216 protein-coding genes, 1 other RNA gene, 4 pseudogenes and 2 riboswitches (1 of these 223 running past the window's edge) are annotated in these 230,686 nt (G+C 39.8%); of the genes and pseudogenes, 177 read left to right on the plus strand and 44 right to left on the minus strand.

The annotated features are described in order from the left end of the window. Positions 1-84 precede the first annotated feature (84 nt). The 11 genes from ACWPVF_RS01660 (at position 85) to groL (ending at position 7,463) form a co-directional block, all read left to right on the plus strand. Positions 85-864 carry a hypothetical protein gene (locus tag ACWPVF_RS01660; protein WP_454384308.1) on the plus strand — a complete coding sequence of 260 codons (780 nt, stop codon included), beginning with the start codon at positions 85-87 and terminating at the stop codon, positions 862-864. 101 nt (positions 865-965) lie between these two features. Continuing rightward, complete coding sequence (locus ACWPVF_RS01665) at positions 966-1,199, plus strand: DUF1858 domain-containing protein (RefSeq protein ID WP_000368732.1); 234 nt, start codon at positions 966-968, stop codon at positions 1,197-1,199. Beyond that, entirely contained in the window at positions 1,199-2,533 is a 1,335-nt protein-coding gene (locus ACWPVF_RS01670) for a DUF438 domain-containing protein (protein WP_454384311.1), read from the plus strand. The genes ACWPVF_RS01665 and ACWPVF_RS01670 overlap by 1 nt, the downstream gene beginning before the upstream one ends. Positions 2,534-2,542: 9 nt before the next feature. Then, entirely contained in the window at positions 2,543-2,797 is a 255-nt protein-coding gene (locus tag ACWPVF_RS01675; RefSeq protein WP_000119707.1) for a DUF1912 family protein, read from the plus strand. 75 nt (positions 2,798-2,872) lie between these two features. Further along, a complete protein-coding gene (locus ACWPVF_RS01680) occupies positions 2,873-3,163 on the plus strand; it encodes a DUF4651 domain-containing protein (protein WP_414292892.1) in 291 nt (96 codons plus the stop codon). Further along, complete coding sequence (locus ACWPVF_RS01685) at positions 3,160-3,477, plus strand: thioredoxin family protein (RefSeq protein ID WP_045614493.1); 318 nt, start codon at positions 3,160-3,162, stop codon at positions 3,475-3,477. Before ACWPVF_RS01680 ends, ACWPVF_RS01685 begins: the two co-directional genes overlap by 4 nt. Before the next feature lie 9 nt (positions 3,478-3,486). Then, positions 3,487-4,113, plus strand: a complete 627-nt coding sequence (ytpR, locus tag ACWPVF_RS01690) for a YtpR family tRNA-binding protein (RefSeq protein WP_045614491.1) — start codon at positions 3,487-3,489, stop codon at positions 4,111-4,113. A gap of 41 nt (positions 4,114-4,154) precedes the next feature. Next, positions 4,155-4,916 carry an SDR family NAD(P)-dependent oxidoreductase gene (locus tag ACWPVF_RS01695; protein ID WP_454384314.1) on the plus strand — a complete coding sequence of 254 codons (762 nt, stop codon included), beginning with the start codon at positions 4,155-4,157 and terminating at the stop codon, positions 4,914-4,916. Positions 4,917-4,991: 75 nt separating this feature from the next. Next, a complete protein-coding gene (locus ACWPVF_RS01700; RefSeq protein WP_045614487.1) occupies positions 4,992-5,387 on the plus strand; it encodes a single-stranded DNA-binding protein in 396 nt (131 codons plus the stop codon). Positions 5,388-5,543: 156 nt separating this feature from the next. After that, entirely contained in the window at positions 5,544-5,828 is a 285-nt protein-coding gene (groES, locus tag ACWPVF_RS01705) for a co-chaperone GroES (RefSeq protein ID WP_045614485.1), read from the plus strand. 15 nt (positions 5,829-5,843) lie between these two features. After that, positions 5,844-7,463, plus strand: a complete 1,620-nt coding sequence (gene groL, locus ACWPVF_RS01710) for a chaperonin GroEL (protein WP_454384317.1) — start codon at positions 5,844-5,846, stop codon at positions 7,461-7,463. Positions 7,464-7,561: 98 nt separating this feature from the next. On the opposite strand, the gene serS is transcribed toward groL, so the two are convergent. From serS to ACWPVF_RS01725, 3 genes are all read right to left on the minus strand, one after another. Beyond that, a complete protein-coding gene (gene serS, locus ACWPVF_RS01715; RefSeq protein ID WP_454384319.1) occupies positions 7,562-8,836 on the minus strand; it encodes a serine--tRNA ligase in 1,275 nt (424 codons plus the stop codon). Between the two features lie 213 nt (positions 8,837-9,049). Continuing rightward, positions 9,050-9,421 carry a DUF956 family protein gene (locus ACWPVF_RS01720; protein WP_454384321.1) on the minus strand — a complete coding sequence of 124 codons (372 nt, stop codon included), beginning with the start codon at positions 9,419-9,421 and terminating at the stop codon, positions 9,050-9,052. Between the two features lie 2 nt (positions 9,422-9,423). Continuing rightward, a complete protein-coding gene (locus tag ACWPVF_RS01725) occupies positions 9,424-10,788 on the minus strand; it encodes an aspartate kinase (RefSeq protein WP_045614477.1) in 1,365 nt (454 codons plus the stop codon). 231 nt (positions 10,789-11,019) lie between these two features. On the opposite strand from ACWPVF_RS01725, the gene ACWPVF_RS01730 reads away from it, so the two are divergent. The 14 genes from ACWPVF_RS01730 to ACWPVF_RS01795 all read left to right on the plus strand — a co-directional run bounded on the left by ACWPVF_RS01730 (position 11,020) and on the right by ACWPVF_RS01795 (position 22,440). Further along, a complete protein-coding gene (locus tag ACWPVF_RS01730; protein WP_045614474.1) occupies positions 11,020-11,805 on the plus strand; it encodes an enoyl-CoA hydratase in 786 nt (261 codons plus the stop codon). Between the two features lie 91 nt (positions 11,806-11,896). Beyond that, positions 11,897-12,331, plus strand: a complete 435-nt coding sequence (fabT, locus tag ACWPVF_RS01735) for a fatty acid biosynthesis transcriptional regulator FabT (protein ID WP_004251873.1) — start codon at positions 11,897-11,899, stop codon at positions 12,329-12,331. Then, entirely contained in the window at positions 12,331-13,305 is a 975-nt protein-coding gene (locus tag ACWPVF_RS01740) for a beta-ketoacyl-ACP synthase III (protein WP_454384323.1), read from the plus strand. The genes fabT and ACWPVF_RS01740 overlap by 1 nt, the downstream gene beginning before the upstream one ends. A 57-nt stretch (positions 13,306-13,362) precedes the next feature. Next, positions 13,363-13,587 carry an acyl carrier protein gene (locus ACWPVF_RS01745; protein ID WP_000257840.1) on the plus strand — a complete coding sequence of 75 codons (225 nt, stop codon included), beginning with the start codon at positions 13,363-13,365 and terminating at the stop codon, positions 13,585-13,587. 116 nt (positions 13,588-13,703) lie between these two features. Beyond that, on the plus strand, positions 13,704-14,678 hold the full coding sequence (gene fabK / locus ACWPVF_RS01750; RefSeq protein WP_004251880.1) for an enoyl-[acyl-carrier-protein] reductase FabK: 975 nt from the start codon (positions 13,704-13,706) through the stop codon (positions 14,676-14,678). Further along, on the plus strand, positions 14,671-15,591 hold the full coding sequence (fabD, locus tag ACWPVF_RS01755) for an ACP S-malonyltransferase (RefSeq protein ID WP_454384325.1): 921 nt from the start codon (positions 14,671-14,673) through the stop codon (positions 15,589-15,591). Before fabK ends, fabD begins: the two co-directional genes overlap by 8 nt. 32 nt (positions 15,592-15,623) lie before the next feature. Beyond that, positions 15,624-16,358: a 3-oxoacyl-[acyl-carrier-protein] reductase gene (gene fabG, locus ACWPVF_RS01760; protein WP_049494243.1), complete on the plus strand. Its 735-nt coding sequence runs from the start codon at positions 15,624-15,626 to the stop codon at positions 16,356-16,358. Positions 16,359-16,380: 22 nt separating this feature from the next. Beyond that, a complete protein-coding gene (fabF, locus tag ACWPVF_RS01765; RefSeq protein ID WP_454385777.1) occupies positions 16,381-17,616 on the plus strand; it encodes a beta-ketoacyl-ACP synthase II in 1,236 nt (411 codons plus the stop codon). A gap of 2 nt (positions 17,617-17,618) precedes the next feature. Next, complete coding sequence (gene accB, locus ACWPVF_RS01770; RefSeq protein WP_016466758.1) at positions 17,619-18,098, plus strand: acetyl-CoA carboxylase biotin carboxyl carrier protein; 480 nt, start codon at positions 17,619-17,621, stop codon at positions 18,096-18,098. Further along, positions 18,095-18,517 (plus strand): 3-hydroxyacyl-ACP dehydratase FabZ, encoded by a 423-nt coding sequence (fabZ, locus tag ACWPVF_RS01775; RefSeq protein ID WP_000565515.1) that lies wholly within the window; start codon positions 18,095-18,097, stop codon positions 18,515-18,517. Before accB ends, fabZ begins: the two co-directional genes overlap by 4 nt. 11 nt (positions 18,518-18,528) lie before the next feature. Continuing rightward, positions 18,529-19,896, plus strand: a complete 1,368-nt coding sequence (accC, locus tag ACWPVF_RS01780; RefSeq protein WP_454384327.1) for an acetyl-CoA carboxylase biotin carboxylase subunit — start codon at positions 18,529-18,531, stop codon at positions 19,894-19,896. Positions 19,897-19,930: 34 nt separating this feature from the next. Next, positions 19,931-20,794, plus strand: a complete 864-nt coding sequence (gene accD / locus ACWPVF_RS01785; RefSeq protein WP_454384329.1) for an acetyl-CoA carboxylase, carboxyltransferase subunit beta — start codon at positions 19,931-19,933, stop codon at positions 20,792-20,794. Further along, positions 20,794-21,561, plus strand: coding sequence for an acetyl-CoA carboxylase carboxyl transferase subunit alpha (locus ACWPVF_RS01790; RefSeq protein WP_454384331.1), 768 nt, complete (start codon positions 20,794-20,796; stop codon positions 21,559-21,561). The genes accD and ACWPVF_RS01790 overlap by 1 nt, the downstream gene beginning before the upstream one ends. A 153-nt stretch (positions 21,562-21,714) precedes the next feature. Continuing rightward, entirely contained in the window at positions 21,715-22,440 is a 726-nt protein-coding gene (locus ACWPVF_RS01795; protein ID WP_454384333.1) for a CPBP family intramembrane glutamic endopeptidase, read from the plus strand. A 53-nt stretch (positions 22,441-22,493) separates the two neighbouring features. Here the strand turns inward: ACWPVF_RS01795 and nusB are convergent, their stop codons facing one another. The 9 genes from nusB to gatC form a co-directional block, all read right to left on the minus strand. Beyond that, positions 22,494-22,916, minus strand: coding sequence for a transcription antitermination factor NusB (gene nusB, locus ACWPVF_RS01800; protein WP_004251901.1), 423 nt, complete (start codon positions 22,914-22,916; stop codon positions 22,494-22,496). Further along, the gene (locus ACWPVF_RS01805) at positions 22,909-23,298 is read right to left on the minus strand and encodes an Asp23/Gls24 family envelope stress response protein (RefSeq protein ID WP_454384335.1); all 390 of its coding nucleotides are present in this window, start codon (positions 23,296-23,298) and stop codon (positions 22,909-22,911) included. Before ACWPVF_RS01805 ends, nusB begins: the two co-directional genes overlap by 8 nt. A 21-nt stretch (positions 23,299-23,319) precedes the next feature. Further along, positions 23,320-23,880, minus strand: coding sequence for an elongation factor P (gene efp, locus ACWPVF_RS01810; protein ID WP_004251910.1), 561 nt, complete (start codon positions 23,878-23,880; stop codon positions 23,320-23,322). Positions 23,881-23,960: 80 nt separating this feature from the next. Then, positions 23,961-25,088, minus strand: a complete 1,128-nt coding sequence (locus ACWPVF_RS01815; RefSeq protein ID WP_454384337.1) for an SPFH domain-containing protein — start codon at positions 25,086-25,088, stop codon at positions 23,961-23,963. A 9-nt stretch (positions 25,089-25,097) separates the two neighbouring features. Beyond that, on the minus strand, positions 25,098-26,066 hold the full coding sequence (locus ACWPVF_RS01820; protein WP_045614439.1) for a zinc-ribbon domain-containing transport protein: 969 nt from the start codon (positions 26,064-26,066) through the stop codon (positions 25,098-25,100). Positions 26,067-26,116: 50 nt separating this feature from the next. Next, entirely contained in the window at positions 26,117-26,509 is a 393-nt protein-coding gene (locus ACWPVF_RS01825) for a hypothetical protein (RefSeq protein ID WP_045614438.1), read from the minus strand. A gap of 51 nt (positions 26,510-26,560) precedes the next feature. Next, positions 26,561-28,006: an Asp-tRNA(Asn)/Glu-tRNA(Gln) amidotransferase subunit GatB gene (gatB, locus tag ACWPVF_RS01830; protein WP_454384340.1), complete on the minus strand. Its 1,446-nt coding sequence runs from the start codon at positions 28,004-28,006 to the stop codon at positions 26,561-26,563. Beyond that, a complete protein-coding gene (gene gatA / locus ACWPVF_RS01835; RefSeq protein WP_414307297.1) occupies positions 28,006-29,472 on the minus strand; it encodes an Asp-tRNA(Asn)/Glu-tRNA(Gln) amidotransferase subunit GatA in 1,467 nt (488 codons plus the stop codon). Before gatA ends, gatB begins: the two co-directional genes overlap by 1 nt. After that, entirely contained in the window at positions 29,472-29,774 is a 303-nt protein-coding gene (gene gatC / locus ACWPVF_RS01840; RefSeq protein WP_414307296.1) for an Asp-tRNA(Asn)/Glu-tRNA(Gln) amidotransferase subunit GatC, read from the minus strand. The genes gatA and gatC overlap by 1 nt, the downstream gene beginning before the upstream one ends. A gap of 212 nt (positions 29,775-29,986) precedes the next feature. Between gatC and ACWPVF_RS01845 the strand changes: the two genes are divergently transcribed. From ACWPVF_RS01845 to ACWPVF_RS01855, 3 genes are all read left to right on the plus strand, one after another. Further along, positions 29,987-30,673: a YwaF family protein gene (locus ACWPVF_RS01845; RefSeq protein WP_454384342.1), complete on the plus strand. Its 687-nt coding sequence runs from the start codon at positions 29,987-29,989 to the stop codon at positions 30,671-30,673. A gap of 9 nt (positions 30,674-30,682) precedes the next feature. After that, positions 30,683-31,375 (plus strand): YwaF family protein, encoded by a 693-nt coding sequence (locus ACWPVF_RS01850; protein WP_454384344.1) that lies wholly within the window; start codon positions 30,683-30,685, stop codon positions 31,373-31,375. Positions 31,376-31,586: 211 nt separating this feature from the next. Continuing rightward, positions 31,587-33,131 carry a peptide chain release factor 3 gene (locus ACWPVF_RS01855; protein ID WP_454384346.1) on the plus strand — a complete coding sequence of 515 codons (1,545 nt, stop codon included), beginning with the start codon at positions 31,587-31,589 and terminating at the stop codon, positions 33,129-33,131. A 414-nt stretch (positions 33,132-33,545) separates the two neighbouring features. On the opposite strand, the gene ACWPVF_RS01860 is transcribed toward ACWPVF_RS01855, so the two are convergent. The 3 genes from ACWPVF_RS01860 to trkA all read right to left on the minus strand — a co-directional run bounded on the left by ACWPVF_RS01860 (position 33,546) and on the right by trkA (position 37,893). Then, the gene (locus tag ACWPVF_RS01860) at positions 33,546-34,250 is read right to left on the minus strand and encodes a CPBP family intramembrane glutamic endopeptidase (protein WP_454384348.1); all 705 of its coding nucleotides are present in this window, start codon (positions 34,248-34,250) and stop codon (positions 33,546-33,548) included. A gap of 850 nt (positions 34,251-35,100) precedes the next feature. Next, the gene (locus ACWPVF_RS01865) at positions 35,101-36,540 is read right to left on the minus strand and encodes a TrkH family potassium uptake protein (RefSeq protein ID WP_454384350.1); all 1,440 of its coding nucleotides are present in this window, start codon (positions 36,538-36,540) and stop codon (positions 35,101-35,103) included. 3 nt (positions 36,541-36,543) lie between these two features. Then, the gene (gene trkA, locus ACWPVF_RS01870) at positions 36,544-37,893 is read right to left on the minus strand and encodes a Trk system potassium transporter TrkA (RefSeq protein WP_414307287.1); all 1,350 of its coding nucleotides are present in this window, start codon (positions 37,891-37,893) and stop codon (positions 36,544-36,546) included. A 413-nt stretch (positions 37,894-38,306) separates the two neighbouring features. On the opposite strand from trkA, the gene ACWPVF_RS01875 reads away from it, so the two are divergent. The 11 genes from ACWPVF_RS01875 (at position 38,307) to ACWPVF_RS01925 (ending at position 48,002) form a co-directional block, all read left to right on the plus strand. After that, positions 38,307-38,810, plus strand: a complete 504-nt coding sequence (locus tag ACWPVF_RS01875) for a tRNA (cytidine(34)-2'-O)-methyltransferase (RefSeq protein WP_454384352.1) — start codon at positions 38,307-38,309, stop codon at positions 38,808-38,810. 53 nt (positions 38,811-38,863) lie between these two features. Then, positions 38,864-39,098: riboswitch (FMN riboswitch) on the plus strand. A 149-nt stretch (positions 39,099-39,247) separates the two neighbouring features. Continuing rightward, positions 39,248-39,811 carry an ECF transporter S component gene (locus ACWPVF_RS01880; RefSeq protein ID WP_454384354.1) on the plus strand — a complete coding sequence of 188 codons (564 nt, stop codon included), beginning with the start codon at positions 39,248-39,250 and terminating at the stop codon, positions 39,809-39,811. Next, positions 39,801-40,451 (plus strand): phosphatase PAP2 family protein, encoded by a 651-nt coding sequence (locus ACWPVF_RS01885; protein WP_454384356.1) that lies wholly within the window; start codon positions 39,801-39,803, stop codon positions 40,449-40,451. The genes ACWPVF_RS01880 and ACWPVF_RS01885 overlap by 11 nt, the downstream gene beginning before the upstream one ends. A gap of 242 nt (positions 40,452-40,693) precedes the next feature. Then, positions 40,694-41,119 (plus strand): 50S ribosomal protein L11, encoded by a 426-nt coding sequence (gene rplK, locus ACWPVF_RS01890; RefSeq protein WP_001085806.1) that lies wholly within the window; start codon positions 40,694-40,696, stop codon positions 41,117-41,119. Positions 41,120-41,215: 96 nt separating this feature from the next. Next, the gene (rplA, locus tag ACWPVF_RS01895; RefSeq protein ID WP_045614410.1) at positions 41,216-41,905 is read left to right on the plus strand and encodes a 50S ribosomal protein L1; all 690 of its coding nucleotides are present in this window, start codon (positions 41,216-41,218) and stop codon (positions 41,903-41,905) included. Between the two features lie 209 nt (positions 41,906-42,114). Further along, on the plus strand, positions 42,115-43,815 hold the full coding sequence (locus ACWPVF_RS01900) for an acetolactate synthase large subunit (RefSeq protein WP_454384359.1): 1,701 nt from the start codon (positions 42,115-42,117) through the stop codon (positions 43,813-43,815). Next, the gene (gene ilvN / locus ACWPVF_RS01905) at positions 43,808-44,284 is read left to right on the plus strand and encodes an acetolactate synthase small subunit (protein WP_006150351.1); all 477 of its coding nucleotides are present in this window, start codon (positions 43,808-43,810) and stop codon (positions 44,282-44,284) included. Before ACWPVF_RS01900 ends, ilvN begins: the two co-directional genes overlap by 8 nt. Positions 44,285-44,349: 65 nt before the next feature. Then, a complete protein-coding gene (ilvC, locus tag ACWPVF_RS01910) occupies positions 44,350-45,372 on the plus strand; it encodes a ketol-acid reductoisomerase (RefSeq protein ID WP_441348523.1) in 1,023 nt (340 codons plus the stop codon). A 79-nt stretch (positions 45,373-45,451) separates the two neighbouring features. Further along, the gene (ilvA, locus tag ACWPVF_RS01915; RefSeq protein WP_454384361.1) at positions 45,452-46,702 is read left to right on the plus strand and encodes a threonine ammonia-lyase IlvA; all 1,251 of its coding nucleotides are present in this window, start codon (positions 45,452-45,454) and stop codon (positions 46,700-46,702) included. Between the two features lie 82 nt (positions 46,703-46,784). Next, the gene (locus tag ACWPVF_RS01920) at positions 46,785-47,681 is read left to right on the plus strand and encodes an SPFH domain-containing protein (protein WP_045614399.1); all 897 of its coding nucleotides are present in this window, start codon (positions 46,785-46,787) and stop codon (positions 47,679-47,681) included. Positions 47,682-47,786: 105 nt separating this feature from the next. Beyond that, positions 47,787-48,002, plus strand: a complete 216-nt coding sequence (locus ACWPVF_RS01925) for a capsule biosynthesis transcriptional regulator (protein WP_002893653.1) — start codon at positions 47,787-47,789, stop codon at positions 48,000-48,002. An 84-nt stretch (positions 48,003-48,086) separates the two neighbouring features. Here ACWPVF_RS01925 and ACWPVF_RS01930 read toward each other — a convergent pair whose 3' ends face one another. Continuing rightward, entirely contained in the window at positions 48,087-48,827 is a 741-nt protein-coding gene (locus ACWPVF_RS01930; protein WP_045614395.1) for an amino acid ABC transporter ATP-binding protein, read from the minus strand. After that, entirely contained in the window at positions 48,827-50,392 is a 1,566-nt protein-coding gene (locus ACWPVF_RS01935; protein WP_454384364.1) for an ABC transporter substrate-binding protein/permease, read from the minus strand. Before ACWPVF_RS01935 ends, ACWPVF_RS01930 begins: the two co-directional genes overlap by 1 nt. A gap of 130 nt (positions 50,393-50,522) precedes the next feature. Between ACWPVF_RS01935 and ACWPVF_RS01940 the strand changes: the two genes are divergently transcribed. Then, entirely contained in the window at positions 50,523-52,415 is a 1,893-nt protein-coding gene (locus ACWPVF_RS01940; protein ID WP_454384366.1) for a DUF2207 family protein, read from the plus strand. Between the two features lie 61 nt (positions 52,416-52,476). Then, positions 52,477-53,322, plus strand: coding sequence for an undecaprenyl-diphosphate phosphatase (locus ACWPVF_RS01945; protein ID WP_045614387.1), 846 nt, complete (start codon positions 52,477-52,479; stop codon positions 53,320-53,322). 34 nt (positions 53,323-53,356) lie between these two features. Here ACWPVF_RS01945 and dinB read toward each other — a convergent pair whose 3' ends face one another. Next, positions 53,357-54,418, minus strand: coding sequence for a DNA polymerase IV (gene dinB, locus ACWPVF_RS01950; protein ID WP_414307283.1), 1,062 nt, complete (start codon positions 54,416-54,418; stop codon positions 53,357-53,359). A 239-nt stretch (positions 54,419-54,657) separates the two neighbouring features. Here dinB and pflB point away from each other — a divergent pair, with 239 nt between their 5' ends. Both pflB and ACWPVF_RS01960 read left to right on the plus strand, forming a co-directional pair. Next, positions 54,658-56,973 (plus strand): formate C-acetyltransferase, encoded by a 2,316-nt coding sequence (pflB, locus tag ACWPVF_RS01955; protein WP_178895380.1) that lies wholly within the window; start codon positions 54,658-54,660, stop codon positions 56,971-56,973. A 402-nt stretch (positions 56,974-57,375) separates the two neighbouring features. After that, entirely contained in the window at positions 57,376-59,478 is a 2,103-nt protein-coding gene (locus ACWPVF_RS01960) for an AAA family ATPase (protein WP_454384369.1), read from the plus strand. Positions 59,479-59,536: 58 nt separating this feature from the next. Here ACWPVF_RS01960 and ACWPVF_RS01965 read toward each other — a convergent pair whose 3' ends face one another. Then, positions 59,537-60,019, minus strand: a complete 483-nt coding sequence (locus ACWPVF_RS01965) for an S-ribosylhomocysteine lyase (protein WP_004251981.1) — start codon at positions 60,017-60,019, stop codon at positions 59,537-59,539. Between the two features lie 205 nt (positions 60,020-60,224). Here ACWPVF_RS01965 and ACWPVF_RS01970 point away from each other — a divergent pair, with 205 nt between their 5' ends. Continuing rightward, positions 60,225-62,207 (plus strand): peptide ABC transporter substrate-binding protein, encoded by a 1,983-nt coding sequence (locus ACWPVF_RS01970; protein WP_454384371.1) that lies wholly within the window; start codon positions 60,225-60,227, stop codon positions 62,205-62,207. 78 nt (positions 62,208-62,285) lie between these two features. On the opposite strand, the gene pbp1a is transcribed toward ACWPVF_RS01970, so the two are convergent. Further along, the gene (gene pbp1a / locus ACWPVF_RS01975) at positions 62,286-64,448 is read right to left on the minus strand and encodes a penicillin-binding protein PBP1A (protein WP_454384373.1); all 2,163 of its coding nucleotides are present in this window, start codon (positions 64,446-64,448) and stop codon (positions 62,286-62,288) included. Next, positions 64,445-65,041 carry a Holliday junction resolvase RecU gene (gene recU / locus ACWPVF_RS01980; protein WP_414307279.1) on the minus strand — a complete coding sequence of 199 codons (597 nt, stop codon included), beginning with the start codon at positions 65,039-65,041 and terminating at the stop codon, positions 64,445-64,447. Before recU ends, pbp1a begins: the two co-directional genes overlap by 4 nt. Positions 65,042-65,108: 67 nt before the next feature. On the opposite strand from recU, the gene ACWPVF_RS01985 reads away from it, so the two are divergent. The 16 genes from ACWPVF_RS01985 (at position 65,109) to tig (ending at position 80,174) form a co-directional block, all read left to right on the plus strand. After that, positions 65,109-65,636 (plus strand): DUF1273 domain-containing protein, encoded by a 528-nt coding sequence (locus ACWPVF_RS01985; protein WP_414307278.1) that lies wholly within the window; start codon positions 65,109-65,111, stop codon positions 65,634-65,636. Between the two features lie 69 nt (positions 65,637-65,705). After that, the gene (gpsB, locus tag ACWPVF_RS01990) at positions 65,706-66,035 is read left to right on the plus strand and encodes a cell division regulator GpsB (RefSeq protein WP_045614373.1); all 330 of its coding nucleotides are present in this window, start codon (positions 65,706-65,708) and stop codon (positions 66,033-66,035) included. An 18-nt stretch (positions 66,036-66,053) separates the two neighbouring features. Continuing rightward, positions 66,054-66,435: RNase P RNA component class B (gene rnpB / locus ACWPVF_RS01995), an RNA gene on the plus strand. Positions 66,436-66,518: 83 nt separating this feature from the next. Beyond that, positions 66,519-67,697 carry a THUMP domain-containing class I SAM-dependent RNA methyltransferase gene (locus ACWPVF_RS02000; RefSeq protein ID WP_045614370.1) on the plus strand — a complete coding sequence of 393 codons (1,179 nt, stop codon included), beginning with the start codon at positions 66,519-66,521 and terminating at the stop codon, positions 67,695-67,697. Then, positions 67,690-69,132, plus strand: a complete 1,443-nt coding sequence (mapZ, locus tag ACWPVF_RS02005) for a cell division site-positioning protein MapZ (RefSeq protein WP_454384376.1) — start codon at positions 67,690-67,692, stop codon at positions 69,130-69,132. The genes ACWPVF_RS02000 and mapZ overlap by 8 nt, the downstream gene beginning before the upstream one ends. Before the next feature lie 75 nt (positions 69,133-69,207). After that, the gene (gndA, locus tag ACWPVF_RS02010; RefSeq protein WP_045614364.1) at positions 69,208-70,632 is read left to right on the plus strand and encodes an NADP-dependent phosphogluconate dehydrogenase; all 1,425 of its coding nucleotides are present in this window, start codon (positions 69,208-69,210) and stop codon (positions 70,630-70,632) included. A gap of 11 nt (positions 70,633-70,643) precedes the next feature. Further along, positions 70,644-71,333, plus strand: a complete 690-nt coding sequence (locus ACWPVF_RS02015) for a response regulator transcription factor (protein ID WP_045614362.1) — start codon at positions 70,644-70,646, stop codon at positions 71,331-71,333. Positions 71,334-71,428: 95 nt separating this feature from the next. Further along, the gene (cbpJ, locus tag ACWPVF_RS02020; RefSeq protein ID WP_454384379.1) at positions 71,429-72,433 is read left to right on the plus strand and encodes a choline-binding protein CbpJ; all 1,005 of its coding nucleotides are present in this window, start codon (positions 71,429-71,431) and stop codon (positions 72,431-72,433) included. A 122-nt stretch (positions 72,434-72,555) separates the two neighbouring features. Beyond that, a complete protein-coding gene (mvk, locus tag ACWPVF_RS02025; protein ID WP_454384381.1) occupies positions 72,556-73,434 on the plus strand; it encodes a mevalonate kinase in 879 nt (292 codons plus the stop codon). Further along, positions 73,416-74,369, plus strand: coding sequence for a diphosphomevalonate decarboxylase (gene mvaD, locus ACWPVF_RS02030; protein ID WP_454384383.1), 954 nt, complete (start codon positions 73,416-73,418; stop codon positions 74,367-74,369). Before mvk ends, mvaD begins: the two co-directional genes overlap by 19 nt. Next, the gene (locus ACWPVF_RS02035) at positions 74,356-75,369 is read left to right on the plus strand and encodes a phosphomevalonate kinase (RefSeq protein ID WP_454384385.1); all 1,014 of its coding nucleotides are present in this window, start codon (positions 74,356-74,358) and stop codon (positions 75,367-75,369) included. Before mvaD ends, ACWPVF_RS02035 begins: the two co-directional genes overlap by 14 nt. Continuing rightward, on the plus strand, positions 75,347-76,348 hold the full coding sequence (gene fni, locus ACWPVF_RS02040; protein ID WP_454384387.1) for a type 2 isopentenyl-diphosphate Delta-isomerase: 1,002 nt from the start codon (positions 75,347-75,349) through the stop codon (positions 76,346-76,348). Before ACWPVF_RS02035 ends, fni begins: the two co-directional genes overlap by 23 nt. A gap of 94 nt (positions 76,349-76,442) precedes the next feature. Next, entirely contained in the window at positions 76,443-77,141 is a 699-nt protein-coding gene (liaF, locus tag ACWPVF_RS02045; protein WP_454384389.1) for a cell wall-active antibiotics response protein LiaF, read from the plus strand. Beyond that, complete coding sequence (locus ACWPVF_RS02050) at positions 77,138-78,127, plus strand: sensor histidine kinase (RefSeq protein ID WP_454384391.1); 990 nt, start codon at positions 77,138-77,140, stop codon at positions 78,125-78,127. Before liaF ends, ACWPVF_RS02050 begins: the two co-directional genes overlap by 4 nt. Positions 78,128-78,145: 18 nt before the next feature. Further along, positions 78,146-78,778: a response regulator gene (locus ACWPVF_RS02055; protein WP_454384393.1), complete on the plus strand. Its 633-nt coding sequence runs from the start codon at positions 78,146-78,148 to the stop codon at positions 78,776-78,778. A gap of 112 nt (positions 78,779-78,890) precedes the next feature. Next, on the plus strand, positions 78,891-80,174 hold the full coding sequence (gene tig / locus ACWPVF_RS02060) for a trigger factor (RefSeq protein WP_454384395.1): 1,284 nt from the start codon (positions 78,891-78,893) through the stop codon (positions 80,172-80,174). A gap of 45 nt (positions 80,175-80,219) precedes the next feature. Here the strand turns inward: tig and recD2 are convergent, their stop codons facing one another. The 3 genes from recD2 to rnhC form a co-directional block, all read right to left on the minus strand. Next, positions 80,220-82,586: an SF1B family DNA helicase RecD2 gene (gene recD2 / locus ACWPVF_RS02065; RefSeq protein ID WP_454384397.1), complete on the minus strand. Its 2,367-nt coding sequence runs from the start codon at positions 82,584-82,586 to the stop codon at positions 80,220-80,222. Positions 82,587-82,674: 88 nt separating this feature from the next. Further along, positions 82,675-83,289, minus strand: a complete 615-nt coding sequence (gene lepB / locus ACWPVF_RS02070; RefSeq protein ID WP_045614329.1) for a signal peptidase I — start codon at positions 83,287-83,289, stop codon at positions 82,675-82,677. A 3-nt stretch (positions 83,290-83,292) separates the two neighbouring features. After that, positions 83,293-84,174 (minus strand): ribonuclease HIII, encoded by an 882-nt coding sequence (rnhC, locus tag ACWPVF_RS02075; RefSeq protein ID WP_454384399.1) that lies wholly within the window; start codon positions 84,172-84,174, stop codon positions 83,293-83,295. 86 nt (positions 84,175-84,260) lie between these two features. Between rnhC and zapA the strand changes: the two genes are divergently transcribed. The 6 genes and pseudogenes from zapA to ACWPVF_RS02105 all read left to right on the plus strand — a co-directional run bounded on the left by zapA (position 84,261) and on the right by ACWPVF_RS02105 (position 90,347). After that, positions 84,261-84,563, plus strand: coding sequence for a cell division protein ZapA (zapA, locus tag ACWPVF_RS02080; protein WP_004252047.1), 303 nt, complete (start codon positions 84,261-84,263; stop codon positions 84,561-84,563). Next, positions 84,560-85,108, plus strand: a complete 549-nt coding sequence (locus ACWPVF_RS02085) for a CvpA family protein (protein ID WP_454384401.1) — start codon at positions 84,560-84,562, stop codon at positions 85,106-85,108. The genes zapA and ACWPVF_RS02085 overlap by 4 nt, the downstream gene beginning before the upstream one ends. Positions 85,109-85,216: 108 nt before the next feature. Beyond that, a complete protein-coding gene (locus tag ACWPVF_RS02090) occupies positions 85,217-87,553 on the plus strand; it encodes an endonuclease MutS2 (RefSeq protein WP_454384403.1) in 2,337 nt (778 codons plus the stop codon). Between the two features lie 147 nt (positions 87,554-87,700). Next, positions 87,701-87,789, plus strand: a riboswitch (glycine riboswitch). A 91-nt stretch (positions 87,790-87,880) separates the two neighbouring features. Beyond that, positions 87,881-89,206 (plus strand): alanine/glycine:cation symporter family protein, encoded by a 1,326-nt coding sequence (locus ACWPVF_RS02095; protein WP_454384405.1) that lies wholly within the window; start codon positions 87,881-87,883, stop codon positions 89,204-89,206. Between the two features lie 10 nt (positions 89,207-89,216). Next, positions 89,217-89,345 (plus strand): annotated as a pseudogene (locus ACWPVF_RS02100) (carboxymuconolactone decarboxylase family protein); the annotation flags it as partial. Positions 89,346-89,450: 105 nt separating this feature from the next. Then, positions 89,451-90,347 (plus strand): TDT family transporter, encoded by an 897-nt coding sequence (locus ACWPVF_RS02105; RefSeq protein ID WP_454384407.1) that lies wholly within the window; start codon positions 89,451-89,453, stop codon positions 90,345-90,347. Positions 90,348-90,421: 74 nt separating this feature from the next. Here ACWPVF_RS02105 and ACWPVF_RS02110 read toward each other — a convergent pair whose 3' ends face one another. The 8 genes and pseudogenes from ACWPVF_RS02110 to ACWPVF_RS02145 all read right to left on the minus strand — a co-directional run bounded on the left by ACWPVF_RS02110 (position 90,422) and on the right by ACWPVF_RS02145 (position 94,167). Further along, positions 90,422-90,961 (minus strand): DUF3278 domain-containing protein, encoded by a 540-nt coding sequence (locus ACWPVF_RS02110; RefSeq protein ID WP_454384409.1) that lies wholly within the window; start codon positions 90,959-90,961, stop codon positions 90,422-90,424. A 12-nt stretch (positions 90,962-90,973) separates the two neighbouring features. Continuing rightward, the gene (locus tag ACWPVF_RS02115; protein ID WP_049508169.1) at positions 90,974-91,315 is read right to left on the minus strand and encodes a hypothetical protein; all 342 of its coding nucleotides are present in this window, start codon (positions 91,313-91,315) and stop codon (positions 90,974-90,976) included. A gap of 10 nt (positions 91,316-91,325) precedes the next feature. Then, positions 91,326-91,868, minus strand: a complete 543-nt coding sequence (locus ACWPVF_RS02120) for a DUF3278 domain-containing protein (protein ID WP_454384411.1) — start codon at positions 91,866-91,868, stop codon at positions 91,326-91,328. A gap of 26 nt (positions 91,869-91,894) precedes the next feature. Continuing rightward, complete coding sequence (locus ACWPVF_RS02125) at positions 91,895-92,221, minus strand: hypothetical protein (RefSeq protein WP_045614302.1); 327 nt, start codon at positions 92,219-92,221, stop codon at positions 91,895-91,897. Between the two features lie 10 nt (positions 92,222-92,231). Next, positions 92,232-92,474, minus strand: coding sequence for a hypothetical protein (locus ACWPVF_RS02130; protein WP_050141372.1), 243 nt, complete (start codon positions 92,472-92,474; stop codon positions 92,232-92,234). A gap of 10 nt (positions 92,475-92,484) precedes the next feature. Continuing rightward, a pseudogene (locus ACWPVF_RS02135) lies at positions 92,485-93,026 on the minus strand (DUF3278 domain-containing protein). Positions 93,027-93,040: 14 nt separating this feature from the next. Further along, positions 93,041-93,235 (minus strand): helix-turn-helix transcriptional regulator, encoded by a 195-nt coding sequence (locus ACWPVF_RS02140; protein WP_001082478.1) that lies wholly within the window; start codon positions 93,233-93,235, stop codon positions 93,041-93,043. A gap of 122 nt (positions 93,236-93,357) precedes the next feature. Then, positions 93,358-94,167 carry an amino acid ABC transporter substrate-binding protein gene (locus tag ACWPVF_RS02145; RefSeq protein ID WP_414307271.1) on the minus strand — a complete coding sequence of 270 codons (810 nt, stop codon included), beginning with the start codon at positions 94,165-94,167 and terminating at the stop codon, positions 93,358-93,360. A gap of 222 nt (positions 94,168-94,389) precedes the next feature. On the opposite strand from ACWPVF_RS02145, the gene ACWPVF_RS02150 reads away from it, so the two are divergent. From ACWPVF_RS02150 to brnQ, 5 genes are all read left to right on the plus strand, one after another. Next, positions 94,390-94,995 (plus strand): nitroreductase family protein, encoded by a 606-nt coding sequence (locus tag ACWPVF_RS02150; protein WP_454384414.1) that lies wholly within the window; start codon positions 94,390-94,392, stop codon positions 94,993-94,995. A 9-nt stretch (positions 94,996-95,004) separates the two neighbouring features. Then, positions 95,005-96,405 carry a dipeptidase PepV gene (gene pepV, locus ACWPVF_RS02155; protein ID WP_454384416.1) on the plus strand — a complete coding sequence of 467 codons (1,401 nt, stop codon included), beginning with the start codon at positions 95,005-95,007 and terminating at the stop codon, positions 96,403-96,405. 52 nt (positions 96,406-96,457) lie between these two features. After that, positions 96,458-97,048 carry a uracil-DNA glycosylase family protein gene (locus tag ACWPVF_RS02160; RefSeq protein WP_454384418.1) on the plus strand — a complete coding sequence of 197 codons (591 nt, stop codon included), beginning with the start codon at positions 96,458-96,460 and terminating at the stop codon, positions 97,046-97,048. Beyond that, complete coding sequence (locus ACWPVF_RS02165) at positions 97,045-97,326, plus strand: rhodanese-like domain-containing protein (RefSeq protein ID WP_454384420.1); 282 nt, start codon at positions 97,045-97,047, stop codon at positions 97,324-97,326. Before ACWPVF_RS02160 ends, ACWPVF_RS02165 begins: the two co-directional genes overlap by 4 nt. Before the next feature lie 163 nt (positions 97,327-97,489). Further along, positions 97,490-98,815, plus strand: coding sequence for a branched-chain amino acid transport system II carrier protein (gene brnQ, locus ACWPVF_RS02170; protein ID WP_454384422.1), 1,326 nt, complete (start codon positions 97,490-97,492; stop codon positions 98,813-98,815). A 37-nt stretch (positions 98,816-98,852) separates the two neighbouring features. Here brnQ and ACWPVF_RS02175 read toward each other — a convergent pair whose 3' ends face one another. Then, entirely contained in the window at positions 98,853-99,389 is a 537-nt protein-coding gene (locus tag ACWPVF_RS02175) for a DUF1307 domain-containing protein (protein ID WP_454384424.1), read from the minus strand. Between the two features lie 132 nt (positions 99,390-99,521). Between ACWPVF_RS02175 and ACWPVF_RS02180 the strand changes: the two genes are divergently transcribed. The 11 genes from ACWPVF_RS02180 (at position 99,522) to ACWPVF_RS02230 (ending at position 112,849) form a co-directional block, all read left to right on the plus strand. Next, positions 99,522-100,559, plus strand: a complete 1,038-nt coding sequence (locus tag ACWPVF_RS02180; protein WP_454384426.1) for a M42 family metallopeptidase — start codon at positions 99,522-99,524, stop codon at positions 100,557-100,559. Between the two features lies 1 nt (position 100,560). Continuing rightward, positions 100,561-101,022, plus strand: coding sequence for an HIT family protein (locus ACWPVF_RS02185; RefSeq protein ID WP_045614275.1), 462 nt, complete (start codon positions 100,561-100,563; stop codon positions 101,020-101,022). Positions 101,023-101,033: 11 nt separating this feature from the next. Then, positions 101,034-101,750 carry an LD-carboxypeptidase LdcB/DacB gene (ldcB, locus tag ACWPVF_RS02190; protein WP_454384428.1) on the plus strand — a complete coding sequence of 239 codons (717 nt, stop codon included), beginning with the start codon at positions 101,034-101,036 and terminating at the stop codon, positions 101,748-101,750. Between the two features lie 278 nt (positions 101,751-102,028). Further along, positions 102,029-103,075: a phenylalanine--tRNA ligase subunit alpha gene (pheS, locus tag ACWPVF_RS02195; RefSeq protein WP_373074832.1), complete on the plus strand. Its 1,047-nt coding sequence runs from the start codon at positions 102,029-102,031 to the stop codon at positions 103,073-103,075. Between the two features lie 128 nt (positions 103,076-103,203). Continuing rightward, positions 103,204-105,609 carry a phenylalanine--tRNA ligase subunit beta gene (gene pheT / locus ACWPVF_RS02200; protein ID WP_454384430.1) on the plus strand — a complete coding sequence of 802 codons (2,406 nt, stop codon included), beginning with the start codon at positions 103,204-103,206 and terminating at the stop codon, positions 105,607-105,609. Positions 105,610-105,826: 217 nt separating this feature from the next. Beyond that, positions 105,827-106,720, plus strand: a complete 894-nt coding sequence (locus tag ACWPVF_RS02205) for an ABC transporter ATP-binding protein (protein ID WP_045614263.1) — start codon at positions 105,827-105,829, stop codon at positions 106,718-106,720. Continuing rightward, positions 106,717-107,916 (plus strand): ABC transporter permease, encoded by a 1,200-nt coding sequence (locus tag ACWPVF_RS02210; RefSeq protein ID WP_045614260.1) that lies wholly within the window; start codon positions 106,717-106,719, stop codon positions 107,914-107,916. The genes ACWPVF_RS02205 and ACWPVF_RS02210 overlap by 4 nt, the downstream gene beginning before the upstream one ends. 176 nt (positions 107,917-108,092) lie before the next feature. Continuing rightward, positions 108,093-108,668 carry a DNA-directed RNA polymerase subunit delta gene (rpoE, locus tag ACWPVF_RS02215; RefSeq protein WP_454384432.1) on the plus strand — a complete coding sequence of 192 codons (576 nt, stop codon included), beginning with the start codon at positions 108,093-108,095 and terminating at the stop codon, positions 108,666-108,668. 282 nt (positions 108,669-108,950) lie between these two features. Then, complete coding sequence (locus ACWPVF_RS02220; protein WP_454384434.1) at positions 108,951-110,558, plus strand: CTP synthase; 1,608 nt, start codon at positions 108,951-108,953, stop codon at positions 110,556-110,558. 98 nt (positions 110,559-110,656) lie between these two features. Continuing rightward, on the plus strand, positions 110,657-111,610 hold the full coding sequence (locus ACWPVF_RS02225) for a class I SAM-dependent methyltransferase (protein WP_454384436.1): 954 nt from the start codon (positions 110,657-110,659) through the stop codon (positions 111,608-111,610). A gap of 48 nt (positions 111,611-111,658) precedes the next feature. Beyond that, entirely contained in the window at positions 111,659-112,849 is a 1,191-nt protein-coding gene (locus ACWPVF_RS02230; protein ID WP_045614250.1) for an acetate kinase, read from the plus strand. A 59-nt stretch (positions 112,850-112,908) separates the two neighbouring features. On the opposite strand, the gene birA is transcribed toward ACWPVF_RS02230, so the two are convergent. Continuing rightward, positions 112,909-113,844: a bifunctional biotin--[acetyl-CoA-carboxylase] ligase/biotin operon repressor BirA gene (gene birA / locus ACWPVF_RS02235; protein ID WP_454384438.1), complete on the minus strand. Its 936-nt coding sequence runs from the start codon at positions 113,842-113,844 to the stop codon at positions 112,909-112,911. A 214-nt stretch (positions 113,845-114,058) separates the two neighbouring features. Here birA and ACWPVF_RS02240 point away from each other — a divergent pair, with 214 nt between their 5' ends. Continuing rightward, positions 114,059-115,249 (plus strand): O-antigen ligase family protein, encoded by a 1,191-nt coding sequence (locus tag ACWPVF_RS02240; RefSeq protein ID WP_045614248.1) that lies wholly within the window; start codon positions 114,059-114,061, stop codon positions 115,247-115,249. A 53-nt stretch (positions 115,250-115,302) separates the two neighbouring features. On the opposite strand, the gene ACWPVF_RS02245 is transcribed toward ACWPVF_RS02240, so the two are convergent. Beyond that, positions 115,303-115,851: an NAD(P)H-dependent oxidoreductase gene (locus tag ACWPVF_RS02245; RefSeq protein ID WP_454384440.1), complete on the minus strand. Its 549-nt coding sequence runs from the start codon at positions 115,849-115,851 to the stop codon at positions 115,303-115,305. A 260-nt stretch (positions 115,852-116,111) separates the two neighbouring features. On the opposite strand from ACWPVF_RS02245, the gene ACWPVF_RS02250 reads away from it, so the two are divergent. The 7 genes from ACWPVF_RS02250 (at position 116,112) to ACWPVF_RS02280 (ending at position 123,465) form a co-directional block, all read left to right on the plus strand. After that, a complete protein-coding gene (locus ACWPVF_RS02250) occupies positions 116,112-116,600 on the plus strand; it encodes a cell wall elongation regulator TseB-like domain-containing protein (protein WP_454384442.1) in 489 nt (162 codons plus the stop codon). Further along, positions 116,597-117,775 (plus strand): pyridoxal phosphate-dependent aminotransferase, encoded by a 1,179-nt coding sequence (locus tag ACWPVF_RS02255; RefSeq protein WP_314943432.1) that lies wholly within the window; start codon positions 116,597-116,599, stop codon positions 117,773-117,775. Before ACWPVF_RS02250 ends, ACWPVF_RS02255 begins: the two co-directional genes overlap by 4 nt. Before the next feature lie 149 nt (positions 117,776-117,924). After that, positions 117,925-119,268 (plus strand): asparagine--tRNA ligase, encoded by a 1,344-nt coding sequence (gene asnS, locus ACWPVF_RS02260; protein WP_454384444.1) that lies wholly within the window; start codon positions 117,925-117,927, stop codon positions 119,266-119,268. Between the two features lie 224 nt (positions 119,269-119,492). Next, positions 119,493-120,692, plus strand: a complete 1,200-nt coding sequence (locus tag ACWPVF_RS02265; RefSeq protein WP_454384446.1) for an MFS transporter — start codon at positions 119,493-119,495, stop codon at positions 120,690-120,692. 67 nt (positions 120,693-120,759) lie between these two features. Beyond that, positions 120,760-121,527, plus strand: coding sequence for an epoxyqueuosine reductase QueH (locus tag ACWPVF_RS02270; protein ID WP_004252154.1), 768 nt, complete (start codon positions 120,760-120,762; stop codon positions 121,525-121,527). 294 nt (positions 121,528-121,821) lie between these two features. Then, positions 121,822-122,595, plus strand: coding sequence for a class I SAM-dependent methyltransferase (locus tag ACWPVF_RS02275; protein ID WP_006150098.1), 774 nt, complete (start codon positions 121,822-121,824; stop codon positions 122,593-122,595). Between the two features lie 12 nt (positions 122,596-122,607). Beyond that, positions 122,608-123,465 carry an Rgg family transcriptional regulator gene (locus ACWPVF_RS02280; protein ID WP_454384448.1) on the plus strand — a complete coding sequence of 286 codons (858 nt, stop codon included), beginning with the start codon at positions 122,608-122,610 and terminating at the stop codon, positions 123,463-123,465. Positions 123,466-123,823: 358 nt separating this feature from the next. Here ACWPVF_RS02280 and ntdP read toward each other — a convergent pair whose 3' ends face one another. The 3 genes from ntdP to ACWPVF_RS02295 form a co-directional block, all read right to left on the minus strand. Beyond that, positions 123,824-124,357, minus strand: a complete 534-nt coding sequence (gene ntdP / locus ACWPVF_RS02285) for a nucleoside tri-diphosphate phosphatase (RefSeq protein WP_454384450.1) — start codon at positions 124,355-124,357, stop codon at positions 123,824-123,826. An 87-nt stretch (positions 124,358-124,444) separates the two neighbouring features. Continuing rightward, positions 124,445-125,221, minus strand: coding sequence for a recombination regulator RecX (gene recX / locus ACWPVF_RS02290; RefSeq protein WP_454384452.1), 777 nt, complete (start codon positions 125,219-125,221; stop codon positions 124,445-124,447). Between the two features lie 10 nt (positions 125,222-125,231). Next, positions 125,232-126,008: a phosphotransferase gene (locus tag ACWPVF_RS02295; RefSeq protein WP_454384454.1), complete on the minus strand. Its 777-nt coding sequence runs from the start codon at positions 126,006-126,008 to the stop codon at positions 125,232-125,234. A 55-nt stretch (positions 126,009-126,063) separates the two neighbouring features. On the opposite strand from ACWPVF_RS02295, the gene rlmD reads away from it, so the two are divergent. From rlmD to whiA, 13 genes are all read left to right on the plus strand, one after another. Beyond that, the gene (rlmD, locus tag ACWPVF_RS02300; RefSeq protein WP_454384456.1) at positions 126,064-127,431 is read left to right on the plus strand and encodes a 23S rRNA (uracil(1939)-C(5))-methyltransferase RlmD; all 1,368 of its coding nucleotides are present in this window, start codon (positions 126,064-126,066) and stop codon (positions 127,429-127,431) included. 117 nt (positions 127,432-127,548) lie between these two features. Beyond that, positions 127,549-128,307 (plus strand): triose-phosphate isomerase, encoded by a 759-nt coding sequence (tpiA, locus tag ACWPVF_RS02305; RefSeq protein WP_454384458.1) that lies wholly within the window; start codon positions 127,549-127,551, stop codon positions 128,305-128,307. A 230-nt stretch (positions 128,308-128,537) separates the two neighbouring features. Then, positions 128,538-130,274 (plus strand): ABC transporter ATP-binding protein, encoded by a 1,737-nt coding sequence (locus tag ACWPVF_RS02310; protein ID WP_454384460.1) that lies wholly within the window; start codon positions 128,538-128,540, stop codon positions 130,272-130,274. Positions 130,275-130,284: 10 nt separating this feature from the next. Continuing rightward, entirely contained in the window at positions 130,285-132,066 is a 1,782-nt protein-coding gene (locus ACWPVF_RS02315; protein ID WP_454384462.1) for an ABC transporter ATP-binding protein, read from the plus strand. A gap of 149 nt (positions 132,067-132,215) precedes the next feature. Then, the gene (locus tag ACWPVF_RS02320; protein ID WP_024053752.1) at positions 132,216-132,734 is read left to right on the plus strand and encodes a Dps family protein; all 519 of its coding nucleotides are present in this window, start codon (positions 132,216-132,218) and stop codon (positions 132,732-132,734) included. A 127-nt stretch (positions 132,735-132,861) separates the two neighbouring features. Next, on the plus strand, positions 132,862-133,368 hold the full coding sequence (locus tag ACWPVF_RS02325) for a dihydrofolate reductase (protein WP_454384465.1): 507 nt from the start codon (positions 132,862-132,864) through the stop codon (positions 133,366-133,368). After that, on the plus strand, positions 133,368-133,538 hold the full coding sequence (locus ACWPVF_RS02330) for a hypothetical protein (RefSeq protein WP_000442255.1): 171 nt from the start codon (positions 133,368-133,370) through the stop codon (positions 133,536-133,538). Before ACWPVF_RS02325 ends, ACWPVF_RS02330 begins: the two co-directional genes overlap by 1 nt. Positions 133,539-133,569: 31 nt before the next feature. Next, positions 133,570-134,802 (plus strand): ATP-dependent Clp protease ATP-binding subunit ClpX, encoded by a 1,233-nt coding sequence (gene clpX / locus ACWPVF_RS02335; RefSeq protein WP_223333495.1) that lies wholly within the window; start codon positions 133,570-133,572, stop codon positions 134,800-134,802. Between the two features lie 8 nt (positions 134,803-134,810). After that, positions 134,811-135,398, plus strand: coding sequence for a ribosome biogenesis GTP-binding protein YihA/YsxC (gene yihA / locus ACWPVF_RS02340; RefSeq protein ID WP_004252187.1), 588 nt, complete (start codon positions 134,811-134,813; stop codon positions 135,396-135,398). A 9-nt stretch (positions 135,399-135,407) separates the two neighbouring features. Next, positions 135,408-135,788 carry a RidA family protein gene (locus tag ACWPVF_RS02345; protein WP_001140424.1) on the plus strand — a complete coding sequence of 127 codons (381 nt, stop codon included), beginning with the start codon at positions 135,408-135,410 and terminating at the stop codon, positions 135,786-135,788. Between the two features lie 51 nt (positions 135,789-135,839). Continuing rightward, a complete protein-coding gene (gene rapZ, locus ACWPVF_RS02350; RefSeq protein WP_454384468.1) occupies positions 135,840-136,730 on the plus strand; it encodes an RNase adapter RapZ in 891 nt (296 codons plus the stop codon). Next, on the plus strand, positions 136,727-137,704 hold the full coding sequence (locus ACWPVF_RS02355) for a YvcK family protein (protein WP_454384470.1): 978 nt from the start codon (positions 136,727-136,729) through the stop codon (positions 137,702-137,704). The genes rapZ and ACWPVF_RS02355 overlap by 4 nt, the downstream gene beginning before the upstream one ends. Continuing rightward, positions 137,701-138,612 carry a DNA-binding protein WhiA gene (gene whiA / locus ACWPVF_RS02360; RefSeq protein ID WP_006152058.1) on the plus strand — a complete coding sequence of 304 codons (912 nt, stop codon included), beginning with the start codon at positions 137,701-137,703 and terminating at the stop codon, positions 138,610-138,612. The genes ACWPVF_RS02355 and whiA overlap by 4 nt, the downstream gene beginning before the upstream one ends. 33 nt (positions 138,613-138,645) lie before the next feature. Here whiA and ACWPVF_RS02365 read toward each other — a convergent pair whose 3' ends face one another. Then, a complete protein-coding gene (locus tag ACWPVF_RS02365; RefSeq protein ID WP_414256140.1) occupies positions 138,646-139,614 on the minus strand; it encodes an NAD(P)/FAD-dependent oxidoreductase in 969 nt (322 codons plus the stop codon). Positions 139,615-139,746: 132 nt separating this feature from the next. Here ACWPVF_RS02365 and cdaA point away from each other — a divergent pair, with 132 nt between their 5' ends. From cdaA to ACWPVF_RS02425, 12 genes are all read left to right on the plus strand, one after another. Continuing rightward, positions 139,747-140,604 (plus strand): diadenylate cyclase CdaA, encoded by an 858-nt coding sequence (gene cdaA / locus ACWPVF_RS02370; RefSeq protein ID WP_454384472.1) that lies wholly within the window; start codon positions 139,747-139,749, stop codon positions 140,602-140,604. Beyond that, positions 140,591-141,382, plus strand: coding sequence for a CdaR family protein (locus tag ACWPVF_RS02375; protein ID WP_045614206.1), 792 nt, complete (start codon positions 140,591-140,593; stop codon positions 141,380-141,382). The genes cdaA and ACWPVF_RS02375 overlap by 14 nt, the downstream gene beginning before the upstream one ends. Positions 141,383-141,408: 26 nt before the next feature. Next, positions 141,409-142,758, plus strand: a complete 1,350-nt coding sequence (gene glmM, locus ACWPVF_RS02380; RefSeq protein ID WP_454384474.1) for a phosphoglucosamine mutase — start codon at positions 141,409-141,411, stop codon at positions 142,756-142,758. Positions 142,759-142,824: 66 nt separating this feature from the next. Continuing rightward, complete coding sequence (locus ACWPVF_RS02385; protein WP_045614200.1) at positions 142,825-143,199, plus strand: DUF1149 family protein; 375 nt, start codon at positions 142,825-142,827, stop codon at positions 143,197-143,199. Between the two features lie 3 nt (positions 143,200-143,202). Further along, positions 143,203-144,051: a DegV family protein gene (locus tag ACWPVF_RS02390; protein ID WP_045614198.1), complete on the plus strand. Its 849-nt coding sequence runs from the start codon at positions 143,203-143,205 to the stop codon at positions 144,049-144,051. A 262-nt stretch (positions 144,052-144,313) separates the two neighbouring features. Beyond that, the gene (dapB, locus tag ACWPVF_RS02395) at positions 144,314-145,081 is read left to right on the plus strand and encodes a 4-hydroxy-tetrahydrodipicolinate reductase (RefSeq protein ID WP_454384476.1); all 768 of its coding nucleotides are present in this window, start codon (positions 144,314-144,316) and stop codon (positions 145,079-145,081) included. Further along, the gene (locus ACWPVF_RS02400) at positions 145,078-146,277 is read left to right on the plus strand and encodes a CCA tRNA nucleotidyltransferase (RefSeq protein WP_454384478.1); all 1,200 of its coding nucleotides are present in this window, start codon (positions 145,078-145,080) and stop codon (positions 146,275-146,277) included. Before dapB ends, ACWPVF_RS02400 begins: the two co-directional genes overlap by 4 nt. Beyond that, a complete protein-coding gene (locus ACWPVF_RS02405) occupies positions 146,274-148,142 on the plus strand; it encodes an ABC-F family ATP-binding cassette domain-containing protein (RefSeq protein WP_454384480.1) in 1,869 nt (622 codons plus the stop codon). The genes ACWPVF_RS02400 and ACWPVF_RS02405 overlap by 4 nt, the downstream gene beginning before the upstream one ends. Next, on the plus strand, positions 148,142-148,735 hold the full coding sequence (locus ACWPVF_RS02410) for a hypothetical protein (RefSeq protein WP_454384482.1): 594 nt from the start codon (positions 148,142-148,144) through the stop codon (positions 148,733-148,735). Before ACWPVF_RS02405 ends, ACWPVF_RS02410 begins: the two co-directional genes overlap by 1 nt. A gap of 139 nt (positions 148,736-148,874) precedes the next feature. Then, positions 148,875-149,387 carry an adenine phosphoribosyltransferase gene (locus ACWPVF_RS02415; protein WP_006145170.1) on the plus strand — a complete coding sequence of 171 codons (513 nt, stop codon included), beginning with the start codon at positions 148,875-148,877 and terminating at the stop codon, positions 149,385-149,387. 192 nt (positions 149,388-149,579) lie between these two features. Next, positions 149,580-150,524: a homoserine O-acetyltransferase MetA gene (gene metA, locus ACWPVF_RS02420; RefSeq protein ID WP_454384484.1), complete on the plus strand. Its 945-nt coding sequence runs from the start codon at positions 149,580-149,582 to the stop codon at positions 150,522-150,524. 8 nt (positions 150,525-150,532) lie between these two features. Further along, positions 150,533-151,207: a DnaD domain-containing protein gene (locus ACWPVF_RS02425; RefSeq protein WP_454384486.1), complete on the plus strand. Its 675-nt coding sequence runs from the start codon at positions 150,533-150,535 to the stop codon at positions 151,205-151,207. 46 nt (positions 151,208-151,253) lie between these two features. Here the strand turns inward: ACWPVF_RS02425 and ACWPVF_RS02430 are convergent, their stop codons facing one another. Continuing rightward, positions 151,254-152,705 carry an alpha-amylase gene (locus ACWPVF_RS02430; protein WP_454384488.1) on the minus strand — a complete coding sequence of 484 codons (1,452 nt, stop codon included), beginning with the start codon at positions 152,703-152,705 and terminating at the stop codon, positions 151,254-151,256. Between the two features lie 173 nt (positions 152,706-152,878). On the opposite strand from ACWPVF_RS02430, the gene ACWPVF_RS02435 reads away from it, so the two are divergent. The 19 genes from ACWPVF_RS02435 to ACWPVF_RS02525 all read left to right on the plus strand — a co-directional run bounded on the left by ACWPVF_RS02435 (position 152,879) and on the right by ACWPVF_RS02525 (position 174,922). Continuing rightward, on the plus strand, positions 152,879-153,628 hold the full coding sequence (locus ACWPVF_RS02435; RefSeq protein WP_223333450.1) for an ABC transporter ATP-binding protein: 750 nt from the start codon (positions 152,879-152,881) through the stop codon (positions 153,626-153,628). Further along, positions 153,609-155,243, plus strand: a complete 1,635-nt coding sequence (locus tag ACWPVF_RS02440) for a hypothetical protein (RefSeq protein WP_454384491.1) — start codon at positions 153,609-153,611, stop codon at positions 155,241-155,243. The genes ACWPVF_RS02435 and ACWPVF_RS02440 overlap by 20 nt, the downstream gene beginning before the upstream one ends. A 199-nt stretch (positions 155,244-155,442) precedes the next feature. Next, positions 155,443-156,606: a class I SAM-dependent rRNA methyltransferase gene (locus ACWPVF_RS02445; RefSeq protein ID WP_414278078.1), complete on the plus strand. Its 1,164-nt coding sequence runs from the start codon at positions 155,443-155,445 to the stop codon at positions 156,604-156,606. Further along, complete coding sequence (gene aroD / locus ACWPVF_RS02450) at positions 156,603-157,280, plus strand: type I 3-dehydroquinate dehydratase (protein WP_214262249.1); 678 nt, start codon at positions 156,603-156,605, stop codon at positions 157,278-157,280. Before ACWPVF_RS02445 ends, aroD begins: the two co-directional genes overlap by 4 nt. Continuing rightward, entirely contained in the window at positions 157,270-158,124 is an 855-nt protein-coding gene (locus ACWPVF_RS02455) for a shikimate dehydrogenase (protein ID WP_454384493.1), read from the plus strand. Before aroD ends, ACWPVF_RS02455 begins: the two co-directional genes overlap by 11 nt. Positions 158,125-158,143: 19 nt before the next feature. Beyond that, on the plus strand, positions 158,144-159,211 hold the full coding sequence (gene aroB / locus ACWPVF_RS02460) for a 3-dehydroquinate synthase (RefSeq protein ID WP_454384495.1): 1,068 nt from the start codon (positions 158,144-158,146) through the stop codon (positions 159,209-159,211). A 9-nt stretch (positions 159,212-159,220) separates the two neighbouring features. Then, a complete protein-coding gene (gene aroC / locus ACWPVF_RS02465; RefSeq protein WP_454384497.1) occupies positions 159,221-160,387 on the plus strand; it encodes a chorismate synthase in 1,167 nt (388 codons plus the stop codon). A gap of 9 nt (positions 160,388-160,396) precedes the next feature. Further along, on the plus strand, positions 160,397-161,500 hold the full coding sequence (locus ACWPVF_RS02470) for a prephenate dehydrogenase (protein ID WP_454384499.1): 1,104 nt from the start codon (positions 160,397-160,399) through the stop codon (positions 161,498-161,500). A gap of 11 nt (positions 161,501-161,511) precedes the next feature. Next, complete coding sequence (locus ACWPVF_RS02475) at positions 161,512-161,850, plus strand: YlbF/YmcA family competence regulator (RefSeq protein ID WP_454384501.1); 339 nt, start codon at positions 161,512-161,514, stop codon at positions 161,848-161,850. Between the two features lie 253 nt (positions 161,851-162,103). Continuing rightward, entirely contained in the window at positions 162,104-163,264 is a 1,161-nt protein-coding gene (locus ACWPVF_RS02480; RefSeq protein WP_454384503.1) for a TPM domain-containing protein, read from the plus strand. A 169-nt stretch (positions 163,265-163,433) separates the two neighbouring features. After that, positions 163,434-164,717, plus strand: a complete 1,284-nt coding sequence (gene aroA / locus ACWPVF_RS02485; RefSeq protein ID WP_454384505.1) for a 3-phosphoshikimate 1-carboxyvinyltransferase — start codon at positions 163,434-163,436, stop codon at positions 164,715-164,717. Beyond that, entirely contained in the window at positions 164,710-165,186 is a 477-nt protein-coding gene (locus ACWPVF_RS02490) for a shikimate kinase (RefSeq protein WP_454384507.1), read from the plus strand. Before aroA ends, ACWPVF_RS02490 begins: the two co-directional genes overlap by 8 nt. Then, positions 165,183-166,031, plus strand: a complete 849-nt coding sequence (gene pheA, locus ACWPVF_RS02495) for a prephenate dehydratase (RefSeq protein WP_454384509.1) — start codon at positions 165,183-165,185, stop codon at positions 166,029-166,031. The genes ACWPVF_RS02490 and pheA overlap by 4 nt, the downstream gene beginning before the upstream one ends. Beyond that, entirely contained in the window at positions 166,028-167,356 is a 1,329-nt protein-coding gene (locus ACWPVF_RS02500; RefSeq protein ID WP_454384511.1) for an LCP family protein, read from the plus strand. Before pheA ends, ACWPVF_RS02500 begins: the two co-directional genes overlap by 4 nt. A 140-nt stretch (positions 167,357-167,496) precedes the next feature. Further along, positions 167,497-168,342 (plus strand): LicD family protein, encoded by an 846-nt coding sequence (locus ACWPVF_RS02505; RefSeq protein WP_454385780.1) that lies wholly within the window; start codon positions 167,497-167,499, stop codon positions 168,340-168,342. Continuing rightward, entirely contained in the window at positions 168,326-169,294 is a 969-nt protein-coding gene (locus tag ACWPVF_RS02510) for a glycosyltransferase family 2 protein (protein WP_454384513.1), read from the plus strand. Before ACWPVF_RS02505 ends, ACWPVF_RS02510 begins: the two co-directional genes overlap by 17 nt. A gap of 21 nt (positions 169,295-169,315) precedes the next feature. Then, the gene (locus tag ACWPVF_RS02515; RefSeq protein WP_454384515.1) at positions 169,316-171,472 is read left to right on the plus strand and encodes a LicD family protein; all 2,157 of its coding nucleotides are present in this window, start codon (positions 169,316-169,318) and stop codon (positions 171,470-171,472) included. Between the two features lie 44 nt (positions 171,473-171,516). Next, a complete protein-coding gene (locus tag ACWPVF_RS02520; protein ID WP_414307246.1) occupies positions 171,517-172,329 on the plus strand; it encodes a LicD family protein in 813 nt (270 codons plus the stop codon). Positions 172,330-172,366: 37 nt separating this feature from the next. Further along, complete coding sequence (locus tag ACWPVF_RS02525) at positions 172,367-174,922, plus strand: MBL fold metallo-hydrolase (RefSeq protein WP_454384517.1); 2,556 nt, start codon at positions 172,367-172,369, stop codon at positions 174,920-174,922. 76 nt (positions 174,923-174,998) lie between these two features. Here the strand turns inward: ACWPVF_RS02525 and ACWPVF_RS02530 are convergent, their stop codons facing one another. Beyond that, on the minus strand, positions 174,999-176,477 hold the full coding sequence (locus ACWPVF_RS02530; RefSeq protein ID WP_454384519.1) for an oligosaccharide flippase family protein: 1,479 nt from the start codon (positions 176,475-176,477) through the stop codon (positions 174,999-175,001). A gap of 124 nt (positions 176,478-176,601) precedes the next feature. On the opposite strand from ACWPVF_RS02530, the gene mecA reads away from it, so the two are divergent. The 13 genes from mecA to ACWPVF_RS02595 all read left to right on the plus strand — a co-directional run bounded on the left by mecA (position 176,602) and on the right by ACWPVF_RS02595 (position 192,624). Next, complete coding sequence (mecA, locus tag ACWPVF_RS02535) at positions 176,602-177,339, plus strand: adaptor protein MecA (RefSeq protein WP_045614136.1); 738 nt, start codon at positions 176,602-176,604, stop codon at positions 177,337-177,339. A gap of 145 nt (positions 177,340-177,484) precedes the next feature. Further along, a complete protein-coding gene (locus ACWPVF_RS02540; RefSeq protein WP_454384522.1) occupies positions 177,485-178,048 on the plus strand; it encodes a TIGR01440 family protein in 564 nt (187 codons plus the stop codon). Between the two features lies 1 nt (position 178,049). Next, entirely contained in the window at positions 178,050-183,863 is a 5,814-nt protein-coding gene (locus ACWPVF_RS02545) for a ZmpA/ZmpB/ZmpC family metallo-endopeptidase (protein ID WP_454384524.1), read from the plus strand. A 158-nt stretch (positions 183,864-184,021) separates the two neighbouring features. Then, entirely contained in the window at positions 184,022-184,582 is a 561-nt protein-coding gene (locus ACWPVF_RS02550; RefSeq protein ID WP_454384526.1) for a TlpA family protein disulfide reductase, read from the plus strand. A 9-nt stretch (positions 184,583-184,591) separates the two neighbouring features. Continuing rightward, a complete protein-coding gene (gene msrB / locus ACWPVF_RS02555) occupies positions 184,592-185,707 on the plus strand; it encodes a peptide-methionine (R)-S-oxide reductase MsrB (protein WP_454384528.1) in 1,116 nt (371 codons plus the stop codon). A 278-nt stretch (positions 185,708-185,985) separates the two neighbouring features. After that, positions 185,986-186,477: a hypothetical protein gene (locus ACWPVF_RS02560; protein WP_414287413.1), complete on the plus strand. Its 492-nt coding sequence runs from the start codon at positions 185,986-185,988 to the stop codon at positions 186,475-186,477. Positions 186,478-186,544: 67 nt separating this feature from the next. Further along, positions 186,545-187,021 carry a DUF2975 domain-containing protein gene (locus ACWPVF_RS02565; RefSeq protein WP_414258363.1) on the plus strand — a complete coding sequence of 159 codons (477 nt, stop codon included), beginning with the start codon at positions 186,545-186,547 and terminating at the stop codon, positions 187,019-187,021. A gap of 17 nt (positions 187,022-187,038) precedes the next feature. Further along, positions 187,039-187,242 carry a helix-turn-helix domain-containing protein gene (locus ACWPVF_RS02570; protein WP_004252288.1) on the plus strand — a complete coding sequence of 68 codons (204 nt, stop codon included), beginning with the start codon at positions 187,039-187,041 and terminating at the stop codon, positions 187,240-187,242. Between the two features lie 137 nt (positions 187,243-187,379). Further along, the gene (gene pabB, locus ACWPVF_RS02575) at positions 187,380-189,101 is read left to right on the plus strand and encodes an aminodeoxychorismate synthase component I (RefSeq protein WP_454384531.1); all 1,722 of its coding nucleotides are present in this window, start codon (positions 187,380-187,382) and stop codon (positions 189,099-189,101) included. Continuing rightward, on the plus strand, positions 189,102-189,725 hold the full coding sequence (locus tag ACWPVF_RS02580; RefSeq protein WP_454384533.1) for an alpha/beta fold hydrolase: 624 nt from the start codon (positions 189,102-189,104) through the stop codon (positions 189,723-189,725). Positions 189,726-189,768: 43 nt separating this feature from the next. After that, positions 189,769-190,614, plus strand: a complete 846-nt coding sequence (locus ACWPVF_RS02585) for an excalibur calcium-binding domain-containing protein (protein WP_454384535.1) — start codon at positions 189,769-189,771, stop codon at positions 190,612-190,614. A gap of 102 nt (positions 190,615-190,716) precedes the next feature. Then, entirely contained in the window at positions 190,717-191,676 is a 960-nt protein-coding gene (locus tag ACWPVF_RS02590) for an ROK family glucokinase (RefSeq protein WP_454384537.1), read from the plus strand. A gap of 108 nt (positions 191,677-191,784) precedes the next feature. Further along, positions 191,785-192,624, plus strand: coding sequence for a thymidylate synthase (locus ACWPVF_RS02595; RefSeq protein ID WP_454384539.1), 840 nt, complete (start codon positions 191,785-191,787; stop codon positions 192,622-192,624). Positions 192,625-192,666: 42 nt separating this feature from the next. Here the strand turns inward: ACWPVF_RS02595 and ACWPVF_RS02600 are convergent, their stop codons facing one another. After that, positions 192,667-192,837, minus strand: a complete 171-nt coding sequence (locus tag ACWPVF_RS02600) for a DUF3042 family protein (protein ID WP_454384541.1) — start codon at positions 192,835-192,837, stop codon at positions 192,667-192,669. Positions 192,838-192,959: 122 nt separating this feature from the next. Between ACWPVF_RS02600 and miaA the strand changes: the two genes are divergently transcribed. The 29 genes and pseudogenes from miaA (at position 192,960) to manA (ending at position 227,423) form a co-directional block, all read left to right on the plus strand. Further along, positions 192,960-193,844: a tRNA (adenosine(37)-N6)-dimethylallyltransferase MiaA gene (gene miaA, locus ACWPVF_RS02605; RefSeq protein WP_454384543.1), complete on the plus strand. Its 885-nt coding sequence runs from the start codon at positions 192,960-192,962 to the stop codon at positions 193,842-193,844. Then, complete coding sequence (hflX, locus tag ACWPVF_RS02610; RefSeq protein WP_454384545.1) at positions 193,837-195,075, plus strand: GTPase HflX; 1,239 nt, start codon at positions 193,837-193,839, stop codon at positions 195,073-195,075. Before miaA ends, hflX begins: the two co-directional genes overlap by 8 nt. After that, entirely contained in the window at positions 195,068-195,691 is a 624-nt protein-coding gene (locus ACWPVF_RS02615) for a cystathionine beta-lyase (protein ID WP_454384547.1), read from the plus strand. Before hflX ends, ACWPVF_RS02615 begins: the two co-directional genes overlap by 8 nt. A 14-nt stretch (positions 195,692-195,705) precedes the next feature. Next, positions 195,706-196,635: a ribonuclease Z gene (gene rnz / locus ACWPVF_RS02620; RefSeq protein ID WP_454384549.1), complete on the plus strand. Its 930-nt coding sequence runs from the start codon at positions 195,706-195,708 to the stop codon at positions 196,633-196,635. A gap of 20 nt (positions 196,636-196,655) precedes the next feature. Further along, complete coding sequence (locus tag ACWPVF_RS02625; protein ID WP_454384551.1) at positions 196,656-197,411, plus strand: SDR family NAD(P)-dependent oxidoreductase; 756 nt, start codon at positions 196,656-196,658, stop codon at positions 197,409-197,411. 202 nt (positions 197,412-197,613) lie between these two features. After that, positions 197,614-198,183, plus strand: a complete 570-nt coding sequence (locus ACWPVF_RS02630; protein WP_454384553.1) for an SMI1/KNR4 family protein — start codon at positions 197,614-197,616, stop codon at positions 198,181-198,183. Between the two features lie 18 nt (positions 198,184-198,201). Further along, the gene (locus ACWPVF_RS02635) at positions 198,202-198,639 is read left to right on the plus strand and encodes a hypothetical protein (protein WP_454384555.1); all 438 of its coding nucleotides are present in this window, start codon (positions 198,202-198,204) and stop codon (positions 198,637-198,639) included. 2 nt (positions 198,640-198,641) lie between these two features. Then, the gene (locus tag ACWPVF_RS02640; RefSeq protein WP_454384557.1) at positions 198,642-199,706 is read left to right on the plus strand and encodes an ankyrin repeat domain-containing protein; all 1,065 of its coding nucleotides are present in this window, start codon (positions 198,642-198,644) and stop codon (positions 199,704-199,706) included. A 44-nt stretch (positions 199,707-199,750) separates the two neighbouring features. Further along, on the plus strand, positions 199,751-200,338 hold the full coding sequence (locus ACWPVF_RS02645; protein WP_454385782.1) for an SMI1/KNR4 family protein: 588 nt from the start codon (positions 199,751-199,753) through the stop codon (positions 200,336-200,338). Continuing rightward, complete coding sequence (locus tag ACWPVF_RS02650; protein ID WP_454384559.1) at positions 200,335-201,084, plus strand: hypothetical protein; 750 nt, start codon at positions 200,335-200,337, stop codon at positions 201,082-201,084. The genes ACWPVF_RS02645 and ACWPVF_RS02650 overlap by 4 nt, the downstream gene beginning before the upstream one ends. Positions 201,085-201,208: 124 nt before the next feature. Further along, positions 201,209-202,165, plus strand: coding sequence for a hypothetical protein (locus tag ACWPVF_RS02655; protein WP_414259420.1), 957 nt, complete (start codon positions 201,209-201,211; stop codon positions 202,163-202,165). Between the two features lie 153 nt (positions 202,166-202,318). Next, positions 202,319-202,648: a hypothetical protein gene (locus tag ACWPVF_RS02660; RefSeq protein WP_033584556.1), complete on the plus strand. Its 330-nt coding sequence runs from the start codon at positions 202,319-202,321 to the stop codon at positions 202,646-202,648. A 6-nt stretch (positions 202,649-202,654) separates the two neighbouring features. Next, positions 202,655-202,849, plus strand: a complete 195-nt coding sequence (locus tag ACWPVF_RS02665) for a helix-turn-helix transcriptional regulator (RefSeq protein WP_033584559.1) — start codon at positions 202,655-202,657, stop codon at positions 202,847-202,849. Positions 202,850-203,088: 239 nt separating this feature from the next. Beyond that, positions 203,089-204,837, plus strand: a complete 1,749-nt coding sequence (locus ACWPVF_RS02670) for a glycoside hydrolase family 13 protein (RefSeq protein ID WP_454384562.1) — start codon at positions 203,089-203,091, stop codon at positions 204,835-204,837. A 289-nt stretch (positions 204,838-205,126) separates the two neighbouring features. Beyond that, positions 205,127-211,213: pseudogene (locus ACWPVF_RS02675) on the plus strand (SIALI-17 repeat-containing surface protein); the annotation flags it as partial. A gap of 12 nt (positions 211,214-211,225) precedes the next feature. Further along, positions 211,226-211,501, plus strand: coding sequence for an LPXTG cell wall anchor domain-containing protein (locus ACWPVF_RS02680; protein WP_454385784.1), 276 nt, complete (start codon positions 211,226-211,228; stop codon positions 211,499-211,501). A 202-nt stretch (positions 211,502-211,703) separates the two neighbouring features. Further along, a complete protein-coding gene (locus tag ACWPVF_RS02685) occupies positions 211,704-212,405 on the plus strand; it encodes an ABC transporter ATP-binding protein (protein WP_414307228.1) in 702 nt (233 codons plus the stop codon). A gap of 1 nt (position 212,406) precedes the next feature. Then, positions 212,407-215,112: an FtsX-like permease family protein gene (locus tag ACWPVF_RS02690; protein ID WP_454384564.1), complete on the plus strand. Its 2,706-nt coding sequence runs from the start codon at positions 212,407-212,409 to the stop codon at positions 215,110-215,112. A 96-nt stretch (positions 215,113-215,208) separates the two neighbouring features. Beyond that, the gene (gene murD, locus ACWPVF_RS02695) at positions 215,209-216,561 is read left to right on the plus strand and encodes a UDP-N-acetylmuramoyl-L-alanine--D-glutamate ligase (protein WP_454384566.1); all 1,353 of its coding nucleotides are present in this window, start codon (positions 215,209-215,211) and stop codon (positions 216,559-216,561) included. A 1-nt stretch (position 216,562) separates the two neighbouring features. Beyond that, the gene (locus tag ACWPVF_RS02700) at positions 216,563-217,621 is read left to right on the plus strand and encodes a UDP-N-acetylglucosamine--N-acetylmuramyl-(pentapeptide) pyrophosphoryl-undecaprenol N-acetylglucosamine transferase (RefSeq protein WP_454384568.1); all 1,059 of its coding nucleotides are present in this window, start codon (positions 216,563-216,565) and stop codon (positions 217,619-217,621) included. A 9-nt stretch (positions 217,622-217,630) separates the two neighbouring features. Beyond that, positions 217,631-218,905, plus strand: a complete 1,275-nt coding sequence (locus tag ACWPVF_RS02705) for a cell division protein FtsQ/DivIB (RefSeq protein WP_414307224.1) — start codon at positions 217,631-217,633, stop codon at positions 218,903-218,905. Positions 218,906-219,112: 207 nt separating this feature from the next. Further along, positions 219,113-219,808 (plus strand): orotidine-5'-phosphate decarboxylase, encoded by a 696-nt coding sequence (pyrF, locus tag ACWPVF_RS02710; RefSeq protein WP_414307193.1) that lies wholly within the window; start codon positions 219,113-219,115, stop codon positions 219,806-219,808. Positions 219,809-219,847: 39 nt separating this feature from the next. After that, complete coding sequence (gene pyrE / locus ACWPVF_RS02715; RefSeq protein ID WP_454384570.1) at positions 219,848-220,477, plus strand: orotate phosphoribosyltransferase; 630 nt, start codon at positions 219,848-219,850, stop codon at positions 220,475-220,477. Between the two features lie 119 nt (positions 220,478-220,596). Further along, on the plus strand, positions 220,597-220,992 hold the full coding sequence (locus ACWPVF_RS02720; protein ID WP_414307191.1) for a CopY/TcrY family copper transport repressor: 396 nt from the start codon (positions 220,597-220,599) through the stop codon (positions 220,990-220,992). Between the two features lie 10 nt (positions 220,993-221,002). Then, positions 221,003-221,374: a cupredoxin domain-containing protein gene (locus ACWPVF_RS02725; RefSeq protein ID WP_000933322.1), complete on the plus strand. Its 372-nt coding sequence runs from the start codon at positions 221,003-221,005 to the stop codon at positions 221,372-221,374. A gap of 9 nt (positions 221,375-221,383) precedes the next feature. Continuing rightward, complete coding sequence (locus tag ACWPVF_RS02730) at positions 221,384-223,606, plus strand: heavy metal translocating P-type ATPase (RefSeq protein ID WP_454384573.1); 2,223 nt, start codon at positions 221,384-221,386, stop codon at positions 223,604-223,606. A gap of 215 nt (positions 223,607-223,821) precedes the next feature. Continuing rightward, positions 223,822-225,597 (plus strand): pyruvate oxidase, encoded by a 1,776-nt coding sequence (gene spxB / locus ACWPVF_RS02735; RefSeq protein WP_048688661.1) that lies wholly within the window; start codon positions 223,822-223,824, stop codon positions 225,595-225,597. A gap of 152 nt (positions 225,598-225,749) precedes the next feature. Then, on the plus strand, positions 225,750-226,328 hold the full coding sequence (locus ACWPVF_RS02740) for a DUF3592 domain-containing protein (RefSeq protein ID WP_414307188.1): 579 nt from the start codon (positions 225,750-225,752) through the stop codon (positions 226,326-226,328). A gap of 150 nt (positions 226,329-226,478) precedes the next feature. Further along, a complete protein-coding gene (manA, locus tag ACWPVF_RS02745; protein ID WP_414307187.1) occupies positions 226,479-227,423 on the plus strand; it encodes a mannose-6-phosphate isomerase, class I in 945 nt (314 codons plus the stop codon). Between the two features lie 42 nt (positions 227,424-227,465). Here manA and ACWPVF_RS02750 read toward each other — a convergent pair. Further along, positions 227,466-228,860 (minus strand): annotated as a pseudogene (locus ACWPVF_RS02750) (sodium-dependent transporter). A 197-nt stretch (positions 228,861-229,057) separates the two neighbouring features. On the opposite strand from ACWPVF_RS02750, the gene ACWPVF_RS02755 reads away from it, so the two are divergent. Continuing rightward, a complete protein-coding gene (locus ACWPVF_RS02755) occupies positions 229,058-229,798 on the plus strand; it encodes a MerR family transcriptional regulator (protein WP_414307186.1) in 741 nt (246 codons plus the stop codon). 41 nt (positions 229,799-229,839) lie between these two features. On the opposite strand, the gene ACWPVF_RS02760 is transcribed toward ACWPVF_RS02755, so the two are convergent. Continuing rightward, a protein-coding gene (locus ACWPVF_RS02760) for an NAD(P)/FAD-dependent oxidoreductase (RefSeq protein WP_454384576.1) crosses the window boundary here: on the minus strand, positions 229,840-230,686 show its 3' portion. The gene runs 329 nt beyond the window's last position; 847 of the gene's 1,176 nt are visible here — the last part of the coding sequence; its start codon lies off the right edge, out of view; it ends in the stop codon at positions 229,840-229,842.

Below are 230,686 nucleotides of genomic sequence, written 5' to 3' on the forward strand. Positions count from 1 at the left end.
AATAAGGCAGCACGTGAAAACGCTTTATATTTTTTTAAATATGTGGTATGATATTGTATAATATAAAATTTAAGGGAGATAGAAATGGCTGAACAAGATATTGCTATGCAAGTATTGCAACAAGTCGTGAAACTGCCAGTTGTTAAAGTTGATCGATCAAAATTTTTAGTGGATAAATTTTCTAATGAATTGGATCCAAGGGATGTCCCAATATTATTAGAGCAGGGACCAACGGCCTTGTTGTCTCAGGAAATTTTAGATCGAGTAGCAAATGCTTGTATTAGAGATAATGTTTTGTTAGCAAGCGGGACCTCTGTTTTGGCTGGTTTGCCTGGTGGCCTTGCTATGGCGCTTACTATACCAGCAGATGTAGCTCAGTTTTATGCTTTTTCTTTGAAACTAGCTCAAGAATTAGGTTATATCTATGGATACGATGATCTTTGGGCTTCTCGTGATGAGTTGAGTGAAGATGCTCAAAATACACTGTTGCTTTATCTCGGTGTGATGCTAGGAGTGAATGGCACTGCTGCTTTACTTCGAGCTGGAGGCGTTGCAATTGCTAAGCAAGTGATGAAAACTGTTCCCCAGAAAGCCTTGACAAAGACACTTTGGTATCCCATTTTGAAGAAAGTGTTAAAAATTTTCGGAGTAAATCTGACAAAAGGTGGCTTAGCCAAAGGAATGGGGAAATTCATTCCGATTTTAGGAGGTGTCATCTCGGGAGGTTTAACGTTTGCGACTATGAAGCCGATGGGAGAAAGCTTGCAAAAAGAATTGTCCAAATTGGTTAATTATGATGAAGTACAATATCAGGAAGATATAGAAACTATTCGAAAAGAAGCAGAAATCATAGAAGCAGAGTAATCGGAAGAAACTAGTAGGCTTGTACTGCTAGTTTTTTTATCCTAGTCCTTGTGGTATAATAAAAAGAGAAAGTCCAGTGTGAGAATTAAATGGAGGTTGTGATGGATAATATTATTGACGTATCTATTCCCGTTGCGGAAGTGGTGGATAAACATCCAGAAGTTTTAGATATTTTAGTTGAGCTTGGTTTTAAACCTCTTGCAAATCCCTTGATGCGAAATACGGTTGGGCGTAAAGTATCGCTTAAACAAGGCTCAAAGCTTGAAGGGACTCCTATGGATAAGATTGTGCGTACACTTGAAGCAAATGGTTACGAAGTGATCGGGTTAGACTAATGACAGATGAACGTATTCATATCCTGCGGGATATTTTATTAGAATTGCATAATGGAGCCTCTCCAGAGTCCGTTCAGGAACGCTTTGATGCGACCTTTACAGGTGTATCTGCTATTGAGATTTCCCTTATGGAGCACGAGTTGATGAACTCTGACTCAGGCGTAACCTTTGAAGATGTCATGGAACTCTGTGATGTGCATGCCAATCTTTTTAAAAATGCTGTTAAGGGTATCGAAGTTGAAGATACAGAGCATCCAGGTCATCCCGTGCGTGTCTTTAAGGATGAAAATCTAGCTCTCCGTGCTGCCTTGATTCGGGTCCGTAGATTGCTCTCGACTTATGAATCTGTGGACGACGAGGAAATGCTGGCGGAGATGCGTAAGGGTTTGGTGCGTCAGATGGGGCTTGTTGGTCAATTTGATATTCACTACCAGCGCAAGGAAGAGCTCTTCTTTCCTGTCATGGAACGTTATGGCCATGATTCACCTCCCAAAGTTATGTGGGGAGTGGATGATCAGATTAGGGATCTCTTTCAAACTGCTTTAGTGGCAGCTAAGTCGCTCCCAGAAGTACCGATTTCCGCCGTAAAGGAAGCTTTTGAAACTTTTGCGACAGAGTTTGAAAGTATGATATTTAAGGAAGAATCAATCCTTCTCATGATTCTGCTCGAATCCTTTACCCAGGATGACTGGATTCAGATTGCCGAGGAAAGTGACGCCTATGGATATGCCATTATCCGTCCGTCTGAGAAATGGATTCCAGAACGTCAAAGTTTTGTTGAGGAAAAAAGTGTAGAAGAACCAACTCAGCCAGAAACTGTAGATGGAAAAGTTCAGCAAGTGATTGATACGCCAGAAGGCCAGCTTACCATCACCTTCACACCTAAGGAAAAGGAAACAGTAGTAGATCGCAATAGCCAGCAGGCTTTTGGCAATGGTTATCTATCAGTTGAACAGGCGAATCTTATCCTTAATCATTTGCCGATGGAGATTACCTTTGTTAATAAGGATGATATCTTCCAATATTATAACGATAATACGCTAGCAGATGAGATGATTTTCAAGAGGACACCGTCTCAAGTTGGACGAAATGTCGAACTCTGCCACCCGCCAAAATATTTGGATAAAGTCAAAACGATTATGCAAGGTCTTCGTGAGGGGAAAAAAGACAAGTACGAGATGTGGTTCAAGTCCGAGTCACGAGGTAAGTTTGTCCATGTTACCTACGCTGCAGTACATGATGAGAATGGGGAATTTCAAGGAGTCTTGGAATATGTTCAGGACATCCAACCCTACCGTGAGATTGATACAGACTTTTTCCGTGGATTAGAATAAGGAGAAAAAATGAGTTACGAGCAAGAATTTATGAAGGAATTTGAAGCCTGGGTTAATACCCAAATCATGATTAACGATATGGCACACAAGGAAAGTCAAAAGGTCTATGAAGAAGATCAAGATGAGCGCGCTAAAGATGCCATGATTCGCTACGAGAGTCGCTTGGACGCCTACCAGTTCTTACTAGGTAAATTTGAAAACTTCAAGGCAGGCAAGGGATTCCATGATTTACCAGAAGGTTTGTTTGGTGAGAGAAATTATTAAATTGTAGAAAATGGAAAGGGGAGTGGAACTCCCTTTTTCATTGTTCCTTGAGCCTTTTTGTGTTACAATGTTAGCATGAAAACGAAAAATATTATTAAAACAGGTTTAGTCGTGGCAGGGCTTGGAGCACTTGCCTTTGGAGCTAAGAAAGTAGCCGATGATCACAAACTCATGAAAACACAGGAAGAGTTAACTGCTATTGTGCGTGACTATTTCTCAGAAATGGGTGAGATTGGGACTCTCTATGTCCAAGTATACGAAAGTAGCCTAGAACGTCTTGTTGGTGGTGTCATTTTTGAAGATGGTCGTCACTATACCTTTGTCTATGAAGATGAAGATCTCATCTACGAGGAGGAGGGCTTATGATTTCTCCTAACGGTTTAGAAGAATTAGCGAATTTAGTAGAGCAGGATGGCAAGAAGGTCTTCCTTTTTGTTGCGGATTGGTGTGGCGATTGCCGTTATATTTATCCCGCCTTGCAAGAGATTGAAGCGGCAAATCCAGAGTTTACTTTTATACGAGTAGACCGTGATGAGTACATGGAACTTGCTAAACTTTGGGATGTATACGGGATTCCAAGTCTTGTTGTTTTAGACAATGACAAGGAGATTGGTCGCTTTGTCAATCGTAACCGTAAAACTAAGGAAGAGATTAATGACTTTTTAGCAGGATTGAAATAGGAGAAAAGAATGATTTTTACATACAATAAAGAATATGTAGGCGATGTCCTTATGGTCATCGTGAAAAACAGTGGTGACGCCAAGCTAGATGCTGAGCGTAAAGGCAATATTGCACGTGTTTTTCTCAAAGAAACTGGTGAAACTGTCGCTTGGAATATTTTTGAAGTTTCTAGCTTATTTGAGATTGAGAATCGTGGCCAAGTATTTCTAACAGACAATCAAGCAGCTCGTTTGAATCAAGAACTACAGGCTCAAGGATTTACTGAAGAAATCATCAATGACAAGGAACCAAAATTTGTCGTTGGAGAAATTGTAGAGATGGTTGCGCATCCAGATAGTGATCACTTGAATATCTGCCAAGTTGCTGTTGGAAATGATAAAACTGTACAAATCGTTGCGGGTGCTCCTAATGCGCGTGTCGGCTTGAAAACCATTGTAGCTCTTCCAGGAGCGATGATGCCAAAAGGCAATCTCATTTTTCCAGGGGAACTTCGTGGAGAAAAGAGTTTTGGGATGATGTGTAGTCCTCGTGAACTTGCCTTACCAAATGCTCCACAAAAGCGTGGTGTTATTGAATTGTCAGAAGACCAAGTTGTTGGAACTCCATTCGATCCAGCTAAACACTGGACAGCTTAATTGGTAACGAGTATCTATTAAACTAGATAGGAGAAAGTAAGATGGCAAAAAATGTAGTGATTACAGGTGCAACATCAGGTATTGGTGAAGCAATCGCGCGTGCCTATCTAGAAAAAGGTGAAAATATTGTTCTCACAGGACGTCGAACAGAAAGGCTTGAAGCTCTAAAAGCTGAGTTTGTGGAAAACTATCCGAATCAAAAAATTTGGACCTTTCCTCTAGATGTAACCGATATGACAATGGTTAAAACGGTTTGTTCAGAAATTATTAAAGCAGTAGGTTCGATTGATGTTTTAGTTAATAACGCTGGACTTGCTTTAGGCTTAGCTTCATATCAGGACTATGAGGAGTTGGATATGCTGACTATGCTGGATACCAATGTCAAAGGTTTGATGGCAGTTACTCGTTGCCTTTTACCTTCCATGGTTGCAGCTAATCAAGGTCATATCATTAATATGGGTTCAACCGCAGGTATTTATGCCTATGCGGGTGCAGCAGTCTATTCAGCAACCAAGGCTGCAGTCAAAACTTTTTCGGATGGCTTAAGAATTGATACCATTGCTACAGATATCAAGGTGACCACTATTCAACCTGGAATTGTAGAGACGGATTTTTCAAAAGTTCGTTTTCATGGAGATGATGCACGGGCTGCGACTGTTTACCAGGGGCTTGAAGCCTTGCAAGCGCAGGATATCGCTGATGCAGTAGTTTATGTGACCAGTCTACCACGTCGTGTACAAATCACAGATATGACAATCATGGCCAATCAACAAGCTACTGGATTTACAATTTACAGAGATTAATATTATTTTTAAAAAAGTTACAAATGTTGTAACTTTTTTTGATTTCCTTCGAATAGATAAGTAGGAGGATGAAAAATGTATAATAAAGTTATTCTTATTGGAAGAATTGTGGCAACGCCAGAATTGCACAAAACCAACAATGACAAGTCTGTAGCTCGTGCGACGATTGCCATTAACCGTCGTTTTAAGGATCAAAACGGGGAACGTGAAGCGGACTTCATCAATTTTGTGGTCTGGGGGAAATTGGCTGAAACCTTGTCTAGCTACGCGACTAAAGGCAGTCTCATTTCTGTCGATGGGGAGCTTCGTACTCGTAAGTTTGAGAAAAATGGTCAGACCAACTATGTGACTGAAGTTCTCGCCACAGGCTTCCAACTTTTGGAAAGTCGCGCCCAACGTGCGATGCGTGAAAATAATGCTGGTCAAGACTTGGCAGATTTGGTTTTGGAAGAGGAGGAACTTCCCTTCTAATCTTATAAGAGTTTGAGAGCTTTCTCAGACTCTTTTTTATGCTATAAATCAGCTTTTTTTCTTGACTATTTCTGACTAAGTGATACAATAGAACTATAGATTAGCACTCGCGCGTTAAGAGTGCTAATAATATGATTATCTTATGGAGGAAAGCAGATGTTGAAACCATTAGGAGACCGTGTGGTCTTGAAAATTGAAGAGAAAGAACAAACAGTCGGAGGTTTTGTCCTCGCAAAATCAGCCCAAGAAGAAACGAAAACAGCTACTGTAGTGGCTACTGGACAAGGTGTTCGTACCTTGAGCGGTGAGTTAGTCGCTCCAAGTGTAAAAGTTGGAGATCATGTTTTAGTTGAAGCTCATGCGGGTATTGATGTTAAAGATGGGGATGAAAAATACCTCATCGTGGGTGAAGCTAGTATCTTGGCAATCGTTGAAGAATAGAAGGAGAAAGTAAGTATGGCAAAAGACATTAAATTTTCATCAGATGCTCGTTCAGCTATGGTACGTGGTGTTGATATCCTAGCTGATACAGTTAAAGTAACCTTGGGGCCTAAAGGCCGTAATGTTGTTCTTGAGAAATCATTTGGTTCACCATTGATTACCAATGACGGTGTAACCATCGCTAAAGAAATCGAGTTGGAAGACCATTTTGAAAATATGGGAGCCAAATTGGTGTCAGAAGTGGCTTCTAAAACCAATGATATCGCTGGTGATGGGACAACTACTGCAACAGTTTTGACCCAAGCTATTGTTCGTGAAGGGATCAAAAACGTTACGGCTGGCGCAAACCCAATCGGTATCCGTCGTGGGATTGAAGCAGCGGTTGCTGCAGCTGTAGAAGCCTTGAAGAACAATGCTATTCCTGTTGCAAACAAAGAAGCGATTGCGCAGGTCGCTGCCGTTTCATCTCGTTCTGAAAAAGTTGGTGAATACATTTCTGAAGCCATGGAAAAAGTTGGTAAAGATGGAGTTATCACTATTGAAGAATCACGTGGAATGGAAACAGAACTAGAAGTCGTAGAAGGAATGCAGTTTGACCGTGGGTATCTTTCACAATACATGGTTACTGATAATGAAAAAATGGTTGCAGACCTTGAAAATCCATACATTTTAATCACTGACAAGAAAATTTCAAATATCCAAGAAATCTTGCCACTTCTAGAAAGTATTCTTCAAAGCAGTCGCCCGCTCTTGATTATTGCAGATGATGTTGATGGTGAAGCTCTACCAACCCTTGTTTTGAACAAGATTCGTGGTACTTTCAATGTAGTCGCTGTTAAGGCTCCTGGTTTCGGTGACCGTCGTAAAGCAATGTTGGAAGACATTGCAATCTTGACAGGTGGTACCGTTATTACTGAAGATCTTGGTCTTGAGTTGAAAGATGCTACTATCGAAGCTTTAGGTCAAGCAGCTAAAGTGTCTGTTGATAAAGATAGCACAGTCATTGTTGAAGGTGCAGGAAATCCTGAAGCGATTGCTAACCGTGTAGCTGTCATTAAGTCTCAAATCGAAACAACAACTTCAGAATTCGACCGTGAAAAACTCCAAGAACGCTTGGCTAAATTATCAGGTGGAGTAGCAGTTATCAAGGTCGGTGCTGCAACTGAAACTGAATTGAAAGAAATGAAACTCCGCATCGAAGATGCTCTTAACGCTACTCGTGCAGCAGTAGAAGAAGGTATTGTTGCAGGTGGTGGTACTGCCTTAGTGAATGTCATCCCAGCTGTTGAAGCTTTAGAATTGACAGGAGATGAAGCAACAGGACGTAGCATTGTACTTCGTGCCTTGGAAGAGCCAGTTCGCCAAATTGCCTACAATGCAGGATATGAAGGTTCAATTGTTATTGATCGTTTGAAAAATGCAGAAGCTGGTACAGGCTTCAACGCTGCGACAGGTGAATGGGTTAACATGATTGAAGCAGGTATTATCGATCCTGTTAAGGTTAGCCGTTCAGCTCTTCAAAACGCAGCTTCAGTTGCAAGTCTTATCTTAACGACAGAAGCTGTTGTAGCTAACAAGCCAGAGCCTGTAGCACCAGCTCCAGCTATGGATCCATCAATGATGGGTGGTTACTAAGAAATAAACAAAAACAGGTAGAAAACTGATTTCTACCTGTTTCTTTTGAATCACTTAAAAAGAGGGAGCCCAGCTTCCTCTTTTTTTATCTGAAAATGTTATGGTTTGATGACTTCAGCTCCACCCATGTATGGACGAAGAACTTCAGGAATAGTTACAGAACCATCTTCGTTTTGATAGTTTTCAAGAATTGCAGCAACGGTACGTCCAACAGCAAGTCCAGAACCGTTCAAGGTGTGGAGAAGTTTAACCTTACCATCTGCTTCGTCACGATAACGGATTTGGGCACGACGTGCTTGGAAATCTTCTGTATTTGAACAGCTTGAGATTTCACGGTAGGTATTTTGTGCTGGGATCCAAACTTCCAAGTCGTAAGTCTTAGCAGCTGAGAAGCCCATATCTCCTGTAGAAAGAGCAACTACACGGTATGGCAAGTTGAGTTTTTGAAGGATGTTTTCAGCGTTAGCTGTCATCTTTTCTAGTTCTTCGTATGATTCTTCAGGTTTAGCAAATTTCACCATTTCTACCTTGTGGAATTGGTGCAAACGAATCAAACCACGAGTATCACGACCAGCTGAACCAGCTTCAGAACGGAATGATGGACTCATAGCAGTAAAGTAGATTGGCAAGTCTTTTCCTTCAAGAATTTCATTACGGTAGTAGTTAGTTAGAGGTACTTCAGCGGTAGGAATAAGGACATAATTAGTGTCTTTCAATTCAAAAGTATCATCCTTAAATTTTGGATAATTTCCGGTACCAAACATAGAATCATGGTTAACCATGTAAGGGGTGATGACTTCAGTATAACCTTCCTTACCATGCTCATCTAGCATAAAGTTGTAGATGGCACGTTCCAAGCGAGCTCCGAGGCCTTTATAGAAGAGGAAACGAGCTCCAGTGACTTTTCCACCACGTTCCCAGTCAAGAATACCAAGGTCTTCTCCGAGATCCCAGTGGGCTTTTGGTTCAAAGTCAAACTCACGAGGAGTTCCCCAACGGCGAACTTCTACGTTATCATCTTCGTCTACCCCAATAGGAACACTGTCAGCTGGGATGTTTGGAAGAGTAGTGGTAAATTCTGTCAATTTAGCATCGATTTCAGCTAATTCTGCATCGAGTGCTTTGACTTCGGCAGATAGGGTTTGCATGGCAGCAATCTTATCATCGGCATTTTCCTTGTTGCGCTTAGCTTGAGCAATTTCAGCAGAAACCGTGTTACGCTCTGCCTTGAGGGTTTCAACCTTGACCAAGATGTCACGACGTTTAGCATCGATTTCTTTCATCTCGTTCAAGATAGCAGCATCTACACCACGTGTAGCCAATTTTTCTGCGACAGCATCAAAGTCTGTACGAATACGTTTGATATCTAGCATATAAACTCCTTTATGAAAAAAGCACACCTGTCAAAACGTTGGAGTGGCAGAGCCACGGTTCCATCCAACTTCACAGGTGTGCACTTGATTCTGTATTTGATTTAAAACAACGGTAGAATTTCACCTATCTCTCCTATCTGCTCGCAGCATCCGCAGACTTTCTGGAAGAAGAGGATAACCTACTTATCCGTTTCTATGATTATACTAAACTTTCTATTTTTTTGCAAATAGATTTTTGATTTTACGACCGATGATTTGGAGTAATGTTGGAAGCTTCACAACCTTTTCATTTCCGATTTTTTCCCGAGCAATTTTAAGAATTTTTCCGGAGTCTTTTGAGGCAAAGAGGAATTTTCCTTGGTCAGTGAAGACTTCGAAATGACGACTGACCTTGCGCCTAGAGACATTGGCTCCGATTTGATGAACGCTGGACCATGGAATCTGAATGTAATCCTCAACATTACGGTCTGCGTAAAATTCTAAAGCCTGATCTCCAACCAGAAATTTTCCAACCTTTCCTGAAATGGAAAGATAGGAGGTTCCAGTAGTTTGTAGGTCAACGACTTTGTTAAGAGATTGTGCCATCTTTAGTCTTCCTTACTTTCACCAAAAAATGCCTGGTAAAGAGCCTTGATGGCTGCTTTCTCTTGGTCTTTGTGGACAACGAACATGATAGAAACTTCGCTAGACCCTTGGGACATCATTTGGATGTTGATATTATTTTCAGACAAGGCGCGAGTAGCAGTAGCAGTTACCCCGATATGACGCTTCATCTTCTCACCAACGATCATAATGATTGAGAGATCATGTTCAATTTCAGCGTGGTCTACCTCTGCTTTTTGAACAAGTTGACGAAGAATTTCTTCTTCTTTGATAGGAGTCAATTCCCGTGAACGTAAAATGATTGACAAGTCATCGATACCAGTTGGCATATGTTCCCAACCGATATTTAAGTCTTCAAGGATTTGAAGAACTTTACGACCAAACCCGATTTCACGGTTCATAAGGTACTTAGACATATTGATGCTGACAAAGCCAGAGTCACCTGCGATTCCTACTACTGGGAATTTATCGCTACTATGTTGTAGTACGATACGAGTTCCGGGATGGTCAGGGTTATTGGTGTTCTTGATAACCAAAGGAATTTTCCCGCGATAGGCAGGCAAGAGAGCTTCGTCATGGAGCACTGAGAATCCTGCATAGGCCAATTCACGCATTTCACGGTAAGTCAATTCAGGAATTGAGTGTGGTTTGTGAATAATACCAGGGTGAGCCGCAAAAATCCCATTAACATCAGTAAAGTTCTCGTAAAGGTCTGCTTTAACACCAGCAGCAATGATAGAACCTGTGATATCAGATCCTCCACGGGAGAAGGTACAGATTTGATTTTCTTTTGTGACACCGAAGAATCCAGGAATAACAAGGACTTCTGTACCGTTATTGAGTTCCTCGATTTTATCATAGCTTGAAGGAATGATACGTGCATTTCCAGGTTCGCTCGTAACAACGATACCAGCTTCTCTAGGATGAACATAACGCGCCTCCAAGCCATTTTGGTTAAAGTAGGCTGCAATCAACTTGGCATTGTTATTTTCTCCAGCTGCTAGAAAGGTATCATAGAGAAACTTATTATCTTCAATTGGAAGAGTAGCTAGAGAGCGAATGCTTTTTGAAATTTTATCTAAAACGGCTGGTTTAAGATCTAATTCACTAACCATAGCAGCATAGCGATCAATAATCCAGTTCTGGCTTTTGCTAATATCATTTCCAGCTACATAGTCGCGGTAGTATTTAATCAAGGCATCTGTAACTTTAGTATCTTCAGAATTGCGTTTACCAGGGGCAGATACAACCACAAAACGACGTTCTGGGTCACTTTTGACAATATTTAAAACTTTTTCTAATTGACTAGCAGAGGCAAGTGAACTTCCTCCAAATTTTACAACCTTCATAAGAACTCCTCAGTTAGTATTTTATACGATTATAGCAGAAAGAAGGGCTTTTTTCAATCTGGAATACGAAAGGGTTATCTTATAAGAGAGCTGTATCCATAAGGTTAGAAACTTTTCTTTCGAAATCGGCTGATACACTTTTAATCGATTTTTGCTTGTGTAAATAGAAATAAAAAGATATACTTTGAAGATAAAATAATTTAATCAGCTTTTTAAATTAAAGGAGTGACTATGAATCATATTATCTTTCAAATTCAAGACGATTTAGCGGTGATTACATTAAATCGTCCCGAGGTGGCAAATGGTTTCCATATTCCTATGTGTGAAGAAATTTTAGAAGTACTGGAATTAGCTGAAAAAGATGATTCAGTTTCATTTATTCTAATCAATGCTGCTGGTAAGGTGTTTTCTGTCGGTGGAGATTTAGTTGAAATGAAACGTGCCGTTGATGAGGATGATATTGCTTCCTTAACTCGAATTGCTGAATTGGTCAATACTATTTCTTATAAGATTAAACAGATTCCTAAACCTGTTATCATGGAGGTGGATGGAGCAGTTGCTGGAGCTGCAGCCAATATGGCCTTGGCAGTTGATTTTTGTATCGCATCTGACAAGTCTAAATTTATCCAGGCTTTTGTAGGTGTAGGATTGGCTCCTGACGCAGGCGGGTTATTCTTACTGACAAGATCGCTCGGTGCAACTAGAGCAACTCAATTAGCTATGACAGGTGAAGCTTTCACTGCTGAAAAAGCAATGGAGGCAGGAGCTCTATATCGTCTATGTACTAGTGAACAATTAGAAAAAACAAGAGAACAATTGTTGAAGAAGTTGAGACGTGGTTCTTCAAATTCTTATGCAGCAATTAAGAAGCTTGTTTGGGAGAGTGAGTTCAAGCGGTGGCATGAATACGCCCAACTTGAATTGGAGCTACAAAAATCACTATCCTATACGGAAGATTTTAAAGAAGGTGTTCGGGCACATTCTGAAAGAAGACGTCCAAAATTTGTCGGGAAATAAAAAATACTTGCACTATTCTTTGAAGTTTGATATACTTTTCTTGTCAAATGTTTTGATTATTAAACTTTTTTTGGTAAAGGAGGGAAGAGAAATGGACTACCAACAAGTCAATGACTATTTAACATCAATTTTTAACAACGTCCTAGTAATCGAGGAAGTAAGTTTGCGAGGTAGTCGTTTCAAAGACATCTCTATCAAAGAAATGCACACGATTGATGTTATCGGTAAGTATCCAGAAGTGACTCCAAGTCAGGTGTCCAAAGAGTTGATGGTAACTCTAGGGACTGTGACAACGAGTTTAAATAATTTGGAACGAAAAGGATACATCGAACGTATCCGTTCAGATCAAGATCGTCGTGTAGTACATCTGCATTTGACAAAGAAAGGTCGCCTCGTTCATCGTCTTCATAAACGTTTCCATAAGGCCATGGTCGAAAGAATTATCGAGGGCATGAGTCCTGAAGAGATTGAAGTTATGGGAAAAGGGTTGACTAATCTTTATCACTTTTTGGAGGATTTGAAGTAATGGCTTTTGCAAAAATAAGCCAGGTCGCTCATTATGCTCCAGAGCAGATTATCACTAACGAAGACTTGGCTCAGGTCATGGATACGAGTGATGAATGGATCTCAAGTCGGACAGGGATTAAAGAACGTCATATTTCTAAAACAGAATCAACAGGAGATTTGGCTACAGAGGTTGCAAAGCAACTTATAGACAAGGCAGGGATTTCTGCTGAAGAGCTAGATTTTATTATTCTTGCTACTATGACACCTGACTCGATGATGCCATCAACCGCAGCTCGTGTTCAGGCAAAGATTGGCGCTCATAAGGCTTTTGCCTATGATTTAACAGCCGCTTGCAGTGGATTTGTTTTTGCCCTATCAACTGCAGAAAAGTTCATTTCTTCAGGAACATATAGCAAGGGTCTGGTTATCGGTAGTGAGACCATGTCAAAATCTTTGGATTGGTCTGACCGCTCAACAGCTGTCTTGTTTGGAGATGGAGCTGGTGGTGTACTACTTGAGGCAAGTGACCAAAAACATTTCTTAGCTGAAAGTCTCAATAGCGATGGTTCTCGTGGTGAGTGTCTCACTTATGGACAGACAGGATTGATTTCACCATTTTCGATTCAAGAAGAACCAGATGTTTTCTTGAAAATGGATGGGAGAGCAGTTTTTGACTTTGCAATTCGAGACGTGGCTAAATCTATTAAACAGACCATCGAAAAAAGTCCAATATCAGCAGATGAACTCGATTATCTCTTGCTTCATCAAGCTAATATTCGAATTTTAGATAAGATGGCTAGAAAAATCGGTGTCGATCGTGACAAACTTCCTGCTAATATGATGAAGTATGGAAATACCAGTGCGGCAAGTATCCCGATTTTACTTTCTGAGTGTGTAGAAGAAGGGCTCATCCATTTGGATGGTAGCCAAAAAATTCTCTTGTCAGGTTTCGGTGGAGGTTTGACATGGGGCACACTTATTGTTACAATTTAGGTAATCATGTGGTGATCACATTGTTATAAAAAACTATTTATTTTAAAGGAGTCTATCATGGCAGTATTTGAAAAAGTACAAGAAATTATCGTTGAAGAACTTGGAAAAGATGCATCAGAAGTAACACTTGAATCTACTTTTGATGATTTGGATGCAGATTCATTGGACTTGTTCCAAGTAATCTCAGAAATCGAAGACGCTTTTGATATCCAAATCGAAGCTGAAGACAACTTGAAAACAGTTGGCGACTTGGTTGCTTACGTTGAAGAGCAAACTAAATAATTAGAATAAATAAAGAAGGAGTAGGGGAAACCCGCTCCCTCTTGTTTAGGTAATAGTTTGACAGTCAAATTATAATAAAGTCGAACTATTACGTAAGCAAGACTTATGGAGGCAATATGAAAACACGTATCACTGAACTATTAAATATTAAATATCCTATCTTCCAAGGTGGAATGGCCTGGGTGGCAGATGGCGATTTGGCTGGAGCTGTTTCAAAAGCTGGTGGTCTCGGTATCATTGGTGGAGGAAACGCACCTAAAGAAGTGGTTAAAGCCAACATCGATAAGATTAAATCTTTAACAGACAAGCCTTTTGGTGTCAATATCATGCTCTTGTCTCCATTTGTTGATGATATTGTTGACCTCGTTATTGAAGAAGGGGTTAAGGTAGTCACAACTGGTGCAGGAAACCCAAGTAAATATATGGAACGATTTCATGAAGCAGGAATCACCGTTATTCCTGTAGTTCCTAGCGTAGCTTTGGCTAAACGTATGGAAAAAATCGGTGCAGATGCTGTCATTTGTGAAGGTATGGAAGCCGGTGGACACATTGGTAAATTAACAACCATGACCTTAGTTCGTCAAGTTGCGGCGGCTGTTTCAATTCCTGTTATCGCTGCAGGTGGTATTGCAGACGGTGAGGGAGCTGCTGCTGGATTTATGCTTGGTGCGGAAGCTGTGCAAGTAGGAACTCGTTTTGTAGTTGCTAAAGAATCAAATGCTCATCCAAACTACAAAGCTAAGATTTTAAAAGCTCGTGATATTGATACAACTATTTCAGCACAACATTTTGGTCACGCAGTTCGTGCCATCAAAAATCAATTGACTCGTGATTTTGAGCAAGCTGAAAAAGATGCCTTTAAACAAGAAAATCCAGACTTAGAAATCTTTGAACAAATGGGCGCTGGAGCCTTAGCTAAGGCTGTTGTCCATGGTGATGTAGATGGCGGTTCAGTAATGGCCGGTCAGATTGCAGGTTTGGTATCTAAAGAAGAAACAGTTGAAGAAATCTTAAAAGATATCTACTATGGTGCAGCTGAGAAAATTCAAAAAGAAGCCGCTCGTTGGGCAGGAGTTACAAGAAATGACTAAAACAGCCTTTCTATTTGCAGGTCAAGGAGCCCAGTACCTTGGAATGGGACGTGAACTATACGACCAATATGCTATCGTCAAGGAAACAATCGACCAAGCTAGCCAAGTCTTAGGTTATGATCTTCGTGACTTGATTGATAACGATGAAACGAAGCTAAATCAGACTCGTTACACACAACCAGCTATTTTGGCTACATCCGTTGCCATTTACCGACTACTAAAGGAGAAAGGTTACCAACCAGATATAGTGGCAGGCCTGTCTCTTGGTGAATATTCTGCCCTTGTAGCTAGTGGTGCCTTGGATTTTGAAGATGCGGTGGCTCTAGTTGCTAAACGTGGTGCTTATATGGAAGAAGCGGCACCTGCTGGGTCTGGTAAAATGGTAGCCGTACTCAATACTCCAGTTGAAGTTATTGAACAAGCTTGTCAAGAAGCTTCTCAACTTGGTGTTGTGACTCCAGCTAACTACAATACCCCAAGTCAAATTGTTATTGGTGGTGAGGTGGTTGCTGTGGATCGTGCAGTTGAACTCTTGCAAGAAGCAGGAGCAAAACGCTTAATTCCGCTAAATGTTTCTGGACCTTTCCATACAGCTTTATTGGAATCTGCTAGTCAAAAATTAGCTCAAGTCCTAGAAGATGTTGAGTTTAATGACTTTGCTTATCCACTTGTTGGTAATACAGAAGCAAAAGTCATGGAAAAAGAACGAATTGCAGAACTCTTGACTCGTCAAGTTAAGGAACCTGTGCGTTTTTATGAAAGCATCGCAGTCATGCAAGAAGCTGGTGTAACTCGTTTTATCGAGATTGGCCCTGGGAAAATCTTGTCTGGATTCGTCAAAAAGATTGATAAAACTGCTCAACTTGCTAATGTGGAAGACCAAGCAAGTTTACAAGCACTCTTAGAAAACTAGACCAAAATGGTAGAAGTTCTGAAAGGAGAAAAATGAAACTAGAACAGAAAAATGTCTTTATTACAGGCTCAAGTCGAGGAATTGGTCTTGCCATTGCTCATAAATTTGCCAGCTTGGGAGCCAACGTTGTCTTGAATAGTCGTGGTGAAATCTCCGAGGAGCTTCTAAACGAATTTAAACCTTACGGGGTGAAGGTCCTTGCTATTTCTGGTGATGTTTCTGACTTTACGGATGCAAAACGAATGGTGGACCAAGCTATTGAAGGGCTAGGTTCAGTTGACGTCCTAGTTAATAACGCCGGGATTACTCAAGACACTCTCATGCTGAAGATGACAGAAGAAGATTTTGAGAAGGTCTTGAAAGTCAATCTAACGGGAGCCTTCAACATGACGCAAGCAGTCTTGAAGCAGATGATAAAAGCTCGTGAAGGGGCCATTATCAATATGTCCAGTGTCGTTGGTTTGATGGGAAATATCGGTCAAGCGAACTACGCTGCATCTAAGGCTGGTCTAATTGGATTTACCAAATCAGTAGCACGTGAGGTAGCCAACCGTAATGTACGTGTCAATGCCATTGCGCCAGGAATGATCGAATCTGATATGACTGCAGTCCTATCTGATAAGGTAAAAGATGCCATGTTGGCACAAATTCCGATGAAACAATTTGGTCAAGCTGAGCAAGTGGCAGAGGTCACAGCCTTTCTTGCAAGCCAAGATTATCTAACGGGACAAGTCATTGCAATTGATGGTGGACTTACCATGCAATAAGAGTTAAAATAGAGGTATGAAAATGAAACTAAATCGAGTAGTAGTAACAGGTTATGGATTAACATCTCCAATTGGGAATACGCCAGAAGAATTTTGGAACAGTTTAAAGAATGGAAAGATTGGGATTGGTGAAATCACCAAGTTTGATCACAGTGCTTTTGACGTCCATAATGCAGCAGAGATTAACGATTTTCCTTTTGACAAATATTTTGTAAAAAAAGATACCAATCGTTTCGATGATTATTCTTTATATGCCTTGTATGCAGCTCAAGAAGCAGTAGACAATGCAAATCTTGACGTAGAAGCACTTGATAAAGACCGCTTTGGTGTCATCGTTGCATCTGGTATCGGTGGAATCAGAGAAATCGAAGACCAAGTCCTCCGACTTCACGACAAAGGACCAAAACGTGTTAAACCATTAACACTTCCAAAAGCCTTGCCAAATATGGCTGCAGGAAATGTAGCTATGCGCTTTGGTGCTAATGGTATCTGTAAATCTATCAACACAGCTTGCGCTTCTTCAAATGATGCTATCGGAGATGCCTTCCGTTCTATCAAATTTGGTTTCCAAGATATCATGTTAGTTGGTGGATCAGAATCTTCAATTACTCCATTTGCAATCGCTGGTTTCCAAGCTTTGACTGCTCTTTCAACAACAGAGGATCCAACTCGTGCTTCTATTCCATTTGATAAAGACCGTAATGGATTTGTCATGGGTGAAGGGTCAGGGATGTTGGTTCTTGAGAGCTTAGAACATGCTGAAAAACGCGGAGCAACTATCCTAGCTGAAGTTGTCGGTTACGGGAATACTTGTGATGCCTACCATATGACTTCACCACATCCAGAAGGTCAAGGTGCTATTAAAGCTATCAAACTTGCTTTGGAGGAAGCTGAAATCACACCAGACCAAGTAGCTTATGTCAATGCTCACGGTACATCAACTCCTGCTAATGAAAAGGGAGAAAGTGGTGCTATCGTAGCGGTTCTTGGTAAGGAAGTACCTGTATCTTCAACCAAGTCATTTACAGGACACTTGCTCGGTGCAGCAGGTGCAGTTGAAGCTATTGCAACAATTGAAGCAATCCGTAACAACTATGTTCCAATGACAGCTGGAACAACAGAAGTGTCAGACTACATTGAAGCAAACGTTATTTATGGACAAGGCTTGGAACATGAAATTCCTTATGCTATCTCAAATACTTTTGGATTTGGTGGGCATAACGCAGTTCTTGCTTTCAAACGTTGGGAGAATAAGTAAAAATGAATTTAAATGAAATCAAAGACTTGATGGCACAATTTGACCAGTCGAGCTTGAAAGAATTTTCTTATAAAAATGGAACGGACGAGTTGGTCTTCAGTAAGAATGAAGCGAAACTTGTGGCAGAAACAAGTCCAGCACCTCAACCTGTAGTTCCAGCAGCTGTACCTACAGTTGCACCACAAGCTCAAACTACACCAGCTGTAGAAGCAGTTTCAGAATCAAGTGCTAGTGAATCTGTAGCTGAGGGGGACCTTGTAGAAAGTCCACTTGTCGGAGTTGCTTACTTGGCTGCCGGACCAGACAAACCTAATTTTGTTTCAGTTGGTGATACTGTTAAAAAAGGCCAAACCTTGGTCATCATTGAAGCTATGAAAGTTATGAATGAAATTCCAGCACCTAAAGACGGTGTTGTAACAGAAATTCTTGTTGAAAATGAAGAAATGGTTGAGTTTGGGAAAGGCTTGGTACGTATCAAATGATTGATATTCAAGGAATTAAAGAAGCTTTGCCTCACCGCTATCCCATGCTCTTAGTGGATCGTGTCTTAGAAGTTAGTGAAGATACAATTGTTGCCATTAAAAATGTGACGATTAACGAACCTTTCTTCAATGGTCATTTTCCTCAATACCCAGTTATGCCTGGAGTCCTCATTATGGAAGCCTTGGCTCAGACCGCAGGTGTTTTGGAATTGTCTAAACCTGAAAACAAAGGGAAACTTGTCTTCTATGCTGGTATGGATAAGGTTAAGTTTAAGAAACAGGTTGTTCCTGGTGATCAGCTTGTCATGACAGCAACTTTTGTCAAACGTCGTGGCACAATCGCCGTAGTAGAAGCGAAGGCAGAAGTAGATGGTAAGCTTGCAGCAAGCGGTACTCTAACCTTTGCTATTGGAAACTAGGGAGGTTTTCCATGTTTCGTAAGATTTTAATTGCCAATCGTGGTGAAATTGCTGTTCGTATTATTCGTGCGGCACGAGAGTTAGGAATTGCTACAGTTGCTGTCTATTCGACTGCTGACAAGGAAGCTCTCCACACGCTTTTGGCTGATGAGGCTATCTGTATCGGCCCTGGGAAGGCTACAGAATCTTATCTGAACATCAATGCCATCCTATCAGCTGCGGTCTTGACTGAAGCTGAAGCTATTCACCCTGGATTTGGTTTTTTAAGTGAAAATTCCAAATTTGCAACTATGTGTGAAGAAGTCGGTATCAAATTTATCGGGCCATCAGCTCGAGTAATGGATGTCATGGGAGATAAAATTAACGCCCGTGCTCAAATGATTAAGGCTAATGTGCCCGTCATTCCAGGATCAGATGGTGAAGTTCATACTGCAGAAGAGGCTCTGGCTGTTGCCGAAAAAATTGGTTATCCAGTTATGCTGAAAGCTTCAGCTGGAGGTGGTGGTAAAGGGATTCGTAAGGTTGAAAAGGCAGAAGATCTTGTATCAGCCTTTGAAACAGCCTCTAGTGAAGCCAAAGCAAACTTTGGAAATGGGGCTATGTACCTCGAGCGTGTGATTTACCCTGCTCGCCACATAGAGGTACAGATTCTTGCTGACCAAATGGGACATGTTATTCACCTAGGTGAGCGTGACTGTTCGCTTCAACGGAATAACCAAAAAGTTTTAGAAGAAAGTCCTTCGATTGCTATCGGGAAAACACTGCGTAATGAAATTGGTGCTGCAGCAGTCCGTGCAGCGGAGTCGGTTGGTTATGAGAATGCTGGTACCATTGAATTCCTACTAGATGAAGCAACTGGCAAATTCTACTTTATGGAGATGAATACGCGTGTCCAAGTAGAACACCCGGTAACCGAATTTGTTTCAGGTGTAGATATTGTTAAGGAACAAATCCGTATCGCAGCAGGTCAACCATTGACTTTGAAACAAGAAGACATTGTTCTAAAAGGACATGCCATTGAGTGCCGTATCAATGCAGAAAACCCAGCCTTTAATTTTGCACCAAGTCCAGGTAAGATTACCAATCTTTATCTACCAAGTGGTGGTGTGGGCTTGCGTGTGGATTCAGCAGTCTATCCTGGTTATACCATTCCGCCATACTATGATAGTATGATTGCTAAAATTATTGTTCATGGGGAAAATCGTTTTGATGCACTCATGAAAATGCAACGAGCTCTTTATGAACTCGAAATTGAAGGGGTTGTCACCAATGCTGATTTTCAGCTCGATTTGATTTCAGATCGTCGCGTGATTGCAGGAGACTACGACACCTCATTCTTGATGGAAACTTTCTTACCACACTATCAAGAAAAAGAATAATGTAAAAAGAGTATGAGACTGAAAAGGGGGATGTATGGCTCTATTTAGTAAAAAAGATAAATATATACGAATTAATCCCAATCGTTCACTTAGAGAAAAGCCCCAAGCTAAACCTGAGGTTCCAGACGAACTCTTCTCAAAATGTCCAGGTTGTAAACACACCATTTACCAAAAAGATTTAGGAAGTGAGCGTATTTGTCCTCACTGTGGCTATACCTTCCGTATCTCAGCTCAAGAGCGTCTTGCTTTGACCATCGATATGGGAAGCTTCTTAGAGATGTTTACAGGAATTGAGACGCAGGACCCATTGGAATTTCCAGGTTACCAGAAAAAATTAGCTTCTATGCGTGAAAAAACAGGTCTTGATGAGGCTGTTGTTACAGGAACTGCTTTGATCAAGGGGGAAAAGGTAGCCCTCGGAATCATGGATTCCAACTTTATCATGGCGTCTATGGGAACAGTCGTTGGTGAGAAAATCACTCGATTGTTTGAATATGCAACAGTTGAAAAATTACCAGTTGTATTGTTTACAGCATCTGGTGGAGCACGTATGCAAGAAGGGATTATGAGTTTGATGCAGATGGCTAAAATCTCTGCAGCAGTCAAACGTCATTCCAATGCGGGTCTCTTTTATCTGACTATCCTAACGGATCCAACAACTGGAGGTGTTACAGCTTCCTTTGCTATGGAGGGTGATATCATCTTGGCAGAGCCTCAAAGTTTAGTAGGATTTGCTGGACGTCGTGTCATTGAAAATACCGTAAGGGAAGATTTGCCAGAGGATTTCCAGAAGGCAGAGTTTTTGTTAGAACATGGATTTGTGGATGCGATTGTTAAACGGAGAGAATTGCCAGATATGATTGCTCGATTAGTAAGGTTACATAAGGGGGATTGTTGATGAATATTGCAAAAATCGTCAGAGAAGCACGTGAACAAACCCGCTTAACTGCCTTGGACTTCGCAACAGGAATATTTGATGACTTTGTAGAGCTACATGGTGATCGCTCTTTCCGAGATGATGGTGCTGTTATTGGTGGTATCGGTTGGTTGGGAGACCAAGCAGTAACTGTTGTTGGAATTCAAAAAGGTAAAAGCTTACAGGATAATCTTAACCGCAACTTTGGACAACCTCATCCTGAAGGTTATCGAAAAGCCCTTCGCTTGATGAAGCAGGCTGAAAAATTTGGTCGTCCTGTTGTAACCTTTATCAACACTGCTGGTGCCTATCCTGGTGTCGGAGCAGAGGAGCGTGGTCAAGGTGAAGCTATTGCCCGTAACCTTATGGAGATGAGCAATCTTAAGGTGCCAATTATTGCCATTATTATCGGTGAAGGTGGCTCAGGAGGGGCTTTAGCTCTTGCAGTAGCTGACCGTGTTTGGATGTTAGAAAACTCGATCTATGCAGTTCTCAGTCCTGAAGGCTTTGCGTCTATTCTTTGGAAGGATGGCAGTCGTGCCATGGAAGCTGCAGAGTTGATGAAAATTACTTCTTTCGAATTGCTAAATATGAAAATTGTTGATAAGGTTATCTCTGAGGTAGGTCTATCAAGTAAAGATTTGATCAAGCAAGTCAAAGAACAACTCCAATCAGAACTTGATGAACTTGGTAAACTGCCACTAGATCAGCTCATTGAGGAACGTTACCAACGCTTTAGAAAATACTAAAAAGTAAGCTAGAACTGAGAAATAGTTCTAGCTTTTTGGATTCTATAAAATACATTTCAGGATAAAAAATTGACTTTTTTAAAAATAGCTGTTAATATAATAAAAGATATTTATGCTATAAAAATAAGTCAACAAAGATTTTTTGGAGTGAGTATGAAAAAACTAGGTCATTTGGGAATCTATACATTACTGGTATTTTTATCAATTTATCTACTAGATTTCAGTAGTCTTTATCTGGCTAAGATGTTTGTCTGGGGTATGGATGGCTATTCTATTATTGTAGCAGTAGAGCAACTAATTCTTTTAGGTCTAGTTATTTATTGGCTTAAAAAGAAAAGAATGCTCTATATTTTTGAAAAAAAGGGCTCGAAGAAATCCAGATTCTTTTACCTTTTAGTTAGTTTAGTGGCTGCTTATTTTGTCCGTCAGTTGTTAAGTGCTTTTTACTTACAGTTTAGTCGCTTCATTAATAACAACTATATCTTTGAAGACCTTCTTTCGGTCCTATCCTTCAGTGAGCAATCTACTATTTTAACGACTTGCTTCTCTTTTATCTCAGTTGTCATTTTGGGGCCTATATTGGAGGAGATAGTTCATAGAGGATATTTTATGAATACCTTTTTCCCTAAGTCCAAATACTACTTGGATGTCATCTTATCAGCTCTTATATTTGGGCTCAGTCATTTGGTATTGTCCCATCGCGACCCCATCAGTTTGATGATTTATTGTTTTTTCGGTCTTTTCTTTGCTTTAGTCTACCGTTGGACAAAGAATTTAAAAATCACCATCCTGTGCCATAGTTTTATTAACTTTCTCATTCATGCAGATTTCATCTGGTTGTTGCTTTCTAATTTAATCTATAATCGTTTTTTTAGATAGCATTTGAGGAGACAAATAAAAAGTGTTTGATATCTATCAAACACTTTTTATATTTAATTTTCTTCAGTTACAAATTGACTGAGCAGTCCGTTAATGAAACGGGCTGATTTTTGATCTGAAAAGCTTTTTGCAAGCTCAATAGCTTCATTCACAGCTACAAGTTGAGGAGTATCAAAGGAAGTGATTTCGAAAACTCCTAAACGCAATAAATTCTTTTCAACTAAGGTTAAACGTTCAATCGTCCAACCAGACTTTAAATGCTGAGTGATTTGTTTGTCTAGTTCCTCTTTTTGAGCTTGAACACCAGATACAAGATCGATTAGGAAGCTAGGGAGTTTTACCTCGTCGTCTTCTCGATCATGAGTATAAGCGAAGCGACAAGCAGTTTCAATATCAGAACCATATTCAAGACTCATCAGTGCTTGGAAGGCACATTTTCGTAGTTCGCGTCTAGATTCTAATAATGGACTAGTCATTGAGGAAGTCCTCATCAAATAAATCTGTTAATGCTGGTTTTGGTGTTTTATCTGGTGCAATACCAGCAACGTGAATATTCACAGCATTGAGTTCAACATCAGCCATATTCCGAACGGCATCTTTTACAGCTTTTTGAATAGCCATTGCAACCTTAGGAATCTTGACACCATACTCAAGATAGAGATAGATATCAGCCATTAGTTCTTCTTCAGATTCTTTTAGATAGACGCCACGACCGAGTGAAAGTTTTGAAAGGGTGTCAGATACTGATTTATTTGAAAAAGAGTGGACACCATCAACTTTAGCTGTAGCGATTGCAATGATTTTTTCAAGTACACGTGGGGCGATAACGATTTCGCCTAATTGTTCTTCAATTCCCATAGAATGACCTCTTTCTAGAGATTAGGCACGAGAAACGTAAGTTCCTTCTGCAGTGTTGATAACGAGTTTTTGTCCTGCTTCGATGAAGTCTGGAACGTTCACGACAAGACCAGTTTCCATTGTAGCTGGTTTACCAGAACCGGTAACAGTTGCACCTTTAATAGATGGTTGAGTTTCAGCAACTGTCAATTCAACAGTTGTAGGTACTGTTACACCGATTACTTCAGTTCCGTAAAATTGAATTTTAACTTCAGAATTTTCAAGGATATAAAGCAATTCATTTTCAACATTTACAACAGGAATTTCGTATTGGTCGTAAGTTTCAGTGTTCATGAAATAAGCTGTATCGTCCATTTTGTACAAGTATTGTGCTGGCACAGTTTCGATAATCGCTTGTTCAAATTTTTCCTCTGGACGGTAGCTAGTTTCAAATGTTGAACCAGTACGGACATCACGCAATTTCATACGCATGATAGTGTTTCCTTTACCTGGTTTGTGGTGGCTAGCTTCCAAAACGCGGATCAATTTTCCGTCAGCTGTTTCAAAGGTCATACCAGCCTTTAATTTACTTGCTTCGATCATGTTTTTACCTCTTTAATAAAATAATTTACTCTTTATTGTATCATAAGTCGCAAGATTTCTCAAATATCAGGGAAGTGAAATTAGTTGACAGGAACGATGTTTCCTTCTTCATCTTTGGTTACTAATACATACTTGCCATCAACCTCGATGTAAAAGTTCTTACTTGTGGCTTGTCCATTGTTTTGAACCGGAGCTTGATTCTGAGCTTGTTGGCTGAGTTGGCCACCGAGTGTTTGACCGAGGTTCATTCCCATAAACATGTTCATACCATTGCCATTACCTTCATTATTAGCTGCAGCAATAAGGGCTTCGTTACGAGCACGACGTTCTTCAATTTCGATGGTATTGTATTTCATAGCAACGAGTTCGCTATCAAGTTTACGAACAATTTCTAGACTTTCTTGGTCGTAACTGAGATCTTCAAGCAAGATATTGGTTGCTTCGATACCATAAAGTCCTGTCCAAACCTTGTTAACTTCTTGTTTAGCTACTTCATTGAAAGTGTCTTGGTTAGCATTTAGGCTATAGATATCAACTCCGTTTTCATTGGTATACTTAGCGATAGCAATTGCGATTTTTGGAGAGATATTTTGTCGAAGTGTTCCTTGAGCAATATCTTGGAGTGTAAATGGTTTGTGATCTTCAATTTGTTGACTGATAGAGCTAACATAGAAAAGAACTGGATCCGCGACCTTGATATCAAACAATCCGTAAAAACGAATGTTGAGCAATTGTTGGTAACGTTCACTGAAATACTCTACAGCATTTTGGGTACCAAATTTATTCCCTGCAATTGGTTGCATACGGATAAAGATGATTTCTTGTCGAGTAATAACTTGTCCACCAAAAGAGAAGCGGTTTTTGAAGTTTTCCCAAGTACCCTTGATTCCACCTTTTTCAAGGAGCCAAGCGTTATCACCTGCACGCCATTCATGGCTTCCGGCTTCAAGTACATCCCCTAGGAAGGTACCGTTATTGACAAGAACAGCAACATATCCTTGAGGGACAATAACAACAGAACCGTCTGTTAAAAGACCAGTATTTTGGTTGCTTTGTCTTGAACCACCGTCAGGATCTTTTGTAAGCAATTGTCCCTTGATGGCCATGACGTCTGAAGAGACGTGGTCTGGAAGTACAACGGCTTCCTTGAATTTGCTATCATTAAAACTATTTAGCCCAGCTGAAAGGGCAGCACGAATAAATCCCATAATTTCCTCCTAATTATAAAGTTCGTCTTCATCCACAACTTCATAGGTATCAAGAACCCATTGATTTGGACTACGTGTGAGTTCAGCTCCGCAATAATCACATTGACTAATAGCTGAGATTTTAAGTGGAGCACCACAGTTTGGACAGTGGTCGCTAACAGCTTCATCTTGAACATTGTTTTCAGTTTGGCTACCATGTTTGCGGATGAAGTTCATTTGATAAACTGTAAATAGATCTTGTTGAGGATCTCCTTCGATAACCTTACGAGTCTTATCTTCGATGACATAGTCTCTCAAAGTAGATGAAAGGATAACCACTAAAGTATCATTTCCATCTGGATTTTCGTAGAAATCTTTGATTCGAACATTTTCAACGTAAACACGTTCCAAAACATTCGTTGTTTGAGATTGGATATAGTCTTCCAGTTGAGCACTGTGTTGAGAATAGAGGCTAGCACTTTCAAGTGAGCGCACCAAATTCCAATCTTTTTTAGTCCAGGCTGCCTGTAATTGGATGTAAACTTCTCTAACCCATGAAGTGAAAGCATCCGCATCAAAGTTTGGATCACCATGGTGTACACGATTAATAGCCAAGGTGTTATTTTCAACTCGACGGTGAAGTATTGGTTCAACATTGTATCCAGTTGAGTTTCCGTATGATTTACCAGATGACGAATTTTGGTCACTCAAATATTTGATGAGCATGAAGAGTAGGAAAGCCCCAACACCAAACATGATAAGAATGTTCATTCCGGTCCCTAGAGAACCTCCTGAACTTGAGTATCTATTGTTAGAATGATAACTGCTTCGTGAAGAAGAACTACTACTAGAACGACTTCGGCTACTGCTACTACTTCGAGAGCTGCTGCGGCTAGAGCTACCACTTCGAGAATGTCCGACACCCGCATCTATTGATTGAAGAGGTGTCACAAAGATAAGAAGCAAGAAGGTAGCGATAAGAGTATATAACTTTTTCATATGTCTCCTAACTATGTGAGTACAAAAATAGTTTTTGGTAAATTATATGTCTATAAAGAGTTTTTGAGTTTTATAGTTTTATTTTCAATAAACCATCCTATAATCCAACCACATACGAGTAAATAATTCTCGATAGCACCAATCGCATTAACAGGAGAATGATATTCAATAAAATTTAACAAATGATTTGTTCCTATTCCTATACCACCAATGATGAGGGCAAGAAGGGCAATTCTCAGGTAAAACCAATCGTATTTAATATTAACAGCAAGAATAATAATTAAAACGGCTAGATTCCAAATTCCAATTTCTCTTTGCCATCCTGCAGAAATACCGTAACCAGAATGCTCTCCCATATATGATGGGAGAAAGATTTGTAGAATGGAAGCACCCAACATGGCGACAATAACTAAGATAAATAGTACTCGTAAAAATTTGTTCATTCATTCTCCTTATTCTATTTTTAGTAGAAAAGGCTATTAACGAAAGTATATTTACTCGTTCTCTTTCAACTTAGCCAATTCTTGGGCAAGTAGTTTAAGAGCTACTTGTGGGTTGGCTTGGCCTTTGGTTGCTTTCATGAGGAATCCTGTGAAGGCCTTGTCAGCGTTTCGTTTTCCTGACTTGAAGTCGGCAACAGCAGCTTCATTATCCGCAAAGACTTGATGAATAATTGGAATCAAAACATCAGGATCTGAGATTTGAACTAAACCAGCTTTTTCCACGTATTCACGAGCTTCACCGCCGTTTTTAGCTAGGTGGACAAAAACTTTCTTGGCAATCTTAGATGAGATAGTACCGTCTTCGATGATAGCAATCATTTCTACCAAGTTTTCTGGTGTCAATTGGATTTGTTCTAGTGTCTTGCCTTCCGCGTTCAAGAACTGAGCGACTTCACCTTGGAGCCAGTTAGAAACTTGTTTAGCATCACCACCGAGGGCGACAGCTTTTTCAAAGAAATCAGAAGTGACTTTATTGGCAGTCAACTGGCTAGCATCGTAGTCTGATAGACCAAGGTCAGATACGTAGCGAGCACGGCGTTCTTTTGGAAACTCTGGCAATTCAGTACGCATTTCCTCAATCCACTCATCTGAGATTTCAAAGAGTGGTAGGTCTGGTTCTGGGAAGTAGCGGTAGTCTGCAGCACCTTCCTTGACACGCATGAGGATAGTTGCTTTGTTCGCTTCATCATAACGGCGAGTTTCTTGTCGAATTTGACCACCTGAGCGAAGAATTTCAGCCTGACGTTGCACTTCGTATTCAAGTCCCTTGCGGACGTTAGAGAATGAGTTCAAGTTTTTCAACTCAGTCTTGGTACCAAATTTCTCTTGACCATAAGGACGAAGAGAGATGTTAGCATCTACACGCATAGATCCTTCTTCCATCTTAACGTCGGAAATACCAGCATATTGGATCACTTCCTTGAGGGCTGTTAGATAAGCGTAAGCTTCTTCAGGAGAACGCATGTCGGCTTCAGATACAATCTCAATCAATGGCACCCCTTGACGATTAAGGTCGACATAAGAGAAACCATCTGTTCCGTGGGTGTTCTTACCGGCATCTTCTTCTAAGTGGGCACGCTCAATACCGATTTTCTTAGTTGTTCCGTCTTCTAGCTCCACTTCAATCCAACCATTATAACCGATTGGCTCATCAAACTGAGAAATTTGGTAGGCTTTAGGATTATCAGGATAGAAGTAGTTCTTGCGGTCAAAGTGCATCTTCTTGTGGATGTCCATGTTGAGGGCAAGAGCTGCCTTGATACCAGCATCGACTACACCCTTATTGAGAACTGGCAGTACGCCTGGGAAAGACCAGTCAATCACGTTTGTATTGGCATTTTGGTCATTTCCAAAGTGGGCAGAAGTAGGTGAGAAGATTTTTGAATTGGTGTTGAGCTCTACGTGGACTTCAAGTCCAATGACTGTTTCAAAGTTCATTAGTTATCACCTCCAAAAATCACGGGTTGTTGTTTGTGGTAGTCTGTTGTTGCTTCAAAGGCAGCAGCAACTTGGTAAATGGTTTCTTCAGAATACTTCGGACCAATCAATTGTAAACCTACTGGTAGACCTTGAGCAAATCCTGCAGGAATCGAAATTCCTGGTAGACCAGCCAAGTTAACTGGGATTGTCAAGAGATCCGCCAAGTACATAGCAACTGGATCGTGGTTGAGCGAATCCAAGTCAAAGGCCACGCTTGGAGATGTTGGACCAAGGATGAGGTCGTAATCTGCAAATACTTTTTCGAAATCTTGGATAATAAGGGTACGAACTTGACCAGCTTTCTTGTAGTAGGCATCGTAGTAACCTGATGAAAGACTGAAAGTACCAAGCATGATCCGACGTTTCACTTCGTCACCGAATCCTTGGCTACGAGTGTTCACATAGATCTCATCCAAGTTCTTAGCATCTTCAGCACGGAAACCATAGCGGATACCGTCAAATCGTTGCAAGTTTGATGAAGCTTCAGATGAAGCGATGATGTAGTAAACGGCAACTCCGTATTTAGAGTGTGGAAGGCTCACTTCTTCAACGATAGCACCTAGCTTTTCAAAGTGCTTAGCGGCGTTGAGGATGGTTTCTTTAACTTCTGGATCAATACCTTCACCAAGGTATTCCTTAGGAAGGGCAATCTTCATACCCTTGATGTCTTGACCAATCTTAGAAGTAAAGTCTGCTACACGAACAGGTGCAGAAGTAGAGTCTTTGGTATCTTCGCTGGCAATCGCATTGAGCAATAGGGCGTTTTCCTTAACAGTTGGAGCAAAAGGACCAATCTGGTCTAACGAGCTACCAAAGGCAATCAGACCGAAACGTGAAACTGTTCCGTAGGTTGGTTTGAGACCAACAATCCCGTTGAAGGCAGCAGGTTGGCGGATAGAACCACCAGTATCAGAACCAAGTGATAAACGGACTTGTCCTGAAGCTACAGAAGCTGCGGAACCACTAGATGATCCACCAGGAACCTTGCTGTGGTCCCAGGCATTTTTAGTTGCACCGTAGTAAGATGTTTCACCAGAACCTCCCATGGCAAACTCGTCCATATTGGTTTTTCCGACAACAATCATGCCCTTAGATTTTGCATTGGCAACAGCTGTCGCATCAAAGATTGGCTCGTAGTTATAAAGCATTTTTGAGGCTGCAGTTGTCAGAATGCCGTCTGTAGAGATATTATCCTTAACGGCTAGTGGAATTCCTGAAAGGACATTGTCAGCGTCGATTCCAGCCTCGTCAATAGCTTTAGCTTGAGCAAGAGCTTGCTCTTCAGCGATAGTGACAAAGGCATTGATAGCTTCTTCACGCGCCTTGATATCTTCAAGCGTTGCTTGTGTTAGTTCTGTTGCTGAAATTTCCTTAGAAACAAGGAGGTTGTGCAGCTCTTCAATCGTTTTATTGTTAAAAGTCATTAGGCATCCCCTCCATCGTCTAAGATTGCTGGCACCTTGATATAGTAGTTTTCTTTTTCGGGTACATTTTTAAACAAGAGATCACGGTCAGTTCCTTTTTCAGCAACATCCGGTCGCAATACTGTCTTACGATCAGCCATGGTAGTCGTTGGTTCAACACCAGTTGTATCAACTTCACTGAGCAACTCAACCATATCAACAATTTTAGACAAGGTTGTCGCAAACTCAGCTGTTTCTTCTTCTGAGAATTTTAATTTTGAAAGATTGGCAACGTGCGTTGCCTCTTCTTGCGTAATTTTCATCTTTTATCCTTTCGTGAAATGATGATTCTTTATCTGTTCTATTTTACCATATTTTCCTATAAATAAGGCAAGTCAAACTGAAAAGAAACAGAAATTGAAAAATACTTTTTATTTCGATATAATGGTTGAAATTAGAAGAAAGAACAACAGTCGTTTTTAGTTGGAAAAAAGAATGTATCATTAACCCAACTAGAACACGTTAAGGATGGCACATGAAGCTTTGGGAGTTACTTTTTACCAGTAAAAAGACAGTCCCTCCTCATTTGGGAGCATTCTACTTTTTACTACCTACTTCTCTGGTAATCATAGCTTTTTTATCGATTCGCTATGCAAGCTCTAAACGTTACCGAGATTTTTGGTATTGGGGTCAATTAATTCAATTACTGATTATCAACGCTTGGTATATTTCGGCACGCCTGCCCTTGTCTGAGGCTCTCCCTTTTTACCATAGTCGCATGGCTATGTGGATGATTCTTTTTGCCCCTAATAAGACCTTTTTCAAACAATATTTTGCCTTGGTTGGAGTATTTGGTTCTATTATGGCTTTAGTTTATCCAGTTTTTTATCCGTTTCCTTTCCCTCATGTTTCCTCGGTCAACAATGTTTTCGGACACTGGGCCCTCTTGGCTAACTGCTTGATTTATCTTATTAGATATTATAAAGTTGAAAAATGGGATGCTTGGAAAATATGTCAGATGACTCTTGGAGTTAATGCTATAATTTTTCTAGCTAACCTCTTGACAGGAGGAAATTATGGTTTTATGAGCAAGCCTCCTGTGATTGGGGATCATGGTAGCTTGCTTAACTATTTGATAGTAACCAGTCTGATGACAGGAATCCTCATTTTCATCAATCAATTTGTTAAATATAAACTGAAGAATCGTCAGCTAATAAATTAAGGAGATCTTATGCATCATTTTATTACAAGAACCCAAACCACACCGCCTCCTATCCCCATTTTTTGGTACGGTGTCATGATAGGCCTTCTTGCTTTGTCTATTTATGCTTCTCTTACTTACTACAAAAATCCCAAATTTGTTCGATTGTTTAAGTGGATTCAAATAGCGCAACTGCTAGCTCTTTACACTTGGTATATAGGTTTTAGCATTCCATTTTCGAACAGCCTACCTCTTTACCATTGTCGTTTGGCCATGTTTGCGGTTGTTTTCTTACCAGATAAATGGAAAATCAAGCAGTATTTTGCCCTAATGGGAGCCAGTGGAGCAGTATTTGCCTTGGGCTATCCTGTTTTTGATCCCTATGACTTCCCGCATATTACCAGTTTTTCATTCCTGATTGGACATTATGCTCTTCTGGTAAATTCACTTGTCTATCTCATGAATCACTACGATAAGACTCTGCTTAAAAAGTATCGCATTATCGCCTACACTTTTATTCTTAATCTTTTCCTAGTTGGAGTCAATCAAGTGACAGGTGGGAATTACGGGCTTTTGAATACTACGCCTTTTATCCCAGATGCTCCTATTTGGATCAAGTATCTTCTAGTTTCAATCATTCTTTCTTCAGCCTTGGTGCTCTTTGATATTTTGTTTAAGAAACGTTGGCAAAAGAAAATTGCTCTAGAAACAATTAATTTGTAAAGAGATATTAAAGGTGATAAATATAAATAGTCAATAAAAGAATCTTATGAGCAGGTCTACTATTTTGGCCTGCTTTTTCTTTTATAAGCGATTGAAAAACTCTATAAAATCCGATATAATGGAGTGTTGAAAGGAATGTTAGAGTCCAATGTAGAAATAAGAAACACATACAAACATTCACTATTATCCTATAATCAAAGAAAGAGAACTTATGAACATTCAAGAAGAAATTAAGAAACGCCGTACCTTTGCCATCATCTCTCACCCGGACGCGGGTAAAACGACTATTACAGAGCAATTGCTCTACTTTGGGGGAGAGATTCGTGAGGCAGGTACTGTAAAAGGGAAGAAAACAGGAAACTTTGCCAAGTCTGACTGGATGGATATCGAGAAACAACGTGGAATTTCGGTCACTTCATCTGTGATGCAGTTTGACTACGATGGCAAGCGCGTGAATATCCTTGACACACCAGGGCACGAGGATTTCTCAGAAGATACCTATCGTACCTTGATGGCGGTGGATGCTGCGGTCATGGTCGTGGACTCTGCCAAGGGTATCGAGGCCCAAACCAAAAAATTATTTGAGGTTGTTAAACATCGTGGGATTCCAGTCTTTACCTTTATGAATAAGTTGGACCGAGATGGTCGTGAACCACTAGACCTTTTGCAAGAATTGGAAGAAGTCTTGGGAATTGCGAGTTACCCGATGAACTGGCCGATCGGGATGGGGAAAGCCTTTGAAGGACTTTATGACCTTTATAACCAACGTTTGGAACTTTATAAAGGGGACGAACGCTTTGCCAGTCTAGAAGATGGCGATAAGCTCTTTGCTAGCAACCCATTCTATGAGCAAGTAAAAGAAGATATCGAACTCCTGAATGAAGCAGGGAATGAATTCTCAGAGGAAGCTATTCTTGCAGGTGATTTGACACCAGTCTTCTTTGGCTCAGCCCTCACCAACTTTGGGGTGCAGACCTTCCTTGAAACCTTCCTCAAGTTTGCTCCAGAACCTCATGGACACAAAAAAACAGACGGTGAACTTGTCGATCCGTATGACAAAGACTTCTCAGGTTTTGTCTTTAAAATCCAAGCCAACATGGATCCTCGTCACCGTGACCGCATTGCTTTTGTCCGTATCGTATCGGGCGAATTTGAGCGTGGAATGAGTGTCAATCTCCCTCGTACTGGTAAAGGAGCCAAACTTTCTAATGTCACCCAGTTTATGGCAGAAACTCGTGAGAATGTCACCAATGCCGTAGCAGGAGATATTATCGGAGTTTACGATACTGGTACTTATCAGGTGGGAGATACTTTGACAGTTGGGAAAAACAAATTTGAATTTGAACCACTGCCAACCTTTACCCCTGAAATTTTCATGAAAGTTTCTGCTAAGAACGTTATGAAGCAAAAATCCTTCCACAAGGGAATCGAGCAATTGGTTCAAGAAGGAGCTATTCAGCTTTATACCAACTACCAAACAGGTGAATACATGTTAGGTGCAGTTGGGCAACTCCAGTTTGAAGTCTTCAAGCACCGCATGGAAAATGAGTACAATGCCGAGGTGGTCATGAGCCCAATGGGTAAAAAGACCGTTCGTTGGATCAAACCAGAAGACTTAGATGAGCGCATGTCTTCAAGCCGGAATATCTTGGCTAAAGACCGCTTTGACCAACCTGTCTTCCTCTTTGAAAATGACTTTGCCCTCCGCTGGTTTGCAGATAAGTATCCAGATGTGGAATTAGAGGAAAAGATGTAACTCAGTACCAACAATTGGAACTAAAATTCCTAATTGTTGGACGCTAGCCGCTATTCGGCGAACTAGCTAACTGCCTTACTAACTACGTTTGGTAAATATAATCGATTTGCCAAACTCCGTGTCGTAATCTAATAAACGGTAACTGCTATGGCAGTTTACCTAAACGCTTCACTAGGAAAAGTCCACGAATGGTATCGATTCGTGGACTTTTTCGTCGTAATAGTTAGAAAGCGGTCTAACTGCCTCACTAACTCATCGGCGAAAAATAATCGTTTTCACCTCTTCGTGTCGTAATAGTTAGAAAGTAGTCTAGCTACCTGCCTCATTAACTTAGTTTGGAATCACTCAAAGAATAAACAAAAAGACTAGGAAACTATTGAATTCCTAGTCTTTTTTTAGTAGTGGAACTTCTATTTATTGAAAAGCATCTATACCAACAACCTTGATAAGGAATGTAAGGAAGATAAGCAATAGAATGCTGACTCCATTATTCACTAGGTGCAGTAGGATAGACATCTCTAGTCGTTTGGTGCGATAAGCAGTCCAAGTTAGGACTGCAGACATCCATCCATAGATCAAGAAAGAAGGAAGATTATTTGGGATATGGGCTATAGTGAAGAGAAACCAACCGAAAATATACCCAATTTTTTCGTATCCTTCGAAGAGTTTAGTAGGGATGATACCTCGACAGATAACTTCCTCACAAATAGGTGCCACTATTGCAACCACGAAAATGCTGGAAATTAGAGAGCTTTCTGACATGATGCTATTGATAGCCTCTTGATTCGAAGTAGTTGTTTGCTTCAGAAGTTGTAACCAAATCGCACCAATCAGATTTCCTGTGATAATGGCTACATAACTAAGAGCGATTCGAGGGGCGTCATTAATAGTAAAGAGTTTTGATTTTAGATTTAATAACTTACTTTTGTGAGCACCATATAAAAAGAGTGTAACAATAGCGGTAGAGACAAGCCCCACTATTAGAGATGACCAGATAGATCCAAGTTGAGTTTTTTGAAGTAACATTACAGTCACGATAGGAACTTGCGATAGGCACATAGCGACAAGAAAGATTCCTAGCCAAATCAATCGTTTACGATAATCTTTAAAAAAATTCATTCATATATCTCCTAAAAAATTTATTTCATTATAGCATACTTTGGATAGGAATTCTATTAATTACTAGAACATAAGCGTAGATAAAACAAGTAAGATGTTTCGAATTAAATGACTATAGAAGGATAAATCTTGTCTTAAGGTTTTAGGAAATAAAAAGTTTAGAAAGCTGACTCCCAAAAGGATATAAAAACTGACAGAAAGTATGGTTAAAGGATTGTGCAGAAAAAATAAACTAAGAAAGATAAGAGTTGTTAGCCTGCCTGTCTTTTTATGAGTTGGTAATTTTCTCCATTTGTTTAACGGCAGAAAGGTAGCAATATCAAGTCCGAAAAGGAAAAAGAAAGAGATGAGTAACAAGTCAACGATTTCTTTTTGTAGTAGAGTGTCAGTGCTTATACTTTCAAATAAAATAAAACAGACTCCAGAAACGTTAATGATAACCATACTACTATACAATAAAAAGAAAGAACGGCTAGGATTGCGCAAATGACTACTCACATGATTATGAACTGAAAGATAGTGGATAAATGTACAGATACTAGCTAATATAAGTAGAAGAAATAAAAAGTAAAAGTATGATTGTTTGAGAATTAGAGAAATTCCAGACCAAAATATACAGCTGCCGAGTCCAAGATATGCTATGGATCCCAATAAGAGAAACTGGATTGATTTTCTAATTTTTTTCATAAATAAACCCCTACGTTTTTTTAACATTATAACGAAAAGGTTTCACAAAAAAACTACTCTTTCTCAAGTGTCCTTTTTTGTCTCTCAACTGTCTTTTTTTATCTGACCCAGCAAAAAACACATCCCTCGATTTTTGAAGGATGTGCTATTTGATTATAAAATTCTAACGTTTAGACCAGGTTCGCTTCATAAAGAGTAGTATGATAGGATAAATTTCAAGACGTCCTGCAATCATTGCAAAGGATAGGAGGAGTTTTGAAAATGGACTAAAAATTGAGAAACTTGAAGTCGTTCCTAAAATTGGACCGATATTGTTAAAACAACTGAAAACAGCACTCGTAACAACCATTAAATTGTTAGTATCTAAACTAACGATGAAGATCAGACTGAGTAGAATCATGATGTAAACTACAAAATATTTCAAAATCTTATGTTGGGTATCCTTGTCGATGACCGTTTTATTAACATGAAGAGTTAAGACACGGTGAGGGGATATAGTAGACAAGAATTGGTTTTTTGCAATTTTAGCGAGGATAACTCCACGAATGACCTTGAGACCACCGGCAGTGGAACCAGCAGAACCACCAATTGCCATTAACATCAGTAAGATGTATTGAGAAAACAAAGGCCAGTTCGTGATGTCTCCATAACCAAAACCAGTAGTGGTAATGATATTAGAAACTTGGAAGAAGGCCATCTCAAAACTTTGTGAAACACCACTATAAAGGTGCAGTGTGTTGAGTGTGATTAAGCCAGTAGATATAGCCACGATCAAAAGATAGGCTCGAAGTTCTTCATCGAAAAAGAATTCCTTAACTCGACGAAGCATGAGATAGTAGTAGAGGTTGAAATTGACACCAAACATCAGAACCCCGATACTTGTCAAATAAGTGATGAGAGAACTATGATAGTGGGCAATACCATCGTTATAAACAGTGAATCCCCCAGTACCAGCAGTTCCCATAGCGATAACAAAACTATCGTAGAGGGGCATCCCTGCAATATAATAAATAACTACAAAGAGGGCGAACATAGCTAAGTAGAGGATGTAGAGGATTTGGGCTGTATTTTTTAGTTTAGACACAACCTTACCAAATACTGGTCCTGGGACCTCAGCCTTCATAACCTCTAAGTGACTGTTTTTAGCATTGTCCATGATAGCGAGGGCGAAAACCAGCACCCCCATTCCTCCAATGAGGTGGGTAAAACTCCGCCAAAATAGAAGTGAACGGCTTAAGACCGATACGTCATTTAGGATGGTTGCACCCGTTGTTGTGAAACCAGAACTAACTTCGAAGAAGGCATCTATCATATTGGGGATTTGTCCTGAAAAGACAAAGGGAAGGGCGCCAAAGAAAGACCAGAGAATCCAACATAGAGCAACGATCAAGACCCCTTCTTTTGCATAAATTCGTTGTTTTTTTGGCTTTTTAATGATGCCTAGAAGACCCAGAACGACAAGAATACCAATGGTAGAGAAAAGTGCTGTAAACACTTGGCTAGATTCTCGATAGTAAAGAGCGATACTGACTGGTACCAAGAGAAGGGCAGCCTCAATTAAGAGTAGCTTTGCAAGAAGAAAGCGTACCATACTTCTATTCATAGCTTACCTCTCTAACAAATCATAAATCTTGGTGATGTTTGATAGCAAAGTGATGACCACTAGCTTATCACCGACTTGGAGCGTATCTTCTCCAGTTGGGAAGATTGTTTTTCCGTTCCGGATAATGGCGGCAATCAAGACATCTTTTTTGAGCTTCAGTTGAGACAAGGGTTTGCCTGTCATCTTGTTTGCTTCCTTAATTAAGAACTGAAGGGTTTCTACCTGGCCATTTGCAAGGTGGTGCATAGCTTGAAGGTCAGAATATTGTGCATTTACACGACCATGGATAAAGTGCATGATAGTGTCAACAGCGATTGTCTTAGGCGTGATGATGCTTGAGAAATCCGTCGCGTGGATAATTTCCAAGAGACTAGTACGGTTAACTTTGGTAATGTTTTTTTGAACGCCAATACTATCCAAGAACATAGATGTAATGATGTTTTCCTCGTCGACTCCAGTCAGAGTGGCAACAGCATCGTAGTTCTGAGCACTTTCTTCTAAGAGCGTGTCTTTAGTTGTTCCATCCCCTTGAACGATATAAAGTTTAGGGAATTTTTCACTAAAGAAGGCAGCTCTTTCTTGGTTGACCTCGATTACTTTTGTGTCGATTCGACTGTCTTTTAAAATACCTAGTAGGTAGTATGCAATCTTACCAGCCCCAATGATAAGCAAGCTCTTAACAACTCTGGACTTGAGATAATTGTGGAAGAGCATCATATCGACACGATGTCCTGTTACAAAGATGCGGTCTTTATCTTCTAAAACAACATCTCCGCTAGGAATCATCAGTTTATGATCACGTTCGATGGCACAGACGATAACGTTACCGAACTTTTTACGAAAATCAGCAATGGACATCTGACAAATATTGCTATCTTCTCGAACGACGAATTCCATCAGGCTAACCAAGCCACCCACGAAACGTTCAACGGATAGAGCGTTCGGGAAGTCAATGATATTTGCAATGGCACGAGCAGCTAGGAGTTCTGGATTGACAATGAGTGAAAATCCGAGAATATTTTTTTCTTTAAAGTAAGGATTAGAATATTCAGGATTACGAACACGAACGATGGTTTCTTTGGCTCCCATTTTTTTAGCGAGAACGGCTGAAACCATATTAACTTCATCATACTGTGTCATGGCGATGAAAATATCGCAGTCTTGAACATTGGCTGCCTCTAACATAGCAAAGTCAGCACCGTTTCCTGCGATACCGATAATATCAAAGCGACTTGTCATGTAATTTAAAACAGTTTCGTTCTGTTCAATCAAGACAACGTCATGGTTGTCAGCAACAAGCGAACGACAAAGGGCAGAACCGACTTTTCCCCCTCCGACAAGAATAATTTTCATAGTTAAATAACCTACTTTTTCATTATGTCTCTATCATACCTTTTTTTTGTAAAAATTGCACTAAACAACCGATTGATTTCCTCTTATGAGGAATCGGATTAACATCCAAAGTTAAATAAATATCTATTAGGGAAGAGTACATATTGACCAAATTTTTAACACAAGCTAAATCCATGATAAAAGTGGCTCAGTGGAGCTTGTAGAACTTTTGTAAATATGTTTGTAAAAAAATGAAAAAAATCAAGTCATTTCTATTGACAATCAGGCTGAAAGTGATATACTAAAAAAGTAGTTTCGCTGATTTACTTCAAACCTGTTGTGAGGTAAGTTAACGATGCCTTAACCACGCTGTTTGCTGAGCTTGACTCCGGGCAGTGTGGCTATTTTTTTGCACTAGTGAGAGGAAACAAGGCATGGCCAATCATATTGTATTGTTTGAACCACAAATTCCACAAAATACGGGAAATATTGCACGTACCTGTGCAGCGACGAATGCGCCCCTTCATATTATCAAGCCTATGGGCTTTCCTATTGACGACCGTAAAATGAAGCGAGCTGGGCTTGACTATTGGGACAAACTTGATATTTATTTCTATGATAGTCTGGATGAATTTATGGGCAAAATGAATGGACAACTCTACTTGATTTCCAAGTTTGCAGAAAAGGTCTATTCAGATGCAGATTTCACAACAGAAGGGAATCATTATTTTCTCTTTGGTCGTGAAGATAAGGGTTTGCCTGAGGAATTTATGCGTGAACATCCTGAAAAAGCTCTCAGAATTCCTATGAATGATGAACATGTTCGTAGCCTGAATGTTTCTAATACAGTCTGTATGATCGTCTATGAGGCCCTTCGTCAACAAAATTTTGCGGGTCTCGAACTGATTCATACTTATGAAACGGATAAGTTGAAATAAACACTGATAAGAAATAAAATGCTTGCGCTTGCAAGCTTTTTTTGTTATCATAAAGGGGTCTTCAGGGCTGGGTGAGATTCCCGACCGGCGGTGACTTTTACTTGGAAATGTTCTTTTCCTTTTATACTTTGTTGTCAAGCTTTGCCTAACTAGAAGTTATGCCTACAGCTTGTCGCCTCGTCTAAAAGAAAAATCTCCATTTCCGTATTCTAAAAGAAGTCCGCGAGCGCAAGCTGATGTGGTGAAATTCCACAACCGACAGTATAGTCTGGATGGGAGAAGACGAAAGGATGGCTTTGTCTATTCTGTTTCAATATATAATAGAAAAGAACCAGTTTTCTTATAAACTTAGGTTGTTTTTTGAGATAGGAAAGAGAGTAGATAGGGAGAAACTTTCCAACTTCTTCTGATTTTATAGAAAATTGGAGGAACCTGTTATGACAAACACACGTCGACTTTCGACCATTGCAATTTTATCGGCACTTTCATTTGTGTTGATGTACTTTGACTTTCCGCTTTTACCAGCGGCAGCCTTCTTGAGGATTGAGTTTAGTATCTTACCAGTTCTTGTGGGCTTGGTAGTCTTGGATTTACCGGCGGCTTTAGGGGTGCTTTTACTTCGTTCCCTGTTGAAACTCCTGCTGAACAATCAAGGGGTTAGTACCTATATAGGTTTGCCAATGAATATTGTTGCACTAGGAGTCTTTGTTATTGCCTTTGGTTTGATTTGGAAAAAAGAACGAACAGCCATTCGTTTTGCCCTAGCTTCCCTAATTGGCACGATTTGTATGACTCTGGCAATGCTAGTGTTAAACTATGTTTATGCTGTTCCTTTGTACGCGAAATTTGCTAATTTTGATATTGAAAATATTCTAGGACTAAGTAATTACATGTTGGCAATGGTTTTACCATTCAATTTGATTGAAGGCGTCATCTTTGCCCTCTCATTCTGGTTATTATTTGTCTTATTGAAACCAACCTTGAAATACTATGAAAGATAAACAAACATATTTCACAAAGGGCTCTTTCGCCCTTTTACTTTTTGTGATTATTGGTTATATGGTAAAGTTTTACCCTGAAATGTTGGTCAATTTTGATCAACCAATTCAGAAAGCAATTCGAGGAGACTTGCCTGAATTTCTAACCTTGTTTTTTAGAGCGATCACGCATCTAATTGATATCCCGGTCATTATCACTTGGGCCTTACTTGTCGCTTTTGTTTTCTATCGTAAGCAGTGGAAGATGGAAAGTTTTCTCATGTTGGGAAATCTGACTTTGGCTGGACTCTTGATTGTGACCTTTAAGAATATCTACCAAAGACCACGGCCAGAAATTCTACACTTGGTAGAAGAAAAAGGTTTTTCGTTTCCTAGCGGACATTCTCTGGCAGTAACGATTATGGTAGGAACTTTGATTGTGATTTTCAGTCAAAGGATTAAAGACAAGCTTTGGAAAAGAATCGTCCAAATCTTACTAGGGTTCTACTTATTGAGTGTACTAGTATCCAGAGTCTATCTGGGCGTTCATTATCCATCAGATGTTCTTGCCAGTCTTTGTGTTGGCCTAGGGGTTCTATTTATTGAATTTCCATTTTATGACAAACTCCGTTTCCAATGGCGTTTTAAAGGCAAGCAAAAGTAATGATAGGAAGCACTCAAATAGAGTGCTTTTTTTGACGTGAAAACACTGTTTCTTAAAGTAAACGGTTTAAAAAACATATAGATTTTAGATAAGCATTTAAACGAAAAAAATCTCAAAAAAATTGATTTTTCCTACTTGAATTTTAGACAGAATAGTGTATAATAGATGGGTATGTGTAAAACATACTTGTGGGAGGTAAAAATCTCTAAATTACCGCCAAAACCACAAAGGAGGATTTAAAAATGGCTAAAAAAGTCGAAAAACTTGTAAAATTGCAAATCCCTGCTGGTAAAGCTACACCAGCTCCACCAGTTGGACCTGCTCTTGGTCAAGCTGGTATCAACATCATGGGATTCACAAAAGAGTTCAACGCTCGTACAGCTGATCAAGCTGGTATGATTATTCCAGTTGTTATCTCAGTATACGAAGATAAATCATTTACTTTCATCACTAAGACACCACCAGCTGCTGTTCTTTTGAAAAAAGCTGCAGGTGTTGAAAAAGGATCAGGTACACCTAACAAAACTAAAGTTGCTACAGTTACTCGTGCACAAGTACAAGAAATTGCAGAAACTAAGATGCCAGATTTGAACGCAGCAAACATTGAGTCTGCAATGCGTATGATTGAAGGTACTGCTCGTTCTATGGGATTCACTGTTGTTGACTAATCAATAACTTCCCTATATAACCCGCAAGACTTCATCATTTCGAGAAGTGACGTGGGAGATGAAAATCGATTGAACCACTTACAAGGAGAATAGAAAATGGCTAAAAAAAGCAAACAACTTCGTGCTGCTCTTGAGAAAATCGACAGCACAAAAGCATACAGCGTAGAAGAAGCTGTAGCTCTTGCAAAAGAAACTAACTTTGCAAAATTTGATGCAACTGTAGAAGTTGCTTACAACTTGAACATCGACGTGAAAAAAGCTGACCAACAAATCCGTGGAGCAATGGTATTGCCAAACGGTACTGGTAAAACATCTCGCGTTCTTGTATTTGCACGTGGTGCAAAAGCTGAAGAAGCTAAAGCTGCTGGTGCAGACTTCGTTGGTGAAGACGACCTTGTTGCTAAAATCAACGACGGTTGGTTGGACTTCGACGTAGTTATCGCTACACCTGACATGATGGCTCTTGTTGGACGTCTTGGACGTGTCCTTGGACCACGTAACTTGATGCCAAACCCTAAAACTGGTACTGTAACAATGGATGTTGCTAAAGCAGTTGAAGAGTCTAAAGGTGGTAAAATCACTTACCGTGCTGACCGTGCAGGTATCGTACAAGCTATCATCGGTAAAGTTTCATTTGAAGCTGACAAGTTGGTTGAAAACTTCAAAGCATTCAACGAAACAATCCAAAAAGCTAAACCAGCTACTGCTAAAGGAACTTACGTAACAAGCTTGACAATCACAACTACTCAAGGTGTTGGTATCAAGGTTGACGTTAACTCACTTTAATTAGTAATAAACAAAAAGGTTGAAGGCAATTAAGTCTCAACCTTTTTTTCTATAAAAAAAGGTAAGAATACGTATTATTTTTCTAATCAATTTGATATTGTAAAGTATCTAGATAGAAAATTCAGAAAATTGTTTCTTTTGTCTTGAAAATTTTTGAAAAAATGGTATTATAGAAACAAGTCATTTTATTGAGAAGAGAAAGGGGAACGATGGAGAAAATCATTTTAGATTCACCAAAGTCAGGTTCAGAACTCGTTTTGGAAACGCTCCGTGACCTAGGAATCGATACGATTTTTGGTTATCCAGGCGGGGCGGTATTGCCTTTATATGATGCTATTTATAATTTTAAAGGCATTCGCCATATTCTAGGTCGGCATGAACAAGGTTGTCTTCATGAAGCAGAAGGTTATGCTAAGTCAACAGGGAAACTTGGTGTCGCAGTCGTCACAAGTGGACCAGGAGCTACTAATGCCATTACTGGTATTGCAGATGCTATGAGTGATAGTGTTCCCCTTTTGGTCTTCACTGGTCAGGTGGCAAGAGCGGGAATCGGTAAGGATGCTTTCCAGGAGGCAGATATTGTCGGAATTACCATGCCGATTACCAAGTACAACTACCAGGTTCGAGAAACAGCGGATATTCCACGTGTAATTACAGAGGCTGTGCACATTGCGACTACGGGTCGACCAGGTCCAGTTGTTATTGACTTACCAAAAGATGTTTCTGCTCTTGAAACGGACTTCGTCTATTCATCAGAAATAGATTTACCAAGTTATCAACCAACTCTTGAGCCTAATGAGATGCAAATCAAGAAAATCTTGAAACAACTCTCTAAGGCTAAAAAACCTGTTTTACTAGCTGGTGGTGGTATTAGTTATGCTGAAGCTGCTGCGGAGTTAAATGAATTTGCAGAGCGTTATCAAATTCCTGTTGTTACCAGTCTTTTGGGACAGGGGACAATTGCAACAAGTCATCCACTATTTTTGGGAATGGGTGGAATGCATGGTTCCTTTGCAGCTAATATCGCAATGACTGAGGCTGATTTTATGATTTCTATTGGTTGCCGTTTTGATGACCGTTTAACTGGAAATCCTAAGACCTTTGCAAAGAATGCCAAAGTAGCGCATATTGATATCGATCCAGCAGAGATTGGTAAGATTATCGCTGTTGATATTCCGGTTGTTGGAGATGCTAAAAAGGCCTTGCAGCAGTTGCTAGCTGAGCCAATCGTTCGTAACAATACTGAAAAATGGATTGAAAAAGTTACCAAAGATAAGAATCGTGTTCGTTCTTATGATAAGAAGGAACGTGTCGTCCAACCACAAGCGGTTATTGAACGTATTGGTGAATTGACTAAGGGTGATGCTATTGTCGTAACTGACGTTGGCCAACACCAAATGTGGACAGCTCAATACTATCCTTACCAAAACGAGCGTCAATTGGTAACCTCAGGTGGTCTAGGAACGATGGGATTCGGAGTTCCTGCAGCCATAGGAGCAAAAATTGCTAATCCAGATAAAGAGGTCGTTCTCTTTGTCGGTGACGGTGGTTTCCAGATGACCAACCAAGAATTGGCAATTTTGAACATCTACAAGATTCCAATCAAAGTCATCATGCTCAATAACCATTCGCTTGGGATGGTTCGTCAATGGCAAGAAGCCTTCTATGAAGGACGAACATCAGAGTCAGTCTTTGATAGCCTCCCTGATTTCCAATTAATGGCTCAGGCTTACGGGATTAAAAATTATAAATTTGACAATCCTGAAACCTTAGAGAAGGATTTGGAAGTCATCAAAGAGGATGTACCAATGTTCATCGAAGTAGATATTTCTCGTAAAGAGCATGTCTTACCGATGGTACCAGCTGGTAAGAGTAATCATGAGATGTTGGGGGTGAAGTTTAATGCGTAGAATGTTAACAGCCAAACTTCAAAACCGTTCAGGTGTTCTCAATCGCTTTACAGGAGTCTTGTCGAGACGTCAAGTTAATATCGAAAGTATTTCTGTGGGTGCAACGGAGAATCCTAATGTATCACGAATTACTATTATCATTGATGTCGCATCGAATGATGAAGTGGAGCAAATTATCAAACAACTTAACCGTCAGGTCGATGTTATCCGTGTTCGTGATATCACTGATAAACCTCACCTAGAGCGAGAAGTTATCTTGGTTAAGATTGCTGCACCAGCTGAGAAGCGAGCAGAAATTTTGGCCATCATTCAACCTTTCCGTGCAACTGTGGTCGATGTAGCTCCAAGCTCCATTACCGTTCAGATGACGGGAAATGCAGAAAAGAGTGAGGCCTTGATTCGTGTCATTCGACCATACGGTATCAAGAATATTGCTCGTACGGGTGCAACTGGATTTACCCGTGATTAAAAATCCAATCTAAATTTGTTAATTTAGCCTATCAGGCAATAAAAATAGAAAAGAGAGAAAAAACTATGGCAGTTCAAATGGAATACGAAAAAGATGTAAAAGTAGCAGCACTTGACGGTAAAAAAATCGCCGTTATCGGTTATGGTTCACAAGGACATGCGCATGCTCAAAATTTGCGTGATTCAGGTCATGATGTGATTATCGGCGTTCGTCCAGGTAAATCATTTGATAAAGCTAAAGAAGATGGTTTTGATACTTACACAGTAGCAGAAGCAACTAAATTGGCTGATGTTATCATGATTTTGGCACCAGATGAAATTCAACAAGAATTGTACGAGGCAGAAATCGCTCCAAACTTGGAAGCTGGAAATGCAGTTGGTTTTGCACATGGTTTCAACATCCACTTCGAATTCATCAAAGTTCCTGCAGATGTTGATGTCTTCATGTGTGCTCCTAAAGGACCAGGACACTTGGTACGTCGTACTTACGAAGAAGGATTTGGTGTTCCAGCGCTTTACGCCGTATACCAAGATGCTACAGGAAATGCTAAAGACATCGCTATGGACTGGTGTAAAGGTGTTGGTGCAGCGCGTGTAGGTCTTCTTGAAACAACATACAAAGAAGAAACTGAAGAAGATTTGTTTGGTGAACAAGCAGTTCTTTGCGGTGGTTTGACTGCCCTTATCGAAGCTGGTTTTGAAGTCTTGACTGAAGCTGGTTATGCTCCAGAATTGGCTTACTTCGAAGTGCTTCACGAAATGAAATTGATCGTTGACTTGATCTACGAAGGTGGATTCAAGAAAATGCGTCAATCAATCTCTAACACAGCTGAATACGGTGACTATGTGTCAGGTCCACGTGTGATTACTGAACAAGTCAAAGAAAACATGAAAGCCGTTCTTGCTGATATCCAAAATGGTAAATTTGCCAACGACTTTGTGAACGACTACAAAGCTGGTCGTCCAAAATTGACTGCTTACCGTGAACAAGCAGCTAACCTTGAAATTGAAAAGGTTGGTGCAGAATTGCGTAAAGCAATGCCATTTGTTGGTAAAAACGACGATGACGCATTCAAAATCTACAACTAATTTTTGAGAATAAAGATAGAAGGCGAGTTGGGGGTACCTAACCCGCTTTTTATCTTGAAAACGAATTAAGGAGAAGATTATGCTTAGTGCAAAAGATGTGGTAAAAGCCCATAAAGTATTGAGTGGTGTAGTAGTCAACACACCGTTAGAATATGATCATTACTTATCAGAGAAATACGGAGCTAAAATTTATCTCAAGAAAGAAAATGCTCAACGCGTTCGGTCATTTAAGATTCGTGGTGCTTATTATGCGATTTCACAATTGAACAAAGAAGAACGTGAGCGTGGTGTAGTGTGTGCTTCAGCAGGAAATCACGCCCAAGGAGTTGCTTACACATGTAATGAAATGAAGATTCCTGCAACAATCTTTATGCCAATTACAACACCTCAACAGAAAATTGGTCAGGTTCGTTTCTTTGGTGGTGATTTTGTAACCATTAAATTAGTAGGAGATACCTTTGATGCGTCAGCCAAGGCAGCTCAAGAGTTTACAGTCGCTGAAAATCGTACCTTTATCGATCCTTTCGATGATCCTTATGTTCAAGCGGGACAAGGAACTGTTGCCTACGAGATTTTAGAAGAAGCACGCAAAGAATCCATTGATTTTGATACTGTTTTGGTACCTGTAGGAGGTGGAGGTCTTATTTCTGGTGTTTCTACCTATATTAAAGAAACAAATCCAGAAATTGAAGTAATCGGTGTTGAGGCTGAAGGGGCTCGTTCTATGAAGGCAGCCTTTGAAGCTGGAGGACCAGTCAAACTCAAGGAAATTGATAAGTTTGCTGATGGGATTGCTGTCCAAAAAGTAGGGCAGTTGACCTATGAGGCAACTCGTAAAAATGTACAGACTCTTATTGGCGTGGATGAAGGTTTGATTTCTGAAACCATAATTGATCTCTACTCTAAACAAGGGATCGTAGCAGAACCTGCGGGTGCTGCTAGTGTTGCAGCCCTAGAAGTGTTATCTGATTATATTAAAGGAAAAACTATTTGTTGTATCATCTCTGGAGGGAATAATGACATCAACCGTATGCCAGAGATGGAAGAACGTGCCTTGATCTATGATGGCATCAAGCATTATTTTGTAGTGAATTTCCCGCAACGTCCTGGAGCCCTTCGAGAGTTTGTAAATGATATCTTGGGACCGAATGATGATATCACACGTTTTGAGTATATCAAACGTGCTAGCAAGGGAACTGGACCTGTTTTGATTGGTGTAGCTCTAGCGGATAAGCACGATTATGCGGGTTTGATTCATCGAATGGAAAAATTCGACCCGTCTTATATTAACTTAAATGGGAACGAAACCCTATATAATATGCTTGTTTAATATCCTATAAAATTTTTATCATATTATTTGCCTAACCTATATGTGAGTGCTATAATGTAAGTGAAGAAAGGGGGAGATTCCCATGGTTTTACCAGTTATACTTGTTCTATTAATTCTAATGCTTATTGTGGGAGTTACTCTAGTAAGTTCTGTTTATGTCGTTCGTCAACAATCTGTTGCCATTATCGAACGATTTGGTAAATATCAAAAGTTAAGTAATAGTGGTATTCATCTGCGAGCACCATTTGGCATTGACAAAATTGCAGCTCGTGTACAGCTACGCCTTTTACAAAGTGAAATCGTGGTTGAAACCAAAACCCAAGATAACGTTTTTGTGACCATGAATGTCGCAACTCAATACCGTGTAAATGAGCAAAACGTTACAGATGCTTACTATAAATTGATGAGACCGGAAGCTCAAATTAAATCTTATATTGAAGATGCATTACGCTCATCTGTTCCTAGATTAACTTTGGATGAATTGTTTGAGAAAAAAGATGAAATTGCATTAGAAGTTCAAAAACAAGTAGCGGAAGAAATGTCAACGTATGGGTATATTATCGTTAAGACACTCATTACCAAAGTTGAGCCGGATGCAGAAGTCAAACAATCAATGAACGAAATCAATGCCGCTCAACGTAAGAGAGTGGCCGCTCAAGAATTGGCTGAAGCAGACAAAATTAAGATCGTTACAGCGGCAGAAGCTGAGGCAGAAAAAGATCGTCTCCATGGTGTGGGGATCGCAGAGCAGCGGAAAGCAATTGTTGATGGACTTGCTGATTCTATTAAAGAGTTAAAAGGAGCTAATGTCGAATTAACTGAAGAACAAATTATGTCAATCCTATTAACCAATCAGTATTTAGACACATTGAATAATTTTGCAGACAAACAAGGAAATAATACTATATTCTTGCCAGCAAATCCTAATGGAGTTGAAGATATACGGACCCATATATTATCGGCTTTAAAAGCCAAATAATTGTGTTCTGAGCGCTTTAATTCAGTGTATGTATTCGTTTTTATTGACAAACACTATAAAAACATATAGAATGAAATAGCGCAAAGAAAAAAATAGGAGAATAACATGGCTAAGTCTAACTTTGAAAAAGTAGAATCAGTTGTTAGCTGGGTTCGTGATAAAAAAATCACAGGGTATCGTATTTCTAAGGAAACAAATGCACGTGAAATGTCTATCATTGCTTTAGCTCAAGGACGTGCAAAAGTTAAAAATATTTCCTTTGAAACAGCCCTCGGCTTAATTGATTTCTACGACAAAAATCATGAAAAATTTGAAGATTAGTCTTTGGATATAGGCAGGTTCGAAAAGAACTTGCCTTTTCATTTTAGGAAATATAAAAAGACTGCAGGTTGCAGTCTTTTTTGATTATCCAAGATAGCGTTGTAAAAATTCTCTGGTGCGTTCTTCTTTAGGGTTGGTAAATAGATCTTCAGGTTTGCCTTCTTCTGCAATAACTCCCTTATCCATAAAGATAACACGGTTTGATACATCGCGAGCAAATTCCATTTCGTGGGTTACTACAATCATAGTCAATCCTTCCTGAGCTAGTTCTTGCATGATTTTAAGAACTTCACCGACCATTTCAGGGTCGAGGGCTGATGTAGGCTCGTCAAAGAGAATGGCATCAGGGTTCATAGAAAGAGCGCGAGCAATAGCTACACGTTGCTTTTGACCACCAGAAAGTTGCTTTGGTTTAGCTTGCCAGAAACGTTCTCCCATACCAACCTTCTCAAGGTTTTCTTTTGCGATTTTCTCTGCTTCTGAGCGTTCACGTTTGAGTACAGTTGTTTGGGCAACGATTGTATTTTCGAGAACATTGAGATTTTCAAAAAGATTAAAGGACTGGAAGACCATTCCTAGTTTTTCGCGATAGTGAGTAAGATTATACCCTTTTTCAAGGACGTTTTCACCGTGATAAAGAATTTCACCTTCAGTTGGGGTTTCGAGAAGGTTGATAGAACGTAGGAAGGTTGATTTACCACTACCGGAACTACCGATGATAGAAATCACTTCTCCTTTATGAATAGTGAGTGAGATGTCTTTTAGGACCTCGTTTTGTCCATAGGATTTTTTGAGGTGTTTGATTTCAAGAATGGGTTGATTCATTATTTCAAATCCTCCGTTTGCATTTGGTTAGCACCTGTTGTGTAGGTATCCATATCCATACGTTTTTCAATGTAACGGAGAATACGCGTTACTGTAAAGGTAAGGACAAAGTAGATAACTGCGATGATGGTAAAGGTTTGGAAGTATTGGTAGGTTTGTGTTGCTACTGTATTTCCTGAGAAGTAAAGTTCTACAACAGAGATAACGTTCAATACAGAAGTATCCTTGATGTTGATGACGAACTCATTACCAGTTGCTGGTAGAATATTTCGAACAACTTGAGGCAAAACAATCTTACGCATGGTTTGATTATGAGTCATACCAAGTGCAGTTGCCGCTTCGAATTGTCCCTTATCAACAGCCAGAATACCACCACGGACGATTTCTGTCATGTAGGCACCCGTATTGATAGAAACGATAAAGATAGCAGCCAGTGTTCGGTCTAGGTTGATTCCAAAGGCTTGTGCAGTACCATAGTAGATAACCATGGCTTGTACAATCATAGGCGTACCACGGAAAATTTCAATATAGACGTTGAGAATCCATCCAAGTAGATTTTGGATTACGTAGATAAATTGATTTTCAGATTGAGGTGCAGTACGGAAGACACCGATAGCAAGACCAATGATGAGACCGACGATAGTACCGATAATGGAAATGATAAGAGTAATACCAGCACCACGCAAGAGTTGTTGCCAGTTCTCAGATAGAATTTTAGCAACTTGGCCAAAGAAATTACTGTTGCTTTCTTCAGTTGTTGTAGATTCGGCAGGTTGCTCTTTGATCATACGATCCATGAGCGCAACTTGTTCTTCTTTAGAAATGGTTTCAATGCTAGCATTGATTTGACTGATTCGTTCGTCGTCTTTACGTAAACCGATAGCGATAGATGTATCTTCCTCCCCAGTTTTAAAGCCAGGTTCAGGTTGAATCATTTTGAACTTAGCGTTTGTTGATTCAGCAGTTAAGGCTTCTGGACGTTCAGAGACATAGGCATCGATGACTCCAGCTTCAAGAGCTTGTCGCATTTGCGCAAAATCACCCATAGCAGTTTCTTTCTGAGCACCTGAGATTTGTGAAATCAAGTCATATAGGTAAACACCTTGTTGAGAAGTGATTTTTGCTCCGCTAAAACCGTCCAATGATTTAGCATTGGCATAGGCAGAATCCTTCTTGACCAAAAGTACTGGTTCGCTAGTGTAGTAGCTGCTTGAGAATGCAATTTCTTGTTTGCGCTCAGCGGTTGGACTCATACCTGCGATAATCATATCGATTTTACCAGAGGTAAGGGCTGGGACAAGTCCTTCCCATTTAGTTTTTACAACCAATGGTTCTTTACCAAGGTCCTTAGCAATCTTTTTAGCAATTTGGACATCGTAACCGTTGGCATATTGGTTGGTTCCATCGATTTTGACAGCACCATTACTGTCATCATCCTGAGTCCAGTTAAAAGGTGCGTAAGCTGCCTCCATTCCGATGCGTAAATATTCATCGGCTTGGACCTGGCTAACTAGCCCTAAAGCAAGGGCCAGGCTAGCAAGGAAAGTTAAGCATAATTTTTTCATGTTTTCTCCTATTTCTAGTCTAAAAATGGCTCCCTCTATTGTATCTAAAAATGGTGAGATTTTCAATACAAGTAAACTCTTACTTGGAAAAAAATGATATAATGAAAAAAAGGTCAAAAGAGGCTATATTATGAAAAAAAGATGGTTAATAGTACTCATATTTACTTGTCTGATAATTGTTCCAAAAATGGTTTTTGCTGTGGATTTTAGCATTCCATCATATAAAGGAGAACTGTATATTCATGCAGATAATACAGCGGAATTTAGGCAGAAGATAGTTTACCAGTTCGAGGAGGATTTTAATGGCCAAATCGTGGGGATTGGTCGTGCAGGCAAGATGCCTAGTGGATTTGAAATTGTTCCTCAGCCAAAGATTGAGGCCTTTAAAAATGGTCATAAAATCGAAAATCTTACTAGCGAAGTGACAGAAGAAACGAAAGGTTATACTGTTAAGGTCTATAATCCAGGTCAGGAAGGGGACAGGGTCGAAGTGGAACTTACCTGGCAATTGAAAAATCTTCTTTTCCTATATGATGATATCGCTGAATTAAATTGGCGACCCTTAACAGATAGTTCAGAATCTATTGAAAAGTTTGAGTTTCACGTAAGTGGAGAGAAGGGGGCTGAAAAACTCTTTTTCCACACAGGGCAACTCTATAGAGAGGGAAGGATCGAACAGAGTGGTCATGACTATACTATTCGCTTAGACAATCTTCCGTCTAAGCGCGGAGTTGAGTTGCATGCCTACTGGCCTCGAACTGATTTTGCTAGCGCTACGGATCAGGACTTGAAAGGGAATCGTTTAGAAGAGTTTAATAAGATAGAAGACTCGATTGTTAGAGAAAAAGAGCAGAGTAAATATATAGTAACTTGGGTGTTTCCTTTGATTTTGTCTCTTTCCTTGTTATTGAGTATCTTCTTCTATTTTATTTATAAAAGAAAGACAGGACCTTCAGTCAAATATGCCAAAAATCATCGTCTCTATGAACCACCAATGGAATTAGAACCTATGGTTTTATCAGAAGCAGTTTACTCGACCTCTTTGGAGGAAGTGAGTCCTCTAATCAAAGGAGCAGGCAAATTCACCTTTGATCAACTCATTCAAGCTACTTTGCTAGATGTGATTGACCGTGGGAATGTTTCTATTATTTCAGAAGGAGATGCAGTTGGCTTGAGGCTGGTAAAAGAAGATGGTTTGTCAAACTTTGAGAAAGACTGTATAAATCTGGCCTTTTCAAACAAAAAAGAAGCAGCTCTTTCAAATTTGTTTGCGGATTATAAGGTATCTGATAGTCTTTATCGTAGAGCAAAAGTCTCTGATGAAAAACGTATTCAAGCAAAGGGGAGTCAGCTCAAATATTCTTTTGAAAGAGCATTGAAACAGATGCAAGAAGGGGTGAGAAATCGAGTTTCCTTCTGGGGGCTACCAGATTATTATCGCCCCTTGACTAGCGGGGAAAAGGTCTTGCAAGTGAGTATGGGTATCTCCACTATCTTACCCCTATTTATAGGATTTGGTTTGTTCTTGTACAGTTTAGACGTTCATGGATATCTTTACCTCCCCTTGCCAATACTTGGTTTTCTAGGATTAGTTTTGGCTGTTTTCTATTATTGGAAGCTTCGACTAGATAATCGTGATGGTGTTCTAAATGAAGCGGGAGCAGAAGTCTACTATCTCTGGACCAGTTTTGAAAATATGTTGCGTGAGATTGCACGATTGGATCAGGTTGAATTGGAAAGTATTGTAGTCTGGAATCGCCTCTTGGTCTATGCGACCTTATTTGGCTATGCGGACAAGGTCAGTCACTTGATGAAGGTTCATCATATTCAAGTGGAAAATCTAGATATCAATCTCTATGTAGCCTATGGCTGGCATAGTATGTTTTATCATTCAACAGCGCAAATAAGCCATTATGCAACCATCGCAAATACAGCAAGTACTTTTTCTGTATCATCCGGAAGTGGTAGCTCTGGTGGAGGTTTCTCAGGCGGTGGTGGCGGAGGAAGTGTTGGTGCTTTCTAAAGAAAACTAAACACAGCCTTTAAAAGTATGATATAATGGAGGATAGAAAAAGGAGTTATCTATGTATCTTATTGAAATTTTAAAATCTATCTTTTTTGGTATTGTTGAAGGAATTACGGAATGGTTGCCGATTTCGAGTACTGGTCACTTAATTTTGGCAGAAGAGTTTATCCAGTATAAAGATCAAAATGAAGCCTTCATGTCTATGTTTAACGTAGTCATTCAACTGGGTGCTATCCTAGCCGTCATGGTTATCTACTTTAACAAACTTAATCCTTTCAAACCAGGTAAGGATAAAGTTCAAGTTCGTAGAACTTGGCAATTATGGTCTAAAGTATTTGTTGCGACTCTCCCTCTTCTTCTAGTCTTTAAGTTTGATGATTGGTTTGATACTCACTTCCATAATATGGTTTCAGTAGCCATTATGTTGATAGTTTATGGGGTTGCTTTCATTTATCTTGAAAAACGCAACAAAGCACAAGCAATTGAGCCAACAGTAACTGAGCTAGATAAGTTGCCTTATAAAACAGCCCTCTATATTGGTCTTTTCCAAGTCTTGGCTCTTTTACCAGGAACTAGCCGTTCAGGTGCGACTATCGTCGGTGGTTTGTTAAATGGAACCAGTCGTTCAGTGGTGACAGAATTCACCTTCTATCTAGGAATTCCTGTTATGTTTGGAGCTAGTGCCTTGAAGATTTTTAAATTCATCAAAGCAGGGGAAGTATTGAGTTTTGGTCAATTCTTCTTGCTCCTAGTCGCCATGGTAGTCGCTTTTGCAGTCAGCATGGTTGCTATTCGTTTCTTGACCGGCTATGTAAAAAAACACGACTTCACAGTCTTCGGTAAATACCGTATTGTTCTTGGTAGTGTCTTGTTGCTTTATAGCTTTGTTCGATTATTTGTATAAGAAAAAACCTTGAGGGAAATTTCCTTCAAGGTTTTTAAAATCCTGTCACAGTGACTCCCAATAAGCGGACACCCTTGTCTTTATCACTAAGTGTTTCGTAGAGTTGGATAATGCTTTGTGCGATTTCTTCAGAGTCTTGTGTTTGTTGGCTCAGTGTTTTTCGTTTTGTCAAAGTAGAAAAGTCAGCATAGCGGATTTTCAAAATGACGATTTTACCACTTTTTTCATATTTTTGAAGACTAAGAGCGACTTTTTCCGAAAGGAGAGTTAGCTCTTTTTTGATATCTTCTTCCAGACTAAGAATTTTACTATAGGTTTTTTCTTTACCAATAGACTTACGAATACGGTCAGATTTAACGGCAGAATTATCAATCCCACGAGCCTTTCGATAAAGGTCAAATCCAAGTCGTCCAAAACGATCAATAAGCGTAATTTCAGAAATTTCTAGGAGATCGGCTCCCGTGAATACTCCCATTTGATGTAATTTCTCAACAGTTTTCTTGCCAACGCCGTGGAATTTAGCAATATCCATTTGTTTGAGGAAGTTTTCGGCTTCTTCAGGGAGAATAACCGTCAAACCACGAGGTTTTTGATAGTCACTAGCCATTTTAGCTAAAAACTTATTATAAGAAACACCGGCAGAAGCGGTCAGATGGAGTTCTTGCCAAATATCCTGCTGAATTAAGCGAGCAATCTTAACGGCAGATTTGATACCGAGTTTGTTTTCAGTTACGTCTAGATAGGCTTCATCGATACTCATAGGCTCAATTTTATCTGTATATCGTTTGAAAATAGCTCGTATCTGTTGACCGACAGCAGTATATTTTTCGTAGTTTCCAGAAATGAAAACGGCTTGCGGACAACGCTCATAGGCCTCTTTGGAACTCATAGCTGAGTGGATGCCAAAGGCTCTCGCTTCATAACTACAAGTCGAAACAACTCCGCGACCTCCTGTTTTTCTTGGGTCGCTACCAATAATAACAGGTTTCCCTTTAAGTTTGGGATTGTCACGAATTTCTACGGCAGCAAAAAAGGCATCCATGTCAATATGGATGATTTTACGAGATAAATCATTCATCAGTGGAAATATCAGCATGTGATGACCTTTCTTTGATAGAATTACTAGCTATATTATAACCTTTTTCAGAAAAAATAGAAAATAGGTAAATCTTTTTTCAAAACTATAATACAGTTATCGAGAAAATAACAACTGTATTATAAAAGAAAGTGTTAAAAAAAGGTGATTTCACTTGTTGAAATCGTTTACTGTGTGGTATACTGAATACATGAATGTAACAGATGACTGTTACTAGAAAGATAAAAGAGGACATTAACATGGTTGTTAAGACAGTTGTTGAAGCACAGGACATTTTTGACAAAGCCTGGGAAGGCTTTAAAGGTGTTGACTGGAAAGAAAAAGCAAGTGTATCACGCTTTGTACAAGCTAACTACACACCTTATGATGGAGATGAAAGCTTCCTTGCAGGACCAACAGAGCGTTCACTTCACATCAAAAAAATCGTAGAAGAAACTAAAGCACACTACGAAGAAACTCGTTTCCCAATGGACACTCGTCCAACTTCTATTGCTGATATTCCTGCTGGATTTATCGACAAAGAAAACGAATTGATTTATGGTATCCAAAACGATGAACTCTTCAAATTGAACTTCATGCCAAAAGGTGGTATCCGTATGGCTGAAACTACTTTGAAAGAAAATGGATACGAACCAGATCCAGCTGTTCACGAAATTTTCACTAAATACGTAACAACTGTTAACGATGGGATCTTCCGTGCTTACACTTCAAACATTCGTCGTGCTCGTCACGCTCACACTGTAACGGGTCTTCCAGATGCATACTCACGTGGACGTATCATCGGTGTTTACGCACGTCTTGCTCTTTACGGTGCAGACTACTTGATGCAAGAAAAAGTTAACGACTGGAACTCAATCGAAGAAATCGATGAAGAAACAATCCGTCTTCGTGAAGAAATCAACCTTCAATATCAAGCATTGCAACAAGTTGTACGCTTGGGTGATCTTTACGGAGTAGATGTTCGCAAACCAGCGATGAACACTAAAGAAGCTATCCAATGGGTAAACATCGCCTTCATGGCTGTCTGCCGTGTGATCAACGGTGCTGCTACATCTCTAGGACGTGTGCCAATCGTATTGGATATCTTTGCAGAACGTGACCTTGCTCGTGGTACATTTACTGAATCAGAAATCCAAGAATTTGTTGATGATTTCGTTATGAAACTTCGTACAGTTAAATTTGCTCGTACAAAAGCTTACGACCAATTGTACTCAGGTGACCCAACCTTCATCACAACTTCTATGGCTGGTATGGGTAACGACGGTCGTCACCGTGTTACTAAGATGGACTACCGTTTCTTGAACACTCTTGACAACATCGGTAACTCTCCAGAACCAAACTTGACAGTTCTTTGGACTGATAAATTGCCATACAACTTCCGTCGCTACTGTATGCACATGAGCCACAAACACTCTTCAATCCAATATGAAGGTGTTACAACAATGGCTAAAGATGGATACGGTGAAATGAGCTGTATCTCATGCTGTGTATCTCCACTTGACCCAGAAAATGAAGAACAACGTCACAACATCCAGTACTTCGGTGCTCGCGTTAACGTTCTTAAAGCTCTTCTTACTGGTTTGAACGGTGGTTACGACGATGTTCATAAAGACTACAAAGTATTTGATATCGAACCAATCCGTGACGAAGTTCTTGAGTTTGAATCAGTTAAAGCTAACTTTGAAAAATCTCTTGACTGGTTGACTGACACTTACGTAGATGCTTTGAACATCATCCACTACATGACTGATAAGTACAACTACGAAGCTGTTCAAATGGCCTTCTTGCCAACTAAACAACGTGCTAACATGGGATTCGGTATCTGTGGATTCGCCAACACTGTTGATACATTGTCAGCTATTAAGTACGCTACAGTTAAACCAATCCGTGACGAAAATGGCTACATCTACGATTACGAAACAATCGGTGAATACCCACGTTGGGGTGAAGATGACCCACGTTCAAACGAATTGGCAGAATGGTTGATCGAAGCTTACACAACTCGTCTACGTAGCCACAAACTTTACAAAGACGCAGAAGCTACTGTATCACTTTTGACAATCACATCTAACGTTGCATACTCTAAACAAACTGGTAACTCACCAGTCCACAAAGGTGTATACCTCAACGAAGATGGTTCAGTGAACTTGTCTAAACTTGAATTCTTCTCACCAGGTGCTAACCCATCTAACAAAGCTAAAGGTGGATGGTTGCAAAACTTGAACTCACTTGCTAGCCTTGACTTTGGTTACGCAGCTGATGGTATCTCATTGACAACTCAAGTTTCACCTCGTGCTCTTGGTAAGACTCGTGACGAACAAGTTGATAACTTGGTAACAATCCTTGATGGTTACTTCGAAAACGGTGGACAACACGTTAACTTGAACGTTATGGACTTGAACGATGTTTACGAAAAGATCATGTCAGGTGAAGACGTAATCGTACGTATCTCAGGATACTGTGTAAATACTAAGTACCTCACTCCAGAACAAAAAACTGAATTGACACAACGTGTCTTCCACGAAGTTCTTTCAATGGATGATGCATTGAGCTAAGATTCATAAATAGTAAATCAAAAACCAGTCATTTTGACTGGTTTTTTTGATATAAGAAAATTTAAAAAAGTTAGTCAAATTTAGTCAAAATCCTTGACTAAAACTGACCAAAGTGATATACTAAAAACATAAGGATAAGGAAAGTCCTTAGAAAACCTTGATTTTAAGATGATTGTATATACTATCTTAAGATCAAAGTATGGGTAAAACCTAGAAAAGAGGTACAACCTATGGTTAACATTAGTATTTTTAGAAGTCCAATTACAAAACTTGTATTGGATAAAGAAAAACCTGAAATTATACGTAGAGTAGCAAATAGCTAGTCTAAATTTTTTATAACAAAGGTCAGAGAAAGTCAAAGTGATTTGACTAACTAATTTTGAATTTAACGAGGTATGAAATATGAATAACAACTTTAATAATTTTAACAACATGGATGATTTATTTAACCAATTGATGGGTGGTATGCGTGGATACAGTTCTGAAAATCGTCGTTACTTGATTAACGGCCGTGAAGTAACTCCAGAAGAATTCGCGATTTACCGTCAAACAGGTCAACTTCCTAGCGAAGGAAGTGATCAAGCTCAGTACGTTCAAGGGAAAGGTATGAAACAAGACGGTATTCTTGCTAAACTTGGACGTAATTTAACTGCTGAAGCTCGTGAAGGGAAGCTAGATCCGGTTATTGGACGTAATAAGGAAATTCAAGAAACATCTGAAATCCTTTCTCGTCGTACAAAGAATAACCCAGTTCTTGTCGGGGATGCTGGTGTTGGTAAAACAGCAGTAGTTGAAGGTTTGGCTCAAGCTATTGTGAATGGAGACGTTCCAGCAGCAATCAAGAACAAGGAAATCATTTCAATTGATATTTCTGGACTTGAAGCTGGTACTCAATACCGTGGTAGCTTTGAAGAAAACATTCAAAACTTGGTAAACGAGGTTAAAGAAGCTGGAAATATTATCCTCTTCTTCGATGAAATCCACCAAATTCTTGGTGCAGGTAGCACAGGGGATGGTCAAGGATCTAAAGGTCTTGCTGATATCTTGAAACCAGCTCTTTCACGTGGTGAATTGACAGTGATTGGGGCAACAACTCAAGATGAATATCGCAACACTATTTTGAAAAATGCTGCTCTTGCTCGTCGTTTCAACGAAGTAAAAGTTAATGCACCATCTGCTGAAGATACTTTCAAGATTCTCCAAGGGATCCGTGATCTTTATCAACAACACCACAATGTTATCTTGCCAGATGAAGTATTGAAAGCGGCTGTTGATTATTCTGTTCAATATATTCCACAACGTAGCTTGCCAGATAAGGCTATCGACTTGGTCGATGTGACAGCTGCTCACTTGGCAGCACAACACCCAGTGACAGATGTACATGCTGTGGAACATGAAATTGAAGAAGAAAAAGCTAAACAAGAAGCTGCAGCTGCTAAAGAAGATTACGAAGCAGCCCTTAATGCAAAAATTCGTATCGAAGAACTTGAAAAACAAATTGCCAACCATACTGAAGATCACAAGGTGACAGCGACTGTTAATGACGTAGCTGAGTCTGTAGAACGTATGACAGGTATTCCTGTTTCACAAATGGGTGCAACTGATATTGAACGTTTGAAAGATATGGGCCACCGTTTGCAAACTAAGGTTATCGGTCAAGATAAAGCTGTTGAGGCAGTAGCACGTGCGATCCGCCGTAATCGAGCAGGATTTGACGAAGGAAACCGTCCTATCGGTAGCTTCCTCTTTGTAGGACCTACTGGCGTTGGTAAGACTGAGTTGGCTAAACAATTGGCTCTTGATATGTTCGGAACTAAGGATGCTATCATCCGTTTGGATATGTCAGAATACAGCGATCGTACAGCCGTTTCTAAATTGATTGGTACAACAGCAGGTTATGTTGGTTACGATGATAATAACAATACCTTGACTGAACGTGTCCGCCGTAATCCATACTCAATTGTCCTCCTTGACGAGATTGAAAAGGCAGACCCTCAAGTGATTACTCTTCTTCTTCAAGTATTGGATGATGGTCGTTTGACAGACGGTCAAGGTAACACTGTAAACTTCAAGAATACGGTGATTATCGCAACTTCAAATGCTGGCTTTGGTTATGAAGCGAACTTGACAGAAGATGCGGACAAACCAGAATTGATGGATCGTTTGAAACCTTACTTCCGTCCAGAATTCCTCAATCGTTTCAACGCTGTGATTGAATTCTCACATTTGAGCAAGGAAGACCTTTCTAAGATTGTTGATTTGATGTTGGTTGATGTCAATAAGACACTTGCCAAGAAAGAGATCGACTTGGCAGTGAGCGATGCAGCTAAAGAATACATGACTGAAGAAGGTTATGATGAAGTCATGGGTGTTCGTCCACTCCGTCGTGTAGTTGAACAACAAATCCGTGACAAAGTAACAGACTTCCATTTGGATAATCTTGATGCTAAACACCTAGAAGCTGACATGGAAGATGGTGTTTTGGTCATTCGTGAAAAAGACTAAATCAAGATTTAGAAAATAAAAAAAGGAACCAGTTCAAAAGCTGGTTTCTTTTTTATTATTAGATGACATGACGTTCAAAGGCATCGTCTGAGATTCCTTGTTGGAGAATCAATTTTGCCCATTCCTTAGCAGAGAAAAGGCTATGATCCTTGTAGTTACCACAAGATTCAATAGTTGTTCCTGGGACATCTTCCCAAGTTGTTGTTTCAGCGATTTCCTTCAGTGAATCCTTGATGACAGCTGCGATTTCAGCGCTAGAATGACGTCCCCACATAATCATATGGAACCCTGTACGACAACCAAATGGTGAACAATCAATCATACCGTCGATGCGAGTACGGATTAACTTAGCCAAGAGGTGCTCAATAGTATGAAGTCCAGCAGTAGGGATAGAGTCCTCATTTGGTTGAACCAAGCGGATATCAAAGTTAGAAATGATATCTCCTTTCGGTCCAGTCTCTTCTCCAATCAAGCGGACATAAGGAGCTTTTACAATCGTATGATCTAGTTCAAAACTTTCAACAATAACTTCTTTTGACATGGTATTTCCTTTCAACTTTCTTCTTTCATTATATCATAAAGATATAGTTGATAAACGGCTATAATAGAATTTTTCCTAAAAAGATTTTCATATTAGAAATAGAGGAAGAAAATATTTTCAAATCAATTGGAAAAATTCTGAAAATTGTATTGACACTTGGCGAAAAAGGGATTATAATGTATAAAAAGTCATAAAGGAGTTTATTATGAAATTTTCAAAAGTAATGGTCCTAGCAGGGGTGACTCTGTTAGCGTCAGGTGTTTTGGCAGCTTGTTCGGGTTCAGGCTCTAGTGCAAAAGGTGAGAAAACTTTTTCTTACGTTTATGAAACAGATCCAGACAGCCTCAACTATCTGACAACAGGTAAGGCTGCGGTTGCTAATATTACAAGTAATGTGGTTGACGGTTTGATGGAGAATGACCGTTACGGAAACTTCGTGCCATCTATGGCAGAAGACTGGTCTGTATCTCAAGATGGTTTGACTTACACTTATAAAATCCGTAAAGATGCTAAGTGGTACACTTCTGAAGGTGAAGAGTATGCACCTGTGAAAGCTCAAGACTTTGTAACAGGTCTTAAATATGCAGCTGATAATAAGTCAGAGGCCCTTTATCTTGTTCAAGAATCCATTAAAGGTCTTGACGCTTATGTCAAAGGTGAAGTAAAAGACTTCTCAGAAGTTGGAATCAAGGCAATTGATGATCAAACTGTTCAATACACTTTGAATAAACCAGAAAGCTTCTGGAACTCTAAGACAACCATGGGTATTCTTGCACCAGTCAATGAAGAATTCCTTACTTCTAAAGGAAGTGACTTTGCCAAAGCAACTGATCCAAGCAGTATTCTTTACAACGGTCCTTTCTTGTTGAAATCATTGGTAGCTAAATCTTCAGTAGAATTTGAAAAGAATCCAAACTACTGGGATAAGGACAATGTTCATATTGATAAAGTAAAACTATCATTCTGGGATGGTCAAGATACAAACAAACCTGCAGAAACCTTTAAGGCTGGTGGTTTCTCAACGGCTCGTCTATTCCCAACAAGTGCAAGTTATCCTGAAACTGAAAAAGAGTTTAAAGACAATATCGTTTATACACCACAAGATTCTTCAACTTACTTAATTGGTACCAATATTGATCGTCAGTCTTATAAATATACTTCTAAGACTACAGATGAGCAAAAAACTTCAACTAAGAAAGCTCTCCTTAACAAAGACTTCCGTCAAGCGATTGCCTTCGGTATTGATAGAACAGCTTATACTTCTCAAATCAATGGAGAAAGTGGAGCAACAAAACTTCTTCGTAACTTGTTCGTACCACCAACATTTGTTCAAGCAGATGGTAAAAACTTTGGTGAGTTAGTTAAGGAAAAATTGGTGACTTATGGTGACGAGTGGAAAGATGTTAACCTAGACGATGCTCAAGACGGTCTTTACAGTCCAGAAAAAGCAAAAGCAGAATTTGCTAAAGCTAAGACAGCTCTCCAAGCAGAAGGTGTTCAATTCCCAATTCACTTGGATATGCCGGTAGACCAAACAAGTACTACAAAAGTACAACGTGTTCAATCATTGAAACAATCACTTGAAGCAACATTAGGAACTGATAACGTAGTCGTTGATATCCAACAACTTCAAAAAGATGAAGTTCAGAATGTCACTTACTTTGCTGAGTCAGCTGCTGGGGAAGATTGGGACCTTTCAGATAACGTTGGTTGGACTCCAGACTTTGCAGACCCATCTACTTACCTTGATATCATCAAACCATCAGTCGGTGAAAATACTAAGACTTACCTAGGCTTTGATGCAGGTACAAATAATGCAGCAGCCAAACAAGTTGGTTTGGAAGACTACGAAAAGATGGTTGTTGAAGCCGGAAACGAAAACACTGACGTTTCAAAACGTTATGACAAATATGCTGCAGCCCAAGCTTGGTTGACAGATAGCGCTTTGATTATTCCAACAGCTTCTCAAACTGGACGTCCAATGTTGTCTAAGATGGTACCATTTACGCTTCCATTTGCTTACTCAGGTAACAAGGGAACAACTGAACCTCTCTTGTACAAATACCTTGAACTTCAAGATAAACCAGTAACTGCTGATGAATATCAAAAAGCTCAAGATAAATGGAAGAAAGAAAAAGAAGAATCTAATAAAAAAGCACAAGAAGATCTTGCCAACCATGTAAAATAAAAGAAGGTGGAGTTAGTGATTAACTCCACTTTTTGGTTAAAGAAATACCTAAGAAAATTACTCTTAGGTATTTAGTGATTATTGTTGACCTCGTGGATTTTGATTTTGTCGAGGATTTTGTTGAGGTGGCTGATTCTGTTGATGATTTTGATTAGTATTTGGTGTCGAAGGGTTTTGGGTGGTGTTAGAGTCAGTAGTCTCAGTGACAGAGGTTTGACTTTCAGTCGTTACGTTTGAAACTTCTGTAATAGGTTGTTGGGGAGTTTGGGTTATCCAATTATTTCGTGCACCATTCTTAAAGACGTAATCACCGCTTCTATAAAGTCCTTCAGGCATTGTCCAATCACCAGGGTGATCATTTTCAGCGAGATATTCCATCATTGAACGATAGATGCTACCAGCAACTCTAAATCCGTCACCAACAATTGGTGTCAATCGATTGGAGTAACCAGTCCATACTGCCATTGAGTATTTACGTGTATAGCCAACAAACATTTCATCAGGAGCGACATACTGATCGGTTTTGATATGATTCTCAATTTCAGCATCAGTATAGTTTGATGTACCAGTTTTACCCGCTTGAGGTAACCAAGAAATGTAAGCACCAGTACCGTTTCCATAATAGAGTACTGTTTTCATCATCTCGGTCATCATATAAGCTGTTGTTTCTTTCATAGCACGAGTACCTTGATCAGAAAACTCTTTTGAACTACCGTCGCTAAAGACAATTTTATTGATATACATTGGTTTGTGATAGATACCACCGTTAGCAAATGCAGCATAGGCGGCAGCCATTTTTTCACTACTTGCACCGTACTGTTTACCTGATTCAGTCGTATTACTTGAAATTGCGTTTGCATATACCATGGTTGGATAATCAATGCCAAGTCCGTTTAAGAATTTTTTGGCTTTATCGAGTCCAACTCTATCGAGAGTTTCAACTGCTGGTACGTTACGAGATTGTTGGATAGCAGTTTGAAGAGTGATGTTACCATAATAGCCACGATCCCAGTTGTAGACTGGAGTGCTGGTGCCTGGGAAGTTATATGGTACATCCTTGAGCATGTAGGCAGTAGAGTCATAAATGTCATACTCTAATGCGGGGGCATAGTCTGTGATTGGTTTCATGGTAGAACCCCAGTCACGGTTAGTTTCAACAGCTTGGTTAATACCGAAAGATACGTTACTAGCTTGGTGGCGAGAGCCGAGTTGAGCAATAACCTTACCATTTGATACATCAATAATAGTAGAAGCTGCTTGAAAATCATCGTCTGGGTACTCGACATATTCGTTAGTATTGTAAACATCCCAGAGTCGTTTTTGAACATCTTGGTCTACGTTGGTGTAGACATCCATTCCAGTAGTTAAAAGGTTGTAGCCTGTCTCTGTTTCGACTTGTTCAATCACTTCTTTGAGGTAATTGTCTAAGTATGGAGGATAGGAGTTGCTTCCTTTAAGACTTTGTAAACCATCAGTGATTGGTGTATTTATAGCAGTTTCGTATTGCTCTGCAGTTAGATAACCTTGTTTTTGCATCTCTGATAGGACTAGATTACGACGTTCAGTGGCTTCTTCTGGATGAGAATAAGGGTCGTACTGGTTTGGTGCCTGTGGCATTCCAGCTAGAAGAGCAAGTTGTGGTATTGATAGGTCTTTTAAATCTTTACCATAGTAATTTTGCGCTGCAGTCTGCATGCCATAATTACCGTTTGACATATATACTTTATTGATGTAATATGTCAAAATTTCTTGTTTAGTAGCTGTTCTCTCTAATTGAATGGCTAACCAAGCTTCCTGAGCTTTACGTGAGATTGTTTGATCTGACGAAGATGTTGAGAAATATGTTAATTTAATTAACTGCTGAGTCAAGGTTGAACCACCTTGAAGACCGTTGCTTCGAAGGTTTCGTAAGAAAGCACCTATGATACGGATACTATCAATCCCTCTGTGGTTGAAAAAGCGATGGTCTTCAATAGAGACAATTGCATTAACAAGGTCTGTAGGGATTTCACTACTTTGAGCATTCACACGACGCTCCGCTCCCAAGTCCGCAATTAATTCATTTTTATTATCGTAGATTTTACTTGAAGTTGTTGCGACTAGTTTGCTTTCAGAAAGTTCGGGTGCTTTAGATACATAGTAGAAGAAGATACTTCCACCAATCAGTATCGAAGCAAGAAAGGCAGCTAAGAAACCGATTCCTAGATATTTAGCAATACGCAAAATTAGTTGTTTATTCATATTGTTTTACCACCTAGTAAATGTTTTTTGACGATATCGAGAAAAGGTATTTGAGGAAAGGCTTGTTGTTCAATCACATAACCGTGTTCTCGAATATAATCAAGCGGCATTGATTTTTTCCCCATATCCTGACGATAAAAACGGATGAGGTCAATTGCCGGTAATAAATACGTTTCCTGATAAGAAGAAAAATGGATTAAGACGAAGCAAATTCCTTTTTGTTCAAGGACCTGTTCCATATGCTGAATCTGATGAGAATGAAAGTTTTTCATCGGAAAAGCTTTTTTTTGTTTGGTTTCCTTGGCTTCGAAATCGATATAAAATCCTTCATAAACACCCGAGTAGTCAGTTGTTGATGCCTGTCTAAAGTAGGCTTCGACAATTTTAGCTCGACTCCGCTGAGGATAGTCAACTCGTACAATTTGAATCGGGGTTGGCTTTTTATGAATGACTGCCATTCCGTGTGAGAGATAGTAGTCGTTCGTAGCGTTGATCATCTTTTCAAAACTCATTCCTCGATTTGCGAAATTTTTAGTTTGAGGTAGGGAAGTTTTGCTTGATTTAGATGAAAGTTTATGTGGATAGTTGACCATAATCCTCCTTATTGGTACAATAACATCACTCTATTATACCACAAAGGTCTTTAGAAAGGGTGAAAAAATGCATACAGCCTTGGTTTTGGGATACTCAGCTTTTGATTTGGGATTGTTTAATGAAAAGGATATCCGTTTAAAAATCATCAAAAAAGCTATCCGTAGAGACTTGGAAAGATTAGCTGAAGAAGGATTGAAATGGCTAGTGTTTACGGGGACTCTTGGATTTGAACATTGGGTTTTAGAAGTTGCTAAGGAGATTAAAGAGGACTATGGATTTCAACTAGCGACTATTTTTGACTTTGAAACACATGGATCAAATTGGAATGAGACCAATCAAGTTAAATTAAGTGATTTTAAACAGGTTGATTTTATTAAGTATGCTTACCCTGCTTATGAGCATAAAGGTCAATTGAGAGATTATCAGATTTTTTTGCTCGAAAATACAGATGGTGCCTACCTTTTTTATGACGAAGAAAATGAAACAAAACTGGGATTTTTTTACGAACAGATGAAAAAGAAAGACAACTATATTACAAAAATATTAACATTTGAGGATTTAAACGAAGTAGCCGAAAATTTTTCCGAAAATTGAGGCTTTGACCTTGCTTTTTGTTTGCCTTTTTTTATATAATAATACTAGTAACTGAAAACGGAGAGAAACATGGCGAGTATTATTTTTACAGCAAAGGATATTTTTGAACAAGATTTTGGAAGAGAAGTACGCGGATATAGTAAAGCAGAGGTGGATGAATTTTTAGATGATGTCATCAAAGATTATGAAACCTATGCAGCTCTCGTGAAATCACTACGATTAGAAATTGCAGAGTTAAAAGAAGAATTGTCAAAGAGACCTCAGGCAACATCTGTGACTACTGAATCTGTGGATTTAGGAAGTACAACTTCTATGACCAACTTTGATATCTTGAAGCGTTTGAATCGTCTTGAAAAAGAAGTATTTGGCAAACAGATCGTAGAAAACTCTGATTTTTAAGAATCATACAGTTGTGCAATTTTTGGATAATCGCGTGGAAAGTTTATCTTTTCATGAGGAAAGTCCATGCTAGCACAGGCTGTGATGCCTGTAGTGTTTGTGCTAGGCGAAACCATAAGCCTAGGGACGAGAAATCGTTACGGCGAGTGAAGAGACTAAGTTTTCGGATATGTTTTAGTAGCTCTGAAAGTGCCACAGTGACGTAGTCTTTCTGGAAACAGAAAGAGTGGAACGCGGTAAACCCCTCAAGCTAGCAACCCAAATTTTGGTCGGGGCATGGAGTACACGGAAACGAACGTAGTACTCTGACCACTAGTGGCTTTTGGCTGTTAGTGGTAGACAGATGATTATCGAAGGAAGTGGTCCTAGTCGCTTCTGGAACAAAACATGGCTTATAGAAAATTGCATATAGGTTGGGGCTGAGAAATCTTTCTCAACCTCATTTTTTAAAAGTGAACAAGAGAAAGGTCTTTAAAGACTGACATGAAACAAACATTTAATTTAATTGCGACTGCTGCGGCAGGCTTAGAGGCGGTGGTAGGTCGAGAAGTGCGTGCACTGGGCTATGACTGCCAAGTTGAGAATGGTCGCGTTCGCTTTGAAGGAGATGTGAAGACAATCATTGAAAGTAATTTGTGGCTACGAGCTGCAGATAGGATTAAGATTGTTGTTGGAACTTTTCCTGCAAAAACATTTGAAGAACTTTTTCAAGGAGTGTTCGCTCTTGATTGGGAAAACTATCTTCCGCTCGGAGCACGTTTCCCGATTTCTAAGGCTAAGTGTGTCAAATCAAAACTTCATAACGAACCTAGTGTCCAAGCTATTTCTAAAAAGGCAGTTGTTAAGAAACTACAAAAACACTATGCACGACCAGAAGGTGTTCCCCTGATGGAGAATGGTCCTGAGTTCAAGATTGAAGTTTCCATTTTGAAGGATGTAGCGACTGTTATGATTGATACAAGTGGCTCTAGTCTTTTCAAACGTGGGTATCGAACAGAAAAGGGTGGTGCTCCAATCAAGGAAAACATGGCGGCGGCTATTTTGCAATTGTCTAACTGGTATCCAGATAAACCTCTGATTGATCCAACCTGTGGTTCTGGAACCTTCTGTATCGAAGCGGCTATGATTGCTCGTAATATGGCACCAGGCTTGCGCCGTTCCTTTGCTTTTGAGGATTGGAACTGGATTAGTGACCGTTTGATTCAAGAAGTCCGCACAGAAGCAAGTAAAAAAATTAATCGTGAGATTGAACTAGATATCATGGGCTGCGATATTGATGGCCGCATGGTAGAAATTGCGAAGGCAAATGCTCAGGTAGCAGGAGTTTCTAAGGACATCCTCTTTAAACAGATGCGCGTTCAGGATTTGCGAACGGACAAGATCAATGGAGTTATTGTTTCGAACCCACCGTACGGAGAACGCTTGTCAGATGATGCAGGAGTAACTAAGCTCTATGCTGAGATGGGAGAAGTATTTGCCCCGCTAAAAACATGGAGTAAATTTATCCTGACTAGTGATGAAGCTTTTGAAAGTAAATATGGGAGTCAGGCAGATAAAAAACGGAAACTCTATAACGGTACCTTGAAAGTTGATTTATATCAATATTTTGGTCAACGTGTGAAAAGGCAAGATGTCAAATCAGAAAGGAAAACAGATGAGTAAGAAAAAACGTAACCACCATCATAAGGATGAGCAAGAATCTAAATTTGAATTTGAAGAAGCTAAAGATTTAACGGTTGGTCAGGCCATTCGTAAGAACGAAGAAGTTGAAGCAGGTGTAACTCCAGATGACACGGTTTTAGACAAATATATCAAACAACACCGTGAAGAAATCGAAGCTGATAAGTTTGAAAATTTACAAACCAAAAAGGACCAAACAACTCAAAGCTTGGATGAGATGATCCAGGAGGTGAGAGAAACGACTGAACAAGAAAATACATCAAGTTCAGAAGAGGAAACAATTGCAGATGCAGTAGCTGCAGAGACCACGGAGATTGTAGCTCAAGATGTTGATGCTGAAGAAACAAGAGTTCTAGAGCAGCCTTTTAAGGATGAATTGGAAGCTGTTGAAACAGCTGAGTTCGATAACTTTCAAGTCGCAGTAGTTAATGAAGAAAATAAAGAACAACTACAACCCTTGTCTCGTTCTGCTCAGCCTGTTGAGAAGCCAAAAAGTAAGAAAAAATTGGCAATCCTTTCAGCCATTATTTTAGTCTTCCTCTTGATTTTTGGAGGTTCCTATTACGTTTATCGACAAATTTCTCGTTCTTCTCATGAAATTCAAACGCAAGCGGCAGATTCAGGTCTGGTAAGTAATCAGTCAGTTTTGGAACAATTTAATACTCTCTACGATACATTCTATACCGATGAAAACAAAACGGCTCTTAAAAATAGCCAGTTTAGTCAACTGAATCAGTTGAAGGAACTTCTAGATAAACTTGAGGGAGCTAGAGAATATACTCTAGTCAAATCAAAATATGATAGCTTGGAAACTCAGATAAAAGCAATCCAAGAAGTGAATTCTCAATTTGAAACTCCAGCTATTACAGATGGTGTCTTGGATACAAATGCGAAAATCAAAACAGATGCGAAATTTACAGATATTAAGACTGGTAATACAGAAATTGATAAACTTTTAGATAAAGCAATCAGCCTTGGTAAGAGTCAATTAGCAAGTATAACAAGTACAGCTACAACAACAGTTGCTAGCCAGGAAGATTCAAGTCCAACTACAGAAAGCAGTTCCTCTACTTCAGTAGGTGATACTGCTGCATCTACTAATGGTGGTCTGTCAAGCGAAGGCGTTAATTTGCAAAGAGGCGTTAGTCGTGTACCGTATAATCAATCAGTTGTCAAAGATAGTAGTAATGCAGCCTGGACATTTGCTGATGGTGTCCTTGAAAGAATTCTCGAGACATCACGTGCGCGTGGCTATATCACGGGTAACCAATACATTTTAGAACCTGTAAATATCGTTAATGGTAATGGTTATTACAACCTTTACAAACCAGATGGAACTTATCTCTTCACTCTGAACTGTAAGACAGGTTACTTTGTAGGGAACGGTTCTGGCCATGCGGATGATTTGGACTACTAGTCAATTGTTATAAAATTCTTTCTTTTCACAGATAAACATGATAAAATAAAACATATTAAATAAGAGGAGTGTCACATGACAAAAGCAAACTTTGGTGTTGTTGGTATGGCCGTAATGGGTCGTAACCTTGCCCTTAATATTGAATCTCGTGGTTATACAGTTGCGATTTATAACCGTAGTAAAGAAAAAACAGAAGATGTTGTTGCTTGCCATCCTGAAAAGAACTTTGTGCCAAGCTATGATATCGAAAGCTTCGTAAACTCAATCGAAAAACCACGTCGTATCATGCTCATGGTTCAAGCAGGACCTGGTACAGATGCGACCATCCAAGCCCTTCTTCCACACTTGGATAAAGGCGATATCTTGATTGACGGAGGAAACACGTTCTACAAAGATACTATCCGTCGTAACGAAGAGTTAGCGAACTCTGGTATCAACTTCATCGGTACAGGTGTTTCTGGTGGTGAAAAGGGTGCCCTTGAAGGTCCTTCTATCATGCCTGGTGGACAAAAAGAAGCTTATGAATTAGTGGCTGATGTTCTTGAAGAAATCTCTGCAAAAGCTCCAGAAGATGGTAAACCTTGTGTAACTTACATCGGTCCTGATGGAGCTGGTCACTATGTAAAAATGGTTCACAATGGGATCGAGTACGGTGATATGCAATTGATCGCAGAAAGCTACGATCTTATGCAACACTTGCTTGGTCTTTCTGCAGAAGACATGGCTGAAATCTTTACTGAGTGGAACAAGGGTGAATTGGACAGCTACTTGATTGAAATTACAGCTGATATCCTTGGACGCAAAGACGACGAAGGCCAAGACGGACCAATCGTAGACTATATCTTGGATGCTGCAGGAAACAAAGGAACTGGTAAATGGACTAGCCAATCAGCTCTTGACCTTGGTGTGCCATTGTCACTCATTACTGAGTCAGTATTTGCGCGCTACATTTCAACTTATAAAGAAGAACGTGTACACGCTAGCAAGGTGCTTCCAAAACCAGCAGCTTTCAAATTTGAAGGAGACAAGGCTGAGTTGATTGAAAAAATCCGTCAAGCCCTTTACTTCTCAAAAATCATCTCTTACGCACAAGGTTTTGCCCAATTGCGTGTAGCTTCTAAAGAAAACAACTGGAACTTGCCATTTGCGGACATCGCATCTATCTGGCGCGATGGATGTATCATCCGTTCTCGTTTCTTGCAAAAGATCACAGATGCTTACAACCGTGATGCAGATCTTGCTAACCTTCTTTTGGATGAGTACTTCTTGGATGTAACAGCTAAGTACCAACAATCAGTTCGTGATATCGTAGCTCTTGCTGTTCAAGCAGGTGTACCAGTACCAACCTTCTCAGCGGCAATTACATACTTCGATAGCTACCGTTCAGCTGATCTTCCAGCGAACTTGATCCAAGCACAGCGTGATTACTTTGGTGCCCACACATACCAACGTAAAGACAAAGAAGGAACATTCCACTACTCTTGGTATGACGAAAAATAAGTAGGTCAGCCATGGGGAAACGGATTTTATTACTTGAGAAAGAAAGAAATCTAGCTCATTTTTTAAGTCTGGAACTCCAAAAAGAGCAATACCGAGTTGATCAGGTAGAAGAGGGACAAAAAGCCCTCTCCATGGCTCTTCAGACAGACTATGACTTGATTTTACTGAATGCTCATCTAGGGGATATGACAGCCCAGGATTTTGCAGATAAGTTGAGTCGGACCAAGCCAGCTTCGGTTATCATGGTCTTGGACCATCGAGAAGAATTGCAAGATCAAGTTGAAACAATCCAGCGTTTCGCTGTTTCATATATCTACAAGCCAGTCATTATCGATGATTTGGTGGCTCGTATTGCAGCAATTTTCCGAGGTCGGGACTTTATCGACCAACACTGTAGTCAGATGAAGGTTCCAACATCCTATCGCAATCTGCGTATGGACGTAGAACATCATACCGTCTACCGTGGCGAGGAGATGATTGCCCTGACTCGTCGTGAATATGACCTTTTGGCTACCCTTATGGGAAGCAAGAAGGTTTTAACTCGTGAGCAGTTGCTGGAAAGTGTTTGGAAGTATGAGAGTGCGACCGAAACCAATATCGTGGATGTTTATATCCGTTATCTACGTAGCAAGCTTGACGTAAAAGGTCAAAAGAGCTACATTAAAACCGTGCGTGGTGTTGGTTACACCATGCAAGAATAGAAAAGCAGTTGCAGTTTTGTAACTGCTTTTTTTGAGTCGTTGAAATGTTGACATATGATTTGATCTTTGCTACAATCATTTTGGAGGAAACAAGAATGAAATTTTTGAAAAAAATGATGCAAGTCGGTTTGGCAGTATTCTTTTTTGTTTTGTTAGCAACAAGTAAGGTATTTGCGAACGATGTTGATTCAGAAGGTTGGCAATTTGTCCAAGAAAATGGTAGAACCTACTACAAGAAGGGGGAACTCAAAGAAACCTACTGGCGAGTGATTGATGGTAAGTACTATTATTTTGATCCTTTATCTGGAGAGATGGTTGTCGGCTGGCAATATATACCGTTTCCATCTAAAGGTAGTACAATTGGACCTTACCCAAATGGTATCAGATTAGAAGGTTTTCCAAAGTCAGAGTGGTACTACTTCGATAAAAATGGAGTGCTACAAGAGTTTGTTGGTTGGAAAGCATTAGAGATTAAAACTAAAGACAGTGTTGGAAGAAAGTATGGTGAAAAACGTACAAATCCGGAAGATAAAGAAGAGAAGAGTTTTTACACGAACTATTACTTTAATCAAAATCATTCTTTAGAGACAGGTTGGCTTTATGACCAGTCTAATTGGTATTATCTAGCTAAAACGGAAATTAATGGAGAAAACTATATTGGTGGTGAAAGACGTGCAGGTTGGATAAACGATGATTCAACTTGGTACTATCTAGATCCAACAACCGCTGCATTGCAAACTGGTTGGCAATACCTTGGTAACAAGTGGTACTATCTTCGTTCATCAGGAGCTATGGCAACTGGCTGGTACCAAGAAGGTTCCACTTGGTATTATCTTGACGCTGAAAATGGGGATATGAAAACAGGTTGGGTTTCCATCAATGGCTATTGGTATTACCTCCGTTCATCAGGAGCTATGGCGACAGGCTGGCTTCAAGATGGTTCAACTTGGTACTACCTCAACGTAAGTGATGGCGATATGAAGACTGGATGGTTCCAAGTTAACGGTAAATGGTACTATGCCTATAGTTCAGGTGCCTTGGCTGTGAATACTACAGTAGACGGCTACTACGTCAACTATAATGGTGAGTGGGTTCAGTAATGAAAACAAGCGATTGTGAAGGAAACAATCGCTTTTTTTGTGAAAATATAATAAAATAGAAAGGAATAAAGTTCTAAAATTTTATCTAGAAACAGACGCTTTTCGTCTGATAGTAGGATTAAATGACAAAAGAAGTTGGTGTCGGTCAGGCACATAGTAAAATTATTTTAATAGGAGAGCATGCAGTCGTTTACGGCTATCCAGCCATCTCTTTGCCTCTTTTAGAGGTAGAGGTGACTTGTCGGGTGGTTCCAGCAGGGACACCATGGCGTCTTTTTGAAGAGGACACCTTGTCCATGGCAGTTTATGCTTCCCTAGAGTATCTGAATATCAAAGATGCTTACATCCGTTGCCGAATTGACTCTGCTATTCCAGAAAAACGTGGAATGGGTTCTTCGGCAGCCATTAGTATTGCGGCTATTCGCGCGGTATTTGATTATTACCAAGCAGAACTTCCACACGATGTGTTAGAAATTCTGGTCAATCGCGCTGAGATGATTGCCCATATGAATCCTAGTGGATTGGATGCTAAGACCTGTCTTAGTGACCAGCCTATTCGTTTTATCAAGAATGTTGGTTTTGAAGAACTAGCCATGGACTTGTCGGCTTATCTGGTCATTGCAGATACAGGAGTCTATGGACACACTCGTGAAGCTATCCAAGTTGTAGAGAGCAAGGGTAAGGAAGCTTTACCTTTCTTGTATGCACTTGGAGAGTTGACCCGGCAAGCAGAAGAAGCAATAAAGGCAAGAGATGCCGTGATGCTGGGAGAAATTCTAACCAAAGCACATGGAAATCTAAAAGAAATAGGAGTTAGTAGCCTTGAAGCTGATGCCTTGGTGGAAACTGCTCTTCAACATGGAGCTTTAGGTGCTAAGATGAGTGGTGGTGGTTTAGGTGGCTGTATCATAGCCTTAGTAGCCGACTATCACCAAGCTCAAGATTTAGCTGAAAGATTAGAAGAGAAAGGAGCTGTTCAGACATGGATCGAAAGCCTGTAACAGTACGTTCCTATGCCAATATTGCTATTATTAAATATTGGGGAAAGAAGGCAGAAAAAGAGATGGTTCCTGCGACTAGCAGTATCTCTCTGACTTTAGAAAATATGTATACGGAGACGACACTTTCTCCTTTACCAGCAGATGCAAAGGCGGATGCCTTTTACATCAATGGTCAGTTGCAAAACGAAGCTGAGCATACCAAGATGCGTAAAATCATTGACCGCTACCGTCCTGAAGGAGCAGGGTTTGTTCGTATCGATACTAAGAACAATATGCCAACAGCAGCAGGCCTTTCTTCAAGTTCCAGTGGTTTATCTGCCTTGGTCAAAGCTTGTAACGCATATTTCCAACTTGGGCTGAATCGCAGAGAATTGGCCTTGGAAGCTAAATTTGCATCGGGTTCTTCATCTCGTAGTTTTTATGGCCCCTTGGCAGCCTGGGACAAGGATAGTGGAGAGATTTATCCTGTCGAAACTGACTTGAAACTAGCTATGATTATGTTGGTCTTGGAAGACCAGAAAAAACCAATTTCCAGTCGAGATGGGATGAAGCTCTGCGTGGAAACTTCTACGACTTTTGATGAGTGGATTCGTCAATCTGAACAAGATTACAAGGATATGTTGGTCTACCTCAAGGAAAATGACTTTAAGAAAGTTGGAGAATTGACAGAGAAGAACGCCTTGGCTATGCACGCTACGACAAAGACAGCCACTCCATCATTCTCTTATCTGACAGATGCTAGTTATGAGGCTATGGATTTTGTTCGTCAGCTTAGAGAACAAGGAGAATCTTGCTACTTTACCATGGATGCAGGGCCTAATGTAAAGGTTCTTTGTTTAGAAAAAGACTTGGAACACTTATCAGAACTTTTAAGTCAACGCTATCGCTTAATCGTTTCAAAAACAAAGGATTTGAGCCAAGATGACGATTGTTAAAACTTGTGGGAAGCTCTATTGGGCTGGGGAGTATGCCATTTTAGAACCAGGTCAATTAGCCTTAATCAAGGCTATTCCCATCTATATGACGGCTGAGATTAAAGCGTCTAATGATTATAGACTCTACTCAGATATGTTTTCCTATAGTGTAGACTTGCGACCGGATTCTTCTTATACCTTGATTCAAGAAACAGTTGCCTTGGTGGAGGAGTATCTAACTGCCCAAGGAGTTGAACTGCATCCTTTTTCTTTAGAGATTCGTGGGAAAATGGAGCGTGAGGGCAAGAAGTTTGGCCTAGGTTCTAGTGGTAGTGTAGTTGTCTTGGTTATCAAGGCCATGCTTGCCTTCTATGAAAGATTAGCTGACAGAGAACTCTTGTTTAAATTGGCGAGTGCTGTACTTCTTAAACGTGGAGACAATGGCTCCATGGGGGACATTGCCTGTATCGTATCAGAAGACCTCGTCCTCTATCAGTCATTTGACCGCGAGAAAGTGGCAGATTGGCTAGAAAAAGAAAACTTGCAGGTTGTATTAGCACGTGACTGGGGCTTTTCTATTAGGAGTGTTGAACCAGCGTTGAAATTTGATTTTCTGGTTGGTTGGACCAAGGAAGTGGCTGTATCAAGTCATATGGTCAAGCAAATCAAGGAAAATATGAACTCTAGCTTTTTACAGGCTTCAAAAGAAACAGTAGCTAACTTGGTAAAGGCTTTGGAGGTAGGTCAAGAAGAAACCATTATTGACTTGCTGGAACGAGCCAGCCAACTTTTAGAAGGCTTGAGTTCAGATATTTACACACCTTTGCTAAGGCAATTAAAAAATGCCAGTCAAGACTTAAAAGCTGTCGCTAAAAGCAGTGGTGCTGGTGGAGGAGACTGTGGGATAGCACTTAGCTTTGACCAAGATTCGACCACACTACTGAAAAAACGATGGGCTGATTTAGGAATTGAGCTCTTGTATCAAGAAAGGATGGGACATGACGACAAATCGGAAGGATGAACACATCCGCTATGCCCTTGAACAAAACAGTACTTATAATAGTTTTGATGAAGTTGAACTGATTCATTCTTCACTACCCTTATATGACTTAGATGAAATTGATCTTTCGACAGAATTTGCAGGGCGAAAATGGGATTTTCCTTTTTATATTAACGCCATGACAGGTGGGAGTGATCGGGGCAGAGAAATCAATCAAAAATTAGCCCAGGTGGCAGAGGCCTGTGGGATTTTATTTGTGACAGGTTCTTACAGTGCTGCTCTTAAGGATCCATCGGATGACTCTTTCTCTGTCAAAACTAGTCACCCTAACCTTCTACTTGGAACCAATATTGGCTTAGATAAGCCTGTTGAATTGGGGATACAAACGGTAAAAGAGATGAATCCTCTTCTCTTACAAGTTCATGTGAATGTTATGCAGGAACTGCTCATGCCAGAAGGTGAGCGTCAATTTAGATTGTGGCAAAATAATCTGAAAGATTATGCTGAGCAAATCTCAGTTCCCCTTGTTTTAAAAGAAGTCGGCTTTGGCATGGATGTGAAGACTATTGCTAAGGCGTACGAAATGGGGATACGTACGGTTGATTTGTCTGGCCGTGGGGGGACTAGTTTTGCCTATATCGAAAATCGTCGTAGCGGTCAACGGGACTACCTCAATGATTGGGGGCAATCGACTATGCAGGCTCTTATCAATGCCCAAGACTGGAAAGATAAGATGGAGCTTCTGGTAAGTGGAGGTGTTCGCAATCCACTAGACATCATCAAATGCTTGGTCTTTGGAGCCAAAGCAGTTGGGCTTTCACGCACCATGTTAGAGTTGGTTGAAAACTACCCAGTGGATGTCGTTATTTCTATTGTTGAGAGTTGGAAAGAAGACCTACGCTTGATTATGTGCGCCCTTAATTGTTCAAAAATTGAGGATTTACAAGAGGTCGACTATCTCCTTTATGGAAAATTAAAAGAAGCAAAAGAGCAACTATAAGGAGGTCGGGATTTTGGTCCCGGTCTTTTTATCATTCCTCAGACTGATGTGACATTTTGGTTTTGTGATACAATAAAATAAAGAGGACGGATACATGCGAAAATTCCAAATTTTTCTATTTATTGAAGCTTGTTTATTAACAGGAGCTCTGATTATGATGGTATCAGAGCATTTTTCCCGTTTTCTACTAATATTGCTCTTGTTTTTACTGCTGATTCGATACTATACAGGTAGACAGGGTAATAACTTCATTTTAGTGGCGGTGAGCATCCTATTTTTCTTTATCATCATGCTCAATCCCTTTGTCATTTTAGCCATCTTTGTAGCCTTGATTTACAGCCTGTTCTTACTTTATCCTATGATGAACCAAGAAAGAGAAGATACCAATCTGATTTTTGAAGAAGTTGTGACGGTGAAGAGAGAGAAAAATCGCTGGTTTGGGAACCTTCATCACTTCTCAAGCTACCAGACTTGTTGCTTTGATGATATCAATTTTTTTCGTCTCATGGGGAAGGATACCATTCATCTAGAACGTGTGATTTTGAGCAATCATGATAATGTCATCATCTTGAGAAAACTGGTCGGTACGACTAGAATTATCGTACCAGTGGATGTGGAGGTCAGTCTCAGTGTCAATTCTTTGTATGGAGATTTAACCTTCTTTGACCAGCCTAAGCGAGCTTTGCGCAATGAACAATTCCATCAAGAAACGAGAGAATATCTCAAGAGTCCTAAGAGTGTTAAGATTCTTTTGACAACCATGGTTGGAGATGTTGAGGTGGTGCGAGGATGAAAAAGCAACACTATATTTTAATTGGACTCACCTCATTTCTCTTTGTTGCTTTTCTATTTCGAAGCGTTTTTAAGGTCTTAGATTTGGAGTGGACTTCTCTCTTCCAAGATTTAGAAAAGACAGAAAAAGTCCTCTTTCTAGCTTTGATGTTTAGCCTTGCCCTAGCTTTTTTATTAGTCCTATTTTGGACAATGGTTGACGAAATTTCAAGAAGAAGAATCCAAGCAAATCTTAAACGTCTACTAGCTGGTAAAGATATTAAAAGCCTTGGAGATGCTGATTTAGACGCAAGTTTTAGAAATTTATCAGGCAAGCTTGGTTTGTTGACAGAAGCCATTCAAAAAGCAGACAATCAAGCCTTGGTCAAAGAAGAAGTGATAGTTGAAAAGGAGCGTAAGAGAATCGCGCGTGACTTGCATGATACGGTCAGCCAAGAAATTTTTGCTGCCCATATGATACTATCAGGTCTTAGTCATCAAGCTTCCAAATTAGACAGAGAGAAGATGCAAACACAACTCCAAAGTGTGACTGCTATTTTGGAGACAGCCCAAAGAGATTTGCGTATTCTACTCTTGCATTTGCGTCCTATTGAACTGGAACAAAAGAGTTTGGTTGAGGGGATTCAGTTGCTTCTCAAAGAATTGGAAGAAAAAAGTGAACTCAAAGTCAGTTTTAAATATCAGGTAGACGAATTGCCTAAAAAGATTGAGGAGCATGCCTTTCGTATCGTCCAAGAATTGATTAGTAATACTCTCCGTCATGCCCAAGCTTCTTGTCTAGATGTTTATCTTTATCAAACGGAAATAGGCTTGCAGTTAAAGGTAGTAGACAACGGTCGCGGTTTTCAGTTAGATGATGTTGATGAACTTAGCTATGGACTACGCAATATCAAAGAACGAGTGGAAGATATGGCAGGGAGCATACAACTATTAACAGCACCCAAGCAGGGGTTGGCAGTGGATATTCGGATCCCCTTGCTTGATTGACTAACAAAAGGAAATAAAATGAAATTATTATTAGTAGATGACCACCAAATGGTGCGTCTTGGATTAAAAAGTTATTTTGAACTACAAGATGATGTAGAGGTTGTTGGAGAAGCAACTAATGGCGCAGAAGGGATTTCCATGGCTTTGGCTCTTCGCCCCGATGTGATCGTAATGGATATTGTTATGCCTGAAGTCAACGGAATTGATGCAACTCTAGCTATTCTCAAAGAATGGCCGGAGGCTAAAATTTTGATTGTGACTTCTTATCTAGACAATGAAAAAATCATGCCAGTCTTAAATGCTGGAGCTAGGGGTTATATGCTCAAGACATCAAGTGCCGATGAATTGTTCCATGCTGTTCAAAAGGTGGCAGCTGGAGAGCTAGCGATCGAACAAGAGGTGAGTAAGAAAGTAGAATACCACCGCAATCATATGGAACTTCACGAAGAATTAACTGCGCGAGAACGCGATGTCCTTCAACTGATTGCCAAGGGCTATGAAAATCAGCGCATTGCAGATGAGCTCTTTATCTCCCTTAAGACAGTCAAGACCCATGTCTCCAATATCCTAGCCAAACTTGAGGTCAGTGATCGTACCCAGGCAGTAGTTTATGCTTTTCAACATCATCTGGTGGGTTCTGATGAATTTTAGGGGACATAGGATGTAACTGAAGCATGGACGAAAAGCACATCCATTACTTGAAAAAGTTCGCTACTATGTGGTATAATGGACTGTATTAAAAATTTTAAGGAGAAATGACAGAATGTCTGTATCATTTGAAAACAAAGAAACAAACCGTGGTGTCTTGACTTTCACTATCTCTCAAGACCAAATCAAACCAGAATTGGACCGTGTATTTAACTCAGTAAAGAAAACTCTTAACGTTCCAGGTTTCCGTAAAGGTCACCTTCCACGTCCTATCTTCGACCAAAAATTTGGTGAAGAAGCACTTTACCAAGATGCAATGAACGCTCTTTTACCAGACGCTTATGAAGCAGCTGTTAAAGAAGCTGGTCTTGAAGTAGTTGCTCAACCAAAAATTGACGTAACTTCTATGGAAAAAGGTCAAGACTGGGTTATCACTGCAGAAGTTGTTACAAAACCTGAAGTAAAATTGGGTGAATACAAAAACCTTGAAGTATCAGTTGATGTAGATAAAGAAGTAACTGACGCTGATGTTGAAGAGCGTATCGAACGTGAACGCAACAACTTGGCTGAATTGGTGATCAAAGAAGGTGCTGCTGAAAACGGCGACACTGTTGTTATCGACTTTGTTGGTTCTATCGACGGTGTTGAATTTGACGGCGGAAAAGGTGAAAACTTCTCACTTGGACTTGGTTCAGGTCAATTCATCCCTGGTTTCGAAGACCAATTAGTTGGACATTCAGCTGGTGAAACTGTTGACGTTATCGTAACATTCCCAGAAGACTACCAAGCAGAAGACCTTGCAGGTAAAGAAGCTAAATTCGTAACAACTATCCACGAAGTTAAAGCTAAAGAAGTTCCAGCTCTTGACGATGAACTTGCAAAAGATATCGACGAAGAAGTTGAAACTCTTGACGAATTGAAAGAAAAATACCGCAAAGAATTAGCTGCTGCTAAAGAAGAAGCATACACTGATGCTGTTGAAGGTGCAGCAATCGATAAAGCTGTAGAAAATGCTGAAATCGTTGACCTTCCAGAAGAAATGATTCACGAGGAAGTTCACCGTTCAGTAAATGAATTCCTTGGAAACTTGCAACGTCAAGGTATCAACCCTGACATGTACTTCCAAATCACTGGAACTGCTCAAGAAGACCTTCACAAACAATACGAAGCAGAAGCTGAGTCACGCACTAAGACTAACCTTGTTATCGAAGCAGTTGCGAAAGCTGAAGGATTTGACGCTACTGAAGAAGAAATCCAAAAAGAAATCGAGCAATTGGCTGCAGATTACAACATGGAAGTTGCACAAGTACAAAGCTTGCTTTCAGCAGACATGTTGAAACACGATATCACAATCAAGAAAGCTGTTGAATTGATCACAAGCACTGCAACTGTAAAATAATCTGAAAAGATAAAAAACCACCGGATTCGGTGGTTTTTTTGTGCTTTATTTTCCGAAAAACTCATCAAGGTCATCTTGGCTAATCCCAATCATGGCTGGGATACTAGTCCAGTTATCTTCAGTCAGTCTGTAAGATTGATGAGGGTTAATCTGATTTGTGGGTTCGTTAATAGGCTCATTTACTTCCTCAGAGCTTTCAGTTAAGTCGCTGAAACGTTCAATCAGATAGGTTTTTCGAGCTGTTCCGATATGTTTAGTCGCATAATCAAAGGCTTGAAGTTCACCGAGTAGGATGAGTTTGCTTTTAGCTCGAGTAATAGCAGTGTAGATGAGGTTACGCTCCAGCATACGCTTGCTAGCACTGGTGATGGGAAGAAACACAACTGGGAATTCACTTCCTTGAGATTTATGGATACTCATGGCGTAGGCAAGACGAATCTTGTACCATTCGTTGCGTGGATAGACGACTTCGTTCCCATCAAAATCAATCATCATTTCATCTTGTTTTGATTCAGTGTATTTTCCAGGAATGAGGTCTGTGATGTAGCCTAGGTCTCCGTTAAAAACGTTAACTTCTGCATCGTTAACCAAATGAATGACCTTATCTCCGCTACGATACTGAAACTGACTTGCTTCAAAACTAATCTGTCCCTTTTGAAGAGGATTGAGCAGTTCTTGCATGAGTTGATTGATGGCATCGATTCCTGCTGCTCCACGATACATAGGAGCTAGAACTTGGATGTCTCGTGCAGGAATGCTACTTCTGATAGCAGCGTCTAGGATTTTTTCAATGGTCGCTGGGATCTGGTTACTAGCGATTTCAAAGTAGGAACGGTCTGCTTTTTTCTGAGTGAAATCTGCAGGTAAAATTCCCTGACGAATCTGACTCGCAAGTGTGACGATGGTTGATTCTTCGCTCTGACGATAAATTCGTTCCAAGCGTGTTTGCGGAATACTTGGAATCTGGAGCAAATCAGCCAGAACTTGACCTGGGCTAACCGATGGCAACTGATCACTATCTCCAACGATGAGAATTTTACTAGTAGAGGAGATATTTGAGAAGAGTTGATTGGCTAGCCAAGTATCTACCATAGAGAACTCGTCTACGATGATAAAGTCAGCATCTAGATAATCCTCCAAATGGCTAGTGTCATCATCTCCAGTCATTCCCAAGTGGCGGTGAATGGTTGCACTCGGCAAGCCTGTTAGTTCATTCATGCGACGAGCCGCACGACCAGTTGGAGCAGCAAGGAGAATAGGTAGATTACTTTTCTTTCGAAGGTCCAGTCCTTCTAATAAAGCATAGACACCAATAATCCCATTGATAACAGTGGTTTTCCCAGTACCAGGTCCGCCAGTCAGGATAAAGACCTTGTTTTGGATAGCATCACAGATTGCCTGTTTTTGAATGGCATCGTATTGGATGCCTAATTCTTCCTCGACAATTGCGATTTGCTCCTGGATGATTTCGGTTTCTTGTTTATCGGTTTCTTCTTTTTCAAGGATACGAATGAGGTGATTGTGAATCCCTTCCTCAGCGAAAAAGAGACTGTTGTCAAAGATTTTGGTGTCAACTTGTTGAACTTTTTCTTCTTCAATGAGATTGGACAATTCTTGAGCAAGTTGACTTGGTTCCAGTTCTACAGGACGTGAGGATTCCAGTAGATTTAGAGTCTTTTCTAATAAGTCTCTATCTTCAACATAAGTATCCCCACTTTCCATACAAGCGTTTAAAAGGCTATGAATGAGTCCTGCTCGGAAACGTTCAGGTGCCTGGCTTTCAATGCCCAATTCTTGCGCCAGTTGGTCAGCGATGGTAAAACCCAATCCCTTGATATCTTCTACCAACTGGTAGGGATAATTTTCAACGATATCGATAGTTTCCTCTTTGTAGGTATCCTGAATTTGAATAGCTAATTTATTAGGAATACCGTAGTTGGCAAGCTTGGCCAAGACCATTTCAGTCCCGTAGTTGAGACGGAGTGTGGATACAAAGGCCTCACGACTTTTAGAAGACAGCCCTGAGATAGTCTCAAGTTTTTCAGGATGTTCCAAGATTTCATCGATAGTATTTTCCCCATAGAGTTCCACAATCTTTTGGGCAGTTTTGAGCCCAATCCCTTTGAAATGACTGCTGGAGAAATACTTGACTAAGCCCTTGCTAGTCGGTTTTGCTCTTTCATAACGGGTAATTTGTAGCTGCTCTCCGTATTTGGAGTGTTGGACAATCTGCCCCCAAAAAGTGTATTCTTCTCCCTCGATGACATCAGCCATGGTCCCTGTAACAATGATTTCGAAATCATCAAAGTCCTCAGCATCGGTATCCTCGATATCTAAGAGGAGAATACGATAAAAATTACTGACATTTTCAAAAATAATACGTTCAATTGTACCTGTAAAATAGACTTCCATATAATTCCTTTACAATCATGAATAAAACCATATCATTCAGAATAGAATGAGAAGAGGCTGAGATTAGTATTCTCGGCCTCTTAGTATTTTAGACTGTTCCGATACGTTTGAGTGGCCAAAAACGGAATTTAGCCTCCCCGATGATATCTTTTGCTTTAAAAGTACCAACATGTCGACTATCACTAGATACTAGACGGTCATCACCCAGTAGGAGATACTCTCCCTCTGGAACAGTGTAGGTAAAGCTTGTATTGGAATTAGAATCTAGGGTAAAGGCCTGGGCCTTCTGAGCTAAAGCTCTAAAGTATTCTCCCTTTCTTCCATCCCAACCATCTCCAGTATAGGTAGATTGGAGTTTGTCCTCTTTAAATCTTTTGAGGTATTCTGCCAGATATGGTTCATCAGTTTCTTGACCATTGATATAAAGTTTGTCGTTTTCAAAACGTACGGTATCACCTGGTGTACCGACAACACGCTTAACGATATCCTTGTTTCCATCATCCTCATGGGCAACTACGATATCGAAGCGATTGATAGGGAGGTGTTTGACAACAAAGAGGATTTCTCCATCAGCTAGAGTAGGGTCCATTGAGTGTCCTTCTACACGCACATTACTCCAGAGAAAGAGACGACTAAGCCCTACTAGTGCGATAAGTAGAATGATAACTCCCCATTCTTTTAAAAAATTTATAATGTATTTCATAATTTACCTTTCTAGCATTTTTTTTGCTTTTTCAGTATTTTTAAAGTGTAGTTTGGCGCAGAAGTTGAGTCCCTGCATACCGTAAGCTTGAAGGACTTGGCTAGCTATCTTATCAGAATCCGTTCCAGCCCCGCTTGGAAGTTGAAAACCAAGTTCTCGTCCTAGATTTTCAAGATTTTCTAGGAAGAGGTCACGCGCGATGATGGAGCTAACAGCTACAGCCAGGTATTTACTTTCAGCTTTTTCCTCAAGTGTAACTGGATTTGAGAAATGATTTGCTTCGTTTTTTAAGTACTTATCATAGTTTTGAGCACTCGTAAAGGCATCAATAACAATCTTTTCTGGTTGAACTCCCTTTTGAAGGAGGAGAAAAATTGCTTGATTATGAAGAGCTACCTTGACAGAAACAGCATTGTAGCGCTCACCAATGACTTCGTTATACTTACTTGGAGAAAGTAGTAGTGCCTGATGTTGGATTTTTTCCTTCAAAATGGGAGCCAGTTGACGAATCTTTTGATCTGTCAGTGTTTTGGAATCCCCAACGCCGAGTTTTCGTAAAAATTCATGCTGATCAGGAGTTACAAATGACGCCACTACAGCCAGACCACCGAAGTAGGAACCATTTCCAACCTCATCTGTTCCAATCAAGGGGAAATTCTGCCCGCTAACTACTTGTGCTACTTGATAACCGAAAAAGCTAGCAAAGCTTTCAGCGGCTTCCCCTTGCAATAGGACTTTCCCAGATGTATAGACGGAAACACTGGCTTGAGGAAGTTTTAAAAAGTAGCGAATATAGGAATTTTTACTAGGAGTGAGTGCATGTTGATGCTTTTGAACAAAAGCTTGAATTTCTTTTTCACTCGGTATTAATGTGATACTTGCCATAGTCTCTATTGTACCATAAAAGCAGTAGAATTGGTTAAAACTGACAAACTTAGTGAAATTTGGTATAATATCGTGAGGTGAATTTTATGGCAAATTTAAATCGATTCAAGTTTACATTTGGGAAGAAAACATTAACGCTGACAACTGAACATGACAATCTTTTTATGGAGGAGATTGCCAAGGTTGCGACGGAAAAATATGAAGCAATCAAAGAACAAATGCCTGGAGCTGATGATGAGACAGTAGCTATCCTCTTAGCAGTTAACTGCCTATCTACTCAGCTTAGCCGTGAGATTGAGTTTGATGATAAGGAGCAAGAGTTAGAATCGCTCCGTTATAAAGTAGTTGCGGCTAAACAAGAACAGAGCAAGATTGAGGACTCTCTATGATTTCCATCCTACTCTTAATAATCCTTGCTTGGAGCTTTTATATTGGCTATCGCAGAGGAATCGTATTACAAGCTTTTTATCTTGTAGCGACGATTGTTTCCGCTTATTTAGCAAGCAAGTCTTACCAATCTTTAGGTCAGAAGTTCAATTTACTTATCCCTTATTCTAGTCCTCAAGAAGGACAGGGAACCTTCTTTTTCCCATCCGATCAACTTTTCCAATTGGATAAGGTCTTTTATGCAGGTATCGGTTTCCTCTTGGTCTTTACAGCCTTTTACTGCATCGGTCGCTTTATTGGTCTTTTTGTAAACCTAGTGCCAACTAATATACTTGATGGAAAATACTACCGTATCGGTGCGGGTGTTCTATCTGTCGGAGTGACCTTATTTGTCCTTCAGATGATGCTAACCATCCTCGCGACTGTTCCATTACAAATTGTTCAAAATTCACTTGAAAATAGCTTTGTAGCTAGACATATCATCCAAAGCATTCCATTCACAACCAGTTTGATTAAGCAGCTTTGGATTACTAAAATAATCGGATAAAAAGGGCGGGAACTATTCCTAGCCTTTTGTTTACAATTTCAAAAGTAAGAGATTGATTAAAAAAAGTTAAAAACAAGAAAAGCCGTAACTTTTGACTAAGGAAATAAGATGAATACAAAAATACTAGAAACGTTAGAATTTAACAAGGTCAAAGCTCTATTTGAGCCTCATCTTTTGACGGAGCAGGGACTAGAGCAGTTAAAAGAACTTACTCCAACGGATAAAGGTGACAAGATAAAACAAGCTTTTGCAGAGATGAAGGAGATGCAGGAGCTTTTTGTCGAACATCCTCATTTCAGCATTTCGGTGACAAAAGATATTGCAGCGACCTGCAAACGTTTGGAGATGGGTGCTGACCTTAATATTGAAGAATTTCTCCTTCTCAAACGTGTTATATTTTCCAGTCGTGAATTGAAAAACTTCTATGACAATCTTGAAAATGTACGCTTGGATCACTTAGCAAATTGGTTTGAGAAATTTCATGATTTCCCACATCTACAGGGCAATCTCCAAGCCATCAACGAGGCTGGATTTATTGAGAATTTTGCAAGTGAAGAACTAGCACGAATCCGCCGTAAAATCCATGACAGTGAGAGCCAGGTTCGTGATGTCTTGCAAGACCTTCTCAAGCAGAAGGCGCAGATGTTGACAGAAGGGATTGTCGCTAGTAGAAATGGTCGCCAAGTTCTTCCAGTTAAAAATACCTATCGGAATAAGATTGCTGGGGTCGTTCACGATATTTCTGCCAGTGGGAACACAGTTTATATTGAACCTCGTGAAGTAGTTAAGTTAAGTGAGGAAATAGCTAGTCTTCGTGCAGATGAACGCTATGAGATGATGCGTATCCTCCAAGAACTCTCTGAACGAGTAAGACCGCATGCGGCTGAAATTGCCAATGATGCCTGGATTATTGGACGTTTGGATTTGATTCGCGCTAAGGTACGCTTTATCCAAGAAACTGGAGCAGTGGTACCTCAAGTCTCTGAGGAACAGGAAATCCAACTCCTCCATGTTCGCCATCCTTTGGTTAAGAATGCTGTCGCAAATGATGTGCACTTTGGGAAGGATTTGACAGCTATCGTCATCACTGGTCCTAATACTGGTGGTAAGACCATTATGCTCAAGACCTTAGGATTGACGCAAGTCATGGCCCAGTCTGGTTTGCCTATCCTAGCTGATAAAGGCAGTCGTGTAGGGATTTTTGAAGAAATTTTTGCAGATATCGGAGATGAACAGTCCATTGAGCAAAGCCTCTCAACTTTCTCTAGTCACATGACCAATATCGTTGATATTCTTGGTAAGGTCAACCAAAACTCCCTCTTGCTACTAGATGAGCTTGGAGCAGGTACGGATCCCCAAGAAGGGGCTGCTCTTGCCATGTCAATCCTAGAAGATTTACGCTTGCGTCAGGTCAAGACCATGGCAACCACTCACTATCCTGAACTTAAAGCCTATGGTATTGAAACGACCTATGTTCAAAATGCCAGTATGGAATTTGATACAGCTAGCTTGCGCCCAACCTATCGCTTTATGCAAGGCGTACCAGGTCGAAGCAATGCCTTTGAGATTGCCAAACGTCTAGGCTTGTCGGATGTCATTGTAGGTGACGCTAGTAAGCAAATTGACCAAGACAATGATGTCAATCGCATCATTGAGCAATTAGAAGAGCAGACACTTGAAAGCCACAAACGTCTTGAAAATATCCGCCAAGTTGAACAAGAAAACCTCAAGATGAATCGCGCACTTAAAAAACTTTACAATGAGCTTAATCGTGAGAAGGAAACAGAACTCAATAAGGCGCGTGAGCAAGCTGCTGAGATTGTTGAATTGGCTCTGGCAGAAAGTGATGTTATTCTAAAAAATCTTCATAGCAAATCTCAACTAAAACCACATGAGATTATCGAAGCCAAGGCTAAGCTCAAAAAATTAGCTCCTGAAAAAGTTGACCTTTCTAAAAATAAGGTCCTACAAAAAGCCAAGAAAAAACGAGCTCCAAAAGTTGGAGATGATATTATCGTTTTAAGCTATGGTCAACGTGGTACCTTGACCAATCAACTCAAGGATGGACGTTGGGAAGCACAGGTTGGCTTGATTAAGATGACACTTGAGGAAAAAGAGTTTGACTTGGTTCAAGCTCAGCAAGAAGCACCAGTCAAGAAAAAACAAGTCAACGTCGTCAAACGTGCAGCAGGCAAAGGCCCACAGGCTCGACTAGATCTTCGTGGTAAACGCTACGAGGAAGCTATGGAAGCCTTGGATGCCTTTATCGACCAAGCACTGCTCAACAATATGGCGCAAGTGGATATCATCCATGGTATCGGTACAGGAGTTATTCGTGAAGGTGTGACCAAGTACCTCCAAAGAAACAAGCAGGTCAAGAGCTTTGGCTATGCACCACAAAATGCAGGTGGAAGTGGAGCAACCATCGTAACCTTTAAAGGTTAGAATATGATTTTCAGAAAATTATAATAAAATTTTCTGAAATCAATTGACAAGGACAGTTTTTTCTTGTAAAATAAGTAAAAATTAAATACGACACCGAATGAAGTTTAATAGAAGTGGAAAGTCCTTTGACCTTCCATGACTGTAAATGGACGGAACTCTGGAGAGACCGTAAAGGCACCGAAGGGGCAAGGCAGGCAACTGCTCAAACTCTCAGGTAAAAGGACAGAGCAATGATAGAGCGCTTTTTGGCATTTATCGATGCATTCCAGAGTACATGTTAGTAAACATGTGCTCTTTCTTTTGGGGTTGAATAGATAGGAGAATGGTATGTTAAGTTTGCTAAAAGAGCTAGATGCTCTAGTATGGGGACCACCCCTTTTGATCTTATTGGTTGGTACAGGGATTTACTTAACTCTTCGTTTAGGACTCTTACAGATCCTGCGTCTCCCTAAGGCATTTCAACTTATTTTTACCAAGGATAAGGGACATGGGGATGTATCGAGTTTTGCAGCCTTATGTACTGCTTTGGCAGCAACTGTTGGTACAGGAAATATTATCGGGGTTGCAACGGCTATCAAGGTTGGTGGACCAGGTGCTCTTTTTTGGATGTGGGTGGCTGCTTTCTTTGGAATGGCAACTAAGTATGCAGAAGGACTACTTGCTATCAAATATCGAACCAAGGATAATCATGGTGCGGTAGCAGGAGGGCCGATGCATTATATTCTTCTAGGGATGGGCGAAAAATGGCGCCCTCTTGCAATCTTCTTTGCTGTAGCTGGAGTACTAGTTGCACTTTTAGGGATTGGTACTTTTACCCAGGTGAATTCCATTACAGAATCCGTGCAAAATACGGCTAGTATTGATCCGACAATTACTGCACTTGTTTTATCTATTTTTGTAGGGATTGCAGTCTTTGGTGGACTTAAGTCTATTTCTAAGGTGTCAACTACAGTTGTTCCCTTTATGGCTATTGTCTACATCTTGGGAACCTTGACAGTCATTTTCTTTAATATCGATAAAGTACCGGCAACACTTTCACTGGTTCTCACATCAGCTTTTAGTCCCATAGCTGCAGTGGGAGGATTTGCAGGAGCGAGTGTTCGGATGGCTATTCAAAATGGTGTGGCGCGTGGTGTCTTCTCAAACGAGTCTGGATTGGGTTCAGCTCCCATTGCGGCTGCGGCAGCTAAGACCAATGAACCGGTGGAGCAAGGTTTGATTTCCATGACAGGAACCTTTATTGATACCTTGATTATCTGTACCCTGACTGGTTTGACAATCTTGGTGACTGGGGTTTGGAATGGTAATTTAGACGGGGTTGCCCTTACTCAGTCCGCTTTCTCAACAGTCTTTTCATATTTTGGTCCAGCTCTTTTAACAATTTTCTTGGTACTTTTTGCCTTTACAACGATTTTGGGCTGGAATTATTATGGAGAGCGTTGCTTTGAGTTTCTATTTGGTGTTCGCTTTATCTGGCTTTATCGAGTGGTCTTTGTTGCCATGGTCTTACTAGGAGGATTCATCGAGTTGGATATGGTCTGGGTCATTGCGGATATCGTCAATGCCCTCATGGCTCTACCAAACTTGATTGCTATCTTGGCCTTATCACCAGTCGTTATCGCTGAGACCAAGAAGTATTTTGCTAGATCATAAAACCTTAATTCTTTTAGTTGCTTACACGCAAGAAAATGCCTTAGATGTCGTTCTTGGTGTCAGTTTGGCGACACTCTGCAACTATGCTAATAACTTAGCTAATACGCCAATTAATCCAGAGTTGCAACCCTATGCCTAAATTATAAAAAAAGAATGGAGTCTGACAGGTTCAGGCTCCATTTTTGAATGCTTTTTTAATGGTTTTTATGATATACTAATAATAACATTATTATTGGAGATTCACATGAAAAAACTTCCCTTAGCTTTTTCAGGTTGTTTATTGGGCTTAGCTGGTGCAGGCAATCTCATCTTGGATACCATCCCATTTCTTTCTCATTTACTTAGTTTATCAGGCTTGATTCTATGGTTTTATTTTTTAGTAAGTCACCTTAGTGATTGGCAAAAAAGCAAGCAAGAACTGAAGAAAGCACCCGTTTTGTCAGGAATGGCGACCTTTCCCATGGCAGGGATGATTTTATCGACTTATTTGTTGCTCGTGTTTCCTATGAGCTTGAGTATTATTGCACAAGTTCTCTGGTGGTTTGCCTTTCTACTGGATGTCGGTTTAATTATCTACTTTACTATCAATTACGTTCAGGCTAAACCAAGGGCTAGTGCTACACCGACCTGGACTGTTCTTTATGTAGGAATAGCAGTAGCAAGCTTGACTTACCCAGTAGTGGGGATAATTGGGATTGCCTATGGAGCTTGGATTTTTGGTTTTATCTTAACCCTTATCCTTTATCCTCTCATTTATCAAGATTTGAAAAGAAATCCATTACCACTAGCTTTACTAGGGCAAGAAGGGATCTATTGTGCTCCATTTTCTCTCCTTTTAGCAGCACTAGTTCGGATAGGAGGTCCAGACCTTCCTAGCTGGATTTTGCTGGTCATGGTCCTTGCATCACAGACTTTCTTTTTCTTTGTCCTTAGTCGCTTGCCAAGAATTTTAAAACAGGGCTTCCAACCAGCCTTTTCAGCCCTAACTTTCCCAACCATTATCACAGCAACTTCACTGAAAATGGCCCAGGGTATCTTAGAGTTTCAAGCTCTTAACCTCCTCGTTTGGTTAGAAACTATCATTTGTTTAACAATCCTTGTCTACGTATTAGTCGAATATGTGAGATATTTAAGAAACTAAAATAACCCCTAGCACTGAGAAGTGCTAGGGGGTCTTTTATCTTGAACGTGTAAATCAATTAGTTCAGCTTTCTCCTACTGTTCTTCATGTTCGGATAAAAAACAATAAGTCATAGTCCCAAAGATGGCTCCAATACTAAGACCAAAGATCAGTAAGGGGATCATTATCTCTGTTTGAATGATTTTTTCCAAGAATGTTGAAAAGGGTATCTGCTGAACGAAGAGTTTATGAAAGAGAAGCAGGGTAAATAAGCCAATCTCAATACTTATAAATACCAACCAACTACGAACTTTTACTTGGTGTTTGCTATAAGTTTTGTAGATGATTTCTGATTTATCATCCTTTTCAAGATGAAGCTCTTTGACGGCTCTTTGAGTTTTTATACTCATGAACCAAATGAGTCCAAAATAGATGTAGGGCATAACCGATCGAACAATTTCTATAAAGCGTCCAAACAGAATATAGAACAGGAAGAGAAAGAAGGAAGAGTAAAAGATTAGGACCATGGAACGGGCGCAAGCCTTGTAGATAATCTCTTGTCGGCATTCATCAAAGGGTCCTTGGATATGAAAGAAATTTCGAACTAAGCGAGTGGTTAAGTCTTCTTTTTTCATGGTAGTGACCTCTTAATAACCTTGTTTTTGATTAGCTTCTTTAAAGAGTTGATAGAGAGTATAGAAGTAGACTAGACTAAAAACGATACAGATGGTTAGAAATAGTAGATATCTCCAATCCATAGAATTCGTTAACAGTTGTGGGAAAGATACGAGGATAAAGCAGAGAGATGCGTTTAAGAGGCGTATTTTTTTTGATGTGATTTTCTGAAATCTTTGTCCTTTGTTCAAGACAGGGAGGGCTAAGAGGAAGATGATTAGAAAAGGACGTGTAATTTGGCCATAAACTAGGAAAACTGTCATAAAGATACTGATCAAAATATGGCTGAGAATTAAAGTTTGTAGTGATTTCATAAGTTTCCTCCTAATCGTTGTCTTGATCTTCTCTTGCTTTTTGAATACGAAGAGTGATGACAATATGTACTGTTAATCCGAAAAAGAAGGCTGCAACGATGGTTGACAAGATACTTCTTGTATTCAAGAGATCGGTAAGATAGCTTTTGCTATCATCCATTAGGATATTGAGAAGTGGCATCCCAAAGAACATGGCTATTCCATAGACCAGACCAGCTTTAAGTCCAGGATTACGTAACTGTTTCTTTTCCTTCTGGCTCAACATATCAGGATCGATAGCAGCAATACCAGTTTTTTTAGTTTGAGTAGTGACATAAAAAGCACAAACCAAGGAAACCAGAAAAATAATGATTGGATATCCGAAAGCGACCATTTGGGGATATTTATAAGCAAGAACAAAGGGAATGAGATTTCCTAAAGTCATGAGGTAAAAGAGAATCATAAAGACTTTATTCCCAATGTGGTCAGCCTCACGTCGTTTGTGTTCATCAAGTGGCCCTGAAATGCCATAGATACGTTTGATTAGTTTTTCATAGAGGGGTTCTTTTTTCATGGGTGATTTCTCCTAAATGAACGATGTTATTTTGTTTCTTTTACGAATTGATAGAGATAATAAAGATAAGTAATAGAAGAAAGGATAGCGATAGTTAGCAATAAATAAAATTTCCAATCGTTTGAAATAACCGTCAGTTGTGGTAAGGATAGAATCATAAAGAATAGTGCTAAGTTGAGTATGCGCGTTTTTTGAGAGTCGATCTTTAGGTAAGTCAATCCTTTGTTGAGTGCTGGAACAAAGACTGGAAGGAGGACTATATCGTAGATTGGCAAGTTCCCTGAAACGATGATGAAGATGAGCAGTGAAGCAAACAAAAGATGATAGGTAAGTAAAGTTACTAGTGATTTCATAGGGCACCTCCTAATTCTGGTCTTTTTTAGCTCTTGCAATACGAAGTGAGTCGACAATATGTATCATCACTCCGAAAAAGAAAGCTCCCAGTATAGTTTTAAAAATATGTTTTGTATTTAGAAGAGAACTGATAAAATTTGGATTTTCACTTGTTAGGGTATCAATGAGTGGAATTATAAAAAATATCACTGTTCCATAAATCGAACCTGCTTTCAGACCAGGATAACGTAACTGCTTCTTTTCTTTTTTCATGAGTTTCCTCCTAATCATTATCCTGATCTTCCTTGGCTTTTGCAATGCGACGGGAGATGAAAATCTGTATGACCACTCCAAAGAAGACAGACTGGAGGATACTTGAAAAAATATTTTTAAAAGCGAGAAGAGACTGAAGATAGTCCTGACTCTCACCTAGCAGTATAAGGAGAAGAGGGGTTGAAAAAAACTCATTAATCCATAGACTATCCCCGCTTTCAGACCAGGATAGTGTAGTTGCTTACTTTCTTTCTCAGTCAGCATATCTGGTTCAATAGTTGTAATCCCTGTTTTTTGCATTTGGTAGGTGACATAGCCAGCAGCGATGAGGGCAATCACTAAAATCAGAGGAGGATAGACTAGAGCCACTAGTTGAGGAAATTGATAGGCCAGAACAAGCGGAATAAGATTGCCGAAAATCATCAGATAAAAGAGAATCATAAAGACTTTATTTCCGAGGCGGTCAGCTTCGCGCCGTTTGTATTCGTCCAGTGGATCAGAAATACCGTAAGTGCGTTTGATGAGCTTTTCAGTGAAGGTTTCTTTTTTCATTTTTCTTCTCCTTTTTAAAAATCGTCCTCCCAAAAGAGACTGTTGAGGTCAGTTTGGAGGCTTCGAGCGAGATTGAGACAAAGTTCCAGGGTAGGATTATACTTGTCGTTTTCAATCATGTTAATGGTTTGTCTCGAGACACCGATATCCTTGGCGAGCTCAAGCTGGGACATGCCCAGTTCCTTGCGGAATTCTTTCACACGATTCATGCTTCCTCCTTTTAAGATTGTGTCACATATATTTGACTATAGTATATTCTTTTAAAAATAAAATGTCAACTATTTTTGACATATTTTTGTAAAATAAAAAAAGATTGGTCTAGCCAATCTTTTTATTTTAATTCTGACGCATCTGGTAGGTAAGAACCACCGAGATAGGTCTTGCTGAGTTTTTCAAGGGTTCCATCTTGGTAGAGTTCTTTAAGAACCTTGTCAAACTGTTCTTTAAATTCTTTTTGGTCACTTGAGAAGATAATGTAGTTGTTTGGATTGTCGTTGCTTTCCAAGTCGACTACGTTCAAGTCTAAACCTCGGTCTTGGATAATCTTTTGAACAGAGATTTTATCAAAGATAAGGAAATCAAATTCACCGTTAGCAAGGTCAGTCAGACGTTTAGCGACATCTTCACCAGAGTATTGGATGGTTGCTGGATTGTCGGAGTGGCTTTGGTTCCAGTCTGTAACGACTTTGGCAGTAGAAGTTCCTGTATCATCCTGAGTTGTTTTACCAGCGATATCTTGCAGAGAGGTAAGAACCTTGTCTTTTCTGCTTACAAGAACTAAAGGATTTTTAGCGATAGGTAGTGAGTAGAGGTATTTATCTGCTCTCTCTTTGGTATAGCTCAAGTTGTTGGCAGCAGCTTGGTAACGGCTAGCATCCACTCCAGGGAATATACTTTCCCAAGCTGTTTTTTGAAATTCAATCTTGTATTGGTCCAGTTTTTCATCGACCGCTTTTAAAACTTCAACATCATATCCAGTTAGGTTTCCATCTTTTTCAAAATCAAAAGGTGGGATGTCCCCGGCAGTTGCTACGACAATGGTTGTAGGACTAGCAGTGGAAGTAGAAGTACTTTCTTGTTTAGATTGTCCACAGGCAACCAACAAGGGACTAATGGCTAATAATAAGAATAATTTTTTCATAAGAGTCTCCTTTACTTAATGGTATCTAGCTTACCAGACAATCAGTCAGATATCCAATATATATTTTTTATGGAAGTGATAGAGAAATATTATAATTTCCAGTTTTGTAGTAAACAACTCAAGTAAGAAAAAAGATAATTTGTTTCACTAATGAAAAAACTCTGCAAGCTCTTTCAGAATGTGGTAAAATGGAAGCAATAGAAATAGAAAAGGAAATCAATTATGAAATTTCTTGAGTTAAATAAAAAACGTCATGCGACCAAGCATTTTATTGATAAACCTGTCGATCCTAAGGATGTTCGTACAGCTATCGAAATCGCAACCTTGGCACCAAGCGCTCACAACAGTCAACCTTGGAAATTTGTCGTGGTTCGTGAGAGAAATGCTGAACTTGCAAAATTGGCTTACGGTTCAAACTATGAGCAAGTAGCATCTGCACCTGTAACCATTGCCTTGTTTACAGATACAGACTTAGCCAAACGTGCCCGCAAGATTGCCCGTGTTGGTGGAGCAAATAACTTCTCAGAAGAACAGCTTCAGTACTTTATGAAAAATCTTCCAGCTGAGTTTGCGCGCTACAATGAACAACAAGTCAGTGACTACTTAGCTCTTAATGCAGGATTAGTTGCGATGAACTTGGTTCTTGCCCTGACTGACCAGGGAATCGGTTCAAACATTATCCTTGGTTTTGACAAATCAAAAGCTAATGAAGTCTTGGAAATCGAAGAACGCTTCCGTCCTGAGCTTTTGATTACAGTAGGATACACAGATGAGAAATTAGAACCAAGCTACCGCTTGCCAGTAGATGAAATTATCGAGAAAAGATAGGAAGTAAAAATGACAGTTATTGATTTTACAGCAGAAGTAGAAAAACGCAAAGAAGACCTCTTGGCTGACTTATTTAGCCTTTTGGAAATCAACTCAGAACGTGATGACAGTAAGGCAGATGCGGAGCACCCATTTGGACCTGGTCCGGTAAAAGCTTTGGAGAAATTCCTTGAAATTGCAGACCGTGATGGATACCCAACAAAAAATGTTGATAACTATGCAGGTCATTTCGAGTTTGGTCAAGGAGAAGAAGTTCTCGGAATTTTTGCCCACATGGACGTAGTGCCAGCAGGTAGTGGTTGGGACACGGACCCTTACACTCCAACTATCAAAGATGGTCGCCTTTATGCGCGTGGTGCTTCTGACGATAAGGGGCCAACTACAGCATGTTACTACGGTTTGAAAATTATCAAAGAATTGGGACTTCCAACTTCTAAGAGAGTTCGCTTCATCGTGGGAACTGATGAAGAATCAGGTTGGGCAGATATGGACTACTACTTTGAGCATGTAGGACTTGCAAAACCAGACTTTGGTTTCTCTCCAGATGCTGAATTCCCTATCATCAATGGTGAAAAAGGAAACATCACAGAATACCTCCACTTTGCTGGTGAAAATACTGGTGCAGCACGTCTTCACAGCTTCACAGGTGGCTTGCGCGAAAACATGGTACCTGAATCAGCAACTGCAGTCGTTTCAGGTGACTTAGCTGACTTGCAAGGGAAACTAGACGCCTTCGTTGCAGAGCACAAACTCAGAGGAGAAATCCAAGAAGAAAACGGTCAGTACAAGGTGACTGTAATTGGTAAATCAGCTCATGGTGCTATGCCTGCTTCAGGTGTCAATGGTGCGACTTACCTTGCCCTCTTCCTTAGCCAATTTGCTTTTGAAGGACCTGCAAAAGACTACCTCGATATTGCTGGTAAGATTCTCTTGAATGACCACGAAGGCAAGAATTTGAAGGTTGCTCATGTGGATGAAAAAATGGGTGCCCTTTCTATGAATGCGGGTGTCTTCCGCTTTGATGAAACAAGTGCTGACAATACTATTGCCCTCAACTTCCGTTATCCAAAAGGAACAAGCCCAGAGCAAATCAAGTCAGTTCTTGAAAGCTTGCCAGTTTCTTCAGTCAGCCTTTCTGAACATGGCCACACTCCTCACTATGTGCCAATGGAAGATCCACTCGTTCAAACCTTGTTGAATGTTTACGAAAAACAAACAGGTCTTCAAGGTCACGAACAAGTCATCGGTGGAGGAACTTTTGGACGTCTATTAGAGCGTGGTGTAGCCTACGGTGCTATGTTCCCAGATTCTATTGATACTATGCACCAGGCCAATGAATTTATCGCCTTGGACGATCTTTTCCGTGCAGCAGCCATTTATGCTGAAGCTATTTATGAATTGATCAAATAATGATCTAGAAGTCTGAGATTTTATGCTTGGACTTCTTTTTGGAGGGGAACAGATGTCTCAAATCGAAAAAATCAAGCAAGTCATCATGGCGGATCCACAGAATGCCAGCTATACTGAGCAAGGCATCGAGCCACTATTTGCAGCACCAAAAACAGCTCGTATCAATATCATTGGCCAGGCGCCTGGACTCAAAACTCAAGAAGCAGGACTGTACTGGAAAGATAAAAGTGGCGACCGTTTGCGAGAGTGGCTAGGTGTGGATGAAGATACGTTTTATAATTCAGGTTACTTTGCAGTCATGCCCATGGACTTCTATTTTCCAGGACATGGGAAATCTGGTGACCTACCACCTCGTCCAGGTTTTGCAGAAAAATGGCATCCAGAGATCTTGAAGGAATTGCCAGATATTCAATTAACGCTCTTGATTGGACAGTATGCCCAAGCCTACTATCTGCATGAAAAGGTCAGTGGCAAGGTGACGGACCGCGTACATCGGTTCAAGGATTATTTGCCTGATTATTTCCCTCTGGTACACCCATCACCACGTAATCAAATTTGGATGAAAAAAAATCCTTGGTTTGAGGAAGAAGTGGTTCCAGATTTGAAAAAAAGAATTAAAACAATTTTAGGAGAAAAAGAATGAAAGAAATTTCCTTCGATGAATTTTACCAGCTTTATCAAAATGAGCAACTTTCTCTAGTGGACGTGAGAGAAGTAGAGGAATTTGAAGCTCTTCATTTAGAAGGTGCTCGTAATTTCCCTCTCAGCCAACTAGCGGATACTTATAAACAACTGGAAAAAAACCAGCTTTACTACGTGATTTGTAAGTCAGGAATGCGTTCAGCACGCGCCTGCCAATTTCTTGCAGGGCAGGGCTACGAAGTTATCAATGTCCAAGGTGGCATGGATGCTTTAGAATAAGAGAAACTCCCTTTGAGACTGAAAATAGAAAAGGTCTCGAAGGGAATTTTTTTGCATTAAAATTCGGAAAATTGAAAACATTTTAGAATTATTTCGAGATAGCCTTTTCATGCCTTTAAACATGTTATACTAAGAAAGTATTTTAATTTTATAAGGAGAGTTTATGGCTAAAAAAGGTGCTTTAACAGGATTACTTCTGTTTGGAATATTTTTTGGAGCAGGTAACTTGATTTTCCCTCCAACTCTAGGCGCACAGTCTGGAGAAAATTTCCTTCCTGCCATTGCAGGATTTGTATTTTCAGGTGTTGGGATTGCCGTCCTAACCTTGATTATCGGGACCCTTAATCCTAAGGGTTATATCTATGAGATTTCTAAGAAAATTTCTCCATGGTTTGCGACGATTTATCTTGCAGCTTTGTACTTGTCGATTGGTCCATTCTTTGCCATTCCACGTACAGCAACAACATCGTTTGAGGTCGGTATTAGTCCCCTACTAGCCGAAGCAGATAAGGGTTTAGGTTTGATTGTCTTTACCATTCTCTACTTTGTTGCAGCCTATTTAATCGCCCTTAATCCTTCAAAGATTTTGGATCGTATTGGACGAATCTTGACTCCAGTATTTGCAATTTTGATTGTTGTTTTGGTTATCCTTGGGGCCTTTAAATATGGTGGGAACGCACCGCAAGCAGCATCAGGTGCCTATCAAACTTCGGCCTTTGGTGCAGGTTTCTTAGAAGGATACAATACACTTGATGCGCTTGCATCCGTTGCCTTTAGTGTTATCGCTGTTCAAACCTTGAAACAGCTTGGATTTTCAAGTAAGAAAGAATACATTTCAACTATTTGGGTCGTTGGAATCGTTGTAGCTTTAGGATTTAGTGCTTTATACATTGGCCTAGGTTTCCTTGGAAATCATTTCCCAGTACCAGCTGAAGTGATGAGCGAAGGAACTCCAGGAGTTTATATCTTGTCACAAGCAACACAAGAAATATTTGGTTCGATAGCGCAATTTTTCCTTGCAGTCATGGTAACTGTGACTTGTTTCACAACAACTGTAGGCTTGATTGTATCAACAGCTGAATTCTTTAATGACCGCTTCCCACAAATCAGTTATAAAGTTTATGCAACTATCTTTACCTTGATTGGTTTTGCTATCGCAAATCTTGGTTTGAGTGCCATTATCAAGTATTCAGTACCAGTGCTAGTTGTCTTGTATCCAATCACGATTGCGATTGTCATGATTGTGATTGTTAACAAATTTATCGCCCTATCTAAACCAGGTATGCAGTTGACTGTTGGACTTGTCACAGCCATTGCTATTGCCAGTGTTTTAGGATCTACATTTAAGATTGACTTTCTTGCAAATATCATTAACGCACTACCATTCGCAGATGCCTCTCTACCATGGTTGGTACCATCTATTATTGGAATTCTACTTTCTCTTGTTCTTCCAAATAAACAAGAAAGTGAAGCGTTCGAAATGGAATAAAAAAACCTTGGCATAAGCCAAGGTTTTTTTATTCCTCTTAGTTCGTTTTTTCTTTATAACCAAGGTCTGTTAACATTTTCTTAGAGGCTTTAAAGCTAACGTTTTTCCCAACACCTGAGTATTCTTCTGGTAAAGCTTTTCTAAGCTCATCTAGGCTTGCAACTGAAAGGTCAATCTCAAGATCTTGTACGACTTTACCATCTTTAATCTCGACAGATAAAGTTACCCCTTTGAGGCCCTTATATCCTTTGTAGGTTTCTTCGACTAAATTTTTTAAATCATCTGCAGTATTGTTTAGGACTTCGGGGTCAGCGACATTGTGAGCAGTTTGTTTCACAACGTTATCACCGTCAACTGTATAGGTCAATGTTGACTGGACACCAGGCTGAGAATCGTTCACAAAGGTAGCAGTTTTTAATTCTGATTTCTTTTCAGTTGTTTCAGCCTCAGTAGTTTTTACCTCAGTTGACTCTACTTTTGAAGAGTTAGAAGTTGTTGATGACTGTTTTGAACATCCCAACAAGAATGCCAACGGGAGAGCTAAGAGAAGCGCCATTTTGAAAAATTTATTCATATTTTTTCCTTTCTTCCTAAGAACTACTTTTATTATACCATAAAATACTTTTGTATTCAAATTATCCTAGTTTTCTATTTTCACACATACTAAGATGTAAAAAATGATATAATGGTAGCAAGAGGTGAAGAAATGAATCAAACTGTAGAATATATTAAAGAATTGACTGGTATCGCATCGCCAACAGGTTTTACGCGTGAGATTACCAATTATTTGGTTGAGACGCTTGAAAAACTAGGTTATCAACCTGTCCGTACTGCTAAAGGTGGAGTGAATGTCACTGTTAAAGGTAAAAATGACGAACAACATCGCTATGTAACCGCTCATGTAGATACCTTGGGTGCCATTGTTCGTGCTATTAAACCAGACGGTCGCCTCAAAATGGACCGTATCGGTGGCTATCCATGGAACATGATTGAAGGCGAAAACTGTACAGTCCATGTGGCTAGCACAGGTAAAACTGTTTCAGGTACGATTTTGATCCACCAGACTTCTTGTCACGTATATAAGGATGCTGGAACTGCGGAACGCACGCAAGATAATATGGAAGTGCGTTTGGATGAGAAAGTGACTAATGAAAAAGAAACACGCGCACTTGGTATTGAGGTTGGTGATTTTATCAGCTTTGATCCACGAACTGTCGTGACAGAGACAGGCTTTATCAAGTCTCGTCATTTGGATGATAAAGTCAGTGCGGCTATTCTTCTCAATCTCCTCAAAGTCTACAAAGAAGAAGGAATTGAACTTCCAGTTACTACGCATTTTGCCTTTTCAGTATTTGAAGAAGTGGGGCATGGTGCTAACTCAAACATCCCTAGTCAAGTTGTGGAATATCTGGCAGTAGATATGGGAGCAATGGGAGATGACCAGCAGACAGACGAGTACACAGTCTCTATCTGTGTCAAAGATGCTTCTGGACCGTATCACTACGAGTTCCGCCAACATCTGGTTGCTCTAGCAAAAGAGCAAGACATCCCGTTTAAACTCGATATCTATCCATTTTACGGTTCGGATGCTTCTGCAGCTATGTCAGCTGGAGCAGAGGTCAAGCACGCTCTTCTAGGAGCTGGTATTGAGTCAAGTCACTCATACGAGCGTACTCACATCGATTCTGTAGTGGCTACTGAGCGTATGGTAGATGCTTACCTTAAGAGTGACTTGGTGGACTAAGATGTGCTTGATTTGCCAACGAATTGAATTAATTAAGTCAGGTGACAATCCCTACTTTGTAAAAGAACTGGAAACAGGCTATGTTGTCATCGGAGACCACCAGTATTTTGAAGGCTACACGCTCTTTCTAGCCAAGGAACATGTCACAGAATTACATCACCTACATCCAACTGTCAAACTCCGCTTTTTAGAGGAAATGAGTTTGGTTCAGGAAGCTGTCTCTAAGGCTTTTTCTGCTGAAAAGATGAATGTAGAGTTGTTGGGAAATGGAGACGCTCATGTTCACTGGCATATTTTCCCTAGACGAGAGGGGGATATGAAGGGGCACGGTCTTAATGGGCGTGGTCCAGTCTGGTGGGTTCCATGGGAAGAAATGATTGCTGAAGAATATCAGGTTAAGGGAAGCAAATTAGAAGACTTGATTGCAAGATTGTCTGAGACTTTAAACCAGATGATTAAATGAAAGGATAACAGATGAAAAAAAGATACCTTATCTTATCAGGATTATTAGCATTGACATTGGCAGCTTGTTCACAAGAAAAATCAGCAACTACAGATGCCAAGTCTTCTGCAGAGCAAAAAACTGTACAAGAAGGAACCGCGGGAAGTAAGTCTCAGGAAGCTAGTCAAAAGAAAGCAGAAGTGGTTAACAAAGGAGACCACTACAGTATTCAAGGTAAGTACGATGAGATTGTTGTTGCTAATAAGCATTATCCAATGTCAAAAGATTACAATCCTGGAGAAAATCCTACCGCTAAGGCAGAACTGTTGAAACTCATTGCAGCTATGCAACAAGCAGGATTCCCAATTAGCGATCATTATAGTGGTTTCAGAAGTTATGAAACTCAAACTCAACTTTATCAGGAGTATGTCAACCAAGACGGAAAGGCAGAGGCTGATCGCTATTCTGCACGACCTGGATATAGTGAACACCAAACAGGTCTTGCTTTCGACCTTATCGGCACAGATGGAGATTTAGTGACAGAAGAAAAAGCTGCCCAATGGCTTTTAGATCATGCTGCAGACTATGGTTTTGTCGTTCGCTATCTCAAAGGTAAGGAAAAAGAAACAGGCTATATGGCTGAAGAATGGCACCTTCGCTACGTCGGAAAAGAAGCCAAGGACATCGCTGCAAGTGGTCTCAGCTTGGAAGAGTATTACGGCTTTGAAGGTGGAGACTATGTTGATTAGTCGCAAAACATCTTGCAAGAATGCTTGAAATTTGATAAAATGAATAATAATTAAATAGGAATCTGCAAGACTAGTATCTCAGGGGAAGTATATCAGGGAGGAGAGCCGTGACTGAAAGCTCTCTATATGAAAACTGGGTGAATTCACTTGCCAATGGATTCAGAAATAAAGGTCTGACTTGTCAGATGAAAACGGATGGTACCGCGTGTCAACGCTCCGAGTGTGGAGTTTTTGGCATGTGGTTTTCTTTTTATCTACGAAAGACTGATGGAGGAATTATGTCAACTATTGAAGAACAATTAAAAGCGCTTCGTGAAGAAACGCTAGCTAGCTTGAAGCAGATTACTGCTGAAAATGAAAAAGAGATGCAAGAATTGCGTGTTTCTGTCCTTGGTAAAAAAGGGTCGCTTACTGAAATCCTCAAAGGGATGAAAGACGTTTCTGCAGAAATGCGTCCTGTTATCGGGAAACACGTCAATGAAGCGCGCGATATCTTGACAGCTGCCTTTGAAGAAACAGCTAAGCTCTTGGAAGAAAAGAAAGTGGAAGCACAACTAGCAAGTGAGAGTATCGATGTGACGCTTCCAGGTCGTCCAGTTGCGACTGGTCACCGTCACGTTCTCACACAAACTAGTGAAGAAATCGAAGACATTTTCATCGGTATGGGTTACCAAGTCGTGGATGGATTTGAAGTGGAGCAAGACTACTACAACTTTGAGCGTATGAACCTTCCAAAAGACCACCCAGCCCGTGATATGCAGGACACTTTCTATATCACAGAAGAAATCTTGCTCCGTACTCACACGTCTCCAGTTCAGGCGCGTGCCATGGATGCCCATGATTTTTCAAAAGGTCCTTTGAAGATGATCTCACCAGGACGTGTATTCCGTCGTGATACAGACGATGCGACCCATAGTCACCAGTTCCACCAAATCGAAGGATTGGTTGTCGGGAAGAATATTTCTATGGCTGACCTTCAAGGAACTCTTCAGTTGATTGTAAAAAAAATGTTTGGTGAAGAGCGCCAAATCCGTTTGCGTCCATCATATTTCCCGTTCACAGAGCCATCTGTTGAGGTCGATGTTTCATGCTTTAAGTGTGGAGGAGACGGCTGTAACGTATGTAAGAAAACGGGTTGGATTGAGATTATGGGTGCCGGTATGGTTCACCCACGAGTCCTTGAGATGAGTGGTATCGATGCAACTGTATACTCTGGTTTTGCCTTTGGTCTTGGTCAAGAGCGTGTAGCCATGCTTCGTTATGGAATCAACGATATTCGTGGCTTCTACCAAGGCGATGTCCGCTTCTCAGAACAGTTTAAATAAGATTGAAACCTAAACACAATCCTACAAGTCGTCCTCATTTTTTATAGTGTAGCAATAGGAACGACTGACTCGAAGAAAAAGAAAGGAATTGAAAAGATCTCGCTGATTGGGATCTTATGCTCAGAATTATGTTAGTATCTTATAAATGGTTAAAAGAATTGGTGGACATTGATGTACCATCAGAGGAGTTGGCTGAAAAAATGTCAACCACAGGGATTGAAGTAGAAGGTGTCGAATCACCAGCTGCTGGTCTCTCAAAAATTGTCGTCGGAGAAGTCTTGTCTTGTGAAGATGTACCAGAAACACACTTGCATGTCTGCCAAGTCAATGTAGGTGAAGAAGAAGCCCGTCAAATCGTCTGTGGAGCACCAAATGTGCGCGCAGGCATCAAGGTCATGGTAGCTCTTCCAGGTGCTCGCATCGCGGACAACTACAAGATCAAAAAAGGGAAAATCCGTGGTTTGGAATCTCTCGGAATGATCTGCTCACTTGGTGAGTTGGGAATTTCTGACTCAGTTGTGCCTAAGGAATTTGCAGATGGGATCCAAATCTTGCCTCAAGATGCTGTTCCAGGGGATGAAGTCTTCTCCTACCTAGACTTGGATGATGAAATCATCGAACTTTCTATCACTCCAAACCGTGCAGACGCTCTTTCTATGCGTGGGGTAGCGTATGAAGTAGCAGCGATTTATGACAAGTCAGTTAACTTTAAAGAATTTGCTCTTTCAGAAACAGACCAAGCAGTAGCCGATGCTCTTTCTGTCAGCATTGATACAGACAAGGCGCCTTACTATGCTGCCCGTATCTTGGACAATGTGACGATTGCACCAAGTCCGCAATGGTTGCAAAACCTCCTCATGAACGAAGGCATCCGTCCGATTAATAATGTCGTCGACGTGACCAACTATATCTTGCTTTACTTTGGTCAACCAATGCATGCCTTTGACTTGGATACCTTTGAAGGGACTGACATCCGTGTGCGTGAAGCTCGTGCTGGTGAAAAATTAGTAACCTTGGACGGGGAAGAGCGTGAGTTGGAAACAAATGACCTCGTGATTACAGTTGCTGACAAAGCAGTAGCCCTTGCAGGTGTCATGGGTGGTCAGGCTACAGAAATCTCTGAAAAGTCTAGTCGTGTAGTCCTTGAAGCTGCTGTCTTCAATGGTAAATCGATCCGTAAGACTAGCGGTCGCCTCAACCTTCGTTCAGAATCTTCTTCTCGCTTTGAGAAAGGCATCAACGTGGCAACTGTCAATGAAGCCCTTGATGCGGCAGCAAGCATGATTGCAGAGTTTGCAGGTGCAACCGTTCGTAAAGGTATTGTTTCAGCAGGCAAGCTTGATACTTCTGATGTAGAAGTTTCTTCAACTCTTGCTGATGTCAACCGTGTCCTCGGTACAGAGCTTTCCTACGCAGATATTGAAGATGTCTTCCGTCGCCTTGGTTTTGGCCTTTCTGGAAATGCAGAAAGCTTTACAGTGAGCGTTCCTCGTCGCCGTTGGGATATCACTATCGAAGCGGATCTTTTTGAAGAAATCGCACGTATCTATGGTTATGACCGCTTGCCAACCAGTCTTCCAAAAGACGATGGGACAGCAGGTGAGTTGACTGCGACTCAAAAATTGCGTCGTCAGGTTCGTACCATTGCTGAAGGGGCTGGATTGACAGAAATCATTACCTACGCTCTTACAACTCCTGAAAAAGCCGTTGAATTTACGATTCAGCCAAGCAACTTAACAGAGCTCATGTGGCCAATGACTGTGGACCGTTCAGTTCTCCGCCAAAATATGGTTTCAGGTATCCTTGATACAGTTGCCTACAACGTAGCACGTAAGAATAAAAACTTGGCTCTTTATGAGATTGGAAAAGTCTTCGAGCAAACTGGTAATCCAAAAGAAGAATTGCCAAATGAAATCAACAGCTTTGCCTTTGCCTTGACAGGTTTAGTCGCTGAAAAAGACTTCCAAACAGCAGCAGTTCCAGTTGATTTCTTCTATGCTAAGGGAATCCTTGAAGCCCTCTTTGCTCGTTTGGGTCTTGAAGTGACTTATACAGCAACCTCTGAAATCGCTAGCCTTCACCCAGGACGTACAGCCTTGATCTCTCTCGGTGACCAAGTAGTCGGTTTCCTCGGTCAAGTGCACCCTGTGACGGCTAAGGCTTACGATATTCCAGAGACTTATGTAGCTGAGCTTAACCTTTCAGCTATTGAGGCAGCCCTTCAACCAGTTAGCCCATTTGTGGAAATTACTAAGTTCCCAGCAGTGAGTCGTGATATTGCTCTTCTTCTCAAAGCAGAAGTGACTCACCAAGATGTAGTTGATGCTATCAAATCTGCGGGCGTGAAACGTTTGACAGACATCAAACTCTTTGACGTCTTCTCAGGTGAAAAACTGGGTATCGGCATGAAGTCGATGGCCTACAGCTTGACCTTCCAAAATCCAGAAGATAGCTTGACCGACGAAGAAGTCGCACGCTACATGGAAAAAATCCAAGCATCACTCGAAGAAAAAGTGAATGCAGAAGTGCGTTAACAGATTAAAATCCATCCCTAGGGGTGGATTTTTTAATTCTTGTTAGTATTTAATATTGGAAAGACAAAATAACTTTAGGACTAAAATCTATTAGTTGAATTTCAGTTTTTGATATAAAAGATTTTCAGTACATTCCATCAATAAAAATGTAAGTAAATCCTTGCAATATCTACTATAAAAGAATATAATGTGTATAATAAATTTAAAGGAGTAGATGATGCTCGAAGTAAGAAATCTAGAAAAAAGTTTTGGGCCTAAGCAAGTTTTGTTTGGTGTTGACTTTCAAGCACGACCAGGGCGTATTTTGGGGCTGGTTGGGAAAAATGGAGCTGGAAAAACAACTATTTTTCACAGTATTTTGAAATTTTTGGATTATCAGGGAGAGATTCAATTTGATGGCCAGGAAATTCGTCAGGAAACCTATGCTCGCATTGGCTATCTACCCGAAGAACGTAGTCTTATGCCTAAATTGACAGTCCTTGAACAAGTGCGTTATTTGGCAACATTAAAAGGCATGGATGCAAAAGAGGTCAAAGAAAAACTCCCTCAATGGATGGAAAAGCTAGAAGTCAAAGGAAAACTGACAGATAAAATCAAGAGTCTCTCAAAAGGAAATCAACAGAAGATTCAGTTGATTATCACTTTGATTCATGAACCTGACTTGATTATCCTCGATGAACCCTTTAGTGGCCTGGATCCAGTTAATACCGAACTTCTTAAGCAGGTTATACTCAAAGAAAAAGAACGTGGAGCGACCATTATCTTTTCTGACCACGTCATGACCAATGTCGAAGAGCTGTGTGATGATATCCTGATGATTCGTGATGGGCGTGTCGTCTTACATGGACCGGTCCAAGATGTTCGTAATCAATACGGCAAAACACGACTTTTTGTTTCAAGTGAAAAAAATCAGGAAGAGTTGGAAAATCTCCCACATGTCACTCATGTTAGCTTGACCAAGCAGGGGACTTGGAAGCTTATTCTAGATGACGAAAATGCTGGACAGGAGCTCTTTGCTATCTTGACTCAAGGACACTATATTGCGACCTTTGACCAGCAAGCTCCGACAATCGATGAAATCTTTAAACTAGAATCAGGGGTGGAAGTATGAGAAATATGTTAGTTGTAATCAAAGAAACCTATCTGCGTCATGTCAAATCCTGGAGTTTCTTCTTTATGGTAATCTCGCCATTTCTCTTTATCGGCTTGTCTGGAGGAATTGGTTATCTCCAAGGTTCCTCTCTAGCTCAAAATAATAAAGTAGCAGTTGTTAGTTCGGTTCCTGCTGTAATAGAGGGGTTAAAATCGACCAATGGCATTAACTTTGACTATAAGGATGAAGCAAGTGCTCAAGCTGCTATCAAGGATGAAAAAATAAAAGGCTATCTAACCATTGACCAGGAGAACAGTGTCCTCAAGGCAGTCTATCATGGGGATACTTCACTAGAGAGTGGTATTAAGTTAGCTGTGACTGCTAAGTTGAATGAACTTCAATCCCAACTCAACCGTTCAGAGGCACATTTATCTCAAGAACAGGAAAAACGTTTGGCACAAACAATTCAATTTACAGAGCAGATAGATGAAGCCAAGGAAAATAAAAAGATGGTCCAAACCTTTGCAGCTGCGGGACTTGGTTTCTTCCTCTATATGATTTTGATTACTTATGCTAGTGTTACTGCTCAAGAAGTAGCCAGCGAGAAAGGAACCAAAATCATGGAAGTGGTCTTCTCAAGCATTCGTGCTAGCCATTATTTCTACGCCCGCATGATTGCCTTGCTTCTAGTCATTTTGACTCATATTGGTATTTATGTTGTAGGCGGACTTGGAGCTATCTTATTCTTTAAGGATATGCCTATCTTGGCTAATTCAGGTATTCTAAATCACTTGGGAGAAGCCTTTTCGATCAATACCTTGTTGTTTGTCTTAGTCAGTCTCTTTATGTATGTGGTCTTGGCTGCCTTTCTGGGCTCAATGGTTTCTCGACCTGAAGACTCTGGTAAGGCATTATCGCCTTTGATGCTTTTGATTATGGTAGGTTTTATTGGAGTAACCGCCTTAGGAACTTCTGGGGACAATTTGATTTTGAAAATCGGTTCTTACATCCCATTCGTCTCAACCTTCTTTATGCCTTTTAGAGCTATTAATGGTTATGCAAGTAGTTTAGAAGCATGGATTTCGCTTGCTATAACGGTTATTTTTGCAGTTACTGCAACAGCCTTTATCGGACGCATGTATGCTAGTCTAGTTCTTCAAACAGATGATTTGGGGATCTGGAAAACCTTTAAACGAGCTTTAAGTTATAAATAAATATCGGACCTGTGAGTGTATCTCCCAGGTCTTTTAATTAGCCTAAATATTTCACATTAATTTCTTCTAAACCTTTGACTATTAGGCAAAATTATCGTACAATAAAGAGTACATGATAAAATGAGACCAGAGTTTGTATGCTTTGGCGTTAGTAGTAAAAAATGAGGAGAAACGCTTTGGAATTAGAAGTATTTGCTGGGCAAGAAAAAAGTGAACTATCTATGATTGAGGTGGCTCGTGCCATCTTGGAACTCCGTGGTCGCGATCACGAAATGCATTTTAGCGATTTGGTTAATGAAATCCAAAACTATCTTGGTACCTCTAATAGCGATATTCGTGAAGCACTACCTTTGTTCTATACAGAATTGAACTTTGATGGTAGCTTTATCTCTCTTGGAGATAACAAATGGGGCCTTCGTTCATGGTACGGAGTTGATGAAATTGACGAAGAAATTATCGCTCTTGAAGAAAGTGATGATGAAGAAGTCGCACCTCAAGCTAAGAAAAAACGTGTTAATGCCTTTATGGATGGTGACGACGATGCCATTGATTATGGTGCAGATGATCCAGAAGATGAGGATGCTTATGAAGAAGATCCAGCTCTTTCTTACGATGATGAAAATCCAGATGATGAAAAGAACGAAGTAGAAGCCTACGACGCTGAAATCAACGAAATTGCACCGGATGACCTTGGCGAAGATGTTGATCTTAACGAAGAAGATGACGAAGATGTTGAGGATGAAGAAGAATAACACTAAAAGGCAAGGAAATCTTCCTTGTCTTTTTGCAACACTATATCTTTACTAAAAGCAAGACACTGAAAATCTGATATTCGAATGTATTTGACAAATGAGTCAAATTGAGGTAAGATATTGTTCGGGCACCTCTTTTAGAGGTCGGAGCTCCCTAGTAATTAGGGAGCTATTTTTGTTTTTCTGGGAACTTTTATCCTGGATTGTGTTATTGATGAAGGTCTTGTTTCCTATTTCCCCTACTAGTAAACAAGACCTTAAGCATTTTAGAAAGAGGAATCTATGTCTACGAAATATATTTTTGTCACTGGTGGTGTGGTATCGTCTATTGGGAAAGGTATCGTTGCAGCGAGCCTTGGACGATTGTTGAAAAACCGTGGTTTGAAAGTAACCATTCAAAAATTTGACCCTTATATCAATATCGACCCAGGGACCATGAGCCCTTACCAGCACGGAGAAGTATTTGTAACAGATGATGGGGCTGAGACAGATTTAGACTTGGGTCACTATGAGCGTTTTATTGATATTAACCTTAATAAATACTCAAACGTGACAACTGGTAAAATCTACAGCGAAGTTCTTCGCAAGGAACGTCGTGGTGAGTACCTTGGGGCAACTGTCCAAGTTATTCCTCATATTACAGATGCCTTGAAAGAAAAAATCAAGCGAGCTGCTCTTACGACTGACTCTGATGTTATTATTACAGAGGTTGGTGGAACAGTTGGCGATATCGAGTCCCTTCCATTCTTAGAAGCTCTTCGTCAGATGAAGGCAGATGTCGGCGCTGATAATGTCATGTATATCCACACAACCTTGCTTCCTTACCTCAAGGCAGCTGGGGAAATGAAAACCAAACCAACTCAACACTCTGTTAAAGAATTGCGTGGTTTGGGAATCCAACCAAATATGTTGGTTATTCGTACTGAAAAACCAGCAGGACAAGGGATTAAAAACAAACTAGCCCAGTTCTGTGATGTGGCGCCAGAAGCTGTTATCGAGTCATTGGACGTGGATCATCTTTACCAAATTCCACTTAATCTGCAAGCACAAGGAATGGATCAAATTGTTTGCGACCATTTGAAAATAGATGCACCTGCAGCAGATATGACAGAGTGGTCAGCTATGGTTGATAAGGTCATGAACCTCAAAAAACAAGTCAAGATTGCCCTTGTTGGTAAGTATGTTGAGTTGCAAGATGCCTATATCTCCGTTGTTGAAGCCTTGAAACACTCTGGTTATGCCAATGATGCAGAAGTCAAGATTGATTGGGTCAATGCGAACGATGTGACAGCTGACAATGTGACAGAACTCCTATCTGACGCTGACGGAATCATCGTGCCGGGTGGTTTTGGTCAACGTGGAACAGAAGGAAAAATTGAAGCGATTCGCTATGCGCGTGAAAATGATGTACCAATGCTAGGAGTCTGCTTGGGTATGCAGTTGACCTGTATCGAGTTTGCCCGTAATGTCTTAGGTCTTGAAGGAGCTAATTCAGCAGAGCTAAATCCTGATACCAAATACCCTATCATCGATATCATGCGTGATCAGATTGATGTTGAGGACATGGGTGGTACCCTTCGTTTGGGACTTTATCCTTCTAAGTTAAAACGTGGTTCTAAGGCAGCGGCCGCTTATCATAACAAAGAGGTGGTACAACGCCGTCACCGTCACCGTTATGAATTTAACAATGCCTTCCGTGAACAGTTTGAAGGAGCAGGTTTTGTCTTTTCAGGAGTGTCACCAGACAACCGCTTGGTCGAAATTGTTGAAATTCCAGAAAACAAATTCTTTGTGGCTTGTCAGTACCACCCAGAGCTTTCAAGTCGTCCAAACCGCCCAGAGGAACTTTACACTGCTTTTGTAACAGCAGCAGTCGAAAATAGTAAATAGTCATTATTAAACCTTTGAGAGTCATCTCAGAGGTTTTTATTTTTTTTCATTATCATGAAAATCTGGAAAATCAGTTCTGAATTTGGTAAGATAAGGGTATGGATTTTGAAAAAATTGAACAAGCATATACTTATTTACTAGAAAATGTCCAAATCATTCAAAATGATTTGGCGACTAGCTTTTATGACGCCTTGATAGAACAAAATGGGATCTATCTCGATGGTCAAACCAATCTGGAGCAAGTCAAAAAAAATAACCAGGCCTTAAAACGTTTGGCACTTCGAAAAGAGGAGTGGTTACGGACCTATCAATTCTTACTAATGAAGGCGGCGCAAACAGAACCTCTTCAAGCCAACCACCAGTTCACACCGGATGCGGTTGGTCACTTGATGATTTTTATCATAGAGCAACTTTTTCCTGCTGAAAATGTGAGTCTATTAGAGTTGGGTTCTGGGATGGGAATTCTGGGAGCTAGCTTCTTAACGTCCATGAACAAAAAGGTAGATTATCTGGGAATAGAACTTGATGACCTCCTGATTGACTTGGCGGCAAGCATGGCGGAAGTAATGGATCTTCAAATGGGCTTTGTCCAAGGAGATGCAGTACGTCCACAAGTATTAAAAGAAAGTGACATCATTGTGAGCGACCTGCCTATCGGTTACTATCCAGATGATCAGACAGCCTCACGTTATCAAGTAGTGGCTAAGAATGAACATACTTATGCTCATCATTTGTTAATGGAACAATCTCTCAAGTATCTCAGAACAGGAGGCTATGCAATTTTTCTAGCTCCAACAGATCTCCTGACAAGTCCTCAGAGCGAACTTTTGAAATCATGGCTGACTGAACAGGCTCAACTAGTAGCAATCATCGCTTTACCAGAGGATCTCTTTGCACAGGGAGCTCAGTCTAAAACAATCTTTGTTCTACAGAAGAAGACGGGAGAAGCGATTGAACCATTTGTTTATCCACTTACGAGTCTTCGTGACCCTGAAATTTTGATGGAATTTAAAGAAAATTTTCAAAATTGGTGTCAAGAACATGAAATCTAATGTAAATTTTGATATAATAGTTGAAAACGCTTAAAAAGGGGAAACATTATGACAAAAACCATTGCAATTAACGCTGGAAGCTCAAGCTTGAAATGGCAACTTTACCAAATGCCAGAAGAAAAGGTGCTTGCAAAAGGTTTGATTGAGCGAATTGGATTGAAGGATTCTGTATCAACAGTTAAGTTCGATGGTCGTTCTGAAGAACAAGTTCTTGATATTGAAAACCATACTTTGGCTGTAAAAATCTTGCTTGATGACTTGATTCGTTTTAATATTATTAACTCTTATGATGAAATTACTGGTGTTGGACACCGTGTCGTTGCAGGTGGTGAGTACTTCAAAGAGTCTACAGTTGTTGAAGGCGATGTCTTGGAAAAAATTGAAGAGCTAGGACTTCTTGCTCCATTGCACAACCCTGCAAATGCTGCTGGTATTCGTGCCTTCAAAGAATTGTTGCCAGATATCACAAGTGTAGCGGTCTTTGATACATCATTCCACACAACAATGCCAGAAAAAGCATACCGTTATCCATTACCAACTAAGTACTATACAGAAAACAAAGTTCGTAAATACGGTGCGCACGGAACAAGTCACCAATATGTTGCTCAAGAAGCAGCAAAACTATTGGGCCATCCACTAGAAGAATTGAAATTAATCACTTGCCATATCGGTAATGGTGCTTCTATCACAGCTGTTAAAGGTGGTCAATCAATTGATACATCAATGGGATTCACTCCACTTGGTGGTGTTATGATGGGAACTCGTACAGGGGATATTGACCCAGCTATCATTCCTTATTTAATGCAATATACAGAGGACTTTAACAAGCCTGAGGATATCAGTCGTATTCTTAATCGTGAGTCAGGATTGCTGGGTGTTTCAGGCAAGTCTAGTGATATGCGTGATGTGATTGCTGCAATGGAAGCAGGGGATCATGATGCTGCTTTGGCCTTTGAAATGTATGTTGACCGTATCCAAAAACATATTGGCCAATACTTGGCAGTCCTAAATGGAGCTGATGCCATCATCTTTACTGCTGGTGTTGGTGAAAATGCAACGCTTGTCCGTGAGAAAGTCATCTCAGGAATTTCTTGGTTTGGTTGTGATGTAGATCCAGAGAAAAATGTTTTTGGTGTTACTGGAGATATCTCTACTGATGCTGCAAAAATTCGTGTCCTTGTCATCCCAACTGATGAAGAACTTGTTATTGCGCGTGATGTGGAACGTTTGAAAAAATAAACGATAAGAAAATCGACCTTCTCGATAGAGAGGTCGATTTTTATGTTGTTGACGAGTATTTACCATTTGGTAAGCGAAACCTCACCACTGTTGAGCCAGATTTTTGCACCAGTTGCTAATTCTATCTGCAGTTGGCCCTGATCCGAAATGTCACACGCTTTTCCCGTGATTATTTCTTGATCTTTTTTGAAGGAAACTTCTTTTCCTAAAACAATTGATTGTTTTTTATATAGATAAAGTAGCTCGTTGGCATCTGTTTCGTAGAAACATCTCCAAATTTCAGCAATCAGTTCATTGCGAGTAATGGGGCTGCTTTGAGAAAAGAGACTTCCAGCTTTTCCCTGCAGATTTTTGGGAAAATCAGCGATAGAAAAGTTGATTCCAACACCAATAATAACATCTGTAACAAGTCCGGTTTCGACAGAAGTAATAGCTTCAGTTAGAATACCGGCTATTTTTTTCTGATTTAGATATAGATCATTTACCCACTTGATATTTAAATCAATCAAGCTTAGATTCTTAACAGCCTTATAAATAGCAGCTGCAGTCAAGAGTGTGTAAGCTGGTAAATCCAGATAAGAAAGATTGGGTTTAAGGTGGAGGGACATATAGATTCCCCCTTTTTCTGGAGAATAGTAAGGGCGTTGGAATCGACCACGTCCCATTGTTTGGCTAGTTGATAGATAGAGTGTATCTCCCTTGGCACCAGCTTCCATGGCCTCCTTGGCATCGCTCTGGGTCGATTTGGTGATAGGTTTAAATTGAACGGAGATGGGACTATTGGCTTCGATGTCTTGAGGTAAGATAAGGTCACCACGAAGCAGCTTGTAGCCACGGTTTTTGATGCTGTCAATTTCTAAACCTTCCTGTTGGAGACGCTGAATCGCTTTCCAAACAGAAGTTCGAGAGAGGTTTAATAGTTCAGCAATTTTTTCTCCACTTAAATAATCAGTTTCACTAGCTAATATTTTATAAACTTCTTGGTAAGATTTCATGGTAGAGCCTTTCCGGGAAAATTAATTTAATTGTACCATAATTTTACAAAAGATAGACTGCTTTAATGAGAGGAATCCTCGTTCCCTATAAAGTTTTACCAAGTTTTAGTTAGGATGATATAGACAAAGTGGTTTTCAAATTCTTTGAAAAATGGTAAAATGTTTTAATAGTTTATATATCTGAGCTCTAAGGCACAGAGAGAAAGGATCTGTTGTGAAATCAATAGGTATCATTGAAAAATTGAAAGGCTTCTCTAAGCAAGAACTTATCTTGCTAGCTGTTATTCTAAGTATTTTCTTGCCTTTTTATATTTTCGTCATTATTTTTATCGCTTATTTAATAGGTCTGATATTTACAGGAGAAATGAAGGGGATTCTAAAACGACTCTCTAACCATGCTATTCTTCTTTTATTTATTGGCTATAGTGGTGTCATCTCTCTTCTGGCTCAAAATGTCATGGGGATGGTTGCTACTTTAGGAATGTTCCTCTTTGCAATTTTCTTTTACTATTACCAGGCTCATCTAACCCCTAAATTTTTTAGATTAGTATTACAAGGGATTTTATCGCTTAGTGTGCTAGCCTCAGTTTTCGCAGCTCTGGAGCATTTTCAAATCGTTAAGAAATTTGATTATACCTTCTTATCTCCTAAGATGCAGGTTTGGCACCAGAACCGAGCAGAAGTAGCCTTCTTTAATCCTAACTATTATGGGATTATCTGCTGTTTCTGTATCATGATTGGTTTTTATCTGATTAGTACGACTAGATTAAGATGGTTGAAAATCTTCTCAGTGATTGCAATCTTTGCTAATTTGTTTGGACTCAACTTTACTCAAAATAGAACGGCCTTTCCAGCTATCATATTTGGTGCGATTATTTATCTTTTCACTACCATTAAAAACTGGCGTGCTTTCTGGTTAAGTATTGCAGTCTTTGGTATTGGTTTGGCCTTTCTTTTCTCAAGTGACTTAGGAGTTCGAATGGGAACACTTGATTCATCTATGGAAGAACGAGTATCTATCTGGAATGCGGGGATGACCTTATTCAAGCAAAACCCTTTCTGGGGAGAAGGTCCACTAACATACATGCATGCTTATCCACGTATTTTTGCACCTTATCATGAACATGCGCATAGTATCTATATCGATACGATATTGAGTTACGGTGTAGTAGGTACTGTCTTGTTAGGGATTGCTTCTTCAGATTCAATCCGAAAATTAATTGATATGAGTCAAGTACCAAGTAAACGACCGATTCTTGGACTCTATCTTTCATTTTTAACAGTGGTTGCAGTGCATGGGATTTTTGATTTGGCCCTCTTTTGGATCCAATCATCATTTATCTTCCTTCTAGTGATGTGTAGTCTACCACTCAAACATAGTATGATTGCAGAACTTGTTGATTAACAAAAAAGATAGTAGAAATTTCTATTTCTACTATCTTTTTCTTTTTGTTGCAATTATTGAATAGCTTGAAGCAAGTCTTCAGCTTGTTGTTTCAAAGAAGCAGCAACGCTGTCTTCGAGAACTAATTTACCATCTGTCCAAGCAGAATCATTGATACGAGCTGCAGTAAATTCACCTACAATTTGTGTACGGATGAATGGCAAGAGGTCTTTGTAAATCGCAAAGAGTTGCTCATGGCCTGCATTTGCTACAGAAGATACAGTAACGATTTTGTCTTGAAGTGCGGATGGACCACGGGTCTCAGACAAATCAAGAGCACGTGAAAGCCAGTCAAGCAAGTTTTTCACTGTTCCAGGAATTGAGAAGTTGTAGACTGGAGAGAAAATCCAAATAGCATCAGCAGCTAGAACAGCTTCGCGAGCTGCTGCTACAGTTGGAAGAGTTGGAACTTCAACTTCTTGGTTGAAGAGAGGAATGGCTGAGTAGTCAAGATAGTTTACCTCAGCTTTTCCAGCAAGAGTTTTTTCAGCTTCTAGGGCCATTTGGTGGTTAAAAGATGCTTCACGAAGTGAACCAACGATAAATAATACTTTTTTAGACATGATATATCTCCTTTTAATTTTTCAGAGCTTTCTCTGTTGTTATAATTAATGTTACAACAAAGAAAAATTATTTGCAAATCATTTGCTCATAAATTAAAAATCAATGAATTGTAAGATTAAATTTCTAAATGACGCATGCAGCTAAGCCTGTGGAATCAATGGTTGGCGCTTTAGTTTGAAAGTCTAAAAATATCTGGGATATCAAGAAGCCCTCCCTTAATTCACTTGTAATTCAATAGGATAGATGGTAAAATAGACGAGTGAAAAAGAGACAGAAAAAAGAAAAAAATTCCCTATTATTTCAGTACATTATTGGTATAACTTTGTTAACTTTAGTCATCACTTCATCCTTTCTCTACTTGGTATGGCTCAGCATGAAGCCTTATCAAACTGCAAAGGTAGAAGGTGAAAGACTCGCAAAGCAGTATGCAAATCTAGAAACGGTTAGCCAGGTTGATATCTTCAATGGTTTAGAAAGCTATTATAGTATTCTTGGTCAAGATAAGAACCAGAAACCAGTTGCTGTCTTAATAGAGAAAAGTAGCAACAATATTTACGTATATCAACTAGAAAATGGTACTTCTCAAGAAAAAGCAGAAGCAGTTGTCAGAGAAAAAGGAGCAACTGAGATCGACAAGATTACCTTCGGACGGTACGCTGAAAAGCCTGTCTGGGAAATCAAGTCCGGAGGAGACTATTATCTGGTAGATTTTGAATCTGGCGCCTTAGTCGAAAAGGAGAAACAATGAAATTATCCAAACGTGTCTTAGAGATGGAAGAAAGCGTTACTCTGGCTAGTGATGCAAGAGCAAAGAAGTTAAAGGCTGAAGGAAAAGACGTTCTTTTCTTGACTTTAGGTCAGCCCGATTTTCATACTCCTGAAAATATTCAGGATGCTGCGGTTGCAGCTATTCGAGATGGTCGCGCGTCTTTCTATACGGTAGCTTCAGGTTTGCCTGAGTTAAAAGCAGCAGTCAATACCTATTTTGAAAGATATTATGGGTATTCTGTAGCAGCTAACGAGGTGACTTTTGCGACTGGTGCCAAGTTCTCACTCTATACTTTCTTTATGGCTGTGATTAATCCAGGTGATGAGGTTATCATTCCAACACCTTACTGGGTCAGCTATGGGGATCAGGTTAAGATGGCAGAAGGCCTTCCAGTATTTGTCCAAGCCAAGGAAGACAATCACTTTAAAGTAACTGTGGAGCAATTAGAAGCTGCTCGCACAGGTAAGACTAAGGTCTTGGTTCTTAACTCACCATCTAATCCTACCGGTATGATATACTCTCGTGAGGAATTGTTAGCCATTGGAAATTGGGCTGTTGAGCATGATATTCTTATCCTAGCAGATGATATTTATGGTCGTTTGGTCTATAACGGGAATGAGTTCGTTCCAATCTCTAGTCTGTCAGAAGCTATTCGCAAACAAACTATTGTCATCAATGGAGTGTCTAAGGCCTACGCTATGACAGGATGGCGTGTTGGTTATGCAGTAGGTGATCCAGAAATTATTGCTGCTATGAGCAAATTGACTGGTCAAACGACTTCTAATCTAACTGCTGTTTCACAATACGCAACAATCGAGGCCTTAACTGGTCCTCAAGACTCTGTAGAAACCATGCGTCAGGCTTTCGAGGAACGCTTGAATACTATCTATCCACTCTTGTGCCAAGTCCCTGGCTTTGAAGTAGTCAAACCGCAAGGAGCTTTCTATCTCTTCCCAAATGTCAAAAAAGCTATGGAGATGAAAGGCTATACAGATGTAACAGCATTTACAACGGCTATTCTTGAGGAAGTTGGTCTGGCCCTGATTACAGGAGCAGGATTTGGAGCACCAGAGAATGTCCGTCTCAGCTATGCGACAGACCTAGATACACTCAAAGAAGCTATTCGTCGCTTGCACCAGTTTATGGAAAAATAAAAATAAAATCTTCGTCGTCTTGACGGAGGTTTTTGTGTTTAAAAACTTATGAATTTCTGTCGAACAAGCTAGCTATCAGGCATTATTTGTGGTACAATAGTGGGTAATAATGTCTTTAGACAAGTTAAACGAAAAAAGGAAGATAAAACATGACAAAACGTGTAACAATTATCGAAGTAAAAGACTACGTTGGTCAAGAAGTCACTATTGGTGCTTGGGTTGCTAACAAGTCAGGAAAAGGAAAAATTGCCTTCTTGCAATTGCGTGACGGAACTGCTTTCTTCCAAGGCGTGGCTTTTAAACCAAACTTTATCGAAAAATTTGGAGAAGAAGTAGGTCTTGAAAAATTTGACACCATCAAACGTCTAAGCCAAGAAACTTCAGTCTTTGTAACAGGGGTTGTAAAAGAAGACGAACGCTCAAAATTTGGTTATGAGTTGGATATTACAGACATCGAAGTGATCGGTGAATCTCAAGATTACCCAATCACTCCAAAAGAACACGGTACAGATTTCTTGATGGACAACCGCCACTTGTGGCTTCGTTCACGCAAACAAGTAGCTGTCATGCAAATCCGTAATGCTATCATCTATGCGACTTATGAGTTTTTCGACAAGAACGGCTTCATGAAATTTGATAGCCCAATCCTTTCAGGTAATGCAGCAGAAGATTCAACAGAACTCTTTGAAACAGACTACTTTGGAACGCCAGCCTACTTGAGCCAATCAGGACAGCTCTATCTTGAAGCAGGTGCTATGGCTCTAGGTCGCGTCTTTGACTTTGGTCCAGTATTCCGTGCAGAGAAATCTAAGACTCGCCGTCACTTGACTGAGTTCTGGATGATGGATGCTGAATACTCATACTTGACACACGATGAGTCACTTGACTTGCAAGAAGCGTATGTAAAAGCTCTTCTTCAGGGTGTTCTTGATCGTGCGCCTCAAGCCTTGGAAACCTTGGAACGTGATACAGAGCTTTTGAAACGCTACATTGCAGAGCCATTCAAACGCATCACTTACGATGAAGCCATTGACCTCTTGCAAGAGCATGAGAACGACGAAGATGCTGACTACGAACATCTTGAGCATGGAGATGATTTCGGTTCACCACACGAAACTTGGATTTCAAACCACTTTGGTGTACCAACATTTGTCATGAACTACCCAGCAGCCATCAAGGCCTTCTACATGAAACCAGTTCCTGGAAATCCAGAGCGCGTGCTTTGTGCAGACTTGCTAGCGCCAGAAGGTTACGGAGAAATCATCGGTGGTTCAATGCGTGAGGAAGACTACGATGCCCTTGTCGCTAAGATGGAATCACTTGGAATGGATCGTACAGAGTACGAATTCTACCTTGACCTTCGTAAATATGGTACAGTACCACACGGTGGATTTGGTATCGGTATCGAGCGTATGGTAACCTTCGCAGCTGGAACTAAACACATCCGTGAAGCTATTCCATTCCCACGTATGTTGCACCGTATCAAACCTTAATAGCCATAAAAACGCCGTCTGGCGTTTTTATACTCTTCGAAAATCAAATTCAAACTACGTCAGCTTCACCTTGCCGTACTCAAGTACAGCCTGCGGCTAGCTTCCTAGTTTGCTCTTTGATTTTCATTGAGTATTACTTTAAATGAAAGAGGTGGAGAAAATGTAGGCAAATCTAAGTAAGTCTTTTAGAAACAATTATATTACATATTGAAAGAGAGAAAACAATGTTTAAAAGAACTTACAAACGCAATATTCCACTCCTAGCAGGTCTGGAATTTACATCTTATTTTGGAATTACTAGTTTTTGGATTTTATTCTTTATTCAAAATGGTCTTTCCTTGCTTCAAATCGGTCTATTAGAGAGTATCTTTCATGGGACAAGTCTCTTGTGTGAAATCCCATCTGGTATGTTGGCCGATCGATTTAGCTACAAGACCAATCTCTATTTGGCTCGCTTGGCCAGTATTGTATCCTCTATGTTGATTTTGTTTGGTCAGGGGAATTTTTGGATCTATGCTCTTGCCATGATGGTCAGTGCTTGGTCCTATAATTTTGACTCGGGAACCAGCACCGCTTTCTTATATGATTCTGCGGTAGAAGCGGGTCAAAAGGACCGATATCTTCAGATTTCTAGCTTTTTGTCTGGTGTGGCAGAAGTCACCCGAACCCTAGGTACAGTTGTCGCAGGCTTCTTTATTCACGGAGCATTAGCTTGGACCTATCTAATTGCTATTGGATTATCTTTTCTTTCTATAATCTTGATTTATTTTATGAAAGAACCAATGGCTAAGAGAGGAAGAAATGAAGTCTTAACCTTTAAAACGATTGTCCTACAAGTTCGAAAAGAATGGCAGGAAAAACCAGTACTCTTTTACTGGATGATGACTTATCAGCTAGTCGGGACACTCATGTGCATGTTTTACTTTTACTATCAGCAGAAAATAAGTGACTTAGTAGGATGGCAGGTATCGCTGGTCATGCTGATTGGTAGTGGCTTAAATCTTATAGCAGTTTATGTAGCTAGTCAAATCGGAAAAAAATGGAATAGCAATCGAGTTTTTCCGACTCTTGTTGCACTAACGGGCTTGGCCTTGTTGTTGGTGTTTTCTGGAACACCCTTTGCTTTTCTTCTTGTATATCTTTTAACCAATACACTTTATGCAGTTTATCAGCCTATCTATTTCAATGACTTACAAGGTTATTTACCTTCCAGTGTAAGAGCAACTATGCTTAGTATCAATTCCATGCTCTTTAGTCTTTCCATGATTGTCATTTTCCCATTGATAGGTTGGTTGATTGATCGTTGGGGTCTTGTTGCTGTCTTTTTAGTTCTAGGCCTTATCTTACTTTTAATTTATCCTATATTAATAATCAGCCTAAAAAGGATGGGTAAGCTATTAAATCAGGACTTGAAAACTGAATAAAGCACGAAACCCTATTTGCCCAAAGAGCCTTCTTGTGATAAAATAACAAGAAGAAAAGGAGAAGAGCATGATTGATGTAGAAGAAATTCTAAGTAAGATGAATCCCAATCAAAAGATCAACTATGACCGTGTCATGCAAAAGATGGTCCAAGTTTGGGAAAAAAATGAAGAAAGACCAACTATTCTCATGCACGTCTGTTGTGCTCCCTGCAGTACCTACACTTTAGAGTACTTGACTAAGTATGCCGATGTGACCATTTATTTTGCTAATTCCAATATCCATCCCAAGGCAGAATATCATAAGCGTGCTTATGTGACCCAAAAGTTTGTCAGTGATTTTAATGAGAGAACTGGCAATAACGTCCAATACCTAGAAGCACCATACGAACCCAATGAATACCGTAAACTGGTTCGAGGTTTGGAAGAAGAACCTGAAGGTGGCGATCGTTGCAAGGTTTGTTTTGACTATCGTTTGGATAAGACAGCGCAGGTGGCTATGGATTTGGGCTTTGATTACTTCGGCTCAGCCCTAACCATCAGTCCTCACAAAAATTCACAAACCATCAATAGTATCGGAATCGATGTGCAGAAAATCTATACCACCCATTATCTTCCGAGTGATTTTAAGAAAAATCAAGGCTATAAACGCTCTGTAGAAATGTGTGAAGAGTATGATATCTATCGTCAATGTTACTGTGGCTGTGTCTATGCTGCCCAAGCCCAGAATATCGACTTGGTGCAGGTCAAGAAGGATGCAACGGCCTTTATGGTAGATAAGGATATCGAAAAAGACTATTCCCATATCAAGTTCACCGTTACAAAATTAGACATTTAAACGAAAACCTGCCACATTAGGCAGGTTTTTTGCTAAAATTTACTGGGATAGAAATAGATGGATCAATCTTTAAATTTTTAGTCCGTGTCTTGCGAGACTTCAATAAATCAGTTGATACTTAAGATTTGTGGATAAAAATGATGTTTAGATTAAAAGTGTTTTTGGGAGTCTAGAAGACCAAAAAATAGTTCAATACTGTGGTAAAATTATTCCTTTTTGCATTTATACAACTTATTTTACACTACCTTTATTCTTGTGATATAATGTCAAATTATAGAGTGGAGGTCATTCAGAATGATTGATAAGGTAATTGAACAATATAAAAATCATGATAATCTTGATATTCGAGTAGAATTGCATAAGAAGTATTCAAAAAATAAACTGGGATTTAATAATTGGATATTTTCTAGCTACCAAATCACTGATGAAGTAAAGGTTCTAGAATTAGGATGTGGTACAGGAGAACTGTGGAAAAGTAATCTTGATTCTATAAGTAAGATGAAGCAATTGATTATAACGGATTTTTCTAATGACATGGTAGAAACTACGAAGTCAGTGATTGGAAATAGAGACAATGTCAACTATGAAATAATGGATATTCAAAAGATTTCTTTTGAGAATGAAACCTTTGATATTGTTATTGCTAATATGCTTCTACATCATGTGAATGATATTCCTAAAGCTCTATCTGAGGTGAATAGAGTCTTAAAAACAGGAGGCATTTTTTACTGTGCTACATTTGGTGAAAATGGGGTTGTAGATTATTTGGCAAGTTTATTTAGAGATGAAGTTGATCAAGACTTAGAAAATAAAACGTTTACTTTACAAAATGGTAAAAGGTACCTGAGTAGGTATTTTAACTCTGTCGATACATTACTCTATGATGATGAGTTACAGGTAACTAGAATAGATGACCTAGTTAAATACATCCAATCGTTTAAAGGAATTTCAGAAATAGGTTCACTAGAAGAGGAAATAATACGTAAAAGATTGGAAAGTGAGTTTAATAATGGTATGTTGATCATTCCTAAAGAATATGGTATGTTTATCGCTCGAAAAGAAAGTTAAGGGAACGAAAGTGTGAAAAATTACGGAGAAGCTTTTCGATATTTTAGAAAATTAAACGGATATTCTTTAGAGTATGCTGCAGCTGATTCTATATCAAAATCTCAACTCTCTAGATTTGAAAGGGGAGAAAAAGAAATTTCTCTTTCAACGTTTTTTGAATTATTATCAAATATCAATGTTTCGATAGAGAATTTTTGTAATTACTTAGAACATTATAAAAGATCGGAGCTTGATGATTTTTTGGTTAATTTATCTCCAAAGTTTTATAGTTTGAATACTAAAGGGTTGGAGGAAATAAAAAATGAGCAACAAAAACTTTTTGAAAAGAGTGGGGAGAAAACTCATAGAATAAATACAATTATGGTTCAGGGATTATTAAATCAGATAGATTGTAATCATATAGTTAGTAGAGATGATCTAAATTTAGTATATGACTATTTATTCCAGAAGGAACGATGGGAGTCCTATGAGATAACGCTGATTGGTAATTTATATCATCTTTTTGAAATAGATTATATTTACAGGGTCGGAAAAGAAATACTAGAGCGTACACATTATTATGAAAAAATCGGCAAGAATAGAAATTTAGTTGTGTCAGCTTGTTTAAATTTTTGGTTCTGTTGCCTTGAAAATTTACATCTAGTATATGCAGACTACTTTGAAATGAAATTAAAAAAATTATTAAAAGATGACACAAAAGTTTTTGAAAAATCTACATTCAAATTTATAGAAGGATATAAAATATACCTGACAGAATCTAAAGAATCTGGAATTAAGCAAATGCAAAATGTCATTAAATATTTTGAGTTTATTGAATCTAAAAATATTGCTTTATATTTTCAAAGACGATTAAATCAGTTAGTAGATTAAATAACATTTTCTTCGTTAAGTGATTTTTTCCAAAGATTGTTCTAAAGTATTGATGCTATGTAGAAAGAAAATACTAAATATTTTGATACGAAGGTGATTTGTATTTTTTTATACCGATTATCTTCGTATTTTTTGTATTAAACGATAGAAGATTGTTCTTAACTTACAAGGAACAAAGAAATTAAAAAATATCAGTATATCTATTTGTTTTGTATATCACGTGAATTCTGCATAAATTCTTTCTAGTAATGTATTGCAACTCTACTATAGCGTTTTTATTCCTTTTTTGTGTTTACACAACATATTTTACACAACCAAAAAAACAAGGTCAGGATTTTGTTCCTGACCTTTGACAACTTTACCGATTCTTTAGTTCTACGTAGCGTTTGTACCAAATATTGACATAGGCTTCTGAGAAGGGGCCTCGTTCATTGTTAATCCAATCAACAAGAATCTTAACATGCTCTTTCAAAATATAGTCTAAATCATCAGGATAATTCATCTTGCGCTTGTGACGTTCATACTCTTCGACGTCCAAGAGGCGTTTTTCTCCATCTGTAAAAACTTTAACATCTAAATCATAGTCGATGTATTTTAAAGCTTCTTCGTCTAGATAGTATGGGCTAGCCATGTTGCAGTAGTAGGAAACCCCATTATCACGGATCATGGCAATGATATTAAACCAATATTTTTTATGAAAGTAAACAATAGCCGGCTCTCGAGTCACCCAACGACGACCATCACTTTCGGTAACAAGTGTGTGGTCGTTGACGCCGATAATAGCGTTCTCTGTTGTTTTTAGTACCATGGTGTCTCGCCAAGTGCGGTGAAGACTCCCATCATGCTTATAACTTTGAATTGTAATAAAGTCGCCTTCTTTTGGAAGTTTCATAACTAACCAACTTTCTACAATTTATAAGTTTATCGTTTACTATTGTATCACATTTTTGTTTAAAGTTCTTAGTTTTTCATGAAAAAATTAAAGATATTCTCTAAGAGCGCTGTCTATATCCGAAAAATCGTAGCCTTTTCGTGCTAAAACTTGGGTCAAACGTTGCTTGAGTTCGTATCCTTCATACTTACGAGAATATTTCCGATATTGCTTATCCAACTCTTTAAAAATCAGCTCTTGGACAGTTTCTTCATCGACCTGACTATCCAGTTGGTCAAAGGCTGTTTTAGCTTCTGAGTAGGAAAAACCTTTATTGGTTAGGCCTTGGATAATCTTATCTTGTAGAGCACGAGCAGGCAATTTACCCTGATATTTTTTCAGTAGTTTTTCGGCTGTACGCTCTGCGACTTCCGTCAGATCAAATTCTTGTAAGACGTCTTGGATAAGGGCCTTAGCAACTCCTTTTTGAGAAATCTTTTGTATCAGCATGTAGCTTCCCTTGTCACCAGATAGCTGATTGGAATTGATGATCGCATAAGCATACTGACGGTCATTGATCCAGTTGTCATCCTTGAGGGCTTGGATGACTTGTGGTATGATTTTCTCATCAATCTCATGTTTAATTAAATAGTCTCTGACCTCTTTTTCAGTACGGGCCTTGAAGGATAAGTGGTAGAGCGCCAAGTTTTTTCCGTAGGAAAATTGTGCAAAGGTCTGAATTTCTGCAAACTCTTGAGGACTAATTTCCTTATCCTTGGTCAACATAAAGCGAACAATGGTATCCTCTGTGATATAGCAGGTTTGGTCGCTATCAAGTTCTAGCAGATAGAGACGTTTTTTCTTTTCTAGTTTTGTGATTTTCATGGTTTTCCTTTTATCCAAACGCTTCAAAAGCAGCAACGAGTCGAAGTTTATTTACATCGACCTGTTCTCTCCCATAATAGTCAAGAAATAGTTCAGCGTATTTAGGGTCATGTAGGTTATAGTTGAGGGACCAAACTGCCCAAAAGAGATCGATATGTCGGTCACTAAAATCAGCTAAGCCAAGGTCAATAAAGCAAGAGAAGTGATCAGCATCTTTTAGAATAAAGTTCGGTAGACAGGCATCTCCGTGAATAAAGGCATCTGTCTTTAAAAGGTGCCCTTGTTCTCGAATGAGCTGGAAGGCCTCTTCACGGCTACTAATCCGGAATTGGGGTAGGAGAGCCTTGGCATAGAACTCACCTTTTTCATAGTTTTTCAAGGCTCTGTCTTTATAGGCTTGTAAATGATTATCTGATGGAAAATTTTGCGGATAAAAGCTGTGAAGTTTTTTAAGAGCCTCGGCAATGGTTTGGCAGATTTTTTCTGGTTGATCTAAAAAAGCGAGAGTATCATGACCAATAGCCTCTTTCGTCAGGAGGTAGTCTTTATCCGTAGATAGATAGTGGATGACTGGAGTTCCCATTCCCTCTTGTTCAAACAAACTTGCAATTCTAGCTTCTCGCTCTAATCTTTCCTTTTGATCTATTTTCAAATAGTAACCTGAATCAAGATAGAGAACCCTTGCGCCTGAATGTGAAGAGCTGTCAGAAAGAGTTGCTCCCTCTATATAAGTTCGTAATTGCTCAGGAAAATCCAATGGGGAAAAATGAGATATCTTAGTATTCATGGTTTTATTGTAACATATTCTTAACCATTGAGAAACTACGTGGTATAATAGACTTATGAGTCTTAAAGTCAAGCAAAAAATTCCATTAAAAATCAAGCGTATGGGGATTAACGGGGAAGGTATCGGATTTTTCCAGAAAACCCTTGTTTTTGTTCCAGGCGCCCTCAAGGGTGAAGATATCTATTGTCAGGTGACTTCCGTTAAGCGTAATTACGTTGAGGCTAAACTGCTTGAGGTCAATAAAAAATCTAAGTTTCGAGTGGTACCAGACTGCACCATTTATAATGAGTGTGGTGGCTGTCAAATCATGCATCTGCACTATGACAAGCAGCTGGAGTTCAAGACGGATCTTCTCCATCAAGCTCTGAAAAAATTTGCACCTGCAGGCTATGAAAACTTTGAGGTTAGACCAACCATTGGTATGCAGGAACCCAAGTATTATCGAGCTAAACTACAATTCCAAACTCGAAAGTTTAAGGGGCAGGTCAAGGCAGGATTATATGCTCAAAATTCCCATTATTTGGTCGAGTTAAAAGACTGTCTAGTCCAAGACAAGGAAACGCAAGCAATTGCCAATCGCATTGCTGAACTCTTGACCTATCATCAAATTCCGATTACAGATGAACGGAAAATCCTTGGAGTTCGGACCATCATGGTTCGTCGAGCACGGAAAACTGGGCAAGTTCAGATTATCATTGTGACCAATCGTCAATTAAATCTGACTCAATTTGTGAAAGACCTAGTCAAGGATTATCCTGAAGTAGTGACTGTCGCAGTCAATACCAATACTGCTAAAACCAGTGAGATTTATGGGGACAAGACAGAGATTATTTGGGGACAGGATAGTATTCGTGAGGGTGTATTAGACTATGAGTTTTCTCTCTCACCAAGAGCTTTTTACCAACTCAATCCTGAACAGACTGAAATCCTCTATAGTGAAGCCGTTAAGGCCTTGGACGTAAATGAGAATGACCATCTGATTGATGCCTACTGTGGTGTTGGAACCATTGGTTTTGCCTTTGCCAAAAAAGTTAAAAGTCTGAGAGGGATGGATATTATTCCAGAAGCTATTGAGGATGCCAAAGAAAATGCCCAGCGCATGGGTTATACTAATACTCACTATGAGGCTGGAACTGCAGAAGAAATCATCCCTCGTTGGTACAAGGAAGGTTATCGTGCCGATGCCTTGATTGTAGACCCGCCTCGTACCGGTTTAGATGATAAGCTCTTGGATACCATCATCAAATATGCTCCTGAAAAGATGGTCTACATTTCCTGCAATGTATCTACCCTGGCGCGTGATTTAGTCCGCTTGGTTGAAGTCTATGACCTGCATTATATCCAGTCGGTTGATATGTTTCCGCACACGGCTAGGACAGAAGCAGTGGTCAAATTAACCAGGAAAAAGCCAGACTCTAAATAGAATTGACGACTGGAAAGTATTTGAAAAGAAGACTTCTAGTTACAGAGTAAAATTTGCAAGCTCCCTCTATTTATGATAAAATAAGTAGAAAATAAAATGAAAAAAGAGGTATGTGAAATGTCACGTAAACCATTTATCGCTGGTAACTGGAAAATGAACAAAAACCCAGAAGAAGCAAAAGCATTCGTTGAAGCTGTAGCATCAAAACTTCCTTCATCAGACCTTGTTGAAGCTGGGATTGCTGTACCTGCTCTTGACTTGACAACTGTTCTTGCTGCTGCTAAAGGAACTAACCTTAAAGTTGCTGCTCAAAACTGCTACTTTGAAAATGCAGGTGCTTTCACAGGTGAAACTAGCCCACAAGTTTTGAAAGAAATCGGTACTGACTATGTTGTGATCGGTCACTCAGAACGCCGTGACTACTTCCACGAAACAGACGAAGACATCAACAAAAAAGCAAAAGCAATCTTTGCTAACGGTATGCTTCCAATCATCTGTTGTGGTGAGTCTCTTGAAACTTACGAAGCAGGAAAAGCTGCTGAATTCGTAGGTGCTCAAGTTTCAGCTGCTCTTGCAGGATTGACTGCAGAACAAGTAGCTTCATCAGTTATCGCTTATGAGCCAATCTGGGCTATCGGTACTGGTAAATCAGCTTCACAAGACGATGCACAAAAAATGTGTAAAGTTGTTCGTGACGTTGTAGCAGCTGACTTTGGTCAAGAAGTAGCTGATAAAGTACGTGTTCAATACGGTGGTTCAGTTAAACCTGAAAACGTTGCAGAATACATGGCTTGTCCAGACGTTGACGGAGCTCTTGTTGGTGGTGCATCACTTGATCCAGAAAGCTTCTTGGCATTGCTTGACTTTGTAAAATAAGCTTCAAATATCTAAGACAGACAGTTCCCTCCCTCGAGGTTAAGACTGCCTGTCTTCTTTTTACTAAAAAGGCGTGCGAAAGCACGCTCTTTTCTGCATTTTATACTCAATGAAAATCAAAGAGCAAACTAGGAAGCTAGCCGCAGGCTGTACTTGAGTACGGCAAGGTGAGGCTGACGTGGTTTGAATTTGATTTTCGAAGAGTATTAGAAGAAAAAGAAAGGAGAATCATGCTGTATATTTGGTCTTATCTCAAACGTTATCCCAAGTGGTTAGTGTTAGACTTCTTCGGAGCTATTTTCTTTGTGATTGTCAATCTTGGGCTACCGACTGTTCTTGCTCGCATGATTGACCAGGGAATCAACCAAGGAGACAAGGGTAAGCTCTATTTTTGGGCTATCATCATGTTGGTTATTATCGTCCTGGGAACATGTGGGCGGATTGTTCTAGCCTATGCTGCAAGTAAATTGACCACCAATATGGTTAAGGACATGCGAAATGATGTTTATGCTAAGCTGCAAGAGTATTCTCATCACGAATATGAACAAGTCGGTGTATCTTCACTAGTCACTCGTATTACCAGTGATGCCTTTGTCCTCATGCAGTTTGCAGAACAAACGCTTAAGTTGGGTGTCATCACTCCCATGATGATGCTATCAAGTATTCTCATGATTTTCTTGACGAGTCCTTCACTAGCCTGGATTGTCGCTTTTTCCGTACCTTTTCTAGCTGTTGTTGTCATTTATGTGGCGGTAAAAACGCGCCCCTTATCTGAAAAGCAACAGAAAACACTGGACAAGATTAACCAGTATGTACGTGAAAATTTGATGGGTTTGCGAGTGATTCGTGCCTTTGCTCGTGAAGACTTTCAAGAAAAACGTTTTGAAGAGAAAAATGCAATCTATGCGGATAATTCCAATCGCTTGTTCAAATTAACTGGTTTGACGGAACCACTTTTTGTGCAAATCATTATTGCCATGATTGTAGCTATCGTTTGGTTTGCCCTTGATCCACTGAAGCATGGAAGTTTGCAGATTGGGGATTTGGTGGCCTTTATCGAGTATAGTTTCCATGCTCTCTTGTCCTTCCTCTTCTTGTCAAACCTCTTTACCATGTATCCACGTACGGCTGTGTCTAGTGAGCGTCTAAAGGAAATCATGGACATGCCTATTTCCATTGATCCAAATGAGGATGGAGTTCAAGAAACAGAAACACATGGTTACTTAGAATTTGATAATGTGACCTTTGCCTATCCTGGTGAAACAGAAAGTCCTGTCTTACACAACATTTCCTTTACTGCTAAACCGGGAGAAACCATTGCTTTTATCGGCTCAACTGGGTCAGGTAAGTCTACTCTAGTTCAGTTAATTCCTCGTTTTTATGATGTTACACTGGGGAAAATCAAGGTCGATGGTGTTGATGTCCGGGATTATCGTCTCAAATCACTCCGCCAGAAAATTGGTTTTATTCCACAAAAAGCCTTGCTCTTTACAGGGACTATCGCAGATAATCTCCGTTACGGAAAAGAGGACGCCAGTCATGAGGACTTGCACCAAGCAGCTGATGTAGCCCAAGCCAAGGACTTTATCGAGAGTCGAGAAGAAGGTTTTGCAACTCATCTGGCTGAAGGGGGAAGCAATCTATCAGGTGGTCAAAAGCAACGCTTGTCGATTGCCCGCGCAGTCATCAAGGGGCCAGATATCTATATCTTTGATGATTCCTTCTCAGCCTTGGACTACCGTACAGATGCTATCTTGCGTCGTCGTCTCAAGGAAGTGACTCAAGATGCTACGGTATTGATTGTTGCGCAACGTGTTGGAACCATTATGGATGCGGACCAGATTATCGTCCTTGATAAGGGCGAAATCGTTGGTCGTGGACGTCATGAAGAATTGATGGAAACTAATGACATCTATCGAGAAATTGCTGAGTCGCAGTTGAAAAATGCGTCTCTGACAGAAGAATAGGAGGTAAAGGATGAAACAACAATCTAGTATAGCTCGTCTATGGAGCTATTTAAAAGCCTACCGTTTCTCTGTTTTCTTTGCAGTCTTCTTAAAAATAGTCAGCGTCATAATGAGTGTTATCGAGCCATTCATATTGGGGCTTGCTATCACTGAGTTAACCAGCAACCTCCTTGCCATGGCAAATGGTGTTGCAGGAGCAGGTATTAATACTAGCTATATCGCAGTAATTCTAGTGATTTATCTCTTGCGTGGGCTTTTCTATGAGTTGGGTTCTTATTACTCAAACTATTTCATGACCAATGCTGTCCAGTCTATGATACAGGATTTGCGAAATGAAATGAGCGAAAAAATCAACCGCATCCCTGTGTCTTACTTTGACAAGCACCAATTTGGAGATTTGCTGGGACGTTTTACTAGTGATGTAGAGACCGTATCTAATGCACTCCAACAATCCTTCCTACAGATTGTCAATGCAGTCTTTACCATTATTTTTGTTATGGGTATGGTCCTCTATCTAAATCTTCAGTTGGCTATCATTGTTATCTTGTCGATTCCAGTGACTTATTTTGGAGCCAAAACAATTCTAAATCGTTCGCAACCATACTTTAAACAGCAGGCAGCTATATTGGGACGTATGAATGGATTTGTACAGGAAAACTTGACAGGTTTCAATGTTTTAAAACTTTTCGGACGCGAAGAAAACTCTCAAGAGAGATTTGAAAAGATTACGGATGAATTGCAACAAGTCGGATTTAAGGCGAGCTTTATTTCAGGTTTGATGATGCCTGCTCTTCACATCGTGTCTGATTTAACTTACTTAATTGTAGCTGTCTTAGGTGGATTGCAGGTTATTGCAGGGCGCTTGACGATTGGTAATATGCAGGCCTTCGTTCAGTATGTGTGGCAAGTCAGCCAGCCAATCCAAAATATTACTCAATTAGCAGGGCAAATGCAAAGTGCTAAGTCTTCGCTTGATCGTGTCTTCGAAGTTCTAGATGAACAGGAAGAAGTCCAAACTGCTGAAGTGAAAGAACTAGCACCATTGACAGGCCAAGTTAGTTTCAAAAATGTCGATTTCCAATATGTGGAAAACAAACCATTGATTCGTAATTTCAACTTAGATGTTGAACCTGGAGAGATGGTAGCTATCGTTGGACCTACTGGAGCAGGGAAAACAACCTTGATTAACCTTCTCATGCGTTTTTACGATGTGACAGCTGGTGCCATTTTAGTGGATGGCCAAGATATTCGTGATCTGTCTCGTCAGGACTATCGTCGACAGTTTGGGATGGTCCTACAGGATGCCTGGCTCTATGAAGGCAGTATCAAGGAAAATCTTCGCTTTGGAAATCTTGAGGCAACAGATGAAGAAATCGTTGAAGCTGCTAAGGCGGCCAATGTTGACCACTTTATCCGCACTCTTCCTGGTGGCTATAACATGGAAATGAACCAAGAGTCAAGTAATATTTCTCTTGGGCAAAAACAGTTGTTAACTATCGCGCGTGCTTTCTTGGCGGATCCTACAATCTTAATTTTGGACGAAGCGACCTCATCAGTCGATACTCGTCTAGAGCTCTTGATTCAAAAAGCTATGAAGCGTTTGATGAAGGGAAGAACAAGCTTTGTCATTGCACATCGACTTTCTACGATACAAGAAGCTGATAAGATTTTGGTGCTGAAAGATGGGCAGATTATCGAACAAGGAAATCATGAAAGTCTTTTGGCTGCAAAAGGTTTCTATTATGATCTTTATCAAAGTCAATTTTCTAGTAAAAACAGAGAAAATAGCTAGGGTAAATAGCCACTCATTTTCTTAAATTATCAGTCAATTACAACTTTTTTAATATGGGTTAATTTTCTTGCTTTTGTCTACTAGGTGTAGTATACTGAGGTAGTAATCAATAAATATGGTTACAAAAATAATATTATGAGGTGAGAAAAATGGTAGAATTGAAAAAAGATGCATTAAAAGACGTAACAACATTATCTAAGACAGCTCCTGAAACGCTAGTAAAAACGAAAGAAGTCTTGAATCAAGCCGTAGCAGACTTGTATGTAGCGCATATCGCTCTTCATCAAGTACACTGGTACATGCGTGGACGTGGTTTTATGGTATGGCATCCTAAGATGGATGAATACATGGATAGCCTTGATGGTTACCTTGATGAAATCAGCGAACGCTTGATTACACTTGGTGGCAAACCATACTCTACTTTGACAGAATTCCTTCAACACAGTGAAATCGAAGAAGGTGTTGGAGAATTCCGCAACGTAGAAGAAAGTTTGGAACGTGTCCTTGAAATTTATCGTTACCTTATCACTCTTTTCCAAAAAGCATTGGATGTAACAGATGAAGAAGGTGATGATGTAACCAATGATATCTTCGTTGGTGCTAAGGCAGATCTTGAAAAAACAGTCTGGATGCTTGCAGCTGAGTTAGGTCAAACACCTGGTTTGTAAGATACTGTATTTTTCTAAAAATCCGTAGAAGTTTTCTACGGATTTTTTCTATTCAGGAGGGCATTCCAAAACAGTCTTTTTTGAAGATTTTTGATAAAATAGAACTATCAATAAAAAGGATGAAAGCATGACAAAGAAAATCGTAGCCATTTGGGCTCAAGATGAAAAGGGTGTAATCGGGAAAGAGGATCGTTTACCTTGGCATTTGCCAGCAGAGTTAAAACATTTTAAAGAAACAACCTTGAATCATGCCATTTTAATGGGTCGTGTAACCTTTGATGGGATGGGTCGACGATTGCTTCCAGGACGTGAAACCTTGATTTTGACGCGTAATCCCGAAGAAACAATCGATGGTGCTCTGGTCTTCCAAAATGTTGAGGATGTTTTAGACTGGTATCATCATCAGGATAAAAATCTATACATCCTTGGTGGCAAGCAAATTTTTCAGCTTTTTGAACCTTATCTCGATGAGATTATTGTGACACAAATTCATGCTCAAGTTGAAGGGGATACCTATTTCCCAGAAGATTTTGACTTGACTGCTTTTGAGACTGTTTCAAGCAAATCTTATTCCAAAGATGAGAAAAATGTCTATGATTTTACCATCGAATATAGAAAGAGAAAGGAAGTCTAATGGAGCGTAGTATTTTTGGATTTTTTACAGCTCTTTTGTGTGCTGTCTGTCTTGTAGCTGGAACACACGCTTTTCGTAAAAAGCGCTTTGGACTTGCTACTCTGCTTTGGCTAAATGCCTTTACAAACTTGGTGAATAGCATTCATGCTTTTTATATGACCTTATTTTAGATAGAATGAATAGTTAGAACGGAAGGGAATCATGCCTACAAATAGGAAAAATGATATGATGGTTTATTGCTCATTTTGTGGCAAAAGCCAAGAAGAAGTTAAAAAAATAATTGCTGGGAACAATGCCTTTATCTGTAATGAATGTGTGGAGTTAGCCCAGGAAATCATTCGTGAGGAGTTAGCTGAGGAAGTCTTGGCAGACTTGTCTGAGGTGCCAAAACCAATCGAACTCCTAAACATCTTGAACCACTATGTGATTGGTCAAGATCGTGCCAAACGTGCTCTGGCAGTGGCTGTATATAACCACTACAAACGCATCAATTTCCATGACACTCGTGAAGAGACTGAAGATGTGGATTTGCAAAAGTCAAACATTCTAATGATTGGCCCAACTGGATCAGGGAAGACTTTCCTTGCTCAGACTCTTGCTAGAAGTTTGAATGTACCATTTGCCATTGCTGATGCAACAGCTCTTACTGAAGCTGGTTATGTGGGTGAGGACGTTGAAAATATCCTCCTCAAACTCTTGCAGGCAGCTGACTTTAACATTGAACGTGCAGAGCGTGGGATTATCTACGTTGATGAGATTGACAAGATTGCCAAGAAGAGCGAGAACGTATCCATCACGCGTGATGTATCTGGTGAAGGTGTGCAACAAGCCCTCCTCAAGATTATCGAAGGTACAGTAGCAAGTGTTCCTCCACAAGGTGGACGCAAACATCCACAACAAGAAATGATTCAAGTAGACACCAAGAATATCCTCTTCATCGTGGGTGGTGCCTTTGATGGAATCGAAGAAATTGTCAAACAGCGTCTTGGTGAAAAAGTTATCGGTTTCGGACAAAATAGCAAGGCTATTGACGAAAACAGCTCATACATGCAAGAAATCATTGCAGAAGATATTCAGAAATTCGGTATTATTCCTGAGTTGATTGGACGCTTGCCTGTCTTTGCAGCCTTGGAGCAGTTGACAGTAGATGACTTGGTTCGCATTTTGAAAGAGCCAAGAAATGCCTTGGTTAAACAATACCAGACCTTGCTTTCATATGACGATGTGGAGCTTGAATTTGACGATGAGGCTCTCCAAGAGATCGCTAACAAAGCTATTGAACGTAAGACTGGTGCGCGTGGTCTTCGCTCAATCATCGAAGAAACCATGCTAGATGTTATGTTTGAAGTTCCAAGTCAAGAAAATGTGAAAACTGTTCGTATCACAAAAGAAGCAGTTGATGGAACAGCTAAGCCAATTCTAGAGACAGCCTAGAGGTGACTATGGAAATCAATACACACAATGCTGAGATTTTACTGAGTGCTGCCAACAAGTCCCACTATCCGCAGGATAAACTTCCTGAAATTGCTCTTGCAGGACGCTCAAATGTTGGTAAATCGAGCTTTATCAATACCATGCTCAATCGAAAAAATCTAGCTCGTACCTCTGGAAAGCCAGGGAAAACACAACTACTTAATTTCTTTAATATTGATGATAAGATGCGTTTTGTAGATGTGCCTGGTTATGGTTATGCCCGTGTGTCCAAAAAGGAACGCGAAAAATGGGGACGCATGATTGAGGAGTACTTAACCACTCGAGAAAATCTTCGAGCAGTGGTTAGTCTCGTTGACCTCCGTCATGATCCGTCAGCAGATGATGTACAGATGTACGAATTTCTTAAATATTATGAGATTCCTGTCATCATTGTGGCGACCAAGGCAGACAAGATTCCGCGCGGTAAATGGAACAAGCACGAATCAGCTATTAAAAAGAAATTAAACTTTGATCCAAGTGATGACTTTATCCTCTTTTCATCCGTAACAAAAGCAGGAATGGACCAGGCTTGGGATGCTATTTTAGAAAAATTGTGAGGAATACATATGGCAAAAACAATTCATACAGATAAAGCTCCAAAGGCAATCGGACCTTACGTTCAAGGAAAAATCGTTGGGAACCTTTTGTTTGCTAGCGGTCAAGTCCCTTTATCTCCTGAAACTGGAGAAATCGTAGGAGAAACGATTCAAGAACAGACTGAACAAGTTTTGAAAAACATTGGAGCTATTTTGGCAGAAGCAGGCACAGATTTTGACCATGTTGTTAAAACAACTTGTTTCTTGAGCGATATGAACGACTTTGTACCTTTTAATGAGGTTTACCAAACAGCCTTTAACAAGGAATTTCCAGCTCGTTCAGCTGTGGAAGTAGCTCGTCTTCCTCGCGATGTAAAAGTCGAAATTGAAGTCATCGCAGAGATTGGATAAGCGAGTTGAAGTTTGGTTCTTCCAAACTTCTTTTGATATAAGGAGACTATGATGACAATGAAACAACTTCACCTGGTGATTGTAACAGGGATGAGTGGTGCAGGGAAAACTGTAGCCATTCAATCCTTTGAAGATTTAGGATATTTTACGATTGATAATATGCCACCAGCTCTATTGCCAAAGTTTTTGCAGTTGGTAGAGACCAAGGATGACGACCATAAGTTAGCCCTAGTGGTGGATATGCGAAGCCGCTCTTTCTTCTCAGAGATTCAGGCTGTCTTGGATGAATTGGAAAATCAAGATGATTTGGATTTCAAGATTCTCTTTTTGGATGCTGCTGATAAGGAATTGGTGGCACGTTATAAGGAAACTAGAAGAAGTCACCCTCTTGCAGCTGATGGTCGTATCTTGGACGGTATCAAGCTGGAACGTGAACTCTTAGCCCCATTAAAAAACATGAGCCAAAATGTGGTTGACACAACAGAGTTAACTCCTCGTGAACTTCGCAAGACTATTGCAGAACAATTCTCGGACCAAGAACAAACTCAGTCCTTCCGTATCGAGGTCATGTCTTTTGGCTTTAAATACGGCATTCCGATTGATGCAGATTTGGTATTTGATGTTCGTTTCTTGCCAAACCCTTATTATCTGCCAGAACTTCGCAATCAGACAGGTGAAGACCAGGCAGTTTATGACTATGTCATGAACCATGAGGAATCTGAAGATTTCTACCATCATTTGTTAGCCTTGGTTGAACCAATCCTACCAGGCTATAAAAAAGAAGGCAAATCAGTCTTAACTATTGCGATTGGTTGTACTGGTGGACAGCATAGAAGTGTCGCTTTTGCCAAGCGTTTAGCAACTGACCTATCTAAAACTTGGCCTGTAAATGAAAGTCATCGTGATAAAGACCGAAGAAAGGAAACGGTAAACCGTTCATGAGAAAACCCAAAATTACGGTGATTGGTGGTGGAACCGGGATCCCAGTTATTTTAAAAAGTTTACGGGAAAAGGATGTCGACATTGCAGCCATTGTAACTGTTGCTGATGATGGAGGTTCTTCAGGTGAATTGCGTAAAAACATTCAACAGTTGACACCTCCAGGGGATTTACGTAATGTCCTTGTAGCCATGTCAGATATGCCAAAATTCTATGAAAAGGTCTTTCAATACCGTTTTTCAGAGGATGCAGGTGCTTTTGCTGGTCATCCATTAGGAAACATTATCATAGCTGGATTATCTGAAATGCAGGGCTCAACCTATAATGCCATGCAATTGCTGAGTAAATTTTTCCATACTACAGGGAAGATTTTCCCATCAAGTGACCATCCTTTGACACTCCATGCTGTCTTTAAAGATGGATCAGAAGTTGCTGGGGAAAGTCACATTGCAGATCATCCAGGTATGATTGACCATGTCTATGTGACAAACACTCTAGATGATGAAAAACCGCAGGCTAGCCGTCGTGTTGTCAATACCATTCTTGAGAGTGATATGATTGTTTTGGGACCGGGATCGCTCTTTACTTCGATTTTGCCTAATATTGTTATTGAAGAAATTGGTCAGGCTCTTCTGGAAACTAAGGCTGAAATTGCCTATGTCTGCAACATCATGACTCAACGTGGAGAGACAGAACATTTCTCAGATAGTGATCACGTAGAAGTCTTGCATCGTCATTTGGGCCGTCCATTTATCGATACTGTCCTTGTTAATATCAAAAAGGTTCCGAGGGACTATATGGATACCAACCGTTTTGATGAGTATTTGGTGCAGGTTGAGCATGATTTTGAAGGTTTGCGTAAGCAAGTCCCACGTGTCATTTCATCCAACTTTCTACGCTTGGAAAATGGGGGAGCCTTTCACGATGGTGATTTAATCGTAGATGAGCTCATGCGGATCATACAGGTGAGAAAATGAGTTTTACAGTAGCAGTAAAAGAAGAAATTTTAAGTCAGCATCACCTGAGTCGTCATGAATTGTCAGCTATTATCAAGATGTCGGGTAGTATTGGTTTATCGAGCTCTGGTTTGACCTTGTCCGTCATTACAGAAAATGCTAAGTTGGCCCGTCATCTCTATGAATCTTTCTTGCACTTTTATGGCATCAAGTCTGAGATTCGTCACCACCAGAGAAGTAATCTACGGAAAAATCGCGTCTATACTGTATTTACGGATGAGCGAGTCCAGGAACTTTTAGCAGATTTGCGTTTGGCCGATTCTTTCTTTGGTTTGGAGACTGGGATTGATCCAGAAATTTTAGGAGATGAGGAAGCAGGTCGTGCCTATCTCTGTGGAGCCTTCTTAGCGAATGGCAGCATTCGTGATCCCGAGTCAGGGAAATATCAGTTGGAAATTAGTTCGGTTTATCTAGACCACGCCCAAGGGATTGCTTCGCTCTTGCAGCAGTTCTTGCTAGATGCAAAGGTTATCGAACGAAAAAAGGGGGCAGTGACCTATCTTCAGCGAGCGGAAGATATTATGGATTTCCTGATTTTAGTGGGAGCCATGGAGGCGAGAGATACTTTTGAAGGCGTCAAGATTCTCCGAGAAACTCGGAATGATCTCAATCGTGCTAATAATGCAGAGACAGCTAATATCGCTCGTACGGTTTCTGCGAGCATGAAAACCATCAACAATATCAGTAAAATCATTGATACCGTAGGTCTAGATAGCCTACCAGTAGATTTGCAGGAAGTAGCGCATTTGCGTATTCAACATCCGGACTACTCTATCCAACAATTGGCAGACAGTTTGACAAATCCACTCACAAAAAGTGGTGTCAATCATCGACTGAGAAAGATTAATAAAATTGCTGATGAACTGTAAAAACCACGAATCCTAGGATTCGTGGTTCTTTTCTTATAGACTTGTAGAGTGTTTTGGTTGCACTTTTTGTTGAGGGTCAATGTAGTTAATGGCATTGTTTACAGCAGTTGGTGCTTCACCAAGACCTGTTGCAATCAAGTCAATCTTACCATCGTAGTAGCAGCAGTCACCGATAGCGTAAATTCCAGCTTGGCTTGATTCTTGCTTGCTGTTAACGATAATCTTGTGACGGTTAAGGTCAAGTCCCCAGTTTTTAAGATTACCAACTGATGATTTGAAGCCATAGTTGACAAAGAGGTGGTCCAACTCAATGGTTTCAATCTCATCGGATTTGACTTTTGTGATTTCAAGCTTGTCAAGAGTTTTTCCATCTCCAAGAAGTTGACTTGGCACAAATGGTGTTTTGATGCTAACAGATGATTCTTGAAGGGCTTGGACACTATGTTCGAGGGCCCGGAAGTTATCTCGACGATGAACAAGTGTAGTTGGAGCAATCTTTTCAAAAGCTATGGCCCAATCCACAGCAGAGTCTCCCCCACCCAAGATGGTTACTTTCTGTCCAGCATATTGCTGAATGTTAGAAACGTGGTAATGGATATTTTCATAACTATCAACACCATCCAATTCAAGTGGACGCGGTTTAAAGGCACCTCCCCCCATAGCGAAGATGACAGCTTTACTACTATGAATACCTTTAGTAGTTGTTATCTTAAAAATATCATTCTCTTTTTCAATGTCAAGAACAGTTTCATTGAGATGTGCTGGTGTATCAAAACCTTTTAGTTGTTCTAAGAGGCGATTCGTTAGTTCTTCACCAGTGAGATTTGGGAAACCTGGGACATCAAGGATTTGTTTTTCAGGATAAAGAATGGCAGGTTGGCCACCTAATTGAGGAAGAGAGTCAATGATTTGTACTTTAGCTTGACGTAAATTTGCATAAAAGGCTGCGAAAAGACCAACTGGGCCCCCCCCTATGATGGTAATATCATATAATTCAGACATGGTTTCTCCTTATTTCATTTTTATCATTTTATTCTATCATATTTTCTACCAATTTAAAATGAGGTAGGGGGGAGAAAATTTCCATTAATAATGGTATAATGAAGAGAAGCTTTTTTGGAGAGGGGACACAGGATGAATTTTCAGCAATTATCTAATCTTCAATACTGGTCTAGTTTGTTTTCCAGTCCTTGGAGTATTGCGATAAATGTGATTGATATTCTAATCGTCGCTTATATCTTATATCAATTTACAAAATCAATTGCAGGAACCAAGATTATGATTCTGGTTCGAGGCGTTTTAGTTTTTATCTTAGCTCAGATTGCGGCTAATTTTTTGGGCTTGACGACTATTTCCTGGTTGATTAACCAATTGATTACTTATGGAGTTATTGCAGCGGTTGTTATCTTTTCTCCAGAAATTCGGACAGGTTTGGAGCGATTAGGTAGGGCTACGGATTTCTTTTCCACTACTCCAATGAGTTCAGAAGAACAGATGGTTCAGGCTTTTGTCAAGGCAGTTGAATACATGAGTCCACGTAAAATAGGAGCACTGGTCTCTGTTCAGCGTGTCAGAACCTTGCAGGAATATATTTCCACAGGGATTCCTCTAGATGCTAAAATTTCTGCAGAACTCTTAATCAATATCTTTATCCCAAACACACCTTTACATGATGGTGCAGTCATTATAAAAGGTGATCGAATAGCTGTAACATCTGCTTATCTTCCACTTACTGAGAACACTGGTATTTCTAAGGAGTTTGGGACACGACACCGTGCAGCCATTGGTTTATCAGAAGTTTCAGATGCCCTTACTTTTGTTGTATCAGAAGAAACTGGGGGTATATCCATCACCTACAATGGTGTCTTTAAACATGATCTAAGTTTGGAAGAATTCGAGAAAGAACTACGTCGTATTTTGATACCTAAGGATTCAGAAGAACCAACTTTAAGAGAACGTATTTTTGGAGGGTGGAACAATGAAAAGAAATAGCCTTTATATCATCTCCTCGCTCCTCTTTGCTTGCGTTTTATTTATCTACGCTACCTCCATTAATTATCAAAATAATAATAATGCAAGACCAGTTCGAACAGAAACCTATACCAATACGGTAGTCAATGTACCGATTGATATTCAGTACGATAGTGAGCAGTATTTTATTAGTGGTTTCAGCTCAGAAGTTACTGTATTTCTAACTGGATCCAATCGAGTGACCTTGGCTAGTGAGATGCAAGAAAGCACTCGTAAATTCAAAGTGACTGCGGATTTGTCACAAGCCACAGAAGGAACAATCGAAGTTCCCTTGACCATTGAAAATCTCCCAAGTGGTTTAACGGCTGTAGCAACGCCACAAAAAATTACAGTCAAAATTGGTAAGAAGGTCACTAGAGATAATATACCTGTTGTTCCTCAAATTGATTCTAGTCAAATCGATGAGCGTATTATAATCGAGCGAGTTACTGTTTCAGATGAAAAAGTTTCAGTAACTAGTGATGCAGATACACTGTCTAAGATTGATCGTATTGTTGCAGTTTTGCCAACGAGTGAAAAAATAACTGGGAATTATTCAGGGTCAGTACCTTTACAAGCTGTCGACAAGAATGGGACCGTTTTACCAACAGTTATTACTCCTTTTGAGGTTACTATGAAAGTAATAACTAAACCAGTCCGAACAACAAATAGTTCAACGACAACAAGTAATGCTTCAACTGCTGAAAACTCATCAACGACAGCAGCAGAAACGAAGCCAGATACTTCAAAGCAAAATTAATATTAAACTAGAAAAGGATTATAAAAATGGGTAAATATTTTGGAACGGATGGAGTCCGTGGAGAAGCAAACGTAGAATTGACGCCAGAATTGGCCTTTAAACTAGGCCGTTTTGGAGGATATGTTCTTAGTCAACATGAGACAGAAGCGCCTAAGGTTTTTGTAGGACGTGACACTCGTATCTCAGGTCAAATGCTTGAAGCAGCGTTGATTGCTGGGCTCCTTTCAGTCGGAATTCACGTTTATAAGCTTGGAGTTCTTGCAACACCTGCTGTTGCTTACTTGGTAAAAACTGAGGGAGCAAGTGCTGGGGTTATGATTTCTGCAAGCCACAATCCAGCCCTTGATAATGGTATCAAATTCTTTGGTGGTGACGGCTTTAAGCTAGACGATGACAAAGAAGCAGAAATCGAAACCTTGCTTGACGCGAGTGAAGATACTCTACCACGTCCAAGTGCAGAGGGCTTAGGTACTGTTGTTGACTATCCAGAAGGCTTGCGTAAATATGAAGCCTACCTCGTTTCAACTGGAACTCCTCTTGAAGGGATGAAGGTAGCCTTGGATACTGCAAATGGAGCCGCTTCTACAAGTGCTCGTCAAATTTTTGCAGATTTGGGTGCTCAATTAACAGTTATCGGTGAAACACCAGATGGCCTTAATATCAATTTGAATGTTGGTTCAACTCATCCAGAAGCCTTACAAGAACTTGTAAAAGAAAGTCAATCTGCCATTGGTTTAGCCTTTGATGGGGACAGCGACCGTTTGATTGCGGTTGATGAAAATGGCGAAATTGTCGATGGTGACAAGATTATGTACATCATCGGTAAATACCTTTCTGAAAAAGGTCAATTGGCACAAAATACAATTGTAACAACAGTTATGTCCAACCTTGGTTTCCATAAAGCCTTGGATCGTGAAGGTATCAATAAGGCAGTCACTGCTGTTGGAGACCGTTATGTCGTTGAAGAAATGAGAAAATATGGCTACAATCTTGGAGGAGAGCAGTCAGGTCACGTTATCTTGATGGACTATAATACAACAGGTGATGGTCAGCTTTCAGCGGTTCAATTGACCAAAATCATGCAAGAAACAGGTAAGAGCTTATCTCAGTTGGCTTCAGAAGTAACGATTTACCCACAAAAATTGGTCAATATCCGTGTTGAAAATGCCATGAAAGAAAAAGCCATGGAAGTACCAGCTATCAAGGCTATTATCGATAAGATGGAAGAAGAGATGGCAGGTAACGGACGTATCCTTGTTCGCCCAAGTGGAACTGAGCCACTCTTGCGTATCATGGCCGAAGCTCCAACAACTGAAGAAGTAGACTACTATGTGGATACTATTGCCGAAGTTGTGAAAACAGAGATTGGAATTTAGGAAAGTTAGCAGAAAATAAGAAAATATGTTACAATGTCAAAGTAAATTGTAACCATGGAGAATATGATGAATTTAAAACGTGAACAAGAATTTGTTAGTCAGTATCACTTTGATGCACGTAACTTTGAATGGGAAAATGAAAACGGAATTCCTGAAACAAAGGTTGATGTCAACTTCCAACTACTTCAACATGATCAAGAAAACCAAGTGACTTCTCTCGTAGTTGTTTTGAGCTTTATGATTGTCTTTGATAAATTTGTAATCAGTGGCACTATTTCCCAAGTTAACCACGTAGAAGGTCGCATCGTAGACCAACCAAGTGATTTCACTCAAGAAGAAGTTGAGACACTTGCTCGTCCTTGTTTGGATATGCTAAACCGTTTGACTTATGAAGTGACGGAAATTGCACTAGATTTACCAGGAATTAATTTGGAGTTTTAAAGAATGAAATTAGCGGTCATAACAGACTCATCTGCTTTTCTACAAGCGGAAACCTTGCGGAAAGAAGATTTATTTGTGCTAGACATTCCTGTGAATATCGACGGACAGGAGTATGTTGAAGGTGTAAATCTAACCGCTCAAGAATTTTATGAAAAAATGGCTCGTTCATCTGAGCTACCTAAAACAAGTCAGCCAAGTATTGCTAAGTTGGATGAAATTTTGTCATCATTGAAAGAAAAAGGTTATACTCATGTTCTGGGTCTCTTCCTTTCTTCAGGAATCTCAGGATTTCATCAGAATATCCAATATATGACGGATGAGTTCGAAGGATTAACCATTGCTTTTCCTGATACTCGTATTACAAGTGCTCCTCTAGGTTTCATGGTGGAGAGTGTATTTCAATGGGTGGAACAGGGTGATGACTTCCAGTCTATACTAGATAAGTTAACAGAACAGATTGAAAATACTTCTGCTTTTATCATGGTAGATGATTTGAATCATCTTGTAAAAGGTGGTCGTTTGTCAAATGGTGCAGCTATTTTAGGAAACCTTCTTAGCATTAAACCAATCCTCTATTTCAATGACCAAGGTGTTATCGAAGTTTATGAGAAGGTTCGTACAGAGAAGAAAGCAGCTAAACGTCTAGTTGAAATTGTCAAAGATGTGACAAGTAACGGAAACTACCAGATTATGGTAATTCATGGGAATGCCTCTCAAAAAGCAGCCGATTTACGTCAGCTATTGCTAGATAGTGGAGTAGCTACAGATGTTGAGATTGCAACCTTTGGTAGTGTCATTGGAACCCACCTGGGAGAAGGAAGTATCGCTTTAGCATACACACCAATCGTCTAGATTGTTCTTACAGGCTTTGTATCTTAGAATTGAACACGGACTATCTGCATCTTGAAAAAAGATGCCTGTCTTGCCTTTCATGGAAAGTCGGCGCCATTCCCTATTTTTCATGGGCAGTTAACGTCCTTTGTATCTTAGAATTGAACACGCCTGGAACCCTGTGTGAAAAAGATAGTTCTTCCAAGGAGAAGAAACTCCTTGATCAGAACTCCTATTTTCACTTTGTGTTCTTACAGGCTTTGTATCTTAGATAGGAGTAAAGATGAGTATTCGAGTAATTATCGCAGGTTTTAAAGGGAGAATGGGGCAATCTGCGTGTCAGATGGTTTTATCTGATCCTGAGCTTGAACTTGTAGCAGTATTGGATCCTTTCGAAACTGCAACAGAATGGCAGGGAATTCCTGTATTTAACGATAAGGATGGCTTAGAGGGCTTTGAAGCAGATGTCTGGGTGGATTTTACAACACCAGCAGTTGCCTATGAGAATACGCGTTTTGCTCTTGAAAATGGCTTTGCTCCAGTCGTTGGAACAACAGGCTTCACTAGTCAAGAAATAGAAGAACTAAAAGATTTTTCTCGTTCCAAAGGTTTAGGTGGATTAATTGCTCCTAACTTTGCCTTGGGTGCGGTCTTGCTCATGCAATTTGCGGCACAGGCAGCTAAATACTTCCCAAATGTAGAGATTATTGAACTGCATCATGATAAGAAGAAAGATGCTCCAAGTGGAACAGCTATTAAAACAGCTGAATTGATGACTGAAGTTCGCGAATCTATCCAACAAGGTGCTAGTGATGAGGAAGAACTCATTGCTGGAGCACGTGGAGCTAATTTTGATGGCATGCGTATCCATTCGGTTCGTTTGCCCGGTTTGGTAGCTCATCAGGAAGTTATTTTTGGAAATCAAGGAGAAGGATTGACCCTGCGTCACGACTCCTATGATCGTAGCTCCTTCATGACAGGGGTGAATTTGGGAATCAAAGAAGTTGTCAAGCGTCATGAGCTTGTCTATGGACTAGAACACTTATTATGAGATTAACACAAATGCCTTCTGAATTTCAGAAGGCTTTACCAGTATTAGAAAAAATTAAAGAAGCAGGTTTTGAGGCTTATTTTGTTGGTGGATCTGTTAGGGATGCTCTACTCAATCGTCCTATCCATGATGTGGATATCGCGACATCATCCTATCCAGAAGAAACCAAGCAGATTTTTCCACGCACAGCTGATATCGGCATTGAGCATGGGACCGTTTTGGTTTTAGATGGAGATGAAGAGTACGAAGTCACCACTTTTCGAACAGAGGATGTCTATGTAGACTATCGGAGACCGAGTTCAGTTTCGTTTGTGCGTTCGCTAGAAGAGGACCTTAAGCGTCGTGATTTTACAGTTAATGCCTTTGCCTTAGATGAGACAGGGGAAATTGTCGATTTATTTAATGGCTTACAAGATCTAGAAAATCAAGTCCTGCGAGCAGTTGGTGTAGCGAGCGAACGTTTCAACGAAGATGCTTTACGCATCATGCGTGGATTTCGTTTCCAAGCTAGTCTTGGTTTTGAACTCGAGCAAGAAACGTTTGAAGCGATGAAGACGTTAACGCCACTCTTAGAGAAAATCTCTGTGGAGCGTACTTTTGTTGAATTTGACAAACTTCTACTAGCCCCTCATTGGCGAGTGGGTCTGTCTTCCATGATTGCAAGTAAAGCTTATGATTATCTTCCAGATATGGCTGGTAGTCAGGATAAACTCCAGTCATTGTTTGATTTAGAGGATGATTTCACTTTTGAATCTTCTGAACAAGCCTGGGCAGCACTTTTATGGGTTTTAAAAGTGGAAGATGTTCAAAAATTTTTAAAACATTGGAAGACATCACGTCAATTTGCCAAGCAGGTACAGGATTTGCTCGCTATTTTGGCTCTCCGAGAAGAAGGGGAACTCGGCAAGCGTGATTGTTACCGCTTTGATTTGGAGTTGCTTTTACAGGCTGAAAATCTTCGCCGAGCTCAAGGAAAAGAAGTCAATCCGCAAGCTATCAAAGAAACTTACGAGGGCTTGACCATTCATGATAAGAAAGAGATACACATCAACGGAGGAATTCTCATCAAAGAATATGGTTATCAGCCAGGTCCTGAATTAGGGGATGTTTTAGAAGAAATTGAGTATGCTATTGTTGATGGAGAATTGGAAAATGACCGTCAAGCCATCCATGACTACCTAAGGGAGAGAAAATGAGTGACTTTATCGTTGAAAAACTAAGTAAATCCGTTGGAGATAAGACAGTCTTTAAGGATATTTCCTTTATCATCCATGACTTGGACAGAATTGGTCTTATCGGTGTCAACGGAACCGGTAAAACAACCCTTTTAGATGTGCTTTCTGGAGTTTCAGGTTTTGATGGTGATGTTAGCCCATTTTCAGCAAAGAATGATTACAAGATTGGCTACTTGACCCAGGATCCGGATTTTGATAACAGCAAGACTGTCTTGGATACTGTCCTATCAAGTGACCTCAAGGAAATCCAGCTAATCCGTGAGTATGAATTGCTCATGCTCAACTACAGTGAGGACAAGCAGGTACGTTTGGAACGTGTCATGGCGGAGATGGATTCTCTCCAAGCTTGGGAAATTGAGAGTCAGGTCAAGACCGTTCTCAGCAAGTTGGGAATTCAGGATTTATCAACTCCCGTTGGAGCCCTATCAGGTGGTTTGAGAAGACGGGTTCAGTTGGCGCAAGTCCTTCTGGGCAACCATGATCTTTTGCTTCTTGATGAGCCTACCAACCACTTGGATATTGCCACCATTGAGTGGCTAACCCTCTTTTTGAAAAATTCCAAGAAGACAGTTCTCTTTATCACCCACGATCGTTACTTCCTAGATGCTCTTTCAACGAGAATTTTCGAGTTGGACAGAGCAGGTTTGACCGAATATCAAGGAAATTACCAAGACTATGTTCGTCTCAAGGCTGAACAGGATGAGCGCGACGCAGCGCTTCTTCACAAAAAGGAACAGCTTTACAAGCAAGAATTGGCATGGATGCGTAGACAACCACAAGCTCGTGCAACCAAGCAGCAAGCACGTATCAATCGATTCCATGACTTGAAAAAGGAAGTTTCTGATACTAGTGTTGAGACAGACTTGAGCATGAATTTTGAAACTAGCCGTATCGGTAAAAAGGTCATCGAGTTCAAGGATGTTTCCTTTGCCTATGACGACAAACAGATTCTGCAACATTTTAACCTTTTAGTTCAAGCCAAAGACCGTATCGGAATCGTTGGGGATAATGGTGTTGGTAAGTCAACTCTTCTCAATCTCATTGCGGGAAGTCTTGAGCCAACGGAAGGAGAGGTTATTATCGGTGAAACAGTTCGTATCGCTTATTTCTCTCAACAAATCGAAGGTTTAGATGAAAGTAAGCGGGTTATCAATTACCTGCAGGAAGTGGCAGAAGAAGTCAAGACCAGTGGTGGTTCTACGACATCTATCGCTGAGTTGCTAGAGCAGTTCCTTTTCCCACGATCAACGCATGGTACCTTGATTGAGAAATTATCTGGGGGAGAGAAGAAACGTCTTTATCTCCTCAAATTACTTCTTGAAAAGCCTAATGTCCTCCTCTTGGACGAGCCGACCAATGACCTTGATATTGCGACCTTAACGGTTCTAGAAAATTTCTTACAAGGTTTTGCAGGACCAGTATTGACAGTTAGTCACGACCGTTATTTCCTTGATAAGGTTGCGACTAAGATTCTCGCTTTTGAAGATGGGACCATCCGTCCTTTCTTTGGACATTACACAGACTACCTAGATGAAAAGGCCTTTGAAGCAGAAGCAGTAACACAAAGTCAAAAAGCTGAGAAGGAAAAGGTAGTCAAGGTCCGTGAAGAAAAGAAACGGATGACCTACCAAGAAAAGCAGGAGTGGGCAAGTATTGAAGGTGACATCGAAGCCTTGGAAAACCGCATCTCTTCTATAGAAGAAGAAATGCAAGCAAATGGTTCCGACTTTGGTAAGCTGGCTACTCTCCAAAAAGAACTGGATGAGAAAAACGAAGCACTCCTTGAAAAATACGAACGCTATGAATATTTAAGCGAGTTGGCATAATGGAAGAAACAATTATTAAATGGAGTAGTAAGAAAATCATTTGGACTATTGTTCTCTGCTTAGTTGAGTTAGCTTTTCTTCTTTGGATCCTATCTTTTATGATGACCTATCCCAAGGAGGCACCTGTGGGATTGGTGGCATTAAGACTCTTTGTCTTATTCTTAATCATCATTGTTGGATGGATTTTGTATGAACGTTTGCGACTTCTTTTTTCAGATAAAGAGTATTTGAAATGTACGGCCCAAGGTTTTTCCTATAAGCCACATCCTAAAAAAGATTGGCAGTTTTATTCCTGGGGGCAGGTAGAAACGTTTTCTCTTATGAAAATTAAGGGAAGTAGAAATGCAAGAGATTTTTATACTATTGATGTTCATTTTTATGATACAAATCTTTTGAACAATAACTCTCTATGGCGACGTCTACGAAGTAGATTTTCGAATGTGAAGCATTCTAATGTTTTGAAAATCCCAATCTACTTGCTGGATGTTGGTTTGCCAAAGAGAGTATTTGAAACCATGTCCTACTTTGAGAGAGAGTGGCGCATCCAACAAAATCGTCAACGGAATCAAACTTCTAAAAGTAAAAAGAAGTAGGAACTTCATTGAGCTAGTGAGTAGCAACATTGAAGAATAAAAGAGAAGTCTTGGACCAAGTTTCAGGACTTCTTTCTATTTTGCTTTTCTAGGAAATATGGTATAATAGGGAGTAAAAACTTAAAAAGAAAGAAATGCTATGAACTTAAAAGATTACATTGCAAGTATTGAAAATTACCCACAAGAAGGCATTACGTTCCGTGATATCAGCCCTTTGATGGCTAACGGAAATGCCTACAGCTATGCTGTTCGTGAAATTGTTCAATATGCTACTGACAAAAAGATTGATATGATCGTAGGACCAGAAGCGCGTGGATTTATCGTTGGATGTCCAGTCGCTTTTGAGTTGGGAATTGGTTTTGCTCCTGTACGTAAACCAGGAAAATTGCCACGCGAAGTGATTTCAGCTGACTACGAAAAAGAATATGGAGTTGATACTTTGACTATGCACGCAGATGCTATCAAACCAGGTCAACGTGTTCTTATCGTAGATGACCTCTTGGCAACAGGTGGTACTGTCAAAGCAACCATCGAAATGATTGAAAAACTTGGTGGTATCGTAGCTGGTTGTGCCTTCTTGATTGAGCTTGATGAACTTAAAGGCCGTGAAGCTATCGGAGATTACGATTACAAAGTGCTGATGCATTATTAAAGAAAAAACAGTCCTTAGGGCTGTTTTCTCTTCATAGTGATATAAAAAAAGGCTATACCTAGTTAGAGAAAAACTATAATTGAAAACTATATCTTCTTACAGTATAATAAAAGGAAGGACTATCGTCAGCTGATTTTCATTTGACGATACCATGTTTACTTGAGTCCAATATGATACAGTAAGGAGATTTCTATGCCGATTCGAATTGATAAAAAATTACCAGCAGTTGAGATTTTACGAACGGAAAATATTTTCGTCATGGATGACCAGAGGGCGGCTCATCAGGATATTCGACCACTGAAAATTCTGATTTTAAACTTGATGCCACTGAAAATGGTTACAGAAACTCAGCTTTTACGCCATTTAGCCAATACTCCTTTGCAGTTAGATATTGAATTTTTATATATGGAAAGTCATCAGTCGAAAACAACTCGTTCTGAGCATATGAAGACTTTTTATAAGACCTTCTCAGAAGTTCAAGACCAGTATTTTGATGGCTTGATTATTACAGGTGCTCCAGTTGAACATCTCCCTTTTGAAGAAGTGGACTATTGGGAGGAATTTACTAAGGTTATCGATTGGTCTAAGACTCATGTCTTTTCAACCCTGTATATTTGCTGGGGAGCACAAGCGGGTCTATACTATCGCTATGGCGTAGATAAATACCAGATGGACCAGAAGCTTTCTGGAATTTATCCTCAGGATGTATTAAAAGAAGGGCATCTCCTGCTAAGAGGCTTTGATGATCTCTATGTATCTCCTCATTCTCGTCATACAGAAATTCTCAAAGAGGATATCTTGAATAAAACTAATTTAGAGATTTTAGCATCAGGTGAAGAGGTGGGAATCTCTATCCTTGCAAGTCGAGATTTGAGAGAAGTCTATAGCTTTGGGCATTTGGAGTATGATCGTGATACGCTCGCGAAAGAATATTTTAGAGATCTAGATGCTGGTTTAGATCCCCATATACCAGAAAATTATTTCAAAAATGACGACATCCATGAGCTTCCTTGTATGCGTTGGAGCTCGTCTGCAGCCCTCTTTTTCAGTAACTGGGTAAATTATGCAGTTTATCAAGAAACACCTTTTGAGTGGAAAAGTGCGGAAGAAGATGTGTCTCATTTTGGATATTTATAAGAGGAATTATGACATATTTAGATGCTTTTAAATCAGGGAACTTGGTCTTACCGAGTGACTTGCTCTTACATTATAATCAACTGTTCTCGTCAAGCGATGATTTCTTGGTTTGGCAATTCTTTTACCTACAGAATACAACGGCTTTAGGTGAATTGTCTCCCAGTCAAATCGCTGAAAAAATTGGGAAAAATGTCACTGAAGTCAATCAAGCTATTTCACGATTGACCGATAAAGGATTACTCCAATATCGTACGATTGAACTCAATGGTGAGATAGAAGTTATCTTTGATGCAACCCTTGCCTTGGAACGACTTGATCAACTTTTTGAAAAACAAGCTCCAAATCAAGTGAAACCAGCTCAGAATGACTTGAAGAGCTTGGTGGAAACTTTCCAACAGGAGCTAGGTCGACTCTTGAGTCCCTTTGAAATCGAAGATTTGGAAAAGAGTTTGAAAGAAGACGGAACGAGTGCGGATTTGATAAAAGAAGCTCTACGTGAAGCTGTTTTGAATGGAAAACCAAACTGGAAATATATCCAAGCAATCCTACGAAACTGGCGACATGAGGGTATTAAGAGTGTAGCCCAGGTAGAGGCGAAACGTCAGGAAAGAGAAGCAACCAATCCTCAAAATGTTCAAGTTTCATCTGATTTTAAGAATGCCATGGATTTATGGAAGGACTAATATTTAATATAAAAAAACTTGCCATATGGCAAGTTTTTTTGTGCTCTTAATAACTATGCCCCCAGACACTGACTGAACGCTCAGCAACTGGGAAGTCGCCGTATCCTTCGGCAGTAATAGTTACTTGTTCTGGATGGTTCCCAAGCAAATCAACAAATGTTTGATTTGCCCACTCTTGACCGACATACATGGTTTTGTAATTTTCTTGAGCGTTTGAGATAAGAACGGCTATAGGTGATTGGTCGTCAGTACCAGAACGGACCCAACCGATACAATTAGGGTCATCAAAGTAGTCCGTCTGTTCTCCATAAGCCAAATCTTTTCGGATAGCTAGCAGACAGTCAAGAACTTCTTTAAAATCTTGCTGAGCATATTGACCAGAGATACCATAGTAGTCTCCGTAAAAGACACAAGGGAGACCCTGCTCGCGTAAAAGAATAAGAGCATAGGCTGCTGGTTTAAACCATTCTTCTACAGTAGATTCTAAAGCTTGTCCTCGTTGAGTATCATGGTTTTCGACAAAGGTTACAGCCTTATCTGGTTTGATTTGAACCAGACTATCATTAAAGATGGTACGCAAATCGTAGTCTGCACCAGCTTGGCTTGCTTCAAAGAGATTCATATGGAGTCGGACATCGACAAGGTCAAAGCGCTCTTCAATCTTTTCGAGATAGTCAAGGTTGGCATCCTTATCTGGATTCCAGAATTCTCCAAAGACATAGAAGTCTTGTCCATATTTCTCTTTGATGTCACGAATGAAATTACGCATAAAGAAGGAATCGATATGCTTGACAGCATCTAAGCGAAAACCAGCTACGCCAGTCGTTTCCATGAACCAATCAGCCCAATCGTAGATATTTTGTATCACTTCAGGATGTTTAAAATCTAAGTCCGCATACATGAGGTAGTCATAGTTACCATTTTCGTTATCGACTAATTCTTCGTGGGCCCACCCCTTATTATCTCCCTGGATAAGGTAGATACCAGACTTCCGTCTTTTAGCATCGTAGTCAGTTCCAGTGAAATGGTACCAGTGCCAGTGGAAGTCATTGTAGGTGTTTTGTCTTCCATCAAAAGTAAAGTTTGTCCAACCATTGATGGTAAAAGGTTCTCCAAGTTCAATTGTGCGATCTTCTGGGTCGACTTCAATAACCTGGAAGGATTCTAAACGGTCTGCAGCTGCCTTGTGGTTTAAGACGACGTCAGCCATAGGTTGAATCCCATGTGATTTAAGTGTTTGAATGGCTTGAAGATAGTCTTCTCTGAAACCGTACTTGGTACGCACAGTTCCTTTTTGATCAAATTCACCGAGGTCAAAAAGGTCATAGACACCATAACCGACATCTTTTTCGTTGGTAGCTTTAAAGGCAGGTGGCATCCAGACGTGGCTAATTCCTAGATTTGCAAGGCGCTCAGCATCATCGGTAAGTCGCGTCCAGTGTTGTCCATCGTGGGGAAGGTACCACTCAAAATATTGCATTAGGGTTTGATTTTTCATAGAAAGTCCTCATACTTAACAATTTGACAATCATTTTACCACAAAGCCAAGGAATACGCAAACGTTTGCGCAAATCTAAAAAATATTTTCGACTATTTTATCAAAAGTGTTGATTTTTTTGTATCAAAATGCTAATATAATAATATAAAAAATATAAATATAGGAGTCAGCCCATGATTGAATTTCAAAATGTTAGTAAGTTGTATGGTGATAAAGAGGCTTTGAGCAATCTCAATTTGCAGATTGAAAATGGAGAGATTATGGGTTTAATTGGCCATAATGGTGCTGGAAAATCGACCACTATAAAATCCTTAGTCAGTATCATTTCACCAAGCAGTGGTCGTATTTTGGTAGATGGTCAGGAGCTATCGGAAAATCGTTTAGCGATCAAACGAAAGATTGGCTACGTAGCAGACTCGCCTGACTTATTTTTGCGTTTAACGGCCAATGAATTTTGGGAATTGCTTGCCTCATCCTATGATCTAACTAGCTCTGACTTGGAGTATAGTCTAGCTAGGCTATTGAGTGTTTTTGATTTTGCTGAAAACCGCTATCAGGTTATTGAAACTCTTTCTCACGGAATGCGTCAGAAAGTCTTTGTCATCGGGGCACTCTTGTCTGATCCTGATATTTGGGTCTTGGACGAACCCTTGACTGGTTTGGATCCCCAGGCTGCCTTTGATTTGAAGCAAATGATGAAGGAACATGCACAAAAAGGTAAAACAGTTTTGTTTTCGACCCATGTCTTAGAGGTAGCCGAGCAAGTCTGTGATCGGATTGCCATTTTGAAAAAGGGGCATTTGATTTATTGTGGTAGCGTGGAGGACTTGAGAAAAGACCACCCAGATCAGTCTTTGGAAAGTATCTACCTTAGCCTTGCTGGTAGAAAAGAGGAGGTTACAGATGCGTCTCAAGGTCATTAAAAAATTAGTTGATATCAATATTCTCTATTCATCTAAAGAAGCTAATTTGGCTAACCTACGAAAGAAGCAAGCTAAGAATCCTGATAAAAAGGTTGATGTATCAGGGAAATTGTTGCGTTCTTATCTTGCTTCTAGTTTGTTGCTACTCATCTTATTTTCTAATCTAGCCTTTCGTTTTCCTTTTGAGGAAATGCCAAGTTTTTTTAGTACCATGGTTGCTATTTTACTGGTGCTTGCCTTTTCAACGTCTTTCACTGCATTTTACAATGTCTTTTATGAGAGTAAGGACTTGGCCTCCTATAGTCCCTATGCCTTTAAAAAATCAGAAATTATAATTGCTAAAGGACTGTCTGTCCTCTTGCCAGCTCTAACTGGAATTGTACCAATCCTAGCTTATTTTCTAGTCCTCTATATTAGGCTAGCTCCTACTCTTTGGCTGGGTTTGCCCTTGATGTTGCTGTCCTTGGCCTTATTATTTGTCTCTGTGACTCTAGTGATGGTAGTGGCAGTGCATTTCTTGGCTCAAACTGCGGTTTTTAGAAAGTATCAGTCTATTTTTGCGAATGTGATGATTGGGATAGGGGTTATCACGCCTTTATTATTTGTCTTCTTTCTACAGTCGACTTCTGGAGATATAGTTGACAGAGTTAGAGACATTCCACCTCTTCTTTATCCTATTCATCTCTTTTACAAAATAGCAGTGGAGCCTTTTTCGACAGAGGCTATACTGGGTCTGCTCGCTTGGATAGGACTAACTCTCTTCTTACTTTATCTGACCAAAAAGAAGGTTCTTCCTCGTTTCTATGACATTATCCTGCTTAACAGTGAGGAGAAAGTCATAAAAGAACGTCGCAGTAAAGAGGGGATTTCAACGACTAAAAAGGGATTTTTCCGCATGGTTTTACGCTACAACCTCTCCCTATTGGGACAGGGGACTGGCGTCATTACAGTGCTTTTTACAAGTGCCTTTCTTCCTTATATCATGATGATCGGATGGATTTCCAAAATTCGAGATTCTCAGTTAGTTCCAGATATTCATCCTCCATACTGGTTACCCTTGTTTTTTGTAGGAGTGTTTATAGCAGTTTTAAATAACAATATCACAAGTCTACCTTCAATCGGGCTATCTCTGGAGAGGGAAAATTTTGATTTTCTGAAGAGTTTGCCCTTTGACTTTGCTCGTTATGTGAAAGTGAAATTTTGGATTATATTTGCTGTTCAGTCCTTTTTACCTATCGTGATTTTACTTGGTCTTTCCCTTTATTTAGGCTTGCCAATCCTTTCGATGATTTACCTTCTTGCGGCATGGATTCTTGCCAGTGTTATCCTTGCTTGTCGCCATTATTTTAAGGACGTGAAAAACCTGTCAACTAATTGGACTAGTATTACGGACCTGGTGAATCGTTCAAATGGCATAGTCACAATGGTTCTATTGCTTATTTATAGTGTAATCCTAATGGCCCTTGTAATTGGTAGCTTATTCTTGGTTCAGTCTCTCTCTACTATCCTTGCCATCAGCTTGGGAGTAGGAGCTCTTATCCTCCTGCTTGGTCTTGCTATATTTAGCTGTCATTACTATCTATCACGCATATTGACAGAAATAGAAAAAAGATGAGATAGTTGGTCGCTTGCTTGATAAATTTTATAAAAAGAAATGCTCCTCCAAGACGGAAGAGCATCTTTTATTGTGATTCTCACACAATTACTTCCTAATTTTAAATGAGTATTAGTATACCATTTTTTAAAACGAGAGTAAAAAAGTAAAGGTTGTTTCTATTTTGTGAATTTTCAACAAATTTGATATAATTGTATCTATGAAAAAAGTGTTCGTCAGCCGGCGTGTCGAAAAAAAGCTGAATAAGGGTCAGATGGTTTTAGAAGAGATTGATTTTCCAGAGCTATCTGAAACTAATCAAGAAGTTGAGCTTTTCAGCCAAAGCAAAAAATTTTTAGGGAAGGCTTATTTATCCAGTCAAAACAAGGGGATTGGTTGGTTTGTAACCAACCAGAAAGTTTCTTTTAATCAAAAGTTCTTTGAAAGCTTGTTTGAAAAAGCCAAACACAAACGTTCTTCCTACTATCAGGATGAGTTGACAACTGCCTTTCGTTTGTTTAATCAAGAAGGCGATGGTTTTGGTGGAATGACGCTGGATCTCTACGGAGATTATGTTGTTTTCTCTTGGTATAACTCCTATATCTATGGTCTTCGCCAAGAGATTATGGCAGCCTTCGCTCAGGTATTTCCAGAAGTCTTGGGTGCCTATGAAAAGATTCGCTTCAAAGGTCTAGATTATGAGTCTGCCCATATCTATGGTCAAGAAGCAGCTGAATATTTCACTGTTCTTGAGAATGGAGTCTTGTACCAAGTCTTTATGAATGACGGCCTAATGACAGGGATCTTCTTGGATCAGCATGAAGTTCGTGGGAGCTTAGTTGATGGTTTAGCAATGGGGAAATCCTTGCTCAATATGTTTTCCTATACAGCAGCCTTCTCAGTCGCTGCAGCTATGGGAGGAGCTAGTGAAACAACCTCTGTGGATCTAGCCAAGCGTTCGAGAGAACTATCAGAAGCTCATTTTCATGCTAATGGTTTGAGTCTAGACAATCATCGATTGCTTGTCATGGATGTCTTTGAATACTTTAAATATGCTAAGAGGAAGGGTTTGAGCTACGATGTGATTGTTCTGGATCCGCCTAGTTTTGCCCGAAATAAAAAACAAACTTTCTCTGTAGCGAAGGATTATCACAAGTTGATTTCCCAAAGCCTAGAGATTTTAAATCCAGGTGGAATCATTATTGCTAGTACTAATGCTGCTAATGTTTCCCGTCAAAAATTCACAGAACAAATCGACAAAGGATTTGCAGGTAGAAAATATCAGGTCCTTCAAAAGTATGGACTTCCAGCAGACTTTGTCTACAATGAAAAAGATGAAAGTAGTAATTACCTCAAAGTGATTACCATGAAGGTTAGTAAATGAAATTAATTGTTTCCGTAATGCCAAGAAGTTTAGAGGAGGCTCAGGCTATTGATGCGATGCGCTACCATGATGCCGATATCATCGAATGGCGAGCTGACTTCTTACCAAAGGAAGCTATTTTGCAGGTAGCACCAGCTATTTTCGAAAAATTTGCAGGACGTGAGCTTGTTTTTACCTTGCGTACTCGTGCTGAGGGTGGTCAAATTGAACTCTCTTCAGAAGAATATGTTCAAATTATCAAGGAAGTAGCCCAGCTTTATCAACCAGATTATATTGATTTTGAGTATTTTAGCTATAGGGATGTTTTTGAGGAAATGTTAGAATTTCCAAACCTTGTCTTGAGCTACCATAATTTCCAAGAAACACCTGAAAATCTAATGGAAATCTTGTCTGAGTTGACAAGTTTAAACCCTAAAGTTGTGAAAATCGCAGTTATGGCTCATACAGAACAAGATGTATTGGATTTGATGAACTTTACACGTGGCTTTAAAACATTGAACCCTGAACAAGAATATGTAACCATTTCTATGGGGAAAGTGGGTAAGGTCTCACGTATTACTTCGGATGTAACGGGCTCTAGCTGGTCTTTTGCAAGTCTGGATGAAGCCAGTGCTCCAGGACAGATTTCTCTATCTAGCATGAAAAAAATTCGGGAGATTCTTAATGAAGATTGATGGCTACACACGTTTAGCAGCTGTAGTCGCAAATCCCATTAAACACTCCATTTCTCCCTTCATTCACAATACAGCTTTTGAGGCAACCAGTACTAATGGTGTTTACCTTGCTTGGGAAGTAGAAGCGACTGACTTGGCAGAAACAGTTGCCAACATTCGTCGTTACCAGATGTTTGGAATCAATCTTTCTATGCCCTACAAGGAGCAGGTGATTCCTTATTTGGATCAATTGAGTGAAGAAGCTCGTTTGATTGGTGCTGTCAATACAGTGGTGAATCGAGAGGGAACTTTAATTGGATATAACACAGATGGCAAGGGATTCTTTAAGAGCTTGCCTTCTTTTAAAATATCTGGGAAAAGAATGGTCTTGTTAGGAGCAGGCGGTGCAGCCAAGGCAATTTTGGCGCAAGCAATCTTGGATGGAGTCAGTCAAGTTTCTGTCTTTGTACGTTCGGCTTCAATAGAAAAAACAAGACCTTACTTAGAAAAACTACAAAATGAAACAGGGTTTAAAGTAGATTTATTTGCTTTAGAAGATGTTTCTGAACTGCAAGCAAGGATAACTGATTCGGATTTACTGGTAAATGCGACTAGTGTTGGTATGGATGGAGTATCTCTGCCAATCCCAGCAAGTGTCCTTTTACCAGAGAAGCTTTTGGTAGCTGATGTGATTTATCAACCCTTTGAGACACCATTTTTAAATTGGGCAAGAAACCAGGGCAATCACGCTGTTAATGGCCTAGGCATGTTGCTTTACCAAGCAGCTGAAGCTTTTCAGTTATGGACTGACAAGGAAATGCCAACTGATCAAATCTGGGAATTATTAAAACAAAAGTATCAATAATGAAAAAAGGAGAACTGCTATGAAAATCAAAATAGACCTTCCCCACCATCCTTATGATATTCAGATTGAAAAAGGATACCTGTCTCAAGCAGGAAAATGGTTGCGGGAACTTTGGCAACCGCAAAAAGTCGTTATCATTACCGATAACCATGTGGCTTCTCTCTATGCAGAAAAAGTTAAATTGAGCCTAGAGGATGCTGGTTTTCAAGTGGCAGTTTTTGACTTCCTAGAGGGTGAAGAGCGAAAAAATCTAACCACGGTTCAAAAAGCTTATGAATTTTTGGTCAAGCAAGACTTGACTCGTAGCGATGGTATCGTAGCTCTAGGTGGTGGAGTTGTTGGTGATGTGGCTGGCTTTGTAGCCTCAACTTACATGCGAGGCATTCACTTTGTTCAAATTCCGACCAGTTTGACTGCTCAAGTGGACTCTTCAATCGGTGGTAAGACAGGAGTGAATACTCCTTTTGCCAAGAATATGGTGGGAACTTTTGCTCAGCCAGATGGTGTTTTAATTGATCCAACCGTTCTTGAAACCTTAGGTAAGAGAGAGTTGATTGAAGGAATGGGTGAAGTCATCAAGTATGGCTTAATTGAAGATCCAGAGCTTTGGGACCTATTATCTAAAATGGATGGTTCTGTGGAAAGCATTTTGGAACATTCAGAAAGTTTGATTGAGCACTCTTGCCAAGTGAAGCGCAAGATGGTAGTTGAAGATGAATTGGACAATGGCATTCGTTTGTATCTAAACTTTGGTCATACAATTGGCCATGCTATCGAAGCGACTGCTGGTTATGGACGTGTCATGCATGGTGAGGCAGTAGCGATGGGAATGGTTCAGGTCTCCAAAGTAGCAGAGGGGAAAGGCCTCATGCCAGCTGGGATCACTCAGTCTATCCGAGAAATGTGTCAGAAATTTGGCCTTCCTGTTGATTATGAAAACTGGGATGTTGATAAGCTTTATCAGGCTTTGACTCATGATAAAAAAGCGCGTGGAAACACTATGAAGTTAGTTTTGGTACCAGAACTTGGTTCAGCCACTATTCACCCCGTCTCACTCGAAGAAATGAAAGATTACTTGGTAAAATAAGGAGAAGGTATGAGATATTTAACAGCGGGAGAATCACACGGTCCTCGTCTGACTGCAATTATTGAAGGAATTCCAGCAGGCCTTCCTTTGACTGCCGAGGATATCAATGAGGATCTCAAACGTCGCCAAGGTGGTTACGGTCGTGGTGGTCGCATGAAGATTGAGAGCGATCAGGTTGTCTTTACTTCTGGCGTTCGTCATGGAAAGACGACAGGAGCTCCTATCACCATGGATGTTATTAACAAAGACCACCAAAAATGGTTGGATATCATGTCTGCCGAGGACATTGAAGACCGCCTTAAAAGTAAACGAAAAATCACTCATCCTCGCCCAGGTCACGCTGACTTGGTAGGAGGTATCAAATACCGCTTTGATGATTTGAGAAATTCCCTGGAACGTTCATCTGCTCGTGAAACGACTATGCGAGTGGCAGTCGGGACTGTGGCTAAACGACTATTGGCTGAGCTTGATATTGAAATTGCTAACCATGTTGTTGTCTTTGGTGGTAAGGAAATCGATGTTCCAGAAAACTTAACAGTTGAAGAGATCAAAAAACTAGCTGCCCAGTCAGAAGTTTCTATCGTCAACCAAGAACGTGAGCAGGAAATCAAGGACTATATTGATCAAATCAAACGTGATGGAGATACCATCGGTGGTGTTGTTGAAACGGTTGTCGGTGGTGTTCCGGTTGGTCTGGGTTCTTATGTTCAATGGGATCGCAAACTAGATGCAAGACTAGCTCAAGCGGTTGTCTCCATCAATGCCTTTAAGGGAGTGGAGTTTGGTCTTGGTTTTAAAGCTGGTTATCTCAAGGGTAGCCAAGTCATGGATGAAATCCTCTGGTCACCAAAAGATGGCTATACTCGTCGCACTAATAATCTTGGTGGTTTCGAAGGTGGTATGACTAACGGCCAACCAATTGTTGTCCGTGGGGTCATGAAACCAATTCCAACTCTATATAAACCATTGATGAGTGTCGATATCGAAACTCATGAGCCTTATAAGGCAACGGTGGAGAGAAGTGATCCAACTGCTCTTCCAGCAGCAGGTGTCGTTATGGAAGCGGTCGTAGCAACGGTCTTAGCCCAAGAAATTCTAGAGAAATTCTCTTCAGATAATCTGGAAGAATTAAAAGAAGCTGTTGCAAAACATCGGGAGTATACAAAGAATTATTAAGGAGTTCTTATGGCAAAAACCATCTATATCGCAGGGCTTGGTTTGATTGGTGCTTCCATGGCACTGGGGATTAAGAGAGATCATCCTGATTATGAGATTTTGGGATACAATCGTAGTCAGGCGTCCAGAGATATTGCCTTGGAGCGAGGAATGATCGACCGTGCGACGGATGATTTTGCCACTTTTGCTCCACTTGCAGATGTCATCATTCTTACCTTGCCAATCAAGCAAACCATTGCTTTTTTACAAGAATTGGCAACATTGGAACTAAAAGAAGATGTCATTATTTCTGATGCTGGATCGACCAAGTCAGCTATCGTGTCTACAGCTGAGAAGTGTTTTGCAGATAAGCCTGTTCGCTTTGTTGGAGCTCATCCTATGGCAGGTAGTCATAAGACAGGAGCGGCCTCTGCAGATGTTAATCTTTTTGAAAATGCCTATTATATCTTCACGCCTTCGAGCTTAACAACCCAGGATACGCTTGAAGAAATGAGGGACTTGCTGTCAGGTCTGCACGCTCGTTTCATTGAAATTGATGCTACAGAGCATGACCGAGTGACTTCTCAGATCAGTCATTTTCCGCATATCTTAGCATCAGGCTTGATGGAACAAACTGCTAGTTATGCTGAAGAACATGAAATGGCACGACGTTTTGCGGCAGGTGGTTTCCGTGATATGACTCGGATTGCCGAAAGTGAGCCAGGCATGTGGACTTCTATTCTCTTATCCAATCGAGAAACTATTATTGAACGCATCGAGGATTTCAAGCGACGTTTAGATGAGGTTGGACAAGCTATTAGCAAGGGTGATGAAAACCAAATCTGGAACTTTTTCAATCAAGCGCGTGAACAACGTCAAGCTATGGAAATCCATAAACGAGGAGGAGTAGATAGCTCATTTGACCTCTATGTCGATGTTCCCGATGAGGAAGATGTTATCTTGCGCATCTTGGAATTGCTACGAGGAACTTCCTTGGTCAATATCCATATCAATGAGGAAAACCGTGAAGATATTCACGGGATTCTGCAAATTTCCTTTAAGAATGCTCAGGATTTAAAACGTGCTGAGCAAGTCATTACAGAAAATACAAATTACACAGTCGTTATTAAATAAGGAGGACAATCATGTCAAATATTTATGATAGTGCAAATGCACTAAGTCGTGGACTACGCGAATTGCCAGAGTACAAGGCAGTAAAAGAAGCTAGAGATGCCATCCAAGCAGATGCAGAAGCAAGCAAAGTTTTTGCAGATTATATTGCTTTTCAGCATGAAATCCAAATCATGGCACAAACTGGTCAAATTCCAGATGCTTCTTTCCAAGAAAAAATGGAATTTTTTGGTAAGTTGATTCAAGGTAACGCCCTCTTGTCAGAATTCTTTGCCAAACAGCAACAACTTTCTATCTACCTTTCTGATATTGAAAAAATTGTCTTTGAACCAATTTCAGAATTGCTAAAATAAAAAACTTATTTTGTTTATGATTTATCGGTATTTTCTCAATCGTATTTTTATTATCGGTAACTACTGTATAAGCTAGAATTATTAGCCTGGTCTGTTTAATAATGACTATGGGAATGATTGTCTTTACTAATAATCAAAATGCAAAACAAATTTGAAAGTTTCTAACTATAGAGCTGAGTTAATTGGAGCAGAGAAAGATGCAAAGTTTATCCCTAAAATCAATTTAACTGATTAGTCTTGTGGGGAATCTCCTATGAAAAAGTTAATTTTACTCTTAATTATCCCTTTATTCTTTTTTATGCCACTAGTGGCGGCTAATATAGCTGTTCCAGATCGGCCTTTAAATGGTATTTACGATCCTAATGGGTATTTAACCACTAGTGTTGCAGAAACGTTAGAGAGTATGAATGCTGGAAGTGAAACCCAAGTAGGTATTTACATTGTAGATACCCTGGACGGTTCCAGTATCGAAGAGGTAGCCAATGAGGTTGCACGCAAATGGAAAATTGGGAAACAAGATTCCAATAGTGGAATTTTAATCGCTATTGCTATAAAGGATAGGAAGTTTCGTATTGAAACATCCAACGAAGCAGCAATTTGGCTTACTGACTCGAAGGTTAGTTCTTTACTAAATGATTCGAAACCTTACATGAAAGAAGGGAAATATACTGATGCTCTTAACAGAATTCTAGTAGGTATCTCTAAAGCCGAATCTGGGAAAGCTGAAATCATTAACAAGAAAGAGAATAAGAATAGTTGGCTTTCAAAAATTTATGAAAAATCATTAAAAAATAATGAAGGCCCTAGTAAGTATTTTGATTACATTCCGTTTCCGATATTGTTTTATCTAATGTTCTTTCTTTTACTGAGTTTAGTAACGTGGTTCAGGTACTTAAAAAGATGTCGCTTTTCTAAGTATGAGTACGAGGGAAAGGGGAAGCTGTATCCAGATTTTCCTGACTTTGTACCTAACGATACGTGGACTGAAGAACGTAAATCTTACTATAAAAAAAATAAGCGTTTAATTAGGTCTCAATATAACTACACAGGATATAACAAACTCTATCCAGACTCAAAAGGTTTTCTACCTAATGATTCTTGGACTACATTACTGATAGAAGCATACCACGCAGAAGTTAAAAGAAAGCAACTAGATAGGCTGAACCGCTCTCAATACTCTTATAATGGGAAGGGAAAACTCTATCCAAACGATAAAGATTTTGTGAAGAATGCTTCTTGGACTTCCGAGCTCAAAAAAAGCTACTTTGCTTCACAAAGAGTACAGTCAAGTTCTTATGGTAGATTAGATTCTTCTACATCTAGATATGATACTAGTAGTTCTAGTTCATCTTGGTCTTCTGATGATTGGGATGGCGGTGGATTTGATGGTGGTGGCTCTTCAGATAGTTGGTAAATTGAAAATGAAAAAGAATTGCTATTAAAAAGCTTCAGGTTGAAATAAATCAAAAAGGCAAAAGTGTATTGAAAAAATATTATTAACTATCATAAAGTCAGGAATTTTTAAGAAATTTCTGACTTTTTATGATAAAATAAGAAAAAGTATTGTCAGTATGAGGTCTAGTATGAAGTTAAAAACAAACATTAACCATTTGAATGGTAGTATTCAGGTACCAGGTGATAAGTCCATCAGTCATCGCTCTATTATTTTTGGAAGCTTGGCTGAAGGTGAGACTAAAGTTTATGATATCTTGCGTGGTGAAGATGTCCTATCAACCATGCAAGTGTTTCGTGACCTTGGTGTTGAGATTGAGGACAAAGATGGTGTCGTTACCATTCAAGGTGTTGGGATGGATGGATTGAAAGCCCCTAAGAACGCTCTCGATATGGGGAATTCTGGGACATCTATTCGTTTGATTTCAGGCGTCCTTGCAGGTGCAGACTTTGAAGTGGAGATGTTTGGAGATGACAGTCTTTCTAAACGCCCTATGGATCGTGTGACCCTTCCTTTGAAAAAAATGGGAGTTAGTATTTCAGGTCAAACAGAGCGAGACTTGCCACCTTTGCACTTAAAAGGTACAAAAAATTTAAGACCTATTCAATATGAATTGCCAATTGCCTCTGCTCAAGTTAAGTCAGCCTTGATTTTTGCGGCATTGCAGGCTCAAGGCCAGTCTGTCATCATTGAGAAGGAGTGCACTCGTAATCATACAGAAGATATGCTACGTCAATTTGGCGGAGACTTGAGTGTCGATGGTAAGAAAATCACAGTCCAAGGGCCACAAAAACTAAGTGGGCAAACAGTTGTCGTACCTGGAGATATTTCTAGTGCAGCCTTTTGGTTAGTGGCAGGTTTGATCGTCCCAAATTCTCGAGTGGTACTTAAGAATGTTGGTATTAATGAAACTCGTACAGGGATAATAGATGTTATCCGTGCTATGAGTGGGAAATTAGAACTTACTGATATTAATCCAATTGCCAAGTCTGCAACCTTGACTGTCGAAACTTCAGATTTGAAGGGAACAGAGATTGGTGGAGCCTTGATTCCACGTTTGATTGATGAATTGCCAATTATCGCGCTCCTTGCAACCCAAGCTCAAGGGCAAACGGTTATCAAAGATGCTGAGGAGCTTAAGGTTAAAGAAACTGACCGTATTCAAGTTGTTGCTGATGCTTTAAATAGCATGGGAGCAACTATTACTCCTACAGCAGACGGAATGATTATCGAAGGGAAATCTACCCTCCATGGTGCCAGAGTCAACACCTTCGGAGACCACCGTATCGGTATGATGACAGCCATTGCAGCTCTCTTAGTTACAGATGGAGAAGTAGAATTGGACCGTGCCGAAGCTATCAATACTAGTTACCCAAGCTTCTTTGATGATTTGGAGACTTTGATTCATGGCTAAAATTTTACTAGGATTTATGGGGGCAGGAAAATCTACCATCGCTAGAGGATTAGATCCTAACTTCGTAGATATGGATGCCTTGCTTGAAGACCGACTGGGGATGTCGATTGCTCGTTTCTTTGAAGAAAAAGGAGAAGCAGCCTTCCGTCAGATAGAAGAAGAAGTTTTGGCTGATCTGCTAAAGACAGATCAAGTTATCTCCACAGGAGGAGGAATAGTCATTTCTCCTCGAAATCGTGCCTTGCTTAAGCAAAATCCAGACAACATCTACCTAAAAGCAGATTTTAAGACTCTCTATCAGCGTATTTCAGCCGATAAGGACAATCAACGCCCACTATTTTTAAAGAATAGCAAGGAAGATTTGGCAGCTATTTTTAATGAAAGACAAATCTGGTATGAGGAAGTGGCTAGTCAGATTGTTGATGTATCAAGATTAAGCCCAGAGGAAATTATAGAGGAACTGAAATGAAAATTGCCTATCTAGGTCCCAAAGGATCTTTTTCGCACCATGTTGTGCAGACGGCTTTTCCACATGAGGAACTAGAGCCTTTTTCAAATATTACGGACGTTATCAAGGCCTATGAACAAGGTTTGGTAGACTATTCAGTAGTGCCAGTTGAAAATTCTATTGAAGGTAGTGTTCATGAGACTCTAGACTATCTTTTCCATCAAGCTCGGATTCAAGCTGTGGCAGAGATTGTTCAGCCAATCCATCAACAGCTGATGGCAGTACCAGGACAGTCTAAAATAGAGAAAATCTTTTCTCATCCGCAAGCATTAGCCCAAGGAAAGAAATTTATCGATGAACATTTTCCAGATGCTCAATTAGAAGTAACGGCAAGTACAGCCTATGCTGCTCGGTACGTTTCTGAACATCCAGATCAACCATTTGCAGCTATTGCTCCAAAAAGCTCTGCTGAAGAATATGGATTAAAACTGGTCGCTCAAGATATTCAAGAAATGGAAGCCAATTTTACTCGTTTTTGGGTTTTGGGGCTTAACTTACCACAAATCCCTTTGAAAGCAAGTTCTGAAAAGATGAGCCTGGCCTTGACCTTGCCGGATAATCTACCAGGTGCATTATATAAGGCACTTTCTACCTTTGCTTGGCGCGGGATTGACCTGACTAAAATTGAAAGTCGTCCCCTAAAAACAGCCTTGGGTGAATACTTTTTTATCATTGATGTCGCTTATACTGATAAAGAACTGGTCCATTTTGCTCAAAAAGAACTAGAAACGATTGGAATCCAGTATAAAATACTAGGATCTTACCCTATCTATACCATACAGGATAAAGGGAAGGAGAAGGAATGACTAGAGAGAATCCTCTAACACACCATGAAAAATTACGTTATGACTATCTCTTGAAAAATATTCATTATCTAAATGAAAGGGAAAGAAGAGAGTTTGCTTTTTTGCAAGCGAAGTTAGATGGTCAACAAGACGTCCGTCCGGTTGAAAAGGAAGAGACAGATGATTCAGAATATCAAGGCTTTTCTGAATCTAACACTGGTCTACCAAGTTATACAAATCGTACTCGTGCAAGCCGACGTACTAGTCAATCTCAACCAAAAGCTAAACTTCCAAAGCAAAAGAAACAAAAGAAAAAAAGAGGTTTTCGTTTTAAACGCTTATTTGCTTGGTTAGGGATGTTATTGCTTTGTGTAGCAGTAGGGATGATTTTCATGTTCTTAAAGGGATTTCAATCAGCGAGTCCGAATAGTTCAAGTGGTCCCAAAGATGCCAAAGCTGCTCAGGTTGAAGTCTTCAATGGACAGGATACTCGTGATGGGGTTAATATTCTTATTTTGGGTACGGATGGACGTATCGGACAAGATAGTTCGGAAACTCGGACGGACTCTGTCATGGTTTTAAATGTAAGTGGTAAAGATAAAAAATTGAAGCTTGTTAGCTTTATGCGTGATAACTTGGTCTATATTGATGGGTATAGTCAAGTCATCAATGGTCAAAAACAGACCGACCATAAATTAAACTTAGCCTACGAATTAGGGGAACAAGAAGGTAAACAAGGAGCCGAAAGGGTTCGTAAGGTGCTCAAGGATAATTTTGATCTAGACATCAAATATTATGCCCTTGTCGATTTCCAAGCCTTTGCAACAGCCATTGATACGCTTTTCCCTGATGGTGTGACCATTGATGCTCAGTTTTCAACTCTAAATGGGGTCCCAGTTACAGAAGCGACTGTAGGAGATGACTTGCACGCGACGGAAACTGAGTCACCGACTCAAACCATTCGAGCTGGGAAACAACAGATGAATGGTTCGACTCTTCTCAACTATGCACGTTTCCGTGATGATGATGAAGGGGACTATGGGCGTACTCGTAGACAGCAACAAGTCATGACTGCTGTTTTACAACAAATTAAAGATCCGACAAAACTTTTCACTGGTTCGGAAGCTCTTGGTAAAGTATTCGCCATGACCTCTACAAACCTTCCATATACTTTCTTATTGACCAATGGTTTATCAGTCCTTGAAGGTGCGCAGAATGGTATTGAAAGATTGACAGTTCCAGAACTTGGAGACTGGGTAGACGACTTTGACGTATACGGTGGTCAATCCCTTCGAGTGGACCAAAAAGCTTACCAAAATAAACTGGCCCAGATGGGATTTAGATAAAATATAAAATGAATCAGAGCTTGAGGTACCTATAAAAATAGGTATCTCAAGCTTTGATTTTTCACATGGTCAGATGGATTTATAAACTATTTTTATGGTATAATAGAATGATGTATTCTATAGAAGAGGAAGAGAATGAGATGAGTGATTTAAAGGCAATTCAAGCTCGTAGCCTAGAGATGGCTGAATATTTTGTCGCCTTTTGTAAAGAACACGGATTGCTCTGTTATTTGTGTGGTGGAGGAGCTATTGGAGCTCTCCGAAATAAAGGTTTTATTCCTTGGGATGATGATTTAGACTTCTTTATGCCTCGCAAGGATTATGAAAAATTAGCAGAGCTATGGCCTCGTTATGCGGACGAGCGTTACTTCCTATCAAAAAGTGATAAAGACTTTATCGACCGCAACCTCTTTATCACTATTCGAGACAAGGAAACAACTTGCATCAAGCCTTACCAACAAGATTTGGACCTCCCACATGGCTTGGCCTTGGATGTTCTTCCCTTGGACTACTACCCTAAAAATCCAGCTGAACGTAAGAAACAGGTACGTTGGGCTTTGATTTATTCTCTCTTTTGTGCCCAAACCATTCCAGAAAATCATGGAGCTCTCATGAAATGGGGAAGCACGATTTTATTAGGATTAACTCCTAAAGCCCTTCGTTATCGTATCTGGAAAAAAGCTGAGAAAGAAATGACTAAGTATGGACCAGCTGAAAGTGATGGCATCACAGAATTATGCTCAGGTCCAGGTTACATGAAGAAGAAATACCCAATTCAAGCCTTTGAAGATAATATTTTCTTACCTTTTGAAGGAACAGAGATGCCTATTCCAGTTGGTTACGATGCCTATCTTAGCACAGCTTTTGGAGACTATATGACACCACCACCAGCTGACAAGCAAGTACCTCACCATGATGCTGTTATAGCAGATATGGATAAAAGCTATACAGAATATAAGGGAGAATACAATGCAAGAAAAAATTAGTATCATTGTTCCTGTATACAACGTAGAAAAATATCTTGAACGATGTGTTGAGTCGATTTTAAAGCAGACTTATACGAATTTTGAATTGCTTCTTATTAATGATGGTTCGACAGACCAGAGTGGTGAAATATGTGATCAACTAGTTTCTAAAAATGGAAATATCAAGGTTTTTCATCTTGAGAACGCTGGGGTCTCTAATGCTAGAAATGTAGGTATTCAACATTCAAGAGGAGAATGGATTACTTTTATTGATAGTGATGATTTTATTACACCAGATTATTTGGAAACTTTAATAAGTGTAGTTGATAGTGACGATTCTATCGGCTTTAGTATAGCGCGTCTCCACCATATAAAAAATGGTCAAATTACAGAACTACCAGTTTTTTCAGGAAAGAAAGAAAAGTGGTCGACAGAGCAGACAATGAGAGAATTATTGATAACAACCCGGACTTCTTTTTTCCCTGTTGCAAAATTGTTTAAAAGGGAGATTATTTCAGATTTTACATTTAATACAGACTATCATTTGGCTGAGGATGCTTTGTTTTTAACAGAAGTTTTACTAAAAACCAAATGTACAAGCGTATTTATTGACAAACCAATCTACTATTATGACCATAGGCAGGGTAGTGCAACAACTTCTGTCAATACTCATGTATTTGATACCATAGAAGTCTATAAGATTATTATTTCGGATGTTTTTCAAATATTCCCACAACTAAAAACTGAATTAGTGAACAGGGAGTGTTGGTCCTATATCACTGTGTACGATAAAATAATCTTTACAGAATCAGATCAATATCGAACAGAAAAAAATAAGTTGCGAAAGTGGATTATCAATCATTTGTCTGAGATATTAAAAGATCCTTATTTTACTAATTTTCGAAAAATAGCCGTTTTGTCTCTCCTTGTTTCTCCATGGATTTATAAACAAATTGTCGGCTTGAATCAATAATGTCATTTAAAGGAGTTGAAGATGAATTTTTCAAAAACGAATGAATGCTTTGAAAAATCAAAATTTTGGATTTCATATCTGTTTGTTTTTATATCGATTTTAAGCATGAGTTCCTTAGTTTATAAAGTAACAAATCCTGTTTATAAGGGATTATCAGCGGTTGTTGTTCTTTGTATTTGTTTAACCTTATTATTAAATTGGAAACGAATAGAAATCGATAAAAAGTTCCTAGGTTTATTTGGGCTTTTGGCGGGGAGCCATCTAGTAGCAACATTGGTTAATCGTTCGGGCCACTTGATGGGAAATATGGTTGAAATCTTCTTTATGATTACCTACATTTTACTATTTACCATGGTGAATTTAGAGTATCTTAAGAAGTTAATTCGCTTGATTGCAGGAACGGTTCAAATTGTTTCTTTTTTCTCAGCCATATTTGCTTTTGTTCTTTTAATATTTAGAGTCTTAATATTATTTAAAATTGGAGAACAATCCTATTATTATGGTGTTATGAATGGACGCTTGTGGGGAATTGTTAATCCAAATGCAAGTGCTATTTTTTCTTATATCAGCATTGTTTTTGCTTTGTACCTTATTCATAAAGGAAGTAAATACTCAGTTTATCTAAAGATAAACAATCTGATTCAGTTAATCTATTTTGCAACCATGCAGAGTAGAGGAGCACTCTTATCAGTCATTTTGATGCTTGGAATTTATTGTCTTTTTATTTCTAGAGGAAAATTACTCAAAAAATGGCTTACTTTTCTAGTAGCTAGTATATTACTCACAGGTAGCAATATTGGTATTAGTTATGTAACTTCTATATACATTTCAGCAACTAAGGCAACTGTAATTGACTTGAATAAAGGCAAATCATACTCAGAGACAGATTCGGACATAGCCAAGAAAAACGGGGAACTTCACCTAATCGAGACGACACCAAGTGGACGTACTTATATTTGGAAAAATGCTATTAAAATGGGAAATGCAAAACCGTTATTTGGCTATGGTGTTCGAAATGTTACCGATTACTATACAGAGTACTTTAGCAAATTTGAAATTCAGAATTCACTGATTGGTGGGAATTTCCACAATATATTTGTAACAATTTTTGTAAGTTCAGGATTATTAGGTTTACTTTCTTTCATCATTTTAATAAGTTATATCGCTAGAAGATTTGTTACTTATTTAATTGTGTCTAAGAAGAATAGCGAAAAATTTATTATGATTCTATTTTTTGGTATTTTATTTGGACAATTGTTTGAAAGTCAGATTATGTATTCTACAAACTTTATCAATATTATTTTCTGGTTAGTGATTGGCTATGGTTTAACGGTCTGTTCGAAAGAAAAAAATATCCGTTATGAGGAAGTGACAGATATTTCTGAAATCCAACAGATGGAATTAGGAATCATGGAGTATATTCATGAAGTTTGTCAGAAAATTGGTGTTAAGTATTTCTTAGCTTATGGTAGCTTAATTGGCGCAGTTCGTCATCAAGGTTTTATTCCATGGGATGATGATATGGATATTTGTATGCTTCGAGATGATTATGAAAAATTACAAGATTATCTGATTGCACATCCAGACGAGAGATACGAAGTCATGTCTTATAAAAATAATATCAATTATGTTTATCCTTTTATGAAGGTTCAAGATAATCGAACCTACCTACTTGAGGAAGATGTGCGAATTGATTCAAATATGGGTATCTATGTAGATATTTTCCCTGTAGATGGTTATGAAGATGATCAAGCGTTTAAGGATAAAATGACTAAAATCATCAAGAAACGCCAGTTAAGTTGTTATACTTTCAAGGGAATTACGAATACTAAAAGTGTAGTAAATTCAATGATCCGCTATATTTCTGTTATTATCTTTTATTTCACAAACACAAATAAGTACGTTTCTCAAATCGATGAATTGGCAAAATCTAGAAAAGTAGAAGATTATGAACAAGTAGACTACCTTATCTATAAAGATATGAATAAACCTGTTTGGAAACGAGAATGGTTAGAAAATGTTGAAATTGGTAATTTTGAAGGTAAGGAATTCATGATACCAAAACACTACCATGAAATTCTTACTTCAGATTATGGAAACTATATGCAGTTGCCACCAGTGGAGCAACAAGTTTCCCATCATGACTTCAAACTATGGAAAATTGTAGAGAATGGATAATATTTTTTCATCTTAGGAAAGAGTAAAAAATAGGAGTGACAAAGATGTCTGAGAGAATTTTAAGTCTAGAAGAGATTAAGCAAGTAGAACTTGATATTCTAGAGTATTTACATAAAATCTGTGAAAAACATGATATTAAATATTTTATCGATTTTGGAACCTTGCTTGGGGCTGTACGTCACAAAGGCTTTATTCCTTGGGATGATGATACAGACATTTCTTTAGCTAGAGATGAATTTGAAAAGTTATACGAAGTTCTAAAAAACGATAACCACCCATACTATAAGCTGATTTCTTTTAGAGAAACGAAGGGTTATCCATATAGTTATATGCGTGTTTACGATATTCGAACACGGAGAGATTCGAATCTTTTAGATCCAAGTGTTGTGCTTGGAACTTGCGTAGATGTCTTCCCGTACGATGGTCTTGTTACAGACGAACAAGATCGTAAGAAAATGAAACTCTATAAACAACTAATTCGTCTATCGTCTTTGAACTTTAAAGGAATTAAATACGAAAACGGAGGGATTAAAAATCTTCCTCGTTATATCGCGTCAGCAATATTCAGATTTACATCTCCTCAATTCTGGAATCAAAAGCTAGAACAACTTGCCTTAAAATACAGTGTTGAAAATTCTACAGACTTGGTTTGTTCAACTTATGATTCATACTATCCAGCTGGCATTAAAGCAGAATGGCTGTATGATACAATTGATATGCCATATGAAAATCTAATCCTAAAAGTACCAAGAAGATATCATGAGATTCTTGTCTATGAATTTGGGGAAGATTATATGACTCCACCTCCTGCTGACAAACAGATACCAGGAAATGAGAAGAATTATTGGATTGATTAATGAAAGAGTATATAAAAAAGAGAAAGTTGAATACCATATGAAAACTATTAAAAAAACAATATTACTTAGTGCCTTGATTTTATCGGCATCAATAATTCAAGCACAGACAGTGAATGCAGATACTATTTCAACAGGTTCAGGGAATCGTATCCACTTTATCAATACAAAAGCTAACTCTGGAAGTGATGCTATTTTACTAGAAAGTAATGGTCACTATGCTTTGATTGATATGGGAGAGGATTATGACTTTCCGGATGGAACGGATACACGTTATCCAAATCGATGGGGAATTTCTATTAACAATTATCAAGTTTTGGAAGATCGGTTGATTCGACATCTTGATCAATTAGGTGTCAAGAAATTAGATTTTATATTAGGAACTCATGTTCATAGCGACCATATAGGTGGAGCAGATGAAATTCTTAATCGCTATCAAGTCGATAAATTCTATTTGAAAAAATATTCAGATCAACGAATTACAAGCACTTGGGGATTGTGGGATAACCTTTTCAATTATGATAATGCTCTTCGTGCTGCACAGAATAAGGGTGTTACATTAATTCAAGATATCAAAGATCAGGATAGTCATTTCAAATTTGGTGATATGGATATTCAACTTTATAATTATAAAAATGAATATGATGCTGATGGAAACCTAAAAAGAGTTCTTGATGATAATTCCAATTCAATTGTTGCAGTAGTGACTGTAGCAGGAAAAAGAATTTATCTTGGTGGCGATTTGGATAATGCTGAGGGAGCTGAAGATAAATTAGGGCCTGTTATTGGAAAAGTGGATATGATGAAATGGAATCACCATTACGATGCCAAGGTTTCTAATACAATTGGTTTCATTAATCACCTTTCTCCTAGTATGATTATCCAAACAACTGGAGGAGATATTAACCTCGCTTCAACGAGAGACTATCTAAAAAATAAAAATATTCAAGTGATTCATGCATCAAGTAAAACTCAGGATGCAACTGTATTTGATATTAGTGATAAAGGCTTTACAAATGTTTCAGGAGATTTTCCGAATATTCCTACTGTTGAAGAGAAATGGTATAAAGAAGATGGTTACTGGAAGTATCGTTTAAAAGATGGTCAGATGGCTATCGGTTGGCATGATATTGCTGGTGCTACATATTTCTTTAACGGAAAAGGTCAAATGCAGAGTGGTCGTTGGCTCCGTATCACTGACGAATGGAATGGAGAACCAAAATTTAATGATTACTACCTAAACAATGATGGTAAAATGCAGACGGGTGGTTGGTTCTATCATGATAATACTTGGTACTATATCCAGTCAAACGGTGCAAGACGTTACAATGAACTAGCTGAAATTGGTGGTCAAAAATACCTCTTTGATAAGGATGGTAAAATGCTAACTGGCTTACAAGTCTTCAATGGTAAAAAGCTGTTGTTTGCAAGTAGTGGTGCTCTTCAAACAGAAGGAACAGCATCTGGTTGGCAAAAAATAGATGGAAACTGGTACTACTTTGATGAAGAGGGAACTCGAATCGTTGGAAAAAAAGAAATCAATGGAGCTACCTATTATTTCAATCAAGAAGGGGTGATGAAAACCGGTTGGATCTTTACTGAAGGTCATTGGAACTATTTTGCAAGTTCTGGAGCTATGAAAACCGGTTGGGTTAAGGATAAGGGTACATGGTATTATCTGGATAAAGACGGTGTCATGCTAACGGGTCTTCAAGAGATTGATGGCACTCGTTATTACCTCAATGCAAGTGGAGCTATGCAGACCGGTTGGAAATGGCTCGATAACCATTATTACTACTTCGCAACTAGTGGGTCTATGAAGACAGGTTGGCTTAAAGATAAAGAACTCTGGTACTATCTAGATAAAGACGGCATCATGTTAACAGGTCTTCAAGAGATTGATGGAACCCGATATTACCTTAATACAAGTGGAGCCATGCAAATTGGTTGGAAATGGTTAGACAATCATTATTACTACTTCGCAACCAGCGGAGCAATGAAGACAGGTTGGTTCAAAGAAAACGGTCTTTGGTATTATCTAGATAAAGAAGGTATCATGCAAACTGGCCTACAAGAAATTGAAGGTGTTCGCTACTATCTAAATGCAAGTGGAGCCATGCAAACGGGCTGGAAATGGTTCGATGACTCATACAGATACTTTACAAATAGTGGAGCAATGAAGACAGGTTGGCTCAAAGAAAATGGTCTTTGGTACTACCTTGATACTGAAACTGGTCAAATGGCTACAGGAATCCATAAAGTAAATGATGAAACTTACTATTTTGATGCTAATGGAGCCATGCAGACTGGATGGAAACAACTTGATGGTAAATGGTATTACTTCCAAACAGATGGTTCACTTTTAAGAAATGGCACAACACCTGATGGCTATAAGGTTAATCGGGATGGAGTTTGGTCAACTACTATTGAAGAAGAAACTACTCAGGAACGAACAGTTGAAAGTAGACAAGGTCTCACTTTCGAAACAACTGAAGTTGTGACAGAACAGTCTAAGTCTGAAAAGATATCTTCAAAGCTTGAGGGAAACAATCAGTCTACTGAACCTAAAACACAAACTAGTGAAGAAAAAAATTAGATTTCTAATCATTATGAACAAAATTTTCCTATAAACAAAACACCTATAAAGCTTATTAAGCTTTATAGGTGTTTTGTTAACTTCGTTTAATTTTAGCACGAACTAGATCAAGCGCATAATGAAGTGTTTTATCTTTGATAATAAAGAGTGTGATAGCGTAATAGATACCACAAGCTACGATTGTAGAAAGAACCATGCTAATCATCTTCATCGTAACTTCATAACTATGAACTTGGAAGAGGGTTTTAAAAACATAATAAATTGGGATGAAACCAAGTGACACGATTGTGTAGCGAGCCAAGGTTGTAAAAATCTCTCTCAAATCCAATAGTTTGTGCTTTTGAATAAAGCGAATTTCTAGCAGAACTACGATTGATTCAGCTATAATGGTTGTTCCGATGTAGTATTCAGGAGTAAAGATATTATTGAAAAGGAGTAGTGAGTTGAGAATCACATTGGCGCCACCTCCGATAAAGTAAAAGGCAGTCAAACGATTTTCATGGTCATTAATAAAGATAATCTGTTTTCCAAGGATTAATTCGATGGCCCAGATAATGGTACGAAAGGCAAAGACACTCGTTACGATTCCTGCTTCTAGATATTTCTCAGAAGAGTAGATAACTGTAGCATAGGTTCCTAAAACCATAATACCAATACTGGTAGGGACCATGAGGAAGTAAAAGAGTGACGCGCCCTGATTGACCAAATTTTTATAAGAAATAAAATCTTTTTTTCCTAGATAATAACCAAGTCGTGGTATACTTACGTTGATAGCTCCACTAAGAACACTAGCAATCAGCATAACGATGCTGGAAGCGATGGTGTAATAGGAGATGAAATTCTCATCAGGTCCTTTAGTAATGAACATACGATCCAGCAAGGTATAGAGCATATTGGCATTTGCTAGAAGGAGCATGGTTAAGAGTGGTTTAGATGATTTGAGAAGTTCGATGAACTCAATCTTAACAAAGGATACCTCTCGTTTAATCCAGAGGAAGCTGAGTAGATAGTTGATGATAGTTGTCACACTCATGATTGTAGCATAAGGGACGATGTCATCAGGTGTCTTGACGAAGGTAAAGATAGCAACCAACATTCCAATCCGGATAACCAGTGTTTTATAAAGAATAAAAGAATAGTTCTCGTAGGCTTCATTCATCCACTCGATATTTAGGAATTGAAAGAGGGCTTGGACTCCAAGGATATAGTAAAGGATTTTTAGATTGATAATACTGGTATCAAAGTGAATAAAGAGGAAATAGATAGCTGTTGTCAGAATTGAAGTAATCAGGGAAATATAGAATAACTTAGAGAAGACATAATTGATCTTATTCTTATCATCTTTAACTTTACTGATAGCTCGAATCCCATAATTGTAAATCCCAAAAGCGGCAAGTGGAATAACAAAACTTGCCCAGGTGTTAGCAGTGTTAAAGTAACCGTAATTTGATTTACTAAGAATCCGTGTTAGATAGGGATTAGTAATCAATGGAAAAACAATATTTAAAATATTGACCAGTAAGCTAGCCAAAGCATTAACTTTTATATTTTTCATGAAATTTTCTTTCTTATATTCTAAACTAGATACTAGTATTATATCACATTCCAACGCCATTCTTTTGATAAAATCATTTAAATCTTGTATAATAGATAGAACTGAAAGTATGAGGTTACGAACTATGAAAATGAAACAAATCAGTGATACGACTTTAAAAATCACGATGTCTTTAGAAGATTTGATGGATCGTGGAATGGAAATCGCAGACTTTCTCGTTCCACAGGAAAAAACAGAAGAGTTTTTCTATGCAATCTTGGATGAGTTAGAAATGCCAGACAGCTTTTTGGATACAGGAATGCTTAGTTTCCGAGTGACACCGAAGCCTGATAAGGTCGACGTCTTTGTGACGAAATCTAAGATTGACCAGAACTTGGATTTTGAGGATTTGGCAGATCTTCCAGATATGGATGAGTTAGCGAAAATGTCTCCAGATGAATTTTTGAAGACTTTGGAGAAAACCATGGCAGAGAAAACTAAAGAGGATATTGAAGCCATTCAATCTTTAGAGCAGGTTGAAAAAGAAGAGGAAGCATCAATTGATGAAATTGCTGAGGTGGATGAAGGGAAAAGAGAACCTTATATCTACTACATCTTACGTTTTGACAACCTAGCTAGTTTAGTTTCTTTTGCTAAAACGGTTGATTACCAAATGGAGACTTCAGAACTCTACAAGATGAATGACCAATACTATCTAACAGTTTTGGTTGATGTAGAGGATCATCCAAGTCTTTATCCAGCATGGTTATTGGCACGTATGCGCGAATTTGCGGATGATAGTGATATCAGTCGCTCAGTCCTTCAAGAATATGGACAAGTCATCATCAATCATGATGCTGTTCAAGGACTTCAAAAGGTCTAAAGATAGATAAAAATGAGGCAGGGATATAAATTCTCTGTCTTTTTTGATTAAAAAGTAGAAGAGTCAATAGGACTTAGGCCAATGTCCCTAGCTTGCTAAAATGATGAAAAAAGGATATCATAGAAGGAAGTAAGCGAGGTAAAGTATGGACCAAGGACATTTACAAAAAGAGGTAGAGGAAATCCTAGAAGATGTATTGGCAAAGGCTTCTCTCCATGAGGGAGCTCTCTTTGTTTTGGGCTTATCTTCTAGCGAGGTGATAGGAGGACATATTGGAAAAGCCTCCAGTCAAGAAATTGGGGAATTAATTGTTCAAAAAATCTTAGAAATCTTGTCAGCCAGAGGAATCCACCTAGCAGTTCAAGGGTGCGAACATGTTAATCGGGCCTTGGTAGTAGAACGAGAGGTTGCAATCAAATACAATCTTGAGATTGTTAGTGTTCTTCCGACACTGAACGCTGGAGGATCAGGTCAATTGGCGGCATTTCGGTATATGAAAGACCCAGTTGAAGTCGAATTTATAAAAGCAGATGCAGGTCTAGATATTGGAGATACGGCTATAGGGATGCATATCAAACATGTTCAAGTACCGATACGTCCAGTTTTGAGATCAATCGGCCAAGCCCACGTAACTGCCCTCGCTAGTCGTCCAAAACTGATTGGAGGAGCGCGTGCTCAATACCCACAAGATTATATTAGGAAATTGTAAAATGGAAAAGAAACATATTGAAAAGGTTATAAAATATTCTATTAGAAAGTTCTCTGTTGGAGTCGGTTCTGCTGTTATCGGAGCCGTACTTTTTGGTGCTAACAGTCTCTTGCTTGATCAAGTAGCAGCTAATGAAGTTTGTGAGCCAAATCAGGTACACTATCGCTATTTGGCAGAGAAAGAGTTGACAGAAGCTGAAAAAGCCCTTATTCATAGAGAGCTTCCGTCGAATTTAGAACAAGATGATATTGTTTATCTTGTTTATAGAAAAAAAGAAGTTGGAAGCCAGCTGTTACCAAGTACTGGAAGTAAAGAGCTAGGTCTCGTTGGTTTTGGCTTTGCGACAGCTGCATTAGCTGTACTAGTGTTCTCTAAGAAGCGACCTAATAAGATAGCAGGTATTCTTTTTATTGGTGCACTTGGAGGTAGCTACTTCATTCCTCAGACTATTCAAGCTTTTGAAAATCAAATTCTTTTATCTTATAACCAAACAATTTCTGCTTGTAGTCAAGAAGATTTAGCCAATGGAGTTATTCAAATTGATGGATATGACTACATTGGTTACTTCAAAGAAGCTGATTTGAAAGTTTCAATGCCTGAAAATAATCAAGATAATAACTTGATTACAGATAAAGTGACACAAGAAGCTCGTGAAGGCGAATCACTTGTTCAACCAGAGCTTCCAACCTACAGCGAAGAGACTACAACTACAGCAACACAGGGAGAAACTCAAGGAAGCGAATCTCTCGTTCAGCCAGAACCTCCTGTTCATACAAGTGAAGAAACAACAGAGAGCACCCAAGAAGAAGCTCCTATTGGTGAATCCCCTGTCAAACCAGAGTCTCCAACCCAACCAGAGAATAGTACAGCTAAGGGTACTCAAGAAGAAGGTCATGTAGGCGAATCTCCAATCCAACCGGAATTACCAGCCTATACAGGAGAAGTAACAGCCAAGGGTACTCAAGAAGAAGGTCATGTAGGCGAATCTCCAATCCAACCGGAATTACCAGCCTATACAGGAGAAGTAACAGCCAAGGGTACTCAAGAAGAAGGTCATGTAGGCGAATCTCCAATCCAACCGGAATTACCAGCCTATACAGGAGAAGTAACAGCCAAGGGCACTCAAGAAGAAGGTCATGTAGGCGAATCTCCAATCCAACCTGAACTCCCAGCCTATACAGATGAAGTAACAGCTAAAGGGACTCAGGAAGAAGGACACGAAGGTGAACCTCTCATTCAACCGAGTTTGCCAGAATACAATGTGACAGAGTCAACTGTGACAGAAACAGAAACTGTTACAATTCCATATTCTACAGAATACCTATCGGATTCTAATCGCTATACAGACGAAGAAAGTGTTGTTCAAAAGGGTGAAGTTGGTAGTCAACTCATACATCGTGTCTACAAAACTGTAGATGGGGAGAAAGTTGGCGAAGCTATCAGCACTAGTACGGAAGTTGTTAAAGCTCCTGTAGCTGAAAAAATCAGTCGCGGAACCAAACCAATTGAAGGCCAAACCGAAGAAGTTTCTGTTGAAGAAGTTCCTTTTAAAACGATAATGGAACAAGATTCGAGTTTACTCAAGGGAACTGAAACAGTTGCTCAGGTAGGTAAGAATGGTAAGAAGAAAATTACCAAAGTCTACAAGACTATCAAGGGTGTGAAAACTGCAGATGCACCTACTGTTTCAGAAGAAGTTCTTGAACAGGCACAAGACCACATTATCAAAAAAGGTACTAAGGAATTAGAAAAACCTACTCTAACATTAACTAAAGTTGATACAGAAGAATTGAATCGAAGTGCAAAAGCAACTTATAGTCTTAAAAAACCAGATGGAGTGACTATCAAGTCTATTCAAGCAGTGTTGAAAAAAGGCGATCAAGTTATTAAGACATTTGCTATTTCAGAGTCTAATCTTGCGACAGCTTTAGCTGATCTAGATTATTACAAGGATTATACACTTGCAACGACCATGGTGTATGATCGTGGTAATGGTGACGAAGAAGAAATTCTTAAAGAAGAACCACTGAGAATCGACCTTAAAAAAGTTGAAGTCAAAAATATTAAGGAAACAAGCTTAATCAGTGTGGATGACCAAGGTAATGAGACCGATAGTAGTCTCTTGTCCGAGAAACCATCGAATGTTAAGCCTTACTACTTAAAAGTTACGACTTACGATAACAAGGTTACGAAACTAGCTGTTGATAAAATAGAAGAACTTACTGTAGATGGAAATAAACTATACAAAGTAACTGCTAAGGCACCTGATTTGATTCAACGTACTGCAGAAAATCGTTTCACTGAAGAGTATGTACACTATTTGCCTAAGCCAAAAGCTCATGAAGGTGATGTGTATTACGACTTTAATGAACTTGTAAAAGCTATGCAAGCAAATCCTACGGGTACCTTTAAGCTTGGTAGCAATATGAATGCTAATAATGTACCACCAGCTGGCAAATCTTACGTAACCAATGCCTTTAAAGGTTCATTAGGAAGTACTGATGGTAATAAATTTGCTATTCATAATATCACTAGACCATTATTTGGAAACATTGAAGGTGGTTCTGTTAAGGATCTCTTACTGGAAAATGTCAATATTGATATGCCTGGAGTTGATCGAGTAGCTCCAATCGCCAATGTTATCAAAAACAATGCAACTATTGAAAACGTCAAAGTAACCGGAAGTGTTGTCGGTAACAATGATGTAGCTGGTATTATCAATAAAATTGATGGTAGTGGAAAAGTAAGTAATGTCGCCTTTATCGGTAAACTTCACGCTGCTGGCAATAGAGGAGGCTATTTAGCTGGTATTCTTGGTGAAAACTGGAAGGGTGTTGTTGAGAAAGCATACGTTGATGCTGAAATTACTGGTAATAAAGCAAAAGCTGCAGGACTAGTCTATTCATCTCAAAATGGTGCTAATAACTACACGGTCGGTACAGAAGGGGTCCTAAGAAAATCAGTTGCTAAAGGTTCTATCGAACTGAAAGAAGCTGTTCAGTCTGGTGGATTGCTGGGTACCAACTGGGCCTTGGGTGCTATTGAAGACAATATCACCATGATGAAAGTCAAAACAGGTGAGATGGTGTTTGGTCACTCAGATATTGATGCTGACGACTACTTCACTTTTTCAAGAACCAAACGTAATTATAGTGTTGATGACGTGAGTGAAGGTAAAAAATCCTATAACAATTCACGTAAAATTCCAAGTATCTCACTAGAAGAAGCCGAGAAAAAAATTGAAGCAATGGGAATCACTGCTGATAAATTTACCAGCAGCAAACCTATTGAAGACAAGCTTAATAACAGTCTAAACAAAGATGATCAGTACAAAGCAATTGATAGTTATGATGCGACTCGTGAGCTAGCTTACCGTAATATCGCAAAACTTCAACCTTTCTATAACAAAGAGTGGATTGTAGACCAAGGTAATAAATTAGCTGCAGGAAGTCCTCTCTTGACTAAAGAAGTATTGTCTGTAACTGCTATGAAAGGCAATACCTTTGTGACGGAATTAGCTGATGCTGATCATATTATGATCCACTATGCAGATAAGACAAAAGATATCTTTACCATTTCACCTAAAGATTCAAAAGTGAAACAAGTGAAAGAGTACGGTATTGCAGAACTTGGTGAAGTTGTTTATACTCCGAACATGGTTGACAAGGACCGTAGTGATCTCATCAATGCTATTGTTGAAAAATTGAGTCCTGTGGAATTACAATCTGACCCAATCTACACGCACCTTGGTAGAACTGGTCCAAACAAAGTTAATGCTATTAAGAACCTTTATCTTGAAGAAACCTTCAAAGAAGTTAAGGATAATCTTACTAAATTTGTGAAACAGTTGGTTGAAAATGAGGATCATCAATTAAACACAGATGAGGCTGCTAAACGTGCTTTAATCAAGAAAATTGATGATAACAAGGCAGCGATTCTCCTTGGCCTATCTTACCTTAACCGTTATTACGGAGTGAAGTTTGATGATTTCAATATCAAGCAACTCATGTTGTTTAAGCCAGACTTCTATGGTAAGAATGTAAGTGTATTAGACCGTTTGATTGAAATTGGTTCAAAAGAAGATTATGTCAAAGGAACTCGTACACACGATGCCTTCCGTGAAGTAGTTGCTAAAAATACTCTTTCTGGCAACCTAAATGACTTCCTGAAATATAACATGGAACTCTTCACAAAAGATACAGACTTGAATGATTGGTTTATAAAAGCAACTAAAGATAATGTCTATATCGTGGAACCAAAAACAACAAATCCTGATTTTGCTGATAAGAAACATAGAGCTTACGAAGGCTTAAATAACGATATGCATGGCAAGATGATTTTACCACTCTTGAACTTAAAAGATGCCCATATGTTCTTGATTTCAACATACAATACCATGGCCTATAGTTCATTTGAAAAATATGGTAAGAACACTGAAGCAGAACGGAATGCCTTCAAATCTGAAATTGATAAGGTTGCTAAAGGACAACAGAATTACTTAGATTTCTGGTCACGTCTATCTCTAGATAAAGTACGTAATCAGCTCTTGAAGAGCAATAATATGGTTCCAACACCTGTACTGGACAACCAGAATTATAAAGGCATTAGTACTGATCGTTATGGCCATACAAACAGTGGTAAAGATGTGGCACCTATCCGTGAATTGTATGGACCTACAGACCGTTACCATGCGACTGATTGGCGTATGGGAGCTGTGGCTCGCGTTTATGCGAATCCATATAAGGATGATTCTGTCTTCTTTATGGTGACGGACATGATTAGTGATTTTGGGGTGTCTGCCTTTACTCATGAAACAACTCACGTAAATGACCGAATGGTTTACCTAGGTGGCTCAAGACACCGTGAAGGAACAGATCTTGAAGCATTTGCTCAAGGAATGTTACAAACTCCGTCAGTATCAAATCCAAATGGTGAATACAAAGCCCTAGGTCTTAACATGGCTTATGAACGTCCTAATGATGGAAATCAATGGTATAACACTAATCCAAATGATCTGAAGTCACGTGACGAAATTGATCGTTACATGAAGGGCTATAATGATACGCTCATGCTTCTGGATTATCTTGAAGGAGAAGCTGTCCTCAATAAAGCAAATCAAGATTTAAACAACGCTTGGTTCAAGAAAGTAGACAAACAATACCGAGGAAATAACACCAAGAATCAATTCGATAAGGTGCGACCTTTGAGTGATGAGGAAAAGGCTATTCCATTACGTACAGTAGATGACCTAGTAACTAACAACTTCATGACCAACCGTGGCCCAGGTAACAGAGTTTATAATCCATCTGACTTTGATTCTGCTTATGTCACGGTTCCAATGATGTCTGGTATCTACGGTGGGAATACTAGTGAAGGTGCTCCTGGAGCTATGTCCTTCAAACACAATACTTTCAGAATCTGGGGTTACTATGGCTACGAAAAAGGCTTCCTAAACTATGCTTCTAACATGCTAAAAGCTGAATCTAAGAAAGCTGGTAAAGAGACCCTAGGTGACGATTTCATCATCAACAAGATTTCTGAAGGAAAATTCAACAATCTTGAAGATTGGAAGAAAGCTTACTTCGAAGAAGTAGTGAATAACGCTAAAAAAGGAATTCAGTCTATTGAAATCGATGGTAAAACATACAATAGTTATGAAGACTTGAAACGAGCATTTGCTGAAGCAGTTGATAAAGATAAGACCACTCTAAGTAATGGTTCTGTCAAATTTGATAACACCGTATCACTTAAAGAAAAACTCTTTAAGAAACTTCTTCAACAAACAGATAGCTTTAAAACTTCTATCTTTAAATAATCAATTGACTCCCACCTGCTAAGCAGGTGAGAGTTTTTTGGTTGCAAGGGTTTTAAGAATTTTCCAAACAGATTTCAAGTATTTTTAGTATAGTAGGTATATAATAGAGCTATAATACAATTTCTATATTCATATGAGGAGTGAGAAAGATGATAAAGATGAAAAAATGGCAAGCAACTGTATTGGTCTGCGCTAGTCTACTCTGTCTGTCAGCTTGTAAAAATCAGATGGGGAGCCAGGCTGATAAGCAAAATGAAGACAAACAAGCGCAAGTTAGCTCTCAAACTGCAAAAAAAGGGGAAGAAGTTCCAGACTTTGAACTCACGGGAGTTGATGGTAAAACGTATCGCCTATCAGATTACAAAGGCAAAAAAGTCTATCTCAAATTTTGGGCTTCATGGTGTTCTACTTGTCTAGCCAGCCTCCCTGATACCGATGAACTGGCAAAAGAAGCTGGCGATGACTTTGTAATCTTGACAGTTGTTTCTCCTGGTCAAAAAGGGGAACAAGCAGAAGAAGCCTTCAAAAAATGGTATCAGGGTTTGGACTATAAAAATCTCCCTGTCCTATTAGACCCTTCGGGAAAACTCTTAGCAAGTTACGGAGTCCGTTCTTATCCAACTCAGGTCTTTATTGATAAAGAAGGCAAACTAGTTAAGACCCAGCCAGGTTTTATGGACAAAGAAACTATTTTACAGACGCTAAAAAGCATAGATTAGAGGCTCATCATGAATGATAAATTAAAAACAATACTCTTAATTGGAGTGATCATTTGCATCATCATCGGACTTTTATTTCTTTTGGAAAAAAGAAGTGCTAGCTATACCGATACTTCTCAAATCGAGAAGGCAGCAGTTAGTCAAGGGCAAAAAGTCACGAAAAAAACTGAGCCAGATAAAAATGCTGACCTACATGAAATCTACCTAGCGGGAGGCTGTTTCTGGGGAGTTGAAGAGTATTTTTCACGAGTAGAAGGTGTGACAGATGCTGTTTCTGGCTATGCGAATGGCAGAGGAGAAACAACCCAGTATGAATTGATCGGCCAAACAGGCCATGCTGAGACTGTTCATGTGACCTACGATGCCAATCAAATTTCTCTAAAAGAAATCTTGCTCCATTATTTCCGCATTATCAATCCAACTAGTAAAAATAAGCAGGGAAATGATGTGGGGACTCAGTACAGAACGGGAGTCTACTATAAGGACGAGCAGGACCTAGAAGTCATCAATCAAGTCTTTGAGCAAATTGCTCAAAAGTATGACCAGCCTCTAGCGGTTGAAAAGGAAGCCTTATCTAATTTTATCGTGGCTGAGGACTACCACCAAGACTATCTCCAGAAAAATCCAAATGGATATTGCCATATCAATGTCAATCAAGCATCCTATCCTGTTATTGATGCGAGTAAATATCCAAAACCGAGTGACGATGAATTGAAAAAACTCCTCTCTCCTGAAGAGTATGCAGTGACTCAAAATAGTCAAACAGAACGGGCATTTTCAAATCGTTACTGGGATAAATTTGAAGCAGGTCTTTATGTAGATGTGGCGACAGGTGAACCCCTCTTTTCTTCGAAAGATAAATTTGAATCGGGCTGTGGTTGGCCAAGCTTTACCCAGCCTATCAGTCCAGATGTTGCGACCTACAAGGAAGACAAGTCTTATAATATGGTCAGAACAGAAGTCAGAAGCCGAACTGGTGATTCCCATCTGGGACATGTTTTTACAGATGGACCTCAGGACAAGGGAGGCCTACGCTATTGTATCAATAGCCTATCCATCCGTTTTATTCCTAAGGATCAAATGGAAGAAAAGGGTTATGGTTATTTGTTAGATTATGTAGAGTAAACGTGATATTCTTAAAAAGAGTTTACCAAAAATGTTTTAGATTCATATTTGATTTTTTTAGAAGTGTTGACTTTAATATTTGAAGTCTAATTGCTCTTGAATAAAGTTATTTTTAAATAAAAGAAAAAAATTATCAAAAAACGATAAAAAAGTGTTGCATTTCAAAAAAATTATGCTATACTAGATATATCGATAAACAATAATAAGTTTTCGAGTAGTAACAAAAAGAGCTCATTTGTTGCTAAAACTAAAAATATTTTATAAAAGAGGAAATCATCATGAAAAAAACTACATCAACTAAAATCGTAAACTTTACTAAATCACTTGTTATACTAGGCTCTAATTTCGGAATCTTTACCCTCAGTTTCTTTAGTATCGCATCATTAGTCCTTCTCCTTGGTCAATTTGATATCAGTCAGTTAATGCCTGAAGGTGGGGAGGTAACAAGGTCAGGCTACGAAGCGTGGGGAGGGGTTAATGCCTTTGTTCTAACCTTTGTTGCTGGTAATACACTTCTGACTTATGGACTTATCAAATTAAAACAGTTTGCTAAGGACTTTAAAGAAAGCGATCTTTTTGAAAATACAACCATTTCATTCTTGAAAAAGGGTGCAGTTTTAATGACACTTGTAGGAGCAATCCAAGGTATTACAGAACTTATTCTTAACCCAGCTCATATTATTTTTAACTTCTCGATTGCAGCATTTTTGTTTATTGCTAGCTTAGTGCTTACTTCTATCAAAAATCAATTTTCAGATAAAGTAGCATAAGACATGTACGTAACACTTACTAATATTATATAATATAGTAGAGATTAGAAACGAGGTTTTGAAATTAATGTCTAAGAAAAATTCCTACTTACCATTTGCTTTAGGTTTTATTAATATCCTACTTTTTATCTTGGGAGTGTCTTTAGTTATATCCATCCTTTTAACAGTTTTCAATGTAACTGAGATTAGCCTATTTAACCTTGGGACTATTTCCTTAAAACCTGATATGGTGAATACTTCAATACTAGTGAGTGCTTTGTCCTTTATCAATAGCTTTATCATTCTGTTTGTACTATTCTGTGTTAGACAGTTCTTCCAAAATATTATTCATGAACAGATTTTTACAAGTTATAATGTCAAACTTGCTAATCGTATCTCTATTTCCCTCTTTATTGCTTCATTTCTAGGAGATGGTATTTTGACACTCAATGGTTATTCATTTCTAAATATAACTTTCATGGTTACTGCTCTCGTTGTTTGGACAATTGGTAAAGTCCTTGAAAAAGCAAACGAAATTGCAGAAGAAAATGAGTTTACAATTTAGAGAAAGGAGATTGTACCGTGATTGTCATTAATCTAGATGTCGAATTAGCAAAGAAAAAAATGCGTTCAGGAGATTTAGCAGAACGTGTAGGTATTACTCCCGCAAATCTTTCAATACTGAAAACAGGTAAGGCCAAAGCTATACGTTTTTCAACGCTAGAAGCCATTTGTAAAGAACTTGGGTGCCAACCTGGTGATATATTGGAATATGTGCCAGATTAAAAAGTGGTTCAGCATAAGCTGACCCTTTTAATTTTGTTAAATTATATAAAGAATTCTAAAACATTTCCTGATAATCTGATAAAAAATACTGACTAGATAAATTCTAGGGACCTTCTTATTTATGGTATACTTAGGATATGCATAGAAAAACAGTGATTGATTTTAGGGCTTTGGGCGAGAGATACACCTTTACCCAGCCTATTAAAGAGTTAAAAACCAGAGATTTAGCAGAAATAGCAGACTTGCTGGCACAAGTGGAAAGCTACCAAGAGCAGGGCTATTATGTAGTTGGTTATGTTAGTTATGAAGCAGCACCTGCTTTTGAGGGAAAATTAGCAGTACACTCAGGTCCCTTGTTAGGAGAGTATTTGCTTTACTTCACTGTTCATAACAGTGTTGAAACCTCTAACATTCCTCTGACTTATGAGGAGGTGGAATTACCATCAAACTGGCAGGAAGTAATATCTGCTGAGGACTATGAAAAGGCTATTGCCCAAATTCACCATCATTTAAGACAAGGGGATACCTATCAGGTCAATTATACTGTCCAACTCAAGCAGGAGTTGTCTGCCAATCCTTTTGCTATCTACAATCGTATGGTGGTGGAGCAGGAAGCGGGATATAATGCTTACGTAGAGCATGATGATATGGCAGTGATTTCCATGAGCCCAGAACTCTTTTTTGAACAAAATGATCGTGAATTGATGACTCGTCCTATGAAGGGCACAACTAAACGTGGTTTGAATAACGATGACGACTTGAAAGAGGCAGCTTGGTTGGAACAGGATCCCAAAAATCGTTCAGAAAACATGATGATAGTGGACCTCTTGCGAAATGACATGAATCGTATTTCTGAGGTTGGTAGTGAGCATGTGGAGCGTTTATGCCAAGTGGAGCAGTATTCTACAGTGTGGCAGATGACTTCAACTATCAAGAGTCAGTTACGACCAGATGTTGACCTAGTTGAAATCTTCCGTTCGCTCTTTCCATGTGGCTCCATCACAGGAGCTCCCAAGATAGCGACCATGGAAATTATAAAGAACTTGGAACCACAAGCTAGAGGAGTTTACTGTGGAACTGTTGGCCTCCTACTTCCCAATGGACGACGGATTTTCAATGTGGCTATTCGAACCATTCAACTGCATGGAGGGCAAGCCATCTATGGTGTCGGAGGTGGCATCACTTGGGATAGTACTTGGGAGTCAGAATACCGTGAAGTCCAGCAAAAGGCAGCAGTTCTTTATCGAAAACAGCCTCTTTTTCAGCTGATTACGACAGGGAAAATTAGCCAGAAAAAATTGCTCTTTGAAAATCAACATCTAGAAAGACTGCGAAAGGCTAGTCGTTATTTTGCCTTTCCATTTGACCAAGAAGTTTTGAGACAAAAAATAGAGAAGGAGTGTCAGTCTTGTGACATCCGTCAAGATTATCGAATACGAATCAGTCTCAGCAAATCTGGAGAGATTGAAATTGAACGACAAGTATTGACAGCGCTTAGCTCTAGTTTTTGTCAGGCCAAACTTTGTCTACAGGAAGCGGATTTGGAGCAGGCCTTTACCTACTTTAAGACAACACACCGACCACATTTGACAGTGGGAGAGCAGGAAATCATTTACCACACTGCTGATGAAAAACTGCTTGAAACCTCTATTGGGAATCTAGTCTTAAAAATGAATGGCAAGCTCTATACCCCACCTAGTACACCTGGCATTTTACCAGGGATTTATCGCCAGCATTTACTTGAAATCGGGCAGGTAGAAGAGAAGGTCTTGACTTTATCAGATTTGAAAGAAGCAGAAGTTATTTATGGCTGCAATGCAGTTAGGGGCTTGTATGAGTTGTCTGTAAAGGAGAACTAAATGAAATTAATATTTTTACACGGTTTGGGACAGTCCGCAGATAGTTGGAAAGAAGTTCAGGATTTGCTGACAGATTATCCCTCTGAAGCCCTAGACTTATTCCCTTCAGGAGTTGGGACTTATCAAGAAGCCAAGGAACGCATTTTTCAGCACTTATCAATGGAAACAGAACCTTTTGTCTTAGTTGGTTTATCCATAGGGGCCGCACTTGCATTAGAATTGTCAAGTTACGATCTGCCAAATCTTCAGGCCTTGGTTTTGTCAGGATGTCCACTGAAATTAGCAGGTAACATTCCTTTTTACATTCAGTTGCTGATATTCAAATTGCTTCCTAAGAGGATATATGAGAAGCAGGGGGCAGATAAGGCTCTTATGGTTGGAGTTTCCGAGGAATTAAAAACACTTGATTTAAGAGAGATTGCACGGAATTGTCCCTATCCAAGCTTGTTGATCTGTGGTAGTCAGGATAAGCCTAATCTCAGTTCAATGAAAAGTATTCATGAACTGATGCCAGATTCTCAGTTTCAGATCATCCCTGACGGCCCTCATGTCTTGAATAAGGCAAAACCAAAAGAGTTTGCAGAATTAACCAGAAGTTTTCTTGAATTGCTGAAACAAGTTTGATAAAATAATATTGAGATTGATATTATAATTTTAGGAGAAAATCATGAACAAACGTCATTTATTAAAACTAGGCTTAGCTTCTTTACCTGCCCTAGCTTTGTTTTTACAACCTGTTGTGGCAGATGAAAGTATCCATTTTTCAAGCTGTAAGGAAGCTTGGGAGAATGGATATGCAGATATTCATAAGGGAGAACCAGGTTATTCTGCCACTCTGGATAAGGATCATGATGGAATCGCTTGTGAATCGAAGAATGCGCCTAAGGGAGTTTTAAAAGAGAAAAAGACGAGTGCATCTCAAGCTAACAACAATGTAGCACCAAATAGTGCAGTATCTGCTCCTAGTGCAGCAGCTGTAAGTGGCTGGGTTCGTCAGAATGGATCTTGGTACTATTTTTCTGAAAATGGAAAACCAGTGACAAATACTTGGCAGGGGGCTTACTACCTCAAATCAGATGGAAGAATGGCTGAGAATGAGTGGGTATACGATAACTATTACCAAGCTTGGTATTACCTCAAATCAGATGGATCTTATGCCCGCAATACTTGGCAAGGAAGTTACTATCTCAAATCAGATGGTAAAATGGCTCAGGGTGAATGGATTTATGATTCATACTACCAAGCCTGGTATTACCTCAAATCAGATGGATCTTATGCGTATAATACATGGCAAGGTGCATACTACCTCAAATCAAATGGGAAAATGGCACAGAGTGAATGGGTTTATGATTCTTCTTACCAATCTTGGTACTACTTAAAATCAGATGGATCTTATGCTCGTAATGCATGGCAAGGAAACTACTACCTCAAATCAGATGGTAAAATGGCAAAAAATGAGCGAGTTGATGGCGGACGCTACTATGTAGACGCCTCTGGTTTGTGGAAACCATAGAATAGAAAAAATTTGGGAAATCAATGCAAACCTTTGCACTGATTGGCAGATTTTGTTATACTAGTACTGTAAGCATTTTCAATTGAGAATAAGGAGAAAAAGATGAGTCAAAAGATTATTGGGATTGACCTTGGTGGGACATCTATCAAGTTTGCTATTTTAACGCAAGAAGGAGAAATCCAAGAAAAATGGTCTATCAAGACTAACATTTTGGATGAAGGAAGCCATATCGTAGACGATATGATTGAAACTATTCAACATCGTCTGGGCTTACTTGGATTATCTGCTGAAGATTTTCGTGGAATTGGTATGGGTTCACCTGGTGTGGTTGACCGTGAAAAAGGAACTGTTATCGGTGCCTATAACCTCAACTGGAAAACTCTTCAACCAATCAAAGAAAAAATGGAAAAAGCCTTGGGTATTCCATTCTTCATCGACAACGATGCCAACGTAGCTGCTCTTGGTGAGCGTTGGATGGGTGCTGGTGAAAACCAACCAGACGTTGTCTTTATGACACTTGGTACAGGTGTTGGTGGCGGTATCGTGGCAGAAGGGAAATTGCTCCACGGTGTCGCAGGTGCTGCAGGTGAACTTGGACATATCACAGTTGACTTTGACCAACCAATCGCATGTACTTGTGGTAAAAAAGGCTGTCTTGAGACAGTAGCTTCAGCTACAGGGATTGTCAACTTGACTCGTCGTTATGCAGATGAGTACGAAGGCGATGCAGAATTGAAACGCTTGATTGATGACGGAGAAGAAGTAACAGCTAAAACTGTCTTTGACTTGGCAAAAGAAGGGGATGACCTTGCTTTGATTGTTAACCGTAACTTCTCACGTTACTTGGGTATTGCATGTGCCAATATTGGTTCTATTCTAAACCCATCAACAATCGTTATCGGTGGTGGTGTTTCAGCTGCAGGAGAATTTCTTCTCCAAGGCGTACAAAAGGTTTATGATGAAAATACCTTCCCACAAGTCCGCACAACAACTAAGCTAGCTCTTGCAACTCTTGGAAATGACGCTGGAGTTATCGGAGCAGCATCACTTGTATTGCAATAATAATTAATAAGTATTAAAAGGAGAAAATCACTATCTTAAAGCGAGTGATTTTCCTCCTTTCTTTTTTTATGCTATACTAGTTAAGAATAAAAGTTGAGGTAAGGGTAAATGACAAAAGCAGATAATATTTTTAAAGAAAATATTGAGCGAATTCTCAATGAAGGTGTCTTTTCAGAACAAGCTCGTCCCAAGTATAAGGATGGAACAGTGGCTAACTCTAAGTACATCACAGGTGCTTTTGCAGAGTATGATTTGTCTAAGGGTGAATTTCCAATCACGACCTTGCGTCCTATCGCTATCAAATCAGCTATTAAAGAAGTGCTTTGGATTTACCAAGATCAATCAAATAGCCTAGAAGTTCTCAATGACAAGTACAATGTTCACTACTGGAATGATTGGGAAGTGGGAGACACTGGTACTATTGGGGAGCGTTATGGGGCTGTGGTTAAGAAGCATGATATCATTAACAAGATTCTCAAACAGTTGGAAGCCAATCCTTGGAACCGTCGTAATATCATTTCACTTTGGGATTATCAGGCCTTTGAGGAGACAGATGGCCTTCTTCCATGTGCCTTTCAGACTATGTTTGATGTTCGTCGTGTGGATGGGGACATCTATCTAGATGCGACCTTGATCCAGCGTTCTAATGATATGCTGGTAGCTCACCACATCAATGCCATGCAGTATGTGGCTCTTCAAATGATGATTGCCAAACACTTTGGTTGGAAGGTAGGAAAATTCTTCTACTTTATCAATAACCTTCATATCTACGATAATCAATTTGAACAGGCAGAGGAACTGCTCCGTCGTGAGCCTTCAAACTGCCAACCACGCTTGGTCTTGAATGTACCAGATAAGACTAACTTTTTTGATATTAAAGCAGAAGATTTTGAGTTGGTTGATTATGATCCAGTGAAACCTCAGTTGAAGTTTGACCTAGCTATTTAAGAACATAAAAAGAAGTTGGAAAAACCAACTTCTTTTTGTTTATTAGCGTGATACGCGACGGCGAGCTGCTTTTTTACGATTTTCTTCGATGAAAGCTGCTTTTTGTTCTTCTGGTTCAATTACTTGTTTTTTAAATGCGTATACAGCACCTGCAATTGCAGCGACAGTTCCTGCAACACCTGTTACGAGACCTTTAGCAAATCCTTTAGCCATGAGTCTTCCTCCTTTTATTTATAAATCAGACGAAAATAGCTCAATAGATAGCATTTTTCTGCCTGTCCATTTTGTGATATAATAATAGTAACGAAAAAATGGGAATTTTTCAAGGAAAAACGATGAAAACAAAAATAATTGTGATTGTTGGACCGACTGCAGTTGGAAAGACAGCTCTATCCATTGAAGTTGCTCAGCGGTTTAATGGCGAAGTGGTTAGTGGAGATAGCCAACAAGTCTATCGAGGACTAGATATTGGGACAGCCAAGGCTAGTCCGGAGGAGCAGGCAACTGTCCCTCATCATTTGATTGACGTTAGAGATGTAACCGAGTCCTACTCGGCTTTTGATTTTGTTTCAGAGGCTAAGGCAGCCATTGAGGATATTCAAAGTCGAAGTAAGCTTGCTATTATTGCTGGTGGGACAGGCCTTTATATCCAGAGTCTGCTAGAAGGATATCATTTAGGTGGAGAGACACCTCATGAGGATATTTTAGCATATCGCGCTAGTCTAGAGCCTTTTTCGGATGAGGAGTTAGCCCATTTGGTGGATCAAGAAGGCCTTGAAATTTCCCAGTTTAACCGTCGTCGTGCCATGCGTGCCTTGGAAATTGCCCATTTTGCTCAAGATTTGGAAAATCAAGAGACCTTGTATGAACCTCTGATTATTTGCTTGGATGATGAGCGTAGTCAGCTTTATGAGCGCATCAATCGCCGAGTAGATCTGATGTTTGATGCTGGACTATTGGATGAGGCCAAGTGGTTGTTTGACCATTATCCAGATGTGCAGGCTGCTAAAGGGATTGGCTATAAGGAACTTTTTCCTTATTTTAGAGGGGAGCAAAGTCTGGAGGAGGCTAGTGATAGTCTCAAGCAAGCGACTCGTCGTTTTGCCAAGCGTCAGTTGACCTGGTTCCGTAACCGCATGCAGGTAACCTTTTATCAGATTGGAGAATCTGGTGTGAAAGAGCGTATTTTCAGCCAGATTGAGGAGTTTTTAAATGATTGAAACGGAGAAAAAAGATGAGCGAGTCCTGCTGATTGGTGTTGAACTCCAGGGCATGGAAAATTTTGACCTTTCCATGGAAGAACTGGCTAGTTTGGCTAAGACGGCTGGGGTGCTTGTAGTCGATAGTTACAGACAAAAACGTGAAAAATACGACTCTAAGACATTTGTAGGCTCTGGTAAGTTGGAAGAAATTGCTCAAATAGTGGACGCAGAAGAAATCACGACAGTCATTGTCAACAACCGTCTGACTCCTCGCCAAAATGTCAATTTAGAAGAAGTTCTAGGGGTCAAGGTCATTGACCGAATGCAGTTGATTTTGGATATCTTTGCCATGAGAGCTCGAAGCCATGAAGGCAAACTCCAAGTTCATCTTGCCCAGCTCAAGTATCTCTTGCCTCGTTTGGTTGGTCAGGGGATTATGCTCAGCCGTCAGGCAGGGGGAATTGGCTCCCGTGGACCTGGTGAAAGTCAGCTAGAACTCAACCGTCGAAGCGTTCGCAACCAAATTACTGATATCGAGCGTCAACTCAAGGTGGTTGAGAAAAATCGGGCGACAGTTCGAGAAAAACGCTTGGAATCAAGTACCTTTAAGATTGGTTTGATTGGCTATACCAATGCTGGTAAGTCAACTATTATGAACACCTTGACCAGTAAGACCCAGTATGAAGCAGATGAGCTGTTTGCGACTCTGGATGCGACGACTAAGAGCATCCATCTTGGTGGCAATCTACAGGTGACTTTAACTGATACTGTTGGGTTTATTCAAGACTTGCCGACAGAGTTAGTGTCTAGTTTTAAGTCAACTTTGGAAGAAAGCAAGCATGTAGATCTCCTGGTCCATGTCATCGATGCCAGCAATCCTTATCATGAGGAACATGAAAAAACTGTCCTCTCCATCATGAAAGACTTAGACATGGAGGATATTCCTCGCCTAACCCTTTATAACAAAGCAGATTTGGTGGAAGATTTCACGCCTACTCAAACGCCTTATGCATTGATTTCTGCTAAATCTAAAGATAGTCGAGAACAGTTGCAGGCTTTGTTGTTTGATAAGATCAAGGACATTTTTGAACCCTTTACCTTGCGCGTTCCTTTTTCTAAGTCTTATAAGATTCATGATTTAGAGAGTGTTGCTATCCTAGAAGAGCGTGATTACCAAGATGATTGCGAGGTCATCACAGGCTACATTGCTGAGAAAAATAAATGGAGATTAGAGGAATTTTATGACTGATATCAAATCATTGGCCCTCAAGTATGGTGGTTATACGAGTCTAGACAAGGTATATCTGGACCAGCTTTTAGATGAAAGGTCTGAAGAGGAGCAACTAGCTCTCATTACACCTCCACCCAGCGTGGTCAATGCTTATTTTGCAGAGCTTTATCAGAAAAAGAGTCCTCAAGCTGCGACAGTTTATTTTGCGGAAGTCAGCCAGGAGCTTAACCTCTACAATGCTGAGCCAAGTTTCGCCTTAGAAAGCAAGCCCTTTATCCGTCTCAATCTATCAGGTAAATCCTTTGGATTTTGCTATGAGAAAGAAGGGCTAGGTCGGATTTTCTCAGAAGCTGAGGAAGCAATTACAGCTGACTTGCTCTTTGAGATTGCTCAGATTTTTCCTCATCAGCTAGTCTTTGAGGAGTCTGGAAAGATTTACATGAAGGCAATCGGAGAAGAGGAAGTTGTTAACGTGGAAAATCTCACAGCCTTGACAGATTTGGAAAGCTTGGCAGATGGTCGCAAGCGTCTCAAAGGCTATAGTCAAGAGGATTTGCAACAAGAAGCTAAATCTTTTAGCGGTAAACTTTTTTACCGCTCGGAAAACCGCACCGCTATGTTATATATTGATTAATTAGAAAGTATCGAATGGATATTCAATTTTTAGGAACGGGGGCTGGTCAGCCCTCTAAAGCCCGCAACGTTTCAAGTCTCGCCCTGAAACTCTTGGACGAGATTAACGAAGTTTGGCTCTTTGACTGTGGAGAAGGAACGCAAAATCGCATTCTGGAAACCACGATTCGACCACGGAAGGTCAGCAAAATCTTTATCACACACTTGCATGGAGACCATATCTTTGGTTTGCCAGGATTTCTCTCTAGTCGTGCCTTTCAAGCCAATGAAGAGCAGACGGATTTGGAAATCTATGGTCCCCAAGGCATTAAGTCATTTGTCTTGACTAGTTTGCGTGTCTCTGGTTCTCGTTTGCCTTATCGCATTCATTTTCATGAGTTTGACCAAGATTCTCTAGGGAAAATTCTCGAAACAGATAAATTCACTGTGTATGCAGAAGAGTTGGATCACACTATTTTCTGCGTTGGTTATCGTGTTATGCAAAAGGACCTAGAAGGGACCTTGGATGCTGAAAAACTCAAAGCTGCCGGCGTACCATTTGGACCGCTTTTTGGTAAAATCAAAAACGGGCAGGATGTAGTCCTAGAAGACGGCACCGAGATCAAGGCTTCAGACTATATCTCAGCGCCACGTCCAGGTAAGATTATCACTATCCTGGGTGATACTCGAAAAACAGATGCTAGTGTGCGTCTTGGAGTCAATGCGGATGTCCTTGTCCATGAGTCCACTTATGGCAAGGGAGATGAGAAGATTGCCCGCAATCATGGCCACTCAACCAATATGCAGGCTGCGCAGGTTGCAACAGAAGCAGGAGCCAAACGACTCTTGCTCAACCATATCAGCGCCCGTTTTCTTTCAAAAGATATCAGCCAGCTTAAGAAAGATGCTGCAACGATTTTTGAAAACGTTCATGTGGTCAAAGACTTGGAAGAAGTGGAAATCTAGAAGATTGAGAAAGGAAAAGTATGTCTACTATTCTCATTACAGGTGCTAGCGGGGGTCTAGCCCAAGAAATGGTCAAACTCTTACCAGATGACCAACTCATCTTACTCGGCAGAAATAAGGAAAAACTAGTTCAGCTATACGGGAATCATCCACATGCAGAATTGGTCGAGATGGACATTACCGATGCTCAAGCCCTAGAAGACCTAGTAGCTGAACTCTACCAGCGCTATGGAAAGATTGATGTTTTGATTAATAACGCAGGATATGGGATTTTTGAGGATTTTGACAAGATTTCTGATCAAGATATTCATCAGATGTTTGAGGTTAACACCTTTGCTTTAATGAATCTGTCTCGGTTGGTTGCAGCTCGTATGAAGGAGACACGAAAAGGCCATATCATCAATATCGTTAGTATGGCTGGTTTGATAGCAACTGGCAAGTCTAGTCTATACTCTGCGACCAAGTTTGCGGCCATCGGTTTTTCAAATGCTCTTCGCCTTGAGCTCATGCCCTATGGTGTCTATGTGACGACGGTTAATCCAGGCCCAATTCGTACGAGCTTTTTCAACCAAGCTGACCCAGATGGTAAATATCTAAAATCGGTTGATCGCTTCCTACTAGAGCCAGATGCAGTAGCTAGAAAGATTGTCAAAATCATAGGAAAAAATAAACGGGAACTTAATCTCCCAGTCTTGCTAAATCTAGCCTATAAGTTTTATACTCTCTTTCCCAAGTTAGCAGATAAGTTAGCTGGAGAGACCTTTAATTATAAGTGATGAAGCTGTTCCCTTGAGGAATGGTTTTTTTCTATAACTTTGGGTGACTATTCATCAAAAATAATCCCTGAAAATACTGGTAGTTTTCCCTTATTAGATAGCTTTGAGGTATAATAGAGATAAGAAAGTTCATTAGAAAAATGAAGTCCCAAACCAGCTAACTTACCCTAGATAATGACCTATGTATAGTCGGAGGTCGACAATGGAATTATTGACAATTGACCAAATCATTTCCCTTACACAAGAAGAAACACAAGGACTGGACCCTGAGATAAGAGAAGGGATTGTCCTGAATAAAACAGATTTGCCAGTGTCTGAACTGGATCGTTTGAAAAGCCAACTTCAAATCCAAGATTTGGATCCGATTTTTAGGAAGTATATTCTGGCCTATAACTGGGGGCAGATAGGTTTTTTAAGTTACCAATTTGGATATGGGGACAGCACTAGTCTTACTTGGCTAATCAATCGCAATTTGGAATACCATGATTACTCAACTCTACAAGAAAGCAGCTTGATCATCATTGCAAATGGAGATCCCTACACTGTTTTGCTGGATTATCAATCTGGGGCGGTCTATGCTGTTGATGCAGAGATGACATATGATGAAAAAATATGGCTGTCACCAGATTTTCTAGCATTTGTTAGAGCCATGGGAACGGCTCAATCTGCAGTTTGGAAGGATTGTGAAAGTGACTTCATCCACTTGATGACTAGAATAGGCCATGCGTCCAGTTTGATATTCTGGCAGAGTCTGGTCGGATTTTATGATTGAAAATAGAAGGAGCAGGTCATGGAATTTATAATAGCTGAGGAAGGAATTCCTCAAAATATCGGATGTCAGGGAGCCTTGATTGCCTATTATGGCAGTGAGATAGAATTTCATTATGAAACCGTGCCGCCACACGGGGATGAGATTTTTTCTGCCAAGTTGCCCTTGTTAGAACTTGAACTGCCCTTTTGGATCTATGGGAGAAATCTCATATTTTTAGACGCTTACTATCTTTTAGCTGAAACTGTTAAGATAGGAACGTGGGATCCGATAACCAGTATACTCATCAACATTCATATGGGGAAATACGCCAGCCTAGACCACTGGTACAATAATATATCTATTGAGCAAGACTGTCTTGAGTTGAAAAATAATTATGATGGACAAGTCCTGAATTTGAAAACTGTTGACAATCTTCATTGGCTTGCCCTAGATGCTAAATCAGAAGAAAGGAACTAAATATGGCAAAGAAAAGAGTTACATTACCAAAAGAGTTTAAGGATTTAATGGATGAAGGAAATATTGAAGCCCTTAAAGCAGTCTATGATCGTTGTGAATTAACCGCTCATGATGGAAGATTTAGCTTATGTACACCTCTGCATATGGGAGGAGTCCCAGATGAATTGGTTATCTGGCTTGTCGAACAGGGCTTGGATATCAATATCCCCGATTATTATGGAGCGACTCCTTTGTACCGTCAGGCAACCATGGGGAGAGATACTGTAAAACTCTTGCTTGAATTGGGGGCAGATATTGGAAAACCTAATACCTATGGTGAGACCCCCCTACATGTAGCAGCTGAGTTTTTCCATCCTAAGACTGTCAAACTTTTGATTGATAAGGGAGCAGATGTCAATGCTAAAAATGATATGGGAAGAACCCCACTAGCTTCAGTCTTGATGGTTTGTCGGGGGATTTATATTGCTCAAACAGCTGAAATCGCCACAATGCTACTGGATGCTGGTGCTAAGAAAACGCCAGCTATGAAAGAAAAGGTCGAAAATATCGGGAAGGATTTTGAGTTTCATAGAGAAGGAATCAATCCCGACTATCTAGAAGCCGCAGATCAGGGTCTAGAAAAACTTTATGCTTTGTTTGATGTTAAGCCAGTCGCCAAACGAATAACCCATGATGGCAGTGCACCAATCTTGGTCAAAGAAGGAATTTGGGAGGAGCAATATGAGGAACTTTGGTCTTTCTTGATTCCTTCAAGTGGAGCAGCAAAAACTGTTCAGGGAGAAGTTATCCGTATCCCAGGCAGAGTTCGAGATGAACTGGATCGCAATGGTGGGGTCAACTGGGACAGGGACTATAGAAAAATGCTTCAGGCTCTCCCTCAATACTTGTCTCTAGGAAGCTCTCTTTCAGAACAAGAATTAGCAGAGACTAAAGAGCTTATTGCTCAAGTTCATGGGAAAGATTTTGATGACGAGCATCGCCTAGACCGCCTGTGTCAGCTAGCTCTCTCTTGGATTAAGCAAAATCCTGAGCCCATTTCCCTAGAAAAAACAAGTTATAATCGTTAAAAAGCATTGGAAGATAGATAAAACAAAGAAATCATGGTGAAATGATGCAACTAATTGACAAAGTTAAAAAAATAGAAACTTATATTTGTGAGTATTTTGAAGACTGGGATTTGGATGATCCTGCGGAAGAGGAATACCTGGCTGATTATCAGAAAATTTCTGGCGCTTCCGAGAAAGAGCTTCAAGCCTTTGAGGAAAGACTTGGTATTCGTCTACCTAGTGACTTCAAAGAGCTTTATAGCTACAAAAATGGGAGTAAATACTTCTCTATTTTACCTTGTGTAATTGACCAGAGAGAGCTGCCTTTTTCTCTCATGAGTTTGCAGGAAATGGAAAGTTGTAAAAAATACTTTCAAAATAGAGATGCTCTATTAACAGAATTTCCCGACTATTTTTCTAGTCAAGACCTGGAAAATATGCGTGATAGCAGGATTAAGCCCTATCTTTTTAATAAAAAATGGCTTCCTTTTGCCCAGTATTGTGACTCTTGTTATCTTATGCTGGATTTTGATCCAGACCAGGAGGGTCAGGAAGGACAGGTTATTTGCTACATCCATGATCCTGATGAAATTATCTATGTAGCAGAAAGTCTTACGGAGTTGATTGAAGAGATAATGGATGAGATCATATGAACGGACAAATGTATCAAATAGCCTGTATCGTAGCAGCCGCTAGGAAGGCTTTAAAAAGTGGTAAAGAAATATGCTATAAGCCTGAAAAATATACAAATAAGTTGAGCTTTCAAATTTTGCCGTCAGAAAATGGGGAAGCTACAGAACTTTCTGTATCTGATTGGTTTGAAAACCTTAAGGAAAAAGGTTTGAAGGACTTAAAATTATTTTGTCCTATTTCAGTTGAAGACAGAGGTATTTTAGGATTTTCCAATACAACACAGAGTGCAATTCTCTGTTTTTATAAAGATGGGAAGGCTAGCTATTTCCAACCGAATTGGGAATCTGCTTCCCTAGGAAGGGGCTGGAATGTTACCTACACCGAGTATGAATGGGAAAGATCTCCTCAAGACATTCCCCACTATGAAAATAATATGGAAGAATTTAAGGACGTCTTGGCTCGTATAGAAAATCTAGCAAGTAAAATTGAATGTGAGAACTTTGCCAAAGTCTTTCACTCTGCCAGAAACTTTTTACTAGACCCAGAATCTGGTAAAGGACTGGCAGAACCTCAAATTCCACCGCAACATCTAAGCATATTTAGAGCTGCAAGTGCAGCGGATGTTTTTGGAGGAATGGGCTCCTGGAATGATGAACCTGGATGGCTTGCACAAGATAAAGGACTGGGTCAAGTATACGATGAACTTTCGGATCAGTTGCTCAGAAATATTCGATTAGCCATTCTATTTGCCATCAATGAATGGTGATTGTTTATACTCTTCAAAAATCAAATTCAAACCACGTCAGCTTCGCCTTGCCGTACTCGAGTACAGCCTTTGGCTAGCTTCCTAGTTTGCTCTTTGATTTTCATTGAGTATTAGGAGGAAGAAAATGGAGAAGTTAAAGTTAAGCCTATTGAAAAAATGGGAACTAGAAAAGGACTACAATAGTGTTCTCAATTCTGTCATGTTAGATGATGGTAGAGCCTTGGTTTTAACCAGTGAAAAGGAAAATTCTAATTGCTACTGTCTGCTTGAAGTATCGCCTCTGGGGGTGAAGGAGATAGATGCTTGGGCTTGTGACCAGGTTTGGGAGGAAGAACCTCTACTCTTTACAGATGGACAAAATATTGGCATCATCAAGGCTGGGCGAGAAATCGCCTACTACACTGGTGATTTTTCTCATCCAGAAATCATTGGCATAAAGGATTCGCAGAGTATACTTCCTAAAAAGGCTCAAGAGCGATATTTTCAGATAGTATCAGATAGCGACCAGATACCCGTGTGTTTTGAAGATCAAGTTTATACAAATCAGGCAAGAAACTTTGCCCTTTTAGAATTTGATAGAGAGAAAAAGCAGGCGAAGTGGACCACTTATTCGCATATTGATAAAAACGGTTTAAACCACCACGACACGAGCTCAAATGCTAGTCCTAAAATCGATAGTCTGAAATATTGGCAGCAAGAGCTCTATGCCTTTAGCTCTGGAGAAAGTCAAACCTCTGTCAATAAATGGGGCATGGACTATTATGCCCTTGTTAAAATATCTAGTGATGGTCGTATTATCGAAAAGTTATTAGAATCTGAACATTTAAAGGCTTCAGGTAAAAAAGCTGGTGTCAATGGAATTTTTACGGATTCGCCTTATCTTATCCTGAGCCCCCTATTTCAGAATGATGACTGGAAGGGCAAGCAAAAGCTATTTTCTCTGGCAACGAGAGAATGGTGCGACATAGCCTTGCCTAGAGGAATGAGTAAACACAAGCTTCAAAATATGACAAACAACTTTTGTTTAACCTTCCTTTACGACAGAGGATTAAAAGAACTTGCTCTTTGTCAGATTGACTAGGCTGTAAATTGGAGTTAGGAATATTCTTAGAATAGATGAAGAAAATAAAAAAATTAAAAATGTTAAAACATCTTGACATTTCATCGATTTAGAGTATAATAAAAAATGTAAAGAGCTCTTGACATTGTTTTGACAGATTGGAGGAACAGGACTATGAGAAAAATGGATGAAATGGACAGAGCGATTCAGCTACGTTCTGAGGAATGGGGTTATAAAACGGCTCTATTTGGCTTATGTGGATGGACAGTATTTAATATTTATCAATCTATTACAAAAGGCATTGAACTTGAAATGTTACCATGTCTGATTTTATGTTTATCTATTTCTGTTCAAGGATTTACACAAATTGCCATAAAACAGAAAATGGTTGATGGTGATGAAGATTTTAAAGAACCTAATAAACTTGTTCAAGGAGTAATTTTGATGGTTGTTATCCTTATCGTAGTTTTGGCAATTGGCATTTATTGTTTTCAGAAAGACTAATGCTGTATGAAAAATAATATCAAACAGCTAAGAAAGTCTGAAGGACTACGTCAGGAAGATATGGCAAAAATATTAGGCGTTAGTCGACAAACCATTATTGCTATCGAGAATGACAAGTACAATCCTACACTTGAACTAGCAATGAAAATTGCAAGGTTGCTACAACTACATGTTGAAGAAATTTTCATTTTAGAAGATTAAAGATATCAGATAGCATTTATTCTAATCATCTGATTCGTAATGATGGAGAGTTTTCCGGTTCATGGAAACTCTCTTTTAAAGCTCATAAAGAGTCTACTCAATTTTACCCTTGTCCATCTATATATCTATCGTAAAACTGGTATAAAAATTGCAAATCGAATCTTAAAGTAGTATACTAGAACTAGCAATTATGAAAACGTTTGCGTTTTTGTTGATGATGATTATTTAGGAGACAAGACATGGAATTGACAGCCATTTATCATAGACCAGAATCGGAATATGCTTATCTTTACAAAGAAGATCAGTTGCATATCCGAATCAGAACAAAGAAAGATGATATTCAAAAGGTCATTTTGCATTATGGGGATCCCTTTATTTTCATCGAGGATAAGTATGAAGCTAAGAAGGAAATGACCAAAGTGACTTCAGATGCTTTATTTGATTATTGGCAGGTTACAGTATCGGTTGATTTTGCACGGCTTCAGTATCTCTTTGAACTCCTTGATGAAGAAGGTCAGGGTGTCTACTATGGTGATAAGGGTTGTGTGGAACATACTCAAGAAAACTTGGATGCTGAAGGTAATGGTTTCAAGCTTCCTTATATTCACGAAATTGACGGTTGCCAAGTTCCTGACTGGGTTTCAAATACCGTTTGGTATCAGATTTTCCCAGAACGATTTGCTAATGGAAATCCTAGCTTAACTCCAAATGGAGCTCGCGAGTGGGATGCAAAGATTTCTCCTGAAAGGGATGACTTTTTTGGTGGAGACTTGCAAGGGATTATCGACCATTTAGACTATCTTAAAGATTTGGGAATCACTGGACTTTATCTCTGTCCGATTTTTGAAGCTACAACCAATCACAAGTACGATACGACGGATTATTTTGAAATTGACCGTCATTTTGGAGACAAGGAGGTCTTTCGTAATCTAGTCGAGGAGGCTCATAAACGGGGCATCAAGATCATGCTTGATGCGGTGTTTAACCATATCGGTTATCAGTCGGCTCAGTGGCAAAATGTTCTGAAGAATGGAGAAAATTCCCCTTATAAAGACTGGTTCCATATTCAAGAATTTCCAGTTACTGAGGATAAACTTAAGAATCCAAGAGAATTGCCATACCATACCTTTGCCTTTGCCAGCTATATGCCTAAGTTAAATACGGCAAATCCTGAAGTTAAAAAATTTCTTTTAAGTGTTGCGACCTACTGGATTGAAAATTTTGATATCGATGCTTGGCGTTTGGATGTTGCCAATGAAATTGACCACCAGTTCTGGAGAGATTTCAGAAAGGCAGTTCTTGCTAAAAAGCCTGATTTGTACATCTTGGGTGAAATCTGGCATACTTCTCAGCCTTGGCTAAAAGGGGATGAGTTCCATGCAGTTATGAACTACCCACTTTCTGAAAGTATCAAGGATTATTTCTTGCGTCAGCATAAAAAGACAGAGCAGTTTATTTCAGAAATCAACAGCCAGTCTATGTACTACAAGCAACAAATTGCTGAAGTTATGTTTAACCTTTTAGATTCTCATGATACAGAGCGTATCCTCACAACTGCCAATGGAAATATCCAGCATGTCAAGGCAGCCCTAACCTTCCTTTACCTTCAAAAAGGGACTCCTTGTATCTATTACGGAACAGAGCTAGCATTAATTGGTGGACCAGACCCTGACTGCCGTCGTGTCATGCCTTGGGACCGTGTTTCTGAGGACAATGATATGCTGAATTTCATGAAGCAATTAATCAAGATCCGTAAGGAAATTTCAAGCATTATTCAATATGGAACCTATAAGCTAGAAGAAGTGAAACCAGATGTTCTAGCTTTGAAATGGAACTATGAAGGGAAAGAAGTTCAAGCCATCTTTAACCAGTCTTCTGAGAATTTTGTTTTAGATAGAGATTCAGTTGATTTAGCGAGTCATTGCCAGCTTGAAGATGGACATCAAGTCATCTTGCCAGATGGTTTTGTGGTTTATATGATAGACTAGCATGGTTCATTGGGGTATTATGCCATATCAGTGAAAAATAATTTAGAAGGTTGTTTCTATAAAGGAGCGACCTTTTATTTTGTATATGATTTAGTAATTTTACATAATGCCTCAATACAGTTTTTTGTGTCCATAATTTTCTACTAATTTTAGTAATCATAGTCTGAAGTATGCTTTTTTCGAGAAACTATTGATGTATCTATTGTAATTGTATAAAATATGAATGAAGATGATGACTCATGAAAATAAAGAGCAAGGATGGGCGAACATATTGATTGATAATCGAGTAAGAGAATTCAACCAAAACTGGCATTTCAAGTTCAATGTCAATACGAAAGATGCAGTCAAACCAGATGCCGATATTTCTAGTTGGAAGAAATTAGACCTTCCTCATGACTGGAGTATTTACAATGACTTCGATCATGATTCTCCTGCCCAAAATGAGGGTGGACAACTTAATGGTGGTGATGCTTGGTATCGCAAGACCTTTAAACTCGATGAAGAAGACCTCAATAAGAATGTTCGTATCACTTTTGATGGGGTTTATATGGATTCTCAGGTCTATGTCAATGGCCAGCTAATTGGTCACTATCCAAATGGTTATAACCAATTCTCATATGACATTACTGACTATCTCCATAAAGACGGTCGCGAAAATGTCGTCGCAGTCCATGCCATTAATAAACAACCAAGTAGTCGTTGGTATTCAGGAAGTGGTATTTACCGTGATGTTAACCTTCAAGTTACAGATAAGGTCCATGCTGAAAAGAATGGAACAACCATCTTAACACCAGACCTTGAGAAACAACAGAATGGCAAGGTTGATACTCGTGTAACAAGTAAGATTGTCAACACTGATGACAAAGACCATGAAATTCTTGCTGAATACCAAATTATTGAACGTAACGGTCAAGCTGTAACAGACTTGGTTCGTACAGATAGCCAAGTCTTGAAAGCACATCAGTCAACAAGCTTGAATGCTATTTTGCAAGTTGATAAACCAAAACTGTGGACTGTTCTTAACGATAAACCTGCCCTTTATGAATTAGTGACTCGTGTCAATCGTGATGGCCAATTGGTCGATGCTAAGAAGGACTTGTTTGGTTACCGTTACTACAACTGGACACCAAATGAAGGCTTTTCTTTGAATGGTGAACGCATCAAATTCCATGGAGTTTCTCTTCACCATGACCACGGAGCTCTAGGGGCTGAAGAAAACTATAAAGCAGACTACCGTCGTCTGAAACAGATGAAGGATATGGGTGTGAACTCTATCCGTACAACCCACAACCCAGCTAGTGAACAAACGTTGCAGATTGCTGCAGAGCTAGGTTTGTTGGTCCAAGAAGAAGCCTTTGATACTTGGTACGGTGGTAAGAAACAATATGACTACGGACGTTTCTTTGACAAAGACGCCACTCACCCAGATGCTAAAAAAGGTGAAAAATGGTCTGACTTTGACCTACGTACTATGGTCGAAAGAGGAAAGAACAACCCTGCTATCGTCATGTGGTCTATCGGTAATGAAATCGGTGAAGCAGACGGAAAACCTCGTTCTTTAGCAACTGTTAAACGCTTGGTGCAAGTCATCAAGGCAGTTGATAAAACACGCTATGTCACTATGGGAGCGGATAAGTTCCGCTTTGGTGATGGTAGTGGTGATCATGAAAAGATTGCAAATGAACTTGACGCAGTTGGATTTAACTATTCAGAGGATAACTACAAGAAGCTTCGTGCGAAACATCCAAATTGGTTGATTTACGGTTCTGAAACTTCTTCTGCGACTCGTACTCGTGGTAGCTATTTCCGTCCAGAGAGTGAGCTAGCTCATAGTAACCAAGCTTATCGTCATTATGAGCAATCAGACTATGGTAATGACCGTGTTGGTTGGGGTAAAACAGCCACTGCATCATGGACTTTTGACCGTGACAATGCTGGTTATGCTGGTCAGTTTATCTGGACAGGTACCGACTATATCGGTGAGCCTACTCCATGGCACAACCAAAACAACACACCAGTTAAGAGTTCTTACTTTGGTATCGTAGATACAGCTGGCATTCCTAAGAATGACTATTACTTGTACCAAAGCCAATGGGTTTCTGCTCAGAAGAAACCAATGGTTCACCTCCTTCCTCACTGGAACTGGGAAGATCCTACTCTGAAAGCAAATGTAGCGGACGCAGATGGTAAGATTCCTGTTCGTGCATTTTCAAATGCTGCCAGTGTGGAACTGTTCTTGAATGGTGAGTCCCTAGGTAAGAAAACCTTTAACAAGAAACAAACAAGTGATGGACGTACTTACCAAGAAGGTGCCAATGCGAATGAACTTTACCTTGAGTGGAAGGTTGCTTATCAACCTGGAAACTTGGAATCAGTAGCGCGTGATGAGGAAGGAAATATCATTGCTCGGGATAAGATTACGACTGCTGGAGAACCAGCAGGGGTTCGTTTAGTCAAGGAAGAAAATGCTATCGCAGCTGACGGAAAAGACCTTACTTATATCTACTACGAAATTGTTGATAGTAAAGGGAATGTAGTTCCTACTGTCAATAACCTTGTTCGCTTCCAGTTACATGGTCAAGGTCAGATTGTTGGTGTGGACAACGGGGAACAAGCAAGCCGTGAACGTTACAAAGAACAAGCAGATGGTTCATGGGTTCGAAAGGCCTTTAATGGTAAGGGTGTTGTGATTGTCAAATCAACTGAGCAAGCAGGTAAATTCACCTTGACAGCCCATTCTGATCTCTTGAAATCTGCTCAAACAACCATTTTTACAGGCAAGAAAGACCAGGGGGAAAAAACTGTTTTAGGTACAGAGGTACCTAAAGTACGTACAGTTATCGGTCAAGTAGCGAAAATGCCTTCAAAAGTAGGGTTTATCTACAGTGATGGCAGCCGTGCAAAACTTCCTGTAGAATGGTCAGCAGTTGATGTTAACAAACCAGGTATTGTGACTGTGAAAGGTGTGGCAGATGGACACGACGTCGAAGCACGTGTTGAAGTTTTGGCTCTTGAAACAGAATTGCCTGTGGTTAAGAGAATTGCACCAAGTACCGACCTAAGTGAAGTTGACAAATCTGTTTCCTATGTAGTATCGGATGGTACTTTAGGAAGTTATGATGTTGATAGATGGGAAGTAGCAGCTGAAGATCAAGCTAAACTAGCGATCCCAGGATCTCGCATCCAAGCTAAAGGAATTTCTGGTGAAGATGAAATCGCTGCGACCTTTGTAGTTGCCGAAGGTCAAGCTGCTGATCCAGTAGTGCCGACTGTAACGGTAGCAGATCAAGCGGTTGAAGGTCTTTCAACTGACCAGCCTGTAAAATACCACAAGCTTGCTTATGGCGTAGCTTTGCCGGAGGTCAAAGCTACAGCTGAAAATGCTCAAGTGACAGTTATTCAAGCTAACGAAGCAAATGGTATGCGTGCAAGCATTTATGTTCAACCAAATGATGGTGAGCCACTTCAAACTTATGCTATCCAATTCTTACAAGAGGCTCCACAGATTGAACGTTTGAGCCTAGAAGTTGAAAATGCGGATGCACTAAAAGAAGACCAAACAGTTGGCATCAAGGTAGCGGCACACTATCAAGACGGTACTCAGGCTATCTTAAAAGCTGACAAAGTGACTTTTTCAACTACAGGTGAAGGAGATGTAGCAGTTCGTAAAGGTATGCTTGAATTGCACAAACCTGGTCAAGTAACTCTGAAAGCTCAATTTGAAGGAGCAGAAGGTCAGATTGACTTGAACATCCAAGCAAATACTGAAGATAAAGTCGTCCAAGCCATCCGTCCAGTTAGTGTCGTGACAGGTTTGAATCAAGAACCAAGTCTCCCAGCTACAGTAACTGTAGAGTATGACAAAGGATTTCCAAAGGTTCACAAGGTGACTTGGCAAGCAGTTGCTAAGGAAGAACTTGCTAAATACCATAGCTTTGATGTTCTTGGTAAAGTAGAAGGGCTTGAAAAAGAAGCTCATGCTAAGGTATCTGTTGAAGGTATCATTGCTGTCGAGGAAGTGAGCGTAACAACTCCGGTTTCAGAAGCTCCTCAATTGCCAGAAAGCGTCCGTACTTACCACTCAAATGGTCAAGTATCTTCAGCTAAAGTAACTTGGGACGCTATTGAACCAAGCCAGTACGCACAAGAAGGCAAGTTTACTGTGACAGGACATGTCGAAGGTACTCAACTACCAACTAAACTTCATGTTCGTGTGTCTGCTCAGACAGAAACTGGTGCTAATATTTCTGACCAGTGGACTGGTTCAGAATTGCCACTTGCCTTTGCATCAGACTCAAATCCAAGTGACTCAGTAGCCAATGTCAATGACAAATTGATTTCTTATAACAATCAACCAGCAAACCGCTGGACAAACTGGAACCGTACAAGTGAAGCATCCGTAGGAATTCTCTTTGGTGATTCTGGTATCATGTCTAAACGTTCAGTTGATAACCTCAATGTAGCCTTCCACGAAGACTATGGTGTTGGTGCACCTAAGTCCTATGTCATTGAATACTATGTAGGAACAGATGTTCCAACAGTTCCTAAGAATCCAAGCTTTGTAGCTAGTGAAGACCATGTCTTTAATAACGACAATAACTGGAAAGAAGTAACAAACCTTAAAGCTCCAGATCAAGTAAGAGCTGGTGAAATGACCCACTTTAGTTTTGATAAAGTCAACACATACGCAGTTCGTATCCATATGACAAATCCTGATGATAAATGGGGTACTTCTATCACAGAAATTCAAATCTTCTCTAAACAAGTAGCTGCAGCCAAGAAAGCTCAAGCGCAAATTCAAGTTGATGGAAAAGATTTACCAAACTTTAACCCAGGCTTGACTGACTACTATCTAGAAGCAAGCCAAGGAAAAGCACCAGCTGTTACAGCAAGTGTGACTGAAAATGGTATTGCAACAGTTGTACCAAGCGTACGTGAAGGAGATCCAGTCCGTGTTGTTGTCAAGGCTGAAAACGGTGATATCCTAGGTGAATATCGCCTACACTTCACAAATGATAAAGATTTGCTCACGAGTAAACCTGTTACTGTTGCCAAATCATCTCGCTTGGTTGCTAAAGGACAAACCCTTGAGTTACCAGCAAAAGTTCCTGTCTACTTCACAGGGAAATCTGACTATGAAGTCAAAGACTTGGCTGTTGACTGGGAAGCAGTTCCAGCAGATAATCTAACAAAAGCAGGTGAATTTACAGTTCATGGTCGCGTTTTGGGTACTGATTTAACTGCTGAAGTAGCTGTTCGTGTAACAGACAAACTCGGTGAAAACCTTTCAGACAACCCAGACTTCGATGATGATAGCAACCGTTCATTTGCCTCAGCAACTAACGATATTGATCCAAACTCTCATGACCGTGTAGATTATGTTAACGATGGTTCAGATGATGAAACCCGTCGTTGGACTAACTGGTCTCCAAACCCATCAGATAATCCAGAAGTTTCAGTAGGGGTTATCTTCAGAGAAAATGGTAAGATTGTTGAACGTACAGTAGCTGAAGGAAGCATTCGCTTCTTTGCAGATGGTGGAACAGATGCACCTTCTAAACTTGTTCTAGAACGCTATGTGGGACCAGAATTTGATTCACCAGAATATTACTCTAACTACCAACCATACGATCCAGAACATCCATTCAATACACCTTCTAACTGGGAGAAAGTTGAATACCGTGCGGATCAAGAAGTTCAAGCAGGAACTGACATCCATGTAACCTTTGCACCAGTCAAAGCTAAAGCTATGAGATGGCGCATGGACAGAAAAGCAGACAAGAAGGGTGTGGCTATCACTGAAATGGCCTTTATCGCACCAAGTGAAGCACCAAAAGACAATACAGCTTCTAAACTTCTAGTAGATGGTAGAGAGATTGCTGACTTCTCTGAAGCTCGCAAGGACTATCAAGTAACCTATAGTGGAAACCGTCCTAAAGTAACTGTCGAAGCTGGTGAAAACGTAGCGGCAACAGTTGTCGATAGTGGGGATGACAAACTCCCAGTCTTGATACGTCTCGTTTCAGAAAGTGGCAAACACGTTAAGGAATACCGTATCCAATTGACCAAAGAAGAAGTTGAAAGTGCCAAGACGGAACCAGCCGTATACGATATTCCAGAATATACTGGTGGTGTCAATGGAGAAGAAGCAGCTGTTCTAGAAGTCCCAGAGTTCATTGGTGGAGTGAATGCAGTAGAAGCAGCAGTCAATGAAGTTCCAGAATTTACAGGTGGAGTGAATGCAGTAGAAGCAGCCGTTAACGAAGTTCCAGAATACACTGGCGGTGTGAATGCAGTAGAAGCAACAGTTAACGAAGTTCCAGAATACACTAGTCAGGTAAATGGAGTAGAAGGTGTTACACATGATGTTCCACACTTCAAAGGTAGCATTCATGATGGAGAAAAAGCTACACACCGAGTTCCAGAATTTACTGGCGGTGTGAATGGTTCAGCCCCAACTACAGGTGAAACACCGGTATACAGAGATGAGCAATCACAAGTAGCTCTTGCTTTATCACAAGATAAGACTTATCAAGCGCCTGCAAGTCGTCAGCACATTCTTCCAGAAACAGGTACTAAGGAAAATGCTACTCTTTCAACTGCAGGTTTTGTAGGTATGATCCTAGGATTATTCGCAATTGGAAAGAAAAAAGACCAAGACTAGAATGATCTAATATCATCGAACTCTAAGTGATTGGGTGAATGAACCCATTTTGACAATAAAAAGTGGACAAAGCTAGTTTTCTGATCTACAGAGACTGGTCTTGTTCGCTTTTTATGTTTTATATTTAGGACTTAACTTTCTTTCTATTATTAAAAGAGTTATAATAAGGGTGAAAAAAGGGGGGAGGAAAGGAGGAAATGAAATGGCCTATATAGAGATGAAACATAGCTATAAGAGGTATCATACTGGTGATACAGAAATCGTAGCTAATCGAGATGTCAACTTCGAGATTGAAAAGGGAGAACTAGTCATTATCCTTGGGTCATCTGGTGCAGGGAAGTCAACAGTTTTAAATATTCTTGGTGGTATGGATACAAACGATGAAGGGCAAGTCTGGATTGATGGAACTAATATCTCGAATTTCACTTCTCATCAGAGAACTAACTATCGTAGAGATGACGTTGGCTTTGTTTTTCAGTTTTATAACTTGGTTTCTAACTTGACTGCCAAGGAAAATGTTGAGCTAGCTTCAGAAATTGTTGCCGATGCCTTGGATCCTGAGCAGGTTTTAAAGGACGTAGGATTAGGACATCGTCTCAATAATTTTCCAGCCCAGCTGTCTGGCGGTGAGCAGCAACGGGTATCCATTGCTCGAGCCGTGGCTAAAAATCCTAAAATTCTCCTTTGTGATGAACCAACGGGAGCTTTGGACTACCAGACTGGTAAGCAGGTTCTAAAGATTCTTCAAGATATGTCACGTAAGAAGGGTGCTACCGTTATCATCGTGACCCATAATGCCTCCCTAGCTCCTATAGCCGATCGGGTGATTCAGATGCATGATGCCAGTGTCAAGAGTGTTGTCCTCAATCCTCAACCACAGGATATTGATGATTTGGAGTACTAAGATGAAAAGAAAGACATATTGGAAAGACCTGCTCCAGTCTTTCACAGGTTCAAAGGGACGGTTTTTATCTATCCTAACTCTGATGATGTTAGGTTCTTTAGCCGTGGTTGGTCTCAAAGTAGCCAGTCCCAATATGGAGCGAACAGCTTGGGATTATCTGAAAGATACCAATGCGGCAGATTTGACTATCATAGCAGATTATGGTCTAGATCAGGCAGACCAGGAAGAATTGCAAACTCTATTGGGAGCAGATGTTGAATTTGGCTATATGACAGATTTGACTCTGGCAAACAGTGAAGATGCCATACGGATCTTTTCAAATACTGAAAAGATTTCAAAATTTCAAGTAACGGAAGGGCGTTTGCCTGAGCAAGAGGATGAATTGGCCTTGGCGGACTTTTGGAAAGATCGTTATCAGATTGGTCAAGTCATTCAGTTAGGCCAAAAGAAGGGCAGCAATTCTCAATTGAAGCGGGATAGTTATACCATTACAGGCTTCGTCCACTCTCCAGATATTTTCTCAAAATCGGATATGGGGAGTTCAGCCAGTGGTAATGGGAACTTAGCAGCCTATGGTGTCGTAACTGAAGCAAATTTTAAGAGCTCTGTTTACACGATTGCTCGTCTTCGTTTTGCTAGCCTGACAGATGTCAATCCTTTTTCAAGTGATTACGAAAAGAAACTAGAGGAAGAAGGAGCAACTCTCAAAGACCTAGTTGCTGATAATGGACAAGCGCGACTAGAGAAAATGAAGAAGAATGCCCAAGAGTCCCTTGATAAGGGCAAGAAACAGCTGGACGAGGCTGAAACCAACTTGACGGCTGGCAAGAAACGCCTGCAGGAAATCGAAACGCGTCTACAAGCTCAAGAAAATCAAGTGAGCCAACTACCAGAACCACAAAAAAGTCAAGCATCTAGTCAGTTAGAAGAAGCAAAAGACCAACTAAAGCAAGAAAAGGAAAAGCTGAGCCAAGCCGAAACAGATCTTACTAAGGAAGAGGCTAAGTGGCAGACCAGTCAGGATGAGGTCAATGCTCTAACAGAACCAACCTATCATGTCTACAATCGAAAGAGTTCTCCTACTGGTCAAGGTTATCTCATGTATAGTAACTCGGCTATGAGTATTCGTGCCGTAGGGAATATCTTTCCAGTTGTTCTCTATGCCGTTGCAGCCATGGTTACCTTTACCACCATGACACGATTTGTAGACGAGGAAAGAACCAATGCAGGAATTTTCAAAGCTCTAGGATACCATAGCAAGGACATCATCGCTAAGTTTGTGATTTATGGTCTGGTTGCTGGTACTCTTGGAACCCTTCTAGGAATTTTGCTTGGTCACTACATCCTAGCACCTACTATTTCGCATATCATTACTGAGCGAATGATTGTTGGTGAGAGTCAGCAGTATTTCTATTGGACCTATAGTTGCTTAGCTCTGGCTCTAAGCTTAGTAGCTAGTGTCTTACCTGCTTATCTTGTATCTCGTAGAGAGTTGCATGAAGAAGCAGGGCAATTATTACTACCCAAGCCACCAGTCAAGGGCTCTAAAATCCTCTTGGAGCGAATGACCTTTATCTGGTCTCGTTTGAGTTTTACCCAAAAGGTTACGGCTCGTAATATCTTTCGTTACAAGCAACGTATGTTGATGACCATTTTTGGGGTTGCAGGATCAGTAGCCCTCCTCTTTGCAGGGCTTGGCATTCAATCCTCTGTGGTTGGAGTGGCCGACAGACAGTTTAAGGATTTGCAACAGTATCAGATGATTCTCTCTGTCAATTCTAGTGCAACAGATTCTGATAAGGCCAAGCTAGAAGAAAAATTGAACAGTGATGAAGTAGAAAACTACCGTTTGATTTTTTCCAAACAGATTGAGGAAGAGTATCCTGGCAAGGCTGGGATTCAAACCGTAACTCTCATGGTGACGGAGCAAGATGACCTAACTCCCTTTGTTCAATTAGAAAAAAATGGGGAAAAGCTGAGCTTATCTAATGGAGTTGTCTTGACAGAAAAATTAGCCCAGTTGGCAGGAATTTCCGTTGGTGATAGTGTCCAGATAGATGAGAAAACTTTTAAAGTAGGAGCAATCACCGAGCACTACGTAGGCCATTTTGTCTATATGAATCAGGCAACCTATGAGAAAATTTATGGTCAAACTCCTAAGATGAATACTTATCTGGTCCAACTTAAAGATAATAGTGAAGGGAATATTGAAAGAGTTGCGGGAGAATTTATGGACCAGGCAGCTGTCAATGGTGTCGTTCAAAATGCTTCAACCATTCAGCTCTTTGAAAGTTTTGCCGATTCTTTGAATCAAACCATGGCAATTTTAGTGTTGGTATCAGTGTTATTAGCTATTGTGATTCTCTATAATCTGACCAATATCAATGTTGCTGAACGGATTCGGGAACTCTCAACCATTAAGGTTCTTGGTTTCCATAATAAAGAAGTCACTCTTTATATTTATCGAGAAACAATCATATTGTCACTAGTTGGAATGATTGTAGGATTGGTCTCAGGCTTTTATCTCCATCAATTTCTCATTCAGATGATTGCACCGGGCACCTTCCGTTTTCAACCAAACGTAGGCTGGGAAGTTTATCTAATCCCAGTTCTAGCAGTTAGTGTTATTCTGACTATCCTTGGATTTTTTGTTAATCACTATCTCAGAAAGGTCGATATGCTAGAAGCCCTCAAGTCGGTAGAATAGGTTTTTTATAACAAAAAACAAATAAGAAAGCCCTTTGTGGCTTTTTTATTTTCATAAAAATGGTAAAATAGTAAGAGTAGAAATGGAGTTCTAGAAATGAAACGAATTGATCAATTTAAAAATAAGAAAGTATTAGTCCTAGGTTTGGCTAAATCTGGTGAATCTGCAGCTCGTCTCTTGGACAAGCTAGGTGCCATTGTGACGGTTAATGATGGTAAACCTTTTGAGGAAAATCCAGCAGCTCAAAGCCTTTTGGAAGATGGGATTAAGGTTGTAACTGGTGGCCATCCCTTGGAATTGCTAGATGAAGATTTTGCTCTCATGGTGAAGAATCCAGGAATCCCTTATAGCAATCCAATGATTGAAAAAGCACTAGGGAAAGGCATTCCAGTCTTAACTGAGGTTGAATTAGCCTACTTGATCTCAGAAGCACCAATCGTAGGTATTACAGGTTCAAATGGTAAGACAACGACCACCACTATGATTGGAGAAGTTCTGACTGCTGCAGGGCAAAATGGTCTCTTATCAGGTAACATCGGATATCCTGCTAGTCAGGTGGCTCAAACTGCGACAGATAAGGATACTCTTGTCATGGAGCTATCTTCTTTCCAATTAATGGGAATCCAGGAATTCCATCCTGAAATTGCTGTTATTACCAACCTGATGCCAACACATATTGACTATCACGGTTCTTTTGAGGACTATGTGGCAGCCAAGTGGAATATCCAAAGCAATATGACAGCAACTGATTGCCTAGTATTGAACTTCAACCAGGAATTAGCCAAAGAACTTGCGACAAAGACAAATGCGACTGTAGTACCGTTCTCAACACTTGAAAAGGTTGATGGAGCTTATCTTGAAGATGGTCTTCTTTACTTCCGTGGTGAAAAAGTCATGGCAGCTGATGAAATCGGTGTTCCGGGTAGCCACAATGTGGAAAATGCTCTTGCCACCATTGCTGTTGCTAAACTTCGTGGTGTTGACAATGAAACCATCAAGGAAACCTTGTCAGCCTTTGGAGGAGTTAAACACCGTCTCCAATTCGTAGATGAAATCAAGGGTGTGAAATTCTACAATGATAGTAAGTCAACCAATATCTTAGCAACTCAAAAAGCCTTGTCAGGATTTGATAATAGCAAGGTTATCTTGATTGCTGGTGGATTGGACCGTGGCAATGAATTTGACGAATTGGTGCCAGATATTACTGGACTTAAGAAAATGGTCATTCTCGGTCAATCTGCAGAACGTGTCAAACGTGCAGCCGATAAGGCAGGTGTGACTTATGTTGATGCGACAGATATTGCGGATGCAACTCGCAAGGCTTATGAACTTGCAGAAGAAGGGGATGTGGTTCTCCTCAGTCCTGCTAATGCTAGCTGGGATATGTATGCTAACTTTGAAGTACGTGGAGATCTTTTCATCGACACTGTAGCGGAGTTAAAGGGATAATATGAAAAAAATAGTATTTACAGGTGGGGGAACGGTTGGACACGTTACCCTCAACCTTTTGTTAATGCCTAAGTTCATCGAAGATGGCTGGGAAGTCCACTATATTGGTGATAAAAACGGGATTGAGCATCATGAAATCCTCAAGTCAGGTTTGGACGTCACCTTCCATTCTATTGCTACAGGGAAATTACGTCGTTATTTCTCATGGCAAAATATGGTTGACGTCTTTAAGGTTGCTTTTGGAATCCTTCAATCGCTCTTTATCATGCTACGTGTTCGTCCACAGGCCCTCTTTTCTAAGGGAGGATTTGTATCTGTTCCGCCTGTTATCGCGGCACGAGTCTGCAGAGTACCAGTCTTTATCCATGAGTCTGACCTCTCCATGGGCTTGGCCAATAAAATTGCCTATAAGTTTGCGACCAAGATGTACTCTACTTTTGAACAAGCGTCTAGTCTCACTAAGGTAGAGCACGTTGGAGCTGTGACTAAGGTTTCTGGTCCAATTATGGAAGAACCCGAAGAAATGGTGGATATCCGAACTTATTTTGATAGTAAGTTACCAACCCTTCTCTTTGTAGGTGGTTCTGCTGGAGCGCGTGTCTTTAACCAATTAGTTACAGACCATAAGGAAGAGTTAACTAGTCGCTACAATATCATCAACCTGACAGGTGATGCTAGTTTAAATGAACTAAGTTCAAACCTCTATCGTGTTGACTATGTGACTGACCTCTATCAACCGCTCATGAATATGGCTGATGTGGTCATTACTCGTGGTGGTGCCAATACCATCTTTGAACTCCTTGCTATGGCTAAATTGCATGTCATTGTGCCACTAGGTCGTGAAGCTAGCCGTGGAGACCAGATTGAAAATGCAGCTTATTTCGTGAAAAAAGGCTATGCAGAGGAATTGCAAGAGAGCGATTTGACCTTGTCTACTTTGGAGGAAAAAGTAAATCAACTTTTGACTAACAAAGAGATTTACCAAAACACAATGAAGAATTCTCAGGAATTAAAATCTGTGGCAGATTTTTATGAGCTACTAAAAAAAGATTTATCATAAGGAAAATTGATGTCAAAGGATAAAAAGAATCAGGACACTCAAGGCAAGGAATTGTCGGAGTGGCAAAAACGAAATCAAGAATATCTTCAAAAAAAAGCAGAAGAAGAGGCGAAACGTGCTGAACAAGAAGCACGTGAAAAAGAAGAACAAGCAGCAAAGTCTGCTTCCGAAAATACTCAAGAATTGTCAGAATGGCAAAAACAAAATCAAGAGTATTTAAATAAAAAAGCGGAAGAGGAATCGACCGATTCTGAAGAAGTTGAAGAAGCGTCTGAAAAAACTCAAGAGAAGGATTCGGATACTAGTGATGAAACTTCAAATGAATACAAGGATGTAGAGGAAACTGAGGCTCCACAAATAGAATCTGAGAGTCAGTATCAAGTAGAGAAAGAAAAAGTTGACGAAAAGGTTAAGAAACAGAAAAAGGTAAAAACCAAGAGTAAACCTCCAAAACCGGCCATTCCTTCTATACATATCTGGCGAGCAGTTACAATTCTCATCCCAAGCTTTTTAATCTTGTTCTTGTCTATTTATCTTCTAACTCCTTTGTCTACTCTGAAACATATTGAGGCTACGGGGACTGTTCAGACAACTGCAGACCAAGTCAAAGAAGCTTCTGGTATTCAGGATAGTGACTATACGATCGGCATACTCTTAAATAAAGATAAGCATGCGGAAATGGTCAAATCAAATCACTGGATCGAATCGGCAAAGATAGTTTATCAATTCCCAGTTCACTTCACCATTGAAGTGAAGGAATTTGGGATTGTAGCCTACTCTGTTTCTGGTGATAGTTATTATCCAATCTTATCAAGCGGAAGTATTGAATCAACTGCCGTTAGTTCTGACAACTTACCTGAGAAATACATATCTGTTTTATTTAACGATGAGGAACAGATAAAAACATTGATTTCTCAGCTAAATGAAGTTAGTCCAGAAATTAAGCAAGAGATTGAGAAGATTGAACTTGCACCAAGTAAAGTAACAAGTGACCTTCTGAAGATTACCATGTATGATACAGACGAGATTTTGGTGCCATTATCAGAACTAGGGAAGAAATTACCTTACTATAGTAAGATAAAACCACAGTTGACAGTACCTAGTGGTATTGACATGGAGGTCGGTATCTATAGCTATAGTCTAGTGGATAAGGCTCTGGATGACGAAAGAGTCAAAGCCAAAGAAGAGGAAAAGAAGAAGCAGGAAGAAGAGAAGAAAAAACAAGTTGAGCAAGGAAATCAAGATCAAACAACACAGACGACTCAAACAACACAAAGTCGCTAAGTTTCAGATGATTCGTTCAGCTACTGGTTTTTACTTGACAAGTACTGCTTTAAATAATAGAATAGTAAAAAACCTTTAAAGCAGTCCAGAGAGGCAGCTAAGGTTAGACGGTGAAAGGGTGGAGACTACCCATTTTTCGTGGAACCTTGCTGTAGGCAGGTTCCTTTTTTCATGCTCTCTAGCTTACAAAGGTAAAAGGAGAAAAGTATGCGTGAAGCTCGTCCAGTTATTGCTCTTGATTTTCCAAGTTTTGAGGCAGTCAAGCAATTTTTAGCTCTTTTTCCAGCAGGAGAGAGCCTCTATCTAAAGGTAGGTATGGAACTCTATTATGCTACAGGACCTGAGATTGTTTCTTATTTGAAAGGCTTGGGACATAGCGTCTTTCTAGATCTCAAACTCCATGATATACCTAATACGGTCAAGTCAGCCATGAAAGTTTTGTCTCATCTAGGTGTTGACATGACCAATGTTCATGCCGCAGGTGGTGTAGAGATGATGAAAGCTGCGCGTGAAGGTCTTGGAAAAGAAGCAAAATTGATTGCTGTCACCCAGTTGACTTCAACTTCTGAAGAACAAATGAGAGACTTTCAAAATATCCAAACCAGTCTTCAAGAATCGGTCATTCATTATGCCAAGAAAACTGCTGAAGCTGGATTAGATGGTGTGGTTTGTTCGGCTCAGGAAGTGAAACTCATCAAAGAAGCTACCAACCAAGACTTTATTTGTCTGACACCAGGTATTCGACCAGCAGGCGCTGCGGTTGGAGACCAAAAACGAGTCATGACGCCAGCAGATGCTTATCAGATTGGTAGTGACTATATCGTAGTTGGACGCCCAATCACTCAAGCCACGGATCCAGTAGCAGCTTATCATGCTATCAAGAATGAGTGGAACCAAGACTGAAATTAAAGAAATAGATTATAAAAACAAAAGGAGTAGACCATGACACTTGCTAAAGACATTGCTAGCCATCTATTGAAAATTCAAGCCGTTTACCTCAAACCAGAAGAACCTTTCACTTGGGCATCAGGTATCAAGTCACCGATTTATACTGACAATCGTGTGACACTTGCTTACCCAGAAACTCGTACCTTGATTGAAAATGGTTTTGTGGAAGCTATTAAAGCAGAATTCCCAGAAGTAGAAGTAATTGCAGGAACAGCAACTGCAGGTATTCCACACGGTGCTATCATCGCTGACAAGATGAATCTGCCATTTGCTTATATCCGCAGCAAACCAAAAGACCACGGTGCCGGAAACCAAATCGAAGGCCGTGTAGCCCAAGGTCAAAAGATGGTTGTGGTCGAAGACCTTATTTCAACGGGCGGTTCAGTTCTCGAAGCTGTAGCAGCTGCTAAACGTGAAGGAGCTGATGTTCTTGGAGTTGTGGCTATCTTCAACTATCAATTGCCAAAAGCAGATAAGAACTTTGCGGATGCTGGTGTCAAACTAGTAACACTTTCAAACTATAGCGAGCTCATCCACCTAGCCCAAGAAGAAGGCTACATTACTCCAGAAGGACTTGCTCTCCTCAAACGCTTTAAAGAAGACCAAGAAAATTGGCAAGGATAACTTTTTTAGTGAAATGATTTAACCGATGTTTAACATCGGTTTTTTTAGTTGACAAATGTAGATTTTTAGAGTATACTTGTATTTATAATTGACAAATGTAGATTACGGAGGAGATGACGATGCAGATTTCAGATGCAGAATGGCAGGTCATGAAGATTATCTGGATGCAGGGAGAGCAGACCAGTACTGATCTGATAAGAGTATTAGAGAAAAGATTTAGCTGGTCCAAGTCCACGATCCAGACACTCTTGGCTCGTTTGGTGGAGAAAGAATGTTTGACTCGGGAAAAGCAGGGCAAGTCCTTTATCTATTCAGCGCTGTTGACGCAGGAAGATAGTAGGAAGTTACTTGTCCAAGATATCAAAGATAAGCTTTGTTCTCGCAGAATAAAGCATTTAGTAGCTGATTTGATAGAAGAATGTGACTTTACCCTAGCTGACTTGAAAGGCTTGGAAGAAGTGATTGCTAAGAAAAAAGCAAGTGCTGTAACAGAAGTAAAATGTAATTGTATGTAAAGGAGACGCTATGTTAAATCTATTTGTATCTATTGTTGTTTTAGGAATGATTGCTTTTATCCTCTTTTGGTTTTTCAAAAAACCGCAAGAAGATGCTAAGAGAGCCCAGCAAAAAAATGGCTATCAGGAGATTCGAGTGGAGGTCATGGGAGGATATACTCCAGAAACCATTATCCTCAAAAAATCGCAACCTGCTCGCATTATTTTTGATCGAAAAGATCCTTCACCTTGCTTGGATCAAATCGTTTTTCCAGACTTTGGAGTGCATGCAGATCTGCCTATGGGAGACCAATATGTGGTTGAAATCACACCTGAAGAAGCAGGTGAGTATGGTTTCTCTTGTGGCATGAATATGATGCACGGTAAGATGATTGTAGAATAGGAGAATGTTATGACTGAAATTGTAAAAGCAAGCCTTGAAAATGGTGTTCAAAAAATCCGTATCACAGCAGAAAAAGGCTACCATCCAGCCCATATTCAACTGCAAAAAGGAATTCCTGCTGAGATTACCTTTCATCGTGTGACACCATCAAACTGTTATAAAGAAATTCTTTTCGAAGAAGAAGGGATTTTAGAACCAATTGCTCAAGATGAGGAAAAAGTGATTCGTTTTACTCCTCAAGACTTGGGTGAGCATGAATTTTCATGTGGCATGAAGATGCAAAAGGGGACCTATACCGTTGTTGAAAAAACTAAAAAATCTCTCAGTCTTTTACAACGTTTTTGGATTACTAGTATCTTTACTGTGCCTCTTGTGATTCTCATGATTGGGATGTCTACAGGAGGAATTAGTCACCAAGTCATGCGTTGGGGCACCTTTTTAGCCACAACACCCATTATGCTGGTAGCTGGAGTTCCATATATCAGAAGCGCCTGGGCTAGTTTTAAAAAGCACAATTCCAACATGGATACCTTGGTTGCTCTGGGAACCCTAGTGGCCTATTTCTATAGCTTAGTTGCCCTCTTCACTGGTCTGCCCGTTTACTTTGAAAGTGCTGCATTTATCCTCTTCTTCATTCTTTTGGGAGCAGTTTTTGAGGAAAAAATGCGAAAAAATACTTCGCAGGCAGTCGAAAAATTATTAGACCTACAAGCAAAAACAGCAGAGGTTTTGCGTGATGATGTTTATGTTCAAATACCTCTAGAACAAGTCAAAGTTGGGGATCTCATTCGCGTTCGACCAGGTGAAAAAATTGCCGTTGATGGTATTGTCTTAGAAGGTGAAACGAGTATTGATGAGTCAATGGTAACTGGGGAAAGTATTCCAGTCGATAAATCAGTTGGAGATGCTGTTATTGGGTCAACTATCAATAATAGTGGTACGATCATCTTTAGAGCTGAAAAAGTTGGTTCTGAGACTATGTTGGCTCAGATTGTGGACTTTGTGAAAAAAGCGCAAACGAGTCGTGCTCCTATTCAAGATTTGACCGACAAGATTTCTGGGATTTTCGTACCAGCAGTTGTCATTTTAGGACTTCTTACTTTTTGGATCTGGTTTGTTTTCCTAGGAGAAAGCTTTGTGACTTCACTTCTCTACGGAGTTGCTGTCTTGATAATTGCCTGCCCTTGTGCACTAGGACTCGCGACACCGACAGCACTCATGGTTGGAACAGGACGAAGTGCCAAGATGGGGATTCTTCTCAAAAATGGTACAGTTCTACAGGAAATCCAAAAAGTCCAAACCATTGTATTTGATAAGACAGGAACCTTGACCGAAGGGAAGCCAGTAGTAACAGATGTTATCGGAGATGAAGGAGAAGTGCTCAGCTTGGCTGCTTCACTGGAAGATGTATCTCAACACCCGCTAGCTCAAGCCATTGTCAATCGTGCGTCTGAGCTAGGAATTAGTCTTTACCCCGTTGAAAACTTTCAAGCCTTGCATGGAAAAGGTGTGACTGGGATTATTAATGGGAAACAAGTCTTGCTGGGGAATGCCAAACTCTTAGCTGACCTTGCTATTCCACATGATTATCAAGAACGATTTGATTTGCTTGAGAAAGAAGCGAAAACAGTTGTCTTCTTATCCGTTGAAGGAGAGCTAAAAGGCTTACTTGCCTTGCAAGATGTTCCTAAGGGAAATGCTAAAGAAGCAATTGCTAAATTGAAAAAACGTGGTCTTAGAACGGTCATGCTTACCGGAGATAATGCTGGAGTAGCCCATGCTATTGCAGAGCAAATTGGAATCGAAGAAGTGATTGCAAATGTCTTGCCAGAGGAAAAGGCACATGAAATTCACAAGCTTCAAAAGAACGGCAAATTGGCCTTTGTTGGAGATGGCATCAATGATGCGCCGGCCCTCAGTGTAGCGGATGTCGGAATTGCCATGGGCTCTGGGACAGATATTGCCATTGAATCAGCAGATCTTGTCCTTACAACCAACAATTTACTAGGATTAGCACGTGCTTTTGATATGAGTAAGAAGACCTTTAATCGTATTCTACTCAATCTTTTCTGGGCTTCTATCTATAACCTCATTGGTATTCCTATTGCAGCAGGAGTCTTTTCAGGGCTTGGTTTGGTGCTCAATCCAGAACTTGCAGGATTAGCCATGGCCTTTAGTTCAGTCTCTGTTCTAATCAGCTCTCTCATGCTTAATTTTACTAAAGTCGAATAAAAAGCGGTCTTAACCGCTTTTTTGCTATTCTAAAACAGATTTCAAAAACGTTTTCAAACTGTACTGTAATAGAGAATGAAGTTTTGTGAGCACATTCTTATGAATCTGAAATCAAATGTGATAAATTAGGATTGTAAATTTACTGAATCGTTTTCAAAAAACATATAAAAGCGCTTTTATCTTTTATCAAATTAACTTTAAGGAGAGTTATCATTATGACTCAAGGGAAAATCACTGCATCTGCAGCAATGCTTAACGTATTGAAAACATGGGGCGTAGACACTATCTACGGTATCCCATCAGGAACACTCAGCTCACTTATGGACGCTTTGGCTGAAGACAAAGATATCCGTTTCTTGCAAGTTCGCCACGAAGAAACAGGTGCTCTTGCAGCGGTTATGCAGGCTAAATTTGGCGGATCTATTGGTGTTGCAGTTGGTTCAGGTGGTCCAGGTGCGACTCACTTGATTAACGGTGTTTACGATGCAGCTATGGATAACACTCCATTCCTTGCTATCCTTGGATCACGTCCAGTCAACGAATTGAACATGGATGCCTTCCAAGAATTGAACCAAAACCCAATGTACAACGGTATCGCTGTTTACAACAAACGTGTAGCTTATGCAGAGCAATTGCCAAAAGTGATTGACGAAGCTTGCCGTGCTGCCGTTTCTAAAAAAGGTCCAGCTGTCGTTGAAATTCCAGTAAACTTTGGTTTCCAAGAAATCGACGAAAACTCATACTACGGTTCAGGTTCATACGAACGTTCATTCATCGCTCCTGCTTTGAACGAAGTTGAAATTGACAAAGCAGTTGAAATCTTGAACAATGCTGAACGTCCAGTTATCTATGCTGGTTACGGTGGTGTTAAAGCTGGTGAAGTGATTACTGAATTGTCACGTAAAATCAAAGCACCAATCATCACAACTGGTAAAAACTTTGAAGCTTTCGAATGGAACTACGAAGGTTTGACTGGTTCTGCATACCGTGTTGGTTGGAAACCAGCCAACGAAGTGGTCTTTGAAGCAGACACAGTTCTTTTCCTTGGTTCAAACTTTCCATTTGCTGAAGTATACGAAGCATTCAAGAATACTGAAAAATTCATCCAAGTCGATATCGACCCTTACAAACTTGGTAAACGCCATGCCCTTGACGCTTCAATCCTTGGTGATGCAGGTCAAGCAGCGAAAGCTATCCTTGATAAGGTAAACCCAGTTGAGTCTACTCCATGGTGGCGTGCAAACGTTAAGAATAACCAAAACTGGCGTGATTACATGAACAAACTCGAAGGTAAAACTGAGGGTGAATTGCAATTGTATCAAGTTTACAATGCAATCAACAAACATGCTGATCAAGACGCTATCTATTCAATCGACGTAGGTGACACTACTCAAACATCTACTCGTCACCTTCACATGACACCTAAGAACATGTGGCGTACATCTCCACTCTTTGCGACAATGGGTATTGCCCTTCCTGGTGGTATCGCTGCTAAGAAAGACAATCCAGATCGCCAAGTATGGAACATCATGGGTGACGGTGCATTCAACATGTGCTACCCAGACGTTATCACAAACGTTCAATACGACCTTCCAGTTATCAACGTTGTCTTCTCAAATGGTAAATATGCCTTCATCAAGGACAAATACGAAGACACAAACAAACACTTGTTTGGTTGTGACTTCCCTAATGCTGACTATGCGAAAATCGCTGAAGCTCAAGGAGCTATTGGATTTACAGTTGACCGTATCGAAGACATCGACGCAGTCGTTGCTGAAGCTGTTAAATTGAACAAAGAAGGTAAAACTGTTGTTATCGATGCTCACATCACTCCACATCGTCCACTTCCAGTAGAAGTACTTGAGTTGGATCCAAAACAACACTCAGAAGAAGCTATTAAAGCCTTCAAAGAAAAATACGAAGCTGAAGAGCTTGTACCATTCCGTCTCTTCTTGGAAGAAGAAGGGTTGCAATCACGCGCAATCAAATAATTCCTCTCGTCGAAAATCAAATGTAAATATTGTAGATTATATTCTTTGATTTTCTTAGAGTGGAACTTGAAAAGATCGGAGTAATCCGGTCTTTTTCTTTTGTGTCTTTTCTGTTAAATTAGATTCATTAGGATATTTTAAGGAGAAAAAATATGCCAACTACTTTCTTTCTATTATTTGGTTTAATGGATTTAGGCTTTGCTGCTTTTACCTATTTTTTGTTTGACTATTTTATCTTGAGTAATTATAGAAATGCCAAGAGATGTACGGAAAAAACCGAAGGAGTTATTATCAGATATTCTTATGCTCTTTATAACGGGATTAGCCTTCCAGTGGTTGAGTACACTGTCAACGGGAACCAATACAAGGTCTTAGGACCGAAATTTATAAGGGCTTTTTCAACTACAATCAGCACTCCCCTAGGTTCAATCGTATCTGATGTTAAGATGGATAATTTTGAAGATGGGGAAATCCCTCAGGTTTTAAGATACAAAATTTATAGGAACAGTTTTATTTCCCTAACCAAATCACCTTTAGAGGAGTATTTCCCAGTGGGTAGTAAGGTTGCTGTTTATTATGAGCCTAAAAAACCAAAATATTCCTACGTAGAAAGACCTTTAAAACCAGGTCGTTTTGCATGGTTGTTCAAATATTCTGTCTACCTGTTTGTTTTTATGATGATTGCCATGGCATTCTTTACGGTGTTTATTCTTCCAAATCTTGTGAACTAATAGTTTCTTATAGACTTTTAAGAAGCATGAAATCCATATCGTTACTATTTTTATAAAATCTTCTCCCTACTTTATAAGATAAGAAAAAGAGTTCAATTAGGACTCTTTTTTTGCTATAATGAGGGTGAGAAATTAGACAGGAGATGTAACATGTCAGAACCATTATTTTTAAATTCCGTAATGCAAGAAAAAATCTGGGGTGGGACTAAGCTACGTGATGAGTTTGGATACGACATTCCAAGCGAAAAAATCGGAGAATATTGGGCAATTTCAGCTCACCCAAATGGTGTTTCTAAGATAGCTAATGGCCGTTTTGAGGGAACAGACCTAGCTACTTTGTATGCGGAACACCGTGAGTTATTTGGCAATCGTCCAGAGCCAGTATTTCCACTCTTGACTAAAATCCTCGATGCCAATGACTGGCTCAGTGTTCAAGTCCACCCTGATGATGCTTATGGATTAGAACACGAAGGTGAACTTGGAAAGACAGAGTGCTGGTATATTATCGCAGCAGATGAAGGTTCAGAAATTATTTACGGTCACAATGCCAAGTCAAAAGAAGAACTTCGTCAGCAAATCGAAGATAAAAACTGGGATGCCTTGCTCACTAAAGTGCCAGTTAAAGCTGGAGATTTCTTCTATGTGCCAAGTGGTACCATGCACGCCATCGGTTCAGGTATCTTAATCCTTGAAACACAACAATCTAGTGATACAACCTACCGTGTCTATGACTTTGACCGCAAGGATGATAATGGTAACTTGCGTGAGCTTCACCTTGAAAAATCCATCGATGTTTTGAATATCGGTGAGCCTGCTAACAGCCGTCCTGTAACCGTCAAAGCAGACGATTTGCGTTCAACTCTCCTTGTATCCAATGAATTCTTCGCAGTCTACAAGTGGGAAATCACTGGAAAAGTTGACTTTGAAAAAACAGCTGACTATAGCTTGTTTAGTGTCTTGGCTGGTCAAGGGAAACTAACTGTAGACGGTAAGGAATATCCAATTCAAAAAGGTAGCCACTTTATCTTACCAAGTGATGTTGAAGCTTGGACTATAGAAGGGCAAGATTTGGAATTGATTGTTAGTCATCCATAAAAAGAAAGGACTTGAGGAAAAAACTCAAGTCCATTTTTATAGTTACATAAACTGGGCGATAAAGACCACGATGATAATGATTGGGATGATAAAACGAAGAAGGAAGAGCCAGACTTGGAAAAGTCCTTGTTTCCATGGTTTTTCATCAAGATGCAGTTCCTCCATAGCCAATGCTTTTTTGAAGACATATCCTGTAAAGAGAGACAAGCAGAGGGCACCAAAGGGCATGAGGAGATTAGAAACCAAGAAGTCCATGGCATCAAAGAAGGTCTTTCCAAAGATTTGAACGTCTGCCATGACACCGTAGGATAGGGCTGAGGGGATACCAAATACAAAAGTTAAAACACCTAAAATCATACTCCACTTAGCACGTCTACGATTGTCCTGATTGGTGATGTTACCAACGTTAATCTCAAGCATGACGACTGAAGAAGTTATCGTCGCAAAGAGGAAGAGCAAGAGAAAGAGAATATAGAAAATCGTACCAAACGGCATATTGTCAAAGAGTTGTGGTAAGACGATAAAGAGGAGACTAGGTCCACCTTCAGACTGGATATTAAAGGCTGACATAGCAGGGAAAATCGCAAGTCCCGCCATGATCGATACAGAAATGTTCAAGGCTACGATGGAAATTCCTGATTGGACCAGATTGGTCTTCTTGTCCAGGTAGGAAGCGTAGGTCAGCATGGCTGTAACTCCAAGGGATAGAGCAAAGAAAGATTGGCCCAGTGCATAGAGGAGTCCAGCACTTGTCAGTTTTGAAAAGTCCGGTTTGAGGAAGTAAACGACACCATCCATTGCATTTGGCAAGCTGAGAGAACGCCCGATAATAACGACAAAGATAATAAAGAGCAGAGGCATCATGACCTTAGAAGCTCTTTCAATTCCTTTTTGAACGCCGTGTGAAACGATGAAAATATTTAAGAAGATAAAGGCTGCTTGGGCTCCTAGGGCAATAACTGGATTAGAAATGATGGAAGAGAACTGCTGAGCATAATCTCCAATTCCGATGAGGTGGAAAAATCTTCCAATTTCGATACCAAGGTATACCAGAATCCAACCCCCAATAACACTATAAAATGAGAGAAGGATGAAAAGGGCAAAGGCGCCAATCCAACCAATAAAATTGTATTTATGATTGTTTCCAAGCTTACCAAAGGTTTTGATTGCTGATACGCCAGCACTTCGACCAAGGGCAAATTCAGCCAGTAAGAGAGGAAATCCAATCAAAAGTGTCGAGATGAGAAAGACTAGTAAAAATCCTCCACCACCATTGGCAGCAGTCATGTAAGGGAACTTCCAAACAGCTCCAAGACCAATAGCAGAGCCAGCAGACGCAAGAATGAAGCCCAGTTTCGAGCCCCATTGCGATTTTTCAGACATAGTTAAAACTCCAATCTATTTTCTAAAATAAGAAAAGGCTACTTGAGTTGTCAAATAGCCTTCTCTCAATTGCTCTTTAAGAGCCTTTTATTTGATTGATAGACTTGATTATCCTATCATGTTTTCTGAAGCCTGTCAAGAAAGCGATTTTCAAGTTTTCAAAAGTTTCTCAAAAAGTTAAAAATTTTTCGTAAAACCACTTGACTCTGACCTAAGGGGAGGGGTTATACTATCCTTGTAAGGAGAAAATCATGTACCATATCAAAGAAGCTGCGCAGCTTTCAGGTGTCTCTGTAAAGACCCTGCACCATTACGATAAGTTAGGACTCTTGGTTCCTTTAAAGTCGGAAAACGGCTATCGAACCTATAGTCAAGATGATTTGGAACGACTTCAGATCATTCTTTATTACAAATATCTAGGCTTTTCTTTAGAAAAAATAGCAGAGCTGTTAGAAGAAGAAACTTCAGATTTATTGCCCCATCTGATTAGGCAACTGGACTATTTAACTCGAGAAAGGCAACGTCTGGATACCTTGATATCTACCTTGCAAAAAACCATACAAGAACAAAAAGGAGAAATAAAAATGACCATTGAGGAAAAATTCACTGGATTTAGCTATCAAGACAATCAAAAATACCACCAAGAAGCAGTAGAGAAATATGGTCAAGAAGTCATGGATAAGGCTCTCGAACGTCAAACTGGTAGAGAAGATGAGGTTACGGAAACCTTCAACCAAGTCTTTCAAGCCCTGGCTCAAAATCTCAAAGATGGACTACCTCCAACAGCAACCGAAAACCAAGAAGAAGCATCCAAGCTCTTACAAGCCATTCGTACGTATGGGTTTGATTGTTCTATTGAAGTCTTCGGTCATATCGGTAAAGGCTATGTCTATAACCCAGAGTTTAAGGAAAATATTGATAAATTTGGACCTGGAACAGCTCAATACACTTCAGATGTTATTGCCCACTATGTTCGAACTCAGACAAAATAAAAATCGGCGGAGTAATCTCTGCCGATTTCTTACTTTAAAGTTTAATCAAAATGCAAGCTTCCTGCCACCCAGCCGGTACAGAGGGCAGAAGTAATGTTAAAGCCACCAGTGTGGGCATTGATATCTAGCACCTCCCCTGCAAAGTGAAGACCAGGTATCAGCTTACTTTCCAGAGTTTTAGGATTGATTTCCTTGAGACTAACGCCACCTTTAGTTACAAATGACTTGGCAAGGGACATCTTTCCAGTCACAGGAATCTTGAGGGACTTGATAGATTGGAGAAGTTGCTCTCGCTCTTTTTCAGTTAGTTGTTTGACTTTTTCCGGGTATCCTTGCGAGAAGAAATCAGCCAAGCGTTCTGGCAATAAAGATTTCAAGGCATTTTTCAAGAATTTTTCACGATTTTCTTCTAGAAAGTTTACTAAGTCACTTTCAGAAAGTTGCGGCAAGACATCTAAAGAGAGGATTTCACCACCCTTGACAAAGCTTGACATACGTAGAGCAGCAGGACCTGACAAACCAAAGTGGGTAAAAAGTAGGTCATGAGTAATGATATGCTTGCCATAGCTTAGAGTCACATCGTCTAGTGAGATTCCCTGCAAAGCCTTGTGTGGAAAATCTGTCAGCAAAGGACTCTCAGCCGCTTCAAGTTCGGTAATGGTATGTTTAAAGTGACGAGCAATCTCATGGCCAAAACCAGTCGAACCAGTGGAAGGATAGGACTTTCCACCTGTTGTGACAATGAGTTTATCACAAGTGAAAGTCTGGTCTGCTGACTTGAGGACAAACTGGTCGTCTATCTTTTTAACAGAAACAATCTCTGTTTGAGTCATGACTTGTCCGCCCAATTCCGAGATTTTCTTTTCTAAAGCTTCGATAATAGTCCGA

This window comes from Streptococcus sp. Marseille-Q7087, from assembly GCF_965111935.1.

What these genes read in the sequence shown, in the direction of transcription:
- ACWPVF_RS02670 (WP_454384562.1), top strand. Translation starts at nt 203,089, where the DNA reads ATGGAATTGACAGCCATTTATCATAGACCAGAATCGGAATATGCTTAT.
- ACWPVF_RS01885 (WP_454384356.1), top strand. Translation starts at nt 39,801, where the DNA reads ATGAAAGATAAACAAACATATTTCACAAAGGGCTCTTTCGCCCTTTTA.
- ACWPVF_RS01965 (WP_004251981.1), bottom strand. Translation starts at nt 60,019, where the DNA reads ATGTCAAAAGAAGTTATTGTTGAAAGTTTTGAACTAGATCATACGATT.
- ACWPVF_RS02510 (WP_454384513.1), top strand. Translation starts at nt 168,326, where the DNA reads ATGCAAGAAAAAATTAGTATCATTGTTCCTGTATACAACGTAGAAAAA.
- ACWPVF_RS02630 (WP_454384553.1), top strand. Translation starts at nt 197,614, where the DNA reads ATGGAATTATTGACAATTGACCAAATCATTTCCCTTACACAAGAAGAA.
- ACWPVF_RS02130 (WP_050141372.1), bottom strand. Translation starts at nt 92,474, where the DNA reads ATGAAAAAAGAAAAGAAGCAGTTACGTTATCCTGGTCTGAAAGCAGGT.
- ACWPVF_RS02320 (WP_024053752.1), top strand. Translation starts at nt 132,216, where the DNA reads ATGGTAGAATTGAAAAAAGATGCATTAAAAGACGTAACAACATTATCT.
- ACWPVF_RS02225 (WP_454384436.1), top strand. Translation starts at nt 110,657, where the DNA reads ATGGATTTTGAAAAAATTGAACAAGCATATACTTATTTACTAGAAAAT.
- ACWPVF_RS02385 (WP_045614200.1), top strand. Translation starts at nt 142,825, where the DNA reads ATGAATTTAAAACGTGAACAAGAATTTGTTAGTCAGTATCACTTTGAT.
- ntdP (WP_454384450.1), bottom strand. Translation starts at nt 124,357, where the DNA reads ATGAAACTTCCAAAAGAAGGCGACTTTATTACAATTCAAAGTTATAAG.
- ACWPVF_RS02055 (WP_454384393.1), top strand. Translation starts at nt 78,146, where the DNA reads ATGAAATTATTATTAGTAGATGACCACCAAATGGTGCGTCTTGGATTA.
- ACWPVF_RS01985 (WP_414307278.1), top strand. Translation starts at nt 65,109, where the DNA reads ATGCATACAGCCTTGGTTTTGGGATACTCAGCTTTTGATTTGGGATTG.
- ACWPVF_RS02725 (WP_000933322.1), top strand. Translation starts at nt 221,003, where the DNA reads ATGTTAAATCTATTTGTATCTATTGTTGTTTTAGGAATGATTGCTTTT.
- trkA (WP_414307287.1), bottom strand. Translation starts at nt 37,893, where the DNA reads ATGAAAATTATTCTTGTCGGAGGGGGAAAAGTCGGTTCTGCCCTTTGT.
- ACWPVF_RS02615 (WP_454384547.1), top strand. Translation starts at nt 195,068, where the DNA reads ATGACTGATATCAAATCATTGGCCCTCAAGTATGGTGGTTATACGAGT.
- accB (WP_016466758.1), top strand. Translation starts at nt 17,619, where the DNA reads ATGAATTTAAATGAAATCAAAGACTTGATGGCACAATTTGACCAGTCG.
- ACWPVF_RS02545 (WP_454384524.1), top strand. Translation starts at nt 178,050, where the DNA reads ATGGAAAAGAAACATATTGAAAAGGTTATAAAATATTCTATTAGAAAG.
- dapB (WP_454384476.1), top strand. Translation starts at nt 144,314, where the DNA reads ATGAGTATTCGAGTAATTATCGCAGGTTTTAAAGGGAGAATGGGGCAA.
- ACWPVF_RS01720 (WP_454384321.1), bottom strand. Translation starts at nt 9,421, where the DNA reads ATGGCACAATCTCTTAACAAAGTCGTTGACCTACAAACTACTGGAACC.
- ACWPVF_RS02730 (WP_454384573.1), top strand. Translation starts at nt 221,384, where the DNA reads ATGACTGAAATTGTAAAAGCAAGCCTTGAAAATGGTGTTCAAAAAATC.
- recX (WP_454384452.1), bottom strand. Translation starts at nt 125,221, where the DNA reads ATGAAAATCACAAAACTAGAAAAGAAAAAACGTCTCTATCTGCTAGAA.
- ACWPVF_RS02645 (WP_454385782.1), top strand. Translation starts at nt 199,751, where the DNA reads ATGCAACTAATTGACAAAGTTAAAAAAATAGAAACTTATATTTGTGAG.
- ACWPVF_RS02035 (WP_454384385.1), top strand. Translation starts at nt 74,356, where the DNA reads ATGACGATTGTTAAAACTTGTGGGAAGCTCTATTGGGCTGGGGAGTAT.
- ACWPVF_RS02520 (WP_414307246.1), top strand. Translation starts at nt 171,517, where the DNA reads ATGTCTGAGAGAATTTTAAGTCTAGAAGAGATTAAGCAAGTAGAACTT.
- ACWPVF_RS02255 (WP_314943432.1), top strand. Translation starts at nt 116,597, where the DNA reads ATGAAATTATCCAAACGTGTCTTAGAGATGGAAGAAAGCGTTACTCTG.
- ACWPVF_RS02475 (WP_454384501.1), top strand. Translation starts at nt 161,512, where the DNA reads ATGTCAAATATTTATGATAGTGCAAATGCACTAAGTCGTGGACTACGC.
- ACWPVF_RS02740 (WP_414307188.1), top strand. Translation starts at nt 225,750, where the DNA reads ATGCCAACTACTTTCTTTCTATTATTTGGTTTAATGGATTTAGGCTTT.
- ACWPVF_RS01730 (WP_045614474.1), top strand. Translation starts at nt 11,020, where the DNA reads ATGAATCATATTATCTTTCAAATTCAAGACGATTTAGCGGTGATTACA.
- ACWPVF_RS02490 (WP_454384507.1), top strand. Translation starts at nt 164,710, where the DNA reads ATGGCTAAAATTTTACTAGGATTTATGGGGGCAGGAAAATCTACCATC.
- ACWPVF_RS02635 (WP_454384555.1), top strand. Translation starts at nt 198,202, where the DNA reads ATGGAATTTATAATAGCTGAGGAAGGAATTCCTCAAAATATCGGATGT.
- aroD (WP_214262249.1), top strand. Translation starts at nt 156,603, where the DNA reads ATGAAATTAATTGTTTCCGTAATGCCAAGAAGTTTAGAGGAGGCTCAG.
- tig (WP_454384395.1), top strand. Translation starts at nt 78,891, where the DNA reads ATGTCTGTATCATTTGAAAACAAAGAAACAAACCGTGGTGTCTTGACT.
- gndA (WP_045614364.1), top strand. Translation starts at nt 69,208, where the DNA reads ATGACAAAAGCAAACTTTGGTGTTGTTGGTATGGCCGTAATGGGTCGT.
- clpX (WP_223333495.1), top strand. Translation starts at nt 133,570, where the DNA reads ATGCCTACAAATAGGAAAAATGATATGATGGTTTATTGCTCATTTTGT.
- ACWPVF_RS02445 (WP_414278078.1), top strand. Translation starts at nt 155,443, where the DNA reads ATGAAAAAAGTGTTCGTCAGCCGGCGTGTCGAAAAAAAGCTGAATAAG.
- ACWPVF_RS02205 (WP_045614263.1), top strand. Translation starts at nt 105,827, where the DNA reads ATGCTCGAAGTAAGAAATCTAGAAAAAAGTTTTGGGCCTAAGCAAGTT.
- ACWPVF_RS02085 (WP_454384401.1), top strand. Translation starts at nt 84,560, where the DNA reads ATGATTTCCATCCTACTCTTAATAATCCTTGCTTGGAGCTTTTATATT.
- pheA (WP_454384509.1), top strand. Translation starts at nt 165,183, where the DNA reads ATGAAAATTGCCTATCTAGGTCCCAAAGGATCTTTTTCGCACCATGTT.
- rplK (WP_001085806.1), top strand. Translation starts at nt 40,694, where the DNA reads ATGGCTAAAAAAGTCGAAAAACTTGTAAAATTGCAAATCCCTGCTGGT.
- ACWPVF_RS02655 (WP_414259420.1), top strand. Translation starts at nt 201,209, where the DNA reads ATGGAGAAGTTAAAGTTAAGCCTATTGAAAAAATGGGAACTAGAAAAG.
- ACWPVF_RS02345 (WP_001140424.1), top strand. Translation starts at nt 135,408, where the DNA reads ATGGCAAAAACAATTCATACAGATAAAGCTCCAAAGGCAATCGGACCT.
- fabD (WP_454384325.1), top strand. Translation starts at nt 14,671, where the DNA reads ATGACTAAAACAGCCTTTCTATTTGCAGGTCAAGGAGCCCAGTACCTT.
- nusB (WP_004251901.1), bottom strand. Translation starts at nt 22,916, where the DNA reads ATGACTAGTCCATTATTAGAATCTAGACGCGAACTACGAAAATGTGCC.
- ACWPVF_RS02640 (WP_454384557.1), top strand. Translation starts at nt 198,642, where the DNA reads ATGGCAAAGAAAAGAGTTACATTACCAAAAGAGTTTAAGGATTTAATG.
- ACWPVF_RS02125 (WP_045614302.1), bottom strand. Translation starts at nt 92,221, where the DNA reads ATGAAATCACTAGTAACTTTACTTACCTATCATCTTTTGTTTGCTTCA.
- accC (WP_454384327.1), top strand. Translation starts at nt 18,529, where the DNA reads ATGTTTCGTAAGATTTTAATTGCCAATCGTGGTGAAATTGCTGTTCGT.
- liaF (WP_454384389.1), top strand. Translation starts at nt 76,443, where the DNA reads ATGCGAAAATTCCAAATTTTTCTATTTATTGAAGCTTGTTTATTAACA.
- ACWPVF_RS02325 (WP_454384465.1), top strand. Translation starts at nt 132,862, where the DNA reads ATGACAAAGAAAATCGTAGCCATTTGGGCTCAAGATGAAAAGGGTGTA.
- ACWPVF_RS02690 (WP_454384564.1), top strand. Translation starts at nt 212,407, where the DNA reads ATGAAAAGAAAGACATATTGGAAAGACCTGCTCCAGTCTTTCACAGGT.
- ACWPVF_RS02500 (WP_454384511.1), top strand. Translation starts at nt 166,028, where the DNA reads ATGACTAGAGAGAATCCTCTAACACACCATGAAAAATTACGTTATGAC.
- pyrE (WP_454384570.1), top strand. Translation starts at nt 219,848, where the DNA reads ATGACACTTGCTAAAGACATTGCTAGCCATCTATTGAAAATTCAAGCC.
- fabZ (WP_000565515.1), top strand. Translation starts at nt 18,095, where the DNA reads ATGATTGATATTCAAGGAATTAAAGAAGCTTTGCCTCACCGCTATCCC.
- ACWPVF_RS02415 (WP_006145170.1), top strand. Translation starts at nt 148,875, where the DNA reads ATGAACTTAAAAGATTACATTGCAAGTATTGAAAATTACCCACAAGAA.
- zapA (WP_004252047.1), top strand. Translation starts at nt 84,261, where the DNA reads ATGGCAAATTTAAATCGATTCAAGTTTACATTTGGGAAGAAAACATTA.
- ldcB (WP_454384428.1), top strand. Translation starts at nt 101,034, where the DNA reads ATGAAAAAAAGATACCTTATCTTATCAGGATTATTAGCATTGACATTG.
- ACWPVF_RS02455 (WP_454384493.1), top strand. Translation starts at nt 157,270, where the DNA reads ATGAAGATTGATGGCTACACACGTTTAGCAGCTGTAGTCGCAAATCCC.
- ACWPVF_RS01845 (WP_454384342.1), top strand. Translation starts at nt 29,987, where the DNA reads ATGAAGCTTTGGGAGTTACTTTTTACCAGTAAAAAGACAGTCCCTCCT.
- ACWPVF_RS02440 (WP_454384491.1), top strand. Translation starts at nt 153,609, where the DNA reads ATGCGTCTCAAGGTCATTAAAAAATTAGTTGATATCAATATTCTCTAT.
- ACWPVF_RS01790 (WP_454384331.1), top strand. Translation starts at nt 20,794, where the DNA reads ATGAATATTGCAAAAATCGTCAGAGAAGCACGTGAACAAACCCGCTTA.
- ACWPVF_RS01940 (WP_454384366.1), top strand. Translation starts at nt 50,523, where the DNA reads ATGAAAAAAAGATGGTTAATAGTACTCATATTTACTTGTCTGATAATT.
- ACWPVF_RS01680 (WP_414292892.1), top strand. Translation starts at nt 2,873, where the DNA reads ATGAAAACGAAAAATATTATTAAAACAGGTTTAGTCGTGGCAGGGCTT.
- ACWPVF_RS02015 (WP_045614362.1), top strand. Translation starts at nt 70,644, where the DNA reads ATGGGGAAACGGATTTTATTACTTGAGAAAGAAAGAAATCTAGCTCAT.
- ACWPVF_RS02275 (WP_006150098.1), top strand. Translation starts at nt 121,822, where the DNA reads ATGATTGATAAGGTAATTGAACAATATAAAAATCATGATAATCTTGAT.
- ACWPVF_RS02580 (WP_454384533.1), top strand. Translation starts at nt 189,102, where the DNA reads ATGAAATTAATATTTTTACACGGTTTGGGACAGTCCGCAGATAGTTGG.
- ACWPVF_RS02515 (WP_454384515.1), top strand. Translation starts at nt 169,316, where the DNA reads ATGAATTTTTCAAAAACGAATGAATGCTTTGAAAAATCAAAATTTTGG.
- ACWPVF_RS02540 (WP_454384522.1), top strand. Translation starts at nt 177,485, where the DNA reads ATGGACCAAGGACATTTACAAAAAGAGGTAGAGGAAATCCTAGAAGAT.
- fabG (WP_049494243.1), top strand. Translation starts at nt 15,624, where the DNA reads ATGAAACTAGAACAGAAAAATGTCTTTATTACAGGCTCAAGTCGAGGA.
- msrB (WP_454384528.1), top strand. Translation starts at nt 184,592, where the DNA reads ATGAATGATAAATTAAAAACAATACTCTTAATTGGAGTGATCATTTGC.
- ACWPVF_RS01820 (WP_045614439.1), bottom strand. Translation starts at nt 26,066, where the DNA reads ATGAAAAAGTTATATACTCTTATCGCTACCTTCTTGCTTCTTATCTTT.
- ACWPVF_RS02120 (WP_454384411.1), bottom strand. Translation starts at nt 91,868, where the DNA reads ATGAAAAAAGAACCCCTCTATGAAAAACTAATCAAACGTATCTATGGC.
- ACWPVF_RS02115 (WP_049508169.1), bottom strand. Translation starts at nt 91,315, where the DNA reads ATGAAATCACTACAAACTTTAATTCTCAGCCATATTTTGATCAGTATC.
- aroC (WP_454384497.1), top strand. Translation starts at nt 159,221, where the DNA reads ATGAGATATTTAACAGCGGGAGAATCACACGGTCCTCGTCTGACTGCA.
- murD (WP_454384566.1), top strand. Translation starts at nt 215,209, where the DNA reads ATGAAACGAATTGATCAATTTAAAAATAAGAAAGTATTAGTCCTAGGT.
- rlmD (WP_454384456.1), top strand. Translation starts at nt 126,064, where the DNA reads ATGAGTCTTAAAGTCAAGCAAAAAATTCCATTAAAAATCAAGCGTATG.
- ACWPVF_RS01815 (WP_454384337.1), bottom strand. Translation starts at nt 25,088, where the DNA reads ATGGGATTTATTCGTGCTGCCCTTTCAGCTGGGCTAAATAGTTTTAAT.
- ACWPVF_RS01875 (WP_454384352.1), top strand. Translation starts at nt 38,307, where the DNA reads ATGGCCAATCATATTGTATTGTTTGAACCACAAATTCCACAAAATACG.
- ACWPVF_RS01825 (WP_045614438.1), bottom strand. Translation starts at nt 26,509, where the DNA reads ATGAACAAATTTTTACGAGTACTATTTATCTTAGTTATTGTCGCCATG.
- mvk (WP_454384381.1), top strand. Translation starts at nt 72,556, where the DNA reads ATGACAAAAGAAGTTGGTGTCGGTCAGGCACATAGTAAAATTATTTTA.
- ACWPVF_RS01660 (WP_454384308.1), top strand. Translation starts at nt 85, where the DNA reads ATGGCTGAACAAGATATTGCTATGCAAGTATTGCAACAAGTCGTGAAA.
- ACWPVF_RS01945 (WP_045614387.1), top strand. Translation starts at nt 52,477, where the DNA reads ATGTATCTTATTGAAATTTTAAAATCTATCTTTTTTGGTATTGTTGAA.
- ACWPVF_RS02220 (WP_454384434.1), top strand. Translation starts at nt 108,951, where the DNA reads ATGTCTACGAAATATATTTTTGTCACTGGTGGTGTGGTATCGTCTATT.
- ACWPVF_RS02600 (WP_454384541.1), bottom strand. Translation starts at nt 192,837, where the DNA reads ATGGCTAAAGGATTTGCTAAAGGTCTCGTAACAGGTGTTGCAGGAACT.
- yihA (WP_004252187.1), top strand. Translation starts at nt 134,811, where the DNA reads ATGGAAATCAATACACACAATGCTGAGATTTTACTGAGTGCTGCCAAC.
- ACWPVF_RS02705 (WP_414307224.1), top strand. Translation starts at nt 217,631, where the DNA reads ATGTCAAAGGATAAAAAGAATCAGGACACTCAAGGCAAGGAATTGTCG.
- metA (WP_454384484.1), top strand. Translation starts at nt 149,580, where the DNA reads ATGCCGATTCGAATTGATAAAAAATTACCAGCAGTTGAGATTTTACGA.
- ACWPVF_RS02425 (WP_454384486.1), top strand. Translation starts at nt 150,533, where the DNA reads ATGACATATTTAGATGCTTTTAAATCAGGGAACTTGGTCTTACCGAGT.
- ACWPVF_RS02095 (WP_454384405.1), top strand. Translation starts at nt 87,881, where the DNA reads ATGTTAAGTTTGCTAAAAGAGCTAGATGCTCTAGTATGGGGACCACCC.
- fabT (WP_004251873.1), top strand. Translation starts at nt 11,897, where the DNA reads ATGGACTACCAACAAGTCAATGACTATTTAACATCAATTTTTAACAAC.
- ytpR (WP_045614491.1), top strand. Translation starts at nt 3,487, where the DNA reads ATGATTTTTACATACAATAAAGAATATGTAGGCGATGTCCTTATGGTC.
- ACWPVF_RS01970 (WP_454384371.1), top strand. Translation starts at nt 60,225, where the DNA reads ATGAAATTTTCAAAAGTAATGGTCCTAGCAGGGGTGACTCTGTTAGCG.
- tpiA (WP_454384458.1), top strand. Translation starts at nt 127,549, where the DNA reads ATGTCACGTAAACCATTTATCGCTGGTAACTGGAAAATGAACAAAAAC.
- ACWPVF_RS01740 (WP_454384323.1), top strand. Translation starts at nt 12,331, where the DNA reads ATGGCTTTTGCAAAAATAAGCCAGGTCGCTCATTATGCTCCAGAGCAG.
- serS (WP_454384319.1), bottom strand. Translation starts at nt 8,836, where the DNA reads ATGCTAGATATCAAACGTATTCGTACAGACTTTGATGCTGTCGCAGAA.
- ACWPVF_RS02185 (WP_045614275.1), top strand. Translation starts at nt 100,561, where the DNA reads ATGTGCTTGATTTGCCAACGAATTGAATTAATTAAGTCAGGTGACAAT.
- ACWPVF_RS02650 (WP_454384559.1), top strand. Translation starts at nt 200,335, where the DNA reads ATGAACGGACAAATGTATCAAATAGCCTGTATCGTAGCAGCCGCTAGG.
- gpsB (WP_045614373.1), top strand. Translation starts at nt 65,706, where the DNA reads ATGGCGAGTATTATTTTTACAGCAAAGGATATTTTTGAACAAGATTTT.
- aroA (WP_454384505.1), top strand. Translation starts at nt 163,434, where the DNA reads ATGAAGTTAAAAACAAACATTAACCATTTGAATGGTAGTATTCAGGTA.
- ACWPVF_RS02390 (WP_045614198.1), top strand. Translation starts at nt 143,203, where the DNA reads ATGAAATTAGCGGTCATAACAGACTCATCTGCTTTTCTACAAGCGGAA.
- asnS (WP_454384444.1), top strand. Translation starts at nt 117,925, where the DNA reads ATGACAAAACGTGTAACAATTATCGAAGTAAAAGACTACGTTGGTCAA.
- ACWPVF_RS02175 (WP_454384424.1), bottom strand. Translation starts at nt 99,389, where the DNA reads ATGAATAAATTTTTCAAAATGGCGCTTCTCTTAGCTCTCCCGTTGGCA.
- pepV (WP_454384416.1), top strand. Translation starts at nt 95,005, where the DNA reads ATGACAGTTATTGATTTTACAGCAGAAGTAGAAAAACGCAAAGAAGAC.
- groES (WP_045614485.1), top strand. Translation starts at nt 5,544, where the DNA reads ATGTTGAAACCATTAGGAGACCGTGTGGTCTTGAAAATTGAAGAGAAA.
- ACWPVF_RS01795 (WP_454384333.1), top strand. Translation starts at nt 21,715, where the DNA reads ATGAAAAAACTAGGTCATTTGGGAATCTATACATTACTGGTATTTTTA.
- glmM (WP_454384474.1), top strand. Translation starts at nt 141,409, where the DNA reads ATGGGTAAATATTTTGGAACGGATGGAGTCCGTGGAGAAGCAAACGTA.
- ACWPVF_RS02105 (WP_454384407.1), top strand. Translation starts at nt 89,451, where the DNA reads ATGAAAAAACTTCCCTTAGCTTTTTCAGGTTGTTTATTGGGCTTAGCT.
- ACWPVF_RS02330 (WP_000442255.1), top strand. Translation starts at nt 133,368, where the DNA reads ATGGAGCGTAGTATTTTTGGATTTTTTACAGCTCTTTTGTGTGCTGTC.
- ACWPVF_RS02110 (WP_454384409.1), bottom strand. Translation starts at nt 90,961, where the DNA reads ATGAAAAAAGAAGACTTAACCACTCGCTTAGTTCGAAATTTCTTTCAT.
- ACWPVF_RS02090 (WP_454384403.1), top strand. Translation starts at nt 85,217, where the DNA reads ATGAATACAAAAATACTAGAAACGTTAGAATTTAACAAGGTCAAAGCT.
- ACWPVF_RS02505 (WP_454385780.1), top strand. Translation starts at nt 167,497, where the DNA reads ATGAGTGATTTAAAGGCAATTCAAGCTCGTAGCCTAGAGATGGCTGAA.
- ACWPVF_RS02355 (WP_454384470.1), top strand. Translation starts at nt 136,727, where the DNA reads ATGAGAAAACCCAAAATTACGGTGATTGGTGGTGGAACCGGGATCCCA.
- ACWPVF_RS01960 (WP_454384369.1), top strand. Translation starts at nt 57,376, where the DNA reads ATGAATAACAACTTTAATAATTTTAACAACATGGATGATTTATTTAAC.
- ACWPVF_RS02145 (WP_414307271.1), bottom strand. Translation starts at nt 94,167, where the DNA reads ATGAAAAAATTATTCTTATTATTAGCCATTAGTCCCTTGTTGGTTGCC.
- ACWPVF_RS02480 (WP_454384503.1), top strand. Translation starts at nt 162,104, where the DNA reads ATGAAAAAGTTAATTTTACTCTTAATTATCCCTTTATTCTTTTTTATG.
- ACWPVF_RS01670 (WP_454384311.1), top strand. Translation starts at nt 1,199, where the DNA reads ATGACAGATGAACGTATTCATATCCTGCGGGATATTTTATTAGAATTG.
- gatA (WP_414307297.1), bottom strand. Translation starts at nt 29,472, where the DNA reads ATGACTTTTAACAATAAAACGATTGAAGAGCTGCACAACCTCCTTGTT.
- brnQ (WP_454384422.1), top strand. Translation starts at nt 97,490, where the DNA reads ATGGCTAAAAAAGGTGCTTTAACAGGATTACTTCTGTTTGGAATATTT.
- pyrF (WP_414307193.1), top strand. Translation starts at nt 219,113, where the DNA reads ATGCGTGAAGCTCGTCCAGTTATTGCTCTTGATTTTCCAAGTTTTGAG.
- ACWPVF_RS01695 (WP_454384314.1), top strand. Translation starts at nt 4,155, where the DNA reads ATGGCAAAAAATGTAGTGATTACAGGTGCAACATCAGGTATTGGTGAA.
- cdaA (WP_454384472.1), top strand. Translation starts at nt 139,747, where the DNA reads ATGAATTTTCAGCAATTATCTAATCTTCAATACTGGTCTAGTTTGTTT.
- ACWPVF_RS02585 (WP_454384535.1), top strand. Translation starts at nt 189,769, where the DNA reads ATGAACAAACGTCATTTATTAAAACTAGGCTTAGCTTCTTTACCTGCC.
- pbp1a (WP_454384373.1), bottom strand. Translation starts at nt 64,448, where the DNA reads ATGAATAAACAACTAATTTTGCGTATTGCTAAATATCTAGGAATCGGT.
- ACWPVF_RS02405 (WP_454384480.1), top strand. Translation starts at nt 146,274, where the DNA reads ATGAGTGACTTTATCGTTGAAAAACTAAGTAAATCCGTTGGAGATAAG.
- ACWPVF_RS01865 (WP_454384350.1), bottom strand. Translation starts at nt 36,540, where the DNA reads ATGAATAGAAGTATGGTACGCTTTCTTCTTGCAAAGCTACTCTTAATT.
- ACWPVF_RS01850 (WP_454384344.1), top strand. Translation starts at nt 30,683, where the DNA reads ATGCATCATTTTATTACAAGAACCCAAACCACACCGCCTCCTATCCCC.
- ACWPVF_RS02310 (WP_454384460.1), top strand. Translation starts at nt 128,538, where the DNA reads ATGCTGTATATTTGGTCTTATCTCAAACGTTATCCCAAGTGGTTAGTG.
- aroB (WP_454384495.1), top strand. Translation starts at nt 158,144, where the DNA reads ATGAAAATCAAAATAGACCTTCCCCACCATCCTTATGATATTCAGATT.
- ACWPVF_RS01930 (WP_045614395.1), bottom strand. Translation starts at nt 48,827, where the DNA reads ATGAATCAACCCATTCTTGAAATCAAACACCTCAAAAAATCCTATGGA.
- cbpJ (WP_454384379.1), top strand. Translation starts at nt 71,429, where the DNA reads ATGAAATTTTTGAAAAAAATGATGCAAGTCGGTTTGGCAGTATTCTTT.
- pheT (WP_454384430.1), top strand. Translation starts at nt 103,204, where the DNA reads ATGTTAGTATCTTATAAATGGTTAAAAGAATTGGTGGACATTGATGTA.
- fabK (WP_004251880.1), top strand. Translation starts at nt 13,704, where the DNA reads ATGAAAACACGTATCACTGAACTATTAAATATTAAATATCCTATCTTC.
- ACWPVF_RS02565 (WP_414258363.1), top strand. Translation starts at nt 186,545, where the DNA reads ATGTCTAAGAAAAATTCCTACTTACCATTTGCTTTAGGTTTTATTAAT.
- ACWPVF_RS01700 (WP_045614487.1), top strand. Translation starts at nt 4,992, where the DNA reads ATGTATAATAAAGTTATTCTTATTGGAAGAATTGTGGCAACGCCAGAA.
- ACWPVF_RS02150 (WP_454384414.1), top strand. Translation starts at nt 94,390, where the DNA reads ATGAAATTTCTTGAGTTAAATAAAAAACGTCATGCGACCAAGCATTTT.
- fabF (WP_454385777.1), top strand. Translation starts at nt 16,381, where the DNA reads ATGAAACTAAATCGAGTAGTAGTAACAGGTTATGGATTAACATCTCCA.
- hflX (WP_454384545.1), top strand. Translation starts at nt 193,837, where the DNA reads ATGATTGAAACGGAGAAAAAAGATGAGCGAGTCCTGCTGATTGGTGTT.
- ACWPVF_RS02375 (WP_045614206.1), top strand. Translation starts at nt 140,591, where the DNA reads ATGAAAAGAAATAGCCTTTATATCATCTCCTCGCTCCTCTTTGCTTGC.
- ACWPVF_RS02660 (WP_033584556.1), top strand. Translation starts at nt 202,319, where the DNA reads ATGAGAAAAATGGATGAAATGGACAGAGCGATTCAGCTACGTTCTGAG.
- ACWPVF_RS01900 (WP_454384359.1), top strand. Translation starts at nt 42,115, where the DNA reads ATGGAGAAAATCATTTTAGATTCACCAAAGTCAGGTTCAGAACTCGTT.
- ACWPVF_RS02180 (WP_454384426.1), top strand. Translation starts at nt 99,522, where the DNA reads ATGAATCAAACTGTAGAATATATTAAAGAATTGACTGGTATCGCATCG.
- lepB (WP_045614329.1), bottom strand. Translation starts at nt 83,289, where the DNA reads ATGAAATACATTATAAATTTTTTAAAAGAATGGGGAGTTATCATTCTA.
- ACWPVF_RS02595 (WP_454384539.1), top strand. Translation starts at nt 191,785, where the DNA reads ATGACAAAAGCAGATAATATTTTTAAAGAAAATATTGAGCGAATTCTC.
- ACWPVF_RS02295 (WP_454384454.1), bottom strand. Translation starts at nt 126,008, where the DNA reads ATGAATACTAAGATATCTCATTTTTCCCCATTGGATTTTCCTGAGCAA.
- pflB (WP_178895380.1), top strand. Translation starts at nt 54,658, where the DNA reads ATGGTTGTTAAGACAGTTGTTGAAGCACAGGACATTTTTGACAAAGCC.
- ACWPVF_RS02050 (WP_454384391.1), top strand. Translation starts at nt 77,138, where the DNA reads ATGAAAAAGCAACACTATATTTTAATTGGACTCACCTCATTTCTCTTT.
- ACWPVF_RS02400 (WP_454384478.1), top strand. Translation starts at nt 145,078, where the DNA reads ATGAGATTAACACAAATGCCTTCTGAATTTCAGAAGGCTTTACCAGTA.
- ACWPVF_RS01685 (WP_045614493.1), top strand. Translation starts at nt 3,160, where the DNA reads ATGATTTCTCCTAACGGTTTAGAAGAATTAGCGAATTTAGTAGAGCAG.
- gatB (WP_454384340.1), bottom strand. Translation starts at nt 28,006, where the DNA reads ATGAACTTTGAAACAGTCATTGGACTTGAAGTCCACGTAGAGCTCAAC.
- mapZ (WP_454384376.1), top strand. Translation starts at nt 67,690, where the DNA reads ATGAGTAAGAAAAAACGTAACCACCATCATAAGGATGAGCAAGAATCT.
- miaA (WP_454384543.1), top strand. Translation starts at nt 192,960, where the DNA reads ATGAAAACAAAAATAATTGTGATTGTTGGACCGACTGCAGTTGGAAAG.
- ACWPVF_RS02245 (WP_454384440.1), bottom strand. Translation starts at nt 115,851, where the DNA reads ATGTCTAAAAAAGTATTATTTATCGTTGGTTCACTTCGTGAAGCATCT.
- ACWPVF_RS02430 (WP_454384488.1), bottom strand. Translation starts at nt 152,705, where the DNA reads ATGAAAAATCAAACCCTAATGCAATATTTTGAGTGGTACCTTCCCCAC.
- spxB (WP_048688661.1), top strand. Translation starts at nt 223,822, where the DNA reads ATGACTCAAGGGAAAATCACTGCATCTGCAGCAATGCTTAACGTATTG.
- rplA (WP_045614410.1), top strand. Translation starts at nt 41,216, where the DNA reads ATGGCTAAAAAAAGCAAACAACTTCGTGCTGCTCTTGAGAAAATCGAC.
- ACWPVF_RS02700 (WP_454384568.1), top strand. Translation starts at nt 216,563, where the DNA reads ATGAAAAAAATAGTATTTACAGGTGGGGGAACGGTTGGACACGTTACC.
- ACWPVF_RS01920 (WP_045614399.1), top strand. Translation starts at nt 46,785, where the DNA reads ATGGTTTTACCAGTTATACTTGTTCTATTAATTCTAATGCTTATTGTG.
- rapZ (WP_454384468.1), top strand. Translation starts at nt 135,840, where the DNA reads ATGACAATGAAACAACTTCACCTGGTGATTGTAACAGGGATGAGTGGT.
- ACWPVF_RS02530 (WP_454384519.1), bottom strand. Translation starts at nt 176,477, where the DNA reads ATGAAAAATATAAAAGTTAATGCTTTGGCTAGCTTACTGGTCAATATT.
- recD2 (WP_454384397.1), bottom strand. Translation starts at nt 82,586, where the DNA reads ATGGAAGTCTATTTTACAGGTACAATTGAACGTATTATTTTTGAAAAT.
- recU (WP_414307279.1), bottom strand. Translation starts at nt 65,041, where the DNA reads ATGGTCAACTATCCACATAAACTTTCATCTAAATCAAGCAAAACTTCC.
- gatC (WP_414307296.1), bottom strand. Translation starts at nt 29,774, where the DNA reads ATGAAAATTACGCAAGAAGAGGCAACGCACGTTGCCAATCTTTCAAAA.
- ACWPVF_RS02140 (WP_001082478.1), bottom strand. Translation starts at nt 93,235, where the DNA reads ATGAATCGTGTGAAAGAATTCCGCAAGGAACTGGGCATGTCCCAGCTT.
- ACWPVF_RS01855 (WP_454384346.1), top strand. Translation starts at nt 31,587, where the DNA reads ATGAACATTCAAGAAGAAATTAAGAAACGCCGTACCTTTGCCATCATC.
- ACWPVF_RS02435 (WP_223333450.1), top strand. Translation starts at nt 152,879, where the DNA reads ATGATTGAATTTCAAAATGTTAGTAAGTTGTATGGTGATAAAGAGGCT.
- ACWPVF_RS01925 (WP_002893653.1), top strand. Translation starts at nt 47,787, where the DNA reads ATGGCTAAGTCTAACTTTGAAAAAGTAGAATCAGTTGTTAGCTGGGTT.
- ilvC (WP_441348523.1), top strand. Translation starts at nt 44,350, where the DNA reads ATGGCAGTTCAAATGGAATACGAAAAAGATGTAAAAGTAGCAGCACTT.
- birA (WP_454384438.1), bottom strand. Translation starts at nt 113,844, where the DNA reads ATGAAATCTTACCAAGAAGTTTATAAAATATTAGCTAGTGAAACTGAT.
- ilvN (WP_006150351.1), top strand. Translation starts at nt 43,808, where the DNA reads ATGCGTAGAATGTTAACAGCCAAACTTCAAAACCGTTCAGGTGTTCTC.
- ACWPVF_RS02265 (WP_454384446.1), top strand. Translation starts at nt 119,493, where the DNA reads ATGTTTAAAAGAACTTACAAACGCAATATTCCACTCCTAGCAGGTCTG.
- ACWPVF_RS02365 (WP_414256140.1), bottom strand. Translation starts at nt 139,614, where the DNA reads ATGTCTGAATTATATGATATTACCATCATAGGGGGGGGCCCAGTTGGT.
- ACWPVF_RS01860 (WP_454384348.1), bottom strand. Translation starts at nt 34,250, where the DNA reads ATGAATTTTTTTAAAGATTATCGTAAACGATTGATTTGGCTAGGAATC.
- ACWPVF_RS01935 (WP_454384364.1), bottom strand. Translation starts at nt 50,392, where the DNA reads ATGAAAAAATTATGCTTAACTTTCCTTGCTAGCCTGGCCCTTGCTTTA.
- ACWPVF_RS01725 (WP_045614477.1), bottom strand. Translation starts at nt 10,788, where the DNA reads ATGAAGGTTGTAAAATTTGGAGGAAGTTCACTTGCCTCTGCTAGTCAA.
- ACWPVF_RS02160 (WP_454384418.1), top strand. Translation starts at nt 96,458, where the DNA reads ATGTCTCAAATCGAAAAAATCAAGCAAGTCATCATGGCGGATCCACAG.
- ACWPVF_RS02560 (WP_414287413.1), top strand. Translation starts at nt 185,986, where the DNA reads ATGAAAAAAACTACATCAACTAAAATCGTAAACTTTACTAAATCACTT.
- ACWPVF_RS02625 (WP_454384551.1), top strand. Translation starts at nt 196,656, where the DNA reads ATGTCTACTATTCTCATTACAGGTGCTAGCGGGGGTCTAGCCCAAGAA.
- ACWPVF_RS01880 (WP_454384354.1), top strand. Translation starts at nt 39,248, where the DNA reads ATGACAAACACACGTCGACTTTCGACCATTGCAATTTTATCGGCACTT.
- groL (WP_454384317.1), top strand. Translation starts at nt 5,844, where the DNA reads ATGGCAAAAGACATTAAATTTTCATCAGATGCTCGTTCAGCTATGGTA.
- accD (WP_454384329.1), top strand. Translation starts at nt 19,931, where the DNA reads ATGGCTCTATTTAGTAAAAAAGATAAATATATACGAATTAATCCCAAT.
- pabB (WP_454384531.1), top strand. Translation starts at nt 187,380, where the DNA reads ATGCATAGAAAAACAGTGATTGATTTTAGGGCTTTGGGCGAGAGATAC.
- ACWPVF_RS02270 (WP_004252154.1), top strand. Translation starts at nt 120,760, where the DNA reads ATGATTGATGTAGAAGAAATTCTAAGTAAGATGAATCCCAATCAAAAG.
- ACWPVF_RS01745 (WP_000257840.1), top strand. Translation starts at nt 13,363, where the DNA reads ATGGCAGTATTTGAAAAAGTACAAGAAATTATCGTTGAAGAACTTGGA.
- mvaD (WP_454384383.1), top strand. Translation starts at nt 73,416, where the DNA reads ATGGATCGAAAGCCTGTAACAGTACGTTCCTATGCCAATATTGCTATT.
- ACWPVF_RS02685 (WP_414307228.1), top strand. Translation starts at nt 211,704, where the DNA reads ATGGCCTATATAGAGATGAAACATAGCTATAAGAGGTATCATACTGGT.
- ACWPVF_RS02410 (WP_454384482.1), top strand. Translation starts at nt 148,142, where the DNA reads ATGGAAGAAACAATTATTAAATGGAGTAGTAAGAAAATCATTTGGACT.
- ACWPVF_RS01665 (WP_000368732.1), top strand. Translation starts at nt 966, where the DNA reads ATGGATAATATTATTGACGTATCTATTCCCGTTGCGGAAGTGGTGGAT.
- ACWPVF_RS02000 (WP_045614370.1), top strand. Translation starts at nt 66,519, where the DNA reads ATGAAACAAACATTTAATTTAATTGCGACTGCTGCGGCAGGCTTAGAG.
- ACWPVF_RS02590 (WP_454384537.1), top strand. Translation starts at nt 190,717, where the DNA reads ATGAGTCAAAAGATTATTGGGATTGACCTTGGTGGGACATCTATCAAG.
- ilvA (WP_454384361.1), top strand. Translation starts at nt 45,452, where the DNA reads ATGCTTAGTGCAAAAGATGTGGTAAAAGCCCATAAAGTATTGAGTGGT.
- ACWPVF_RS02230 (WP_045614250.1), top strand. Translation starts at nt 111,659, where the DNA reads ATGACAAAAACCATTGCAATTAACGCTGGAAGCTCAAGCTTGAAATGG.
- ACWPVF_RS02165 (WP_454384420.1), top strand. Translation starts at nt 97,045, where the DNA reads ATGAAAGAAATTTCCTTCGATGAATTTTACCAGCTTTATCAAAATGAG.
- ACWPVF_RS02525 (WP_454384517.1), top strand. Translation starts at nt 172,367, where the DNA reads ATGAAAACTATTAAAAAAACAATATTACTTAGTGCCTTGATTTTATCG.
- ACWPVF_RS02720 (WP_414307191.1), top strand. Translation starts at nt 220,597, where the DNA reads ATGCAGATTTCAGATGCAGAATGGCAGGTCATGAAGATTATCTGGATG.
- mecA (WP_045614136.1), top strand. Translation starts at nt 176,602, where the DNA reads ATGAAAATGAAACAAATCAGTGATACGACTTTAAAAATCACGATGTCT.
- ACWPVF_RS02470 (WP_454384499.1), top strand. Translation starts at nt 160,397, where the DNA reads ATGGCAAAAACCATCTATATCGCAGGGCTTGGTTTGATTGGTGCTTCC.
- rnz (WP_454384549.1), top strand. Translation starts at nt 195,706, where the DNA reads ATGGATATTCAATTTTTAGGAACGGGGGCTGGTCAGCCCTCTAAAGCC.
- ACWPVF_RS02315 (WP_454384462.1), top strand. Translation starts at nt 130,285, where the DNA reads ATGAAACAACAATCTAGTATAGCTCGTCTATGGAGCTATTTAAAAGCC.
- ACWPVF_RS01675 (WP_000119707.1), top strand. Translation starts at nt 2,543, where the DNA reads ATGAGTTACGAGCAAGAATTTATGAAGGAATTTGAAGCCTGGGTTAAT.
- fni (WP_454384387.1), top strand. Translation starts at nt 75,347, where the DNA reads ATGACGACAAATCGGAAGGATGAACACATCCGCTATGCCCTTGAACAA.
- ACWPVF_RS02665 (WP_033584559.1), top strand. Translation starts at nt 202,655, where the DNA reads ATGAAAAATAATATCAAACAGCTAAGAAAGTCTGAAGGACTACGTCAG.
- rnhC (WP_454384399.1), bottom strand. Translation starts at nt 84,174, where the DNA reads ATGGCAAGTATCACATTAATACCGAGTGAAAAAGAAATTCAAGCTTTT.
- ACWPVF_RS02755 (WP_414307186.1), top strand. Translation starts at nt 229,058, where the DNA reads ATGTACCATATCAAAGAAGCTGCGCAGCTTTCAGGTGTCTCTGTAAAG.
- ACWPVF_RS02210 (WP_045614260.1), top strand. Translation starts at nt 106,717, where the DNA reads ATGAGAAATATGTTAGTTGTAATCAAAGAAACCTATCTGCGTCATGTC.
- efp (WP_004251910.1), bottom strand. Translation starts at nt 23,880, where the DNA reads ATGATCGAAGCAAGTAAATTAAAGGCTGGTATGACCTTTGAAACAGCT.
- whiA (WP_006152058.1), top strand. Translation starts at nt 137,701, where the DNA reads ATGAGTTTTACAGTAGCAGTAAAAGAAGAAATTTTAAGTCAGCATCAC.
- ACWPVF_RS01805 (WP_454384335.1), bottom strand. Translation starts at nt 23,298, where the DNA reads ATGGGAATTGAAGAACAATTAGGCGAAATCGTTATCGCCCCACGTGTA.
- dinB (WP_414307283.1), bottom strand. Translation starts at nt 54,418, where the DNA reads ATGCTGATATTTCCACTGATGAATGATTTATCTCGTAAAATCATCCAT.
- manA (WP_414307187.1), top strand. Translation starts at nt 226,479, where the DNA reads ATGTCAGAACCATTATTTTTAAATTCCGTAATGCAAGAAAAAATCTGG.
- pheS (WP_373074832.1), top strand. Translation starts at nt 102,029, where the DNA reads ATGTCAACTATTGAAGAACAATTAAAAGCGCTTCGTGAAGAAACGCTA.
- ACWPVF_RS02550 (WP_454384526.1), top strand. Translation starts at nt 184,022, where the DNA reads ATGAAAAAATGGCAAGCAACTGTATTGGTCTGCGCTAGTCTACTCTGT.